Source organism: Actinophytocola glycyrrhizae, from assembly GCF_042653545.1.
In the GTDB taxonomy this organism is placed as follows: domain Bacteria; phylum Actinomycetota; class Actinomycetes; order Mycobacteriales; family Pseudonocardiaceae; genus Actinophytocola; species Actinophytocola glycyrrhizae.
This window is the reverse complement of record NZ_JBHSIS010000006.1, coordinates 630,164-855,464: the sequence shown is the minus strand read 5'-3', so window position 1 is coordinate 855,464 and position 225,301 is coordinate 630,164. Positions and strand designations below refer to the sequence as shown.

Sequence of the window (225,301 nt, the reverse complement as noted above, 5' to 3'; positions counted from 1 at the left end):
TGGAACAGGCCAGGCGGAGCGTGTTCACCGCCTACCGCCATGGCCTGCTCACCAACCTGTTCAACCCGAAGGTCGCGGTCTTCTTCCTCGCGCTGTGGCCGCAGTTCCTGCCGCACGACGCGACGGTCACCGACACCGTGGTCCTCACCGCCGTCGCCGTGCTGACCTCGCTCGTCTGGTTCACCGTCCTCGCGAACGTGGTCACCGCACTGCGCCGGTTCCTCACCGCGTCGAAGGTCCGGCGGACCATCGACGCGGTGATGGGAACCCTGCTGGTCGGCATCGGCGTGCGGATCGCGCTCAGCCAGTAGTCAGCAGCCGAACAGGCACAGCTGGTAGTTCGCGCGGTAGGTCGCCGGGCTCGCGGGCGCGGTGATGGTGTGGCTCTGCGCCCCGCCGTCCGACCAGCTCGCGAACCGGAACCGCAGGCCCAGCGTGAGGTTCTGCGGGCTCGGCGCGCTGATCGTGTTCGCCGACCCCACGATCACCGTCCGCGTGAACGGCGTGGCCTGCTCGACCGTGCCGACCACCAGCCGCGCCCCGCTCGGGCTGGACGTGAACGTCAGGTCCACCGTGCGCGGGTTCAGCCGCACCGTCTCGGTCGTGGTGTTGCCGTCCGAGTCGGTCGCCCGCAACGTCAGGTCCAGGAACGACGGGTACTCGTGGTCCGGCGCGACGAAGCTGCCAGCGGCGATCCCGTTCCACGACTGGACGTTGTGGGCGTGGCAGTTCGTCGACGACGTGCAGTGCTGCAACGTCAGCTGCCACGACAGCGCGGACGCGGGCAGGTCGCCGTCCTGCGCGTCGGCCGCCCGGCCGGCGAACGGGATGGTCTGGCCCACGCTCCACTGCGTGGCCGCCGTCGGGTCGTCGATGGTCACCACCGGCGAGTTCGACGGCGGGTCGCCGACCGTGATCACCACCGACGCGGTGCCGCTCAGGCCGCCGGGATCGGTCACCCGCAGACGTGCCGTGACCGACGCCTGCGCGAGGTAGGTGTGGGACGGGTTGGCGGCGGTCGAGTCGTCGTAGGCGCCGTCGCCGTCGAGGTCCCACGCGTAGGTCAGCGCACCGCCCTCCGGGTCCGACGAGGCGGAACCGGTGAACTGCACGGTCAGCGGCGCGGTGCCCGACGTCGGGTTCGCGGACGCCACCGCGGTCGGCGGCAGGTTCGTGCCCGCCGGGTAGCTCACCCGGCGCAGCTGGCCGGCACCGAGCGCGACGTAGTACAGGTCGCCGCCGGGGCCGGTCAGGATCTGCACCGGCACGTTCACCCCGGTCACGAACGGCACGATCGTCGCCGGGTCCGGCAGGCCGTTCGAACCGCGCTGCATGGCCCAGACGCAGCCACGTGAGCTGTCGGAGAAGAACAGCGCGTCGTCGTAGGCGGCCGGGTAGTTGCTGTCCGTCTCGAACGCGATGCCGCTGATCGACGAGCCGCCGGTGGGGCAGCCGTCACCGCTGACGACCGGCGCGCTGTGGTTGTACGCGTAGTACGGGGTGGTCTGCCCGGTGCTGTACAGCGACTCGCACAGCGTCAGGTTCGCGCCGTCGTAGCCGGACTGGCGGGCGCTGCCCTCGTAACAGGGCCAGCCGAAGTTCTCGACGGCCGCGTCGGTCACGCTGGTGACCCGGTTGATCTCCTCCCACGTGTTCCAGCCGACGTCACCGGCCCACACCTCGGCGGTGCCGGGACGGAACGCGAAGCGGAACTGGTTGCGCAGGCCGTACGCGACGATCTCCGTGTCCCCGGTGTCCGGGTGCACGCGGGTGATCGCGCCGTCGAGGGTCTCCGGCTCACCGGCCGGGCGGCGCGGCGACTGCGACCGCAGCGCACCGCCCCTGGCGTCCGGCGGCGACAGGTTCGTGCCCGCCGTGCCCGGCGGGTCGGCGCACGGGTTGCCGCGCTGGCCCCAGTCGGCGAAGTTGAAGCTCGCGCCGTCGCCGCCGCCGACGTACAGGTTGCCGTCCGGGCCGAACGCGACGGTGCCGACCGAGTGCGACGGGTACTGCTGGCACCAGTCGGTCACCAGCACCTGCTCGGCGCCGGTCGCGACCCCGTTCGTGCCGATGGTCAGCTTGGACAGGCGGCCGGTCACGACACAGCCCTGGTCGGTCGCGCCCGGTGGGGTGGGGCACTGGTCGCCCCAGCGGGGCGCCGTGCCGCCCGGTTCGGCGTCGTAGGTGTACAGGACGTACAGGTACGGGCGGGTCGGGTAGGCCGGGTCCAGCGTGAGGCCGAGCAGGCCGCGGTCCCAGAAGTCCTGCGTCTGGGTACGTAAGTCCGCGGTGACCGTGGCCGTGGTGTCGGCCAGCGAGTCGAACGTCTTGACCAGGCCGCTCTTCTCGCTGACGAACACCCGGCCGTCGGGGGCGAACACCGCGTTGGTCGGCGAGGACAGACCGCTGATCACCGCGGTGTCGGTGAACCCGGCAGGCACCGCGGCGCCCGCGGTGCCGGTGGTCGTGAAAGTGGTGGTCAGCACGCCGGCAAACAGGCCGGCGGCGACCAGCATAGCTGTTTTCGGGCGCGCTGAAGTAAGACGGATACGCACGGGCTCTCCCCAATCAGCGAGTTCACTGACTGGACAGTCGGCCCGCGCGGCCGTCCCGTTTCACCCGATTCAGCTACCCGGCCCCCGGCCCGACCACGTCCACGCGTACCCCTGGTCTTCGCAGCTCACGGCCGCTTCGCCCAGCTCCAGCGGGCGGAAGGTGTCGACCATTACCGCCGTTTCGTCGAAATAGTCCACACCAATGGACGCCTCTGCGGCACCCGGTTGGGGGCCATGTGTGAATCCGGATGGGTGCAACGACAGCGACCCAATGCCAATACCGGAACCTTTTCGGGCCTCGTAATTTCCGCCGACATAGAACATCAATTCGTCGGAGTCGACGTTCGCGTGGTTGTAGGGCACCGGGATCGACTCCGGGTGGTAGTCGACCTTGCGCGGGCAGAACGAGCAGACCACGAAGTTCGGCCCCTCGAACGTCTGGTGCACCGGCGGCGGCTGGTGCACGCGCCCCGTGATCGGCTCGAAGTCGCGGATGTCGAACACCCACGGGTAGAGGCAGCCGTCCCAGCCGACGACGTCGAACGGGTGGTTGGCGTAGGTGAACCGGGTCAGACCGGCGCGGTGGCGGACCAGCACGGGCACGTCGGTGCCCTCGGCCAGCAGTGGCTCCGCCGGGCCGCGCTGGTCGCGCTCGCAGTACGGCGCGTGCTCCAGGAACTGGCCCTTCGACGACAGGTACCGCTTCGGCGGGCCGATGTGCCCGGTCGCCTCGATGACGTACAGGCGCGCCTCGCCGTGCGGGAGCACGCGGTAGGTCGTGGACGTCGGCAGCACCACGTAGTGGCCGTCGGCGACGTCCAGGGCGCCGTAGATGGTCTCGATCGTGGCGGACCCGGTCTGGACGTACAGCAGCTCGTCACCGACCGCGTTGCGGTACAGGGGACTGGGCGCGGTGGCGACGGCGAACGCGATCGTCAGGTCGTTGTTGCCGAACAGGGTCCGCCGCCCGGTCACCGCGTCGGCCTCGTGCTGCTGCTCCGCCTTGAGGTCCTGGGTCCGGAAATGCCTTGGCAGCAGGGGGTGGTTGGGCGTGAGGGTGCCCCGGTGGTCCGCGACGACCTCGGCGTCGACGATCGCCGTCGGCAGGTGGCGGTGGTAGAGGAGGGCCGAGTCGGAGGAGAAACCCTCGACGCCCATCAGCTCCTCGGCGTAGAGCCCGCCGTCCGGTGAGCGGAACTGCGTGTGCCTCTTTCGGGGGATCTCCCCGACGCGTCGGTAGTAAGGCATGACCCTCTCCGATACGTCCGATAGTCGGACATCTTTGTTCAGTTGCCGATACGCTACTAGCGTGTCAGCCGTGTCAAGCGCCGCACCCCAGCCCGCATCGGATCAGCGGGACGTGCCCTCCCTGCTCGCTCGCCTCATCGACGACGCCGCGTTGTTCCCGCCGGGGAACGCGACCATGCCCGACGCGGTGCGGTTGCACCTCGCCGGCAGAACGGGCGAGCACGCCGATCTCGTGGGACTCTTCCTCTGCCCAGCGTCCCGGCTGCCCGAGCTGATCACCGAGTTGATCAAGGTGAAGCCGGCGCGGCCGGTGGAGCTCTCGCTCGTCATCGACACCGGTCTCGGCGGCGTGCCCAAGGCGCTGTCGATCGTCGAGTCACGGGCCGAGCTGCTCGCGCTGCGCATGGTCGAGATGCCCGCCCCGACCGACGTCGACGAGGTGTGGCTCGAACGGGTCTCCGAATTCGTGCCGGAGGACGTGATCCGGGTGATCGAGCCGCGGCGCGGCGGCGTCGGCTGGCTCGACGGCATCCAGCGCGTCATCGAGCACGGCAGCTGGCCCAAGCTCCGCTGCGGCGGCCTGTCCGCGGAGAACTTCCCCGCCGTCGCCGAGGTCGCCGAGTTCCTCGACGTGATCAACTCCGGCGGCGCGTCGTTCAAGGCCACCGCCGGTCTGCACAACGCGGTCCGGCACACCGCGGAGGACACCGGGTTCACCCACCACGGGTTCCTCAACCTGCTGATCGCCACCGGCCGCCTGCTCGCGGGCGGCGACACCGACAGCGTGCGCTCGGCGCTCGAGTCCACCGACGGCAAGGCGCTCGCGGAGGAGGCGCAGAACATGACCGAGCACGAGGCGCTTTCCGTGCGCGGCGTGTTCGCCTCCTACGGGTCGTGCTCGCTCACCGACCCGGTCACCGACCTCGAGGAACTGGGGCTGCTGTGACCTCGTGGGTGACCGACCCCGCGTTCGCGCGGGACCAGCCGTTCGGCCCGCAGACCCTGCCGTACGGCGTGATCGACGTGGGCTCCGACACCGACGGCCCGCGGGTCGCGGTCCGGCTCGGCGACCACGCGCTGCCGCTGCGGTCGGTCGCGCACGACCTCGGTGACCTGGCCGGCCTGGTGTCCGGCCCGTCGCTCGACCCGCTGCTGGCGGCGACGCGGGCGGAGTGGAGCGAGCTGCGTGCCAGGCTGGTCGCACTCGTGTCGCAGCCGTCCACGCCGACGGGCGCGACGCTGGTGCCGCTGAGGGACGTGCGGATGGCGCTGCCGTTCACCGTCGGCGACTACGTCGACTTCTACTCGTCGCGCCACCACGCGGAGAACGTCGGCCGGATCATGCGGCCGGACTCCGACCCGCTGCTGCCGAACTGGACACACCTGCCGGTCGGCTACCACGGCCGGTCCGGCACCGTCGTCGTGTCCGGCACCGGTATCGAACGCCCGCACGGCCAGCGGCGCGGCTCGTCCGGCCCGCACTTCGGCCCCAGCGGGCGGCTCGACATCGAGGCGGAGGTCGGGTTCGTGTGCGGCGGCCCGGTCGCCCGCCGGGTGCCGACGTCCGCGGTCGCCGAGCACATCTTCGGCGTGGTGCTGGTCAACGACTGGTCCGCGCGCGACATCCAGGGCTGGGAGTACCAGCCGCTCGGCCCGTTCCTCGGCAAGTCGTTCGCGACGTCGGTGTCGGCGTGGATCACCCCGCTCGACGCGCTCGCGGAGGCGCGGGTGCCGGTCCCCGCCGTCGACCACCCCCGGGTGCCCTACCTGGTCGAGGACACCCCGGGGGGCCTCGACCTGCGGCTCGCCGTCGAGTGGAACGGGACCGTGGTGTCCAGGCCGAGGTTCGCGGACATGTCGTACTCGTGCGCGCAGCAGCTGGCGCACATGACGGTCAACGGCGCGACCGTCCGGCCGGGCGACCTGTTCGCGTCCGGCACCGTCTCGGGCCCGGAGCCCGCGCAACGCGGCTGCTTCCTGGAGCTGTCGTGGGGCGGCCAGGAGGAGATCACCCTCGCCGACGGCGTCACCAGGACGTTCCTGGAGGACGGCGACGAGGTCGTGATCACCGCGACCGCACCGGGTGAGGACGGCGCGGTGGTCGGCATCGCACCCGTGCGGGGCAGAGTGCTGCCGGCGGTGGACCTCTGACATGGGCCGCCCCATCCGTCCCATCCAGCCCGCGGTCCGCCCGCAGGCGGGGACCGGCCGGGAAAGCTCGCTGACGCTCGAACGGGGCCTAGCGCTGCTGCAGGCGGTGGCCGACTCGGAGTCGGAGGCCCCGACGATCAGCGACCTGGCGACGGCCATCGGGGCGTCCCGGGCGGCGGTGTACCGGCTGCTGGTGCCACTGCAGGAACGCGGCCTGGTGCGGCGCGACGGGTCGAAGGTGCGGCTGGGCCTCGGTCTGCTGCGACTGGCGGCGAGCGTCACCCCACAGCTGCGGCTCGCGGCCCTGCCCGCACTGCGCGAACTGGCGGAGTCCGTCGGCGCGACGGCCCACCTGACCGTCGCCGACGGCGAGGAGGCACAGGCGATCGCGGTGATCGAACCGTCGTGGACGACCTACCACGTGGCATACCGCGTCGGCACCCGCCACCCGCTGTCCCGGGGCGCGGCGGGCAAGGCGATCGGCCTGCGCTCGGACGACCCCGGCTGGCTCGCCACCACCGGCGAACTCCAGTCGGGCGCCTCGGGCATCGCGGCCCCCGTCCGCGGCGTCCCCGGCCTGCGCGCCAGCGTCGGCGTGATCAGCTTCGAGACTCTGGACGGCGAAGTGGTCGGCCCGAAAGTCCTCACGGCGGCGACAACGGTGGCCACCGCGCTGAAGTGAGTTGTCCACAGGTCGGCTCGTGGGCCTTGTTTTGTCGGTGGGGTTCGGTGCTGCGAAAGGCGCGATGACGGCGTGGCAGTGCCCTGAAAGGCGCGTTCAGGGCGCTGGGCGTCCTGAATGGCCCATTGACGGCACTTTGTTGTGCCGTGAACGCCTCCACGGCCGCGGGGGCCCGTCAAGGTGCTGCGCGCCCTGCGTCCGCTGCGCGGGACATGGGTGCGTCGCACGGTTGCGGTGCCCCGCTCGGTGCGTGACGGAGAAACCGTGGACGGTCGAGGGCCTGGCTACGCGTCGGAGTACGCGTTCGGGAAGGCGTTCAAGCGGTCAGTACCGGTCACACGGGGCGGTGCTCTAGAACGCGGCGTAGTGCCCGCTGTGCGCGTTCCGTCCGGCGGGCCTCGTACGCGATGGGGAGATACCGCAGCCGTTCCGGTAGCAGCGGTACCACCCGGCTGACGGCGGTGCCCAGCAGTCGCAGCACGCGTTCGTCGCGGGCGGTCCACGGCAGGCCCAGTTTGTCCCGCGCGGCGGGCGGCAGCATGCCGACGGTGACGAAGTGCTGCACGCGGCCCGGTACGGCCGTCGCCAGCCGCCACAGCGGCCGCAGCACCGGGGGTAGGGCGGGTGGGGGTGGGACGCGCCGGGTGGTCTCGAGGAACTCGTACGCGGTCCGGTGTGCGACCAGCTTCTCGTCGATCATGTCGTCGAAGTACTTCAGGTACGCGTCGTAGGTCGGCGGGATCTCCTTCTCCGCCACGTGCAGGTTCCGCGCGAGCTGCGTGATCTCCGCGTAGAACGCCTCCTGCTCCGCTCGGGACAGCGGCCGCCTGGAGAAGTACCGCGCGCCCGCGACGTACGCGTACGGCGCGGTCAGGACGATCCACGCCCACGGGCCGGACGCGAGTGCCTTGTGTGTCACGCCGTCCTCGGTCGTCTTCAGCGGCGCGTGCAGCCTGCGCAGCCGGTCGCCTTCCGCCAGCGCCTCCTGCCCGCCGTACACCCAGGTCATCACCGAGGCGATGGACCGCTGCGCCCTGCCGATGGCGTCGGTGCGGAACACCGAGTGCTCTCCGACGACCGCGCCGACGGCCGGGTGCATCACCTGCAGCGCGAACGCCGCGCCGGTGGTGAGGGAGAACGTGACGAGACCGGTCTCGTCCCACAGTCGCGTGCCCGGCTCGATCGGCTGCCGCATGACCCCGCTCCTTTCTGGTGAAGGGCGTCACCAGATAACCTAGGTTCGCATGAAGACCTACGGTGGCGCCAGCCCCGCCGAGCGCACGGCAAAGCGCCGCGCCGCGTTGTGCGAGGCCGCGCTCGACCTGCTGGCCGAGGGTGGGGAGGAACGCGTCACCGTCCGCGGGGTCTGCACGCGGGCCAGGCTCAACGACCGGTACTTCTACGAGAGCTTCCGCGACCCGGCGTCCCTGCTGCTCGCCGTTCGCGAACAGGTGACCGCGCAAGCGTTTGCGGCGATAGGCCGGGCGATCGCGGACACCGAGCCCGATCCGGACGTCCGCGTCCGCGCGGTGATCGAGGCACTCGTCGGCTTCTTCACCGAGGACCAGCGCCGCGGCCACCTGCTGATCCACTCGCAGTCCACCGAGGAACTGCGGACCGCCCGCCAGGCCAGCGTCCGCGCGATGGCGCGGGTCGTCGCCGACCAGAGCGCCACGATGCTCGGCGAGCAGGCGCCGCCCGCGCGGGAACGGGAGCTGGCCGCGCTCACCCTCGTCCACGGCATCCTCGAACTGTTCGCGTCCTGGCTGCGTGGCGAGCTGGACATCACGCGTGAGCACCTCGTCGACTTCCTCGTCGCCATGGTCCGCACGACCGAGGATCTCGCCGCGGCGCTGCGTCGTCAGCGGGGGTGACAGCGCTAGGCTCGTCCGGTGCCCGCTGACACCGCCCGACGGCACGGCAGGCGGTGTCGGGCTGCTGGTGGAAGCCGTCGATCAAGGGTGGACCGGAGTAGGCTGTGACAAGTGCTTGAGCAGCACTCCGACACCCACCGGCTGCCTCTGTGTAGTCAGCGTGTTCTTCCGACACACCACTTGCCGCGCTGGCGGACGAGGTCGTGCACGGAGGGCTGGGGGTGAACTGATGCACGAGACGAGCCGGGGGCTGCTGGAGCTCACGGAAATACTCGTGGCAGGGCTCGACTTCCCCGCGCAGCGCAACCTGCTGACCGCCAAGTGCGCGGAGCTGTTCGACGTGCGGGCCGCGGCCCTGCTCGGGCTGGACGCGGACGGCGCGTGGGTGGTCGAGGCGGCGTCGGAGGAGACCGCGGAGCTGCTGACCCGGATCGAACTGGCCTACGAGCAGGGGCCCGGCGTGGACGCGTTCCGCACCGGCGAGTGCGTGGAGTGCACCGACCTGGGTGGCGCCACACTGCGGTGGCCCCGCTTCGCGCCACTCGCGGTGGAGGCGGGGGTCGCCGCCGCGTTCGGCCTGCCCTGCCGGCTGCGGGACGAGGTGGTCGGCGCCATGACCCTGTACATGAACGTGCCCGGGCCGCTGCCCACGCGGAGCGAGGAACTGCGGCGCGGGCTGGTCAACGCCGTGACGCTCGGGGTGACCGCGTACCGCGGCCGGGAGATGGCGGTGCGTGCCGGGCAGCTGCAGAACGCGCTGGACAGCCGGGTGACCATCGAGCAGGCCAAGGGGATGCTGGCGGAACGGCAGCAGGTCACGGTCGACGAGGCGTTCGCCGCGCTGCGCGGCTACGCCCGCAAGAACGGCGTGAAGATGCGCGAGGTGGCGCGGGACGTGGTCAAGGGTGTGCTGAAGCTGCCCTCGAAGGGGTGACGAGGTGCCGGCCGGTGGTGCGGACGTGCTCGGTTCGTCCTCGGGGTGGCATGGTGAGTGACTACCCCTGTCGCCGGCCGGCACCTCCCTCCCCCAGACGCAGCTGGCTGGCAGCCAGCAGGCCCACTTCTCTGATGGCCCGTTCGAGACGGGCCCGGGCAGGGCCGTCGGTGTCGCTCAGCGCGACGTTCATGTCGAGCGCGACGCGGGACAGCCGACCGCCGATCATCCCAGCCTGAATGCCGAACGCGTCGGCCGGCTCATGATCGTCCCAGCTCATGGTCCCTCGGCGAGCTCTTGCCGGAGAGTGTGCCGGGTCCTGGGCACGGAGGAAGACACTCGAACGATAGGCCGCGCTCGCCACTCGTGTGTATCCGCCAAACGGTCGACACGGCGTCAGAAGATCGCCTGCCACAACGCGATGACCGCGAACACGGCGAACACGGCCGCCGCGCCGCGCTGGATGACGTGCGCGGGCACCTTCGCCCGCAGCTTGCGCCCCACGAGCAGCGCGAGCACGGTCACGCTCATCAACGCGAGGAACGTCCCGAGCCCGACCGCGACGGGGGTCGCGTACCGCGCGGCCACCCCGATCGCGGTGATCTGCGACGCGTCACCCCACTCGGTGAGGAACAGGGTCCCGAACGAGATCATCGCGGCACGTGGGAACGGGGTCGCGTCCCGCTTGGCGGGCCCGGCCCCGTCCGCCGCACCGGTGTCCGTTTCGAGGCTTTCGCGCAGCAGCAGGAACGCGCCCACCCCGAACAGGACCGCGATGGCCGCCGCGACGACCCGGTCCGGCAACAACGTGATCGCGCTCCCGAGCGCGACCGCGACAACCGCCTGCAGCGCGAACGCGACCCCCGCGCCGAGCAGCACCGCCCTGCTCCGGAACCGGCTGGACAGCACGAGGGTCAGCGCCGTCGTCTTGTCCGGCAGTTCGAGCAGGAAGACGGCGCCGTACGCCGATACGAATGCGAGGAGCCAGTGGCCCATGTGGACGGAAGTCCTTCCGCGTCGGGCCCGGACGGAGGCAGCAAGACTCCAGCCGGGCGTGATTCAACCCGGCCGGAGGTCTCGTTCGCCCGCTGGGACAGCGGGTGAGGCACCGGACCCGCAAGCGAGTCAGTATGTCGATGCTCTCGCCGGGCAGACGCGAACGCCCGCCACGGGAACTACTCCCCTCTGGCACAGCCAGTGTAACCGAGCCACCCGACAACACCCGTCCGGTTGAACGCGCCCGCACTCGACGACAGCTGTCGTATGCTTGGCTACTGACTGTGACGAAGGGGGGAGCAGTGACTGGCCAGGAGCGCAAAGCCCGCATCGAGGCCCAACTGGGCGGCATCGTCGGCGGTGAGACCCAGGGCGCGATCGGCGGCGGCCAGTTCACCTATGGCCCGGATCAGCTGCGGCAGACATCAAGAACTGGCGGGATCTGGCGCGAAGCTACGATGAATCCGTCAAGAACGCTCTTCGGATGATGCAGATACTGCCGCCCGCTGAAGACATCGCCAGTGAAGCTTTTATCAGCCAGGCTAACGAGTCCGGCCGGTCCTACCTGACATACCTTGGCCACAATCGTGACTACTGTCTTGAGCAGGCTCGGTTGTGCCAGAACGCGTTGGACGACTACCTCGGCATAGAGGAGCGCACGGTCATTGCAGTCAATGACGCCGCCGAGGGCGGCCCTCAGCCCGGGTTGTAGTCCGATGGGAATCCGATGTGGCCCTCTGGTCACAGGTCTGCTTGTCATGGTGATCGCGGCTGGCTGTACGACGATGAGCCCAGGCGAGGCCATCCCCGCCACGACTGTCGACACGAGCACGTCCGACTTGCCCCCGCCGACGTCCGGCGATGGCGAGGACCTGCCGTTCGCAGGAGCACCCAAGGTGGAGGACCCGCTCGACACCACACGATTCCAGCAGGATCCATGCCGGACACTCACCGCGGACCAGACGCGGGAGCTCAATCTCCCGCCCACCGGCGAGCCGGAAAAGGGAAGGCCGCTGGGCAATGCCTGCGTCTGGTTCAACCCGGAGACTTGGGCCGAAGCCGAGGTCCACTTCGCGGACCAGGACCCGCGCGGACTCAGCGCGCTGTACAACGTGAAAGACCGATACGCCTATTTCGACGAGTTGCCTCCCATCGACGGGTATCCCGCAATCGCTGTGGGTGCCCTGGACGATCGGGACATCGGGCACTGCACGGTGGTCGTCGGGGTGTCGGACGAGGTCACCTTCGACGTGCCCGTGAAGCTCTCCGAGGCCAATGTCGGCAAGAAGGACCCCTGTGAGGCTGCTGCCGGAGTCGCCGCGATGGCGCTGGCGACGATGAAGGGCTGAGCAGGGACCTAGGTCCTGTCCGTACAGGACCCGAAGACCTGCCGCGCGGCCGTCGGCAGGACGAGCCTGGGAGGCGTGGAAGTACTCGACCTCGCGCGGTGGCAGTTCGGCATCACGACCGTCTACCACTTCCTGATGGTGCCGCTGACGATCGGCCTTTCGCTGCTGGTCGCCGGGATGCAGACGGCGTGGGTGCGGACCGGGAACCCGCGCTACCTGGCGATGACGAAGTTCTGGGGCAAGCTCCTGATGATCAACTTCGCCATGGGGGTGGTCACGGGGATCGTCCAGGAGTTCCAGTTCGGCATGGCGTGGAGCGAGTACTCCCGTTTCGTCGGCGACGTGTTCGGTGCGCCGCTCGCCATGGAGGGCCTGGTCGCGTTCTTCGTCGAGTCGACGTTCCTCGGGCTGTGGATGTTCGGCTGGGACCGGCTGCCCAGGCGCGTGCACCTCGCGTGTGTGTGGGCGTTCTCACTGGCCACGGTGGCGTCGGCGTACTTCATCCTCGCCGCCAACTCGTGGATGCAGCATCCGGTCGGCGCGGAGCTGGTCGACGGGCGGCCCCAGCTGACGTCGATCTGGGCGGTGCTGACCAACTCGACCGTCCTCGCCGCGTTCCCGCACGCGATCTTCGGCGCGTTCGCGGTGGCGGCCACGTTCCTGACCGGCATCGCCGCGTGGCGGTTGTGGCGGTCGAGGGCCGACGACGGGGTGTGGCGGGCGTCGGTGCGTCTCGGGGCGTGGGCCGGGGTCGTCGCGTTCGCCGGTCTCGCGGTCAGTGGTGACCTGCAGTCGAAGCTGATGTTCTCCCAGCAGCCGATGAAGATGGCGTCGGCGGAAGCGTTGTGCCACAGCGAACAGCCCGCCGGGTTCTCGGTGTTCGCGATCGGCGACGTGTCCGAACCGGACTGCGAGAGCGTCAAGTCGATCACCGTGCCCGCGCTGCTGTCCTTCCTGGCGCACGGCGACTTCGACGCGAAGGTGACCGGGGTCGAGGACCTCGTCGAGCAGTACCGGGACAGGTACGGCTCGCACTACCCCGTCGACGAGCGGCTCGGGGAGCTGTCGGGTCAGCCCATCGACTACGTGCCGAACCTGCCGGTCACGTACTGGAGCTTCCGGTTCATGATCGGGCTCGGCGCGATCGGGACCGCCGCCGGTGTCGCGGTGCTGTGGCTGACCCGCGGCGGCCGGGTGCCCCGATCGCGCTGGTTCCCGCGGCTGGCGCTGGCGAGCATCGCGCTTCCCTTTGTGGCCAACAGCTTCGGGTGGATCTTCACGGAGATGGGGCGCCAGCCGTTCGTCGTCGCGCCCAACCCGTCCGGTGTGGACGGGGTGTGGATGTTCACCGCGCGGGCCGTGTCCGGGCTGACCGTCGGCGAGGTGCTGACCTCGCTGATCGCGCTGACGCTGGTGTACGGCGTGCTCGCGGTCGTGGAGATCGTGCTGATGCGGCGGTACGTGCGGGCCGGGATCGCCGAACCCGAGCCCGAGAAGAAGCCCGGCGACGACAACCTGACCTTCGCGTACTGAGGAGCCCTGCGGTGGAGACCTTCTGGTTCGTCGCGATCGCGGTGCTGTGGTTCGGCTACCTGTTCCTGGAGGGGTTCGACTTCGGTGTCGGCATGCTGCTGCGCGTGCTCGGCCGGACCGAGGCGGACCGGCGGGCGATGCTCACCACGATCGGCCCGGTGTGGGACGGCAACGAGGTGTGGCTGATCGTCGCCGCCGGCGCCACCTTCGCCGCGTTCCCCGGCTGGTACGCGGGTCTGTTCAGCGCGGCCTACCTGCCGATGTTGTTGCTGCTGCTGGCGTTGATCGGCCGCGGGGTCGCGCTCGAGTGGCGCGGCAAGGTCGACACCGACCGGTGGCGTTCGGTGTGGGACGCCGTGATCGCCTGCGGTTCGCTCGTCGCCACGCTCTGTGTCGGGCTCGTCATCTCGTGGAACGTGCTGGGTCTCCCGCTGGACGCCGACGGGAACCGGGTCGCGTCGCCGTTCGCCGCGCTGCGGTGGGACACCGCGCTCGGCGCGCTCGCGGTGACCGGGTTCGCGCTGGTGCACGGCGCGGTGTTCGTGGCGCTGAAGACCGACGGGCCGCTGCGGCACCGGGCACGCACGATCGCGCTCCTGCTCGTACCCGTCGGGTTGTCGCCGTTGCTGCTGCTGACGGTGGTGGCGCAGCTGCGGTCGGGGGCGGAGTGGACGTGGCTCGTCGTGTTCGCGGTGCTGGTCGCGGTCGTGTGCGCGTGGGCGTGCCTGGACGGCGGGCGTGAGGGACGCGCGTTCGCGTTGCTGGGGGCGGCGCTGGGCGCGGCGGTGCTGGCGCTGTTCGGCGCCCTGTACCCGAACGTCCTGCCGTCCACTCTGGACCCGGCGTACTCACTGTCCGTCGCGGACGCGGCGTCCAGCCCGTACACGCTCACGGTGATGACGTGGGTCGCCGGGTTCGGCGCCCCCGCCGTCCTGGTCTACCAGGGCTGGACGTACTGGGTGTTCCGCAAGCGGGTGAGCACCTCGTGAGGACCACCGGCCCGCTCGGCGCGCTGCCGCGGCTCTCCAGCGCGGCGCGCCGGGCACTGGCCGGGTGCGCGGTGCTCGCCGGGCTCAGCGGGGCCGCGCTGGTGGTGCAGGCGTGGGCGCTGGCCGCGGTGGTCACGGGGTCCGGTGGGCTGGCCGTGCTCGCCGGTGCCGTGGTGGCACGGGCACTGCTGGTGTGGGTGACGCAGGTGGTCGCGGCCCGCGCGGCGGCGGGCGCGAAGGAGGAGCTGCGGGCGCGGCTGCTGGACCGGGCGCTCGCGTTGGGTCCGGAGTGGACGGTGCCGCGCGGGCCCGCGCTGACCGTGCTCGCCACCAAGGGGCTGGACGCGCTCGACGACTACTTCACCGGGTACCTGCCCGCACTGGTGAACGCGGCGGTCCTTCCGCTGGGCATCGGGGCGGTGCTGCTGGCCGCGGACTGGCCGTCGGCGCTGGCGGTGGCACTGACGTTGCCGCTCGTGCCGCTGTTCGCCGCGTTGGTGGGGTTGCGGACGCGGGACCGGGTGGCGGCGGCGTCCGAGACGGAACAGCGGGTGGCGCACCACCTGCGTGAGCTGGTGCGGGCACGGCCGGTGCTGACCGCGTTCCGCCGCGTCGACGCGCAGGCCGCGACGATCCGGCGGATCTCGGAGTCGCAGCGGCGGTCGACGATGGGGACGCTGCGGGTGGCGTTCGCGTCGGCGCTCGTGCTGGAGCTGGTGGCCACGCTGTCGGTGGCGCTGGTCGCGGTGCTGATCGGGCTGCGGTTGATCAGCGGTGATCTTTCGCTCGCGGTGGGACTGTTCGTGCTGGTCCTGGCACCGGAGTGCTACCTGCCGCTGCGGCAGGCCGGTGCGGCGCACCACGCGAGCGAGGCCGGGGCGCAGGCCGTGCGGGAGATCGCCGACCTGCCCGCGCCACCGGTGTCCGGCACCGCGGCGCCGGTCGGCGAGCTGCGCGTGACCGGCCTGCGGGTGCGCAGGCGCGACGGGTTCGCGCCGGACGGGGTGACGTTCACGGCGCGGCCGGGGGAGGTCGTGCACCTGGACACCCCGAGCGCGTCGGGCAAGTCGACGACGTTCGCGGCCGTGCTGGGTTTCGTGGCACCGACGGCCGGCTCGATCCGCGTCGGCGGGCACGAGCTGTCCGAAGTGGACATCGAGGCGTGGCGGCGGCGGGTGGCGTGGGTGCCGCAGTCCCCGAGGTTCACCGGCGGGACGGTGCGCGACGAGGTGGGGGACCTGGCCGGGCAGCTCAACCTCACGCACGTGCTCGACCGGCCGATCGCCGAACTGTCCACCGGGGAACGGCAGCGCGTGGCGGTCGCGCGGGCGCTGCGGAGGAACGCCGACGTGCTGCTGCTCGACGAACCGACCGCGCACCAGGACCCGGCGAACGCGGCCAGGGTGCACGCGGCGATCGCGGCGACCGGCGCGGCGGTGGTCATCGCCAGCCACCGTGCCGACGGTGCCGCCGACGAACCCGTGCCGGTGCGGGCGGCCGCGTCGGCGCCCACCGGGTCCTGCCACCGGGTTCCGCTGCGGACACTCGTCACGCCGCGCCTGCTCGCGGGTGCGGCGCTGGGGGCCGCCGCGCTGCTGGCCGGGGTCGCGCTCACCGCGACGTCCGCGTGGCTCATCGCGAAGGCGGCGACGCAGCCACCGATCCTGCTGCTCGGCGTCGCGGTCGTGGGGGTGCGCGCGTTCGGGCTGGCGCGGGCGGGGCTGCGCTACGCGGAACGGCTCGTGACCCACGACGCGGCGTTCCGGGCGGCCACCGAGCGGCGGGTGCGCCTGTGGCGGACCGCGGACTACCGGCGGCTCACGACGGACGTGGACACCGTCCGCGACCTCACGCCAAGGGTTCTCCTGCCGCCGCTGGTGGCGGCGGTCGTGTGCGTGGCGGCCGTGGCCGTGCAGTGGGCGATCCTGCCCGCGGCGGGGCTCACGCTCGCCATCGCGGTCGCGGCGGCCGGCCTGGGTGCACCGGCCGTCGCGCTCGCGGTCGACCGGCACGCCACCCGCAGGTTGGCGGCCGGCCGCCGCCGGGTGGCGGACCGGGTGCTCGCGTTGCTGGACGCGGCGCCGGACCTGATCGCGTTCGGTGCCCATGTGCGGCACCGCGCGGAGGTGGCGGCCGAGGACGCGGTGCTGGCCAGGCAGACGCGGCGGCAGGCGCTGAGCGCGGGCGTGGCGTCGGGGTTGACGACGTTGTGCCTGGGGATGGCGAGCGTGGTGGCGCTGGGCCTGGCGGGCGGGGTGGACCCGCTGCTGGTGCCGGTGCTGGCGCTGGTGCCGCTGGCACTGGCGGAGACGCTGGCCCCGTTGCCGCTCGCCGTGCGACAGGTGGCGCCGCTGCGGGCCGCGCTGGCGGAGCGCGGCCCCCGGCCCCCCGAAACCCAGCCTGGCGGGGCGGCCCGACCGGGGCGGGGGGTCGCGTTGCGGGGTGTGGACATCCGGTGGCCGGGGGCCGCGGCGCCCGCACTCCGCGACGTCACCCTCGACGTCCGGCCCGGTACACACCTCGCCGTCGTCGGTCCGTCCGGTGCGGGCAAGTCGACGCTCGTCGCGCTCATGGCCGGGTTGCTGCCCGCCGAGCGCGGCACGGTCCGCCTGCCGACCACCGCGTGGGTGCCGCAGGAGCCGCTCCTCGTGGCGACCACGTTGCGGGAGAACCTGCGGATCGCCGACCCGCACGCCACCGACGACCAGCTCCGCGCCGCGTTGCGGCAGGCCGAGCTGCCTGCCTGGGCCGACCGCCTCGACGACGACCCGACCACCGCCTCCGGTGGCGAGGCCCAGCGCATCGCGCTGGCCCGTGCGCTGCTCGCCGACGCCGACCTGCTGCTGCTCGACGAGCCGACCGCCCACCTCGACGAGCCGACCGCGGCCCGCGTCCTCGCGAACCTGAAGGGCCGCACGGTCGTGCACGTCACCCACCGGCCCGAGGAGGCGGCGGCCGCCGACGCCGTCCTCGACCTCACCCGCGGGCCGCCGCTCGCCGACCGGGCCCGGCAACCCACGCACTGACCGACACTCCCGACCTCGACACGCGCATTGGCCTAGCCTTGTGAAGGCCAAACGAGACCTCAGGGGACCGTGCCGGTGGCCGACCACGAACCACGGCCCATCAGCACGTTCGGCTGGGACGCGACCGACACTTCGAACTCCGGGGAGGCGGACATGCACCCCGCTCTCGCCGCGCAGGCGCTCGGCGCCTCGACGGAGATCGCGACGGCGGCGCTGTCCGGTGAGGACCCGGAGGCGGTGCTGCGCCTGGTCGTGCGGCACGCCGCCGAGCTCGCCGAAGCCGACCTCGGTCTCGTCATGACCCGGAGCGACGACGGCTCCCTCACCGTCGAGGCCGCGCACGGCAGCCCCGGCCCCACCTTCACCGACCCGGTCGGCCTGGTCCTCTCCCCACGCAGCTCCGCGGCCCGCACCGCCCGCAGCGGGGTCGCGGTCGTGGTCGAGGACGTGGCCGCCGACCCGCGCACCGCCCCCTACGTGCCGCGTGAGCTGCGGACCTTCGGGCCGTTCGCCGCCGCCCCGTTCGGCACCACCCAGCGCAGGCTCGGCGCGCTCACCGTCTACCGCCACCGCGGTGCCCGCCCGTTCACCGAGGCCGCCGTCGAGGTGCTGACGGCGTTCGCCGCGCAGGCCGGGCTGGTGCTCGTGCTCGCCGAGGGCGCCAACGCCCGCGCCCGCCTCACGCTCTACCAGGAACGTGAACGCATCGCCCGCGACCTGCACGACGTGCTCGTCCAGCGCCTGTACGCGGCCGGCATGCAGCTCGACCTGCTGGCCCGCCGTCCGTCCCGCAAGCTCGCCCGTCGCGACGCGCAGCGGCTCGCCGACGCCATGGACCAGCTCGACGCGTCCATCGCGGACGTCCGCTCGGTGGTCCGCGCGCTGCGCAACCCGGACCCCGACGAACACGCCACCGACCTCGCCGAGTCCGTGCGCACCGAGGTCGCCATCGCCGGTGAGCTGCTGGGTTTCCCGCCGGTGCTGGAGATCGACGGCGACCTGGCCGACGTGCCCGCCGCGCTCGCCGACCACGCCCGCGCCGCGCTGCGGGAGACGCTGTCCAACGTGGTCCGCCACTCCGGCGCGCACCACGTGACCGTCCACATCAGACGCGGTGACGTGCTGGAACTGGTCGTCGCCGACGACGGCTGCGGGATCCCCGAGGGCGTCTCCCACCGCGGCCTCAAGCACCTGGAGGAGCGGGCGCGGCAGGCCGGTGGCCGGTCCCTCGTGCGCTCCTCACCCGCGGGCACGACCGTGACCTGGACCGTTCCGCTGGGGTAGGGCTACCCCCACCGCCCATCCGCCGGTCCGCACCAGTGTTCCCGGGGCGTCGATCCGCGAGTCTTCTCTTGTGCGACAAGAGAAGGAGAACCCCATGAGCCCGGACGTGGTGCGGCTTGCCGACGTGCGGAAAACGTACGGCGGCAGGCGCAACGCCGTGACCGCCCTCGACGGCGTCACCATCGGCTTTCCCAGGGGGAGCTTCACCGCCGTCATGGGTCCCTCCGGCTCCGGCAAGAGCACGTTCCTGCACTGCGCCGCCGGGCTTGACCGCCCGACCAGCGGCTCCGTGCTGATCGAGGACGAGGAGCTGTCGAAGCTCTCCGAGGTCGCGTTGACCAAGCTGCGGCGGGACCGTGTCGGGTTCGTCTTCCAGGCCTTCAACCTGCTGCCCGCGTTCTCCGTGCAGGACAACGTGACGTTGCCGCTTCGCCTGGCCGGCAAGCGGGTCAGGAGCGACGTCGTCGACCGGGTGCTGGCGCAGGTCGGGCTCGCCGAGCGCCGCAGGCACCTGCCCGGCGAGCTGTCCGGTGGGCAGCAGCAGCGCGTCGCGATCGCCCGCGCGCTGATCACCCGCCCGGCCGTCATGTTCGCCGACGAGCCGACCGGTGCCCTCGACACCCGCACCGCCCGCGACGTGCTGAACCTGCTGCGCGCGTCGGTCGACCAGATCGCGCAGACCGTCGTCATGGTGACCCACGACCCGGTCGCGGCGTCCTACGCCGACCGGGTCGTGTTCCTCGCCGACGGCAGGCTGGTCGGCGAACTGCGCGGGCCCACCGCCGAGGCCGTCGCCGAGCGCATGACGCACCTCGGCGCCTGGGCCGACGAGCCAGCGGCGGTGCGGTGATGCTGCGGATCGCGTTGCGGACACTGCGGTTCCGCAAGGGCGCGTTCGTCGCGACGTTCCTCGCGATGACGTTCGGCGCCGTGCTGGTGGCGGCCTGCGCCGGGCTGATGGAGACCGGTATCCGGGGCGAGGTCCCGGCGCAGCGGCTGGCGGCCGCGCGGTTCGTGGTGACCGGCAGCCAGACGTGGGCGATGCCGAAGGAGAACCCGGCCGACCCGGAGGAGGACGGCGAGGCCGCGTACCTGCCGGAACGCGTGCGGCTGTCCGGCGAGCTGGTCGGCGAGGTGGCGCGGGTGCCGGGGGTGGCGGCCGCGGTCGGGGAGGTGTCGGTGCCGGTGCTGGCGGGGGAGCACCGGGTCGAGGGCCGGGGGTGGTCGTCGGCGGCGCTGACACCGGTGTCGCTGGTGGCGGGACAGGTGCCCGCGACGGGGGAGGTCGTGCTCGGCCAGGGGACGGGCGCGACGCTGGGCGAGCGGGTCGAGCTGGTCGTGCGGGGGAGCGCGGAGACGTTCACGGTGTCGGGTCTCGTGCCTGGGCAGGCCGTGTTCTTCGCCGACGACCAGGTCGCCCGGCTCGCCGGGCACGCGGGGACGGTCGACCTGATCGGGGTGCTCGTCGAACCCGGCGCCGACCCGGCCGCGGTGTCCGGCGGGATCGGCGAGCTGCTGCCCGGCCGGAACGCGACCCTGCTGTCCGGGGACGAGCGCGGGCTCGCCGAGTTCGCCGGGGCCGAGAAGGCGGGCGAGAACCTCATCGTGCTGTCCGCGGTGTTCGGCGGGCTCGCGACGATGGTCATGCTGTTCGTGGTGTCCACGACGCTGGGCCTGTCGATCCAGCAGCGGCAGCGCGAGCTGGCGCTGCTGCGGGCGATCGGCACCACGCCGGGCCAGCTGCGGCGCATGGTGGTCGGCGAGACGCTGTTCATGGCGGTGTTCGCGGCCGGTGCCGGGCTGGCGCTCGGCGGCCTGTTCGGTGCGTGGCTGTTCGACCGGCTGGCGGGCAACGGGATCGTGCCGACGGCGATGACGTACCACTCCGGCTGGGTCCCGATGGTCGTCGCGTCCGGTGCGGTGCTGGCCGGCTCGTTCCTCGGTGCGCTGATCGCGGGCCGCAAGGCGGCGCGGACCAGGCCGACGGAGGCGCTCGCCGACGCCGCGATCCAGCGCAGGTGGCTGTCGTGGGTGCGGGTCCTGCTCGCGGTGCTGGCGTTCGGCGGCGGGATCGCGCTGTTCATCGTGACGATCGCGGTGATGACCGGCCCGATCGCGGCGAGCACGGCGGGCCCGTCGGTGATGCTGTGGGCGATCGCGCTGGCACTGGTGTCGCCGGGGGTCACGAAGGTGGCGCTGGCGGTGCTGCGGTGGCCGGTGCGTGCGTTCACCGGCACCGCGGGCCACCTCGCGACGCTGTCGGCGAGGACCCGCGCGGTGCGGATGGCTGCCGTGGTCACGCCGATCATGCTCGCCACCGGCGTGGCGACGGCCAACATCTACCTGCAGACCACGTCGACCGCGGTGGCCAACGCCGCCTTCGCCGACAACCTGCGGGCCGACCTGGTGCTGACGTCGCGGACCGGCATCCAGGGCGACGTGCTCGACGAGGTCCGCTCGGTGCCCGGCGTGACGGCCGCGTCGGAGTTCGCGACGAGCACGGTGTTCGTGGCGAAGCCGCACGACCCGGCGCTGTCGGAGGACGGCTGGACCGTGCAGGGCGTCACCGGCGCCGCGGCCACCGAGACCACCGCGGTCACCCCGTCGTCGGGTTCGCTCACGGACCTGACCGGCGACACGGTGGCGCTGCCTGCGGCGCACGCGGCCACGCTCGGCAAGGACGTCGGCGACACGATCACCGTCCTGATGGGCGACCGCGCCGAGGTGCCGGTCCGGATCGTCGCGCTCTACCCGGCGCCGGAGGGCTTCGAGACGTTGCTGATGCCCGCGTCGCTGGTGGCCGGGCACACCACGTCGGGCCTGCCGACGCAGATCATGATCCGCACCGGGGACCCGGCCGCGGCGACCGCCGCGCTGGCGCCGGTGCTCGCCGGGCACCCCGGCCTGGCGGTGGTGGACCGCGACGCACTGGTGGCGGGCCACGCGAAGGATCAGGAACTCGGCGCGTGGATCAACTACCTGATGGCAGGCATGATCATCGCCTACACCGCGATCTCGGTGGTGAACAGCCTGGTCATGGCCACGACCGCCCGGCGCCGCGAGTTCGGGCTGCAGCGCCTGACCGGCTCCACCCGCGGGCAGTTGCTCCGCATGATGACGGTCGAGGCAGGCATGGCCACGGTCATCGGCGTGGCACTGGGCACGTTGGTCGCGGGCATGACGCTGATGCCGTTCACGCTGGTCACGGACGGCTCGCTGCTGCCGAAGGGCCCGATCGAGGTGTACCTCGGCGTGGTCGGCGCGGCGGCACTACTCACCTTCGGCTCGACCATGGTGGCCACCTGGGCGAGCCTGCGGACCCGGCCCGTCGAGGCGGCTGTCGCACCCGCCTGACCGGCCGAAGCGCCGCGGGCGGTCCCACTGGGGCCGCCCGCGGTCGCGTTACGGTGCCGGGGTGGACTTCCTCGCCGACACCAGGCGTTCCTACGACGTCTCGGCCGACGACTACGCGGCGTGGATCCGCGACGAGCTGGCCGCCAAGCCGTTCGACCGGTCGGTGCTCGCGGTGTTCGCGGAGCTGGTGCGCGGCCCGGTGGCGGACGTCGGCTGCGGCACCGGGCGCGTCGCCGCCCACCTCCACGACCTCGGCGTCGACGTGACGGGCCTCGACCTGTCGCCGGGCATGCTGGCCGCCGCCCGCCGCACCTACCCGCACCTGCGTTTCGCCGAGGCCACGATGACCGCGCTGCCGGTCGCGGACGGTGCCCTCGGCGGCGTGATCGCCTGGTACTCGACGATCCACGTCCCCGACTCGCACCTCCCCGCGGCACTGGCGGAGTTCCGCCGGGTCCTGAGCCCCGGCGGCCACCTGCAGCTGGCGTTCCAGTCCGGCGGCGGCGCCGAGCACCGCACCAGGGCGGGCCGCCACGAGGTGGCACTGACATTCCACCGCCGCGACCCGGCCGAGCTGGCGGACCGGTTGCGCGACAACGGCTTCACGGTCCGGGCGCAGCTGCTCCGCGCACCCGACACCGACGGCCCGTACCCGGAGAACACGCCGCAGGCCTACGTTCTGGCCCGCGCACCTGGCTGAGCGACCCGCCACGGCGTGGCGCACGGACGCGGCCTCGGCCGGTACGAGATCACCGACGAGTGCCGCGAGTGGTGATCAGCGCTGCGGGCGGCGCGCGAACCACGCGACCGCCTGCGTGCGCCGCTCCATGCCGAGCTTCGCCAGCACCGACGTCACGTAGTTCTTGACCGTCTTCTCCGCGAGGAACAGCCGTTCCGCGATCTGCCGGTTCGACAGGCCCTCACCCATCAGCTCCAGCACGGCCCGCTCCCGTTCGGTGAGCCCGGCCAGCTCGTCGGCCGCCGCGTCCTTGCGCATCCGCTCCAGCACGTGTGCCGTCGTCACCGGGTCCAGCAGCGACCGCCCGGCCGCGACCTCACGCACCGCGTCCACCAGCTCCTGCCCGCGCACCTGCTTGAGCAGGTACCCGGACGCGCCCGCCATGATCGCCTCGACCAGCGCGCGCTCGTCGTCGAACGCGGTCAGCACCAGGCACCTCGGCGGCGGCTCCAGTTGCCGCAGCGCACGGCACAGCCCCACCCCGTCGCCGTCCGGCAGCCGCATGTCGACCACCACGACGTCCGGCAACGTGGCACCGACCCGCGCCAGCGCCTCCTCGACACCGCCGGCCTCGGCCACCACCTCGATGCCGGGCTCACCGTCGAGCAGGTCACGCAGCCCGCGCCGCACCACCTCGTGGTCGTCGACCAGCGCCACCCTCACGGCCATGCCGGTCAGCCTATTGCGTGGTGACCCCCAGCATCGCCCGCAGCTTCCCGATCACCCACCGGTTGCCGTCCAGCCGGACCGCGTCGTCGTCCGCGCGCCTCCACACCCACCGCAGCACCGCGCCCGGCGCACCGAACACCCCCGCCTCCGAGGCGGACTCGCCGCGCACCACCGTGACCTCGGCAGGCCCGAGCCGCACCTGCCAGCCAGCGCCCTCGGTCGCGATCTGCACGGTCCGCCCGTCGCAGTCGGCGAGGTGCTCACCCAGCTCATCCGGGTACTCCGCCGACGCGTACGCGAGGAAGCACGTCAGCACCTCGTCGAGGCCGTCCTCCGCGAGGTCGGCCGGGATCGGGTCGTGCGCCACCCCGGCCGCCAGCTCCGCGTCCAGCCGGTGGATGACGGTCTCGTGTGCCATGCGCCGCAACCAGAACCCCACCGTCTGGTCCGGTTCGTACCAGGTCAGGGCCCGGTCGGCCATGTCACGCGTGGAGAACTCGCCGACGAGCTGCCGGTAGGCGTCGTCGAGCGCGGTCAGCGGGTCCGGTAACTCGGGCGGCCACGGCGCGGGCCAGACCCCCTGCCGCATGGTCTCGGTCTTGTGCAGGTACACCTCGGCCACGTGCTCGGCCAGGTCGGCACCGGTCCATCCCGGGCAGGTCGGCACCGGCGCGTCCACGGCGCCCTCGACCACCGCACGCAGCCGCGTGAAGTCGGCGTCGAGGCACTCCAGGAATCTCTGCTCGTCCACGGCCGCCACCCAACCACGGACCACCGACAATTCAGAGCTTGCGCAGCCGCACCCGGCTGATCCGGTGGTCGGCGTTCTTCCTGAGCACCAGCGACGCCCTCGGCCGCGTCGGCAGGATGTTCCGCACCAGGTTCGGCTCGTTGATCTTCTGCCACAGCTTCGCCGCCTCGGCACGTGCCTCGTCGTCGGTCAGCCCGGCGTAGTGGTGGAAGTGCGAGCCGGGGTCGGCGAACGCCGTGTCCCGCAGCGTGAGGAACCGCTCCACGTACCAGCGCGCGATGTCCTCGGTGTGCGCGTCGACGTAGACCGAGAAGTCGAACAGGTCCGCCACCGTGAGCCCCTGGCCGGGCAGCAGTACGTTCAGGCCCTCGATGATGAGGATGTCCGGCTTGCGCACGACCTGCGTCTCACCGGGCACGATGTCGTACGCGAGGTGCGAGTACACCGGCGCGTGCACCTCCGGCGAGCCGGACTTCACGTCCGAGACGAACCGCAGCAGGCTGCGCCGGTCGTAGCTCTCGGGGAACCCCTTGCGGCTCATCATGCCGCGCCGGATCAGGTCGGCCTTCGGCCACAGGAACCCGTCGGTGGTGACGAGGTCCACATGCGGGTGGTCCGGCCAGCGCGCCAGCAGCGTCCGCAGCAGCCGCGCCGTGGTCGACTTGCCGACGGCGACGCTGCCCGCGACCCCGATCACGAACGGCACCTGCTGCGCGGTCTCGCCGAGGAACGACGTGGTGTCCGCGAACAGGCGCTGGTGCGCGGCCACCCGCAGGCTGATCAGGCGGGAAAGCGGCAGGTAGACGTCGACGACCTCGTCCAGGTCGACCGGGTCGCCGAGGCCGCGCAGGCGGACCAGCTCGTCGAGGGTGAGGGTCAGCGGCGTGGCACGCCTCAGCTCTCGCCACTGGTCGCGACGCAGCTCCACGTACGGACTGAGGTCGCGGGTCTTCACCGCCACGTCGACAAACGTTAGGGCGTCACGGCACCTGGAGCACTGTGACGCACTACACGCTCCGGCCGCCTACCCCGGCCGGCCAGCCCGTGGTGGCCCGATCCCTCGTCCGCGGGCGCGCCGTCGCCGAGGCGCGGAAACCCAACCGGAAATCCCCGAACGCGGCGAGCCGGAACCGGCCGTGAAACTGACCAAGGAATTGCCATAACTGCATACGTCACGCGACGAAAAGGGAGCCGCGCGGGCTCCCTTTTCTCAGCAGTTGACCAATTCGGGGCTCTGGTTCAGCAGCTGCGCCCTCGGGCTGGTGAACTCGGCGTGCGCGGAGTGCGCGGCCGGGTCGAACAGCGCGAGGCGGTGACAGTTCTGGAACGCGAGCCGGACGTTGAAGTGCCGCTCCACCGCCGCACGCATCGCGTCGCTGCCGACGAGCCGCAGCAGCTGACCGCGTGCTGTCTCGTCCGGCGGCTCCGTCTGGTTGTCGGCGAAGGGCCCACCGGTGGTCGAGAGCCGCTCCGCGACGTCGGTGACGACCGACCACGCGTAGGGCAGCGAGTCACGGATGCAGGCGATGAAATCGTCGTCGGACACCGGTCCCTGCTGGGCTTTCTCCAACAGGTCGGTGGGCACCGTTAACGACATTCGACCTCCTTGCTAGGAAATTCCGGTCATCACCCACTTAACCCGGCGTGCCGGTATTTGGCGAGCCATCCATAGTGTGAACTTCCCGGCCGCATTTCGTCACAGTCAGACACCGCGCCGCCGAACACGGGCACGGCGGCCACCGGCGTTCGTGTTGAATGAACGCATCGACAGGAGACGTCCGGCAGCCCGCTCATGGTGGCCACCTACCTGCTGACAGCCGCCGCGGTGGTCCTCGTGAGAACCCGGGAACCCGCGACCCGTCACCGATCCGGTCGTGGGGCGAACACCTCGTCCCACGCGGCCATCACCTGCCGGGCGCACACCTCGGGCGGTACCCCGCCGATCCCGGTGCCGAGGCCGGGCATGGCGATGGTCGAGACCACCGCGCGCACCGGCCGGTCGTCGTCGAGCCTGCCGTCGCGCCACATCCGGAACACCGCGCGTGCCGCCAGGTACGGGTGCACCGTGTCCTGCGGCAGTCGCTCGCCGGGCTCCCGCATCGTCGGCGCGCTGATCAGCCACGGGGGCGCCGCGACGTCGGTCGGCACGATCACCGCCTGACCGACGGGGAGCTCGCCGCCGTGGTAGGCCAGCACGGCGCTGCGCACGTGCTGTTCGATCGCGGGGAAGGCACTCGCGTAGACCGCGTCGATCCCGCCGCGCATCCACCCGTACGAGTTGGCCGGGCTCACGACCGCGTCCGCGGGCACGTCCAGCGTCGAGCCGCGATGCGTGTGCACCTCCTGCCGCCCGTCCGCGGCGACCTCCCACGCCGCCGCGAGTGGATCTTCGACGGCGCACAGTACGAGTCGAAGCGGTTCCCTGGTCGCGGTCCCCGCTTGCGAAGCCTCTTCGGCGGCGGTCACGGTTTCAGCATGGCATTTGGATGGCACTGCGCGTAACCGCTATCTGGTAACTGGTAGCCCTGACAGGTGAAGTCTTGGTGCACTCCATCGGGCGTGCCGGCAACACTGAGCTGCCCGGCTAGGGTGGCGTGGTGCCGAGCATCGCGTACTTCGGGCCGCAGGGGACCTTCTCCGAGCAGGCCGCGCTCGCGGCCGGGCGCCCGGACCACACACTCGTGCCGGAAGCGACGGTGCCGGAGGCGCTCGACGCCGTCCGGCACGGCCGCGCCGACCTCGCGTGCGTGCCGGTGGAGAACTCCGTCGAGGGCGCGGTGTCCGCCACCATGGACGCGCTCGCCGTCGACGAACCGCTGGTCGCGGTCGCCGAGGTCGTGCTGCCGGTCCGGTTCTCCCTGCTCGCGCGCCCCGGCACGACGCTCGCCGGCATCCGGTCCGTCGCGAGCCACCCGCACGCGCTCGCGCAGGTCCAGGGCTGGCTCGCGAAGCACGTCAGCCAGGCCGCCCAGCTCGCCGCGACCTCGACGGCGGCCGCCGCGGTCGGGGTGCTCGACGGCAACTGCGACGCCGCCATCACCGCGCCTGTCGCGGCCGAGCACTACGCGCTGGCGGTGCTGGAGACCGGCATCGCGGACGTCGACGACGCGGTCACCCGCTTCCTCGTGCTGCAGCGGCCCGGCGAGCTGCCAACGCCGACCGGCTCGGACCGCACCTCGATCGTCGCCGTCGCCGCCTACCAGCGCACCGGCGTGCTCGCCGAGATGCTCACCGAGCTCGCGCTGCGCGGCATCAACCTGAGCCGCATCGAGTCCCGCCCGATGAAGGGCCGTCTCGGCGAGTACCGCTTCTACCTGGACTTCGACGGGCACGTGGCGGAACAGCGGGTCGCCGACGCGCTCGCCGCGCTGCACCGCCGCTGCCACGAGGTCCGCTTCCTCGGCTCCTACCCGAAGGCGGACGGCACACCGACCCTCGCGGGGACCGACAACGCCGACGCGGACTACGCCGCCGCCACCGACTGGGTGACCACGGTGCGTGAGGGCCGCACCGGCTAGCCGATTGGTTCCGTGAAGATCACGTGAAGTGTCTTGGTGTACGAACCGGTCATCAGGCAACCCCCCCACACCCCCGCGGGCGCCGGACGGGGCGCGGCCGATGCCGTGAAAGGCGCGTTCACGGCACAACAAGTGCCGTCAATGGGCCATTCACGGCGCCCAGCGCCGTCAATGCGCCTTTCACAGCACTGCCAACGCCGTCAACGCGCCTTTCACAGCACCAAACCAGGCCGCTACGCGCCCGGGCCCCGCGAAGCGGGGCCCTTGCCCGCCAGACGGGCCCGCAACCCCACGCAACACCGACGGTGGCGCAAGCCCACCCAAAAGGGGCTCCCTGCCATCCCGTCGACCTGGCAGCGCCCGATCACGCCGCGTCAAGGGGGGCCAAACACCCGAATCACAACACGCACGAATCGGCCCCCCTTGGCGCGGTGTGATAGCCCGTAGGGAGGTCGACGGGATGGCAGGCAGACCCGAACCCAACCGCCGCCGAACAGCCCCTCCGCCACCCCGGAGACCTGCCCGTCCGGCGAGGACAAACCCACCACAAAAGCCGCAGCCAGCACACCCGGGCCGAAACGACGCGACCAGCACACGAACGACCGCCCGCTCACACCAACTTCACGGAATCGATCAGCCGCGAAGCGGGGCCCAGCCCGCGCAACCCTGACCGTGGCGCACTCGCAACACCTAGTGCCCCGCGCAGAGGCCCTTGGCCCGGTCCACCGCGGCGCGCATCTTCTCGAAGTCGAACTGCCGCATCGACCGCACGGCGTCCGACAGCGCGTCCGCGAGCGGCTGGTACTCCGGGTCCGCCTTCGCGACCGACGGCATCACCTCGCCGACGGCCCACCGCCGCAGGTCCTCCAGCGACGTGTTCTCGTCCGGCACCGGGGTCCGCTCGACCACCCCGCACACGGCCGCGACGTCGCTGTCCCCGCCGTCTCCGCCGCCGGTGAGCGACCACACCAGGCTGGCGATCCCGGCGCCGAACACCACCCCGATGGCCAGTCCGATCACGACGGCCCGTGCGTTCATCGACTTCTCCTCACCGCGTAAACCGCGCGAAATTTGTCGGTCCTCCGGTCTACAGTCCGCGACGTCACACCGACCAACCGGGGGAGCGCATGTCCACCGACATCGCCGTACGGGCGGAAGCGCTGGTGAAGACCTTTGGGTCCACCCGCGCGCTCGACGGTATCGACCTGGAGATACCGGCCGGCACCGTGCTGGGGCTGCTCGGGCCCAACGGCGCGGGCAAGACCACCGCGGTCCGCATCCTGACCACCCTGTTGCGCCCCGACTCGGGACGCGCGTGGGTGGCAGGGCACGACGTGCTGGCCGACCCCGACGCGGTGCGCAGGTCCATCGGGCTCTCCGGCCAGTACGCGGCCGTCGACGAGAACCTGACCGGCTTCGAGAACCTGTACATGGTCGGGCGGCTCTACGGCATGAACAAGCCCGACGCCCGCGCTCGTGCCACCGAGCTGATCAGCAGGTTCCGGCTCACCGACGCCGCGGCGCGGCCGTCGAAGACCTACTCCGGCGGCATGCGGCGGCGGCTCGACCTCGCAGGCGCGCTGGTGGCCGCGCCGCGGGTGGTGCTGCTCGACGAGCCGACCACGGGGCTCGACCCGCGCGGGCGGCTCGACACGTGGGAGGTCATCGGCGAGCTGGTGGCCGACGGCACGACCGTCCTGCTGACCACGCAGTACCTGGAGGAGGCCGACCAGCTGGCCGACACGATCCTCGTGATCGACCACGGCAGGGTCATCGCGAGCGGCACCGCCGACCACCTGAAGGGCGAGGTCGGTGGCGAGCGGCTGGACATCGTGGTCGCCGACGAGGCCGACGTGGTGGTGGCGAGCCGGGTCCTCGCCGAGGTCGGCTCGGCGGAGCCGACCGTCGACCGGCACGGCAAACGGGTGCAGGTGCTGGTCGACGCTGGCGCGAAGTCGCTGGTGGAGGCGCTGCGCAGACTGGATGTCGAGAACGTGACCGTGCTCGACGTCGGACTGCACCGCCCGACACTCGACGACGTGTTCCTGTCGCTCACCGGCCACGCGACGGAGGAGTCATGACCGTCCTGACCCAGGGCCTTCGCGACGGCGGCATCGTCGCGTGGCGCAACCTGCTCAACGTCCGCCGCAACGCCGACTGGCTGTTCGCCGCGGTGGTGCAGCCGATCATGTTCGTGCTGCTGTTCGCGTACGTGTTCGGCGGCGCGCTCGGTGGCGGGCAGTACCGCGAGTTCCTGATCGCGGGCATCTTCGTGCAGACGATCGCGTTCAACTCGGCGTTCACCGTGATCGGGCTGTGCAACGACCTGCAGAAGGGCATCATCGACCGGTTCCGGTCGTTGCCGATGTCCCGGCTCGCGGTGCTGCTCGGCAGGACGACGTCCGACCTCGTGGTGTCGTCGCTGGCGCTGCTGATCATGTCGCTGTGCGGTCTGCTGGTCGGCTGGCGGATCCGGGGCAGCTTCCTCGACGCGGTGCTGGCGTACCTGCTGCTGTTGCTGTTCGGCTTCGCGATGTCGTGGATCGGCGCGCTGATCGGGCTGTCGGCGCCGAGCGTCGAGGTGGCGCAGAGCGCGGGCCTGATGTGGCTGTTCCCGCTGTCGTTCATCTCGTCGGCGTTCGTCGGTGCGGGCACGATGCCGGGGCCGTTGCGGGTGATCGCGGAGTGGAACCCGTTCACGGCGGTGATCCAGTCGGTGCGTGACCTGTTCGGCAACGAGGCGCCGCCGAACATGGTGCCGCCGCCGGGCTGGCCCGCGGACAACGCGGTGCTCTACGCGCTGCTGTCGTCGTTCGCGATCCTGGCGGTGTTCGTGCCGCTGGCGGTGGCGAAGTACCGGAGGGTGGCTAGCAAGTAGGCACCCGCGGCGGCAGGAACCCGACGTGTTTCTCGTACGCCGCGAGGACTTCGTCGTCGGTGGCGATGGCCGTCTCGGTCCGCGCCCCGTGCACGGTCTCGATCAGGCGGTCGCCGCGGATGGTGACGCGCCCGCTCCCGGTCGCGCGTGAGCACCGGGGTCCGGACCGGAAGTGCGAGTCGGGCGCGTTCGCGTGCCACCAGGCGAGGCGGGCGAAGTCGGCGATCCTGCGTGCTTTCGACTCCGCCCGGTACCGCGGCACGCCGTCCATGAGCACGTCGACGTCCCCGCCCGGCGCGTCGAGAACCAGGAACGAGCCCGACGGGTCGTCCTGCGCCTCCGGCCAGTCGAGCCGCAGCGGGTAGGTCGAGTGCGCGCCGAAACCGACGTCGACGAGGTACCGCTCGTCCAGTTCGACGAGGAGCACGAGGTGGTCGAAGGCGGGCGAGAGCGTGCCGTCGGCACCGAACACGGAGGCGGCGAGCAGGCGCACGTCGTACCCGAGCGCGGCCAGCAACGCCGCGAACGCCCCGTTGAGCTCGTAGCAGAACCCGCCACGCCGCCGCCGGACGATCTTGTCGACGAGGGTGTCCTCGTCGAGCGCGACCGGTTCCCCGAGGTGGATCGAGAGGTTCTCGAACGGCACGGTCTCGAGGTGCCGCCGGTGCAGGTCCCGGAGCGCGGCGACGTCCGGCGCGGCGGGCCGGCGGGCACCGATCCGGTCGAGGTAGCGGCCAGCGGTGTCGAGGTCCATGCGTACACGGTGACCGCTCCACCTAGGTAGAGGTCAAGCAGGAATCTTTTCTCCAAAGTACCAGTTTCGCCGAAATACTTGACGGATCCATGGTGCTCGGCGCTAATGGATATTGCTGGACCGAAGCAGGATTCGTAACAACCGGGAAACGGTGAGAGGTGCTACCGATGACCTGATGACCCGTCGGCGCTGCCGGGTCGACCTTGTCGCAGCACCGTGCCGTCGTTCCTGGGGGTGGACGGCATGAGTGGCTGGAGGTGCAGGGCATCATGAACACGTTTCTGATCGCGTTGGGCATTGTCGTCGTTCTGGTTTTCGTCACGAGGTTGGTGACGGGAAAGCGGCGCACCCGTGAGCTGGACAGGGACTTCTCACTCGAACTGGCCTGCGGTCGTTCCCGGGCGCTGCTGAGCGCCGCGACCGCCGCCAGGGGTGTCCTGTGGGAAGTCGAGTTCACCGACAACGGCCTGCGCACCAAGCACATCCGCGCCCGCAACACGGTCCACGTGGCGATCTCGGACCTCCCCGGCCGCGGCGGCCGCAGCGTGGCGAAGGTGTGGACTCGCTACGCCCTGACGGACGCGACGCTGATCCAACGTCCCCGCTCCTACACCGACACCCGCCGCAAGCGCGACCGGATCATCCGGGCCCTGACGGCACACGCGAGCACGCGCCCCCGGGACGCGCAGATCCGCTGACGAACGCCGGCAGGCCCCGCTCCCACAAGGGAAGCGGGGCCCGCTGCCCCATCACTGTCCGTGAAGAGCTGCCGTTTGTTCTTACCCGATGTGGGGTAGTTCTGGTGGGAAGCAACCCAGGGCGCGGCCGAACGTCCCTGCAAGTAGAAGTCAGAAGAGCGTCCAGTGGTGTCGGGGCCAGGTGGAGGCGATGACCATGCTGCGTACCAGGATCGGCGCAGGCGTGATGATCAGTGGCGTGGCGCTGCTGCTCGCCGCATGCAACAGCGGAGGAACGGCCAGTCCGGGGGATCCGGACGTGCCGTCGGTGCCGCGGAGCACGTCCCAGCAGGCGACCACGACGCCGCCGCCGACGAGCACTTCCGCGCCGGGCACGGCGAAGGCCGGGCAACCACCGCCGAGCGTCGGTGACGGCAGCCAGGTCGCGAGCACGGAGTGCAAGGTCGCCGACCTCAAGCTGAGCCTCGGCGGTGGGGACGCCACCGCGGGGACCGCCTACCGCCACCTCGTCTTCACCAACAAGGGCAGCCGCACCTGCACGATGCAGGGCTTCCCCGGCGTCTCGTACGTGGCGGGGGACGACGGGCACCAGGTCGGGCCCGCCGCTTACCGAAACGGCAAGAAGGGGCCGGCCGTCACGTTGAAGCCGGGGGCCAGCGCCTACGCGGACGTCGGGTTCGTGCAGGTCCGCAACTACGACCCGGCCGTGTGCAAGCCGACCGAGGTGCGCGGGCTGCGGGTCTACCCGCCGCACGACTACGACTCGATGTTCCTGCCCAACCCGGGCACCGGCTGCGCGGGCACCCCGCCCGGCAACCAGCTGACCGTCTCGACGGTGCGGAGCGGTACGGGCGGCGCCTAGCCCTCGCCGGTCATCAGGCCGGTGCGCCACGCCCACGCGGCCACCTCGACGCGGTTGCGGGCCCCGATCTTGGCCTGCACCGCGGCGAGGTGGGTCTTCACCGTCGAGAGCGACAGGTACAGCTCCGTCCCGATCTCGGTGTTCGTGAGCCCGCGCGCGGCGGCCTTCACGACGTCCAGTTCCCGGTCGGTCAGCGGCTCGGTCGCCGACTCGGCCGGGGCGGTCGCGTTCGCCGTCGAGAAGTGCTTCAGCAGCCGCACGGTGATCTGGGGGGACACCAGCGCGTCGCCGCGGTCGGCGGCGCGGACCGCTTCCAGCAGCAGTGCCGGGCCCGCGTCCTTCAGCAGGAAACCGTTGGCGCCGTTGGAAAGCGCGGAGTGCACGTACTCGTCGAGGTCGAACGTCGTGACCACGACGACCTTCAGCGGGTCCGCCACCCCGGGACCCGCGAGGGTCCTGGTCACCTCGAGGCCGTCCATGCCGGGCATGCGGATGTCCAGCAGGCAGACGTCCGGCCGCAGCTCCCGGGCGCGCCGCACCGCCGACACCCCGTCTGCGACGTCTGCCACCACCTCGATGTCGTCCTGTGTCTCCAGGATCATCCGGAAACCCGCGCGCACCATTTCCTGATCGTCTGCGATCAGTACCCGGATCACGTTCCCTCTTTCCACAGTGGCAGCCACGCCTCGACGCTCCAGCCGACGTAGCCGCTGGGCCCCGCGTCGAAGCGGCCCCCGAGCAGCTCCACCCGCTCACGCATGCCGACCAGACCGTAGCCGCCCGACCCGCCCGCCGGGTTCGCCGGGCGCCGCGAGCCGTCGTCGGTCACCCGGATGTGCAGGGTGTCGCTCGGTGTCGTGGCCACCAGCACCCGCACGGACGTCGCGTCCGGCGCGTGCTTGCCGACATTGGTGAGCGACTCCTGCACCAGCCGCAGCACCGACCGGCCGACCTCGTGCGGCAGCTCGTCGGGCAGGTTCAGCTCCAGCTCGACCGGCGGGCCCGCGAAGTTCTCCGCGAGACCGGTGAGGTCGCCCGCGAGGTTGGTCGTGGCCTGATCGGCCATCTCGGTGTTGCCCGCGGTCCACGCGGCCGTGCCGTCGCGGAGGCTGCCGACCAGCGTGCGCATGGCCTTCAGCGCCTCGGTGCCGCTGCGCTCGATCTTCTCCAGCGCGGGCACCGCCACCCCGGGGTTGTTCTCGGCGACCATCAGCGCGGCCTGCGCCTGCACGACGATGCCGGTGACGTGGTGTGCGACCACGTCGTGCAACTCGCGGGCCAGCGCCATCCGCTCACCCTGCTGCGCCGAGGTCACCGCCGCCTTCACCGTCTGGTTCCGTTCCCGGTCCCGCGCGCGGAAGTACACCCCCGCCGCGATCGACACGAGCAGCAGGAACAGCAGGATGAGCGAGAAGCTGGAGTCGGTGATGGTGCTGCTGTCCCGCGCTCCCATCGCCAGCGCGTTCGCCACCGTCAGCCCGGCCGTCGCGCCGGCCGCCTGCTTGGGGTCCGCGTACCTGACGACGTAGGAGACCAGCGCCATGCTCGCGGCGATCCCGGTGAACGACACCGGCAGCCCGGTGCTGCCGTACATCGCGGCGAGCAGCCCGCCGAAGAACAGCGCTCCCGCCGCGAGCCACGTGTTCCGCAGCGGGTACTTCGGTCCGAAGAACGCGCACACGCCCGCCGCGGCGGAACCCGCCAGCGCGACGACGCCGTACCGGTCGGTCTCCGCCAGTTCGAGCAGCGCGAGCACGCCGAGTGCCGCGCCGAGCGGCCACTGCTTGCGGATCAGCGCGCCCATCTCGGTCTCGACCCGCTGGTTGGCCGTGCGCCGCAGGTAGAGGCCGGTGCCGACGGCCGCGACCAGCAGCGCGAACCCGAACAGCAGCGACTGGAACAGCTCGGACGGCGAGATGAGCCTGACGAACGGGTTCGAGTAGCTGTCGCAGTAGTAGTACCCGCAGTACGGCTGCCGCAGGACGATCGCCGAGAGGCAGGCGGCGACCAGCGCGGTCGTGCACGCCACCGCCACCACCGGTGCGGTCCGCCACACCACGAGCACGACCAGCACGGTCCCGGCGATCAGCTCGGTGAGCATGATGTGGGACAGCGCGATCGACGGGGTGTCGGTCCTCGCGGCGCGCATCAGCGCCGACGACGCGACCAGGGTGAGCGCGCCGATCATGGAGGCGATCGCGGGCCGGTTGACCCCCAGCCACGCGCAGGCCGCGAAGACCGCCACGCCCGGCAGCGCCAGCAGGTTCGCGGTGCGCGCCGACCCGCTGAACAGGATCATCGCGAAGTCGAGGAACAGGGCGACGCCGAGCAAGGTGGCCAGCCAGCGGTGCGGCACCGATTGCGGTGTCATGCCGATCAACGTAGGACAGCGGCGCGGTGACCGCCTCGGCCGACCGGCGGGCAGGGGTCGGCCGATCGGCCAGTGCCTGCCCGTCGTGCGGTGACCGGTCGGCCGGGCGGGCGCGGCTGTTCGACCGATCCGAGGGACCCCGCTCCGGGGAGAAGCTGTGACCAGTGGTTTCACCGGAGGAGGAAGACATGCTGCAGGCGGTTCTGGTGTGGGCGGGGGCAGTGCTGGCGATCGGGCTGCTGCTGGTGATGGCACTCGGCCCGGTCATCGTGGAGATCGACTCGTGGTGGTACGAGCGGCGGCACAACACGAAGAAGGCGGCCAGGGTGCGCCGCGACGAGGCGCCGGTGACGCGCCGCGTCGTCCACCCGGTGGGCTAACCGGCGTCGAGGACGGTGCGGACGAGCCCGGGGAAGCGCTCGTCCAGCTCGTCGAGGCGCAGCGTGTTCATCCGCTGCCTGCCGTCGTCGTACTGGCGGAGGATGCCCGCCCTGCGCAACGTCCGGAAGTGGTGGCTGAGTGTGGAGGCGGCGACCGGCAGGCCGAAGGTGCCGCAGGGCCGGTCGCCCTCGGTGATGAGCAGCCGGACGATCTGCCGCCGCATTGGATCGGCCAGTGCCCGGAGCACGTCGTCGACCTCGACGGACGCGACGTCCGGGTGCGAAAGCGGCGCCCACCGCCCGACCGGCATTGCTGACAGCCCTCTCAGTTCTCTTCGATGCTTGACGAAGACTCTACTCGCGCTCCGGTGTGTTCGACCGGCCCGGCCGTGACGTGCATCGGCGGTGCGGGCAGCCCCCTGCGGCGCCCGCACCGCCGAAGTCCGCTAGCGGCTGACGACCTTGCGCAGCCGGTTGAGCGCCCGGTGCTGTGCGACGCGGACCGCGTCCGGGGTGGTGCCGACGGCCTCCGCGGTCTCCTGGGCGGACATGCCCAGCACCACGCGCATCACGACGATCTCCCGCTGGCGCGGCAACAGCGTCCGCAGCAGGTCACCCGTCTGCTCCACCAGCTCGCGGCGCAGCGCGATCTGCTCGGGGCTCTCGTCGACGAGCATCGTGTCCGGGGTCTCCGCGGTCGGCAGCGAGCGGTCCCTCGCGGCCGCGCGGTGCACGTCGGCCACCTTGTGCGCCGCGACGCCGAACACGAACGACAGGAACGGCCTGCCGAGGTGGCGGTAGGTGGGCAGCGCGCGGAAGACCGCGATGCACACCTCCTGCGCGACGTCGTCCGCCGAGCTGATCGGGCGCACCCGGCCCAGCTTCGTGCGGCAGTACCGCACCATGATCGGGCGCAGGTAGGTGAGCAGCTCGTCGGTCGCCGCGCGGTCCCCCGCCGACGCGGCGACCGCGACGTCGTCCAGATTCCCCCTGGTCACCGGGCGTGACCACGCCGGAGCGGCGACCGGCGGCGCGGTCACGCCCGCCAGCTCGGCCTCGAGCTGGGACAGGTCGACTTCTGGCTCTGCCGTGCACAACATCGCGCGCCTCCTGTGCCCCCGGCTGTTGTGTTCACCCATAGAGAGCACGAACCGGCGGCACAAATACGTCGGCGGCGAAATCAGATCCCCGCGGAACCAAACCGTTGCCCAAAAGGGCAGCGCCCGGCACGGGACGTGCCCTTCCGGTTACCGCCTGCCGACCGGCACGTCCACGCGCACCAGATGGTGGTCCGACGCGTCGTTCAGCCGGGACAGCTCGCCGGTCGGCCAGTAGACCGCCGCGTGCACCGGGGAGAGCCCCCGCGACGGGAGCACGTAGTCGGCACGCAGGTTGCCCGGCGCGTTGTCGTTGAAGTCCGCGGTGTCGAAGTACGGGTTCGACTCGTGGGTCAGGTTCGCGCCGCCCTGTTCCCGCGCCGCGAGCACGCCGCCGACGCTGCCGGGGCGCGGGTCGAGCACACGCGGTGCGTTCAGCAGCTGCTGGATCGCGCCCGGCACGCTGTCACCGTCCCGCGGGTCGGAGTTCTGGTCGCCGGCGACCACGAACTTCCGGCTCGGGTTCAGCCCACCGCGGCGGCCACTGTCGTCGTAGATGTAGCGGCCCTTGCCGGGCGTCACGTAGTCCGCCCAGAAGCGGATCTCGTCGTGGTTGCGGGTGCCGTTGCGGTCCTCGGCGCCGTCGAACGTGGGCGGCGTCGGGTGGGAGACGAGGAAGTGCACCGTCTCGCGGCCGACCTGCACCGGCACGTCCCAGTGCGACTTCGACGACAGGCGCAGCACGTCGAGGACCTCGGGGGAGTACCAGTCCTTCGCCGCCGGGGTCGCCGGGTCGTCCGGCAGCATGGCCCCCGGCATGTCCTTCCACAGGAAGTTCTGGAAGGTGCGGACGTTCTTCCCGTCGATCGGGTACCTGGACAGGACCAGCATCCCGTACTGGCCCTCGAACAGGCCGAAGCCGTGCGCGTCGTTGCCGGTGTCGATGCTGCCGTCGCGGTCGAGGTCGAAGCCGGTCGGCACCCCGGTGTTGGACGGCGCGATGAACGCGTACGGGTAGTCGATCGGGCGGGCGCCGTTCTGGCCGCGCTCAAGGTAGTTGTCGCGGAACAGGTCGACGGCGGCCGGCGCGTGGTCGAACTCGTTGATCAGGAGCACGTCCGGGCGGTTGCGCTGGATGACCTCGGCGACCTCGCGGGCCTGCGCGTTGTCCGGCGTCGAGAGGTCGGTGACCAGCTGGCCGGCCGCGCCGCGGTTCAGCGAGGCGTTGAAGGTGGCGAAACGGACGGACTCGGCGCCGGTCGCCTGTGCGGGTGGCGCGGTGAGAACGCCGGCGGCGAGCGCCAGCGCGGGCAGGAGCAGAAGACGCATGGGCCACCCTGACACGGCAACGTGAACGGTGTCGCGGGGATACGGTGAACGGGTGGCGGATTCTCCTGCGGCGGTGGTCAGGACACCCAAGAGCGAGGCGACACGCACGCTGATCGTGGAGACGGCGCTGCGGTTGTTCCAGGAGAACGGCTACGACAAGACGACCATGCGGGCCATCGCCAGGGAGGCGGGGGTCTCGGTCGGCAACGCCTACTACTACTTCTCGTCGAAGGAACAGCTGGTCCAGGGCTTCTACGACCGGATAACGCAGCTGCACGACGAAGCGTGCGAAGCGGTGCTGACCAGCGAGAAGGACTTCGCCAAACGTTTGCGCGCGGTGCTCGCGGCGTGGCTGGAGGTGGCCGCGCCCTACCACGAGTTCGGCAGGCAGTTCTTCGTGAACGCGGCCGACCCGGCGAGCCCGCTGAGCCCGTTCTCCACCGAGTCGAGCCCGGCGCGGGACGCGCAGATCGCCTTGTTCCGGCGGGTCCTCGAAGGTTCGACGGCGAAGGTCGACCCCGAGCTGCGGCCGGAGCTGCCCGAGCTGCTCTGGCTGTACGAGATGGGCGTCGTGCTGTTCTGGGTGCACGACCGCTCGCCGCACCGCAGGCGCACGCAGATGCTCGTGGAGCGCACGGTGCCCCTGCTCGACCGCGTGATCGGGCTGTCCCGGCTGCGGCTGCTGCGGCCGGTGACGAGGGAGATCGTGCAACTCATCGGTGATCTGACGCGCCAGGACGCTTGACAGGGTCTCCTCGGCAGTACAGCCTGACTGTTACGGGAAGTAACACGTACTTGTCGGGAGGATCGCGATGGCGCGAGTGCTGCAACCCAAGGACCGGGATGTCACCGCTGAGCGGCTGCTGGACTCGTCCATGCGCAACTCGTACGACCCCGACGTCGACGTGGACTGGAACGCGCCACTGGTCGACGGTCTCGGCTTCATGCCGGCGGAACGGATGTCGCTGTACGGCACCCACCTGTGGGATCGCCTGACGCCGGAGCAGCGGCTGGAGCTGTCGAAACACGAGATCGGCAGCATCACCAGCGTCGGGCTGTGGACCGAGATCGTGCTGATGCAGCTGCTCGCCCGGTACGCGGCCGACCTGGACCCGCGCAGCCCGCACACCCACTACGCGCTGACCGAGATCGGCGACGAGACCCGCCACGCCATCATGTTCGGCAAGGGCCTCACCCGGCTCGGGCTGCCCGCGTACGGCCCGCCGCGCGTGGTGCGGGTCCCGGCGAAGGTGTTCGGCGCCGTGATCGGCGGGCCGGCCATGTTCGCGTCGGTGCTGGTGGTCGAGGAGACCACGGACCGGCTGCAGCGCTCCATGCTCGACGACGAGCGCATCCAGCCGTTGATCCGCATGATCAACCGCATCCACGTGGTGGAGGAGGCCCGGCACGTCCGCTACGCGCGGGAGGAGCTGGTACGTGGTCTCGGGAAGCTGAGCCGGTCCGCGCTGGAGGTGCACCGCCTGGTGACGGCGGTCGTCGCGATGACGGTGATGGACATCCTGGTGCACCCGGGCGCGTACGCGGCGGTCGGCCTCGACCCGCGCGAGGCACGGGAGGTGGCGCTGGCGAACCCGCACCACCACGAGTCGCGGCGGTGGATGGCGGAGAAGGTCGTGGCGTTCCTCGACGAGGTCGGCATGATCGGCGGCCCGTCGAAGGCGATCTGGAAGCGCGCCCACTTGATCTAAACCGGCTGGTCGGGGCGCCTACCCTGGAATTCATGGCAGCGACCACGATTCCAGGAAAGCACGTCGACATTCGCATGTGGACCCGGCCGGAGACGGTCGAGGAGCAGGCGATGCGGCAGCTCCAGAACATCGCCGCGCTGCCGTGGACCTTCAAGCACGTCGCGGTGATGCCGGACGTGCACTACGGGAAGGGCGCCACGGTCGGCTCGGTGATCGCGATGCGCGACGCCGTGTCCCCGGCCGCGGTCGGGGTGGACATCGGCTGCGGCATGACCGCGGTCCGCACCTCCCTGCGCGCCACGGACCTGCCCGACGACCTGCGCCGCCTGCGGTCCGAACTGGAGCGCGCGGTCCCGGTCGGCTTCGGCCAGCACCGCGCGACCGCGTTCACCGACCGCGACGCGGCCGACTGGGACACGTTCTGGCGCGGCTTCGAGGACCTGACCCCGGCGGTGAAGGCGAACTCGGCCAAGGCGCTGCACCAGATGGGCACCCTGGGCGGGGGCAACCACTTCATCGAGATCTGCCTCGACACCGGGGGAGACGTGTGGGTGATGCTGCACTCGGGAAGCCGGGGCATCGGGAACCTGCTGGCACAGCACCACATCGAGGTCGCGCGGGGCCTGGCGCACAACCAGGCGCTGCCGGACCCCGACCTCGCGGTGTTCATCGCGAACACCCCGCAGATGAAGGCGTACCGCCATGACCTGTTCTGGGCACAGGACTACGCGCGCCGCAACCGCACGGTGATGCTGCGGCTGGTGTGCGACGTGCTGCGCAGGCAGTGCCCGCGGGTCGGCTTCGGCGAGCCGATCTCGGCCCACCACAACTACGTCGCGGAGGAGACCCACTTCGGCGCGGAGGTCCTGGTGACCCGCAAGGGCGCCATCCGGGCAGGCCGCGGTGACATGGGCATCATCCCGGGCTCGATGGGCACCGGCTCGTACATCGTGCGCGGGCTGGGAAACCCGGACTCGTTCGAGTCGGCGTCCCACGGCGCGGGCCGCAGGATGTCCAGGAACAAGGCCCGCAAGCAGTTCACGGCGCAGGACCTGGCAACCCAGACCGCGGGCGTCGAGTGCCGCAAGGACACCGGCGTGGTCGACGAGATTCCGGCCGCGTACAAGGACATCGACGAGGTGATCCGCAACCAGTCCGACCTCGTGGAAGTGGTGGCGAAGCTCAAGCAGGTGGTCTGCGTGAAGGGCTGACGGTCGTGGGGCCGCACAAGGGGTGCGGCCCCACGTTCCTGTCCGGGAACGTCCTGGCCTCAGCCGGTGCCGATCGCGTGTCGCAGGGCAAGTGGTGCGGGCGGTGGCAGTGGGGTGGCGCGATCGGCCCGGAAGGCCTGCAGGAGGTAGGCGACCAGTCGGCGGGACGCGGCCAGCGCGGCGTCGGGGGAGTCGGCGATGACACCCGCGTTCGCACGGAGGATCAGCGCGAGGTCCGCGGGGACGAAGTCCGCGCGCAGGTCGCCGGATTCCTGGGCGCGGCGGACCACGTCGGCGAAGGCCGTCTCGGCGTGGGTGCCCGCGCGGTCGAAGTCGATCGCGGTGGGGAACGCGGTCAGGACCGCGGCGCTGAAGCCGCGGTCCGTCACCTGCATGGCGCACACCTTCTCGATGGCCGTGCGGAAACCGCGCCACGGATCCGGATCGGCGAGCGCGTCGTCCACAAGCGACAGACACTGCGTGAGCTGGTCGGCGAACACCTCCGTGATCAACGACTCGCGGGTCGGGAACCGCCGGTAGAGCGTCGCGACGCCCACCCCGGCCCGGCGGGCGATCGCCGCCATCGGCACGTCGAGACCGCGTGCCGCGAACGCCTGCCGTGCCGCGTCGAGGATGCGGTCGCGGTTGCGCCGGGCGTCGGCACGCAACCGAGACGAACCACCAGGCATGCTTCTCACATTAACCAGAACCGGAGTCACGCGTCCGCTTACCGCGTTGACGCGGGCATGAACGAGATGCGCGCTGCGCTGTACGACAGCTATGGACCACCCGACGTGCTGTACGTGGGCACGCTGCCGAAACCGCTCCCCGGTCCAGGCGAGGTGCTGGTGCGGGTCCACGCAACGAGCGTGAACGGTGGCGAGCTGCCCGGCCGCGCGGGCAGGGTCCGGCTGGTGACGGGCGTGCTGGACCGGGGCTTCCCGAAACGCGTCGGCATCGACTTCGCCGGGGAGGTCGTGGCCGTCGGCGAGGGCGTGACCACCTACGGGCCCGGCGACCGGGTGTGGGGTGTGCCCCGTCGGTTCGGCGCCGCCGCCGAGTTCGTCGCGGTGGACACGCGAAGGCTCGCCCCGGCCCCGGCCAACATCGACCTGGTGCGGGCCGCTGCCCTGCCCGGGGTCGGCACCACCGCCATCACCGCGCTGCGCGACAAGGCCCACCTCCAGCCAGGTGAGCGACTGCTGGTCCGCGGCGCCAGCGGCGGCGTCGGCAGCGTGGCGGTACAGCTGGGACACATGTACGGCGCACACGTCACCGCGCTGGCCAACGCGAAGCACCACGACGCCCTGACCGAGCTGGGCGCCGACGAGGTGCTCGACTACCGGACCACGAGCCCGGCGGACCTGCCGCGCTTCGACGTCGTCCTCGACACCGTCGGCACCGAGTTCCCCGCCTACCGGGGGCTGCTGACCCGCTCAGGCCGCATGGTCGCCATAGCCTTCGACCTCGACCACACGTTCACCTCCCTCTCCTATCTCGTCGGCTCCACGGTCTTCGGTGGCCGCCGGGTCCGCTTCTTCAGCGGCGACCCGCGAGCCGACCTGCTCGCCGAACTGACCCGCCTGACGGACACCGGCGCCCTCCGCCCCGTCGTCGACACGGTTTTCCCCTTGGCCGAGATCGCGGAAGCGCACCGTGTCCTCGAAGCAGGCGGCGTACGCGGAAAGCTCGTCATCCAGGTCTCGTAGGCCGAACCGACCACTGCGCCCGCGGCGTTGCCACTGCGCTGTGCCCACCACCATGCCGAGCTGACCCGTCCGTGGCCGCTCCGGCTGGTGGCCGGTGCGACCACGGACGTTCGTCCACGGGCCGTCAGCGCTTCCAGAACGTCCGGCGGGAACGGGTGTTGCCGTCGCCCGCCAAGGACTCCAGGGTGGACAGCGCCTTCTGCCAGCGCCGGTCGACCTCGGCCGGGTCCGCGGTCGGGGCCGCCAGTTCGGTCGACAGGGTGCCCAGTGTGGTGCGGGCCTCCAGCGGCTCGTTGTTCTGCTGCCAGGTCGCCAGCAGGACCCGGATGCGTTCCGACAGCGCGGTCATCAGACCGGCGCGCAGCCACACGTCCTGGCCGTCGCCGCCGCGCAGGCGGGTCAGTTCCTCCCGCACGAACGCGGCCAGCGAGGTGCCGTCGTCAGGGGCGGGTGCCGGGCGCCCCCGCTTGCGCGGCGATGCGGCGGGCGGCCTGCCCGGCACTCCCGGCGCGGGTGCGGGCAGACCGCCGCGCATCGGCACGCCCGGCGGGGGACCGGCGTAGACGTCGCCTGCCGGTGCGCTGTGGCTCGTGTCGAGGCCGCCCTGCATGCCGTAGCCCCCTGCCGGGGCGCCGCCGGTCGATTCCGCCGCGGCGAAGCGCGCCGCCGCGCCGAAGGTCGGCATGCCTGCCGCCCTTGCCGCCATGGTCGGTGCGTTGCCTGGATCGGGGACTTCCCACCCGCTCGGGAGGTCCACCGGCTGCGTGACCCGGCGGGTGGCGCCGCCCTCGTTCACCACTCGCTGGTCGACCGCGACGAACGCCGTGAACCGTGAAAGCACGCCGAACTTCAGTGACGTCTCGACGATGCGGCCTTCCAGTGCGGTCTGGCCGGTGACGTATTTGTCCTCCAGGTCGCGGATGTTCGCCCGTGCCCAGAGGGCGGCGAGTGCCGGGTTGTCGCTCCGGGTGGCCGTGAGGGTGGTTCGCAGGTTCGGCTGCCCCGCCACCGTCACCGCGCCGTGCGGCGGACCGCTGTAGCGACCCATCACCACCACCGGTGCGCCCGGGAACACGTCCGGGATCGGCGTGGGCGCCACCGTCGCCGTGTCCACCGCCAGGCCGTCCTGCGTCACCAGCAGGTCCGTCACCAGCGGGTTGCCGATCCTGCGGTGGATGTTGTGCATCGCCTCGTCGAGGCGGTCCTCCGACTCCACCAGCTCGCAGCGGCCCCGGGTACCCGCGAGCCGCTGCAGGAAGCCCTCGTTGACCGCCCTGTCGATGCCCACCGTGTGCACGCGGACGCCGGACAGCTTGGGTGCGAGCTCGTACAGGATCTGGTCCTCGTTGCCGATCTGGCCGTCGGTGACCAGCACGAGCACCCGTTCGCGGGCCGCGGTCCCGTGGAGGAGATCGGCCGCGCGACGCAGCGGGGTCAGCATCTCGGTGCCGCCCCGTGCGTCGAGGTTCGCCAGGAACTCCACGGCACGGAACCGGTTGCGGTCGGTCGCCTCCGCCAGCTGGTCCGGCAGGCCGGGCGGGGTGTCGACCTGGTAGTCGAAGGCCAGGACGGCGAACCGGTCGTCGCCGCCGAGGGTGTCGACGATCCTGGCCGCGGCCCGCCGGGCGGCCACCATCTTCCAGCCACCCATCGAGCCGGAGCGGTCCAGGACGAGCACCACGTCGCGGCCGTGCTCCGGCGCCTCCCCGGTCGGCGGCAGCACGGTCAGCGCGAAGGTGCCGCCCTGCTCGTCCTCGTCGGGCAGCACCGCGAGCGCGGTGCTCACCGCGGCCTCGTCACCGACCCTCAACCGGAGCAGGAAGTCGCGGTCCGCGCGCTCGCCAGGGTTCAGGCGGACCCGCAGGCCGTCGGCGGCGTCCTCGGTCGCGGTGGCGTGCAGGCTCGAACGCACGCCGGCCAGCGGCAGGCCCGCCGCGTCGACGTGCACCTCGACCGACAGGTCGACCGGGTTCGGAAAGCCGGGGAGCAGCACCGGCGGCGAGATGCGGGACGCGTCGGGCACCTCGTCGGTGTCCAGGGCGGTGCCGTCGCCGACCTGGTCGCCGGCCACCGGGCGGCCGGGGATGTACTTCGGCGCCACCACCAGCGGGAACCGGTACGTGGCCTCGCCGTCCTCGTAGGACAGCGCGCCCGCCAGCGTCAGGTGCACGGTCACCCGCTCGCCGGGCAGGATGTTGCCGACGCGCATGGTGAACACGCCCGGCCGTTCCTCTTCGGCGATCGACGCGCGCCTGCCCTCCTGGACGGCCTTGTCGTAGGTGGCACGCGCCTCGCCCCGTTCCTTCAGGACGCCGTCGACCACGCGGCCGTCGGCCGCCATCCGCATCGCCGTGACGGCCGCGCGCGGGGGCAGGGGGAACACGTACGTGGCCTCGAGCGGCTCGTCGTGGGTGTTGTGGAAGCCCTGCGTCAGCTCGGTGTGCGACGCGAGGCCGGTGATCCTGGTGCGGACGTCGATCGACTCCAACGGCAGGTTGCCGTGCTTGGTGCGCAGGCAGCCGAGCCCGTCGTCGTCGGTCGGCCGGGCGGTCACCTCCGCCTGGTCGATCAACTCGATCTGGGTGCTCATCGGCGTTCCTTTCGTGGGGTCAGACCGAGCCGGTCGATCGCGTCGAGCAGCGGCGCGGCGGCCGCGGTCAGCTCCGCGATGTCGGTGTGGTCGAGGTTTCTGGTGACACCGTCCAGCACGACGGTGACAGTGTCACCGATGCGGAAGGCCGGCACGACGTTCGTGACGGTGTCCGGTGCCGGGGCGGCGATCCGCCGGGCGAGCTCGTCGGCCACCGCGCTCACCTCCGGCGACAGGTGCACGACGTCGATGTCGTACGTGACCTCGGCCAGGCGGGCGAGCTCGGCGTCGGTCGAGCCGAGCAGCCGCTCCTGCACCTCCGCCAGCGCCAGGCCCCGTGCCTGCAGTTTCTTGATGGCCGCCAGCTGCAGCGCGTGCCGCTCGCCGTACAACGCGACGCGGCCACGGGTCGCCAGCGGGCGGTCGACGAGCCCGATGGTGGTGTACCACCGGATGGTGCGCGCGTTCGGCAGCTCGCGGACCCGGCCGCTCCGCTGCCCGTCGTAGTCCGCGGCCAGCAGGTCGGCGACACGTTCCGAAAGCTGTTCGAGGGTGTACAGCTCGTCGCTCATACCGCGATCTTGACAGTATCCGGTGACACTGTCAAGCTGTCAGTGTCAAACTGACAGCGTCCAGATGACGGTGTCAACCCCAGCCGAGCTCGTGCAGACGGGCGTCGTCGATCCCGAAATGGTGGGCGATCTCGTGAACGACCGTGATGGCGACCTCCTCGACCACGTCCTCCTCGTCCCGGCAGATGTCGAGGATGGCCTCGCGGTAGATGGTGATCGTGTCGGGCAGCACGCCGCCGTACTGCGACGTGCGCTCGGTCAGCGCCACGCCGTGGTAGAGGCCGAGGAGCGTGGGGTTCTCCTGGTCGCGGTCCTCGACGAGGACCACCACGTTGTCCATGGCCCGCGCGAACTCCTCGGGGATGAGGTCGAGCGCGTCGCCGACGAGTTCCTCGAACCGGCGGCGCGTCATGGCGACCGCCATCTCAGCCGCCCGGCTTCGGGCTGCTCGGCGGGGGCGGGGCGGAGCTCACGGGCTGGGCCTTCACGCTGCCGCGCACCGGCCGCAGCGTCTGGTCCGGCTCCAGCGCGCCGACCTTGCAGTCGACCTTCCTCGAGCCCGCGTCCCAGCTCTCCTTCTTCAGGGTGTCGGAGTAGAGCGACAGGCCGAGCGCGGCCAGGTCCTTGTCGCCCGTGTACTTGGCCGCGACCGGCGGGCAGAGGTCCACGGTCTTCTCGAGCTGCAGCGCCTCGGTCGGGTACTCGGCCGGGAACGTCTGCGACAGGTCGACGCTGCCGACCACCTCGTAGGAGTGCTCGGTCGAGCAGTCGACCGGATCGCCGACCTCCTTCTCGTCCACCAGACCGAAGCAGGTGCCCGGGTCGTGCACGTTGGACTGGTCCTGGTCGGCGGCGCTCCCGGTGGTGGGCAGCAGGCGCTCGCCGGAGGGCGTCACGCGCTGCAGCCCGCAGCGCAGCTTGCGGTCGCCGTCACGCCACTGGTCGGCGTTGGGCTTCAGCGCACCGACCGTGTACTTGCCGAACGGGTCGAGCTTGCCGCCCAGGTACTCGGTGCCGACCGTCGTGCACTTCTCGGTCACGATCTGCTGCCAGCCCTCGGCGTTGGGCGGTGGCGCGCTCTCGGGGTAGTCCTTGCCGATGTCGACGTTCTCGGTCACCTCGAAGGTGTGTGGTTTCGAGCACGGGACCCGGCGCATGTTCTGCGGGGCGTCGTTCGGCCAGTCCAGGCAGGTGCCACTGGGCGAGTCGAACGCGGCGGCGGCTTCCTCGGCCGCGGTGTCCGCCGCGCCCTTCACCGACACCGGCCACGAGAACAGCATGCTCATGCTGAGCACGGCCAGCGCCCCGACGAAGGCGCCCGCCATCACCAACCGTGTTTTGAGCGTGCTCCTCGTGGAGCGCGACAACCCGACGCGTGCAGACATCGCGTCCATGATGCCAGCGTTGCCGGCGGTGGGAGAGGCCGAATCGACTTGCGGGCCAAAACAGGTGTGCGGATACGCTCCGGGCCGTGATCGACCTGAGGACGTTGCGTGAGGACCCGGAGGCGGTGCGTGCCTCACAGCGCGCCCGTGGCGAGGACGAGGCGCTGGTCGACGCGCTGTTGTCCGCGGAAGAACGACGACGGTCCGCGGTCGCCGCCGCCGACACGCTGCGTGCCGAGCAGAAGCAGCTCGGCAAGCAGGTCGGCCGGGCACGGGGTGAGGAGCGCGACACGCTGCTGACCAGGGGCAGGCTTCTGGCCGCGGACGTGCGCGCGGCGGAGGCCGCTCAGGCCGCGGCCGACGACGAGCTCGCGAAGCTGCACGTGACCGTGCCGAACGTGGTGCACCCCGACGCGCCCGCCGGCGGCGAGGACGACTACGTGGTGCGCAAGGAGGTCGGCACGCCACCGGTGTTCGACTTCGAGCCAGCCGACCACCTCGACCTGGGGGTTCGGCTCGGTGCGCTGGACGTCGAGCGGGGCGCGAAGGTGTCCGGTTCGCGGTTCTACTTCCTGACCGGGGTCGGTGCGCAGCTGCAGCTCGCGTTGCTGAACCTGGCGGCGGCGCAGGCGACTGTGAGCGGTTTCACACTGATGATCCCGCCGGTGCTGGTGCGGCCGGAGATCATGGCGGGCACCGGGTTCCTCGGTGCGCACGCCAGCGAGGTGTACCGGCTCGCCGACGACGACCTGTACCTGGTGGGGACGTCGGAGGTGCCGCTGGCGGGGTACCACGCCGACGAGATCCTCGACCTGTCGGCGGGGCCGAGGCGGTACGCGGCGTGGTCGTCGTGCTTCCGGCGGGAAGCCGGGTCCTACGGCAAGGACACGCGGGGGATCATCCGCGTGCACCAGTTCGACAAGGTCGAGATGTTCGTCTACTGCAGGCCGGAGGACGCCGAGGCCGAGCACGCGCGGCTGCTGGCGTGGGAGGAGGAGATGCTCGCGAAGATCGAGGTGCCGTACCGCGTGATCGACGTCGCGGGCGGGGACCTCGGCACGAGCGCTGCGCGGAAGTTCGACTGCGAGGCGTGGGTGCCGACGCAGGGGCGCTACCGGGAGCTGACGTCGACGTCGAACTGCACGACGTTCCAGGCGCGACGGCTGTCGGTGCGCTACCGGGACGAGAACGGGCGCCCGCAGACGGCGGCGACCCTGAACGGGACGTTGGCGACGACGCGGTGGATCGTCGCGCTGCTGGAGAACCACCAGCGGCCCGACGGCTCGGTGTCCGTCCCGGCGGCGCTGCGGCCGTTCCTCGGCCGCGACGTCCTCACCCCGGCGTAGGCGCTCGGCCGGGTCAGCGCAGGCCGATCGCCTCGGCGATCATCGGCTTCATGCTGCGGCTGAACTCCAGGTTCATGTGGTCGTGGTCGAAGTACACCGCCACGTTCCCCACCACCGCGTAGCAGCGCCGGTCGTCGCAGAAGTAGTCGGTCATGTCCACCAGCGTGACGCCGGGGACGCGCGGGCGCCTCGCCACCTCGGTCAGCGGGTCCCCGGGGTGCGCCACCTCGCGGTCCACGGCACAGGCCAGCGGGTCGTCCGGGTTGAGCACCACGCAGTCCCGTGCGCGCACCCCGCCGTTGAGGGGCGGGTCGGCGAGGACGAACACCTTCGCGCCGGCACCGGTCCACTTGCGCCAGTACGGTTCGAGCCCGTCGCGGTACTGGTCGGTCTGCGACCGGCCGCTGCCGTCGTCGGCGTTCTCCGCACGGGCGAAGAACGACACGAAGACCATCATGGGACGGTCGTCGGTGACCACGTCCGCCATGTTCGCCGTCCAGTCCGTGCACGCCCGCCGGTTCGCTTCCGACGCCACCGTGCGGTACCCGGTGAACTCGACGTCCGCGAACGGGCACCCGCCGAGCAGGGCGAGCTTGAGCACCCACCTGTGCTCGCGCGCGAGGTCGAAGAGCGGTCCCTGCCACTGCTGGGCGTGCGAGTCGCCGACGAGCCAGACGACCGGCGCGGCCTTGGCGCCCCGGCTGAAGTCGCACACGGTGGTCGTCTTCTTGCTGCCGACCTTGTACTCGTCGAGCGCCTCGCACTCCTCCTCCGGCGTGTCGTAGTACTCGTTCGCAGGTCCCATGGTGACGATCTCGGCGGGCCCGAACGGGTCCGCGCACTTGTTCTCCCTGATCATCGCGGGCGCACCGTGGCAGGGGTTCGCCATGACCTCCGGGTCCTTCATGACCTGCTCCGCCTTGCGTTCGGCCGTCGCGACCTCGTCGTCGTAGGCCCGCTCCAGGGCGCCTGCCGCCACGGCGATCGCGGCCACCACGGCGACCATGGCCACGAACGTGAGCTTCGTGCTGCGGGCCAGCGGCCCGAACGACATGCCGCGGTCCTCGACCAGCCGCTTCGACAGGGACGCCAGCACGAGCGACACGGCGAGCACACCCAGCAGGTACGGCGTGGTCATCTCGCCGGCGTCGAGCAGGTCGCCGAGCACGAACGGGGCGAGCAGGATCAGTGGCCAGTGCCACAGGTACAGCGAGTAGCTGAAGTTGCCGATGGCCTGGACCGGCCACGATCCGGTCACCGGTGAGTGCCACTGCCTGCCCGGCCGCAGCCCGCCGACGATGACCAACGCGGTGCCGACCGTGGGCACCAGCGCGAGGTAGCCGGGGAACGGTGTGTGGTGGTCGTACAGCACGGCGGCGGCGATGATCATGGCGAAGCCCGCGAACGACGCGAGCCCGGCGGCTGCCCTCGGCAACATCAGCCTGCTCGCGAGCAGGGCGACCAGCGCGCCCGCGGCGAACTCCCACGCCCGGCCGTGCGTGACGAAGTACGCCTCGTTCGGGGACGCCTCCGTGTAGTACACGCTGAACGCGAGCGACGCCGCGCCGACGGCCGCGATGCCAACGACCTGCGCGCGGCGCCGCCGGACCTTGAACAGGAGCAGCAACAGCAGCGGCCACACCAGGTAGAACTGCTCCTCGACCGACAGCGACCAGTAGTGCTGCGCCAGGCTCGCCGCCTCGGACGCCGCCGAGTAGTCGACCGACTTGGCGGCGAGCAGCCAGTTCTCCCAGTACATGGCGCTCGCGGCGGCCTCGTTCGCGGTCGCCGCCCAGCGCGGGTAGGGCAGCAGGAAGTACGCGGCGGCCAGGGACAGCCCGAGCACCAGCAGCGCCGCGGGCAGCAGGCGCCGGATGCGCCGGGCGTAGAACCTGCCGAGCCGCACCCGCCCGGTGCCGGTGATCTCGCGGTCCAGGTGGGAGCTGATCAGGAAGCCGGAGATCACGAAGAACACGTCGACACCGACGTAGCCGCCGGTGAGCCAGTTCGCGGACAGGTGGTTGACGACGACGGCGAGCACCGCGACGGCGCGCAACGCCTGGATGTCGGGCCGGAAGCCGGGTCGCGCCGGCACGGCGGGCAGGCGTTCGGTCGGTGCGTCGTCCCCAGGACGGTGCGCCGTGACGGTCTCCACCGGTCGTTCCCCCAAGAGCTCTCGTTCCGGCCAGGCTAACCGGCGGTCAGGACACCTGGTCCGCGACGTGCTTCGCGATCTCGAGCGCGCAGGTCGCGCCGGGAGACGGGGCGTTCAGCACGTGCACCTGGTGCGGGGCGGACTCGATGATGAAGTCCTGTACGAGTGTGCCGTCCGGCAGCAGGGCCTGTGCTCGCACGCCGGCCACCGACCGCACCAGGTCCTCCCTGCCGACGGCGGGCACCAGCCGGGCGAGGCTCGTGGCGAAACGTCGCTTCGACAGCGAGCGGGCGACCTCCGCGACGGCCGTGCGCGGGTACCGGCGGGCGAGCCGCCAGGTGCCGGGGAACCGGGCCACCTCGGCGAGGTCGGTGGCCGAGACGTCCCGCCAGCGGTAGCCCTCCCTGCGCAGCGCGAGCACCGCGTTGGGGCCGGTGTGGACGCTGCCGTCCAGCATCCGGGTGAGGTGCACGCCGAGGAACGGCAGCGTCGGGTCCGGCACCGGGTAGATCAGCCCGCGGACCAGGTGCGCCGCCGCCGGCCGCAGCGTGAAGTACTCGCCGCGGAACGGCACGATCCGCACGGCGGGCGTCAGGCCGGCGAGCCTGGCGACCCGGTCGGCGTGCAGGCCCGCGCAGTTCACCAGCGCGTCGGCGCGCAGCACCTCCGTGCCGGTCGCGATCTCCACGCCGCCGTGCCTGCCGGGCCGGATCCCCAGTGCGGGCGTGCCGAGTCGCAGGTCGGTGCCGGTTTCGGTCAGCAGCCGGACGAGCGCGGCGCACACGGCGGGGTAGTCGACGATGCCCGTGCTCTCCACCCGCAGCGCGGCCAGGCAGGCCACCTCGGGCTCCCACTCGTGGGCCTCGGCAGGCTCGACCAGCTTCGCGGGCACGCCGTTGGCGTCCGCGCGGGCGGCCAGCGCGTGCAGGCCGGCCAGTTCCTCCTCGCGGGTGGCGACCACGAGCTTGCCGCAGACCTCGACGGGCACGTCGTGCTCGCGGGCGAACGCCACCATCGACCGGTTCCCGGCGACCGACATCCGCGCCTTGACCGACCCGGGGGCGTAGTAGAGGCCGGCGTGGACGACGTTGGAGTTGTGCCCGGTCTGGTGACCGGCCCAGTGGTCCTCCTTCTCCAGCACCGTCACCCGGTCGCCGCGCGCGGTCAGTTCCCGCGCGGTCGCGAGGCCGAGGATGCCGCCACCGACCACCACCACATGTCGCACGGGGAGCAAGCGTAGGTGATACCCGGCCCGCGGGCCGGGTTCCTCTACCGTGGTCCCGTGCTCGACGTGCTCAGGCGGTTCGGCTCGGCCATCTACATGGGTGGCGGGCTGCTGCTCGTCGGCGCGGCCGGGTACGTGTTCGTCGCGCTCGCCGGGCACACGCTCCCCGCGGCGGACGCCGCCGCGCTCGCGAGCCTCTACCTCATGGTCAACATCGTCGGGCCGGGGGTGTTCAGCGCGCTCGAGCAGGAGACCAGCCGCTCGGTGAGCGCGGAGGCGGCGGCTGGTCGCGGGCCGGGAGCGGTCGCGCGGCACGCGTGGCTGCTCGCCTGCGGCCTGCTCGCCGCGCTTCTCGTGCTGTTGTTCGCCGTGTCCCCGGTGCTGACCGACCGGGCCTTCGCCGGGCAGTGGGGACTGTTCGTCGCCGTGTTGGTCAGCGTCGTGACCTCCGCGTCCGTCTACGTGGTCCGCGGCCTGCTCGGCGGGCTCCAGCGGTTCGGCGGGTACTCGGCGACGCTGGCGGGCGAGGGGCTGGCCAGGATCCTGCCGTGCCTCCTGATCGCGTCGCTGGCCACGCCGAACGCCACCGCGTACGCGTTGTTCTTCGCGTCGGGATCGGCGATCGGCGCGCTCGTCGGGCTGCTCTGGCTGCGGCCACGGGCGGCGGCCCCGCACACCGGCGCGGTGGCGGAACCGGCTCCGCCCGTCACGGCACGCCGCATGGCGCGGTCGCTCTCGCTGCTCGTCGGCGGCACGCTGCTGATGCTGGTCGTCATGAACGTCGCGCCGGTCGTCGTCACCTCGCGGCTCACCGGCGACGCCGCCACGGCCGCCGCTTTCGCCTCGGCGTTCGTGCTCGCCCGCATCCCGCTGTTCCTGTTCGCCCCCGTCCAGGCGATGCTGCTGCCGTCGCTCACCAGGGCCGCCGCGGCCGGGGACCTCGCCACCGTGCGGTCGAAGCTGCGCCTGATCCTGATGGCGGTGCTCGCGGTCGGTCTTCCCGCGGTGCTGGCCTCGTTCACCATCGGTCCGTGGGCCGTGCAGGTGCTGTTCGGCGCGGAGGTCCGGCTGTCCGGTGTGGTCGTGGGGCTGCTCGGGGTGAGCACCGTCGGCCTGATGGCCGCGCTGGTGCTGCAGCCGGGACTGATCGCGCTCGGGGCGCACCGGTCGGTCACCACGACGTGGCTGGTCGGCACCGTCGTGCTGGCCGTGGCGCTCGTCCTTCCCGGCGATCCGGTCCGCGCCGGGGTCGTCGCGCAGCTCGCGGGCGCGGCCGTGGTCGTGGCGTTGATGTTGCGCACCCTGTCGATCCGGTTGCGGCGCGGGCAGACCGGTGCGCCCCCCGCCGGTGCCGGAACCACCGTCGTGACCGGCTAGCCTTGGCCTCCGTGTCGAGCAAGGTGCCCGGTGGCGCGATCGTCGTCGTTCCCGCGTGGAACGAGCAGCTCACGGTCGGTGAGACCGTGCGGGAGATCCAGGCAGCGACGCCCGATCTGCCCGTTCTCGTGGTCAGCGACGGCTCGACGGACCGGACCGTGGAGGTTGCCCGCGCGGCGGGTGCCCTCGTGCTGGAGCTGCCGTTCAACCTCGGTGTCGGCGGCGCGATGCGTGCCGGGTTCCGCTACGCCGTGCGCCACGGTTACGCCGCCGCGGTCCAGGTCGACGCCGACGGCCAGCACGACCCGGCCGAGGTGCCGCTGCTGCTGGCGAAGCTGACCGAGGCGGACGTCGTCATCGGCGCGCGCTTCTCGTCCGCCGACGACGAGTACCGGGTGCGTGGCCCCCGCAAGTGGGCGATGGTCGTGTTGTCGAAGGTGCTGTCCCGGCTCGCGCGGACCAAGCTGACCGACGTCACGTCCGGCTTCAAGGCGACCGGCGGCCGCGCGCTCCCGGTGTTCGCCGAGCACTACCCGGTGGAGTACCTGGGTGACACGGTCGAGTCGCTCGTGATCGCGCTGCGGGCGGGCTGCACGGTCACGCAGGTGCCCGCGCACATGCGCCCGCGCCGGGGCGGCAACCCGAGCCACCGGCCGATCAAGTCCTCGATCTACCTCTTCCGCGCGGGCTTCGCCCTGCTGCTCGCGCTGATCCGCCGCTGGGAGACCGCCGACATGCCAGAGCCGGAACGGACTCACCGGACACAGCGAGGAGGTGTCCGGTGAGCAGCACGTACCTGGTCGCGCTGGTCGGCAGCCTGCTCGTCCTGGCCGGCATTGTGGAGCTGCTGCGCAGGCGCCAGCTCGGCGAGAAGTACGCCGTGCTGTGGCTGGCGGTCGGCGTGACGCTGCTGGTGTTCACCGCGTTCCCGGGCCTGTCGATCTGGCTCGCGCGGGTGCTCGGTGTCCAGGTGCCCACCAACCTGCTGTTCTTCGTCGGCATCCTGTTCCTGGTCGGCGTGGTGCTGCACCTGTCGTGGGAGGTGTCCCGGTTGGAGAACGAGACCCGCAAGCTCGCCGAGGACCAGGCGATCCTCCGCCTGGAGGTCGAGCAGTTGCGGGAGAAGCGCGAGAAGACGGCCGAATGAGCACCGTCGACATCATGATGCCGTTCTACGGCGACGTCGCGATGATGCAGGCATCGGTGCGCAGCGTGCTCGCACAGGACGACCCGCGGTGGCGCCTGACCGTCGTCGACGACGGCGACGACCCCGCCGTGCCCGGCTGGTTCGCCGGCATCGGCGACGAGCGCGTGCGGTACCTGCGCAACCCGGAGAACCTGGGCCTGACCGGGAACTTCAACCGCTGCGTCGAGCTGGTCGAGCACGAGCTGGCGGTGCTGATCGGCTGCGACGACCTCATGCTGCCCAACTACGTCGGTGTCGTGCGGGGCGTGCACGCCGACCACCCGGACGCGGGCATCATCCAGCCGGGCGTGCGGGTGATCGACAGCGCGGGCGACGAGACGAGGACGCTCGTCGACGAGGCCAAACGCATCCTGTACAAGCCGAGGTTCGACCGGCGCCTGGAGCTGGCGGGCGAGGCGCTGGCGGTGAGCCTGCTGCGTGGTGACTGGCTGTACTTCCCCGCGATCTGCTGGCGTTCCGCCGCGCTCAAGGAGCTCCGGTTCCGCCCCGATCTGCGGGTCATCCAGGACCTGGCGCTGCTGATGGAGCTGGTGCGGCGCGGCGAGCGGCTGGTCGCGGACCGGACCGTGTGCTTCTCCTACCGCAGGCACGACGCGAGCGAGTCGTCGTCGACCGCCTTCGACGGCTCCCGGTTCACCGAGGCGGGCGAGTTCTTCGCCGACATCGCCGAGCAGATGGCCGCACACGGCTGGCCCCGTGCGGCGCGGGTGGCGCGGCTGCACCTGTCGTCCCGGCTCTTCGCGCTGACGAACCTGCCGGGGGCGCTGCGCGCGGGGGGCGGTGTCCGCCCGCTGGTCCGGCACGCGTTCGGGCCGGGCCGGGTCAGCCCGCGCGCCCGCAGGCCGTGATGCGGTAAAGCTTGTTGCCGCCGTCGGCTTCGACGAGCTCGAAGCCCGGTGCCGCACCCGGGTCCGCCAGTCCCCGGTAGTAGTTCCAGTACGGGTCGTGCGGGCGGAACCTGATGTTGCCGACCAGCAGGTAGTCCACCCCGACGGCACGCACCGCGGCGCACACCGCTGGTTCGGTGCCGACCTCGATCAGATGCCCGGCGATGGTCGTCTGGTCCGCGCTGTGCTCGGTGCGGAAGTGCGGGAACAACACCGGGCGGTCGGCCAGGGTCCACAGCATCGCGCTTCCGTTGAACGGGTTGCCCGCGACCAGCGCGTCCTCGGGGATCTCGTCCTTGATCCGCGCGAAGAACCGTTCCGTGTCCTCGGTCGCGAGCTGGTCCCACTTGGCCTGGTCGTAGCCGATGGCCACCCGTCGCTCCCGGTCGACGGGGTAGAGGCCCGACGTGAGCACCAGCAGCAGCACCACGAGCCCGATGGCGACGTAGGTGTCCGGTACCGCCCGGAGGCGGCCACGCAAGCCCGAGGGCGGGGCGGTGTTCTCGGCGCTTCTCGCGGCGAGCTTCGCCGCGAGGAAGACGATGCCGCCGACCGCGAGCGGGACCGCCGTGATCGGCACCATGGCGGCGAGGCGATGCGGGTCGTTGTACCAGAAACCGGTGAACATCCGGGTGTCCGGCCGCTTGATCGCCGCGCCGACCACGTACAGGAAGGTGCTGGCCAGGTGGCCTGCGACGATGAGCCACAGCACCTTGAACCGGGTCGCGGAGACGATGCCCGTGATCACCACCGCGGAGAGCAGCCACAGCGCCTCGAATTTGTTGGTGGCGTTCAGCGCGACCTCGCCGAACGCGTTCGCCGGGGTGCCGAACGGCGGCCAGTAGGTCTCGCGGACGAGGGCGAAGGCGGGCGTCGTGGCGGCCCAGTACCAGAGGACCCCGACGACCGCGAGGAACGCGGCGAACTCACCGGCCCCGCGCCATGTGCTGCCCGCGCGGTGCAGCCGCAGCCCCCGGGCGCCGATGGCGGCGGCGATCGGGAACAGTGACAGGACGGCGACGGAGAACACCACGTTCGGGTGGGCCAGCCCGGTCGCGAGCAGCACGACGGGCAGCGCGAGCCAGGCCCGGCCCCTGCCGATGGCGTCGTCCTTGGTCCAGCCGGTGATCGTGAACACCAGGGCGAGCGCGGCGGGTGCCAGTGCCATGCCGAGGAGGTTGGGCCAGAGGACGCCGAACCCGAGCAGGTCCCACGGGAAGGCGGTGAACCCGATGCTCAGCACGCCGGTGATGGCGAGCGCGCCGGTGTTGCGGCCGAACAGCTGGCGCACGAGGAGCAGGCAGGACAGCGGCCACAGCAGCACGGCGGCGACGGCGCTGACGATGTTCGCGGCGACCGGGATGCCGGCCCCCGTCGACATCATGATCAGCGAGGCGAGGTCGTGCCAGGCGGCCGGGTAGAACACGCCGGACACGTCCGCGTTGCCGAACGTGGCGATGGTGAGCGAGGACGCCTGGTGCGAGTCCTCGATGTAGGCGAGCGCGTTGTAGTGGAAGAGCGCGTCGTAGGTCTCCGAGAGGGCGCCGGGTGACCTGATCGACCGGACGATCGTGATGCCGCCGAGGACGAACGCGGGCAGCAGGCCGGCGAACGCGGCGACCGTGACCGGCCGCGGGTCGGCACCGGCGGTGAAGATCCTCCGGCGGCGCAGCGCGAGCGCCACCGCGGCCACGAGTGCGGTCACCACGGCGCACACGACGAGCACGATCCAGATGGACCAGTCCACGCCGATCATCCCGGCGAGGACGGCGGTGCCCGCGATCAACGCGATGCTCGTGACGGGGGCCAGTGCCCACGCGGCGATGCCGCGCAGCCCGACGAGGTAACTGGTGGCCAGGCCCGGTGCGAGCAGCCAGGCGGCCGTGACCAGGGCGATCGGCACGGCGTGGAACCAGTTCATGGGGTGACGACCTCGATCTCCTCGCCGGGGCAGGCCTGGGCACCGCTGATTCTAGGAAGACAACGGGCTGTGCCCTCGACCACGTCCGCCTCCCCTGGCGAGTGATGAACACGCACACAATTCCGGCGCTTCTGCACCTGGATCACGCCTTGTGTGAAACGTGTTCACTCATTCGTGCGATACGCGGCACGAATGGCTGAAGTTCGGCCTTCTGGTCGGACAGCTAAGGGGGGTCATGACGAAGTCGTTGCGGCGCATCGGCCGCCACCTCGCTTTCGTGCCGGTGCTGGCGATGGCCACGGTCACACTCACCGTCCTCCCGGCGGCACCCGCCGCGGCGGGCACACTGCCACCCGGCTTCGTGCTCCGTGACATCGAGACCGGGCTCACCGGCATCTCCGCGGGCGGCCTCGGCGACGGGCTCACCGACTTCGTCCACCTGCCCGACGAGAGCATCCTGGTCACCGGCAAGTACGGCAAGGTCATGCATGTCCCCCGGTCGGGCGCACCGCGCCAGATCGCGGACCTGCCGACGAACGGCGGCGGCGACCTCGGCCTCACCGGGATCGCGATCGCACCCGACTACGCGGCCAGCGGGACCGTCTACACCGCGCGCGCGGTGCACGGGACGGGCGCGGGCACCGGCGCCAACGGCGTGCTGCGGGTCAGCCGCTGGACCGCCACCACGGACCAGGACGGCACGCCGACCGGTCTGACCGGCGAGCAGATCGTCGTCGAGACCTACGCGGACGCCACCATCCACGGCATCGCCGGGCTGGTCGCGGCGTCCGACGGCACCCTGTGGGTCGCCATCGGCGACAGCGCGAAACTGGGTGTGTCGCCGCTCGCGCTGCGCGCACAGAACCTCGACGACCTGCACGGCAAGGTGCTCCACGTCAACCAGGACGGCACCGGCGTCGCGACCAACCCGTACTTCGACCCGGCCGACCCGGGCGCCGCGCGCAGCAAGGTCTACGCGAGCGGTTTCCGCAGCCCGTTCCGGCTCGCCATCGACCCGGTGAGCGGCCGGCCGGTGGTCGGCGACGTCGGCAACGGCACGTTCGAGGAGATCGACTTCGTGACCTCGGGCAACAACTACGGCTGGCCGTGCTGGGAGGGCAACGTGCGGACCGCGTGGAACACCTACGCGGAATGCGCCGGTGTCAGCACCGCGCTGCCGCTGCACGCCTACCGGCACACCACATCGCCCTACGGCATCAACGCGAGCGTCACCGGCGGCGTCGTCTACACGGGACGGTCGTACCCCGAGGAGTACCGGGGCGCCTACTTCTTCGGCGACTACTCCGACCGGCTGCTGTGGACGATGAAGTTCGACGAGCGCGGCGTGGTCACCAGGCCGGCGGAGACCGGCGGCTTCGGGGTCGAGATCGGCGCGCCGGTCAAGTTCGGCACCGTGCCGACCGGCGGCGACATCGTCTACGCCGACATCCACTCCGGGAAGCTGCGCAGGCTGGTGTACTCGCCGGGCAATGTGGCACCCGACCCGGAGATCACCGCCACGGTCGACGCGGACACCCGCACGGTCACCTTCGACGCGTCCCGGTCGACCGACCCCAACGGCGACCCCCTGACCCACACGTGGTCGTTCGGCGACGGGCGGACCGGTACGGGCGAGCGGGTGAGCCACACCTACGCGGCGGGGGAGAGTTTCGAGGTCACACTCACCGCGAGCGACGGGACCCTGACCGGTGTCGCGACCACGACCGTGTACCCGGGCAACCACGCCCCGGCGCTCACCGTCGCGGCGCCGGACCCGGCGAGGACCTTCGCCGTCGGCGACCTGATCGAGGCACAGGCCACCGCGACGGACCCGGAGGACGGGCAACTCCCCGTCCGGTGGGCGATCCAGATCGTGCACTGCGGCTCGCCCGCCGAGTGCCACCAGCACCCGGGAGCACGGCAGGAGGGCCCCCGGTTCCACCTCGCGTTCGAGGGCCACCCCGGCGACAGCAGGCTCGAGGTCACGGCCGTCGCGACCGACTCGAAGGGCGCGAGCACGGAGCACACGTTCGCCGTGCGCCCCAAACAGCGGCGCGTCACGCTCCACAGCACCGCCGCCGCCGACTTCACGATCGGCGACGAGCAGACCTCGTCGGGGCTGTTCACCGTCGGCACCCCGCTGACGATCATCGCGCCGGAGCGCGCGCTGGACGGCGTCAGCACGTTCAGCCAGTGGGCGGAGGGCAGCACCGACCGGGTGCGGCAGGTGACGCTGCCGGACGTCGACCAGGTGTACGAGGTCCTCTACCACTCGCCGATCGACCGCAGGTACGACAGCGACGCGGCGCTGCGGACGTTGCTCGGCGCACCGACCGGTGTCGAGCAGGGCGACGCGAAGGTGCGCTGGCGGACCTACGCCAGGGGCCGCCTGTACTGGTCGCCGACGACCGGCGTGCACGCCATGAACGGCGCGATCCTCACCAAGTACCTCGGCGCCGGCGGGCACCTGGTGCTGGGGCTGCCGACGACGGACGAGTCGAAGGGCAGCGACGGGACCGGCCGGTACAACCTGCTCGACCGCAACCAGGGCGTGTACTGGCACCCCAACACGGGCGCGCACGTCGTCGTCGGTGCGATCCACACCCGCTACCGCGCGCTGGGCGCCGAGAGCCGCCTCGGCTACCCGACCACGGACGAGGGCGACACCGCGACCCGCACCGGCCGCTACAACCACTTCCAGCGCGGCACGATCCTGTGGTCCCCCGCGACGGGCGCGTGGGCGGTGACCGGCGCGATCCGGTCCAGGTACGCCGCACTGGGCTACGAGAAGTCCTACCTCGGCTACCCGAGGACCAACGAGTACTCCGTCACCGGCGGCGCCCGCAGCGACTTCCAGCACGGCTACATCTTCTGGAACAGGGCCACCGGCCAGGTCACCGACCGACGTTACTGAACACTGGGATGAGAGGAAAGTCGTTGGGGCGAAAGAGAAGCCTGTTTCTGGTAGGGGTGACGGCGGCCGCGCTGCTCGGGGCGCAGGCCACCGCGGCGGCGCAGGAGCCCGCCGTGGCCGACCAGGTGCCCGTCGCGGCGCAGGCCGAGAGCACCGAGGTGGAGCACTTCGAGGAGGCCCGCGAGCGCACGGGGTTCGGCGGCGCGGCGGCAGGCGGGGCGAGCGCACGTGTCGCCACCGCGGCCGCACCCGCCGCGAACGCCGTCGGTTCGGGTGGCTCGGCCTTCACACCGATGCCGCCGATGCGCGTGCTGGACACCCGTACCGGCACGGGCGCGCGGAAGGGTGTGGTGCCCGGCGGTGGGACCATCGCGGTCGACCTGTCCTCGCGGGTGCCCTCGGACGCGACCGCCGTCGTGCTCAACGTGACCGGCGTGACCCCCACCCTGGCCACGGTGATCACCGTGTGGCCATCCGGCGAGCCGAGGCCCGCGACGTCGACCCTCAACCTGCGGGCCGGTGAGATCCGCGCCAACACGACGACGGTCGCGCTCGGCCCGGACCGGAAGTTGTTGCTGCGCAACAATTCCGGCAACGCCCACCTCGTCGCCGACCTCGCGGGCCACTACGCCCCGGCGGCTCGCGCGCGGTTCACGTCGATGTCGCCGAGCCGCGTGCTCGACACCCGCGCCTCGGGCGGGGCGCTGCCCACCGGTGGCACGCGGACCATCAACCTGTCCGGGCGGGTGCCCGCGACCGCCACGGCCGTCACGTTCAACCTGACCGGCGCGAGCGCGACGCTGAGCACGTTCGTCACCGCGTACCCCACTGGCTCGGCGCGGCCGAACGCGTCCAGCCTGAACATGGTGGCCGGGCAGATCACCCCCAACCTGGTGACGGTCGCGCTCGGCACGAACCGCAGCGTGACCCTGTACAACAACTCCGGCAGCACGCACCTGGTGGCCGACCTCGCCGGCTACTACGCGACCGACCGGGGCGACCCGTACTACCCGATGACGCCGCTGCGGGTGTACGACACGAGGTACGGCGAACCGCTGTACCAGGGGGAGATCGCCGTCTTCGAGTTCACGACCGAGGTGCCCGCGGCGGCGTCGTCGCTCGTGTTCAACCTGACCGGCACCGGCCCGGCCGCGGCGACGTTCGTCACCGCGTGGCCGGCCGGCGCGGGCAGGCCGACCGCGTCGAACATCAACCTCGCCAAGGGACAGACCGCCGCCAACATGGCGACGGTGGCGTTCGGGCCCGGCCGGGAGATCAACGTCCGCAACCACGCGGGCGTCGTCGACGTCATCATCGACATCGCGGGCTACTTCGCGCCGGCGCCCGCCCCGTGCACCGGCGCCTGCGTCCACTCGTGGGGTGTCAACGGGAACGCCCAGCTCGGGGTCGGCACGACCGGCGGCTACTCCGGCGAACCCGGCCGGATCGACGGGCACAGCGGTTTCTCCGCCGTCACCGGCGGCATCGTCAACGGCTACGGCCTCAAGGGCGACGGCACCGTGTGGTCCTGGGGCACCAACGGTGTGCAGGGACTGGGCAACGGCACCCCGTACGGCGTGTCCACCGTGCCCGTGCGGGTCGGCTCGCTGAACGACGTCAGGCAGATCGCGTCCGGCGGCTACAGCGCCTACGCCCTCGACAACGGCAACCGGGTCTGGGCGTGGGGCTACAACGACGACGGCGAGCTGGGCGACGGTTCGGTGACGCAGCGGAACTCGCCGGTGCCGGTGCTCCTGCCCAGCGACGTCCAGCAGATCGCGTCCGCCTATCTCACGGGGTACGCGCTGCGCGCCAACGGCACCGTGTGGGCATGGGGCGCGAACGGTGGCTCGCTGGGCAACGGCGCCTACGGCACCGGGTGCGAGACCCTGCCGGTCGGCCCCGGCTGCCGCGCGGTCACACCGATCCAGGTGCCGAACCTGACCGGTGTCGTCTCGATCGCCTCGACCTACAACGCGACGTTCGCGGTGAAGTCGGACGGCACGGTCTGGACGTGGGGCTTCAACGGTGAGGGTGGCCTCGGCATCGGCACGGCCGGTGGCCCGGACTGCTACGACAACCCGCACGGCACGAACTGCATGAAGCTCTCGCCGGTCCAGATCCCCGGCCTGACCGGCGTGGACCGGATCGTGGCCGGTGGCACGAGCACGACCTACGCGCTGATGACCGACGGCACCGTGCGGTCGTGGGGCTTCAACTCGCTGGGCCAGCTCGGCAACGGCACCACCGGTGGCGCGTGCTCGGACCAGACACAGCCCAACTGCGTCCAGCCCACGCCCGGCCCGGTGAGCGGTCTGACCGACGTGGTGGAGATGGTGGCAGGCAACTCGTTCGCCATGGCACGCCGCGCCGACGGGACGTTGTGGACCTGGGGCCGCAACACCCAGGGACAACTCGGCGGCCAGTGGTCCCCGACGAACGTGCCGACACGGGTGCCCGGCCTGAGCGGGGTGACGGCGGTCGGCGCAGGCCTCGACACCGCCTACGCCATCGGCTGACCCGACGTGAAGGGGCGCGTCCGGGCCGCCGGACGCGCCCCTTCACATGTCCGAGGCTTGACGTGGAAAGCCGCCGGTGGAAGGGCTCCCGCGAGAGGCAGTGCGGATTACCGGGCTCAGCAGCCGGTGATTTCGTACAGTCGGGCCTCCGAGCCCTCGCTGTCGATCTCGGTGACACCCGGGTTGGTCGCCAGCGAGTCGAGACCGTCGAACTGTATGTCGCGGTCGTGAATCTGGGTGCCGTCGAAGTCCAGTACCCAGTATGCGTGCAGGTCGCGCACGATCGAGCAGACCTCGGGGTCGGTGCCGACGTCGTCGAGGTTGTCCATCACGTACTGGATGTCCGGTGGGATCGTGCCGCCGACGTGCGGTGTGAGCATGCGCCTGCCGGAGAACGCGTACGCGAGTGCGGTGCCGGTCCACGGGTTGCCGATGATCGAGTCCCCTTCGGGGATCTCGTCGTCGAGCCGCTCCAGCAGCGCCAGTTCCTCCGGTGTCAGCACGTCGGCCTCGTCGTCGAGCTCGTAGGTCCGCGCGCCGGCCGCCACCTCGTAGTTGACCGAGCTGTACTGGCCGAAGACGGCGATCGCGACGGCGGCCACGAACGCCGTGGCGGCGGCCGCAGGCCCGGCGGAGGGGGTGCTGCGCAGCCGCTCGAACGTGGGCCTGCGTGCGGCCAGCCGGTCCATCGTGACGGTGTACAGCCAGGTGGCGGCGACTGCGCTGAGGACGACGGTGACCACCGGGAATTGCCCGGCGAGCCGGAACGGGTCGTTGTACCAGACGCCGGTGATGAAGTCGCGGACCCGGCCGACCGGTGCCGCCGCCACGACCACGTACAGGCCCGCGGCGATCACGTACATGCCGACCAGCCACCAGGCGACCTGCCTGCGCATGACCAGTCCGACCGCGACGAGCGTCAGCGCCAGCACGATCCATGTCGGTCCCTGGCCGTAGAACCCGGCGCTGAGCACCTTGCCGATCGCCTGCGGGATGGTCTCGATCGGCGGCCACCAGTCGTCGGCGCTCGGCCGCGCACGCATCCAGATCACGATGCCGACGGCCACGTAGCCGAGTATCAGCACGACGCCCGCCCAATACCGCATCTCAGCGGCTCTGCCGATCGCCTTGACGCGCCTGCGGTACCGGACCAGCGCCACGACGAGGATGGGGATCGCGAGTAGCAGCAACAGCAGCAGCGTGCTCGGGTGGGCGAGCGCGATACTCGGCACCGCCAGTACGAGAAACAGCATCGTGACCCAGCGTGGGGTACCGCCGCGCACGCCGCTCCCCGTCGCCATGGCGACCAGGGCCAGGCCGGCGGGCAGCAGCGCCAGCGACATGAAGTACGGGTACAGGACGCCGAAGTCCATCATCAGGTACGGGAACGCGCCGAACGTCGCTGACAGCGCACCCGCGAACAGCACCGGCACGGGCCGCATGCCGGTGACCCGGGTGGTGAGGAAGATGGCACCGATCGGCCAGACCAGCGCGCCGACCACAAGGTTCACCGCGTTGATCGCCTCGGGGATCGAGACCCCGGCCACCTGCACGACGAGGCTGACCAGGTCGTGCCACGCCCCCGGGTACAACGACGGGTTGGCGCCGTTGCTGTACATCCCGCCGAGAGTGAGGCTCGACGCGGAACCGGTGTCCAGAATGTAGCGGATCGCGTTGAGGTGGAAGACGTTGTCGTAGGTCTGCGAGAAGTGGTCCGGCGCGCCGAACATCGTCGTCAGTCCGCGGGTGATGAGCAGCGCGGGGATCAGCAGGGCGCCGACGTGCACGAGCAACTGCCAGCGGCTTCGCAGCGGCTTCGCAGGGTGTCTGCGCGGCCCGGGCACGAGTGGGCGCACGACCAGGCCGGCGACGGCAAGGATGACCGTGGCACCGATCACCAGCAGCACGTTCCACCGCAGGCCGACCGTGTTCGCGAAGACAGCCACGACCGCGATCAGGCTGACCGACACCGGTGCGGCCACGCCTACCGCGACAAGGCCGGTGACTCGCCAGCAACGCGCGACCAGGTAACCGGGCAGGAAGACGATGGCGGCGGTGACGAGCACGGCTGGGGCCAGCTGCCACCAACTCATGTGTGTCTGCTCCTTCGCACACTCACGGGACCAGGACTCCAGCCCGGAGCCGCGCGCAGAGTAGCAATCGGCATGACAAGCCCGGACGAGGTGTCGAGTGATGTCGCATGCCGGTGGTCGGGGCGATCCGCATCGACGCTCGATCGCGGCATGTCACCGCGTTGACCCCCCGAACGACACGCCTCTTCATGCGGACGCCTGTGCGCCTGGCCGCCGGTGGGCGGAGTGCCGCCTTGTCTACCGGGGATGCGCAGGGAACGCTCGCTCGATGTAGGGAGCCAGGGCCAGTGAGAACGTCCGCGACACGTGGCTCTTGTCGCGGTACACGATCACGGACCCGAGCTGGGCGTAGCAGTTCTGCGCATCGCAGAACTGGTCGCTCAGATCAACCAGCGTCACGTTGGGCAGGTTGGTCGCCTGCACGGCTGACGCCTGAGCCATCCGAGTCGCGGGGAGAGCGTCGCGCCTTGGCACGGCGCAGTCGGCCGGGTCGGTCTTCTCGGCCAGGCAGGTCGGAACGTTCTTGCCGCCAGTGAGCGGTACGTCCGCCATCACCACCACCGACTTGCCCGCAGCATGCAACCGCGACCACACCTCGATGAACCCGTCGACGGCGGGGTTGGCCAGGTTCGCCGCCGGACGCGCGGTGAACGTGAACACCGACGAATACGATGCGCTCACCACAGTGTCGATGTCCGGGTCGGTCGTGATCTTGTCGAGCACTCGGTCGACGTGTGAGTCACAGGTGGCCCGCCGGTCGGCGCCCAGTTCGCCACGCTCTTCCGGGTCGTTGCGCTCGGCGAGCGTGAATGGGCAACTGGAACGGGTGAAGGTGAGGATTCGCCAGCTGTTGTCCCGGCCGAGACGGTCGAACGCGGGGAACCATGACGTGGCGTGGGAGTCGCCGACGATGGCGATCGTGCGCGTGCCGTTCTTGTCGCCCAGTATGCAGCTGACAATGTCGGCGGTGTCGGCGTCGGCCTGGCAGCCGGGGTAGGCGATGTCCTGCTTGTTCTCGCGTATCACCACCGCGGGTGGTGGCACGGGAGCGCCACCCGCGAGGCTGCCGCAGTTGTTCGCCGGATCCAGCACGCCGGGTCCGTGACACGGGTCGCCCGCGACGTACTCGGCGGGCCCGGCCTGCACGCCCGGGGCCGGCACCACGACCAGGAGTGCCACCGCGACCGCCGTCATGCCCGCCACCGCGAACCCCAACGAGTTCCTGGTCGGCCGCAGCAGCGCGGAGTGCCGCAGCGGGTCTTCCACGACGAGCTTGCTGACCCACGACAGCACGATGCCCAGCGCCAGTAGGCCGAGCTTGACCGTCGCCGGAACTGGTCCGTCGAGCACGTACGGGGCCAGGACGATCAACGGCCAGTGCCACAGGTACAGCCCGTACGAGATGTCGCCCAGGAAGATCATGGGCCTCCGGGTGAGCCAGTAGCCCGCGCTGTACCGCTCCCGGTCGCGCAACGTCACCAGCGCGACTGCGGTCGCCGCGACCGGCAGGACCGCGATCCAGCCCGGAAACGCCGTGGCCGAGCTGAACAGGTAGCCGGTGACGACGATGACCGCCATGGCCGTCCACCCGGCTGTCATTGCCCACGGCCCGCGCAGCGCGCGCAGCGGCAGCAGGGAGATCAGCGCGCCGAAGACGAACTCCCACACCCGCGTCGGCGTCACAAAATACGCCGTGGCCTGGTTGCCCGCAGTCAGGACCACCGAGCATCCGAAGGAGACCATCCCGACGGCCACGAGTGTGTACACCAGGACCGTCTTCAGCTCGGGTGCGCGCCCGAGCCGGGCACGCACCAGGGCCAGCACAGCCACGATGGCCACGACGAGCAGTGGCCAGACGAAGTAGAACTGCTCCTCGATCGAAAGCGACCAGTAGTGCTGCGCGATCGTGGCGTCGTTGTCCTTCGCCGAGTAGTCGATCGCGTCACCCGCCAGCACCCAGTTCTGCACGTACAGGGTGCTGGCGACGACCTGCCGCACCGTGACGTCCCACACCGTCGACGGCGCGAGGAGGTAGACCGCTGCCGTGGAGATCAGCGAGACCGTCATGGCCAGTGGCAGCAGTCGTCGTACGCGCCGGCTCCAGAACCGCGCGGCGGACAGCCGGCCGGTGGCGCTCACTTCTCGCACCAGATGCGCGGTGATCAGGTAGCCGGAGATGACGAAGAACACGTCCACCCCGATGAAGCCGCCGCTGAGCCGGTTCGGCCACAGGTGGTAGATCACGACCAGGAGCACGGCGACCGCCCTCAGCCCCTGGATCTCGGGTTGGAACTCGTCGCGCCGCGGGCCGGCGGACACGGCTTGGCGCTGGTGGTTCTCGGTGGCGATATCGGGTGCCGTCATCGGGAGCCAGCTGTCCTCTCTGCCCGTTCGCTGCCCGGAGCAGCCTACGTTGCGGCACGCCGCCTGGCCGTTGCAGCCTGGGTGCGGCGCCGACGCACAGTGCCCGTCGATAGACTCCGGCGCTGTGCGAGTGCTGAGTGTCGTCGGAGCCCGTCCGCAGTTCGTCAAGCTGGCGCCGATCGCGCGTGCCATGCGCGGCCGGGCGGAGCACCTGATCGCCCACACCGGCCAGCACTACGACCACAACATGAGCGGGGCGTTCTTCTCCGACCTCGGTATCCCGGAGCCGGATGTGAACCTCGGCATCGGCTCCGGCAAGCACGGCGAGCAGACCGGCGCGATGCTCGCCGGGCTGGAGAAGATCATCGAGGACACCGCGCCGGACTGGGTGCTGGTGTACGGCGACACGAACTCGACCGTGGCCGCCGCGCTGGCCGCCGTGAAGCTGCACGTGCGCGTCGCCCACCTGGAGGCGGGCCTGCGCTCGTTCAACCGGCGGATGCCGGAGGAGCACAACCGGGTCCTCACCGACCACGCCGCCGACCTGCTGCTCGCACCGACCCAGGTCGCGATGGACCACCTCGCCACCGAGGGCCTCGCCGCCCGCGGCGTACTGGTCGGTGACGTGATGACCGACGTGCTGTTCGAGACGCGGGACAAGGTCGCGGCCGCGCCGCTGTCGCTGTCCGTGCCGGTCGAGGACGGCGAGTACTACGTCGCCACCATCCACCGGCCCGACAACACCGACGACCCGGAGCGGCTGCGGGCCATCGTGGCCGGCATGGCCAAGGTCGGCAAGCCCGTGGTGCTGCTCGCGCACCCCCGCCTGCGCCACCTCGCGGAGAAGCACGGGATCACCCTCGACCAGGGCTCGGTCGAGCTGTCCGAGCCGGTCGGCTACCCGGACCTGGTGAACGCCGTCCAGCACAGCGCCGGCGTGCTCACCGACTCCGGCGGGCTGCAGAAGGAGGCGTTCCTGCTGCGGGTGCCGTGCACCACGATCCGGCCGGAGACCGAGTGGGTGGAGACCGTCGAGCTGGGCTGGAACGTCCTGGTGAACACCGACTTCGCGGCGCTCCCGGAGATCGTGGAGCGCACGCCGCCCCCGCCGACCGACGCGGCGCCCTACGGCACCGGGACGGCCGCGCAAGCGGCGGTCGACGCGTTGCTCAGCGCCTGAGGTCCCCGGCGATCCAGGCTGCCGCCAGCCTGCCGGTGGTCGCGAGCGACGCGTTGTCGCGGACCCAGCTCACGAGGTGCTCGCCGTCGGGACGATCGCCGTCGAGCATGGCGATCATCTTCGCCGCCACGTCTTCCGGGCCGTATCCGGAGACCGAGCCCAGTGCGTTCTCCTCGACCAGCTCGGCGCTCGCACCGACCCCGGCGAACAGCACCGGGGTGCCGCACGCGGCCGCCGCGTAGATCTTGGTCGGCTTGGCGAAGTCGTAGCCCTTGCCGGGCACGATGCTCACCAGCGCACCGGTCGCGCCGGAGATCCAGCGTGCCGCCTGCGCGGGTGGCACGACGCCGCCGAACTCCACCATGTCCGGCGCGACCTCGGCGGCCAGCGCCCGCAGCGCGGGTTCCGCCGAGCCCTGGCCGAAGAACCGCAGCGTGGCCCGCGGGTGCTTCTCCCGCACGATCGGCATGGCGCGGACGAACACGTCGCAGCCCTGCCACTCCGACATCGTCCCGGTGTAGACGAAGTACGGCTGCCCGTCCGTGTCCGGCGCGTCGACGGGGTGGAACTGGTTCGTGTCCACACCGTTCGCGACCACCTCGACGTTGCGTGCGCCGAGTGCCCTGGCCCGCTCGGCGACGCCGTCCGACACCGCGATCACCCCGCGGGCGCGGCGCAGCGCGAACCGCTCGAACGCACGCATCACCTTGGTGACGAACCCGGGCGCGTCGATCGCGGCGACCGCGTCGGACCAGATGTCCGCCGCGTAGTAGTAGAGCGGCCTGCGGCGCACCAGGCAGGCCAGTGCCGCGAGCGCACCGGTCGTCGGCGGCGGCTCGGAGACCACCACGTCCGCCGACCGCGCGAGGAGCCGGGGCACCATCGGGAAGTCGAAGCTCGCGTACTGCACGTACCCGCGCACGTTGCCGCCCGCGTCCCGCAGCACCGGCCAGCGCAGGACCCGGTAGTCCGGGAACTCCTGGCTGCCCGCGTTCGCTGGTGGCTTCGTCGTCAGCACTGTGACCTGGTGACCGGCCGCGGCCAGGCCGTCGGCCAGGGCCTTGAGCCGGAAGGCGGCCGCGGCCACCTCCGGCGCGAACAGCCGGGTCACGATGACGACCTTCATGCCGGTGCCACCGAGGAGCTGCTCAGCAACTGCTCCGCCGTGCGCAGCGTGTTCTGGCCCTCCTGCATGGTCACGATGTCCGAGCCGCGGCCAAGGACCGCGTCGCGGAACTTCTCGTGCTCGACCCGCAGCGGCTCACGCTTCTGGATCGCGTACCGGGTCACGTCGCCCTCCGCCACACCACGGAAGTTGGCCACCGAGTCCCATTCGGTGGTGACCACGCCGTTGGCGTAGAAGGTGAGGTCGGCGGTCAGCGTGTCCGCGACGAACGCGCCCTTCTCCCCGGTCACCACGGTGACCCGCTCCTTCATCGGCGACAGCCAGTTCACCAGGTGGTTGGTGACGGTGCCGTTGGCGAGCCTGCCGGTGGCCGCCACGAGGTCCTCGTGCGGCCTGCCGGACCGCAGCGCGACCTGCGCGGACACGGTCAGGTACGCCGACTGCGCGAGCCACGCGGTGAGGTCGATGTCGTGGGTCGCGAGGTCCTTGACCACGCCGACGTCCGCGATCCGCGCCGGGAACGGGCCCTGGCGGCGGGTGGCGATCTGGTAGATGTCGCCGAGGTCGCCGTTCGCCATCCTGGCGCGCAGCGACTGCAGCGCGGGGTTGTACCGCTCGATGTGCCCGACCGCGCCGACCACACCGCGCTCCGCGAACGCCTTCACCAGCCGCTCGCCCGCCTCGACAGTGTGCGCGACCGGCTTCTCGATCAGCGTGTGCACCCCGGCCTCGGCCAGCGCGAGGCCGACCTCCTCGTGCATGCCGGTCGGCACGGCGCACACCGCCATGTCGATGCCCGCCGCGATCAGCTCGTGCACGTCGCGGAGCACCGGCAGGCCGCCGGCGACGCCGTGCGGATCGCCGGTGGCGTCCGCGACCGCGACCAGCTGCAGGCCTTCCACCTCGCGCACGACCCGCGCGTGGTGGCGGCCCATCATGCCGAGGCCGATGAGGCCCACACGGAGATCGGACATGTCAGGCACCTGCCTTCGCCAGGGTGTTCACCGCGTGCACGATCCGGTCGCGGTCCTCGTCGTCGAGCGACGGGTGCACCGGAAGGGAGACGACGGTCCTCGCGGCCTGCTCCGTGTTCGGCAGGTCCTCGGCGCGCCGGAACGGCTCCAGCCGGTGGTTCGGGATCGGGTAGTAGACACCGGAGCCGATGTGGTGCTCCTCCTTCAACGCCGCTACGAAGCCGTCCCGGTCCTCGGCCACGGTGACCGTGTACTGGTGGTAGACGTGCACGGCGCCGTCGGCGACCTCGGGCACGCCGACGCCGGTCAGGTGCTGGTCGAAGTACCGCGCGTTGGCCTGCCGCGCCTCGGTCCAGCCGCCCACCTTGGTGAGCTGCACCCGGCCGATCGCGGCATGCAGGTTGGTCATCCTCGCGTTGAAGCCGACGATCTCGTTCTCGTACTGCTTGAGCATGCCCTGGTTGCGCAGCAGGCGCAGGGTGCGCTCGCGTCCGGCGTCGTCGGTCGACACCATGCCGCCCTCACCGGAGGTCATGTTCTTCGTCGGGTACAGGCTGAACATCGCGAACGCGCCGAACGTGCCGACCTTCCGGCCGTGCAGGCTCGCGCCGTGTGCCTGCGCGGCGTCCTCGTACAGCGCGAGACCGTGCTCGTCGGCGATGGCCCGCAGTGCGGACATGTCCGCGGGGTGGCCGTACAGGTGCACCGGCATGATGCCCTTGGTGCGCTCGGTCACCTTGCTCGCCACACTCGCCGGATCGAGGCAGTAGTGCTCGAGTTCGATGTCGGCGAACACAGGGGTGGCGCCGGTCAGCGCGACCGAGTTCGCTGTGGCGGCGAAGGTGAACGACGGCACGATGACCTCGTCTCCCGGCCCGACGCCCGCGGCGAGGAGGCCGAGGTGCAGGCCCGCGGTGCCGGAGTTGACCGCGACCGCCGCGCGGCCGTCCAGGAGCACCGTGCTGAACTCTTGCTCGAACGCGGCGACCTCGGCGCCCTGCGCGAGCATGCCGGACCGGAGCACCGCGTCGACGGCCGCCCGCTCCTCGTCGCCGATGATCGGCTTGGCGGCCGGTATGAACTCCTTGCTCACAGCTCTCCCGTTTGTCGGTCCGGGGACACGTCGGAGCCACTGTATTTGGCGGCGGATTCGCACTGTCGCCAGGGTGTTTCGGTCTGGCACAGGCACGCTGCCGCCTGCGATCGGTCACGTCGTGGATAAACTCCGGCTTCATGCCTGGTCGTGCACGAATCCTCTGCGTCTCTTTCTCCGACATCAGTCAGGACTCGCGTGTCCTGCGCCAGCTGGACGTGCTCGCCGAGCTAGCAGACGTAACGACGGTCGGCTACGGCGAGAAGCCATCGGCCGCGACCGAGCACCTGGCGATCGACGGCGGCCTGGCGTCCCTGCCTCAAACCCCGGCGGGTGTGGCGTTGCTCGCCGCGCGGCGGTTCGACAAGGCCGAGTTCGCCGCTCCGGCCTTGCGCGCCGGGCTCGAGGCGGTCGGTGACCGGGAGTTCGACCTGGTGGTGGCCAACGAGGCACGGGCGATGGCATTCGCACTACGGGTCGCTAAGGGCGCACCGGTCGTGGCGGACATGCACGAGTGGGCGCCGGAGGAGCGTGCTCATGTCCGGTCGTGGCGTTTGCTCGTCAAGCCGTTCATGACCCAGCAGTGTGAGAAGTACCTACCCAAGATGGCTGCGGTGACCGTGGTCAACGACTCCATCGGCAAGCTCTACCTCGAACGGTTCGGCGTGCAGACGCACACCGTGCGCAACGCCAGCGCCTTCCGCGAGCTGTCGCCGAGCGAGGTGCCCGACGACCGCATCCGGCTCGTGCACAGCGGTGGTGCCGTCCCCGGCCGCAACATCGAGGCGCTGATCGAGGCTGTCCGCGGGCTCGACGACCGGTTCACCCTGGATCTCTACCTCGTGCCGGCGCGCGACGGCGGCAAGTACCTCGGCAGTCTGCGCGCGCTGATCGGTGGCGATCAGCGCATCACGCTGCACCCACCGGTCCCCACGACCGAACTGGTGGAGACGCTGAACGCATACGACCTCGGCATCTACAGCCTCCCGCCGCTCACAGCAAACCACCGGCTGATGTTGCCCAATAAGATCTTCGACTTCGTCCAGGCCCGGCTCGGTGTCGTTTTCGGTCCTGCGGTGGAGACCGACCGGCTGATCAACGAGCACAGTCTCGGTGTGGTCGTTGCCGACACGTCCGCGCAGGCCATGCGTGACACACTCGCTGGGCTGACTGTCGAGCAGGTGCGGGAGTTCAAGCAGAACGCCGATCTCGCGGCCAAGGTGCTGAACTCGGCGGAGGACTCGGCCGTGACCCGCGAGGTCGTCGGCGGCCTCCTGCCCCACTGACCCGGTAAGTACGCTCACCGCCGTGACGCTCCAATGCCGCATGCACCCGTCCGTGCCCGCAAGGGTTCGTCGGTGACCGTGGTCGAGAAGAAGCAGGGCCTGCTCGCGCGCATGCTGCGCCCCGTGCGGCTGGATCAGCCTGTTCCCACCTCCCTGACCCGTGGTAGCGCATACAGCACGGTCGGTCTCGTCGCGCAGGGGATCCTGCGGTTCGCCACGTCGGTCCTGGTTGGCCACCTCGCGGGCAAGAGCGTGCTCGGCGAGGTGGCGTCTGCCATCGCCATGTCGTTGATCCTGGCGCTGCTGTGGCCGACTACGACCGGTAGCGCGGCGTCGATGTTCGTCGCCAGAGCGCGCGGCGCAGGGGAGCCCGAGGTGGCACGGGCCACCGTGGGACACCTGCGGAAACGTGCCGTGCAGACCGGGCTGCTGCTCGGCGCTGCAAGCCTGCTCCTGTGGACGCTGTTCGACGGTGGGTCCTGGACTGGCGCGCTGAGCGTGGCCGCGCTGACCGTGGCGTACTCCGGCTACAGCTTCACCAGAGGCGTCCAGTTCGGAGCTGGCCAGGTCGCCCGGGCCACTCTGTGGGACGTGGCGAGTGTGCTGCTCGGCCTGGCCTGCTTGGTGGTGCTCCTGCTGGCCGGCGTACGCAGCACCGCCCTGGTACTGCCACTCGTGCTGACCTATGGCCTCTACACCGTGGCTGGATGGCCTTACGGAGCAAAGGGTGAGACAGACCGCACACGACGTCGGGAGCTGGATGGATTCGTGCTTCTTGGCGCCATCGCCACCCTGGCCAACACCGGGTTTCTGCAGCTCTCCCAGATCGCGGCGCGATGGGTGACCGGCGATGCGGACGCTGGGCAGTACGCGTCCGCGATCGCCCTGGCCACGCCTGCCTCGATGTTGGTCGTCGCATTGACGCTGGTGCTGCTGCCATCGTTGGCCGAGGCGCGGGGGCGACGCGACCTCGAGGCTGTGCGGATCCAGACCGACCGGGCGACCCGGGGCCTGGCCGTGATCATGGTGGCCATCTTCGGCTCGATCATGGTGTGCAGCAGGCTGATCGTCGGTGTGATCTGGGGACCGTCTTTTGCCGGTGCCGAGAAGCTGTTGCCGGTGCTGGTCGTCGCGGTACTGGCCACAAACTTGTGCGTGGCCAGCGTGAACGCGCTGAACTCCCGATCCCGCCGGGGGATGGCGGTGACGACCGCCGCCAACATCTCGGGCATGGCGGTCGGTACCGCCATGTGGCTCCTGCTTGCGCCGAGCCTGGGGCTTCCCGGCATCGCGCTCGGCTACCTTTGCGGGACCGTCGTGCTCGCGGCGATCCCCATCGGCGTCGTGTGGCGCACGGACGGCCACCGGTGGCGCTCGGTGTTCGCCAAGGTGGCGCTCGGTATCGTCGTGGCGGCCGCTACCGTCGTCGTCGAGCACCTCGCCGAGTTGCCGGTGCTGCTCGACCCGGTGTTCGCGGTCGGCTTCCTGGCGGTGTGGTGGGTGCTGAACCGCGCCGAGGTCGCGAAACTCCCAATCCCGGGACTGCGCCGCCGCTGAGCGTCAGTCCGCCGTGAGCGATCCGTCACGTTCGGTATAGGTCTCGCTGGTCAGCGGGCACACCCAGCGACCGTCCTCCTCGCGCAGCGGTGCGCCTGCCTTGCCGACCCAGCCGATGCGGCGGGCGGGTACCCCGGCCACCAGCGCGAAGTCGGGCACGTCCTTGGTCACCACGGCGCCCGCGGCCACGGTCGCCCATGCGCCGATCCGGACCGGTGCGACGCACACCGCGCGGGCGCCGATCGCGGCGCCCTCTTCGAGGGTCACACCCACGGGTTCCCAGTCCGACGCGCTCTTCAGGCTGCCGTCCGGGTTGATGGCGCGCGGGTACGTGTCGTTGGTGAACACCACCGCCGGGCCGACGAACACGCCGTCGGCCAGCTTGGCCGGTTCGTACACCAGCGCGTGGTTCTGGATCTTGCAGTTGTCGCCCATCCGCACGCCGGTGCCGATGTACGCGCCGCGCCCGATGATGCAGTTCGCGCCGAGCGAGGCGTCCTCGCGCACCTGCGCGAGGTGCCAGACCTTCGTGCCCTCGCCGAGCTTCGCGCTGTCCGCGACGTCGGCGCTCTCCGCGACGAATGACATGGTTCAGGCCTTCCCGATGACGCGGTAGGTGACGCCCGGCCAGGCCTCCGCGGAGCTGACGCGGCGGCCGTCGACGAACGTCGTGATGCCGGGGAGGTCGGCGGGGCGGAGCTTCGCGTACTCGGCGTGGTCGGCCTGCACGACGGCGGCGTCGACCTTCTCACCGAGGTGGTATGCGTCGAAGCCGAGCTTGGCCAGCTCCTCGTCGGTGTACATGGGGTCGTGCACCAGCACGGTCGCTCCCCGGTCCTTCAGTGCCTGCACGGTCGCGAAGACACCGGAGAACGCGGTCTCCTTCACGCCACCGCGGTAGGCGGCGCCCAGCACGGCCACCCGCTGCCCGGACAGCTCGCCGTGCGCGCCCTCCAGCAGGCCGACCGTGTAGCCCGGCATGGCCGCGTTGGCCTCGCGGGCCGCGCGCACGACGGTCGCCTCCGGGTCGTTCCACAGATAGAGCCGGGGGTAGACCGGGATGCAGTGCCCGCCGACGGCGATGCCCGGCCGGTGGATGTGGCTGTACGGCTGGGAGTTCGATGCCTCGATCACCTGGTAGATGTCGATGCCCGCGGTGGCGGCGAACCGGGCGAACTGGTTCGCGAGGCCGATGTTCACGTCGCGGTAGGTGGTCTCCGCCAGCTTCGCCAGCTCACTGGCCTCGGCGGAACCCAGATCCCACACACCGTTGCCGCGCTCGAGGTCGGGGCGGTCGTCGAAGTCCAGTACGGCCTCGTAGAACTCGCGGGCCTTGGCGGTACCCGCCTCGGACAGGCCGCCGATCAGCTTCGGGTACTTGCGCAGGTCGGCGAACACACGGCCGGTCAGCACGCGCTCGGGGGAGAACACCAGGTGGAAGTCGGCGCCCTCGGTCAGGCCCGAGCCCTCCTCCAGCATCGGCTTCCAGCGCTCGCGGGTGGTGCCGACGGGCAGCGTGGTCTCGTAGGAGACGAGCGTGCCCTTGGTGAGGTGGCGGGCCAGCTCCCTGGTGGCCGCGTCCATCCAGCCGAAGTCCGGCCGGGCCTCGTCGTCCACGAACAGCGGCACGACGAGCACGACGGCGTCGGCACCGGGCACCGCGTCGGCGTAGTCGGTGGTGGCACGCAGCGCACCTGCGGGTACCAGCTCCGAGAGCCTGTCCTGCAGCTCCGCCTCACCCGGGAACGGCTCGACGCCCTTGTTCACCAGGTCCACCACGTCGGCGTTCACGTCGACACCAACGACCTCGTGGCCCTTCGACGCGAACTGCACGGCCAGCGGCAGGCCGATCTTTCCGAGCGCGATGACAGCAATCTTCACCGAGACAGTCCCATTCGTTTACTGACGCAGCTGGTTTTGCGAATGCCATCGCAGCCTAACGTCACCCTGTGCTGCCCCTTGCCGGCCCGCCGGTAGTCTGGCTCGCGCGATCTGGCGGGCATCGGGAGGCAACGTGGCGGACCAGCGTGATGTGTGGCTGGTGGTTCCCGTGTACAACGAGGCCCCCGTCGTCGCCGAGGTCGTCAACGACGCGTTGCAGGTGTTCCCGAACATCGTGTGTGTCGACGACGGCAGCAAGGACGGCTCCGCGGAGCAGATCCGTTCCACCGGCGCGCACCTGGTGCGGCACCCGGTGAACCTCGGCCAGGGCGCGGCGATCCAGACGGGCGTCGAGTACGCCCGTTCCCAGGCGGGCGCGGCGTACTTCGCCACCTTCGACTCCGACGGGCAGCACCTGGTGTCCGACGTCGAGCGGATGGTGCGGCGGCTGCGGGACGAGCCGTTGGACATCGTGGTCGGCACCCGTTTCCACGGCGACACCGCGCACATCCCGCGACTCAAGCGGATCGTGCTGAAGAGCGTGGTCGCGCTGTCGCCACGCCTGCGCAAGCTCCACCTCTCCGACGCGCACAACGGCCTGCGGGTGTTCAACAAGACCGTCGCCGACGACATGAACATCACCCTGAACGGCATGGGGCACGCCTCGCAGATCGTGGAGATGATCGTGCGGGAGCGCTGGCGGGTCGCGGAGGAGCCGGTGACCATCCAGTACACCGAGTACTCGATGGCCAAGGGCCAGTCGCTGATCAACGGCGTCAACATCATGTTCGACACCGTGCTGCGCACGAACGCGAGGAGGTGACCACCTCATGGTGATCCAGTTCCTGCTCATACTCGCGGTGCTGATCGTGCTGGTGTCGTTCCTGCGGCACCACGGCACCACACTGGCCGGTGCGGGCGTCAAGATCGGTTTCGCCCTGTTCATGGTGTTCGGCGTGCTCGCCGTGCTGCTGCCCTCGGAGGTCAGCAGGCTGGCGCAGATCATCGGCGTCGGCCGCGGCACCGACCTGGTGCTGTACGGGATGGTGGTGGCCTTCGCGTTCGCCACCATCAACACCTACCTGCGGTTCAAGGAACTCGAACTGCGGTACGCCCGCCTCGCCCGCGCGATCGCGATCGGCAACGCGGAACCCCCGGCGGCCCCCGCCGACGGCGAGAGCAGCGAAGCGCAGGTGTCCTGACCGGTTCGACGCCCGAAGGTCCCCGGCGGGATCAGAGCTGCTTGCGGAAGTAGTCGACCGTCCTGCGGATGCCCTCTGCCAGGTCCACCCCGGGTCGCCAGCCGAGGTCGGTGGCCGCGGCGGTCGCGTCCAGGGCGGACGCGCGCAGGTCACCCAGCCGTGCCGGTTCGAACACGGCCTCGTCCGGCGCGTTCGCTGCGTGCGCCACCAGGGTGTGCAGCTCCCGGTCCGAGGTCTGCACCCCGGTGCCGATGTTGTACCGCCTGCCGCCGCCGACGTCGCCGGACGCCGCGACGAACGCGGCGACGACGTCGTCGACGAACACGTAGTCGCGGGTGTTGCCGCCGTCGCCGAACAGTGTCGTTCGCCTGCCGGTGAGCAGGGCGTTCGCGAAGATGGCCACCACGCCCGCCTCGCCGTGCGGGTTCTGCCGCGGGCCGTACACGTTCGCGGGCGCGAGGTGGGTGCAGTCGAGCCCGTACAGCTCGCGGTAGGTGTTCAGGTACATCTCCGCGGAGATCTTGCTCGCCGCGTACGGGGCCTTGGGGTGCAGCGGCGCGGTCTCGGCGACCGGCAGGTCCGCGGGCGTGCCGTAGATGGAACCCCCGGACGAGGCGAAGACGACCTTGCGCACGCCCGCCCCGCGGGCCGCCTCCGCGACCGCGATGGTCCCGAGCACGTTGCGGGTCGCGTCGTCGAACGGGTCGGCCACGCTGCTGCGCACGTCGATCTGCGCGGCGAGGTGGAAGACGACCTCCGGCGCGGCCTCGGCGACGACCTCGGTCAGCGCGGGGTCGTTGATGCCCACCTCGCGCAGCTCGAGCCTGCCGCTGTCCCGTGCCTCCGCGAGGTTCTCCCGGCTGCCGCGGGACAGGTCGTCGACGACGGTCACCTCGTGTCCGTCGCGGATGAGCCGGTCGACCAACGTCGAGCCGATGAAGCCGGCGCCGCCGGTGACGAGTGCGCGCACGGCTGGTCTCCTTCTGGTGATCGCGGACGTCGAATCATAACGGGACCGCCCGCGCCACCGTCGTGACCTCAAGGTGACCGAATCGTGGTGGCGGGTACGCTGGCTCATCGACAGTGGCCCGTGCCCCGTGGAGGTCTGGACTCGAATGCCCGGCAGCAGCCCGACACCCGTTGGAGTCGCCGCAACCGTCCAGCAGCCGGCGGCCGAGGCGGAAACCAGGACCACGGTGCAGGAACCGGGCAACCGGCTCGTCGCGCAGCGCGGGTTGTTCCGGGGCCCGGACCCGGTGTGCCCTGACGACCTGTACCTCCAGGTCGAGCAGGGCAACGCGGTCCGCGAGCGGCAGCGCCTGGTAGTGCACGCGGGCTCCGCCGTCACCACCGACACCTACTTCGGCCGTTTCCCGGCCAGCTACTGGCAGCGCTGGACCGTGGTGAACGAGGTCGACGTCGAGCTGACGCTCACCGGCTCCGGCCGCGTCGCGCTCGTCGCGTCGGACCCCGCGGGCGAGACCAGGGTGATCGCGGCCCGTGAGCTGACCGGCCTGCGGCGCGAGCCGGTGACGCTGACCGCCGCGCTCGACAAGTTCGTCGACGGCGGGTTCCTGTGGCTCGAGATCACCACCGGTGACGAGGAACTCGAGGTCGAGCAGCTGCGGTGGACCGTGTCCGCGCCGGAGAAGCTGCGCCCGACCTCCGTGGTCATCTGCACGTTCAACCGCGCCGACGACTGCACCAGGACACTGCAGTCGCTCGGGCGCGACCCCGAGAGCCTCGCGGTGCTCGAGTCGATCTTCGTGGTCGACCAGGGCACCGACACGGTCGACTCGCGGGAGGCGTTCCCGGAGATCCAGCGGACGCTCGGCGACCGGCTGCGGTACATCCAGCAGCCCAATCTCGGCGGCGCGGGCGGGTTCGGCCGCGGCATGTACGAGGTCACCGAGCACGGCGCCGCGGACGCGAACGTGCTGCTGATGGACGACGACGTGCTGTGCGAGCCGGAGATCGCGATCCGGCTGACCGCGTTCGCGAACCGCACCACGGAACCCACGATCGTGGGCGGCCAGATGCTGCGGCTGCTGCACCCGACCGTCCTGCTGGCCGGCGCGGAGTACGCGGACTTCGCACAGCTCATCCCGGGCAAGGTCGTGAAGGGCGCGCTGAACGACGTCGACCTGCTCGCCGAGGAGCTCGACGACGACGGGGTGCCGACCGGCCGGGTCAACCGGGGCGACCGCAGGGTCGACGCGGACTACAACGCATGGTGGTCGTGCCTGATCCCGGCCGAGGTGGTCGGCGCCGTCGGTCTGCCACTGCCGCTGTTCTTCCAGTGGGACGACGTGGAGTACGGCTACCGGGCCCGCGCCAACGGCTTCGCCACCGTGACGCTGCCCGGCGCCGGCCTGTGGCACGCCGACTTCGACTGGAAGGACCTCGACAAGTGGAACGAGTACTTCGCGGTCCGGAACGCGCTGATCGTCTCGGCGCTGCACGCTGAGATCGAGCCCAAGCAGATCGCGCGGGTGCTGCTCTCGCGGATCTCCCGCAACCTGTTGTCGATGGAGTACGGCCTGGCGGCCACCCTGATCAAGTCCATGGGGGACTTCCTGAAGGGGCCGGACTTCCTGCACGACGGCGGCGCGGCCGCGGCGAAGGAGATCCGCGAGCTGCGTTCCGCCTACCCGGACACGGTCATGCACCCGGCCTCGGAGGTCCCCGGTATCAAGGCGGGTGCCGTGCCGATCGTCCAGGCGGGCGCGACGCCGAGCCACGCGCGCCTGGTGCTGCTGAAGCGCCTGGTGCACCTGGCCATGGGCCGCACCACCCACCAGCTCGGCGCGGTCACCCGCAAGGACGCCACCTGGTGGCACCTCTCCCAGTTCGACACGGTCGTCGTCACCGACGGCTCGCAGGAGGGCGTGCGGTTGCGCAAGCGCGACCGTGCGGTGACCATCGAACTCGGCAAGGAGGCGGCCCGTCTGGTGCGGCGCCTGGTGTCCGAGCTGCCACGCCTGCGGGAGGAGTACCGGGCGGCCGTGCCGTCGCTGGTCAGCAGGGAGAACTGGCGCCGCCTGTACGACCTGTGACGATCCTCTTCGGATAGGACTTGTGGTCAATGGCTTCCCTGGAATCGACCGAGGGCGAGGAGTACACCAACCGGCTCAAGCGGCTCGAACTGCCGCTGTGGAAGCGGGTTCTGGACGTACAGGCGCCCTACCGGTGGAACCTCCGCCGCCTGTTCGGTGACCGCGAGGTGCTCGACGTCGGGTGCGGCATCGGCCGCTGCCTCGCCCACCTCGCGCCGCGCGGGGTCGGGGTCGACCACAACAGGACCTCCGTCGAGACGTGCCGTGAGCGCGGGCTCACCGCGTTCACCACCGACGAGTTCGCCGAGAGCGAGTACGCGAAACCGGGCCGGTTTCACGGCATGCTCGCCGCGCACCTCGTCGAGCACATGCCGAGGGAGGACGCGATCAGGATCCTCTCCGGCTACGTGGAGTACCTGTCGGACGACGCGCGCCTGGTGCTGATCTGCCCGCAGGAGCGCGGCTACGCGAGTGACAGCACGCACGTCGCGTTCTCCGACTTCGACGCGCTCACCGACGTCGCCCACCAGGTGGGGTTCACCAGGACCAGGCGGCAGTCGTTCCCCCTGCCCCGTTTCGCGGGCAAGGCGTTCACCTACAACGAGTTCGTGCTGGTCGCCGACCGCACGGCATGAGCTAGCCCCCACACTGGAGGAGCAGAACCGTGGCCGAGCAGGCGACCGACAGCACCCCGGATCCCAACCGCGTGCTGCAGCGCGTGATCCTGCCGAGGGACCGCGACCCGCTCGACGTCCGTCCGCTGTACCTCGACGAGCCTTCGAGCGTGCACAGCCACGTCGCCTCGCGGCGTGAGGTCGTCATCCCGCCGTCGGCCAGGGTGTCGTTCGCCTCCTACTTCAACGCCTTCCCGGCGAGCTACTGGAAGCGCTGGACGGTCATCGAGGACGTCACCCTGCGGCTGCGGGTCAAGGGCGCCGGCCGGATCGAGGTGTACCGCTCGAAGCCCAGCGGCGACGTCGTCCACCTGACCGGCGCGCCGGTGCACGCGGAGTCGGACTGGGAGACCTTCGAGTTCCGCACGACGCTGAAGCCGTTCGAGGACGGCGGCTGGCTGTGGTTCGACGTGTACACCGAGAACGTCGAGCTGACCATCGGCGCGGCCGAATGGCTGGCCGACGAGCCGCTGCCGGTGAAGAAGCTGGCCGTCGGCACGACCACGTTCAACCGCCTCGACGACTGCGTGGTGTCGCTGCTCGCGCTCGCGGAGGACCCCGCGGTGCTCGACGTGATCGCCAAGGTCTACGTCGCCGACCAGGGCCAGAAGAAGATCCGCCAGCACGAGCGGTACGAGGAGGTCAAGGCCGCCCTCGGCGAGCGCCTCTCGGTCATCGAGCAGGGCAACCTCGGCGGCTGCGGCGGCTTCACCAGGGCGCTGTTCGAGTCGATCGAGCACACCAACCCCGGCACCGTCGACCAGATCCTGCTGATGGACGACGACATCGCGCTGGAGGCGGACTCGATCCTGCGTTCCAACGCGTTCGCCCGCGCGGCGGCCAAGCCGATGATCGTCGGCAGCCAGATGCTGAACCTGCAGGCCAGGTCGCGCCTGCACACCATGGGCGAGATCGTCGACCTCGGCTCGTTCGTGTGGCGGCCCGCGCCGGGCGCCATCACCGACCACGACTTCGGCACCGGCTCGCTGCGGGAGACCCGGCCGCTGCACCGGCGCATCGACTCCACCTACAACGGCTGGTGGATGTGCCTGTTCCCGCGTGAGGTCGTGGAGAAGGTCGGCCTCCCGGTGCCGCTGTTCATCAAGTGCGACGACGCCGAGTACTCGCTGCGGGCGCTGGCGCAGGACATCCCGACGGTGACGCTGCCGGGGTCCGCGGTGTGGCACGAGCCGTGGACCGACAAGAACGACACCAAGGACTGGACGGTCTACTTCCACCTGCGCAACCGGCTGGTGATGGCCGCGCTGCACAGCCCGTACGACATGCGCAAAACGCTGCTGAAGCAGGGCGCGCGGTCCACGGTCCGGCGGCTGCTGTCGATGGAGTACTCGACCGTGGCGCTGGAGCTGAAGGCGCTCGAGGACTTCATGGCCGGGCCGGACAAGTTGTTCGACAAGCTCGGCACCGCGCTGCCCGAGGTCCAGGCGATCCGCAAGAAGTACACGGACGCGCAGTTCCAGGCGTCGGCGCGGGAGTTCCCGCCGCCGAGCTTCGACATGGCGAAGGCCGAGCAGATGATGCACCCGCCGGTGCACCCGGCGAAGATCGCGCTGCGGGCGGGCAAGGCGCTGGTGCACAACCTGCGTTCGCCGAACCCGGACGCGGTGGACCGGCCGCAGGTCAACCTGTCCGCGGGCGGTGCGCCGTGGTTCCTGCTCGGCAACCTGGACAGCGCGACCGTCTCGAACCCGGACGGCAGCGGGGTGGCGTTCCGCCGCCGCGACCCGAAGGTGTTCCGCGAGCTGGCGATGCGGACGACGCAGACCTACAAGCGCCTGTTCGCCGAGTGGCCCGCGCTGGTCGAGCAGTACAAGTCGGCGCTGCCGGAGCTGACCTCCGCCGAGTCGTGGCGCAAGGTCTTCCAGGACTAGCCGGAGAGCCCCGACACGAGAGAGGCCGCCAGGGCCTGGACCCTGGCGGCCTCAATCATTCGCAACTTGGCGAGATCAGACGGCACGCACGCCGGTGGCCTGCGGGCCCTTCTGGCCCTGGCCGATCTCGAACTCCACGCGCTGGTTCTCGTCCAGGCTGCGGAAGCCGTTGCCCTGGATCTCCGAGTAGTGGACGAAGACGTCAGCGCTACCGTCGTCCGGCGCGATGAAGCCGAAGCCCTTCTCGGAGTTGAACCACTTCACAGTTCCCTGTGCCACTACATATCTCCTGATACTGCTGTGCAAGCCGCCGCGGTCGCGACAACCCTTGGTCGTTCAGACGGCGACTCAACCTGGAGAAGCCAACCCGCGCGCCCGCAATCGTCCGCGAGCGTGAATCGAACACGAACTATTTACGACCGTGACCAGTGAACCACACAGAGCGCAGAGAACGCACTAGAAGGGTTGCGGGCATTCACGTGCTGGGAGACCCTCGTAGGGTGAGCGAGCTCGCTAGTGACCAGCCCCGATCAATCGCACTGAACCTGGACGACTCCGGCGTCTCCGTCGACCTCCCCAAGCCCTCCCACCAGGAGGATCAGGTCTATGGGGTCCCCTATCGCCCGGTCGAGTTCCGTGACGACGATCTGCCGACCGCCCTCGAACGTTCCGCGGCGTGGCTCCGGCGCACACAGGAATGGCTGGGTGAACCCGTAGACGTCATCGCGATACACCTGGACTACGACGAAGGTGGCGACTCCCCGTACTACGACGTGAAGCTCCTCTGCAACGAGGAGGATCTGGCAGGCGCGCCGATCGCGTTGCGTGCCGCCAAAGAGACCGACTGAGACCCGTGTTCCCCCTGGTCAGCCACGCGGAGTCGCGTGGCTGACCAGGCTTGCGCCGCGCGCCCACACGTCCGGCCAGCCACCCTGCCAGGCAACGACCGCGACGGCCGACGTCTTCAGCTCCACCGCCTCGCCGGTCAGCACCCCCACCAGCTCGGACAGGCCGGGGTTGTGCCCGACCAGCGCGACCGCGCCCAGCTCGTCGGACACCTCGTCCAGCACCGACATCAGGTCCTGTGGCGTGGCCGCGTACACCCGCTCGTCGTGCCGCACCTGTGCCGCGGTCAGCCCGGACCCGGCGAGGGTCTCCCGCGCACGCGCCGCCGTCGAGCAGATCACCAGGTCGACCGCCCCGACGTGCTCGGTCACCCACGGCCCGATCAGCGGGGCCTCACGCCGCCCACGCGGGTTGAGCGGCCGCTGGTCGTCGGGCAGGTCGTGCGTCCAGTCGGACTTCGCGTGCCGGATGACTACGAGGGTGCGCTCCACAGGCCGATGTTAGGCGCGTCCGAGCACCGCCGCGTCCCGGTTCGGCGGGTGACCGCGGGGAGGCGGGCTAGAACCACCGCTCCAGTACCTGCGCCACGCCGTCCTCGGAGTTCGGGGCGGTGACCTCGTTGGCGACGGCCAGCAGGTCGTCGTGGGCGTTGGCCATCGCGACGCCGTGGCCTGCCCAGCCGAGCATGGGCACGTCGTTGGGCATGTCGCCGAACGCGACCACCCGTTCCGCGTCGATGCCCAGCTCCCGGCACACCCATTCGAGCCCGGACGCCTTCGTCACGCCGCCCGCGGAGACCTCGACCAGCCCGCTGTTCGTCGAGTACGTGAGTTCGAGGTCCATGTCCCCGATCACGGCCGCCATCGCCTCGGCCATCTGACCGCTGGTCATGCCGGGGTGCCGGACCAGCAGCTTCGTGGCGGGCTTGCCGACCACCTCGGCCCTGGCCGCGAGGTCCGGCGAGTCGGTCTCGCCGTTCGGGTTGCCCCACGGGCTGCGGAACCCCGGCTCGATCGCGAACGGTTCCGGCTGCCGGGTGCCGACCGCGGTCCGCTCCGCGGCGACCTTGATGCCGGGCAGCGCCGCCTCGACCGCCCTGACCACGTCCTGGAGCTGCAGCGGCGTCAGGTCCCGCACGTGCAGCACCTCGTCGGCGCCGATGTCGTAGACGGACGCGCCGTTCGCGCACACCGCGTACCCGGTCAGTCCGGCGGCCTCCGCGACCCGCGGGATCCACCTCGGTGGCCTGCCGCTGACCAGCACGAACGGGATGCCGTCTGTCAGTACGCGGTCGATCACCCGCGCGGTGCGGTCGGTGACGCGTTCGGCCGGGTCCAGCAGGGTGCCGTCCACGTCGGAGGCAACAAGGTCGGGTCGGTGCACGACACCCATCTTCCCTGAGCCGGAATGGGCTACGGTGCGATTCGTGAGCTACCCACCACAGGGTCATGGGCCGCAGGGGTACCAGCCGTACGGGCCGCCACCGCCCGGTTACGCTCCGTACGGGTACGGACCGCCCAGCCCCGCTCTGGGGTACCTCACGGCGATCGCGTTCATCGTGTGCGGTGCGCTCGCGCTCATGCTCGCGATCGCCGGCTGGGACGGCTCGGCCGACAACGCGTCGATGATCGCCGGGCTGGTGGGGGTCGCGTTCACCGAGGACCTCACCGGCAACGTCGACTTCGCGATCTCGGCGACCATGTCGGTCGCGTGCTCGTCGATCCTGTTCGGCCTGGTCATGTTCGCGCGCCTGGAGTTCGTGCGCTGGATCCTCGCGGTCATCGGCGCCCTGATGACGGTGTACTACCTGTACGCGATCATCTGGATCCTCTCCAACGACGGTGGTGAGTTCATCGCCATGGCGCTGGTGTCGTGGGTCCTGTGGCTCGCCGCGACCGTGGTCGCCGTGCTGCCCGCGACGGGCCGCGCGATGCGCGGCCGCGGCCCCTCGCGGTACCCGCAGCAGTACCCGCCGCAGCACGGTTACCCGCAGCAGTACTGAGCCGCGTTCGGGGCGCTCGCGGGCCGTTGATCGACTACCGTGCACCACGTGCGTGTCGGCATCGTGATCCTGCCCGAGTTCCGCTGGTCCGCCGCCGAGCAGCGGTGGCGGGCGGCCGAGTCGTACGGCTTCGACCACGCGTGGACCTACGACCACCTCGGCTGGCGGTCGCTGGTCGACGGGCCGTGGTTCGACGCCGTGCCGACGCTGACCGCCGCGGCCATGGTGACCAGCCGGATCAGGCTCGGCACGCTGGTCGCCTCACCCAACTTCCGCCACCCGGTGCCGTTCGCGCGGAGCCTGCTGTCGCTCGACGACATCTCCGGCGGCCGTCTGCTCGTCGGCGTCGGCGCGGGCACCCCGGCCGGGTACGACAACGTCGTCATGGGCGGCGAGGGGCTCCCGCCACGGGCCCGCGTCGACCGGTACGGCGAGTTCGTCGAGCAGCTCGACTCGCTGCTGACCGCCGAGCGCACGTCGATCGGCGGCGAGTACTACACCTCCGTCGACGCCCGGTCCGCGCCCGGCTGCGTCCAGCACCCGCGCGCCCCGTTCGTGGTCGCCGCCAACGGTCCCCGCTCGATGCGGATCGCCGCCCGGTACGGCCAGGCCTGGCTCACCACCGGCAAGGGCGGCGACACGATCGACGAGTGGTGGGCGGGTGTCGCCGAGCTGGCGGAGCGGTTCACCGCCGTGCCCGGCAGCGCGGGCAAGGACCGCTACCTGAGCATGGACGCGGCACCCGTGTTCTCGCTGTCGAGCGCCGAGTACTTCCGCGAGGCTCTCGGCCGCGCAGCCGAGCTCGGCTTCACCGACGTCATCACGCACTGGCCCCGCCCGGACGGTGTCTACGCGGGCCGGGAGAGCACGCTGGACGAGGTCGTCGCCACGGTGCTGCCCGAGATTCGAAAGTGACCCAGGGCACGGGAACGGTCCGGGGTCCCGCCGCGTCAGTGTTGACGAGGCGAACAGCCGGAGGAGCAGGGGAACGCCAGGGGTGAGGACCCTCGTACCGGGGGAGGTACGGGGGTCTTCGGCGTTTCCCGACGTCGTCGCGGGTACCCGGTCGCATGGACACCGTGCGCGCACTGCTCGACAAGGCCGGCACGACCTACGCGGAACAGGCCGGCATCACCCTCGCCGACAAACCCGCCCCGCTGTACCGGCTGCTCGTGCTGAGCACGCTGCTCTCCACCCGCATCAAGGCGGACATCGCCGTCGACGCGGCGAAGGAGCTGAAGCGGTACGGCACGCCGCGCAAGATGGTCGACGCGTCCTGGCAGGACCGGGTCGACGCGCTCGGCCGCGCCCACTACGTCCGCTACGACGAGTCCACCGCGACCGCGCTCGGTGACGGCGCACAGCTGCTGCTCGACGAACACCGCGGCGACCTGCGCGGGATCCGCGACGGCGACGTGCGTGCCGAGCTGCGGAGGTTCCCGCGCATGGGCCCGGTCGGCGTGGACATCTTCTGCCGCGAGGCACAGGCCGTGTGGCCGGAGCTGCGCCCCTACCTGGACAGGAAGACCCTGGACGGGGCCAGGAAGATCGGCCTGCCGACCGAACCGGACAAGCTCGCGGGCCTCACCGCCAGGAAGGACCTGCCCCGGCTCGCCGCCGCGCTCGTCCGGGTCAGCCTCGACCGCAAGCTCGCCGACGCCGTGCGCGCTGCGTGACGAGGTGAGCCGACCTCAGCCATGTCATACCACGCCGGTAGCCTGAGTCGCCGTGAGCGCCCCAGCAGACAACTCTGACAACTACTCCGGCTACGACCTCGTCGTCGTCGGCTCCGGCTTCTTCGGTCTCACCATCGCGGAGCGGGTGGCGACCCAGCTGAACAAGCGCGTCCTCGTGCTGGAGCGCCGGTCGCACCTCGGCGGCAACGCGTACTCCGAGCCAGAGCCCGAGACGGGCATCGAGGTGCACAAGTACGGCGCGCACCTCTTCCACACCTCGAACAAGCGCGTGTGGGACTACGTGAACCAGTTCACCGAGTTCACGAACTACCAGCACCGCGTGTTCGCCCGGGTCGCCGACCAGGTCTACTCGTTCCCGATGAACCTGGGCCTCATCAACCAGTTCTTCGGCAGGTCGCACACGCCGGACGAGGCGCGCGAGCTGATCGCCAAGCAGGCGGCCGAGTACAAGACCGAGGACGCGCAGAACCTCGAGGAGAAGGCGATCTCGCTGGTCGGCCGCCCCCTCTACGAGGCGTTCATCAAGGGGTACACCGCCAAGCAGTGGGAGAACGACCCCAAGGAGCTCGGCGCCAACATCATCACGCGCCTGCCGGTCCGCTACACGTTCGACAACCGGTACTTCAACGACACCTACGAGGGTCTGCCGGTCGACGGGTACACCGCGTGGCTCACGAAGATGGCCGAGCACGAGAACATCGAGGTCCGGGTGAACGTCGACTACTTCGACGTGCGCGACCGGATCCCGGCAGGCACGCCGACGGTCTACACCGGTCCGCTGGACCGCTACTTCGACTACTCGGCGGGCCGGTTCACCTGGCGCACCGTCGACTTCGAGTCCGAGGTCGTGCCGACCGGTGACTTCCAGGGCACCTCCGTCGTCAACTACAACGACGAGGAGATCCCGTACACCAGGATCATCGAGTTCCGGCACTTCCACCCGGAGCGCAAGCACTACCCGAGCGACAAGACGGTCGTGTTCCGGGAGTTCTCGCGGTTCGCGAAGGACGACGACGAGCCGTACTACCCGATCAACACCCCCGAGAACCGCGAGAAGCTGGAGCAGTACCGCGAGCTGGCCAAGAACGAGGCCAGGGAGCGGAACGTGATCTTCGGCGGCCGTCTCGGCACGTACAAGTACCTCGACATGCACATGGCCATCGGGTCGGCGCTGTCGGTGTTCGACAACAAGGTGGCGCCGCACCTTTCCGAGGGCGCGCCGCTCGACGGTTCCCTGGAAGGCTGATGACCACCACCGCTCCGGCTCGTCTGCGCATCGTCGGCTCCGGCGACGAACCTGGCACACCGCCTCCAGAGCCGGAGCGGTCCGCCGAGATCAGGGCGCTCGCCGCGGTCCAGCGCGCGATCGGCAGGAAGCCGGTCGTGCGTGCCGCGCGCGGGCTGTCCCTGTTCGGTGACCACTCGGCCGGGTGGTTCGCGCTCGGTCTGGTCGGCGCCGCCGTCGACCGCGACCGCCGCAAGGACTGGCTGGCGGGCGCGGCCTCGGTCGTCGCCGCGCACGCCGCGTCCATCGCGGTGAAGCGGGTCGTGCGGCGGCAGCGGCCGATCGACGAGTCCGTCGAGGTGCTGGTGAAGACGCCGTCGTCGCTGTCGTTCCCGTCGTCGCACGCGACGTCCACGACGGCGGCCGCGGTGGTCTACTCGGGCCTGACGGGCCGCAACCTGGTGCCCGCGCTGGTGCCGCCGATGCTGGTGTCGCGGCTGGTGCTCGGCGTGCACTACCCGAGCGACGTGCTCGCGGGCGCGACGCTGGGCGCGGTCGTCGGCGGCGTGGCCCGCCGCGTGCTCCGGAAGCGCGGGACATGAGCGGAGCCTGCGGAGCGGACCAGAGGACGCAGGGCTCCCCGGAGCCTGCGAGGGGGAGTCGTGAGTAGCACGGCGGAGAGCGACACCTCCGTGTCCTCCGCCGGTGCGCCCCGCGGCGGGCTCGTGCGGGGCGTGATCCGCACGGCCCGGCCGCGCCAGTGGGTGAAGAACGTGCTGGTGCTGGCGGCACCGTTCGCCGCCTACGCCGCGAACCCGGTGTTCCGGATGGACGTGGTGGTTGACGCCGCCATCGCGTTCGCCGCGTTCTGCCTGGTCGCGTCGGCCGTGTACCTGGTCAACGACGCGATCGACGTCGAGGCCGACCGGGCGCACCCGACCAAGCGCAACCGGCCCATCGCGGCCGGGATCGTGCCGGTCAGGGTGGCGTACGGGCTGGCGGTGTTCCTGTTCCTGGCGTCGTTCGCGGTGTCGCTGGCGTCGAGCTGGCGGCTGCTGGTCGTGGTCGGCATCTACGCGGCCGTGCAGGTCGGCTACTGCCTCGGGCTCAAGCACCAGCCGGTGATCGACCTGTGCATCGTCGCGTCGGGCTTCCTGCTGCGGGCCATCGCGGGCGGCGCGGCGGCCGGGTTGCCGCTGTCGCAGTGGTTCCTGCTGGTCACGGCGTTCGGCTCGCTGTTCATGGTGGCGGGCAAGCGGTACGCGGAGATCGTCCTGTTCGAGCGGACGGGCGCGAAGATCCGCGCGTCGCTGTCGAAGTACTCGGCGAGCTACCTGCGGTTCGTGTGGGCCACGTCCGCCGCCATCATGATCATGACCTACGCGCTGTGGGCGTTCGAGATCCGGCAGCGCACCGGCACCAACTCGGTGTGGGCGGTCATCTCGATCGTCCCGATGGTGGTGGCCGTCCTGCGGTACGCGGTCGACGTGGACGGCGGCAACGCGGGGGAGCCGGAGGAGATCGCCCTCCGAGACCGGGTCCTGCAGGTCCTCGGCGCGTCGTGGGTAGCGTGCGTGGCCCTGTCCGCGTTCCTCTAGATGTTGCGGGGTCGGGCGCGGAGCGCCCTGGCTTTGGTGCGCGTTGACGGCGTGGCAATGCCCTGAAAGGCGCGTTCAGGGCGCTGGGCGTCCTGAACGGCCCATTGACGGCACTAGGTCGTTCACGGGCAGGCCGGTGAGCACGGCGGCGTCCCGGAGGCGTTTGTCGTACGTGACGAACGCGGTGAGCACGTCACTCATGGCGAAGGCGGCTGCCAGGTGCAACGCGTCGAGCGTGCGCAGTTCCGGCGGGCCGACCTTCTCCGCGACGTCCACGAGCCACCCGGTCAGCGGGATGATCGGCAGGTCGTCGAGCAGTAGTTCGGCCTGCGCCACGCTCTCGGGCGCCACCCGCCGGCAGACCCGCAGCAGCTCGACCCGGCCGATCATGCTGGTGGTGACGGTTTCCTGTTGTAACAGCAGCCAGTGCTCCAGCGCACCGGACTCCGGCTCCTCGATGACCAGCTTGATCAGCGCGGACGTTTCGAGATAGATCACCTGCGCTCCGTGCGCATGTCGTCGAGGGCCTCACCACTCGACGGACTCCCGGGCGACGGCAGCACCCGCCGCGGCAGCCGGACACTGCCGCTCCCACTGCGCGACGGCAGCAGCTTGCCCTCGGCGATGAGCCGTTCCGTCGCGTCCCCGCTCGGTCTCGGCACGATCATCGCGATCGTCCTTCCGTTCTTGGTGACCTCGATCGTCGCGCCGAGCTCCACCTTCTCCAGTACGTCCTTGAGGTTGTCCCGCAGTTCCCGAATGCCGACCCGTGCCCAATCGTCATCAACGGACATGGAAGAAGTGTACCTGAAGATGTACCACTGTGTCCCGAGGTCACTCGGCGGGCGCCTCGGCGAGTGACAGGCTGTTCCCGTCCTGGTCGAGGACCTCCACGTGCCGCACCCCGTTGCCATAGGTCTCGACCGGCTCGTGACCGATGCCGTGCGCGGCGAGGCGGGCGAGGATGCCGTCCAGGCCGGTGACCCCGAGCGTGATCATCGAGCCGCCCACCCGCGAAGCCCGCGCGTCCCGGTCGTCGAGCACGACCCACGCGTTCGCGCCGACCTGCCAGAGGTACTCCTCGCCGACGACCTCGTCGGCGGGCCGCCCGAAGAACGCCTCGTACCACCGCGTCGCCGCGGCCCGGTCGCGCACACACATGACGCTGTAGAGATCCATGCGCGATGAGACCATTTCCGGACCCGGAACTCATCGCCTCGCCAGACGAACAAGCTATGCGGGCCGGGGCGCGTAGTGCCCGGCTTCGGTGCCGCGAAAGGCGCTTTCAGGACACCGCCGACATCGTGAGTGTGCGGATAGGGACACCCAGCGTCCCTATCCGCACTCTCACGGCATCGCTGCCGTCCCGAAAGCGTCCTTCGGGACGCCGGCTCACCTTCGCGGCACCACGCGGAGCCTGGTGACGGCGGCCGCCGGGTGCCTCCGCTCGCCCTACGGCGGGGAGGACGGAGCGGCGGGCTGACGGTTGATCAACGGCGCGTTCGGGACATCGGCGATGCCGTGAAAGGCGCTTTGACGGCACTCAACGCCGTGAATGTGCCGTTCACGGCACATCGTGTGCCGTGAACGCGCCTTTCACGGCGCGGGCGGCCGCAGACTTCGCGGTGTAGGCGCTTCGCCTGCCGCTACGGCATGGATCGGGCTGTGGAACTGCTTCGCCCGTTCATCGTCCGGTGCTGAAGGCGGCCCAGTTCGTCGCGGGGAAGGTGAGGATGGGGCCGTCGGTGTTCTTGGAGTCGCGGACGGCGACGGCCGGACCGGCGAAGGCCACCTCGACGCAGTTGGCCTGTGCGCTGCTGCGGCTGCTCTTGCGCCACAGGCGCGCCACTTCGACGCAGTTGGCCTGGTCGCTGCTGCGGCTGCTCTTGCGCCATTGTGTGTCCCGCAGGTCCAGCGCGTGCATGCTGCCGTCTCCTGTCACTCGTGCTCCTCGGCGAGGCTCGCGATCAACTGTGCGGACTCGGCCGGTTCCAGTGCCTCGTTCAGGATATTGCCAAGGGCGACACGATAGGCGGCCACATCTTCCTTCTCGTCGAGAAACATGCTCGTGACTTGGTTCTCCGTGTAGACGAGGCTCGGCTCGTCCTCGAACTCAAGGATTGCGAACGGACCTTGGAGTCCTGCGTATTGCCCCGCCTGCAAGGGCACCACACGGACCGTGATGTTCGGCCGCTCGCTGGAGTCCACCAGATGGCGGAGCTGTCGCCGCATCACGCCACTCACCGTGATCGGCCGTCGGAGCGCGCCTTCGTCGATGACGGCCAGGAACTGGAGGTCGCGGCGGTTCAGCACCGCCTGCCTCGCTCGTCGTGAGGCGACGAGGTTCGTCAGCTCCGTCTTGCTCAGCGTCTTGTTGATACTGCTGATGATCGCCTCGGTGTACTCGTCGGTTTGCAGTAGGCCGGGGATGAAGAGTGCTTCGAAGTTCTGGATTCTCGTGGCGCGGGACTCGAAGTTGATCAGGGCCTGCCAGAGCTGGGGGAGGCCGAGGCCCTGGCTCTCCCACCAGCCGCGTTCCTCGGCTTTCCTTACCTGGTCGAGGATCTGGGCCCGTTTCTGCTCCGGCACCTGGTAGTGGCCGAGCAGCGCGGCGACGTCGTCGACGCGCAGGCCGCGGCTGCCCGTCTCGATGCGGCTGATCTTGCTCGGGGACATGCCCAGCGCCTTGGCGACCTCCGCGCCGGACAGTCCGAGGTCCTCGCGTAGCGTGCGGAGCAGCGTCGAGACCTGCCGGGAACGGACGCTCGGGTTGGGGTTCTCGGTCATGCGGCCATCCTTCGGCGCGGACCGGGTGAGCGGCAATCACACGATCGGTCGGATTGCTGGCCAGGCTGGCACAGTGCCACCGTCATCGTCATGACATCCATCGCCACGCTGGCCGAACTGGCCCGGCTCGCCAAGCCGCGCCTCTTCGCCGTCTACGGACTGCGCCATCACCCCGACGCCCCGCCGATCATCGGCTGGGGCATGGAGTTCGAGGGCCAGGACGACGTCCTGTTCTACCTGCCGGAGGACTCGGTCACGCACCACACCGTCTCCGCGGAGCGGGTCGCGCAGCGCTACGCCAATCTCGGTGAGATGCACATCGACTGGTTCGACGAGCCCTCCGGCAGGGACGAACAGGTCAGGTGAACATGCCGCCGGTGACGTTGACGAACGTGCCCGTGATGCCGCGGGCGTGGTCGGAGGCCAGGAACGCCACCGTCTCCGCCACCTCCGCGAGCCGGGGCGAACGCTTGGTCATGCGCAGGGAGTCCAGGTTGGCGAGGACTCCCCGCAGTGCCTCCGGCGTCCCGAGGGCCGGGTCGACCGCGCCGAGCGACTCCGGCGTCAGCGTCTCCGGGACACCGGCCACCCACACGCCCACCACGCGCACGCCGCTCGGGCCGTTCTCGAGCGCCAGGTTGCGGCACAACGCGTCGAGTGCCGCGTCGGCCGGGCCCGTGCCACCCATCATCGGGCTGCCCGCATGGCCGGAGCCGCTGTTCAGCACGATGACCACGCCGCTGCCCTGTGCCGCCATCAGCCGGGTGGCCGCGCGGGCGGTGTTGAAGTGGGCGCGTGCCGCGTTCACGACCGGGGCGAGGAAGTCCTCGGCACCGATCGACGTCAGCGGCTGGCCCTGGACGTCACCGCGTGCGACCAGGTTCAGCGAGATGTCCAGGCTGCCGAACCGCGCCACCACCGACTCGGCGTGCGCGACCACGGCCGCCTCGTCGAGCGCGTCGACCACCGCGACCTCGGCGTTCTCGATCCCGGCCGCCGCCTGCCGCAGGCGCTCGGGCGTCCGGCCGACCAGGTGGACCCGCACGCCCTGCTTCGCCAGGACCGCCGCCACCGCCGTGCCGATCGCGCCGCCGCCGCCGTAGATGACCGCGTTCTTCGTCATTTCCGTCTCCTTCGGATCGTGTGCCAATGGAGACGCTGAACCGGCCGCTCGCTCATCAGTGCAGGTCGGCGGGCGCTATTCGTCACGCGTTACGGCGTTACGGGTGTCGCGGACGGGCACCGAGGAGTACTCTGGGTCATTGCTTGCGATCTGCAAGTTGCGGAACAGGCCGTCCACCGGAGCGCGGCGACTTTGCCGGTGGACGACCTGCGCGCCTCAGATCGGCAGGCGGCGGAAGATCGGCCGCGGGATGTGCCGCAGGATCGAGAACAGCACCCGCAGCGGCGCGGGCGCCCACACCAGTTCCCTGCGCTTGGCCACCGCGCCGACGACCACGTCCGCGACCTGGTCCGCGGTCGCCGACAGCGGCGCTGGCTTCATGCCCTCGGTCATCTTCGTGCGCACGAACCCCGGCCGGACCACGGTGACCGTGATGCCCTCGCCCCGAAGCGCCTCGCCGAGACCGAGGTAGAAGCCGTCCATACCGGCCTTCGTCGAGCCGTACACGAAGTTCGAACGGCGCACCCGTTCACCGGCGACCGACGACAGCGCGACCACGCGGCCGTGCCCCTGCCTGCGCAGGCGCTCCGCGAGCAGCACCCCGACCGACACCGGCGCGGTGTAGTTGACCTGGGCCAGCTCGACCGCGCGTGCGTGGTCCTGCCACGCCTGCTCCGCGTCGCCGAGCAGTCCGAACGCCACCACCGTGACGTCGATGTCGCCGTCGCCGAACGCCTTGTCGAGCACGGCGGCGTGGGAGTCGAGGTCAAGCGCGTCGAACTCCACGGTGGACACCGTGGCGCCCGCGGCACGCAGGTCCTCGGCGGCCTTGTCGAGGCGCTCGGAGGGCCGCGCGGCCAGCACGACCCGCAGCGGGCGGCGCCTGGCGTACTTCATGGCGACCGCGAGACCGATCTCCGACGTGCCGCCCAGCAGCAGCAGCGACTGGGGGTTTCCGACCGCGTCAATCACAGCAGTTCCAACCTTCTCGACATGTCCGATGCGAACTTTCCTTGCGGGTCGACGGTGGCGCGGACCTTGCGCCACTCGTCGAGGCGCGGGTAGCCGCGGGCGATGACCTCGGGCGTCGCGCGGGATTCCTTCGCCAGGTAGTGCCGCCCGCCCGCGGCGAGCACCAGCTCGTCCAGCTCCTCGCACAACTCGTGCGCGCCGCCGCGGACCGGCAGGTCCACGCACAACGTCCAGCCCGCCATCGGGAACGACAGCGGCGCGCGGTTGCCGTCACCGAAGCGCTTCAGCACGTTCAGTGCGGAGACCTGCCTCGTCTCCGTCATCCGCCGGACCGTGTGCCGGATGACCTCCTCCGCGCCGAAGGGCACCACGTACTGGTACTGCAGGAAGCCGTGCGGCCCGTAGCCGCGGTTCCACTCACCGACGATGTCCAGCGGGTGCAGGAACTGCGTGATGTTCTGGACCGCGCCCTGCTTCGTCGGCGACCTGCGGTACCAGAGTTCGCTGAAGATCCGGCCGGTCAGCTTGTTCAGCATCCCGGGCGGGAAGACGTCGGGGACGGTCAGCAGCTGCGGCGCGTCGAACTTGAGCGGGTTCCTCCTGTGCTTGCCCGGCAGGTCGGCGAGCGTCGCGTGGTTGGCGCGGGTGAGGATGCCGCGGCCGAGGTGCGGGCCGGTGGTGACCGCGTCGAACCAGGAGACCGACTCGGCGTACTTCTCGTCGTCGACGCTCTGGCGCGCCATCAGCTCGTCGAGGCCGCCGATCCGCTCGGTGTCGACGAGGAAGTACGCGGTCTCGACGTGGTTGAGGTGCAGGGTCGCCCTCAGCACGACGCCGGTGAGGCCCACCCCGCCGACGGTGGCCCAGAACAGGTCGTCGTCGGGGGTGAGGGTGGTGATCTCGCCGTCCGCGGTGAGCAGGTCCAGTGACAGGACGTGGTTGCCGAAACTGCCCTCGACGTGGTGTGCCTTGCCGTGGATGTCGCACCCGATCGCGCCACCCACCGTGACCTGCCTGGTGCCGGGGAGCACCGGCAGCCACAGACCGAACGGGAGCAGCGCGCGCATCAGCGTGTCGAGCGAGACACCCGCGTCGACCTCGACCGTGCCCGCCTCGGCGTCCACCCGGTGGATGCGGTTCAGCGCCGTCATGTCGATGACCGTGCCGCCCGCGTTCTGAGCGGGGTCGCCGTAGCTGCGGCCGAGCCCGCGGGCGATCACCCCGCGCGGACCGGCGTGTTTCACGGCGTCGGCGATGGCGCGCACGTCGTCGGTGTGGACCACCTGTGCGGTCGTGGGGGCCGTGCGGCCCCAGCCTGTGAGCTTTGCTGGCTTCACCGCACCGAGGGTAACCGGGTGTGCGTGGGCTCCTACACTGGCTCCGTGACCGCCGTGGACGCACCGCCTCGACTGGTGAGCCAGCTCGTGCGGTTCGTGCTGATCGGCGGGTTCTGTGCGCTGGTCGACTTCGGCGTCTACCAGGGGCTGCTGGCGCTGGACTGGTGGGTCCACCTCGCCAAGGCGTTGAGCTTCGTCGCCGGGACCACCACCGCGTTCTTCCTGAACCGCCGGTTCACCTTCGCCGCCGGGCGCGGTGGGGCCGGGCAGGTCGGCGGGTTCGCCCTGCTCTACACCGTGACGTTCTTCGTGAACGTCGGGGTCAACGCCCTGATGCTGCACTGGCTGCCGTCGTTCTCCTGGCGGATCACGGTGGCGTGGGTGATCGCGCAGGGACTCGCCACGATCATCAACTTCGTGATGTTGCGAACCGTGGTGTTCCGGGTCCGCTGAGGCTGGATGCCCTGAAAGGCGCTTTCAGGGCACCCAACGCCCTGAAAGCGCCTTTCAGGGCATTCGGCGCCGCCGGGAGGTGGGCCGGGGTCAGTTCGCGAAGCCGTGTTTTCTCGGGAGTTCGCTGCCGTAGACCTTGGCCAGTGGGGGCAGTTCGTCGAGGTGGGCCGTCACCACGTGGGCGAAGTTCACCACCACCGTCGAGCCGTTCGCCAGTTCCGGGTCGTACACCGCCCCGTCGGTCAGCAGGTCCGGCAGCTTTGCCGCCACGTTGCGTGCGCCGTCCTCGGAGAGGGCGAACACCAGCGGTTCGCCGCCCCTGGACACGTGGAGCACCAGTGCGCGTTTTGAGTCAGTCATGCCCCAACACCAGCATTGTCGCCGGTCAGCGGCAAGGCTGGTTCACCGACAGCAAATCCGCTAGAAGCGGAAGAAGCGTTCCTTGCGGCCCTGTCGCACCAGTTTCAGCCACTGCAGGAACGCCTTCGGGTCGCGTTTCGTCCCGATGAAGTACAGGCCGAACCGGACCATCTCCAGCATGCCGATCCTGCGCAGGCCCGGCTGTGACAGCAGGTAACCGCGGTTGCGGTACGTGTAGTACCGCTTCACCTCGTTCGAAGGGTCCTGCGCGTGGAACCTGCCGCCGAGCATGGGCTTGAACTCGTCCGAGCCGTCCGGGTGCAGGTACGCCGCACGCAGGCAGGTGCCGAACGGCAGGCCGGACCTGACCAGGCGGCGGTGGATCTCCACCTCGTCGCCGCGGAAGAACAGGCGGTAGTCCGGCACGCCGATGACGTCCAGTGTGGACGCGCGGAACAGGGCGCCGTTGAACAGCGACGCGATGCCCGGCAGGAAGTCGGTGCCCAGCTCGGCGGCACTGCGCTTCCACGTCAGGCCGCGGCGCAGCGGGAACGCCAGCTTCGCCGGGGTCTCGATGTTCGACACCACCGGGGAGACCTCCGCGAGGCCGCGCTTCTCGGCCTCCGCCAGCAGGATCTCGAGGACGTTCTCGTCGGCGGGGCGGCCGTCGTCGTCGGCACACCACACCCACTCGGCGCCCAAGGCGAGCGCGTGCAGCATGCCGAGCGCGAAGCCACCCGCGCCGCCGAGGTTGCGCCGCGAGGGCAGGTAGGTCGAGGGCACCGGGCAGCTGTCGACGATGTCCTGGACCGGCTCGTCCGGGCCGTTGTCGACCACCACGAGGTGGTCCGGGGGCCTGGTCTGCGCACCGATCATCTTCAGGGAGTCGGCGAGCAGCTCCCTGCGGTGGCGGGTGACCACCACCGCCACCACCGCGTTCGCGGGCAACTGCTCGTGGGTGCCCATCAGGCCTCGCCGCTCTTCGTCGTGAGTGCCGGCGCGATGTCCAGCCGCTGCAGCGTCTCGTCGCTCATGCTCGCGAACGGATCCCGGCCCTTGTAGGCGGTGATGACCTCGCGCAACGAGCCGTGCTGTTTCATGTGACCCTCGTCCATCCAGATGGCCGTGTCGCACAGCTCGAACAACAGGTCGTCCTGGTGCGAGGCGAACACCAGCATGCCGGAGCGCTTCACGAGATCCACCAGGCGGGTGCGTGCCTTCGCGAGGAACGCCGCGTCGACCGCGCCGATGCCCTCGTCGAGCAGCAGGATCTCCGGGTCGATCGACGTGACCACGCCGAGCGCGAGCCGGACGCGCATGCCGGTCGAGTAGGTCCGCAGCGGCATCTGCAGGTAGTCACCGAGCTCGGTGAACTCCGCGATGTCGTCGACCCGCTTCTCCATCTGCTTGCGGGTCATGCCGAGGAACAGGCCGCGGATCATGATGTTCTCGAGGCCGGAGATCTCCGGGTCCATGCCAACACCCAGGTCGAACACCGGCGCGACCTTGCCGACGATCCGCGACGACCCTCTCGTCGGCTCGTAGATGCCGGCCAGCAGGCGCAGCAGCGTCGACTTGCCCGCACCGTTGTGGCCGACGAGCCCGACGCGGTCACCTTCCTTCAGCGACAGCGTGATGTCGTGCAGTGCCTCGATGATCGGCACCTTCTGCTCGGTGCCGATCTTGCCGCCGACCTTGCCGAGGACGGCCTTCTTGAGGGATCGCGTCTTCGCGTCGAAGATCGGGAAGTCGACCGAGGCGTCCCAGACGTTGATGCTGACCATGTCGTTGTCGCCTCACTCAGACCCAGTAGGAAACGCGCGAGCGGTAGTTGCGCATGGCCACGAAGGCCAGGCTCCACCCCACAACGGTAAACCCGAGCACCACCACCCAGTGGTGCCAGCTCTGCTCGTTGCCGATGAGCGGCGCCCGCAGCAACTGCACGTAGTGGTACAGCGGGTTCAACTCGGCGATCAGCACCTTCCACTGACCGCCGCCGTTGTCGAACCTGCTCGTCAGGATGTCGGTGGTCCACACGATCGGCGTCATGAAGAACAGCAGGTTCACGAGGCTCGTGATGACCGGCGGGATGTCCCGGTACCGGGTGGAGATGATGCCGAACAGGATCGCGACCCAGCCGCCGTTGATCGCCAGCAGCACGAACGCCGGGATGGCCAGCAGGATGCCGGGGCCGATGCCCGGCTGCGGGGCGCCGCCTTCGGTGATCGTGTAACCGGTCGTGGTCAGCGCGCCCCAGAAGACGGCGAGGATGACCACGTACACCAGCAGGTTGTGCGCGAACATGATCGTGAGCCGCCACACCGTGCGCAGCGCGTACACCGTCAGCGGCGCGGGCAGGTGCTTGATCAGGCCCTCGTTGCGGATGAACGTGTCCGTGCCCTCGGTGAGGCAGCCGAGGATGAACTGCCAGACGATGAAGCCGACGGTGATGTAGGGCAGGAACGTCGCGATTCTGGCGTCGAACAACTGGGAGTAGAGCAGTCCGAGGCCGATCGCGGTGATGGCCATCGACAGCGTGATCCACAGTGGTCCGATGACCGACCTGCGGTAGCGCTGTTTGATGTCCTGCCATCCCAGGTGCCCCCACAGCTCGCGCTGTTTGAAGCCCTCGACGATGTCCTCCCGCGCGCGTGACCAGCTACGGGTGGAGGGGGGAGGTGGGGGTGCCTGTTCCTGCTCGGCAGCGCTCGTTACTGACACGGCTGTCGAGAGTACCGGCGGCCACCCGAGGTCCCGCAGGGACGGTGCTCGCACACCGTTGTCACTTCGAAATCCCGTGCGTGGGAAGAAGATCGCCTGGCCCCTGGTAACTTCTGCGCTCATGGTCGACGTCGCCCCTGCGCACAGCGTCATGCGCACCCTGATTGACGTCTATGCCGAACACCCGGAGCCACGAACCGTCGCCGTCGTCGGCAACATGCCGCTGCCGCCGGACGAGGAACGCGCCAAGGCCATCGACGCCTGCGACCTGGTGTTCCGGGTCAACGGGTTCGTCACCGACGAGCCCGGCGCGCCCCCGACCGTGGGCAGCCGCACCCACGTCGTCGTGTTCAACCGGGCGCTCCGCGCGACGAAGTACGTTTTCGAGCACTACCGCAGGCGCCTGTACCTCATGGTCGAGCCGGGCAGGCTGCACTGGGAGCCGGACAACCTGCCGGGCTGGTGGCCTGCCGACCTCGGGCTCGTGCCGGTCAACAACGCCGAGGTCACGCTGCCGCTCTCGGACGCGCTCGGCCTGCCCAGCCGCACCGAGGGCACGTGGGCGACGACCGGCACGATGGCCGCCTGGATCGCGCGGACCTGCTACCCGGAGGCCGAACTCCTCCTGACCGGGTACTCGTTCATCGACGACCCGAACCAGACGCACTGGATGCACGCCGCCGGTGACTCCTGCATCGTCGGGCCCGAGCACCAGATCGCCGCCGAGGGGCGGCTGCTCGACTCGTGGACCAAGACCGGCCGCACCAGGCTGCTTCGCTGAGGGAAACACATTGCGCAACAACAGTTTCGACGGTCTCCGCAACCTGTTCGGGGCCCGGCCGATCGTGTCCGACCGGATCAAGCGGCTGATCGACTACCGCATCAACGAGCGCGTTCCGGCCGAGCGCCTCGACGAGTACTACCGGACCGTCGACCGGCTCGCGGGCGACGACGCCGACGTGCGGAGAAGGCTCGATGACCTCGAACGCCGTTTCAACGAGGTCGACAGGATCCAGCGCTGGTCGGCCAACGAGCTGGAGCGCATCATCCCGCAGGTCGCGGCGCAGGAGTCGCAGCTGGAGTCGCTGCGTGAGAAGCTCGCCGCCGTGCCGGCCGCCGACCAGCCGCAGATCGACGAGGCACGCACGCTGATCGACGAGGTCCGCCGGGAGCACAGCCAGATCAAGGTGCGTCTCACCGCGGTCGCGAAGTACGAGGACCGGCTCCGCAAGCTCGAAGATCGCGCGGAGTAGCCGTCAGCGCCCCGGTATCACGTTCCGTTGCCGGTCTTCACAGTTTAACGTTCAAGTGGCAATTGTTGACTGGTTGTCAACAACGGTCAACTCTGTTGCGGGTTACTCCATTCGTGGACCCTGAGCTGTGGGAACAGGCGCGGAGGTCGGGGTCATGGTGGAAGTCCAGTGGTGGTTATCGGCGTACGACAACCGGGTGCACGCGTTCGGCAACGAGGAAGCCGGGCGCGACTTCGGTGAGGCGCTCTGCGAGCACTGCGTACCGAACAGCAAGCTCTCCTGCACCGACGACGGCGAACGGTGCCTGGCCTGCCTGCTGATCTTCGGCGACCTGCTCGCGGACACGCTGGGAGAGGCAACCTGGCGCGCTTCTTGACCCCGGTACTTTGGGGTCATGCGTGAAGTCACCATCGGCAGGCACACGGTCGGGCCGCACCACCGGCCGTTCGTCATCGCCGAGATGTCCGGGAACCACAACGGGGACCTGGACCGTGCGCTGGCGATCGTCGACGAGGTCGCCGCGTCCGGGGCGCAGGCGCTGAAGCTGCAGACCTACCGCGCCGACACGATCACGATCGACGTGGATACCCCGGCCTTCCGCATCTCCGACGACCACTCGCTGTGGGGTGGGCAGAACCTCTACTCGCTGTACGAGAAGGCCCACACACCGTGGGAGTGGCACGCCCCGATCTTCGAACGCGCCGCCGCGCTGGGGCTGACCGTCTTCTCCAGCCCGTTCGACCCGACCGCGATCGAGCTGCTCGAGTCGCTCGACGCGCCCGCCTACAAGATCGCCTCCGCCGAGATCGTGGACCTGCCCCTGATCGAGCTGGCGGCCAGGACCGGGAAACCGCTGGTCATCTCCACCGGCATGGCGAACGTCGCCGAGATCCACGCCGCCGTGGACACCGCCCGCCGCGCGGGCAACGACCAGCTGATCGTGCTCGGCTGCACCGCGTCCTACCCGGCCGACCCGGCCGACAGCAACCTGCGGGGCATCCCGCTGATCCGGGACACGTTCGACGTGGTCGCTGGCCTGTCCGACCACACCATGGGCATCGGTGTGCCGGTCGCGGCGGTCGCGCTGGGGGCGTGCGTGATCGAGAAGCACGTGACGCTCAAGCGTGCCGACGGTGGCGTGGACAGCGAGTTCTCCCTCGAACCGGCCGAGCTGGCCGCGCTGGTCACGGAGACCGAGCGGGCGTGGCAGGCGCTCGGGACGACCCGCATCGGGCCCAAGGACAGCGAGCGCGAGGTCAGCCGCCTGCGGCGGTCGCTGTGGGTGGTCGAGGACGTCGCCGAGGGTGATGAGGTGACGGCCGCGAACGTCCGTTCGATCCGGCCGTCGGGCGGTTTGGCGCCGGCCGAGTTGTCCACCGTCATGGGCCGCCGGTTCCGGACAGCGGCGCAAAAAGGCACGCCTTTGACCTGGGATCTCGTGTAGTTGTCCACAGGCCAGGGCTGCGCAAACGCTTGGCAACGCACAGGTTGTCCACAGGGCGTGAAGTTGTCCACAGAGTTATCCACAGGCCAGTCGCGCGAGTCGTTCGCGGGCGTAGTGCGGCTCGACCAGCCAGCCGTTGGCGGCTTCCCACGCGTCGACGGCGGCGTGCGCGGCCGGTGGCAGGTCGATGCCCGGGATGTCGGCCAGGTCCAGCCACGGGTGGTCCACGCGGGCCTCGTCCCAGTCGAGGAAGCCGACCCGGTCGCCGTCGACGCGGATGTTCGCTGCGCACGGGTCGCCGTGGACGACCGTCGACGGACCGTCGAGGGCACGCCACGCGGCCCGGCAGGTCTCGACGGCGTCCGGCGGCATCGCCGTGAGGTCGACGTCGCCGCCGCGGTCTGCGGTCAGCAGGTCGCGGGTGCCGGGGAAGCCGGGGCGCGGCGGCCAGCCCTCGGTCAGCTCGTGGAGGCGGCGCAGCCGCGTGACCACCGGCGCCCAGTCCGTCGGCTCGTGGCCCGGGAGCCAGCGCTGCACGACCACACCGTCCACATGGGCGCGACCGTCCGCCGGGACCACCTCGGGCACGAGGAAACCGTTGCGGCCCAAGTGGTCCAGCAGGTCGAGCTCCCATTCGAGGGACGCCGCCGAGCGGCGCGAACGCCGTGCCACGAGGTCACCTTCGAGCCGGAAGACCTCGTTGCGGTGCCCGCCGAGCCGCTCCAGGACGGCGGGCGATCCCCACGGCGAGAGGTCCACTAGAGGAACTCGCGTACCAGCTCGACGACCCGGTCCACGTCGGTGTCCGACAGGTCCGGGAACAGCGGCAGCGACAGCTCCTCCGCGTAGAACCGCTCCGCGTTCGGGCACATGCCGCGCTGGTAGCCCAGGTCGGCGAACACCGGGTGCCAGTACACCGGGACGTAGTTCACCTGCACGCCGATCCCGGCCGCGCGCAGGTGGTCGAACAGCGCGCGCCGCCGCCCGTCCAGCACCCGCAGCGGGTACAGGTGCCACATCGGGTCCGCGCCGGGCAGCGTCACCGGCGTCCGCACACCCTCCACATCGGACAGCCCGGCGGTGTAGCGGGCGTGGATCTCCGCGCGCCGCTCCTTGAACCACGCCAGCCGCCGCAGCTGGCTGGAACCCAGCGCGCACAACACGTCCGGCAGCCGGTAGTTCAGGCCGAACTCGTGTACCTCCTGGTGCCAGCCGCCCTCGTCGGGGAACCGCATCCTGGCCTTGTCGCGCACCAGCCCGTGGTTGCGGAACTGCGCCGCCCGCCGCGCCAGGTCCGGGTTCGGGGTCGCGACCGCGCCACCCTCGGCCGTCGTCAGGTTCTTGGTGGGGAAGAAGGAGAACGTCGTCAGGTCCGCCAGCGCGCCGACCGGGCGGCCCCGCCACGTGCCGCCGATCGAGTGCGCCGCGTCCTCCAGCAGCAGCGCGCCGCCGTCGTGCGCGACCTTCGACAGCTCGTCCACCGGCGCCGGGTGCCCCGCGTAGTCCACAGCGGACACCACCCGCGTCCGCGCGGTCATCGCCGCCGCGGCCGCCTCCGGCAGCAGGTTCCCGGTCTCCGGTGACACGTCCGCGAACACCACCGTCGCGCCCTGCGCGACCGCGGTCGCGGCCGTCGCGACGAACGTCATCGGCGCGCACACGACCTCGTCACCGGGACCGATGGCCGCCGCCGCGTACGCGACGTGCAGCGCGGCGGTCCCCGAGGTCACCGCCACCGCGGGCACGCCGCCCGCCAGCGCGCACAGGTCCTCCTCGAACCGGCGCACGGCCGGTCCGGTGGTCAGCCAGTCCCCACGCAGGACCTCCGCGACCGCCGCGATGTCCTCCTCGACGATCGACTGCCGTCCATAGGGGAGCAGCGCGTCACCCATACTGCTCCACCAGGGCCCGCAGGTCGTCGTCGGAGAGCCACAGGTCGTTGGTGTCCGACCGGTACGCGAAGCCCTCCGGCACCGCCTGGCCCTCGGCCGGTGGCTCGTAGCCCCAGCCCGCGATGTGCGGCATCACCACGTACCGGTCGTCGAGCAGCAGCGTCCTGCGCGAGTCGTCCGGGGCGATCATCTCCTCGTGGAGCTTCTCGCCGGGCCGGATGCCGACCTCCCGCATGGGGCTGTTCGGCGCGATCACCCTGGCCAGGTCCACCAGCCGCATGCTGGGGATCCTCGGCACGTACAGCTCGCCGCCGTGCATCTGGTCGAACGAGTTGACCACGAACTCCACCGCCTGCGGCAGCGTGATCCAGAAGCGGGTCATGCGCAGGTCCGTGATCGGCAGCGCCTCACCCCGGTCGGCGAGCGACCTGAAGAACGGGATGACCGACCCGCGTGAGCCCATCACGTTGCCGTAGCGGACCACCGAGAACCGGGTCGGGTGGCCCGCCGCGTAGTGGTTGCCGGAGATGAACAGCCGGTCCGCGCACAGCTTCGTCGCGCCGTACAGGTTGATCGGGCTCGACGCCTTGTCGGTCGACAGCGCCACGACCCTCTTGATGCCGCAGTCGATGGCCGCCTCGATCACGTTCTGCGACCCGGTGATGTTGGTCTGCACGAACTCGAACGGGTTGTACTCGGCCGTGTCGACCTGCTTGAGCGCCGCGGCGTGCACCACGTAGTCCACGTCGTGCATGGCGCGCTCGAGCCTGCGCCGGTCCCGGACGTCGCCGATGAACCACCGCAGCCGGGGGTCGTCGCCGAACAGCTGACGCGCCTCGTACTGCTTCAGCTCGTCGCGGGACAGGATCACCAGACGCCGGGGGTCCAGGTGCTTCAGGGCGTAGTCGATGAACGCCTTGCCGAAGGACCCCGTCCCGCCCGTGAGCAGGATGCCAGCCCCTTCGAGCAGCGCCATGGTCTTACCTCCGCGGTCTGGATCGTTTCCAGTGCGCCATCATGGCACCCGTGCGAGTCAACGCGGTCATCCAGGCACGGTTGTCCTCCACCCGGCTGCCCGGCAAGGTGCTGCGGCCGCTCGGCGGCAGAAGCGTGCTGAGCTGGGTGATCCGGGCCGCCCGGGAAACGCACAACGTGGACGCCGTGATCCTCGCGACGTCCGACGCCGCCGACGACGACCCGGTCGCCGAGGAGGCGGCCCGCTGCGGCGCCTCTGTGGTGCGGGGGCCGCTGGACGACGTGCTGGCCAGGTACGTCAAGGCCGTCCGCGAGCACCCGTGCGACGCCGTGGTGCGGCTCACCGCCGACTGCCCGCTGCACGACCCGGCGCTGATCGCGCAGGTCGTGGGCCTGTGGCGGGCCGACCCCACGCTCGACCACGTGTCGAACGTGGTGGTGCGGCGCCACCCGCGCGGGCTCGACGCCGAGCTGGTGCGCGTCGCGGTGCTGGCGGAGCAGGACCGGACCGCGACCGGCGGGCACCGCGAACACGTGACGTCGGACATCTACACCCGGCCCGACGTGTACCGGTGCGGCGGCGTCGTGCCCGGGGTCGACAACTCCGACCTGCGGGTCACGCTGGACACCGAGGAGGACGCGAAGCTCCTCGACGGTGTCGTGGCCGCGCTCGGCACCGGGGTGCCCGCCTGGCAGGACGTCGTCGCGCTGCTGCGGTCGCGGCCCGACCTGGTGGCGCTGAACGCGGCCGTCGAGCAGAAGGCCATGCCCACCCCATGACCACGCTGCTGCTGCGCGCCGACGCGGCACCGGCCACGGGGGTCGGCCACCTGTCCCGCTGTGTGGCGCTGGCGACCGCCGCCCGGTCCCGCGGCTGGGAGGTGGCGCTGTGCGGGTCCTTCACGGCAGGCCAGTGGCTGATCGGGTCGCTTCCCGTCCTGCCGGCACTGGAGCCCGCCGACGCCGTTCTTGTCGACCACTACGGGATCGGTTCGTTCGGTTTCGACGGGCTCGTGGTGTCCATGGAGGACGGCACGTTCGGGCGGCGGCGGGCCGACGTCGTGGTGGACGCGAACCTGTACGAGGTGCCGCGGCCGGACGACGGTTCGCCGGTCGTGCTGCGGGGCCCCGCCTACGCGCCGCTGCGCGCGGAGATCAGGGCGGCGCGGGCCGCCCGGCGTGGTGGTTCGGTGCCGCCGAAGGTCGTGGTGGTGATGGGTGGCGGCGCGGCCCCGTCGTCGGTGGCGGCGGCGCTGACCGCGCTGCGTGACACCGGGGTGCCAGCCGAGGTGGTGGCGATCTCGGCCGTGCCGGTGCCCGGGTTCGACGTGACCCCGCCGACGCCGTCGGTGCCGTCGTTGTTCGCGTCCGCCGACCTCGTGGTGAGCGCGGCCGGGGTGACGCTGATGGAGCTGTGCTGCATCGGGGTGCCGACCGCGCTGGTGCGGATCGCCGACAACCAGGCGGCGGGCTACGAGGCCGCGGTGGGACGGGGCCTGGCGGCCGGGCTGGGCACGGACCCGCGGTCGCACGTGCCGGAGCTGCGTGCGCTGCTGCGGGACGCGAACGCCAGGAAAGCCTTGGGGGACAAGGCGAAGAAGACGGTGGACGGCAGGGGAGCGGACCGCGTCCTGGACGCGATGGGTTTCGACCCGACGGTCCGGCCCGCGACGGAGGCCGACGCGGCGCTGCTGCTGTCGTGGCGCAACGACCCCGAGACCCGCCGCTGGTCCCGCACCACCGACCCGGTGTCCCCGGTGGACCACAAGGCGTGGCTGTCCCGCGCGCTGGCCGACCGGGACCGGCGGCTGCTGGTCGCGGAACACGACGGCCGTCCGGTCGGGACGGTCCGGTTCGACCGCGAGGGCGGCACGTGGGAGGTCAGCATCACCGTGGCCCCAGCCGCCCGCGGCCGGAAACTGGCGGTGCCGATGCTGCTGGCGGCGCAACGGAACCTGGGCTCGGCGGTGATCCGCGCCAACGTGCACAGCGACAACGCCGCGTCGCTGGCGCTGTTCCGCCGCGCCGGATACCGGCCGGTGTCGGACGGCGAGTGGCGCTGGCTGGAGAGATCTCCCTCCGAGGAGTGAGACCACTCCGGCGCGAGCGGGATCCGCGCGGGCCCGTCCCGGCGCGAAGCTCGACCCATGGATCTGGTCGATGTGGAGAGCAGGCTGCGGGAGGTGCTCGACGGGATCGCGGGTGCCACCCACCTGATCGACGCCGGTGGCAAGCGCCTGCGCCCGCTGCTGGTCATGCTGGGCGCGGAGTTCGGGCCGCGGCAGGACAAGGTCGTCGACGCGGCGGTGCTGACCGAGCTGGTGCACGTCGGCACGCTCCACCACGACGACGTGATGGACCAGGCACCGGTCCGCCACGGCGTCCCGACCGCGAACGTGCTGTGGGGCAACAACCGCGCGATCCTGCTCGGTGACCTGATGCTCGCACGGGCCGCGGAGCTGGGTGCCGAGCTGGGCCTGCCCGCACTGCGGCTGCAGACCACCACACTGGCGCGGCTGGTCCGCGGCCAGCTCATGGAGACCGTGCGCCCGAAGACCGCCGACCCGATGGCGTTCTGCCTGGAGGTCATGGCCGACAAGTCCGCGTCCCTGTTCTCGATGGCCGCCGAACTGGGCGCCGTGGTCGCGGAGGCGGACCCGGCGGTCTGCGCGGCGCTGCACACCTACGGCGAACATCTGGGCATCGCGTTCCAGCTGGTGGACGACGTACTGGACATCGTCGGTGCCCAGTCGGGCAAGACTCCCGGCACCGACCTGCGTGCGGGGGTGGTGACCGTGCCCGTGCTCCACGCACTGGCAGCAGAAGACGCCGCCGCCGACCGGCTGCGCGTGCTGCTGGTCGCGGGCGCGGTCACCGACCCCGAACTACACGCGGAAGCCCTGACCCTGCTACGCGAGGGCCCCGGCCCGCCCCTGACCCGAGCAGACGCCCGCGAACACGCGGAACGCGCCCGCTCGGCACTGGCAGCACTGCCACCCGGCCACGCGAAACAAACCCTGGAAACCCTGTGCGACCGGGTCCTGGAGAGAGCGGCGTAACAACCCCGGAACGCTGCGCACCCGCCGGACGCGCAGCGCCCCGGCAGACCCCCGCAGGGCGGGCCGGTGCCGTGAAAGGCGCGTTCACGGCACAACAAGTGCCGTCAATGGGCCATTCACGGCGCCCAGCGCCGTCAATGCGCCTTTCACGGCACCGCCAACGCCGTCAACGCGCCTTTCACAGCACCAAACCAGCCCGCTACGCGCCCGACCACGCAGCAGGGCCCGCGAAGCCGGGCCCGCGCTGCGGGCCCCGCAAAGCGGCGCCTTGCCCGCAAAGCGGGGCAGCGACCCCACGCAACCCCGACGGTGGCGCAAGCCCACCACCAAGGGGCTCCCTGCCATCCCGTCGACCTGGCGTAGCCCGATCACACCGCGTCAAGGGGGGCCAAAACGACCGAATCACAACACGCTGAAGCTGGCCCCCTTGGCGCGGTGTGATAGCCCGCAGGGAGGTCGACGGGATGGCAGGCAGACCCGCCCAAACCGCCACCGACATGCCCCTCCGCCACCCCCGAGACCTGCCCGTCCGGCGAGGACAAACCCACAAAACGCAAACGCCCGACCTGCGAAAACAAGCAAACCGCCCGGAACGCAACCCCCACCCGAACCCGGGGGCGTCCCGCCATGCCAGTCTACCGGCACCCACCGACAAAACAAGCGACAAGAGCCAACCTGTGGATAACCAGGTCGGCTGTGGACAAACCGCACTGTCCACACGGGGTCGTCGACGGATGTGACGTGGTCCTCGGCCAGGCCGTATGAGGCGCGCCACTGTCGGTGACGCATGCGACCATGCCGCCATGCCTGCACGTTTCAAGGATCTGGTCATCGACGCGAATGACCACCACACGCTCGCCGACTGGTGGTGTGCGGCGATGGGCTACGTCCGCAAGGACGATCACGAGCCGCCCAAGGACGGGTGGATGCGGCCGCACGACTGGCCGGTGCCGATCGTCGACCCCTCGGGTGCCGGGCCGTTGTTCTGGGTCGTGCCCGTGGCGGAGAGGAAGACCGTCAAGAACCGGTTGCACCTGGACGTTTTCGGCGACACCGAGGAGTTGCTGGGGCTGGGTGCGACGGTCGTGCGCCGCCGGGACGACGAGATCGAGTGGGACGTGCTCGCCGATCCCGAGGGCAACGAGTTCTGCGTGTTCGCGCCGCGTTGACCGGGTTCGAGGCAGCCGTCATCGTCGCGGCCGGGTTGTTCGCCGGGGGCATCAACTCCGTGGTCGGGTCCGGGACGCTGATCACCTTTCCGGTGCTGCTCGCGCTCGGGTATCCGCCGGTGGTGGCCAACGTCTCCAACGGCATCGGGCTCGTGCCCGGGTCGGTCGGCGGCGCCGTCGGCTACCGCCGGGAGCTGAAGGGGCAGGCCGGGCGGCTGGTGCGGTTCGGCATGGTGACCGCGGTCGGTGCGGTCTGCGGCGCGTTGCTGCTGCTCGTACTGCCGCCCGGCGCGTTCGAGGCCGTCGTGCCCGCGCTGATCGTCGTCGCGCTCGTGCTCGTCCTGCTGCAACCGTTGATCGCCCGCAGGCTAGCCGAGCGCGGGCCGGACCGGCACCCGCACGGCGGCATCCCGTTGCTGTTCGGCGTGTTCGGAACGGCCGTGTACGGCGGCTACTTCGGTGCCGCGCAGGGCGTGATCCTGCTCGCGCTCATGGGCATCCTCGTGGACGACTCGCTGCAGCGGCTCAACGGCGTCAAGAACGTGCTGGCCGCGATCGCGAACCTCACGTCCGGTGTGGTCTTCGTGTTCGCGGCCGAAGTGGACTGGGCCGTCGTCGGGCTGCTCGCGGGCGGCTCGACCATCGGTGGTCTGATCGGGGCACGGGTCGGGCGCAGGCTTAGACCGTTCTGGTTACGGGCCGCGATTGTGGTGGTCGGCACGGTGGCGATCGTGCAGTTGCTCATCCGGTGATTACTCCATTCGGATGGGATTCGTTGACTGGTGTTCACCTCGACGTGATTGGGTATCGAAATGTCTCCAGCCACCCGTACAGAGCCTGTTCAGCTGACTGACGGTCGTGCGCTGCGCATGACCTACGCGGAACCACACCGGGTCGTCAGGGGCGGTGTCGTCGTCCTGCACGAGGAACGCGGGATGACCGACGCCATGCGGGCCCTGATCACGGGGCTCGCCGCGGAGGGCTGGCTGACGGTCGCGCCGCACATCTACCACGGCGACTCGACCGAGGTGGACGACGTCACGGCGCTGGACCGGATCAGTGAGCTGTCCGGCGAGTCCGTGCTCGCCGACACCGACATCGCGTTCGGCTGGCTCGCGCAGCACGGCATCGCCGCCGACCGGATCGGTGTGGTCGGGTTCGAGCTGGGTGGCGCGGTGTCGCTGGTGGTGGCCGCGAGCCGGGCGATCGGCGCGGCCGTTTCCGTCGGCGGTGGCGGGATCCTGACCCCGCTGTCTCCCGGCCTGCCCGCGCTGGTGGACGCGGCGCCGACGCTGCGCTGCCCGTGGCTCGGCCTGTACGGGGACAAGATCGCCGACGAGGTCGCGCTGCTGCGGGAGGCGGCGAAGCGTTCCGAGACCGCCAACGACGTCGTCCTGTACCCGGCCGCCGACCACCGGTTCGACATCTACCCGGACACGGCCGTCGAGGCGTGGCAGCGGGTGCTGAACTGGTTCGACGCGCACCTGCGCTGACCGCGCCATAATTCCCGGCGTGTCCGCGACCTCGTTGTCCCACCAGGAGTTCGACCTCCTGTGGGAGCACCTCGGCTTCACCGAGCGGCCCTACCCGCTCGACGTCCGCTCGTTCGGGTACACCATGGACGAACGCGCGGCCCTGCGTGACCAGGTGCGGGAGTCCTTGCTGCGCAAGGGACTCCACGACGGCGCCGAGGTCGCGCCCGTGCTGGAGGAACAGCTCTCGGTGCTGGGCAGGCACACGTTCGGCGTCGACGGGCGGCTGTCGGTCGGCGAGCCGCTGCGCGTGCTGGCCGCGAGCGACGGCCGCCGTGGCGTGCTGGCCGCCCAGTCCGACGACGAGGTCCGGCTCGCGTGGGTGCGGGACGCGCGGCTCGTGCCCGCGGTGATCGCGTTGCTGCCGGACCACCCGCCCGGCCCAGGTGGCGTGGCCCGGCTGCCGAAGCAGGTGTTCGACGCGGCCGTCGACGAGTTCGCCGCGAGCGGGTACGTCGGGCTGGAACGCGTGCTCGCAGGCGGCGGGGTCACCGGCCGAGACCTGCGGACCGTGGTGACGCTGCTGGAGTCGGGGCGGCGCGGCGGCGGGCAGCTCGCCGCGAACAGCGTCGACCAGGTCGGCCGCCGCACCAGGACACCGGTGCTGAACTGGTTCGACACCGAACCCGGCCGTTACCTCGTGCACAGCGAGGTGACCATGGACCGGGTCGAGTGGGTGATCATCGCCCCCGCCGACACCGCCCGCGTCGGACAACGGCTCTCGGAGATGGCGGACTCGCTCAACCAGCCATGACCGGGCGGCCCCGCGCGTTACCGTGACACCCGGAGTCGATCCGTACCTAAGGGGTTGTCACATGTCCGAACCGAGGGGGTTCCCCGGGACGGCCGCCGGCGGGCTGGCGCCGGTCGCCGACAAGGTCGACAAGGTCAGGGAACAGGCACTCGCGGGCTCGCTGAAGATCGACCTCGACACCGCGAAGGTCATCCTCTCCCAGCTCGGCCGCCTGCGGCTGCGTGCCGCCGAACTGGTCCGCGACTGCGCCGACCTCGACACGCCGCTCAGGTTCGGGAACAACTGGGTCGGCCAGATCATGTCCGAGCGGTTGCGCACGGTCGCGGTGGACCGCGACGGCGGTGTCACGCCCGTGCTGAGGACGTTCCACGAGGTCCTCGACGACCTGGAGGCCACGGTCCGGTTCGCCGCGGGCCTGTACGAGGCCACCGACGAGCACGCGGCGGACGCCCTGCGGCGTGCGGTGCGGCGCTTCGGCGTGACCGTCGAGGAGGCGTCATGAGTGAAGGCGTCACGATCGGCGGCTGCTACCCGCCGAGCTGGCCGCGGCCGCCGAAGCCGCCCGTCGACGAGCCGGTGCCGGAGACGCTCGACGAACGTGTCGAGTGGCTGACGTGGTCGCACCCCGAGCTGTACGACATGGTGCACGAAGGCATCGACCTGACCGGCGCGATGTCGGTGTCCGCTTCGTGGGCGCGGCTTGGCGACGAGCTGTCCGACATCGGTGACGAGCTGGCGAAGCTGCTGCTCACGACCGCACAGTCGTGGGAGGGGGACGCGGCCGAGCTGGCGAAGGAGAGCGTGTCCGCGCTCGCCGAGTGGTCGCGGGAGACCGGGACCCGCGCGACCGAGGTGTGCGGCTGCGTCGCCATCCAGGTCGACAACGTCACCAACGCGCGCAACGACATGCCGCCCCCGCCGTACCCGATCGTGCCGCTGTCGCAGCCGCACCCGTCCCAGGTCACCGCGTTCACCGACGCCGACTTCGCGACGGCGAAACCGCTCGTGGTCGACCCGCTGGTCTACACGACGCGGGAACGGGAGCTGCACGAGCAGGCCGCGCGGATCATGGAGCGGTTCCAGTCGAACTCCCGGGACGTGTACGCGACCGTGCCGCAGTTCGCGCCGCCGTCGTTGCGGAAGGTGCCGTACGGGCCGCCGACGGAGCCGCCGCTGCCACCCCCGCCGCCGCAACCACCGCAGCCGCCGCCACCCCCGCCGGTGCCGGGGCGGCCTGGCGGCGGCGGTCCGGCGCCAGGTGGTGGCCCTGGCGGTTCCGGAGGTCCCGGCCCGACCGGCGGCCGGGCCCCGTCGGCGGCCCCGCTCGCGCCGGGCGGCGGGACGAGCGCGGGCGAACCCGCGGCCCGGCCGGCGGCGGCGTCCGCGGCGTCCGTCAGGCCAGGTGTTCAGGGCGCGCCCATGGCGGGTGGCATGCCGATGGGTGGTGGCGCCGGTGGTCGCGGCGGCGAGGACGTCGAGCGCAAGGGCAACAAGTACGTCGCGGAGGACCCCGAGATCTGGGGCGGCAACGACGAGCGGGTCATGCCGCCGGTGATCGGGGAGGTCAACCGCCGTGCGTGACCCGGGCTCCGGGTGGATCCAGCTGAGCGTGGTCGAGCTGTACCTGCTGTGGTCGGCGATGGACCTCGGCCCGACCCCCGAGGTGCTGGACGTGCTGCACGTCGGGCGCACCCGTGCCCGGCGCGCGGAGCTGGCCGAGGAGGCGTCCCGCGAGCTGAGCGCCCGCGACCTCGGCACGGTCGGCGCACCCGCGCGCGACCTGGCCGCGATGCTGCGGTCGCTCGGCAACCCGTCGGCGTCGCTCGACATGCGGGTGTACGGGTCGGGCGCGCCGCTGTTCGCGTTCGCCGCGACCGGCTCGTCCGGCGCCGCGGTCGCGGCCAGGGTCGGCGACGAGGTCCGGCTGGGCGCGGTCCGCGCGACGGCACTCGCGTCGGCACTGCTCGGCTCCCTCACCCAACTACCGCCCGCCGCGAACCGCCCGGCGAACGTGAGCGTCGCCGACTACGAGGCCGCGTGCGCGGAAGGCGCGGCGGAGGGCGTGCCCGGTTTCACGAGGTCGTTGCACGCGGCGGGCGTCCGAGCCGAGGAGGTCAGCACGTTCGCGCAGGCGCTGACGACTCGCACCGGTGGTGGGCAACTGGGTGCGTCAGGGCGGGTGCGCGCGTACAGCCTGGTCAACTGGCTGGACACGCCAGAAGGCCGGTACGCCCTGCGCCGCAACGGCGCGTGGATCACCCTCACCCCGGCCGACACGACCCGCCTGACCTCGATGGCGGAGGAAATGCTGACCGACGTCCGCTGATGGGATGGGCCTGCGCCACCGTCGGGGTTGCGCAGGCAGAGCCCCGCTTCGCGGGGTGCGGGCGCGTAGCGCCGGGGGTTTGGTGCTGTGAGAGGCGCGTTGAAGGCGTGGCAGTGCCCTGAAAGGCGCGTTCAGGGCGCTGGGCGTCCTGAATGGCCCATTGACGGCACTTGTTGTGCCGTGAGCGCGACTTCACGGTACCGGCCCGCCCTGCGGGGGCCGTCGGGCGCGGTGCCGTGCGCTGCGCGGCCAGTCGTCACGGACTTTGCCGGAGCCTCGGGGCCGGGGTGGGTTGCGTTCCTGACGGTTCGCGAAGTCCTGGGCGACGCTTTCGGGGCGTGGTGCCCGTGCCTCGTGCCGGGTGGTCAGCGGTTGGCGAGGCCGTCCACTCGTAGTGTCGTCGACGGGTCTCGGTGGGTGCCGGTGCTGCCGACGTGCTTGTCGCTGATCTCGGTGCCGTTCTTCAGTACGTGGAAGAACGCCATACCGTGGCCGCGGCCGAGGTCGTAGTCGGTCTTCAGCCACTCGAGGACCACGCTTGCCTTCGTGGTCGCGTCGTAGCCGTGGGCGCTCGCCTCGGCCAGCAGTTCGGCCGGGGTCTTGCCGGTCTTCTTCTCGATGGTGTCGAGGTATGCCTGGAAGGACATGGTCGCTCTCCCGTCTGTCGTGTGGGCTGCCGTCAGCTTACGACAACTTTTGCTGTCCGGACAAGTTTTGTTTTCGGCTGTCCGGAGACGGGAGCACCAGGCCGAGTGCCTGAGTCAGGCGCCGACGTACTCCGCGAGGTGCTCGCCGGTCAGGGTGGAGCGGTCCGCGACGAGGTCGGCCGGGGTGCCCTCGAAGACGATCTTCCCGCCGTCGTGGCCGGCGCCGGGACCGAGGTCGATGATCCAGTCCGCGTGCGCCATGACCGCCTGGTGGTGCTCGATGACGATCACCGACTTGCCCGCGTCGACCAGCCGGTCGAGCAGACCGAGCAGGTTCTCGACGTCGGCCAGGTGCAGGCCCGTGGTCGGCTCGTCCAGGACGTACACGCCGCCCTTGTCGCCCAGGTGGGTCGCGAGCTTGAGCCGCTGCCGCTCGCCGCCGGACAGCGTGGTGAGCGGCTGGCCGATGGTGAGGTAGCCGAGGCCGACGTCGGCGAGCCGTTCGAGGATCCTGTGCGCGGCCGGGAGCTTCGCCTCGCCGTCGCGGAAGAACTCCTCGGCCTCCGTCACCGACATCGCGAGCACCTCGCTGATGTCGCGGCCGCCGAACTTGTAGTCCAGCACCAGCGCGTCGAACCGCTTGCCCTCGCACACCTCACAGGTGGTGGACATGCCCGCCATCATCCCGAGGTCGGTGTAGATGACCCCGGCCCCGTTGCAGTTGGGGCACGCGCCTTCGGAGTTCGCGCTGAACAGTGCCGGCTTCACGCCGTTGGCCTTGGCGAACGCCTTGCGGATCGGCTCCAGCAGCCCGGTGTAGGTCGCGGGGTTGCTGCGCCGCGAGCCGCGGATCGGGGCCTGGTCGACCGCCACCACACCGTCCTGGGTGGCCACCGAGCCGTGGATCAGCGAGCTCTTGCCCGACCCGGCCACGCCGGTGACGACCACCAGCACGCCGAGCGGGATGTCGACATCCACGTCCTGCAGGTTGTTCGTCGCCGCGCCGCGGATCGCCAGCCTGTCCGACGGTTCGCGCACGGTCTCCTTGAGCAGGACCCGGTCGTCGAGGTGGCGGCCGGTGACGGTGTCGCTCTTGCGCAGCCCGTCGACGGTGCCCTCGAAGCAGACGGAACCACCCGCCGTGCCCGCGCCGGGGCCGAGGTCGACGACGTGGTCGGCGATCGCGATCGCCTCCGGCTTGTGCTCGACCATCAGCACGGTGTTGCCCTTGTCCCGCAAGCGGAGCAGCAGGTCGTTCATGCGTGCGATGTCGTGCGGGTGCAGCCCGATCGTCGGCTCGTCGAAGACGTAGGTGACGTCGGTGAGCGACGACCCGAGGTGGCGGATCATCTTGGTGCGCTGCGCCTCGCCACCGGACAGCGTGCCCGCCGGCCGCTCCAGCGACAGGTAGCCGAGCCCGATCTCGACGAACGAGTCCAGGGTGTGCCCGAGCGCGTCCAGCAGCGGCTTGACCGTCGGCTCGTCCAGGCCGCGCACCCAGTCGGCCAGGTCGGAGATCTGCATCCGGCACGCGTCGGCGATGCTGATCCCGGCGATCTTCGACGACCGCGCGCCCTCGGTCAGGCGGGTGCCGTCGCACTCCGGGCAGACCTGGAAGGTCACCACCCGCTCCACGAACGCGCGGATGTGCGGCTGCATCGCGTCGACGTCCTTGGACAGCATCGACTTCTGGATCGTCGGGACCAGCCCGGAGTAGGTCAGGTTGATGCCGTCGACCTTGATCTTGGTCGGTTCCTTGTAGAGCAGGTCGTTCAGCTGCTTCTTCGTGTACTTCTTGATCGGCTTGTCCGGGTCGAAGAAGCCGCTGCCGCGGAAGATCCGCCCGTACCAGCCGTCCATGCTGTAGCCGGGGATGGTGACCGCGCCCTCGTTGAGCGACTTGTTCTCGTCGTAGAGCTGGGTCAGGTCGAAGTCGTTGACCTTGCCGCGGCCCTCGCAGCGCGGGCACATGCCGCCGGTGATGCTGAAGCTGCGGCGCTCCTTCACCTGCCGTCCGGCCTTCTCGATGGTGACCGCGCCAGCGCCGCTGATCGACTCGACGTTGAACGAGAACGCCTGCGGCCCGCCGAGGTGCGGCTTGCCCAGCCTGCTGAACAGGATGCGCAGCATCGCGTTCGCGTCGGTGGCGGTGCCGACGGTGGAGCGCGGGTCGGCGCCCATCCGCTGCTGGTCGACGATGATCGCGGTGGTCAGCCCGTCGAGGATGTCCACGTCCGGCCGCGCCAGCGTCGGCATGAAGCCCTGGATGAACGTGCTGTAGGTCTCGTTGATCATCCGCTGCGACTCCGCGGCGATCGTGCTGAACACCAGGGAGCTCTTGCCGGAGCCGGAGACGCCGGTGAACACCGTCAGCCTGCGCTTCGGGATCTCGATGCTGACGTCCTTGAGGTTGTTCTCCCGGGCGCCGTGCACGCGGATCAGGTCGTGGCTGTCAGCGCGGTGCCGGGCAGCCGGCTGCGCGTCCGCCCTCTTGGCCTTGCTCATCGTGTCTCCAATTTCCGGGCGGTGCCGCAAGCGGTCGGGTCAGCGAAGTTCCTGGATGCGCAACAGGTTGCCCGCCGGGTCCCGGAAGGCGCAGTCGCGGACGCCGTAGGGCTGGTCGGTCGGTTCCTGCACGACCTCGGCGTCGGCCGCCTGCAGCCGTTCGAAGGTGGCGTCGAGGTCCTTGGTGGCGAGGTTGAGGCCCGCGAAGGTGCCCTTGGCCATCATCGCGGTGATCACGTTGCGCTCCTCCTCGGTGATCCCGGGGTCCGCGGCCGGCGGGTGCAGGACGACGCCCGTGTCCGGCTGACCGGCCGGGCCCACCGTGATCCAGTGCATGTCGCCGTACTCGACGTGGGTGCGGACCTCGAACCCGAGCGTGTCGCGGTAGAAGGCGAGGGAGGCCTCGTGGTCGAGGTGGGGCAGGTAAGACTGGTGAATGGTGATGTCCATGCCGGTCACACTAGGTACCGGCCGTGGTCCGCGCTTCTCGATTCCTGACCGGTCGCGTCACCTTCTTCGCGACGCACGGCGCCATGCCCGCGGTCGCCAGTGCCGCCTGGTTCCGGTAGGCGCTGGGCGGTATTCCGACCAGCTCTGCGAAGCGGGTGCTGAAGGTGCCGAGCGACGAGCAGCCGACCGCGAAGCAGACCTCGGTGACGCTGAGGTCACCGCGGCGCAGCAAGGCCATCGCGCGCTCGATGCGCCGCGTCATGAGGTACGAGTACGGTGACTCACCGTAGGCGAGCCGGAACTCGCGGCTGAGGTGGCCAGCCGACATGTTCACGCCGCGCGCGAGCGCCTCGACGTCCAGCGGCTGCGCGTACTCCCGGTCGATCCGGTCCCGGACCCGGCGCAGCAGCGCGAGGTCACGCAGCCGCTGCGCGTCGACGGGTCTGCTGGTCACGTGCGCGATGGTGCCACATCAGGCGGGCCTGGGTGACGGTGTCCATGCCACTGGGCCAACGCGCCAGTCGTGCTTTCGGTGTTTCGTCGGGTGCCCGCGAGTCGAACGCGGTGTCTCCTGAGTCCAAGTCAGGTGGGTTGCCGTCTCCCCCGCACCCGTGGTGTCACGCCCATCTCCGCACCGCGGCCAGGTGCGCCGACCCCAGCCCCTGCCTGGGGTCGACGTGGCACAGCAGGGTGGGTGCGCCTGCCCGCAGCCGCGTGAACTCCGCCGCGCCCGCGTGCTCGTCGTGTTCGTCGTCGAACCACGCCAGTGCTCTGCCCGCCGCGAACTCGGCGACGCCACGCCACTTCCACCCCTGGTCGAAGTCCGGGAACTCGATCACCGGCAGCTCGGGCAGCCCGATCGCCGGGCCGATGTGGTCGTTCGCCTCGTGCTGCCACGTCGTGGCCCACGCCAGTTCGAGACCCGTCTCCGCCGCGAGCGCGAGGAGTTGCGTGCCGTGGCCTGGGTTCAGCCACACCCGCAGACCCTTGACCCGCCGCGCGTCCCGGCCCGTGTGCCAGCCGCCGGACGGTGTACGGCGGTAGGTCGTGTAGCCCTCGGGCCTGCGGGTCTTGTTCGCCGCGTACGGGTTCAGCGGTCCGTCGACGTCGAGCAGCAGCAGGCCGCCGGTCATCGCCTCCCTCCTTTCTCTCGTTCTCGGAGCACCCCCGGCAGGACTTGAACCTGCGGCCTCGCCGTTCGTAGCGGCGCGCTCTCTCCTGCTGAGCTACAGGGGCTCGCGTACCCCCAGCCGGACTCGAACCGGCGACCCGCGGCGTCGGAGGCCGCTGCTCTGTCCACTGAGCTACAGGGGTGGGAACAACTTTCGAAAAGCACCGGCGGGAGGAGTCGAACCCCCTGGCCGCGGGTTTGGAATCCGCGCCGCTGCCACAGCTCGCCGATTTGTAAAAGGGTACGGCAAACAAAAGAGCCGCCCTTTCCGGAATTCCGGTGAGCGGCTCCCTCGGGTACCTACAGGTAGGTCACGGTGGGGAGCCTGGCTGCCATTCACGCAGCTCACACGGTCGTACACAGGGCACGACGCGGCTGCGGAAGATCCGCCGCGGTCGCTGCCGACTGTGCGTCATGACTGCTCCTCTGATCGGTGTCGAAAACCATGGTGGCGCATTGCGTGGGCGGCGTCAACGAATTTATCGAGAATTGCCGGGTCGCCCTGGCAAATGAGCGCATTGACGCGTTCGTTACAGTGGCTCACGCAGCGCTACCGACCAACGGGACGGATGATCATGCCGCGGCTGGTTTTCGAGGAGCCCAAGGGCGGTCCAGCGAAGCCGGAGTCCGCCAGGCACCGCAAGGAGACGAAGCGCGACAACGTCGTCGTGGTGCTGAAGGCCGCGACCTTCGCGCTCGTCATCGCCCTGTTCGGTGCCGGCATCCTGTTGGCCACGGCCGGTGGCGCGGACGAACGGGAGGCTTCCGCGCCGCCCGTGCCCGAGATCGAGGCGAGCACCTCGCCTGCCCCGCCGACCACCACGACGCCGCTCGCCAACATCGTGGCGCCCGAGGTCCGCAGCCAGACCGCGGTGATCACGCCGCCTCCGCCGCCCCCGCCGACGACCACCGAGTCGGTGCCGCCGCGGGCCGAGCGGCCCCCGGGGCGGAGTGAGCGGTTCGAGGTCGTCGGCCGCCAGTGCGACACGCCGGGGGCTTACGCCTTCACGGAGCGCTACGAACCGGTGGTGTGTGCGCGACGTCCCAACGGCAAGGCCGTCTGGCGCCGCGTCTTCGGATAGGTCCAGACCAATCCGGTGGGTAACCGATTGGCTGCCGAAAGCCACGCATTCCGCCGGTGTTCGACCGTTCGGGCTAATTGATCTGTGCTCCGCGCACATTTGACAGCGCTTACGTTGCCGGTTTTCCGATACCTGTTATCGCGTGGGCGGAAATTTACCGAAACAGCTATTTGACTCGCTGACGCTGGGTGTTTACCGTTCCCGGCGGGGTCCGGGGGTACGTGTGGCGGCGTCCGTTCGTGCACGTTGGGAACGCCGGAAGGAAAGCGGGCCGCGGTGAAGAAGACGTCCATACGGCGCAGCCGAGCCCTGTCCATTCGGACTCGCGTGCTGACGCTGGCGCTGGTGCCCTGCATCGTATTCCTGTTCGCCGGTGTCGCGGGCGCCGGGTATTTGATCTTCGACGCCGCGCAGACCCGGAATTACTTCCAGCTCGCCAGCGAGGCGCAACGGCAGTCGCTGCCATTGATCGTTTCACTACAGGAAGAGCGTCGCCTCACGTTGCGTCGTCTCGCGAGTTTCGGCACCTTCCAGTCGGACCTGATCAAACAGCGCGGCCGCACCGACGCGCTCGCGGGCGGCGCGACCGCCAGCCTCGCCGAGCTGTCGGCGAGCGCACCGGACTCGGTGGCGCGCGCGGTCCGCTCCTTCACCGAGCTGATGGGCGAGCTGCCCGCGATGCGTGCCCGCGTCGACGGCGGCCAGGTCTCCATCTCCGAGTCGTTCTCCCTCTACAACGACATCATCGACCAGTTCATCGACGGCACGAAGGGCCTCGCGCAGTTCGCGCCCGACGCCGAGATCGCCTACCTCCAGCTGGTCGTCGCGCCGCTGCTCACCAGCGCCGACCTCATGCAGCGCTCGGACGCCCTCGCCGCGGCGAACCTGGTCGGCGGCGGCCTCACCGACGCCGACTTCGCCACCTACCAGGGCCAGGTCAGCTCCTACCACCTGCAGATCGAGTCGACGATCCCGCTCGCGGAGGCGGACGTCCAGGCGCAGTACCGCAAGCTCACCGGGTCGCCGCCGTGGCTGCGGCTGATGTCGGTCGAGGAGGTGCTGCTGCGCGGCGACATCAACCTCCCGATCAGCGAGGACATGTGGCGGGCCGCCGCGAGCGACGTCGGCGAGGCGCTGATGACGATGGTGCAGACGCAGAGCAGGCACACCAACGACCTCGCGCTGTCGAAGGTCAACACCACGTTCGCCCAGTCGATCGTCGCCGGCGTGCTGGTGCTGGCACTCGTGGTCGGCGTGTTCCTGTTCGCGCTGCGGCTGTCCAGGCGGCTCATCGAGCGGCTGGTCCGCCTGCGGTCGGAGACCCTCGAACTCGCCGAGAAGCGCCTGCCGGAGCTGGTCGAGAAGGTGCGGTCCGGCACCGACGTGAGCGTCGATGACGAGGTCCGGTTGCGCGACTACGGCGCCGACGAGATCGGCGAGGTCGCGGACGCGTTCAACAAGGCGCAGCAGACCGCGGTCGCGGCGGCCGTGCAGGAGGCGAAGACCCGCGAGGGCACCAACAAGGTGTTCCTCAACATCGCCCACCGCAGCCAGGTCATCGTGCACCGCCAGCTGAAGACGCTCGACGAGGCGGAGCGCGGGCAGGAGGACCCCGAGCAGCTCGAGCTGTTGTTCCAGCTCGACCACCTGACCACCCGCCAGCGCCGCAACGCGGAGAACCTGATCATCCTCGGCGGCGGCCAGCCGGGCCGCCGCTGGCGCAACCCGGTCAGCATCGCCGAGATCGTGCGCGGCGCGGCCGCGGAGACCGAGGACTTCGCGCGGGTCAAGACGGCCAAGCTGCCCGCGCTCACCGTGATCGGCCCGGTCGTCGGCGACCTCGTGCACCTGCTCGCCGAGCTGATCGACAACGCCACCACGTTCTCGCCGCCGGAGGCGCGGGTGGAGGTGCGCGGCAACGTCGTCGGCCGGGGTGTGGTCCTCGAGATCGAGGACCAGGGCCTCGGTATCGAACCGGCCCGCGCGGACGATTTCAACAACATGCTGGCCAACCCGCCGGACTTCGGCATCATGGCGCTGTCCAGCGAGCCGCGCCTCGGGTTGTTCGTGGTCGCGCGGCTCGCGGCCCGCCACGGCATCTCGGTCACGGTGCGTGAGTCGGCGTACGGCGGGACCAGGGCCATCGTGCTGGTCCGCAACGAGCTGCTCGGCCAGGAGGCCGCCGTGCCGCAGGACGGCAAGGCAGCCGAGCAGGAGCGGTGGCCGGAGAGCCAGCCCGCCGAGGACAGGACCGAGACGAACCTGTCCCCGGTGGACCTGCGCGTCACCAACGGCGACCACGCGGCGCCGGGCTCGGCGGTGCGCCTGACGATCCCCGGCTCGGTCAGCCTGCCGGACCTGCCGCCGCTGCCGGTGGTGGAGCCGCGACCGGGCGAGGACCTGTTCCGCCCGCAGCGGCCCGTCGACGCCGACCACGAGCCGAGCCAGCCGCCGCGCCAGCAGCGTCAGCCCAGGCACAGCGAACCGGAGACCAGCGAGCCGTCGTCGAAGCGGGACCCGGCCGATGACAGGCCACCGCTGCCGAAGCGGTCGGCGCGTGCGGAGCACGAGTCGAGCCAGGTCGTGCGCCGCGAGCCGCGGCACGCCGAACGCAACGGCGAGCCCCGGAAAGAACCACCCCAACCCGTCGAGCTGCGGCAGGTCGCTCCGGAGATCAACAAACCGGCACCAAGGGACGGCGACACCCGCGCCAAGGCCCAACCGCGGCCGCAGGTCACCGGGATGGCTCCCGGCAGACCGCCGCTGCCGCAGCGCCGCCGCCAGCAGAACCTGGCGCCGCAACTGCGGGAGGACACGCCGCCTGCCTGGCCGCAGCAGCAGGCCACCGGGACGGAGCACAATCGGGAGGAGACCCCGGAACAGGCACGCAGCCGGCTGGCCGCGTTCCAGGCGGGCACACGGCGCGGCAGGGACGAGCCGGTACCCGGGGAGACGTTGAACGGGAACGACAGTGTGGGGAGCACGCGCAATGGCCAACACAGCGGTGAATGAGCTCGACTGGTTGCTCGACGAGCTGGTCAAGCGTGTCGCGGGCGTGGACCGGGCCGTGGTGCTCTCGGCGGACGGCCTGCTGATCGGCCGGTCGGCCAACCTGACGACCGGTGACGCGGAGCACCTGTCCGCGGTCGCGTCGGCGTTCCAGAGCCTCGCGCGCGGCACCGGACGGCACTTCGGTGGCGGGCAGGTGCGCCAGACACTGGTCGAGATGGACCACGCGTTCCTGTTCGTCACCGCGGCCGGGCACGGCGCCTGCCTCGCGCTGCTCGCGACGGAGAACGCCGACGTGGGCATGATCGCCTACGAGATGAACATGATGGTCAAGCGCGTCGGCGCGGTCCTCACCGCGAAGCCGCGAGAGTTCATGGAGCGGCCGGTGCCATGAGACAGGCGGACGAGGAGTGGTTCGACGAGGCAGCCGGGCCCCTGGTCCGGCCCTACGCGATGACCGGCGGGCGCACCCGTTCGGACACGCTCGGCCTCGACCTGATCACGCTCGTCGTCGCGATGTACTCCGCCGCCGAGGTCGACGTCGAACCGGAGTACGCGGGCATCCTGTCCGCCTGCCAGCACCCGACCTCGGTCGTGGAGGTGGCGGCGAAGGTGGACCTACCGCTGCAGGTGGTGAAGGTCCTGCTGAGCGACCTCATCAGCCAGCGACTGATCATCTTCCGCTCACCGGTCGCACCAGGCGCCGAAACCCCAAGCCAACACGTCCTCCAGGCGGTCCTCGATGGCATACGAAAACTCTGACCGGTCGGCGCGAGCCACCAAGATCGTCATCGCGGGCGGCTTCGGTGTCGGCAAGACGACGATGGTCGGCTCGGTCAGCGAGATCGCGCCGCTGCGCACCGAGGAGCTGATCACCGAGGCCTCCGAGGGCGTCGACGACCTGTCGGGGGTCGAGCAGAAGCGCACCACCACGGTCGCGCTGGACTTCGGCCGCATCACCATCAGCCAGGAGCTGATCCTGTACCTGTTCGGCACCCCGGGCCAGGACCGCTTCTGGTTCATGTGGGACGAGCTGGCCCGCGGCGCGATCGGCGCGGTCGTGCTGGCCGACACGCGACGGCTCGACAGCTGCTTCGGGGCGGTCGACTTCTTCGAGCGGCGCGGGCTGCCGTTCGTGGTGGGCGTCAACTGCTTCGACAACTCCTACCGCTACGGCACCGAGGAGGTCCGCGGTGCCCTCGACCTGGACGACCACGTGCCGGTGCTCCTGTGCGACGCCCGTGAGCGCGACTCGACCAAGCAGGTGCTGATCGCGTTGCTGCAACACGCGATGGCGGAGGCCCGCCTGGCCGCGGCCCCCTGAAAGACCCCCGTTCGGGCCCGCCCCCACACCCCCGCCGGGCGGGCACCCCCAGGGTTGGACAGATGCCCTGAAAGGCGCGTTCAGGGCGCTGGGTGCCCTGAACGCGCCTTTCAGGGCACCAACTAGTCGAGCTCACGGCCATGCCCGCGGATCTACTCGCGGAAACTCCGGGCCGCCCGATCTTGTGCGGTCGTCACGACATGACACGCGCCGTAGCCTTCCGCCCGGGAGACGACCCGTCCGCCCGCGATCCGGATGGCCACTTCCGTGGTGTCGCTCACCGCAGGGACACCCGCGGTAGCGGCCAATGCGCCGGTGCCGTCGCACGCCACTCGCAGCCGCGGCCACGCGTACTCCGGGAACGCCTGCCGGAGGCAGCCGGTCAGCTCCGCCACGGCCAGCCGCGCCAGCGGGATCTGCTCGCGCGGCGACCCCGACACGAGCACCGCCGTCACCGCGGCGTCCGGCGGCGCGGCCCGCACCGCGTGTTCCACGGCAGCCGCGCGGTGGAGGCCCAGCACGGCCACGATCCCGTCCTCGGCGGGCGTGAAGTCCTGTGCCCGCACCGAGTCCCACGCGGCCGGGGGTGACCAGGCCGCGTCCACCGCGCGCACCTGCGTGGTGAACGGCAGCTCCGGCCACCCGTCCTCGACGTCCAGGTACGCGAGCTGCTCGCACGCGCTCACCACGTTGAACGGCTCGACGAACCCGGGTGCCGCCGCCGCCAGCTGGCTCGCGCCGTGCAGGGCCGTCAGCACCGTCTCCGCGACGCGCACCAGCCGCCCGTCGGGCCGCAGCCGCTCCAGCGCCAGCCCCAGCAGTACCGCGTCGAGCGCCATCAGCTGCGCGTAGGACTGCCGGATCGTCTCGTCGGCCATGACCTCGGGCAGCACGTCCATGCCGAGGCGGGCCGTCTCCGCGCTCGTCGGCAGCCGGGCGAGCCACGTCCGTGCCAGCGCCGCGAGCGCGTCTCCCGTGGTGCGGCCCGGTGCGGGGGCCGGTGCCGCCGCCGGTGCGCGTTCGGCCAGGTCCGCCAGCACCGCGAAGTACAGCGCCCGCTTGCCGGGGAAGTTCGAGTAGACCGCGCCCCTGGTCAGCTCCGCGCGCTCCGCGACGACGTCGATCTTGGTCTCGCGGTACCCGCGCTCGGCGAACTCGTCCCGCGCCGCGGCCAGCACCCTGGTGCGGTTGCGCTCCTGTGTCTCCGCTCGGGTCAGGCGGCTCATGGTTGACAAGATATCGTCACCATTCAGATGATGAGATCATATGATCCGAACATATGGAGTGGACATGCACGAGGTCGACCTCACCGATCCCGCCGTCATCGCCGACCCGTTCACCGCCTACCAGCACGCCCGCGAGGCGGGCCCGGTGGCGCGGCTGAGCATCCCCGGCATGCCGATGTGGGCACTGACCAGGCACGAGGACGCACGCGCCTTCCTCACCGACCCGCGGTTCACCATCCGGGCCGCGAGCTTCGCGGGCATCCCCGGCGTGCCGGACGAGTACCGGCGGTACCTGCGGACCATGTCCGAGATGGACGGCCCCGACCACCTGCGGCTGCGCAGGCTCGCCGCACCCGCGTTCACCGCACGCCGCGCGCAGGCCGACCGGGCGGTCGTCGAACCGGTCGTCGAGAAGCTCGTCGCGGGCCTGCCAGGGGAGTTCGACCTGCTGCGTGACTTCGCGAAGCCGCTGCCCATGCTCGTGATCTGCGAGCTGGTCGGCATCCCGGAGGCGGACCGCGCCGACTGGGTCGAGTGGGGCGCGGTCATCGCGTCCGGCGACGTCGGCAGGCTCGGCGAGGCCATCCCCGGCATCGTCGAGGGGGCCAAGTCGGTGGTCGCGGCCCGCCCCGAGACCGGTCTGCTCGCCGACCTGATCCGCGCGGAGGACCGCATGACCGACACCGAACTGGTGACGCTCGTGTGGCACATCGTCCTCGCGGGGCAGACCCCGGCGAACCTGATCGCGAACGCGGTCGCCGAGCTGTGGACCAGGCCGGACGTCCTCGCCGAGCTGCGGGCCGACCCGGACCTGCTGCCCGGCGCGGTCGACGAGCTGATGCGCTGGTGCGGCCCGCAGCTGCTGACCGTGCCGAGGTTCGCGGGCGAGGACGTCGACCTGTGCGGGGTGCGCGTCGGGGCGGGGGAGCCGGTGACGGTCGCGATCGCGGCCGCCAACCGCGACCCGGCCGTCTTCGCCGACCCGGACCGGTTCGACGTCCGCCGCGGCGCCGCGACCCAGCTCGGCTTCGGCCACGGCCCGCACTTCTGCCTCGGCGCCGCACACGCCCGCGTGCAGACGGAGGTCGCGCTCGCCGCCCTTCTCGGCCGCGACCTGGCGTTGGCCGGTGAACCGGTGCGGGCCCCGGACCCGGGAACGTGGCGGCTGACGGAGCTCCCGGCACGCCTGGGCGTGTGAGCGACGGTGTTTGGGGGTAAGTCGGGCTTCTGACCGACAGGAGGTTCGAGTCCATGATCCTGCGCCGGATCGCACGTCCGATGCTCGCGGCCGTCTTCGTCTCCGGCGGCATCGAGACGCTGCGCAATCCCCAGCCCCGTGTCGAAACCGCCGAACCAGCCGTGGACAAGGCAACAGACCAGGTCCTCGACAAGCTCCCCGACCAGGCACTCGACAAGGTCCCGGACAAGGTCCTCGAACGGGTGCCGACCGACACCGAGAGCCTGGTCAAGATCAACGCCGCCGCACAGATCGGTGCCGGGATCGCACTGGCCCTCGGCAAGTTCCCGCGCCTGTCCGCGCTGGTGCTGGCGGGCAGCGTCGTACCGACCACGTTCACGAGCCACCGCTACTGGGAGAAGGAGGACTCCGGGGAGCGCGCCCAGCAGCAGGTCCAGTTCTTCAAGAACGTGAGCCTGCTCGGCGGTCTCCTCCTCGCCGCGGTCGACACCCACGGCAAACCGTCCGCCGCGTGGCGGGCCAAGCACGCCGCCAAGGTCGCCGCGAACTCGGCCCGCGGCACCGCCAGCTCGGCTCGCGACACCGTCAGCTCAGTCCTGCCCGGCTGACCGCGGCACACACCGCGAGCGCATGCGACGAAACAACACCGGCGGGCAACGCCCACCGGGCCCCGCAGGGCCGGTCCGGTGCCGTGAATGGGCCGTTCAGGGCGCTGAGCGCCCTGAACGGCCCATTCAGGGCATTGCCAACGCCGTCAGCGCTAGGTGCGCGGTGGGGCCGGTAGCTGCCAGCGGCGGGTGATCGCCAGTACGCGCAGCACGGTCCCGGCGGCGGCGCCGCCGATCGCGGCCGGGACCGGTGGCAGGCCCAGCGCCACCGCCACCGGCGCGGCCACCCCGGACTCCCTGGCGATCAGCGCCCCGACCACCGCGAACGCGCTGACCCCCAGCGCGTCCAGGAACAGCAGTGCCTGCCGCCGCCGGGGACCGGCACCGACGAACCACACCAGCGTGGCCGCGCCGACGCAGACGTACAGGTAGCCGGGGTTGTGCAGCCAGAACACGGTCCTCTCCAGCAGCAGGTCGCGCAACGTGCCGCCGCCGACCCCCGCCACCGAGGCCAGCAGCGCCGCCGACACCAGGTCGAGCCGCCGGTCCCGCGCCGCGATCGTGCTGACCATGGCGAACGTCGCGACACCGATGTAGTCGAGGACAGCGGTCAACACCACGGCGGCAGTCTCACATGGACGGTGCCGGGCAGTACAGCGGGCGGCGCCGGGTCACTGGTCGCGTCGCTTGCGGCGGGTGAACAGGAGCAGCCCCAGTCCCAGCGCCAGCACGACCACGCCCGCGACGACCATCTCGGTCACCGCCGTCACGCCGGTCCACGCCAGGCCACCGCTGGCCTGCGGGGCCGGAGCGGGTGCGGACGCGGGCACTGGTGCGGGGCCGGCGGTGGTCACCGTGACCGGGGCCGACGTGATCTTCTCGCCGGACGGGGTGGTGCCGGTCGCCGTCGCCGTCGCGGTGACCGGGCCCGATGCCGGGTACGTGGTCCGGCACGTCGTGGTTTCGCCAGGGGCCAGCGCCACCGGGGCGCACGTCAGCGTTGCCGGGGTCAGTACCGGCACCACCTCGGTGAGTGTCACGTTGCCGCTGTTGGTGGTCGTCACCGTGTACGTCAGCAGGTTGCCCGCCTTCGCCACCTTGTTCGTGACCGTCAGGCCCGGCTCCTGCGCCACCTTCGTCACCACCGAACTGGGCTCGGCGCGGACCGGTTCGCCCCACGGGGCGGTGGCCGTCGCGACCACCGCGGTCAGCACGAAGCCGCGGTCGGTGTCCGCCTGGGTGATCGGGTGGGTGCCTTCGCAGGTCAGCGACTCGCCTGGGGCCAGCGCCACGGGCGTGCAGTCCACTGTGGTCACTTCGTGCAGGGTGACGGTGCCGGTGTTGGTCACCGCCACCGTGTACGTCACGGTCCTGCCGTCGGATGTCGCGCGGGTGGTCGCCGTCAGTTCCGGCACGCTGCTCACGTCCGTGGCCGCCGTCGCCGGGGTGGTCGTCACCGCACCGGCCGGGGTGACGCCCCGCGCGGTGGCGGTGAGCGTCACCGGGGCGTTCCTGTCCACGTCCGCCTGCGTCACCGGGTAGGTGGCCGTGCACTCCGTCGACGAGCCCGCCGGGAGCCGGGGCTCCGCGCACGTGAACCCGTCGAGACCGACCTCGGTGAGGGTGACCGTGCCGTCGTTGGTGAGCGTCGCCGTGTACCGCAGCTCGTCGCCCGTGTCGGTCAGCCCGTTGTCGTCGACGTCGACGACCACAGTGGACACCCGAGGGGAAAGCGTTGCCACGACGGGGATCTCGGTCGTCGCCGCCACCTCCGCCGACGTGACCGGGCCGGTCACCGCCGTGCCGGTCGCCGACGCGACATGGGTGACCGCGCCGCGGTCGGCGTCCTCGGTGGACACCGGGTAGGTGCCGGTGCACGTCTGGACCTCTTCGGGCGCCAGGGTTTCCGGTGCGCACGCCAGGAACGGCAACGCCGTCACCACGCCGGTCACGGTCACGGTGCCGGTGTTGGTCGCCGTGACCGTGTAGTGCAGCAGGTCGCCGCGGTCGGGCCGGCCGCTGCCGTCGACGTCCTCGACCGACGTCACCGTGTTGGTCACCGCCAGCTCCGCGACCTGCGTCAACGGTGTCGCCGCGCGGGCAGTGGGGGCGTTCACCGGCTTGCCGTCCGGGGTCGTCGCGGACGCGTTCGCCACCGCCGCCACCGTGCCGGTTTCCATGTCCCCGGCCGTGATCACGTGCGTGCTCGCGCACGACGCCGACTCCCCGATGACCAACGCGGTGGTCGTGCAGCCGCCGGTGAGGGCCACGGAGTGCAGCACAGCGCCGCCGGTGTTGGTGGCCGTCGCCGTGTAGTGGATCGTGTCGCCGCGGTCGGTGCGGCCGTCCGCGTCGGTGTCGGTGACCGCCGCGTCCAGCGTGAGTGTCATGCCTGGCACCGGGTTCAGCTTCGTGGTGCGGGACGCGGTCGCCCTCAGCGCGGTGCCGCCCGCCGAGGTCGCCGTCGCCACCGACGTGATCGTGAAGCCGCGTGCGGTGACGTCGGCCGCGGTCAGCGTGTGCCGCGTCGTGCAGGTGAGCGTCTCGCCGGGGGCCAGCGCACCCGGCCGCTCGCACGTGAGCGGCAGCGTCAGCGCGCCGAGCCGGGTGGTCACCGCCACGCCGTTCACGGGGACACCGCCGTCGTTGTGGACGGTCACCGCGTAGTCGATCTGGTCGCCGATGTCCTGGCGCCCGTTGCCGTTGCTGTCGAGTACGTCCGAGCCGGTGTCGGTCGCCGTCAGCAGTTCCGGGCTGATCACGACCCGCCCGTCGCCACCAGTCCCGAACGTCACCGCGTCGGCCAGCGGACCGGCGCACGAACTGCCGCCGCCACCACCGGCACCGGCCTGGTTCACGCCACCCTGGCCGCTTCCGCCGCCACGGCACCCGCCGCCACCACCGCCACCACCAGCGCCGGTGCGGCCGCGGCCCGGCCTTCCGTTGTCGCCGAGCCCGGTCGCCCGGACCCCGCCACGGCCCGCCGCCGCCGGGCGCGGGCCAGGACCCGCTTCGCCCGCCTCGCCGGTCCGGCTGCCGGAACCGCCTGCGCCACCGGCGTTTCCAGCGCAGTCGCCGCCCGCGCCGCCGCCACCGCCCGCCTCGACGATCACCTGGTCGAAGTCGCCGGTCAGCACCGCGCTGCTGCCGCCGCCCGGGGCACCGTCCGCACAGGACCCGTCCACGGACGCGCCGCCGCTGCCGCCCCAGTGGTAGCCGGCACCGCCCGCGCACCCGGTGAGCACACCGAGCAACTGGCCGGGTTCGACCGCGACGGTGGCCTCGACGACACCGCCGGAGCCGCCGCCCTCGGCACGGACCAGCACACTCGTCACGCCCGAGGGCACCACGTAGTCGAGTGCCGCGCCGTCCGCGCACCCGAACACGCGCGGTGCCGCCGCGGCGTCAGCGGTGGTGGCGGTGCCGAGGGAAACCACACCCGCGGCGAGCAGCGCCACGGCAGCCAGGGAAGACCTGCGAATCATCAACACACCCAATGCGAACTCGAGACCGCTGGTCCCGAGTGTTCGACCCCCGACAGTCAGTGACGACGGTGGCCAGCGGTGTGCAGTGCAACGTGGAAGATCTTGCCATGTCCGTCAATTTCCGAACCGTGTCTTGACATCGGGCCTCCGGTTCCGATTGTGTGCTCACGCCAGGTCGGGATGTAACACAAGTCACCCACGCCGGAAGTCAGGCGGACATGATGGGCAGTGGGACCCCGGGGACGCGTGAGCGCGCCTCCACGAGATGGCGCATCGACAACTGGAGCCTGCGGACGAAAGTGGCCGCGGTACTGCTGTTGCCCGCCGTCATCGCGCTCGTGCTCGGTGCGGTCCGGGTCCAGTCGAGACTGGACGAAGCCAACCGGCTGAGCACGATCCGCGACCAGATGGCGGTGCTCGGCCAGTCACTGGCCCTCGCCGACCTCGTCGTCGACGAGATGGTCACCGCCGTGATCAACGACCGGGCCGAGCGGCCCCGGCTGCGGGCCCAGCGGGCCGCCGTCGACCGGCAGGTCGTGACCGTGCGCGAGGCGGTGGACTTCGCGCGCCTGCCCGCCGAGGTCGACCGGACGCTGTCCGACGCGCTCGGCCGCCTCGCCGCGGTCCGCGTGCAGACCAGCAACGACGTCGGCGACCCCGTCACGGACCTCGCCGCGTACCAGGAGGTCGTCAACGGCCTCACCGAGCTGGTGCCCGGCGTGGTCGAGGTCGCGCAGAGCGGTGACCTCGACGATCTGTCCACTTCGGTCCGTTCGCTGCTGTTGCTGCGCTCCTCGCTCGCCGCGGAGGAGGCGCTGGTCCGGCACGCGACCGCGCCGGGCAACCGGGGCATCGCGGCCGCCGCGCAGCAGTCGGCCGCCGAGGAGCGGGTGCTCGGCGAGCAGTTGCAGCTCGACCTGCCGGACTCGGCCGCGGTCGAGTTCGCCGCCGCGACCGACACCGCGCCCGCGCGCCGGGCCGCGTTGCAGCAGGCGGTGGTCGACCCGGCGTCGGTCGACCTGCGGGACCTGCTGCCGAACCTGCGTGGCGAGACCGAACGGGTCCGGGACCTGTCGAAGAACCTCGTCACCTCACTCGGTGACACGGTCGCCGCCCGCACCAGCGACGCCAGGTCGGCGGCATTGCGGGACGCGGCCATCGTGATCGCCGCGCTGCTCACCGCGCTGGCCGTGGCACTGGTCGTCGCGCGGTCGCTGCTGTCGCCGGTGCGCAGGCTGCGCCAGGCCGCGCTGCACGCCGCGCGTGAGCAGCTGCCGAGGACCGTCGAGCGCGTGCGTGCCGGTGAACAGGTCGACTGGACCTCCGTGCAGGCCGTCCCGGTGTACGGCACGGAGGAGATCGGTCAGCTCGCCAGGGCGTTCGACGACATGCACACGCAGGCCGTGCGGCTCGCCGGTGAACAGGCCGAGCTGCGCAGGCAGGTCAGCGACATGTTCATGACGCTGTCCCGGCGCAGCCAGACTCTCGTCGAGTCGCAGCTGGAGGTGATCGAGGGTCTCGAGGCCGACGAGCAGGACCCGCGCAGGCTCGCCGGGCTGTTCCGGCTCGACCACCTCGCCACCCGCCTGCGCCGCAACGGCGAGAACCTCCAGGTGCTCGCGGGCGGCTCGCCCGCGCGGCGCGACACCTCGCCGGTGTCCGTCGTGGAACTGTTGCGGGCGGCCACCTCCGAGGTCGACGACTACCGCCGCGTCACGCTCGCGCACGCGCCGACCGGCTCGGTCCGCGCGGTCGCCGCCGCCGACGTCGTGCACATCCTCTCGGAGCTGCTGGAGAACGCGACCCGGTTCTCGCCGCCGGACCGCAAGGTCGTGCTGTCCGCGGACCGCGGCGCCGACGGGGGCCTGCTGTTCGAGGTCGTCGACGCCGGTCTTGGCATGGCACCCGACGACATCGCGACCGCGAACGAACGGCTCGCGTCGAGCGACGCCGTCGACCCGGAGACCACCCGCCGCATGGGCCTGTACGTGGTCAGCAGGCTCGCGGCCCGGCACGGCGTGACCGTGCGGCTGCGGCCCACGTTCGAGCGCGCGTCCAGGGCGGGCATCACCGCGAGCATCCACGTGCCCGGCACGCTGGTGATCGCCGGGACCACCCCGGAGAGCATGGTCGCCACCACGCTGACCGCGACCGTGCCCCCGCGCAAGGAGATCGCCGCCGCCGAACCGGAACCCGAGCCCGAGCCCGAGCCCGCACCGCAACCCGCCGGGTCCAGCTGGTTCACCGAGGAGACCGGGGAACCCGATCAGAACCAGTGGCTCGCCTCGGCGGTCCCCGCCGCACCACGACCACCGGCCACCACGGCGAACGGCCTGCCGGTCCGCACGCCGGGCGCGCGTGCCCTGCCCGAGGAACGGGAGCAGCCCGGCACGCACACCGGCTTCCGGGACCCGGAGTCGATCCGGAACAACCTCTCGCGGCACTACGACGGCGTGCTGGCCGCCCGCCGTGCCCGTGCGGAACCCGGGTCCGCGGGATGAACAACGAGGGGAAAGCACACGAGATGACAGACGCATCGACGGCGACCGAGTCGTCGCTCGGCTGGCTGGTCACCGCGTTCACCCAGGAGGTGCCGGGAGTCGCGCACGCGGTGCTGGTGTCCGCGGACGGCCTGCTGGTCGCGGCCAGCGACGGCCTGCCCCGCGACCGCGCGGACCAGATGTCGGCGCTCACCGCGGGCCTCACCAGCCTGACGGTCGGCGCGGCGCAGCTGTTCACGGCCGGCCGCGTCGTGCAGTCGGTGATCGAGATGGAGGGCGGGTTCCTGCTGCTGATGAGCGTCGGCGACGGCTCGCACCTCGCGGTGATCGCCGCGGCGGGCTGCGACATCGGGCTCGTCGGGTACGAGATGACGCTGCTGGTCGACCGGGTCGGCCGCATGGTCGACACGCCCGTCCGCGGGGCGCCGGAGCAGGGCTGAGGCACACGTGGGTGAGGGTGATGACCGCGGTCCGGCGCTGGCGCGCCCGTACTCGTGGACCGAGGGGCGCACACAACCCGCCGTCGACATCGCGATCGAGGCACGGGTGGTGACCACACCGGCAGGCCGGGACCTGCCGCCGATGCTGACGAGCGCGGCGTGGACGATCACGCAGCTCTGCCTGCAACCGCGGTCGGTCGCCGAGCTCGGCGCGTACCTCGCGGTGCCGCTCGGGGTGGTGAAGGTGCTGGTCGCCGACCTCGTCGCCGAGGGACTGGTGCACGTCGAGGCCACTCTCGCCCACGACGCGGACGACGCGGAGCGGCGCGAGCTGATCGAGAGGGTCCTGAGTGGACTACGGGCGAAGTAGGCGCATCACGTCGGCCAAGATCGTGGTGGCAGGCGGTTTCGGGGTCGGGAAGACCACGTTCGTCGGCGCCATGTCGGAGATCACCCCGCTGCGCACCGAGGCGCTGATGACGAGTGCGAGCGTTGGCGTCGACGAGTTGTCGGCGGTGCCGAACAAGCTCGCGACCACCGTCGCGATGGACTTCGGCAGGCTCACGCTGACGGGCGACCTCGTGCTGTACGTGTTCGGCACCCCGGGCCAGCAGCGGTTCTGGTTCATGTGGGACGACATCGTGCAGGGCGCGATCGCCGCCGTGGTGCTGGTGGACACCCGCCGCCTCGCGGACGGCTTCTCCTCCATCGACTACTTCGAGTCGCGCCGCATCCCGTTCCTGGTCGCGGTCAACGAGTTCGACGGCACCCGCCGGTTCACCGTCGACGAGGTCCGCGAGGCGCTCCAGATCGCGCAGGACGTCCGGATCATCCCCTGCGACGCCCGCTCCCGGGAGTCGGCGAAGGGCGTGCTGATCGCCGCGAGCGAGCACGCGCTGTCCACTGTGGACGCACGGCTGCCCGCCCGCCGGTACTGAGAGGTCTTCGATGGTCAACCACTTCGAGATGGGTGTGTGGCTGCTGTTCCTGGCCTACGCCACCTCGTTCACCGGCGCCACGATCGGGCTGGCGTGCACCGTGCGGTCCCGGCGGACGGAGACGAACACCGTGCGCATGGCGTGGCTGGTGCTCGCGTCGCTGTCGATCGGCGGGGTCGGCATCTGGCTGATGCACTTCATCGCGCTGCTCGGCTTCGGCACCCCCGGCTCCCCGGTCCGCTTCGAGGTCGGCAGGACGCTGCTGTCGGCGGTGCTCGCCGTGGCCGCGGTGTTCGGCGGGCTCCTCGTGCTGGGGACGCGGTTCGTGCCGTGGCGGCTCGGGATCGCCGGGCTGGTCACCGGTCTCGCGGTGATCCTCATGCACTACACCGGCATGTGGGCGATCAGCGTGAAGGGCACGACCAGCTACGACGCCGGTCTGGTCGTGCTGTCCGTGGTGATCGCGGTACTGGCGGCGACGGCCGCGCTGTGGTGCGCGGTGGCGGTGGACCGGCTGTCGACGCGGCTGCTCGCGGGCGCGGTGCTCGGGGTCGCGTCGACCGGCATGCACTACGTGGGCATGGCGGCGTTGTCGGTCCGGCTCGACCCCGCGGCCCCCGACCCGGCAGGGGTCGAGGTGTTCAGCTTCCTGTTCCCGGTGTTCGTGCTCGCGGCCGCGGCACTGGCACTGCCGATCGTGGCGATCCTCACCACGAGCCACGACGACGACAGTCCGGTGGATGTGCCGCCACGTAGCCCGGGACGCACAATGGCGGTGTGACAGACGATGGCGGCGAGTCGGTGTGCTGGCTCGCCAGGGTGTGCCCGGACTGCGGCGCACTGGCCGACGACGACCCGCCGACGACGTGCCCCCGCTGCGGTGAGCCCATCCGGGTACCGGAGGACTGACGGGTTGGCGTTGTGGGTTTGTCCTCGCCGGACGGGCAGGTCTCGGGGATGGCAGGGAGCCCCTATGGGTGGGCTTGCGCCACCGTCAGGGTTGCGTGGGCTGGGGCCCGCTTCGCGGGCCCGCGGCGCGCAGCGCCCGGGCTTGGTGCTGTGAAAGGCGCGTTCACGGCGTCCGGGATGCCGTCAATGGGCCGTTCACGGCGCTCAACGCCGTCAATGTGCCATTGACGACACCGGTTGTGCCGTGAACGCGCCTTTCACGGCATCGGCCCAGCCCCGTCGGGCGACCGCAGGGGTGTGAGGGGCGTGCCTGATGACGGGTTCCTACGCCAAGTCACTTCACGTGATCTTCACGGAATCAATCATCTAGTCCCAGCGGGCGCCGTAGGTGAAGCCGCGGGACAGGTCGGCGAACGTCAGGCGGACCTCGCCCGCGCCGTCGACGGGCACCGGTGCCGCGTCGCCGGGGAGGCGGGACACCTGGCGGGGCTGGCGGCCGCGGTCGAAGCGGACGCGTAGTTCGAGGAAGTCGCACCGGCGGCCGGGTACGTGCACGAGCTGCCGTGGCCGTACCGGCAGCCGGGTCCGCAGCGCGAACTCGTGGGCCTCGCCCGCCCGCAGCGGCGTGGCCAGCGTGAGCTTCCCGGCCCGCAGCGTGCCCCCGTACGCCACCGCCACGTCCCGGCCCGGTGGCACCGGCAGGTCGAGTTCGGTCACCTCCTGCGCCGCCACCACCCGGTGGTGTTCGAGCACCTCGGGCACCGCGCGGTCGAGCATCGCGATCACCCGCGTCTCCGCCGTGTGCCAGCCCGACCTGGGGTGCACACCGGCACGCAGTGGCGTGCACGCGAGCTGGGCCAGCTGGTGGATGCCCTCGTCGATGCGGCGCCGCGCGGTGCGTGGTTCGCGGTCGATGTGGTCCGCGAGCCACCCGACCCGGTCCTGGTACAGCGGGTGCCGGGCGGCGGGGAGCATGCCGAACGCGGCCAGCACCGCGACGCGCAGGTCGTCGGGCAGGTCGGCGGCGAGGCGGGCGACCCGGCGCCCGATGCGGTAGCGGACCTCGCCGGGGTCGTCCCGCTCGGTCACGCCGCACAGTTCGCGCAGCGTGTGCCCGACGCGGTCGGCGACGTCCGCCCGGAACAGGCCCCGGCCCTTGCGCAGCGCCTTGAGGTCACCGACCAGTTCGGCCTGTGTGGCCATCGTGTCTCTCCTCCGGCAGCGGGGGTTGCTCAGTTCGGTGCGGCCAGCCGCTCCACCTGCGAGGTGGTGTCCACCGGCGCCGGTGCCGCCGGGTCACCGCCGACGCCGAAGTACACGCCGAGCGCGATGCCGAGCACGAAGAAAAGCCCGACCAGGCGCAGCATTCCCGACAGCGAGACGAGGATTCTCATCATTCCTCCACGAATTCGTTGGCACTGCACCAAGAATGCGCCGGGGAACCATTGCCGGATACCTGTTTCCCGTTGCCGGACAAGGCAGGCAACGGGAAACAGCGCGGCGCTGTCGCACCGTCGATTCACGACAGCGCACCGAGCCAGCACTCCGCCGCCGGTCTGCGGCCCGGTTCCGCCGCACGGGCACAGAGCAGGGACAGCGCGGGCCCGAGCCGCCCACGCAGCAACGGTTTCGCGCGCACCTCCTCCGGGGTCACCCGGTGGTTGCCGAGCAGCAGCCGCAGCGTCAGCAGCGCGAGCTTGTACCGGTCGGTGTCGAGCGTGACCTCGCGCGGGCACGCCGGGTCCGCCCAGTCCGCCGTGTCCGCTGGCCGCACCGCGGCGGGCCGGTCCGCGAGGCGGAACCCGTCGCAGTCGATCGCGAACACGCCGGGGCCGCCCGCGAGGGTCCACAGCAGGTTCCGCATGGACACGTCGCCGACCACCACGTCGTTGCGGTGCAGCACCCGGAACAGCTCCAGGTACCCGGCCGCGAGCCGCCGCCGCTCCTCCTCGGTCGGCAGCGGCAGCTCCGCCCACATCGCGCGTCTCGGGTACAGCAGGTACTGCAGCTCCAGCAGCCGCCGCCGGCCCGCGATGGGTGCGGTGAACCGGGCGGGTGCCTCCGGCATCAGCAGCCCGACGCACCGGCCCCGGTCGAACACCCGTCCGCTCGGCCACGCCGTCCTGGTGGCGACCGCGTCCCGAGCGGGCAGCTCGATCAGCCTGCCCAGTTCGGCGGCCAGCACGGCCACCTCACCGTGGTACAGCTTGAGCAGCGTGCCCTCGGGCCGTGCCAGCCGGAACACGGTGCCCTGGCCGCCCTCGGCGACCTTCGCGGCCGCGCTGAGGTCGGTGAGCCGCACGTCCCCTAGCGGGCCCACACCACCACCGCCGTCCGGTCGTCGTCGAACGCGCGGAGGTCGAACTGCAGCTGGTGCAGGTAGGCGACCGGGCCCGGCGGCTCCGCCCACGCGTGCGCGAGGTACGTGCCGACCGCCGACTCCCGCAGCGGCGTCCCGAGCCCGGCCGACGCGACGACCAGCGCCTCACCCGGCCGCAGCACCCCGCGCACCCCGTCGGCGGGGCCGCGTGGCGACGGCAGGAGGTCCGAGTCGCCGCCGCGTCTGCCGAACAGCGGCAGGAACACCCCGTCGCTCAGCACCATCGCCGGGCTGTCGCCGACCCGCACGGCCCGGTACCGGTGCCCCTGCCCGGTCCAGCCCAGCTCCACCGCCGCGACCGTCAGCGTGGTGCGCCTGCACTCCGGGTTCGGCCCGGCCTCCCGCACCCCGCGGTCCGCCTGCCGCAGCGCCGTGACCATGTCGATCACGTCGAGGTCCGCGCCCGGCAGCGCCCACGCCAGGTAGTTCAGCGCGTGGCGGACCGCGAGCTGCGCGCCGCGGTGCGCGTGGGACGCCGCGCCGAACCCGTCGGCGACCGCCATGAGCACGTACCGGCCACCGAGGTCCGTCACCCCCATCGCGTCCTGCCGGACCTCGCCGCGGCCGCGGTGCCCGGCGCCCCGCATCGACGCCGCCCTGACCTCGAGCGTGCTGACCCGTGCCGCCTCGAACACGGTGTCGGGCACGTCGGCCACCGTGTCCAGCCGCCACGGCTGCCCGGCCGCGCGGGACGGCACGCCCAGCTCCCTGGGCCGGAACACGCCCTTGTCGCCCCAGACCTCGGTCATCACAGCTGGTCGATCCTCAGCGCGGTGAACCCGGCCACCTGTGTGGGGACCCGCAGCAGCAGGTCGCTGTCGCTTCCGGACCGGACGACCGACGTGGTGAGCGCCCGCGCGAACCCGTGCAGCGCGGCGGCCGGACTGACCCCGCCCCTGCTCATGAACGCCTGGAACGTGCCGATCCGGCCGATGGTCGCGGCGTCCGCGTCGCCGATGCCGAACGCGATGATGTTGGGCCGGGCCGCCCAGTCCGGGTCGAGGAGCCGTTCGTACGCGGCCGGCCAGATCGCCGGGTCGGTGGGGTGCCCGTCGGACAGGAAGAACACGGCGGGCCGGTACACCTGGTATGCGTCGGCCTTCAACGCGGCGACGTCGGCCTCGATGGTGTCGCGCAGCGTCGTGAACGCCGCACCGAAGTTCGTACCGGCCTGCGTGGCGAGCCCGACGAGGCGCACGACGTCACTCGGGCTGCACAGCTGCTGTAACACTTCGGCGGTGCCGGCGAACCCGATGAGACAGAACCTTGTCTTGTCGGCCACCACGGGATCGGTGCCGACGGCGGTGTGCAGCTGCGCCAACCCGTCGTTCAACGCGTCCAGGTGGTCGGCCATCGAATACGACTGGTCGCACACAACGTAAAACGGCAGTATTTGTTCTGGCATTCTTGACCCTCCCGCCGGGGAGGATGACGCGCGCACCCGCACCAGATCTGGATCAGATATGGACTTTCGGCTGTTCGGCCCGTTCGAGGTCTGGCACGACGGCGCCCCGGTGGACCCCGGTGACCTCCAGCAGCGCTACGTGCTGGTGATCCTGCTGCTCAACGCCAACCGGGCGGTGACGAGGGAGTACCTGCAGGAATACGTGTGGCGCGGGCAGGAGACGCCCCGCTCTGATTTGATCACGAGCTACATCGCCCGGCTGCGGAAAGTCTTCAAGGACAGCCCCGAGGTGGTGATCGACAAAACCCCGACGGGCTATCTGTTGCGGGTCGACGAGGACCTGATCGACGTCAACCGGTTCCGCACGCTGTGCGAGCGGGCCCGCCGGTCCGGTGACGCGGCCACCTTCCACGAGGCGCTGGACCTGTGGCGCGGCCGGTTCCTGTCCGACATGGATGTCGACCGTGTCGGCGGCCCTGCGGTCGTGCCGTCGGAGGAGAAACGGGTCGACGCGCTGGTGGACCTGGCCGAGCTGGAGCTGGCGGCCGGTCAGCACCGCCGGATCCGGGACCGGCTGCGCCCGGTGTGGGAGGAGGACCGCGCCCAGCAGCGGCTGGCGGCGGCGCTCATGCGCGCGCTGATCCAGGCGGGCGACCACGTGCGGGCGGTGGAGGTGTACCACCAGACCCGCGAGGCGCTCGACGAGTACGGCATGGACGTGTCCCGTGAGCTGCGGGAAACCATGCGGCGCGCGCAGTACGGCGACCGGCTCAGCTCGCTGCCGATGCGCCAGACCAGGTTCACCGGCCGCGCCGACGAGCTGGCGTTCGTGGACTCGGTCGCCAGGTCCTCGGTGGCGGAGGGCCCTTCGGTGCTGTGGATCTCCGGCATGCCCGGCGTCGGCAAGACCGCGCTCGCGGTCAGCGCCGCCCACCGCCTCGGCGACGTGTTCCCCGACGGCCGCCTGTTCGTCGACCTCACCGGCTTCACCCCGAACGTCGAACCACTCACCCCGGCGTCCGCGCTGGCCCGCCTGCTCACCGACCTCGGCGTGCCACCGGAGGCCATCCCGGAGTCCACGGCCGCACGCGCCGACCTGTACCGCACCACCGTCGACGACACCCGCACCCTGGTCGTGCTGGACAACGCCGCGTCGGAGGAACAGGTCGAACCGCTGCTCGGCGCCACGCTCACGCTGGTCACCAGCCGCGAACAGGCCACGCTGACGGTCGCCGAGCACATCCGCCTCGAACCGCTGCCCCCGCACGAGGCCGTCGACCTGTTCCGCAAGCTGGTCACCGCAGAACGCGTGCACGGCCACGTCGACCAGGCCCGCGAGGTCGTCGCGCTGTGCGGGCACGTGCCGCTGCTGATCCACCTGGTCGCCGCCCAGTTCCGGCGGCACCAGCGGTGGCCGCTGACCCACCTGCTCGACCTGCTGCGCGAGGTGCCGCCGGTCAGCCCGGACACCACGTTCCCCAACGCCGCGACCATGGCCTGCACGGTGTCCTACGACCAGCTCACCGAGGAACAACGGACGCTGTTCCGGGTTTTCGCGCTGGCCCCCGGCCCTGACCTGTCCGCGCCGGGGGCGGCCGCACTGCTGGGCGTGCCCAGGGCACGGGGGCTGCTGGAGGACCTGCACAAGGTGAGCCTGCTGGAGGAGTCCGCCCCGGAACGCTTCCAGATGCTCGACCCGCTCCGCGACTACGTGCTGGCCGCCCACCCACCCGAGGACCGCACCACCCCGGTGGACCGCCTGCTCGACTTCTACCTGGCCACCACGGCCGCCGCGATGGCCACCCTGTTTCCGTTCGACCGCGACCGCCAGCCCTCGATCAGTGTGACCAGCCCAGCGGCGATGTCGTTCCCGGACGACGACTCGGCCATGGGCTGGCTCGACGACGAACGGCACAACCTCGTGGCCGCCGTGTACCACGCCGCCGACCACGACCGGCCGGAACACACGTGGCAGCTCGCCGTGCTGCTGTGGCGCTACTTCTACGTCCGGGGCCACCTGCGGGACTGGACCGAGACGCTGCAGCGGGCGGCGGAGGTTCTCGAGGGGTCGGACAACATCGGCGGCATGGCCCATGTGAGCCTGCGGCTGGCGGGAGCGCGGTGGCGCTCCGGCGCGCTCGTCGAGGCCACGACACTCGCGGAGCAGGCCCTCCCACTGTGGGCACGACTCGACGACGTGGGTGGCGAGGCAGGCACGCACATCGTGATAGCGACCGCCGCGAACAAGCTCGGTGACTTCGCCGCCGCCGCCGAGCACTACGCGCGGGCGCTGGAACGGTACGAGCTGATCGGGGACGAGCGTGGCCAGGCCCACACACTCGACCTGCTGGGCGTGGTGAACGAGCTTCGTGGCGATTTCCCCGCAGCGGAGCGGCAGCATCTCGCCGCCATCGCGCTGTTGCGCAAACTCAGGCACCGTCAGGGCCTCGCGCATTCGCTGGACAACCTCGGCTGTGTGCGGCAGCGGCTCGGCAGGCTCGACGACGCGTTCGCCAACCACACCGAGGCCCGCGAACTGGCCGTCGAGCTGGGGGACCGTGCGGTCGAGGCCTACGCGCTCAACAACCTGGGCAACGTCCACCGGCTTGCCGGCAGGCTGGCCGAGGCCATGGCGTGCCAGCAGCGGGCGCGGAGGGTCGCCGACCTCGTCGTCGACCCGAACCTGCGGACCCAGCTGTACCTGGATCGCGGCGAGACCGCCTGGGCGACCGGCGACGACAAGGCCGCACTGCACGCATACCGTGCCGCGCTCGACCTGTCCGCGGGCATGGGTGAGCGGGCGCAGCGCGCGCGGGCCACCCACCGCATCGCGGTCGTGCTGCACGAGAGCGGCCGCCACACTCCCGCTCACTGGCGGGACGCGCTGACCGAGTTCACGGAACTGGGCCTCCCCGAAGCCGATGAGGTCCGCGCCGAGCTGGGCAAGCTGAGCTGCTCCTGCGCGGGCTAGTCCGCCTCCCGGATTCAAAGGTGTTGGTCCCGACCCAGCGACACCTGCGGACCGCGGGCGGTTGGTGGCTGAGCGCCGTCCCGTTCCCCTGAGGTAACCGCCGACAAGGTCCCGGACTCCGCACAAAGATCCAAAGACCACGCCTAGCGCAGCAGCGGGACCAGTTCGGTCCGCAGTTCCCGCACCGAGTGGTGGCTGTGCCAGCGATTCAGGGTCCGGTTCAGCTCCCGCAGGTCGAGCCGGATCGTGGCCGAGTCGACGATTGCCACGTCGGCCAGCACCTCCCAGGTCGCGAGGCAGGCCTGCTCGACCTCGCTGTCCTGGGCGTGCGCGAGCGCTCGCCGCACCCCGAACCTGGCCCTGGCCCGCCGCGCGGTCAGCGGGATCAGGTGCAGCTGCCGGTCGAGCACCGCCGCCGCCTCACCCGGCCTGCCGAGGTCGTACAAGGACCAGCCTCGGACCAGCGCCAGGTCGTCCGGCACCGACGCCGGGCCCAGCACCGGCCCGTCGTTCTCCTCGCGGGTGGCGAGCAGCTCGGCGGCGCGGTCCAGCGCGGCCCCGTAGCCGCTGACGTCGCCGGCCAGCGCGTGCCCCTGCGCCTCGATCCGTGCGGCGAGCCCGAGGATGCGCGGGCCCGCGGTCCGGTCCTGCTGTGCCATGCGTGCCAGCTCGATCGTGCGTGCCGGATCGTGCTGGTAGAGCGCCACCTCCGCGTGCCGGAACAACGCGAAGCTCGCCAGGTGCGGATCGTGGTCGGCGGCGAATGTGACCGCGCGGTCGGTCCACCGCAGCGCGTCGGCCTCCCGGCCCGCCTCCTGGCTCATCCAGCCCGCGTACTCGGCCACCCGTGCGGCGAGCAGCATCAACTCCGTCCGCATGGGCTCCGGGTTGTCGACCGCGAGGGTGCGTAGCGTGTGCAGGTGCGCGATGACCCCCGCGATCACCAGCGACGGGCTCATCATGGTGCCGAGCGCACGGTGCTGGTCGAACGACCCGCGCAGCCCGGCGAACGTCCGCTCGTCGATGGCGGGCCTGGCTGACCGGGACATGGCATAGCCAAGCAGTGCACCCGCGCCCATGAGGACCTGGCGGCGCGGCATCTCCGTGTACCGGAGCGTGCCGTCCTCATCCAGCTCAAGCACCCACACGTCCTCGGACGGCGCGGTCTCGGCCCTGCGTGGCTCCTGCCGCAACAGCGCCGAGAACGTGCCGCCCGTCGCCAGCACGTGGTCGCACTGCCGCGCGAACCCCGGACTGGGTTTCGTGTGCCCGTTCTCGATCTTGCTGACCTGGCCCTTGCTGTACCTGATCTGCCTGGCCAGCTCCCCGAGTGACATACCGGCCGCCACTCGCAAATTCCGCAACAATGTGCCGAACTCGGTCACCGGCGCCTCCCCAGCCATTCCCCTGCCGAGTACACCATCGTCCCGAACCGAGCGCAATGTTACGCCGGCGCCGGGTTTTCTCCCGGCGCCGGCATTCCGCTCAGTCGTTCCAGTCGTGCCCCTCGGTCGTTGCCGTCGTGGTCGGCGGGGGCGGCGGGTCCTCACCCGCGGACGCCGAGGTGGCGCCGAGGAAGGGGAGCGCGACCGCGAGCGCCGCGGTGCCCGCCAGCAGTGCGATCCGGGTCGTGAAAACGGCAGCACGGGACATCGACATGATTCCTCCTGGGATTTCTTCCGGCGCCTGATTGGCGCCTACCAAGAGAATTCATGACGCGATTCTGGACAACAATGAGTTGCCCGTTTCCTGATTAAAGAGGAAACGGGAAACGGTCAGCCGAGCAGGCCGCGCACTTTCGCGGACAGCACCGCGAACGTGCTCCCCGCGTGCGGGAGGCGCCCGTCGAGGGTCATCGCGATCAGTTCGTCGACCGGGAACCAGTGCAGCTCCAGGTCCGACTCACCCGGTTCGAGGCTGGTGTCGCCGATCGTCAGCCCGGTGGCGAGGAACGCGTGGTCGCGGTGGTCGGTGAGCGAGTCGGCGCAGTTGATCGCGCCGAGCGGGGTCCACACCCGCGCCACCACCCCGGTCTCCTCGGCCAGCTCCCGGCGGGCCGCCGCCGCCGGTTCGCCGTCCCGGTCGTCCACACGCCCAGCGGGCAGCCGCCACTGCGGCTCCGCATGCGTGTAGATCCACTGCCGGGTGACCGCGACCCTGCGGTCGTCACCGACAGCAAGGACGGTCACCGCCGGCGGCGCGACCACGTGGTCGTACTGCCCGACCGACCCGTCCGGCCTGCGTGCCTCGTCCCGGCGCACCTCGAACCACGCCGAGGTGAACCGCAACTCGGAACTCAACCGCGTCCAGCCTCTGTCTTCCCGCTCGCGTTCCACCGGGAAAGTCAACCCTGACCAGGCAATCCACGTCCAATACATGTCCTGTCCGTGTCCATTGCCGACACTTTCCCCATGGCTGCGCCACTGGCCGACAGATACCGGTTACTGCATCCGGCGTGGGGTGACCGGTTCGGCATGACACACATCGCCGCAGGTCCCGACGGCGCGCCCGCCGCGGTCCGGGTCCTTTCCGCCCGTCCCGAGGTCCGCGCCGCGGACATCGAGCTGCTCACCGGCATCCGCCACCCGAACGTCGCCGCGGTGCGGGCCGTCCTCGTCGACGACCGGGTGGCGATCGCCGCCGACGCGGTGCTCGGCAGGACACTGCGCCGGGCCCGCCTGACGGCGGGGGAGCTGCCGAAGGTCGGCACGAGCCTCGCCGAGGCGCTCTCGGCGCTGCACGAACGCGGCGTCTGGCACCGCACCCTCGATCCGACGACCGTGCGGATCGACCACCGGGGCGAGGCGGTGCTCACCGACATCGGCGTCGGTCACCTGCTCGGCCTGCCCGGCCGGGCGGCCGACGACTGGCTGGCGCTGGCCGGGCTGCTGTCGACCGTCTGGCGGAACACACACGGTCGCTGGCGCCGCCCACCGGCGCAGCTGCGCGATGTGTGGGCGGACACCATGGCAAGGGCCCGCGATATGGGATAGGAACGGGCCATGAGTGACACAGAGGCCACGTTGTTGTGGCGTCCGGACCCAGGCCGCGTCGAGGAGAGCAGGATGGCCGGGTTCCGTCGCTGGCTGGCGGCGGAGCGGGGCGTCGAGGTGGCCGGCTACCAGGAGCTGTGGGAGTGGTCCACGGGTGACCTGGAGGCGTTCTGGGGCGCGCTGGCGGAGTTCCTGGAGGTGCGTTTCCACACCCCGGCGGAGCGGGTGCTGGCGTCGGCCGACATGCCGGGCGCGCGGTGGTTCCCCGGCGCGACGCTCAACTACGCCGAGCACGCGCTGACCGCCGGTGCCGACGACGACGTCGCGGTGGTCTTCGAACGCGAGGACGGCGTGTCCGAGCAGCTCACGTACGGCGAGCTGCGCACGGAGGTGGCCGGCGCCAGAGCCGGCCTGGTCGAGCTCGGTGTCCAGCGCGGTGACCGCGTGGTCGCGCTGGCCCCGAACACCCCGCGCACGCTGGTGGCGTTCCTCGCGGCCGCGTCGCTGGGTGCCACGTGGTCGTCCTGCTCCCCGGACTTCGGGGTGCGCGCGGTGGCCGACCGTTTCACCCAGATCGAGCCGGTGGTCCTGTTCGCGGTGGACGGCTACAAGTACAACGGCCGCGCCTTCGACATCCGCCCGACCATCGCGAAGCTCCAGGACGAGATCCCCAGCCTGAGGGCGACGGTCCTGATCGACTACCTGTCGGCGGAGACGACGGCCCCGGACACGGTCGGGTGGCAGGAGTTCACCCGCCCCGGTGTCCCAATGGCCTACGACCCGGTGCCGTTCGACCACCCGCTGTGGATCCTGTACTCGAGCGGCACGACGGGCCTGCCGAAGGGCATCGTGCAGGGCCACGGCGGCATCGTGGTGGAACACCTGAAGCAGCTGGCGCTGCACGCCGACTTCGGCCCGGGTGACCGGTTCTTCTGGTTCACCACCACGGGCTGGATGATGTGGAACTACCTGGTGTCGGGCCTGCTGGTGGGCGCCACGGTGGTCATGTACGACGGCAGTCCCGCCCACCCGGACCTGAACACCCTGTGGCGGCTGGCGGCCAGGCACCGCGTCACCTACTTCGGCACGTCGGCCCCCTACATCCAGACCTGCCTGAAGAACCACCTGAAGCCCGCCGCCGAGCACGACCTGACCGCACTGCGGGCACTTGGCTCGACGGGTGCCCCGCTGAGCCAGGAAGGCTTCCGGTGGATCGCCGACGAACTGGGCGAGGACGTGCAGATCTGCTCGGTCTCCGGCGGCACGGACCTGTGCACGGCGTTCGTGGGCTCGGCCCCGGACGTCCCGGTCTGGCTCGGCGAGCTGTCCTGCCGCGCGCTGGGGGCGGCCGTGGAGTCCTGGTCCCCGGCCGGCGACCCCCTCACCGACGAGGTGGGCGAACTGGTGATCACCAAACCGATGCCGTCCATGCCCCTGTACCTGTGGGCCGACGAGTCCGGCGAACGCATGCGCGACTCGTACTTCGAGCTGTACCCTGGCATCTGGCGCCACGGCGACTGGATCCGCATCACCCCCAGGGGCTCGGCGGTCATCTACGGCCGCTCGGACTCGACCCTGAACCGAGGCGGCGTCCGCATGGGCACCAGCGAGTTCTACAGCGTCGTCGAGGGCTTCGACGAGATCGCGGACTCCCTGGTCATCGACACGTCCTCCGACACAGAGGGCGAGCTGCTGTGCTTCCTGGTGCTGGCTGACGGCGTGTCCCTGACCGACGTGGAACCGCGCCTGAAGACGGCGCTCCGCGCGGCGCTGTCCCCCCGCCACGTCCCGGACCGCTTCGTGCCGGTGGCGGAGGTCCCGAGAACCCTGAACGGCAAGAAGTGCGAGGTCCCGGTCAAGAAGATCCTGGCAGGCGTGGCCCCGGACCAGGCGGTCAGCAGGGACGCGCTGGCCAACCCGGACTCCCTGGCCGCGTTCATCCCCAGGTAGCGACCCGGTTTGGAGCCCGCGAGGAGGCCTGTGTAAGGTACTGCCGAGCGGTCTCCGGGAGGCTTCGCCTAGTCTGGTCTATGGCGCCGCACTGCTAATGCGGTTGGGGGCAACCCCTCCCGGGTTCAAATCCCGGAGCCTCCGCCATAACTGAACATGCGCCCGTAGCTCAACGGATAGAGCATCTGACTACGGATCAGAAGGTTAGGGGTTCGAATCCCTTCGGGCGCGCTGTCTGGTTGAGACAGTGGGTCAGGGCCTTGTTTCGGAATCCGAGACGAGGCCCTTCCTGCTGTTTCGGGCCGTTTCGTCCGACATTTCCCCACCGGGCCGGCACGGCGTCGATCACGCTCCCAACGCCGCGAACACGACCGAGGCCACCACAGCGAACACCACCAGCGCGAGCGCGATCCAGACCCTCTCGACCGCGCGGCGCCCGGCCCCGGCGACCAGCGCGCCTATCGCGAACCCGCCCGCCGCCATCAACGGCACCCCGACCACGATTCCCTCCAGCGTGGAACTGTGCGTGATCACATAGGCCGCGAACAGCGGCCCACCCGCCGCGGTGAACACGGCCACCCGGCGCCGGAGCGGCCGCCACACATCACCGTTCACCGCGTCCTCCATCGGGGGGACAATGCGCACCGCCAAGCCGATTCCTGCCACGGCGCACCATCCGCTGTGCGAACCTAACATCGCGACACGACCGATCAGGGGGAATCGTGAGCTTCGTGGTCCGGCCGGAGGCGCTTGACGAGTACGCGAAACTCGTCGAACGCAACGGCATCAACCTGTCGCTGGCAAATGTTCACCTCGCAGGTGAATCACGGTTGGCGAACACCGAAGGGCTGTGGATCCAGCACCTGCTCGACGCGCACACACAGACCGTCGACCGGATGCTGACCAGTTTGGCGCAGGGCTTCCGCCGCCTGGGCGCGAGCGGTGAGGAACTCGCTCGCACGGCTGCGCACTACCGCGCGGTCGACCAGACCGAGGGGGCGAATCTGGACGCCACGTATCCCGCCTCGCCTCGGCCGCCGGTCGGCGCGCCCGGGGCGGTCAGCACGCAGCGGCCGGGTGAGCAGGGGCCGACCGAGGCGGTCGCGGGCGACGACATCCGTAACCCGCTGGTTCACCTGACCGAACCTGGTGAACCGTCCGACTTCAGCGACCCGATGGCCTTGTTCAACACACTGGGCGATTACCTCAGCCCTACCTGGTGGATCAACCAGGTGCTCAACGACACCATCGGCGTTAACCCCATGGAGTACGTCAACCAGCTCATCGTCGGTGACTGGAAGGGCTTCGCGCGGTGCGGGACCATGTGGGCCCAACTCGCCCGCACGGCTGACGACATCGGTGACAACCTGGACAACGGGCTGCGCTGGCTGGCTGCGGACTGGCAGGGCAAAGCCGGTGACGCGGCGGTGCACTATTTCGACTATGCCGGTAAGGCGATGCACAGCCACGCTGATGTGTTTCGTGTGCTGCACGAGAAGTATGTGGAAATCGCCCGGGACGTGTGGCTGTGCTCGAAGACGCTTGCCGACATCATCAAGGCCATCATGGACGCGGCTTTCGTGGCCGGACTCGCCGTACTGGCCGCCGCGTCACTTTCGTGGACCGCAGTCGGTGCCGGCATCTCCTGGAGCGTCGCGGCTTGGCAGTGCTCGCAGATCGTGAAGCTGTGGGGCGAGGCGAGTTCCGCGATCGCCACCATCCAGACACTGATCACGGGGTTCGTCGGAATGGCCACCTCGCCAGACGAAATCACTTTGCGTGAGATCACCCCGTTGCCGATGCCAGCAGTGGAGTACGACCACCTCGGGGTCGCGCCCGAACCGGCCCGGCCCCGAAGGAAGGGAGAGCTGTGAGCACCCGCCCATTCGACCCTATGGCCGACCTCGCCCTTTCCCCGGCGCACAAGGCCGCCGCACGCAAGCAACTGGACCTGCTCGCCGAGCAGACCCGCCATCCCGAGTTGCGCGACCTGGCTCGCGACGTGCTGTCCGGACGAATGAACCTGCGCGGCGCGCTGGTCGACCCGCGGGCCACTGCGGTGCTCGACGAGCAGGTCGGCCGGTTCTCCGCCTGGTACCACGAGCTGTCGGTCGACGATCGGGCCGAGCACGAACGCCGGGCCGAACAGTTCGCCGAGGATGCCGGCCGGGAAACCGCCGCTCCCGCACAGCCGAAGTCTCGCGCCCGGCCACGGCCGGACAACGAGGACGAGTGGGAGGAACCGCGTCCCATCCTCAGAAAGAGGCGCCGATGAGCCGACTCGTACTCGGGCTGGTAGTGCTGATCGCCGCAGCGAGCTGCACGACGACGCCAGCAGACTCGACACCACCACCCACCACCACCGAGGGCAGGCCGGCACCCGCCGCGACGGCATGGATGGCGGACCTCTGCACCACCGCCAGCGATCTGCGCATCGGGTTGTGGACCAGCGCCAAGGACACCGAGCCGCTACGCCAGCAGCTGCGCGACCAACTCGACACCGCCGCCGACGAGGTCGACGCCGCGCTCGACGAGCTTGCTGCCATGTCAGCCGCACCGGTCGACGGTGGGGACACGGCTGTCACCCAGCTCGGCAACGAGCTGACCGACCTTCGAGACGAGCTGGTCCGCGGCCGCGACGACCTGGACGAGTTGCCCACGGACGCCAGCGAGAAGAGGCTCGGTCAGGTAGTCGGCAAGGTATGGCCGAATGCCGCTGCCCGGGCGGCGGACCCGTTCACCGGAGTTACGGTGTCCGACGCGATGCGGGACGCCGCAGCCGGACCTGACTGCGCCCCGTTCTCCTTCTGACGCTGTCCCACCAACCGATCCGACGGTAGATGCCGGAAGCTGACCGGGGCAGGGATGTCGGCTTTGGTTTGCCAAGATGGCTGTGCGACTCGACTGCTTGTACTCGGTGGTTCCTGGTTCCTCGGTCCCGCGATTGTCGAAGACGCGTTGGCTCTCGGCTGGGAGGTGACGACCTTCCGCAGAGGTCAGTCCGGTCAGGGTGTCGATGGCGTCGAACTGATTCGTGGCGACCGCACAGACACTGCCGACCTCGCCCGGGCTGTGTGAGTTGCGTCGCGATCTGGTGGCCGTCCCCCGTAACGACGGTGTTAGAAAGAACACGTGGTGGCGTGTGCGACCACGCCGCACTGCTCGCCGCCGCAGGACGCAGACCGGCGGAACCGGCCACCGGCCGGTGCGAGCTGCTGCATCGCGCGAGCTGTCGGTCGGTGAGCTCCTCGCCGGTCATGCGATGAATGTCAAGTCGCGACCGCGCTGGTTTCGGCAATACGCTGCTCGAGGTCGTTCAGGAGTGCATGTACCGGTGCCCAGCAGAGTCGGATGCTGTCCTCGTCGAACTCCGGTTGCTCGTCCCAGACCTTTCGCGGATGGACGAAGTTCCGGAAGTCTCGGACCGTGTGCATGAAGTTCTTTGCGTCCAGCTGGATCCACCCGGACCGGTGCGCTGTGTCGATGAGTAGTTCCATCCCGGCTCGCTCGGGCCTCACGGATCTGCCTTGTTTGTCGACAAAACCTTTCTGCTTCAGCTGACTGTCGTTCTCCAGCAGAAAGGCCAGGAGCAGGCCTTCGACTACGCTGCCGATCCCGATGATCGCGAGCGTGTGGGCGCCGCCCTGTTCGGCGATCCTCGTTTCGGCCGCTCGCCTGACGAGCGCTTCGGCTGTTGACCTTTCTCGGACGAGGGTGCGGAGTCGCTGCTCGAACTCCGGTGGTTCGGAGAACACGGGGTTCGAACCGGTCGAGTCGAGTTCGCCGAGAACCGGACGACCGCCCACGAACGTGATCACGAGCTGCTCGGGGTGAAGCTTGTCGTTGATCGATTGACGGAATACCTCAGCGCTGGCGATCCCGTCGTCGTACTCGACGGCGTCACAAACCCGACATAGAAGGCGTTCGGTGGCTGCTTGGTCACTGCCTCGATCCACCATCTGTTCGACGAGCCACTGGATTCGAGGTGAGCCGTCATAGGGCGCCACGTCCTGCCAGCCCGCGTGGCGGAGCAGCCGTTCAAGTTCCCAGCCCTTGCGTTCATAGGGGCCTTCCATGTCGACGATGACTTCTGCAAGCCGTTGGACGGTTCGCGGGTCAAGAGGGAACATCAGCTCTCCGTGCGGTCGGCGTGGTGTTGAGCGATTTCGATGGCGCTTTCCAGTCGTTCGAGGATCCTTCTACCGCGTCGCTTGAATCCCAGCTCCTCCATGGCCTGTGTGACGCGCTCATAGCGGTCCAACTGCAAACCGTCGCAGATCAACCACCAGCAGATGCCGATGAGTTGCTCGTCGCTGTAGTCGTCGATCGGCAGGCCGCGGGGAACCGCAGGCCGCGGGCCTCGGTCGCTGACACGCTGCTCTGGTTCGGCCGGGGCCGCTGTCGGTTCCGCACCGTTGTCCTCCTGCCCGGGAGTGCGCAATCCGACTCTTCTCGCGGAGCGGGTGGCGTTCGCCTGCCGGTCGTCGTCGTGGGCGGTCACGGCCGAACGCCACGACTCGGCGATCGCGTCCGCCTCTTTCTCGGGGTTGGCGAACCACGCGGACGCCCACACTCGGTGGAACCTCCAGCCGAGTCGTTCGAGCTGCTCCTGCCGTAGACGGTCACGATCGCGCACCGATGCCGCGCGGTGGTAGGTGTCGCCGTCGGCTTCGACCGCCAGAACCATCTGCCCGTGCTTGGTGGGGTGCGCCAGCGCGAGGTCGATGCGGTACCCGGCGACACCCCACTGCGGGTACACGTCAAGTCCGCGTGCCGCCAGGCGTGCGGTGATGTCGCTTTCGAACCCGTTGGACGCGTAGCCCGTGGCGCGCCCCACGTTCGCCGGATCTCCGCCTGCTGCCGCGGCTTCGAGGTAACGCCGCAGCACCTCGGTTCCGTTGACCTTGCTCACCGGTGCGACGGCGCTCGGCGGGAACGACGACACGATCGTCATCCGACACCGGGCCCGCGTCACGGCGACGTTCACCCGGCGTTCGGTGCCTTCCCGGTTGAGCGTGCCGAACGCGGTCAGCGGCACGGACCCCTTGGCGTTGCGGGCCACACCGACGCTCAGGATGATGGCGTCTCGTTCGTCACCCTGCACCGTCTCGATGTTCTTCACGAAGAACCGGTGCGTGGGCCCGGCGTCGTCGGCGAAGAACTCGTCCAGATCGCGCCGCTCGCTGAGTGCTTCCCGGAGTGCCTTCTCCACCCTCGCCTGGTGTTTCACTCCCAGCGTGATCACGCCAAGGCTTTCCTCCGGGCGTTGCTCGGCGTGTTCGATGACCAGGTCGACGACGCGCTGCACCTCCTCGACCGGCAGGCCACCCTGCCCCGGGGACACGGTGCCCTCGACGACCTCCAGCCTGATCGGGCTCTCTTGCTCAGCGCCCGGGAAGGTGACGAGGTCGCCGCCGTACAACTCGTTGTTGGAGAACGCGATCAGTCGTTCGTCCTGGCTCCGGTAGTGCCAGAGCAACCTGTGGTGTTGTGACTGCGGCACCACTGGTCGCAGTGACGTGAGGATCGACTCGTAGTCGCTGAGGTCGGCGTCCTCGTCGTCATCGGTCTCCGCGAGGCTCCGGTCGAAGAAACTCGACGGGGGAAGCTGCTTCTCGTCCCCGGCGACGACGAGCCGGCTTCCCCGCATGATGGACGTGATCGCGTCGTGGGGTTTGATCTGGCTCGCCTCGTCGAAGATCACCAAGTCGAAGAGGCGCTGCGCGGGCAGGGTCTGGCTCACCACGAGAGGGGACATCGCCCAGCACGGGCGTAGCGCGAGCAGCACGTGAGGTGCGCGTTCGACAAGCTTGCGAAGCGGCAGATGCCGTGTCTTCTTGGCCGCTTCCTTCCGCAGGAGCTCCGCCTCTCGCGGGTGGTCATCCCGCGCCTGCCTGGCACCGATCGCCACCTTGCGCCGCACTCGCGCTGCCGAGTGCTCACGGTGGCGACGGTCCAGATCCTGGAACTCGGCGACGAACCGGTTGTGCTGGTCGGGTGTGAACTCGCGCAGCTCTGCGCTGATCAGCTTGAACTGGTCGTCCAGACTGTGCAGCCATGCGCGCCGGAAGATTGACGACGCCTGGTCGCCCGTGACGTTGTCGGTGGCGAGTTCGGTGAGCAGGTCGCCAAGGCCCAGCTGTGCGAACCACTGCCGCAACTGGTTGATCCGCGGCAGGCGGAACAGGATGTCCCGGTCGGCCCGGAGGTCGTCGAGTGTCCGCTGGACCTCGGCGGCCGGTTTGGACTCCAGCGGGTTCATCCTCGCGGAAAGGGCCACGGACGCGAGCTGACGACGGAGTCGCTCGTAGGTGGCCATCATGTCCGCCAGGCCAACTACTGCCGCGGGGCGGGAGTGCGGGCCGGCGAGGTGCTGCCAGTGATCACGCTGCCGTCGGACGTCGGTGAGTGCGCGGTGCAGATCGGCCTTCTTGCGCAGTCCGGTCCTGGACATGGCCCGCACCTGGCGCACCAGCGCACGCCGGTCGCGCCTGGTCAGCGGCAGCGGGTGTGCGCGGCGGACGCTGATGCTCGCCGTCGAGAACCACATGGCGTCGAGGTGCCCGCCGAAGACGTCCGGGCCGAAGGCCGCGACGGTCGTCGCGACCTCGTCCAGCAGCGCGAGCACCTCCTGCCACCCGGCGATCTCCCGTGGTACGGGAAGGCCGACCTGCCCGACGAGCCGGTGCATCTGGTTTGTGCTGGAGTGGAGCGTTTCGCCGGCCAGATTGTCCAGTTCGAGCAGAACTCGCTGGATGTCGGCAGTGTCGCGGACGTCCGCGTGTGCCCATGGTGACTCCTCGCGGAGCACTCGGAGACCTTCCTGGGCCACGAAGTCGGCGAGGAGCTCCCCGACCTGCGCGGCGGTGCGCGCGTCCAGTCCGTTGAGGACGGCACCCCGGAAACGGCACCGTGTCTCCGGCACGTCGGAGGTCCCCAACAACTCCGTCCACACGTCGAAGGCGCTCAGCCCCCACGGTTCCCGGATCCTGTGCAGCTCCGCGGCATAACGGCGGAGCCGCTCCCGTCGATCCGCGAACTGGTGGTGCAGTTGTGCGATGTCGACCGGTCGTTCCTGGTTGACCCGTGCGAGGCTTGCCGACAGCTGGTTCGCGACGTGCTTCTTGGTGCTGCCGGCGGTGACGTGCAGGTCGAGTACGAGTTCGGCGAGGTTGACCTCGGTGAGACGACCGGTGACGGCCTCGATGGCCGCCCTTTTCTCGGCGACGAACAGCACCCGCATACCTCGTGCCGCCGCACCCGCGATGATGTTGGCGATGGTCTGGCTCTTGCCGGTACCGGGCGGGCCTTCCACCACCAGGTGCCGGCCGGCGAGGGCCGCGTTGATCGCAGCGTGCTGGGATGAGTTCGCGTCGTGGACGAGGTGCTCCTCGTCGGGGTCGATCTTGTCGATCTCGACCGGCGCGATGCCGGGGGCCGTCAGCAGACGGTCGGCCGCGCTCTCGTCACCAGCCAGAGCCGCGATCAGGTCGTGGGCCGCGATCAGATCGAGGGCCGATTCCAGGTCCTGCACCATCGGCAGCTTCTGGTAGTTGAAGACGCCCATGAGCACGGCGGGTTCGAAGTCGAGTACCACGCCATGCCGCGCACCCAGTGCGGACAGTTCCTCGAATGCCCGCCTGGTCTGTTCCTCGACGTCCACGAGTTCCGCGAGAAAGTTGTTGATCTTCGCCGCGAGTTCGTCGATCGGGAAGTCCAGGCCGTACTCGCGCTGGAGCGCGTGCAGGAGAACCAGGTTGATCTCGACGTCTCTGTCCGACTCGATCGTGAAATCGTTCTCGGCCGCGGTCTTCGCGTGTATCTCGACCGGCCTGAGAAGCAGCGGGGCGCGCAAGCGCAACGTCGGCCGCCCAGCGCTTTTGGCCGGATCGGTGCGGATGAGACCGCAGGCGATCTTGCCGACGTCTATGCCCTGCTCCTCGCGGAACGCCGTCGCCTTCCGCCTGACGTCCCGAATGCGAAGGCACGCGTCGCGACGTTTGTCCTCCGTGTCGAAGAGCGCGCGAAGGTTCGTCCGGTTTCCGTTGAGCAGGCGGCCAAGCGCGGCGGGATCGCTGCCGGTCAGATCGAGGCTGGATCTCGTGAGCTGGAAGTTGAGGAGCGTGTTCCGGTAATCAAGATCTATCAGTGCCTTCGCCCATTGGTTCGCTTTGTTCCGAATGATCTCCAAGCGGTCGGTGTGGGCGCCGTGCGTCACGTCGGATCCCCCTCAGATCATAAATCAAAGCGATGGCGAACAGGTCAGTATGACAGAAGATCAAGATCCAGTTATTAGCCCGAAAGGATGATCCGCGATCTCCGGTGTTGGATCCTCACGTGAGGAACGGGCTGGGCGGACCGGCATGCGTCAGGTGCAGGGCATCCCGCGCCCGGGTGCAGGCGACGAACAGCAGACAGCGCTCACGGTGCAGGTCCTGGCCGTGCGCGACCGGGTCCTCGTCCCGCGGGGTGAGCGCGGCGCTGGCCGGGACGGTGCCGGCGTCGACACCGGCGACCAGGACGCACCGGTACTCCAAGCCCTTCATCTTGTGCATCGTGTTGACCCGGACACCTGACGGCGCTGTGTTCGGGATGCCCGCATCGCGCAAGGCCGCACGGATTTCCTTGACCTTGGCGGTGGTGCGTACAGCGATGCCGACGGCGTGGGGTTCGACTCCGGCGTCGAGCCACTCGCGCACCTTGGTGACGATGCCTTCCTGCTCGGCATACCGGTCCGGGAAGGGCTGCACCACGGGCCTGCGGCCGTGCATCGGCGAGTGGTAACCCGCCAGCGTGTCCTCGGCGTCGTCGAGTCCCTGTGCCGGCAGGCCGGCCAGCATGCGCACCGACCACGACAGGATCTCGTGCGTCGTCCGGTAGCTGACGGTGAGCCTGTTACTCCGGCCCCGCACCTCGATGCCGAGCCGAGCCAGCGACACCTGGTTGGCGTAGATCCGCTGGTTGGGGTCGCTGACGATGAACATGTCGTCCGCGCCGCGCGCCACCGCGCGACGCAGCAGCCGCCACTGGGTCGGGTGCAGGTCCTGTCCCTCGTCGACCAGCACGTGCCGATAGGGCGGCGCCGACCGCTTGGCGAGCAGCTCGGCGGCCTGCTCGGCCACCTGCCAGTGGGTGCGCTGCCCGAACCGGCGCAGTTCGTCGAGCACACCCGCGATGGCGGACCACGCCTGCTGCCTCGTCGGGCTGTGCGTCCGCACCGGCCTGCCCCGTCCAGGACGGTCGCAGCCCAGGTAGGCGTCCCGGTCCGGCAGCGCCTGCGCGAGGATCACCTGCTCCCACTCGCTCTGCAGGAAACTCGCGGACAGGGCACCGCCGGTCGCTCGGCTGGCCGCCTGCCAGAGCCGGGTGTACGTGGGCTGGTCGACGATGTCGGGGTGGCCGCCTTCCGCCGCGCTGACGACCTGGTTCGCGAACCGGTCGACGTTGAGCACGTCGATGCGGGCCAGCACTGCCTCGTCGTCGACCAGCAGCCGCAGCTGCTCGGCCAGCGACTCGGCGAGACCACGGGTGAAGGTGGTGACGAGGATGTCCTTGCCGTCGCCAGGAGGCAGCCGCTTCGCGAGGAACACCGCCCGGTGCAGGACGGTCACCGTCTTCCCGGTGCCCGCGCCGCCGCTCACCAGTACCGGGCCGCGGTGCGACGGCCGGTAGGCCACCCGCCGCTGGCGTGGGTGCAGGAACACCCGCCACACCGCGAACGGGTGCGCGAGGATGTCGGCCAGTTCCTCGGGCCCGGACACGCTGACGTACCGGTCGGGGGTGCGTTCGATCGCGGCGGCCAGGTCGTCCTGGTCGATCGTCTCCGGCGGTTCGGCGTCGACGAGGTAGGCGCTGAGCTCCTGCCACGCCTCCTCGGCGCTCATGCCGCTGGCCAGCGCGACCAGTGCGTTGTACTGGGGCTCAGGCAGCAAGGCGCTGAGCGCGAGCAGGTGGTCCTCCGAGGTGAGGAGCCGGACGATGGGCAGCAGTTCCTTGTCGACGCCGAGGCGGGTCAGGTCGCTGTCGTTGACACGGTCGAACAACCGGTCCGCCGTCGCCCCGGCGACCTGGGCGAGGGCGGGTTCGAAGCCTTCCAGCGCGGTCTGGTCCCGCACCTCCAGGACACCCAGCACCTGGTTGACGGTGAACTTCTTACTCGTCGCGAACGCGTTGGCCTTGTCATGGGGGAGGACGGTCAGCAGCAGGTACTCGTCGCCCTGCTCCGGCGCCAGCACCACGCCGCGCCAGAAATCGGTGATCCGGATGGTCCGGATGCGCTGGTCCTTCGGGTTGCGGAGTTTCTCCAGGTGCAGGCCCGCGTGCGTGTGCTGCCCGAACATGTCGAGCGCCTTGTCCACGGCCCGTTGCACGGTTTTTTCGAGTTTGGCGTAACCCGGGAGGAACTCTTTGTCGATGTACAGCCGTGGCATGGTGATCGTTTCCTCCCCCAGAGGGTGCCGCTCGGTGGCACAACGGCACCGGCGCGGTTACACATGGTATTCAGATAGCTGAGAACGGGCGACGTGTTACATGTGCTCCATCTGTATGAAGGTCGGTTGTTCCGGTGACGAAGGGTGAGGTCTTGACAGGCGTGTTGGACGAGCAGGACGTGGTGCCCGCGCCGGGGCAGCTCGTCACCGTGCGGAACCGGCCGTGGATCGCCACGGACGTGGTCCGCAGCGAGGTGGCGAGCAGCGACACCTCGACGCTCACCGCGCGACCCACCCACCTGGTGCGGCTGGTGAGTGTCGAGGACGACGCCCGCGACGAGGAGCTCCGTGTCGTCTGGGAACTGGAGATCGGCGCGGTCGTGCACGAGTCGACCACGTTGCCAGGACCGGAGCACGGACTCGACGACCCGGCCGAGCTGGACGCCTTCCTCGACGCCGTCCGCTGGGGCGCCATCGCGTCGGCGGACACCACGGCGTTGCAGGCGCCGTTCCGGTCGGGTGTGCAGATCGAGGACTACCAGCTGGACCCCGTGGTCCGGGCGCTGTCGATGCCGCGCACGAACCTCCTGATCGCCGACGACGTCGGCATGGGCAAGACGATCGAGGCCGGTCTCGTCATGCAGGAGCTGGCGCTGCGTCACCGTGCCCGGACCATGCTGATCGTCTGCCCGGCCGGTCTCACTCTCCAGTGGCGCGACGAGATGCGCGACAAGTTCGGCCTGGACTTCCGCATCGTGGACCGTGAGCTGCTGGGCAACCTGCGCCGCAGCCGGGGTCCGCACACCAACCCGTGGACGCACTACCCGCGGCTCATCGTCAGCATCGACTGGCTCAAGCGGGACCGGCCGCTGCGGCTGCTTCGCGAGGTGCTGCCCGCGGCCCCGCGCTATCCCCGCGAGTTCGACCTGCTGGTGGTGGACGAGGTCCACACCTGCGCGCCGTCCGGCCGCGGCAAATACGCGGTGGACTCGCAGCGGACGAAGGCGATCCGCACGCTTGCCCCGCACTGCGAGCACCGGCTGTTCTTGTCAGCCACCCCGCACAACGGCTACCTGGAGTCGTTCACCGCGCTGCTGGAGCTGCTGGACGACCAGCGGTTCGCGCGGGGTGTCAAGCCGACCGACGAGCAGTTGAAGCGCGCGATGGTGCGTCGCCTCAAGAGCGAGCTGCCACCGCGGTGGGACGGCACCCCCTATTTCGGCACTCGCACGTTGGACGTCGTGCCCGTGTCGCACACGGACGCCGAACGCGAGGCACACGAGTTGCTCCGCGGCTACGCCGAGAGCCGTCGCGGCGCCGCCGCGGGCCAGGGCGAGCGGGTCGCCGCGGACTTCGTGACGACGTTGCTGAAGCGGCGCCTGTTCTCCTCACCGAAAGCGTTCGCCGAGACCGTCGACGTGCACCTGGCCACGATGTCGAAACGGGACGACGCGACCGCTCCCACGGCAGCGCCGAGCCTTCCGGTGCTGATCGAACGGGTCACCGACGCGAGCGATGACGACGACGCGGACGGCACGCGCTACCGGGAGGCCGAGGCCGACGCGTTCGCGGTGGCCCGGCGCGGCGCGCCCCCGTTGTCCACCGACGAGCGGCGAACGCTGGAGCGGTTGCGGGACTGGGCCAGGTCCGCACAGGACCGCGCCGACAGCAAGGTCGGCGCGCTCCTGGCGCACCTCGAGCCGATCGTGCCGCCGGGCGGCGAGGGTGAACGGATCATCGTCTTCACCGAGTACCGCGACACCCAGCGGTGGCTGCACGAGCGCCTGCTGGCCGCAGGCTACAAACCGGAGCGGATCGCGCTGCTGTACGGCGGCCAGGACCGCGACGAGCGCGAGCACATCAAGAGCGTGTTCACCGAGTCGCTCGACCTGGACCCGATGCGGATCCTCCTCGCCACCGACGCGGCGAGCGAGGGCATCAACCTCCAACGGCACTGCCACCGGGTGTTGCACTGGGAGATCCCGTGGAACCCGAACCGTCTGGAGCAGCGCAACGGTCGCGTGGACCGGCACGGACAGCCCGCGCCCGAGGTTCTGGTGCACCACTTCGTCCCGGCCGGGTGGGAGAACACCGACTTCGCCGAGGGGAGCCTGGAGGACGAGCTCGCGTTCCTCCAGGTCGCGGTGAAGAAGGTGCACCGGATCAGGGAGGACCTTGGCAGCGCGGGTGAGGTGATCGCGGCACAGATCGAACAGAAGATGGTCGGCGAGCGCACCGACTGGCACGCGGCGGAGGTGCAGATCGAGAGCCGCGCCAAGAAGGCGCAATTGCGGTTCGACCGGGACCTCGCCCGCGAGCTGGAGAAGGCGGTCGAGACGCTGAAAGGCAGCCGTACCAGGCTGAACCTGCGGCCGGAGACGGTGGAGCGGGTCGTCAGGACCGCGCTTCGCCTTGCCCACCGGCAGGATCTGCGTCCGGCCACCGCGCCACCGGGGTTCGCCGGTGAGGTGTTCCGCCTGCCGCAGCTGCCGGGTGCGTGGGCAGTGGCCCGCAACGACGGCCTGCACCACCCGGTGACCGGTGCCGAGCGGCCGGTCAGCTTCGACCACGACGCGGTGGGCGACCGGACCGACGTGGTCCTGTTGCACCTCGGTCACCGGCTCGTGCAGATGTGCATGGGGCTGCTGCGGGCCGAACTGTGGGCGCAGTCGCGGCCCGACGCCGCGGCCACGGCGAAGCTGCACCGCATCACCGCGCGGGTCGTGCACGGTGACGAACTGCGGGTGCCCGCGGTGATCGCCCACGGCCGGGTCGTGGTGACCGGCGCGGACGGCGCCCGGCTGCACGAGGAGATCGTGTCGGCGGGCGGCCGGATCGAGGGCGGCAAGTTCGACCTGATCCGGTCGGTGGACGAGGTGAACGCGCTGCTCGCGGCGGCATCGGAGGAGTCGGCCGACGCCATGCGCGACAGGTTGAACACCTTGTGGCCCGCGCTTGCCGAGCCGCTGGCGAGGTCGTTGAACACGCGGGCGAACCAGCGGTTGCGGTCCATGCAGGTGCTGCTGCGGGACCGGTGTGAAGAGGAGGTCACGGCCATCGGCGCGGTGCTGGACGAGCTGACCACCGCCATCACGGCAACGCTGGACGACAAGGACCTGTGGCAGCAGGCCAGCCTGTTCGACACCGACGAACTGCTCGAACGCAGGCAGCTGAACTCCGACCACGAGGCGCTGCGGCGCAGACGTGATGAGCTGCCGCGTCAACGCGAGCAGGAGGAGGCGGCGCTGCGCCGCCGTTACGCCGATCCGACGACCAGGTGGTTCCCGGTGGCCGTGACGTTGCTGGTGCCCGCCGCGATCGCCCGTCAGGCCGAGCGGGAACGTGCGCAGGGGAGTGCCCGATGAGCCAGGTGAGTCGCCGACCGAAGGCGCCGAGTGTCGCCGAGCAGCACGCCGAATGGCTCGCGCTGCTGGCGTCGACTGGTCCGTTCCTGTCGTTGCCGGTGCTGACCGAGGCGTTGCCGACCGGTCTGGACACGTTGCCAGCGGAACTGCGGGCACGGACCCGTCAGGCGTGGTCGGAGTTCGACGCCGACCCGGCCACGCTGGCCGTGTTGTGGCAGGACTTCGTGCTGAACGAGCTGCTGCGCTACTCGCCCGCGGTGCTGCGCGACGCGGTACAGACCGATGTGCTCATCGACGGCCCGGTGCGCCCGGACCAGGTCGCGGTCGGCCCGAGTACGAGTGGACCGGCGCCGCGCCTGCACGTGTACCGCCGCCCACCGGGCACGACCGGCCTGGACGAACTGGCGGACGACGCGTCGCGGGTCTGCCGGGACAGCAACGTCCCGGTCGCGCTGGTGACCGACGGCCGGTTCTGGCTGCTGGTGCACGCCGTCCGGAACGGGCCGACGAGCGTCGCCCGGTTCGACGCGGACCTGTGGCAGGAGGAACCGATCCTGCTGCGCGCGTTCGCCACACTGCTCGGGCAGACCCGGGTGCTGCCCGCACCGAAACACACCGACGGCTCACCGACCGAGAGCCTGGCCGCGTTGTTCGCCCGCACCGCGGACGCGCAGGCGGTGATCACGTCGACGCTCGGCGGGCAGGTGCGTCAGGCCGTCGAGTTGTTCGTCAGCGAGGTGGCTCGGCTCGACCGCGAGTCCGGTGGGACGCTGCTCGACGGGGTGAGCGAGCGGGACCTGTACCGGGGTGCGCTGACCACGTTGATGCGCCTGGTGTTCCTGCTCTACGCCGAACAGAAGAAGCTGCTGCCGATCAACGACCCGACCTACGCGGACGGGTACGCGGTCACCACGCTCTACCAGCAGCTGTCGGAGGCACGGGACCGCCATGGTGAGGAGGTCGGCGACCGGCGCAGCGCGGCGTGGCCCCGGCTGCTGGCGACGTTCGCGGCGGTGCACGGCGGCTGCGAGCACCCGGACCTGCGCATCCCGGCGCACGGCGGTTCGCTGTTCGACCCGGCCGGGTACCGGTGGCTGGGCAGGGTGGCGGTGACCGACCGGGTCGTGCACGAGGTGCTGGACGCGTTGCTGATGCTGCGGCACCGGGGCAAGGCCGCGGAACGGTTGAGCTACGACGGGCTGAGCGTCGAGCAGATCGGCCACGTCTACGAGGGTCTGCTGGAGTTCTCGTGCCTGCGGGTGTCGGCGCCGCACCTCGGGTTGAGCGGGAAGCTCGAACCGGAGGTGCCGCTGGCCGAGGTCGAGGCCCAGGGGGACGCACTGCCTGCTTGGCTGATGAAGAACTGTGGCCTGACGGCGAAGCAGGTCGAGAAGGCACTCGCCGCCAAACCCACCGCGAAGCAGGCTGCCGACCTGCACGCGGCGTGCGACAACGACGCGGAACTTGCGGAACGGGTGTTGCCGTTCTGGGGCCTGCTGCGCACGGACCTGCGCGGCCTGCCGACGGTGTTCCCCGCGAGGTCGGTGCTGTTCACGCAGGTCGGTGATCGGCGCGCGACCGGCACGCACTACACGCCGCGCGATCTCGCGAAGGAGGTCGTAGAGCACACGCTCGCGCCGCTGTGCTTCGTGCGGGAGACGGAGGGCGTGCATCGGCTCCGCAACGCGGAGGAACTGCTGGCGCTGAAAGTGTGCGACCCGACGATGGGTTCCGGCGCGTTCCTGGTGGCCGCATGCGAGTACCTGGCGGAACGGCTGGTGGAGGCGTGGCAACGGGACGGCCAGCCCGACGACGTGACCGGCACGGCCGAAGAGGTGCGGATCGCCGCGCTGCGCCTGGTGGCGGCGAAGTGCATCTACGGCGTGGACCGCGACGACATGGCGGTGGAACTGGCGAAACTGTCGATGTGGCTGCTGACCCTGGCCCGCGACAAACCATTCGGCTTCCTGGACCACGCACTGCGCTGCGGCGACTCGCTGATCGGCGTGCGCACGGCGGAGCAGATCGAGGCGTACTGCCTGGACCCCACGCTCGGCAGGCAGAAGGTGGTTGAGCGGTTCACCGGTTCGATGGACAGGGCGATCGCGGCGGCCCTGACCGAGGCGACCAAGCTGCGCCAGGAGATCGAGCGTCGACCGGTCAACGCAAAAGAGGACGTAGACGCCAAGGCCGCGTTGTTGGCCCGGTCCGAGGTGGCAACCCGGAATGCTCAACTGGTGGCGGACGGAGTAGTCGCCGCCGCGTTGAGCACAGCGGGCGAGAATGAGACACGGTACGTCGATCGTCTGGTGGGGATGGTCGAGACCGCTGTCGAGGTGGTTAAGGGCTCGGCGTCACCAAGCGTCGAACTGACCTTCCGGTCGAAGCTGGAGGATTGGCTGACCGGTAACCGGTCGCAGGCGGTGAAGCCGTTCCACTGGCCACTGGAGTTCCCAGAGGTCATGGCGAACGGCGGCTTCGTAGCCGTGGTCGGAAACCCGCCTTTTATTGGCGGCACGATGATCAGTGGGCGAATCGGCAGGGACGTGTTGCACTACCTCCAACGGTTTGTTAACCGTGGTGCGCGCGGTGGCGGGCGAGCGGACCTATGCTCGTATTTCTTGCTGCGGGACCTGGACATCATGCGGGGTGGTCGGGTCGGCATTATCGCTACGAACACCATCGCGCAGAATGACACCCGCGAGGTTGGCCTTGACCAAGTAGTGGAGCACGGCTGGGATATCTACCGGGCGGAGAAGTCGCAACCTTGGCCTGGTTCCGCGTCTCTTGAGGTGTCGTTGGTTTGGGTAGGCAACACAGATGAGGGCGAGACTTTCTATCTGGACGGCAACGTGGTAAAGGGAATCACCCCATCTCTCGCCCCGAAGTCACGTGTCTCTGGCAACCCGCATCGCCTTGATGCCAACACCGGTCAAGCTTTTATCGGCTCGTATGTGCTTGCGATTGACAGCTTCGCATTGGATCCGGAGGTTGCTCGTGAACTGATCGGTCGTGACAGGCGAAATCGGGATGTGTTGTATCCACTTATTAATGGTGTTGATCTAAACTCCCGACCGGACTGCTCGGCGGCAAGATGGGTCGTGAATTTCCACGACTGGCCATGGGATCGTGTAATTGGATACTCGGATGTGCTGCGAATAATCGAGGAAAAAGCTAAGCCTGTCCTTGCTCGGAAGGATCCGAAGACGTATGTCGGCCTTATGGATAGGTGGTGGCAGTACTGGAGAATTCGCGCGGAGATGCTCCGCGCGATCGCTGGCCTGGAGCGAGTGTTGGTAATTACACGTCACGGGCGTACAGGGTTGCCTGCATGGGTGCCAACAGGGCAGGTGTTTACCGATGCGACAATCGTGTTCGCGACTGATCGGGACGCGATGTGTACATTACTATCCAGCAACGTGCACTTCGCGTGGTGGACGATCAAGGGGGAGTCCACTATGCGGACCGATCCTCGGTACACGCCTTCGGATGGGTTTGAGACGTTTGCTCAGCCGGAGTTGACCGCGCGGATGGATCGGGTCGGGGTCCAGCTGCACGAGTTTCGGCGGTCGGTGATGCTGGGGCGGGAGTTGGGGTTGACCAAGCTCTACAACCGGGTGCACGACGAAGCCGTCGCCGAACCGGACATCGTGCGGTTGCGGGAGATTCACGTCGAGGTCGACGAGGCGGTGGCCGAGGCGTACGGGTGGACCGATCTCGACCTGCGGCACGGGTTCCACGACACGCGGCAGGGGCGGCGGTTCACCATCGATCCCGTTGTGCAGGTGGAGATTCTGGACCGGTTGCTGGAGCTGAACTTCGAGCGGTACGACCAGGAGGTCAAGGGCGGGCGGCGGGCCACCAAGCGCGCGAGCGCCAAGGTGGCCGCCGACCCGGCCGAGGAGGGGATGCTGTTCTAGCCGGAGACGTGGCGCAGCAGCGCGGCCAGGCCGGTCCGTGGAAGTTCCAGCATGGCGGGGACCGGGTTCTTGCTGTCGCGTAAGGCGAACCGGTCGGCGGGCAGCAATGCTGCCTCTACACAGTTGCCGCCTCCGGTGCCGCCGCTCCCAGAGAAGCTGCTTCTGCGCCACGTCAGGCCGAGCTGGTTCGTCACGGAATTTCCTTCCTGTCGGCTTACCCAACAGTCTCCCCGGCGGCCCTGATCGCGTCCAGCGACTTGGCAGGCGACAGCGCGCGCCCGGTGAGAATGCCCCACCGTTGCAGCAGCTCACGCACGTGACCGCGATCCTCGATGTACATCGCGCCACCCTGCCCCTCCGCGTAGCCGACATCGGGGATCGGGTCCGGCAGGGTGAGAATCGAGAACGAGCCGTCCACGGCCGGAGTCACGCCCGCTGAACGCGGCAGAACCTGCACGGTGATGTGTTCGGATTCGGCTGCGTCAACCAGCCGGGCGAGCTGGCCACGCAGCACCGACGGCGTTCCGACCGGTCTGGTCAGGATCGTCTCGTCGAGGATCACGTGATAGCGCAGCGGGTCCGGCCGGTTCAGGACTCGCTGGCGGGCCATGCGGGCGAGCACCCGCCGTTCGGCCACCTCGAAGCCCAACCCTGGGTTCGCGCCGGTCACCAGCGCCCGCGTGTAGTCCGGTGTCTGCAATAGCCCTGGCACCACGATGGTCTCCAACTGGCGGACCGCGAGCAGTGCAGCTTCCACATTGAGTAGTTCGTGGAAGTCCTCCGGCAGGTCCTTGCGGATCGGGATCCAGTAGCCGCGCTCACCGGCCCGTTCCGAGAGGCCCAGCACCCACTCGCGGGTGTTCTCGTCGGTCACCCCGTAGACGTCGAGCAGGCGCTCCACGTCGTAGGACTTCACGCCGTGCTCGCGCTTCTCGATCCGGCTGACCTTCGACGTCGACCACTTGCCGCCGATCGCGCGCAGCTGTTCCACGGTCTGCTCCAGCGTCCAGCCACGCTGTTCGCGCAGCTGACGCAGCGTTTCGGTGAGCTGCCAGCGCCGGACGGTCGCGGTGACCACCCACTCGTTCTCCTCAGGCACGATTACCCCTTTCGAGTGAAAAATGGGAATCCCACTTTTCAACCGTTCCGACGACGCTCACTGTAGCTCACGTAAGGTGACCGATCGAGCACGGGATGTGCCATGACTGAGGACCCGAAACGGGCCGCGTTGTGCGGCGGCGACGAGTTCACCGAACTCGTCGCCGAGATGGTCGCCGACGAGGCGCCACGGCTGTTCGCCGTGGTGCAGGAACTCGGCGAACGCGAGGACGGCCGGATCGCCGCGTGGGGCATGGCCTTCGACGATCACGCCGACGTGGTTCGCCACGGCGGCGGCTCGTGGCTGAGCGTCAGCTCCCCCGACCGCGCCTGCCGGCTCCTCGGCTGCGGTCCGGACATCACCGCACGGCTGGTGTGGGTCACGCCGCCGACGCCGGAGTGACGACATGCCGGTGGCGTGGGGGCACTCGGTCCTCGAACCCGACCGCGGGCACGTGCGGGAACCCGACACCCACCTGGTCGACGGCGCCACCGTGGGGTTCGCGATCTGCGGCGCCTGGCTGGTCGGCGACCTGCCGCCCGACGCGACGTTCCCGCGGTGCTCGACCTGCCTGGCGCTCCTGGCCGACACCCCGCCATGACCGCGTCGCGCGGTGAGCTGCGGTGGGCGCCCGGCTACTTCACCGGCCGGTTGCACGCCGTCCTGCCGGACGCGGACCGCATGGTCTTCCGCCGGACACCGGTCGCCTGGTCCATGTGCGGGCGGGCGGTCGTGCTCGAACCAGTACCCCGGCACGTCCAACCCGTCCTGTGCGACCGCTGCGTGTACCTGGCGGGTCCACCACCGCGGGCCGGTTCGCGATGACAACTGGAGGAGACATGGGTTCGCCGAAGCGACCGCCACACGGCAGGTTCCGGAAACAGTGGCACTGGCACTGGCACTGGCTAGTCCTGGTCGTGGCCGCCGCGGTGTTCGTGCCGATCGTGCTCACCACACCCGACGATCCCGCCGGGCAGCATCCACCCACGGGATCGGTCGGTGCCGGTCTGCCCACCGGCATCGTTCCCGCCGAGACGAGGACACCGCGGCCCGAGGACCGGGACACGCGGGCCGTCACCGCCGCGCTGCGCACCCCTCGATCCGTGCCTGCTCGCCAGTGCCGAGGTGGCCAGGTCGAACGGGGTGCCGAACGCGGTGACGATCCCCACGGGCCCGCACTCGTGCCTGCTCCTCGCCGCCCCCGACCGCCCGGCTTTCGAGCCCGGTGTCGCGGTCCGGGTCGGCGGGCATTCCGACCTCCTCACCCGGTACGGCCAGGCGCCCGTGACGATCGGCGGGGCCAAGGCCTACGAGTACAGCGCCACCGACACCTTGTCGATGTGCCGGGTGGTGATCCCGGTGAGCGCGGCCCGGTCGGTCGAGCTCAGCTATCAGGAGTCGGTGGTCGCGGACGTGTGCCCGCTCGTCCCCAGGCACGCCGAGGCGGCGGTGGCGAAGCTGCGTGCCCCGGACAGCGTCGCGATGGCGCCCGCGAGCCGCCCGTTCGGCGCCTGGGACGGCTGCTCCCTCATGGCCGAGCTGCTCGGCCAGGACGCCGGGAAGTACCGGTACAAACCGGCGGGTCTCCGGGACCCGTTCGCAGGCTGCCACACCACCCTGGTGGACGGTGGCGAGACCGGTCCCCGGCTCAGGATCCACTACGGCGAGGCGCCACGACTCATCCGCGAGACCCGGCGCATCGCCGACCGGACGGTCGGGCTGACGCGGGTGGGTGAGGACTGTCTGGCCACCTGGGACAACGGACCAAGCGGCAACCGGAAACCGGGTTCGCCGCCACCGTCGTCGAACTGACCGCCCAGGACTGCGAGACCGCCGCCCGGCTCGTCGCGCGGGTGGTCACCCTCGCCGGGCAGCGGCCCGACGACGACGGCGCCGCCCCGCAGCGCCCGCTGCTCTACGAGCCGGACGACAACGACGCCGCCGCGCGGGGCGCCTGTGTCGACCTCGCCATGGGTGGCGACGACGACTGCGAGCCGTACCAGGAGGTCGCCGTGCCCGGCGACCCGGACGAGATCCTGGCCGCGACCAACCGGCACGTCCAGTGCGCGGTGTTCACCGACGCCGTCGAGGCGGTGTTCGGCACCACCTACCGGCCGGTCACCTGGGCCGCGCACTGCTTCTTCGTCGCGCCGGACCACGTGCTCGAGATCAACGTGAACCTCAACCCGATCGACGCCCCCGCCGACTACGGACGAGGCGAGGTGTACAGCGACCGCCGGGAGACCGAGATCGCGGGCCGTCCCGCGGTGACGTTCCGGAGCAACAGCAACGCTTTCTTCGACATCTACCTCTCCCCGCACGGCGACCTGAAGGCGCAGGGCAACCTGCACGTCGGGCTGAGAGCGATGGGCGGACGCGGCACGGACCACGGCGCGCGGCACGTCGCGGTGGACCGGAAACACACCGAGGCGGCGGTCAAGGTGATGGCCGCGGCCGTCGGGAAGTACTTCGCCTAGCTGGGGGCCATCCTGGCCAGCTGCCGGACGAGGTCGTCCCTCCCGGCCGGCGCCACCCGCACCTGGTCGTCCCCGGCGCCGAACAGCAGCGCGAAGCGGCCCTCACTGGTGTCGGTGTACCGCAACGGTTGCGTGGCACGCCGTCGGCGGCCCCACTCGTCGCGGGTCGCCACCGACAGCTCGCCGAACCCGCCCACCGGCAACGCGGCCAGTCGCCGCGCGTGCCGCGCCTCGGGTCCGGCGCGGTGCATTCCCGCCCCCGCCGGGGTGCGCCGCCTGCCGTCCGGCCGGGTGGACCTGACCTCGGCCGCCGACACGGTGAACGGCGTGCCCGAACCAGCCGGCACGTCGGGTGTCTGCGCGACCAGCCGTTCGGCGAGCCGGTTCGCGCCGATCCGGCTCAACCACACCGTCGAATCCGCCTGGCGTACGGCGAGGAGTGCCTCCCTGCCGGTTCGTCCGGCGAGGACCCCGGCGGTGCGGCCGTCGTGGGTGATCCATCCGTAGTACTCGACGCGCGGTCGGCACAGCACGGCCAGCGACGCGGCGACCTCCCGTTCGAGGTTGCCACGGCGGTCGCGCCAGCCCAGCGCCGTCAGCAACTCCCGGGTCTGCCCGCGCATGGCGTCGTGCGCGGCCGGTGGCAACCAGCGGGGCTCGGGCGCGAGTGTCTTGTGCAGCTCACCGAGGTTGGCGTCGGCGACCAGCCACGCCAGCAGCGCGGCCGGCACCTGCGCCGGTGCCGGTAGCACCACGTCAGTCCTCGTACTCGTCGTCGCCGATCACCTGGGGCGCGGTCAACACGTCGCTGCCGAAGACGCTTTCCGCGTCGGCCTCCAGGATCACCTTGCGCGTGTGCTCCTCGTCCTCGTCGCCCTTGCCGCGCCCCGCACCCACCGGCGCGCCACCCATGGCACCCGGCCCGCCGCCGCGCGCCGCCGCCACGGCCGCCGCACGCCGCGCCGCGGCCTCCTCGGCGGCGAGCGCCCCGACGCCCGGACCGCCGAGCACCCCACCGCGGGGCCCGGCGACCCCGCCGCGCGGCTGACCGCCCACCCCACCACCGCGTCCAGCGCCGGGCTCGCCGCCGGGACCGACCCCGGCGACCAGGCCGGAGACCGGAGCGAGTCCGCCCGGCACGCGGCCGGTGCCGGGGTCCGTCGGTGACACCGGCGACGGACCGGGAACCGACCCGGGACTCGACGGGGTCGGCGTGAACGAGCCGGGGACCGTCGCGCCCGCGCCAGGGGTTGTCCCCGCCGGTCCGCCGTCCGGCGCTGAGGCGCCACCGGAGGACGGCCCACCGGCCACGGGCCCCGGCCCGGTCCCGCCCGGCCCGCCCGGCCCACGGTCACCGCCTCCCGACGGGCCGCCGCTGCCGTCGGCGGAGTCGGTGGAGTCGCCGAAGTCGGCCGAGTCGATGGTCGTCGGGCCCGGGTCGACCGAGATCCCGGACTGGTCGCCGGTCAACGTGCCGTAGTCGGAAGGAAGGTTCGTGGTGTTGTGGTCGGAGGCGCCGGTGTAGCGGTTCATCACGTCCACGTTGTGCTGAGCGGCCGTGTTGTAGTCGTCCACCTGCCGCTCGAGGTCCACGATCGCGGCGGGCGAGACCAGCATCGCCATCGGGTTCATCGGCTCCGGCCTCGGCGGCACCGGCACCACGGCGTTCTTCGCGTCGCCGAACGACCCAGCCTGCCGGTTCGTCAGATCCTGCGCGGTGACCAGCGACATGCCGGACAGCTCGTGCTCGACGAGCAACGGCCCCACGCCCCGCAGCGCGGCCCCGGACGCGCTGCCCTGCCAGGCCGACTCCATCCGGGCCGCCAACCGGTGGATCTGTTCCGCCCGCTCCCGGTAGGAGCCTGCGACCTCGTTCACGATCGCCGCGCCACCGATCAGCCCGTCCGAACCCCGGCCGTCGTGGAAGTTGTCGTAGACCTCGCGCCCGCTGTACCCCCAGAACATCAGCCGGCCTCCTTCAACGTCGTCAACGCGGCAGCCGCCACCTGCTTCGCCCGGTCACAGGAGCCCTGCGCGTCCAGCAAACCCTGCTCGGACACGCTGATTGCCAGAGTGTCGGATATCCCCACGGTGATGTTGCAGGTTCCCGAGTCACGTTGGTCAGGATCGTCGGCGAACACCGCCGGATAGCCGTTCACGGTGGTCGGGATGAAGTAGTCGAACTGGTCTCGTCCTCGGTAGGTGTCGGACAGTCCGCTCTCGTTGCCGGTCAGGAAACCCACACCGATCAAGCTCGCCAGTTCCGTCGCGGCATGCCAAGCACAGAACGGTCCCACATTCTCCGCGATAGCTCCCGTTGTCGTGGGAATGCCTGGACGGCTGACGTCGAAGGTGGCGAGTTGAGTCTGGCTGAGTACCGTGCACGGCTCGGTGAGGAACCGAGTCGCGTCGAGCGGATCGGCCACCCGAGGCGCGCCATCTGCTGGGTCCTCGCTCGGTTTGGTGGTGGTTTCTGAGGGGGCGGACGTGGGCCCGGGGGTCGGAGTCCCGTCCGCTTGCGTGGTGCATGCGGTCCCGGCCAGCAACACACTCACCACCAGCCAACGAGCCCGTCGCAGAACATCAACCCTCATCGACACCCCGCATCCGTGCGACGTTCAACTCTTCGTCGGCGGCGTACTGCTCCCGAGCGGCAGTCAACTTCTCGACATAGGCATTGGCATAGTCGAACATGGCCTTGTTGTGGGTCCTCGCCTTGACCAGTGACTCGACCAGCGCCTCGGCCTGTCCCTTGCTCATGTCGTCGTCGGCCGGGGAAAAGATCTGCTGGCGTGCCAACAGGAGATTCAGTCCGTCTGTCTCGATGGTGTCGCGGATCGCGGCCCATTCCGTGATGAGCGCACCCAGTTCCGCGAGGTCGGCGAAGACGTAGTCGCCGTTCGCGCCGCCGCCGCCGCTGCCGGTGACTACGTATCCGGCATTGCCCAGTGCATCCGCCACCGCAACCTCCCCAGGCCGCCGGTCTGACCCTACTGTCCGTTTCCATGCCAACACTCCGCGCACCGAGAGTACGACGGAACGTACGTGGTCGTGACCGTTTTGGTGGTCCTCACCCGACCGGAGGACAGCACGAAATCTGTCGGTGCGGGTGGCTACGGTACGAGCCATGACCCGACAGACCGTGCTCGCCGTACCCGACCCGGCGGCCATCCGGGACGAGCTGCAGCAGCTTGTGCTGAACGACCTGCACGGGCCGCTGGGCGGCGAGCACGAGGAGTTCGGCAACGAGGACCCGCTGGACCGGTATCCGCTGGGACGGCTCGCGCCGCGCGGTGAGACGGTCGAGCCGGACACCCAGGACGACCTCGCCGACGCCGACGCGGGCGATCTGACGGAGGGCGACCGTGAGCCGAGTGCTCCCAACACCTCCAGCCTCGCGCTCTCCTCGATCGGGTGCACCACGACAGTCTCGCGCGCGACGACCGAACTGCTCGTGACCGCGAAGTGGGCGAGCTACAAGCGGGTCACCGCCGAGACCGAGGGGTCCGGTCCGGACCGGGTGTGGCGGCGAATTCCGATGGGAGGCACCGTCACCGTCCCGCTCACCGAGGGCACGGTTCAGGCGCGGTCCGTGGACGCCAGACTTCCCGAGGTCGTGGTGCGCGGCCGGGTGCGGGCGCACAACGGTGACTGGCTCGTGACGCTGTTCCTCGCCAACCAGCAGGCCCGGCCGCAGGGGCGCGGCGCGGGCAGCTGGATCTTCCAGGTGGAGCTGTCCGCGTCGGCGCCCGGCGAGGCCGACGTGTTCCTCCCGCGACCCGACCAGCCCTCCGGCGGCGACGAGGTCGACAAGGCCGAGTACCGGCGCCTCGCCATGGCCTACCGGTTCCACCCGGAGATCGCGGTCGGACACGGGACGGCGGTGCGGGTGACTCGCCGCACCGACACGTCGCGTGCCGCGTACCGGGTGAGCACCGCGACCGTGCCCGAGTACGAGATCCCCGCGACCGACGTGCCCAACCCACGCGACGACGAGGACCTGCCCGAGCTGGCCGACGTCGAACTCGACATGGCCGAGCTGGGTCGGCTCGCGGAGGGCGAACCCGACTCGCTGCTCGCCGCGCTGAACCCGCTCGTGGACGGATACCGGAACTGGATCGCGGCCCGCGCCGAGGAGGCGGCCCGGCCGGACGCCCTTCTCGGCGACCATGCCCGCCAGGTCACCGAGTCACTGGACGCCGCCCGGCACGCGGCCGACCGGATCGCCGCCGGTGTCGCTCTGCTGGGCGCCGACCCGGCCGCGCGTCGTGCGTTCGGATTCGCGAACCGGGCGATGGCCATGCAGCGCGTCCACAGCATGGTCGCCGCGGACCGGCGCGCCGACCCCACCCGGCTGCTCGACGACGTGGCGCGGGAGCTGGACACCCCCGACAACCACCGGTGGCGACCTTTCCAGCTCGCGTTCGTCCTGCTGAACCTGCCGTCGCTGGCCGACCCGAGCCACCCGGAACGCGCGGACGACCCGGACCAGGCCATCGCCGACCTCCTGTGGTTCCCGACCGGTGGCGGCAAGACGGAGGCCTACCTCGGACTGACCGCGTTCACCCTGGCCGTGCGCCGACTCCAACCCATGCACGGTGAACTGCGTACGGACACCGGTCTGGCCGTGCTCATGCGGTACACGCTGCGACTGCTCACCATCCAGCAGTTCGAGCGTGCGGCCACCCTGATCTGCGCCACCGAGGTGCTGCGGCGCGCCGACGAGCCGACCTGGGGGACCACCCCGTTCCGGCTCGGGCTCTGGGTCGGTGGCCGGGTCACACCCAACCGCACCGACGACGCCGCCGACTGGCTGACCGAGGTACGGCGCTCCACCGGGCGGCCGTCCCGTGGGCAGGGCTCCCCGCACCAGCTCACCACCTGCCCGTGGTGCGGGACGTCGATCGAAAAGGGCCGGGACATCGAGGTCGACCTGCGGGTGTACCGGCGGACCTACGTGATCTGCCCCGACGCGTTCTGCCCGTTCGGCGTCATCGCCGGGCCGAGCGACCCGGAGAACCGTGGGCTGCCCGTGCTGGTGGTCGACGAGGAGATCTACCGACATCCACCGTCGCTGCTCATCGGCACGGTCGACAAGTTCGCCCAACTGGCGTGGAAAGGCGAGACCGCGAACCTGTTCGGTCGCGCCACCACCCGGTGCGAACGACATGGGCTGCTCAGCGAGGACATCGAGCACGCCGACTGGGAGCGCGGCACCCACCCCGCCGTCGGCGGGGCTCCGGCCGCCCGCACCGTCGGCACCCAGCCCAGCCGGCCACCCGACCTGATCATCCAGGACGAGCTGCACCTGATCTCGGGGCCGCTCGGCTCACTCGTCGGCCTCTACGAGACGGCCGTGGACCGGCTCGCCTCCTTCGAACTGCCCGACGGGCGGTTCGTGCGGCCCAAGGTGATCGCCTCCACCGCCACCGTGCGCCGGGCGGGCCGCCAGATCCGCGCCCTGTTCCACCGGCGCACCGAGGTGTTCCCGCCGCCCGGTCTCACGGTGAACGACAACTACTTCGCGCGTCAGCGACCGACCGACAAGAAGCCGGGCCGCAGGTACGTCGGCATCTGCGCACACGGCATCCGCATCAAGTCGACCCTGATCCGGGTCTACGTGTCGGTCCTCGGTGCCGCGCAACGCCTGCACGAGCGGTACGGCCACAACGAGGTCACCGACCCGTACATGACCCTGGTCGGCTACTTCAACAGCCTCCGGGACCTCGGCGGCATGCGCAGGCTCGTCGAGGACGACGTGAGCACCCGTCTCACCAGGGCGGACCGGCGCGGCCTGGCCCGCAGGTACGACCCGATCCAGGTCGAGCTGACCTCGCGCCGCTCCTCCGACGAGATCCGGCCCCTCCTCGACCAGCTCGCGGTGACCTTCACCGGAAAACGGGTCCGCGGCGCACGACCACCCATCGACGTGTTGCTCGCCACCAACATGATCGCGGTCGGCGTGGACGTCTCACGGCTCGGTGTCATGGTGGTCGCCAACCAGCCCAAGTCCACCGCCGAGTACATCCAGGCCAGCAGCCGCGTCGGCAGGCAGGCGCCCGGACTGGTGTTCACCGTGCTGAACTGGGCCCGGCCGCGCGACCTGTCGCACTACGAGCGCTTCGAGCACTTCCACGCCACTGTCTACCGCAACGTGGAGGCGTTGTCGGTGACTCCGTTCGCGGACCGTGCCATCGACCGCGGCCTCATGGGCGTGCTGGTGTCCCTGGTCCGTGAGCTGGAACGGGCGTACAACGGCAACCTGCGCGCACAGGACTTCGACCGCAACTCCCAGCTGGCCGACCACGTCGTCCGGTTCCTCACCCGGCGGGCCGACGTGGACGGCGAACGCCGGGTCCGGCGCAGGGTGGAGGACGAGCTGGACAACCGGCTCGACATGTGGCGGACCGCGCGGTTCCGGCCGGGTCGTCGGCTGGCCTACGACCGGCCACGCAACACCGACGACGTGGCGGGGCTGCTGCGCAGGCCGGACGAGGGCAGGTGGAGCCAGCTCACCTGTCCCACCTCCCTGCGCGAGGTGGAGCCGGGCATCCAGTTGCAACTCCTGCCCGGCGCGGACCTCGTCGGGACCGATCCGCCGTTCCGACGCCCCGACGTGGATGACTCCGGGAGCAACGCATGAGCACGCCCACCACCCGGAACTGGCACCGAGTGGGCGCGCTGCGGCCCAACCAGTTGCTGCACACCTTCGGCGTCGGTTCGGTGGCCGACCTGCCGAACCTGTCGGTCATGATGATGGGTCTGGACTACTGGGACCTCCAGCACGCCGAACAGGTGGTCGAGGAACGTCTGCTGACGGCGGTGCGTGCCCGCCTGGGACAGCAGGTGGAGACGTTGCGCCAGCCTCCCCACCTGTCCGAGACGTCCGACGTGTTCGCCGAATGGGCCAGAACCGGTGTGCCCGTCGGCGTGTTCCCCAGTTGGCTGCGTTGCTCCGACACCAGGTGCAACCGGCTCGCACGGGTCGACTCGGACCTGTTCACGTTGCTGGGGCACGCGTTCCAGCCCGACAAGGTGCGCTACGTGCACTCCTGCCGCGGGCAGGGCGGCAACCGGCCCACCGCCGTGCCCGCGCGGTTCGTGATCGCGTGCGACAGCGGGCACCTCGACGACTTCCCCTGGCAGTACTTCGTGCACCGGGGCGACGAACCGGACTCCCAGCACACGCTGCGGCTCACCGACTCCAGCACCACCGGTGAGGCCGCGAGTGTGTACGTGCGGTGCGAGTGCGGGCGCGAACGCCCGATGTCCGACGCGTTCGGTGTCGCCGCCGAACGCAGTCTGCCGCTGTGCCGTGGCCGCCACCCCCATCTCGGCCGGTTCGAGGAGTGCGAGAACCAGACCCGCACCCTGGCGCTGGGTGCCACCAACAGCTGGTTCGCCATGCAGTTGCGCGCGTTCAGCCTGCCGCGCGCGAGTGATCCGGTCGACCAGCTCGTCGCCGAGTTCTGGGAACAGCTGCGGCTGCTCGCCGGTCTGGAGCCGGACATGGCCAAGATGCTGATGCGCACCCAGTTCTTCTGGTCCGAGCTGGAGCCCTATGGCGAGGACAAGGTGTGGTCGGCGATCCGCAAACACGCCGACTCGGCCGAACCGCGGCCCGACGACGACGATGACCTCCGCACCCCGGAATGGCGTGTCTTCGCCGACGGCGGGGACATCGACCTGCCCGACTTCTCCACCCGCAGGGAACAGGTTCCGGCAGGCACCGGTGCGTGGTGCAACCAGGTGGTGCTCGCCACCCGGTTGCGGGAGGTCTCCGCCCTCTACGGGTTCACCCGCATCGACGCGCCGGAGTGGGGTGAGGCCGTGGACGAGGACCCGCGCAGGGCGCGCCTGTCCGAACACCCGCCCGCGTGGGTGCCCTGCGCGGAGATGCGCGGCGAGGGTGTCTTCCTGCGTTTCGACGAGACTCGGATCGCCGAGTGGGAGCGCAGGCCCGAGGTCGCGCAGCGGGTACGAGGGGTTCTCCTGCCCGCGCACGAGCAGTGGCGGGAACAGCGTCGTCTGGTGCCGGGACACTGGCCCGAGGTGCGGTACGTCCTCCTGCACACCTTCGCGCACATGCTGATCCGTGAGCTCGCCCTCGAGTCCGGGTACAGCGCGTCGGGCATCAGCGAGCGGGTGTACGCCCGCTCCGGTACCGAACCGATGGCCGGTGTCCTGCTCTACACGGCGGCCCCCGACAGCGAAGGGACGCTCGGCGGCCTCGTGTCACTCGGCGGCAGGCACACCCTCGGTGCGTTGATCGAGCGTGCGCTGGAAGCGGCGCGACTGTGCAGCAGCGACCCCCTGTGCGCCGAACAAGACCCCCGGGAGCACGGACGGCTCTACGGCGCCGCCTGTCATGCCTGCCTCTTCGCATCCGAGACCTCGTGCGAGCGCGGCAACCAATATCTGGACCGGGCGTTGCTCGTCGACACCCTCGCCACCTCCGGTTGCGGGTTCTTCGGGTGAACACCCAGCGGCTCGGTGCGGAACTGGCAGTCCTGGCCGGACGGCTTTCCTCGGGGCAGGTGCGCTCCTGGTGTGCAGTGCTGGACGGCGCACCAAGCCCGCACTCCGCGGTGGAAGCCGAACTGATCGACACGCACGCAGGCTCCGGTGTCACGGCGGCAGCCGGACAACTGATGACGCTCTGGCGCCGACATGCGCCGGGACTGCACGGGTCGGCTGTGTCGCTTGCACTGTCCGCCGCCGCGACCGTGCACGAGGATGCCGAGCGGGACCGTCCTCGTCTGGTGGTGACCGGGCCGACCACGTCGGCGGTCGCGGTCCGGTTGACCAGCAGCGTCGTGGTCGACATCGTGCGTGCCGCCACCGAGCGTGTGCTGCTGGTCAGCTTCGCCGCGCACGGCGTCGCCGAGGTCGTGCGCGAACTTGAGGCCGCGGTGGCCCGCGGTGTCGAAGTGGATCTCGTACTCGAGACCACCGAGGACAGTGGTGGCCGGTTACGCGGAGGCCCGGGTTCGGGCGCCTTCAGCGCACTTGCCGACCGGGCCGCCCTGTGGCACTGGCCGGTCGAGAACCGGCGGAGGAGCGGGGCCGCGCTGCACGCGAAGGTGCTCGTCGCCGACGCGGCGGTGGCGCTGCTCAGCAGCGCCAACTTCACCGACCGCGGCATGGCGGACAACATCGAGGTCGGTGTGCTGCTGCGGGACGTGGACACCGCGGGTCGACTCGACCGGCATTTCCGGTCGCTGATGAAGGAACACGCGCGTTGCCTCGGCCGGGTTCCACGGTGACCGGACGGGATGCCGACGTCATCCGGTGTGGACGTGCACGGCTCCCGACTCCTCGACGAACCAGGTCTCGATGCCGATCGTCCGCAGGGTGGCGGCGGTCTCGTCGGACAGGTTCCGGTAGCGCGGAAAGTCGGGGAACACGATCAGCACACGATCGGTGGGATGCCTGCCGCGCGACCGGAGGGCGCTCAGCACGGCGCCTGCGAACCAGTGCGTGGCCTGCATCGTGGGGGGAGTTTTCTTCACCTCGTCGGCTCTGCGTGAATCGGCGTACGTGGCCGACGGCCAGCCCTTGACCTCGACGTGCAGGACGCGACCGTCCAGCGACGCGACGATGTCGGTCCCACGCGCCTTGGAGGCTGTGTCGGCCACCGACCGTATGACCGCGCCCTGGGCCGACAGGTGCCGAACCATGGCGGCCTGAACGTTGCCCTCCCAGAACCAGTCAGGGCGCTGGGACGTGACCGCCGGTCGAGTCGGCGGCCGGCTCCCGGTGCCGACGTTCATGATCGGGCTACCGAAACCGTCTCGACGGATGAGGCCCTCGGCCGCGAGCTGCCTGCACGTCTGGTTGATCGTCTGGTGGGACGCTCCGGTGAGCCGGGCCAGCTCGGCATCGCAGAGACCGTCCGGGTTCCTGGACAGCAGAGTGAGGACTTCGTCTCGTCTGGTCATGGGGGATCAGTCCTCCTCGTCCCCCTCGGCCGACACGCCGTCCTCGTGGTCGTCGGGTTCGGGTTCGAACGCCTCCGGGCCCTCCGCCGGGCGCTCGTCCCCGCCGTCCCAGTCACGGTTGGCGTGCTTGCCCATCGCGCCCACGATCAGTCCGACGAGGGCATGCCGGCGTGCGGTGAAGTAGCCGTCGAAGTCCCCTGACCGCAACGTCGCGGGATCGATCGCATGGGTTCGGACGATTTCGTCGACCTGGTCTGCGGTCAGTCCGTTGCTGTCGAGTTTGCGCATGTAGTCCTTGGGGGACAGGCCGCCGAGCTGGATGTTGGTCTTCTTCCCCAGCGGTGTCTTGTTGATGATGCTCTCGCGGTACGACGGGGCGATTCCGTTGTCCAGACACCACTTCCTGGGGAAGACGTGATGAATGTCGATCTTCAGGCTCTCGTACGACGCCTTGTCGACGACCTGGTGGAACTTCCAGTCGACGCACGGCTTGTCCTGCGACATGAGCAGCGCGTACACGCCCTTGTAGGCGGCCGCGTTCTTCGTGCGCAGGGAGAGCAGCCGCGACTCCGCGAACTGGGCGCGGTTCACCGTGTCGGGCACCGCGACCGCACCGCCGATCTTCGCCGCGATCGCCCAGGGTGGTGTCTGCTCGGCGTCGCGGGCGATCTTCGTCTCGATCGTGCCGCCGTACTGCTCGCCCAGTACGCCACACCAGAACCACTGGCGGACGCGGGCGCGGACGGCGTACAGGTCGATGTCGTCACCGAGCAGGACCCGGATCACCGCGAGTGCGGTCACCTGAGCGCGGTAGGGCAGGTCGGGCGCCGTGTGGATGTGTTCACCGTTGAGGAAGTGGGCGACCCAGGGCAGCGCGTCCCGCAGCTTGCTCGACCAAGGAAGGTAGTCGGCGAGGTCCATCGCGAGGATGTCCTCCTTGCGCGCGCTGGTGGCGGTGGGTTTCGGTTTGCCCGCAGCCAGATCGCGCCGCCGCTTCGCCAGTGTCACGAGCACCGACACGGCCTGCAGGAAGTCGGTGTTCTGGAATCCGGCGAGCACCGGGTGGTGACCGATGACCGCGGCGGTGGCATCCCAGTCCTCGGCGAGCCGGAAGTCGGTGCCGTGCTCGGCGTAGTACGCGGCATCGCCGGCGAACGTGGCCGTCAACAGCTCGAAGACGTTCAGTGGCAGCCCGCCGGTGTTGACCTTCTCGAAAACGGTGGCCACCGCTTCCTTGCTGGTCTGCGCGGGCAGCAGGATCGCGGGGATCCGGTACTGGTTGATCCCGCTGATCACCTTGACGTTGAACTGGGCCATCAGCTCGGCCCGCGCCGCGGTGTGGTCCGGCCCCTTGGCGTTCATGAAGCCCAGCAGCCAGCCCATCGCGCCACCGGGCCGGAACAACTCGACGAACGGCATGATGCCCTGTTCCTGCTGACGTTCCTTCGTCGACAGGTCCAGCACGACATCCTTGCCGAAGTTCTCGGTGATCCTGCCGTCCGCCGGGACGGACAGAACCGATTCGTCCTGCTCGCGTGCGTCGCCCAGCGACTTCTCGATGTCGAGGAAGTAGCGCCGCCTGAGTTTCTTCTTCCGCTCGTCCTCGGTCTCGACCACGCCGTCACCGGAGAGCGCCTGGAAAAGCGACGTGGTGCGCTGCTGACCGTCCAGCAGAAGGAGGACGGGGTCCTGGCTCGCCGCGGTGACGCCGGTGATGGCTTTCGGCTTGAAACGGACCTGGTCACCCCCCGCTTCCAGTGCCATGAGGACACCCATGGGGTGACCGCGGAGGATCGTCACCAGCAGCGACCGGATGCGCTCGTCGTCCCATTTGTAGGACCGTTGGAAATCGGGTAGTTGGAGGTGGCCCGACGCGGCCCATTCGAGCAGGTTCGTGATGGAGTAGTGCGGGGTCTGGAAACTCATGCCTCGTCCTCGTCGACAACGGTCCCGGCGGGTGTCGATGTTCGCAGCCGATTCGTTACCGCGCGCGACGAGCCGCGTGGTGGGTGGGACACAATGTCGAGGCATGAGTGACGTGTCGTTCGCCCGTTATCTGTCTGCTCTGGACAAGGACGCGCTGGTGCGGTTGCTGGACGCGCGTCCCGACGTGCGGCGTGAGCCGGTGCCGCGTGGGTTCCGGCAGTTGGCCCAGCGGCTCGGCGGTGTCGAGTCCGTCGGTTCCGCGTTGCTCATCCTCTGCCGGGACACGACGGTCGTCGGGGAGGCGGTGGCCGTGCTCGGGGAGGCGGCGACCGTGCCCGCGGTCGCGAGACTGCTGGGGGCCGACGAGCAGGTCGTGCGGGACGAGGTGGCCGTCCTGTGTGGAGCCGGGCTGGCCTGGACCGACGGGGAGATCGTGCACCTGCCCGAGGTTCTGCGGGACCACTGGACCGCTGAGGTCGGGGGTGGGCGGTCCGTGGTGAAACTGGCCGGGACGGCGCTCGTCGACGAACTGCGTGCCTGCCTGTCGGCGCTGGGGGTCGAGGCGGACGGGTTGCGAAAGGCCGACCTGGTCGCCCGGCTGGGCGAGGTGATGGCCGATCCGCGGTCGCTGGGGGACGTGATCCGCGGGCTTCCGGCGGCGGCGCGGGCGCGGCTGGAGGAGTTGCGGTTCGGCGACTTCGGGATCATGTTCGGGTTCGGTGTTCCGCGCGGCCGGGTCGACCCGACCGAAATGCTGGTCGAGGCCGGTCTCGTGCTGCGGGCGAACCGGCGGCCGGAGGTGCCGAGGGAGGTGGCGGTCGCGGCCTGCCTGGTGGAGCACGACATCCGCCTGACCGGGCGGCCCGTGATCGACACCGCGGCCGGGTTGCCCCCCACCGCGGCCGCCGCCGCTGCCAGGGAGGCGGTGCGGGCGGTGTCGACCCTCCTGGACGAGGCGGGCCGCAAACCGATCGCCGCGTTGAAGAAAGGTGGGGTCGGGACGCGGGAACGCGGTCGGCTCGCCAAACAACTCGGGATTCCCGACGACGTGCTGGTGCTGTGGATCGACGTCGCGTTCGAGGCCGGGCTGCTCGGCGAGGTGGCCGGCGGCTACGCCCCGACCGGCGCCTACGCGACGTGGCGGGAGGCCGCTCCCGGAGCGCAGTGGGCCCTGCTCGCCATCGCGTGGCACGAAACCGAGCACGCACCGATGATGCGGGAGATCGACGGCGACCGGGAGCTGCCGCCGCCGCTGCCGCTGATGTCCATGGCCGGGGACATGCGGCGGGCGATGCTGCGGGAGGCCCGCGCCGGGCTTTCGGTGCGTGGTGTCGGCGCCGAGATCGACTGGTTCTGCCCGCTGCACGGCTACGAGCCGGAAGCCCGCGACGAGAAGATCGCCGCGACGGTCCGGGAGGCCGAACTGCTCGGGGTGGTCGCGGGAGACCGGCTGACCGGCCTCGGCGAGGCGGTGCTGGCCGCGATCGAGACCGGTGGCGACGTCGCCGCGGACGCTGCCGGGCGCTGCGTGCCCCTGCTGCCGGAAGCCGAATGCACGGTGATCCTCCAGTCCGACCTCACCGCGGTCGTCACGGGTCAGCCCGCCGCGGCCGTGTCCCGGCTGTTCGCCGCGGCCGCTGTCAACGAGGCTCGCGGCGACGCCGCGATCTGGCGGTTCACCCCGGCCAGCGTCCGCGCGGCCCTCGACGCGGGCTGGACGGCCGCCGAACTGCTGGCCGAGCTGGCGGCCGTCGCCGACCGTGCCGTGCCGCAGCCGCTGGAGTACCTGGTCACCGACGCCGCCCGCAGGCACGGGCAGGTGCGGGTGCGGGCGACGCGGTCCTGTGTCGTCGCCGACGAGGCACTCGCCACCGAGATCCTCAACACCAGGGAACTGGCGAAGCTCCGGCTCAGCCAGGTCGCGCCCACCGTGCTGACCAGCCCGTACGAGCTGGACCACGTGCTCGAGCGGCTGCGTGCGGCCGGGCTGTCCCCGGTCGGCGAGAAGGCCGACGGCACGACGGTCGTCGAGCGCCGCGGGGAGCACCGGGCCGAGGAGGCCGGCGTCGTCGTCACCAGGCCGGTGGTCGACGCCGCGGAGCTGGCCCTGCGACTGTTCGCCGACCCGGACGGCGGCGACCGTGGCGCGCCGACGAGCAGTACCTTCGACCTGATCGCCCGGCTCAACCCGCGCCTCGACGACGCGGAACTGGTTCTGCTGAGTCATGCCGTGGACAACCAGGACGACGTGCTGATCACCTACCGCGACAAGAACGGCGGGCACACCGTGCGACAGATCCGGCCGCACCAGCTCCACGGCCGGTGGCTGGAGTCGTTCTGCTACCTGCGCGACGCGGACCGCGAGTTCACCGTCGCCAACATCGAGTCGGTGGCTCCCGCGCGCTGACCCCGGCGGCGCCTTGGATACCGTCATCGGGGTGGCTTCCCGTCTTTCGTCTGCTGCCAGTGCGTGCCCTGTGATCGTGTCGGCCGTTCGTCTGGCCGAATGGGTCGGTGCGGACGGCATACCTGTCACACCTGGTGGAGCGCTTCGTCCGGTCGACGTCGCCGACGCCGCACGAACGGTGGGCGCGCCGGTACCCGTCCGCAAGGTTCGACGGGCCGCCGACGTTTCCGACGTGCACCTGCCCTGGGTCGTGGCGGTCGGCGCCGGCCTGATCGCTGTCGCGGGCAAGCGAGCTGTTCAGGCGGGCAAACTGGATGATCCACTGGGCGGGCCTGCAGGCATTGCTGGAGGTCGAGGCCGGTGACACGCTCGGCTCCGATCCTCGTGTCACCGCACTGGTGACGTTGACCGAGGTGACCGAGCACCAGCTTGACGACGAGAGGGTGTTGCGGCACCGAGTCGAGCACGTCATGCACGATCGCGGCGACTGGACCTACCGGACAGCTCCGCAGCGCCATGGCCGCGTCCACCCGGTCGATGGGGCGCTGGCCGTGCTGCGTCTGTTCGGCGCCGTCGAGGGGACGCGGTTGACACCACTGGGTGTCTGGGTCGAGTCGGAGCTGCGGCGGGTGGTGCCGCCGCAGATCACCCCCGGCATGTCGGTGAGCGACCTGTTGGGCCTGCTGGCCGACGCCGATGAGATCGACGCCTGGAACCGGGCCCGCCGCTGGTTCGGCGATCGCACCAGAACCCGGATCGTCACCGAACTCGTCGAGGGCGCCGCTGAAGCGTCCCCGGCCGAGCGAGTGGCGGCGGTCGGTCTCATCGGTGACCTGGGGGACGAGGCGGTTGCCGCCTTCCGCGCCGCCGAACGGTTTCCCAACCTGGCCGCACACGTGCGGGCGTTGGCGTACCAGGCCGAGCAGGCACCGCCGCCGTCCCCCGAGGACCTGGTCTGGCTGGCCACCGAGTACGCCCACATCGACCTCGTCCGCCACGGTGCCGCCACGGCGCGCTACGCCGTGATGAACCTCCTCGATGCCGCCGGGATCGACCGGATCGCCGACAGCGGGCACCCGCACGCCGAGGCTGTCGCCGAAGCCCTCGCCTCCGTGGCCGGTACGCCGGTGCCGGTTCAGCGGCTCAAGGTCTCACTGTCCGGGAAATGCTGGCGCACGGTCCTGCTCGCGGAGAACGCCACACTCGGGCTCCTCCATCAGGTGATCACGGTGTTGTTCGGTTGGGACGACGACCACCTGCACGTGTTCACCGTCGGACATCGCCGGTACGCCGACCCCTTCCACCGGCTCGAGGAGACGGGGGACGAGGACGCCATGCCGCTGTTCCGGGCACTGCCCCAGCGCGGCGCGAAGATCTCCCACACCTACGACATGGGTGCGTGCTGGCAGCACGAGATCGTGCTGGAGAAGGTTCTGGACGATCATCCGCTGCCGTACCCGGAATGCGTCGCGGGCACGGGTGACAACCCGATCGAGTACTACGACCCGGACGATCCCGAGGAGCCGTCGCCCTTCGACATCGAGGCCGTCGACAAGCGGTTGCGTAAGCTGGTCGCGGACCATTGACCGGTTCTCGTGGGCTGACCCGGATCGGAGAGAATGACGAGTCGTGTGGTCACGTGACGAGTCGACCGCGAATGTCGCCGAGGTGCCGGACGCGCAGGCACTCTGGCGGCTGCTGGTGACCGAACCCTCCGGGCCCGCGCTGCCGCCGGAGGTCGCGGTCGACACCTTCCGGCGCCTGCACGACGCTGGACAGCCAGCGCCGTTCGACTCGGCGTTGTTGTTGTGCACGGACTGGCGTTGGCGGCGGGCAGGAGTCCGCGTGCCGGCAGGCATCGCGGCGACGGGGATCCTCGGCGAAGCCGAGGAGGACCGGCTCGCCGAGGAACTGCTGTGGTCGGACACGGTGCGGTACGTGCTCCCGGCCGACCTGATGGGCGGCGTGCTCGTCGAGGTCGATCTGGGCGAACCAGGGGAACGGCGCCCGCCGCGGCAGGTGCGGGCCGATCCGGCCACGCCCTTCACCACCGAACGTCGGGTGTGGCCGCCGCTTCGGACCTGGGCCGCCGAGCGGGTGCTGGTCCGGGAGCGGGCCATCCCCGGCGACGTGATGGAGCGCGCGCGTGCGTTGCCTGCCAGGCACGGCAGCGCCGTGGCCGCGGGTGCGGTACGGGCCACCGGCGCACTGGGGCCGGAGCAGGCGCGCGAGGTGGTGGAGACCGCCCTGCGCTGGCCCAGCAAGCCGGCACGGATGGCGGCGCTCGAACGGCTGACCGAATGGGGCGAGTCCGGCCGTGCGCGAGCGCTGGCCCTCGCGGATCCCGACGCCACCATCCAGGCGTGGGGCCGGAGGTCGGCCGAGGATGTCCCCGTCCAGGGCGGCTTGTTCGACTGACACCTAGACTCCGGGCACGATGCCAGGAGGTGTGGATGAAGTCGGAGCTGGTCGAGCAGGTGCGGGCGTTCGTGAGCTGGGTGGGCGCGGGGCGCAAACTGACCCAGACCGGGCGCGTCACCATGACCGACGCGCGGGTGCTGGTGGAGTTGCTGGGGACCGGCGACGTGCTCGATCCCGCCATCGGCGATCACGTGTACCGGACCGGATCGAGCCGGGAACTGTACAACCTGACGCTCGTCGTGGAGTGGGCGAAGGTGGCGCGGCTCGTCCGCAAGCTCGGCAACAAACTGGTGCCGGTCAAGAAGAACGCGGCTCTGCTCGACGACGAGTGGGCACTGTGGCTGACGCTGTTCACGACGTTCGACCGGATGGGCGAGGCGTTTCTGCCTGCCGGGGTCAGCGAGTCGCCGCTGCGCCCGGAGTTCGCGAGCGGCAGCCGTATGATGTTGACCTCGCTGTACCAGGCCGACCAGCCGGTCGGCCGCCTGTGCGCGATGGCCTGGGAGGTCGCGACCGCGCCGTACGTACTGGACGATGCCACCGAGTTCCAGCTCGGCCTCTGGCGCAGGTGCAACGACCGCGACACCGAGTGCGTGCTCGATGCGCTGCGGCGGTTGGGTGCGGTGACGATCGAGGACGAGACGGCGGCGCTGACCGACCTCGGCCGGTCCGGTATGCGCAGGCTCCTGGACGAGCCGGAGCCCGGTGATCCCGCCTACCAGCTGAGGATCACCCTGGTGGAAGCGGACGATCCGCCGGTGTGGCGGCGGGTGCTGGTGCCGGCCACGATCCGGCTCGACCGCCTGCACGAGGTGGTACAGGCGACGATGGGCTGGCAGAACGCACACCTGCACGCCTTCAGCGACGGGCAGACCAGCTACGGGGTGCCGGACCCGGAACTGGGGTTCCACGACGAACACGCGACGAAGCTGAACGACCTGGTGGCACCGGGTGAGCGCCTGGAGTACACCTACGACTTCGGCGACTGCTGGGACCACGAGATCCTCGTCGAGGAAGCGACCGTCGCCGAGTCCGGTCAACGCTACCCACGGTGTGTCGCGGGACAGGGTGCCTGCCCGCCGGAGGACTGCGGTGGTGTGGGGGGATACCGGCAGTTGGCCGAGATCCTCGCCGACCCCGGTCACGAGGAGCACCGGTCCATGCTCGACTGGTTCGGGCTGGACAGTCCCGCCCGGTTCGACCCGGCGCGTTTCGATCCCGACGAGGCCAACCGCCGCCTGACTGTCGCGTCGCACGCGGGTTTCATCACTTTCCGACGCTGAAGGGAAGGCGGACATGCATTACCGGCGCGCCGTGCAGCGGCTTCGCATGCTGGCGCAGGCGTGTCAGCAGACCACGTCATCGACGCTTGACGAGTCGCTGCTGCGCGAGGCCTACGTGTTCGGCGAGGTGCTGGACGGCGCCGACTCGATCGAGCTTGTCGAGGTCGCGATGGTGCTGGACCTGCCGTCCGAACAGGTGCCGTGGGAGTCCCAGCCGAACGGCACGAGATGGCTCGTCGACGTGCTCCGTCTCGACAAGGGTGCCTACGCGTACTGGTGGCGCTCCCGGCACGATCCGGTGTGGAACCACCACATCCGTGAGCCGGTGCGGTTCTGGTCCCTCGACGGCCCCGACGAGGACGTGCTGCGGGCGCTGTCGGAGCGCCGGTTCGCCGACCTGCCTCGGGTGGTGGCCGACCCGGGCGAGGTGCGTGCCCAGACGGCCGCGGCACTGGACACGGCGCTGGCGCGTCTGCGTGCGGTGCATGCGAACTACTGGGAACGGGACTGGCGGCAGGAGAACCGCGGCAACCACCGGTACCCGGAGAACGCCCTGTGGGAGGCGGTGGCGGGCTACCTGGACCTCCTGGACGCGAAGACCCCACCCGACGACGAGCCGCAGTGATCCCACCCCGGCGCTGCGCGCCCCGGCGAGGACGAACCACAAGAAGCCGGCTCACCAGAACCCGGTCCGGGGACCACGCAGACCCACTCGCCCGGTAACCCCCATCCGGTTACCTCGACCTGCTCGACAGGCGTCTGACCGACGTTCGGCGGTCACTATCATCGCCCGCATGTCGCCCGTTTCTCGTGGTCGCAAGCCCAAGAAGTCGAAGAAGCGCCGCCGCGTGCAGGCGCGGGCGGTCCGGACGGTCGGCTTGGGGACAGGGAAGCCCGCCTGGTTCGAGCCGACGATCACGGCGGTGCTCGATGGTGCGGTGCGGCTCGAGTCGGTTCGTGGGCTGCGGGAGACCGAGCAGCTGACCTGCGAGTTGGTGGGTGCCCAGTTGCACCGGGTCATTCAGGAAGGGCACGCCGGGCTGCACTTCTCGTGGTGGTTCGACGAGCTTGCCGGTGCGGCTCGGGAGCGGGACGCGCGGCGGTTGTTGCTCGGGCTCGCGTCGATCGGTGCGCCGGAGGTCGACTACGGGCTCGCTGATCCACCGCGGGTGACCGCGACCGGCGAGGTGTTCCGGATGCGGGACGTCTACGGCTCGCGGTTCGCCGTGCTCGCGCGCTTCTCCTACGAGGACGACCCGTGCGTGTACCTGTTCGACATCGACGCGTCCGAGATGGTGCGGTTGGTCTCCGCGGGAGTGTTCGACGATGTCGACCAGGCCGCGGCCGCGTGGCTCGCGGACGTCGGTGCCGCGGCGGGCGACGTGACACCGCGCCCGGTCGAGGACGTCGGCGAACTGACGTGTCTCTCGCAACTCGACATCGGCGGCCTGGCGGTCTTCGGTGACGAGTCCCGCGTGGCCATGGACAACTGGTTCCGCGCCCAGCGTCGCCAGGATGACCTCGCCGAGGCGCTGGCTGCGCGGGGCATGCCGCTGCCACTGGACGAGTCGCCGTACGACTGCGACAGCACGCTGATGGTCGCCGAGTTCACTGCCTGGTACGAGAACACGCGTGGCGTGCCACCCGATCCCGACGCGGTCGCGTCGTTGGCGGAGCAGTGGATGGAAGGAGCCCTGCCCGAGACGTGGTATTCGGTGTCACCGCGACGGGTGGAGACCCAGATCGCACTGCTCAGCGACTGGCTGCCGGACGAGCCGGTCACGATCGCCGCGAAGTCGTTGCTGCCTGACTGGGTCGCGTGGCTCGGCGAGCGGGCGCGCCTGCCCGACCACCTGCGCGCCGCGGTCCGGTGACCGGCTCAGAGCGGGGCTGTGCTGTTGCGGACGATCAGGTCTGTTGCCAGTTCCACGCGGGGGCTGTCGTTTTCCTCGCCCCGGGACAGGCGTAGCAGCATTCTGGCTGCCAGCGTGCCCATTTCCGCCAGTGGTTGGCGGACCGTGGTGAGTGGGGGAGAGGCCCAGCGGGCTTCCGGCAGGTCGTCGAAGCCCACCACGCTCACGTCGTCGGGGACCCGCAGGCCCCGTTGCCTCAGGCCCTCGTACACGCCGAAGGCCATCTGGTCGCTGGAGGCGAAGATGGCCGTCGGGGGTTCCGGCAGCGACATCAGTGCGGTGGCGCCCCGGAAGCCGGACTCGTGGTAGAAGTCGCCCGGCTGGACCAGTTCGTCCGAAACCGGCAGGCCCGCGGCGTCCAGTGCCGCTCGGTAGCCGTCCAGGCGGGCTCGGCTGCACAGCAGGGAGGTGGGGCCCGCTATGAAGCCGATTCTGCGGTGGCCCAGGGACGTCAGGTGTTCCGTCGCGGCCCGGCCGCCCGCCCAGTTGGTCGCGCCGATCGTCGGGACCTCCAGCGCCGGGCCACCCGCCGGGTCGATCACCACCGCCGGGACGTTCAGGCGGCGGAGTTCTGCCTGGTGACCCGGTTGCAGGGTGGACGTCACCAGGATCACGCCGTCCGACTTGCGGGCCCGCAGGTTGTCCAGCCACTGGCGGGTGGCGGCCGAGTGGCGGTGGATGGCGCTCACGACCGTGCCCACCTGGGCCGCGTGGGCCACGTCCTCCACGCCGCGGATGATCTCCACCGCCCACGGGCTGTCCAGGTCGTTGAAGACCAGGTCCACCAGGCCCGCGTGCTCGCCCCTGCGTGACCCCCTGCGCTGGTAGCCGTGCTGGGCCAGCAGCGCCTCGATGCGTGCTCGGGTGGTCGGGGACACGTCTGACCTGCCGTTCAGCACCCTGGACACCGTGGGCACCGACACGCCTGCCTCCGCGGCGATGACGTTGATCGTCACCTTGCGTTCTCTCGCCATGCGCAACTCCCCGAAACGGTCCGAAACTTTCGGAATCCTACTTGCTGCCCATCCCGGCGAGGCCTGCGATCAGCCACCGGCGTGCCACCAGGTACAGGACGAACACCGGGAGGGCGGTGAGCATGACCGCCATCATCATCCCCGGCACGTTGATCTGGAACTCCTGCTTGTAGCTGGTCAGGCTGAGCGTGAGCACCCGCGTCGACGGGCTCTGCGTCAGCACCAGCGGGAACAGGAACTGGTTCCACGCGCCCAGCGCCGTGTACGTGCCCACCGCGGCGATGGCGCCCTTGGACATCGGGATCACCAGTTGCCACAGGATCCGGAACGGGCCCGCGCCGTCCACCGTCATCGCGTCGTACAGCTCGTTGGACACGTCCCGCAGCGACCCGACCAGCACCAGGATCACGAGCGGCAGGCCGAACGCGACCGTGGGCAGGATGATCGCGGTCAGCGAGTCGTACAGCTGCATCCGGTTGATGATCAGGTACAGCGGGATGATGGTGGCCTGCGCGGGGATGGCCAGGCCGGCCAGGAAGAGCCGGAACATGGCACCGGAGAACCAGCTCATGGACCGGACGATCGCGTACGCGGCGGGGATCGCCACCACCAGCGTCAGTGCCACGCACGACACCGTGACGATCGCGGTGTTCAGCAGGTAGCGCCCGAAGCCGCTGTCCAGCACCTCCGCGACGTTGGCGAACGTGATCGAGGCCGGGAGCGCGAGCGGCCCCCGGTCGAGGAAGCTGTCCCTGGTCTGCAGGCTCCAGGACACCATCGCGTAGATCGGCACCCCGACGAGCACGAGCCACATCGCGGCCATGGCGCCCGCGACGTAGTTGGGCCTGGTCTTCACAGTCCCTCCAAGGTGGACCGCATCTTCGCGAACCCGGAGAACCGGACGATGAGCAGTGAGATGGTGGTCGCCACGATCACCAGCACCGACGCGATGGCGGACGCGTAGCCGAACTCGTAGGACCGGAACGACCGGAAGTACATCTCCAGCGGCAGTGTGCGCGTCCCGGTGCCCGGCCCGCCGTTGGTCAGCAGGAAGATCGTCTCGAAGTAGGTCAGCGAACCGACGATCATGATGGTCGACGACGTGATGATCGTGTTCTTCAGCTGTGGCAGCGTGATGTACCAGAACTGGTACCACCGGCCCGCGCCGTCGACGGTGGCCGCGTCGTACAGCACCTTGGGGACGTTCCGTGCCGCGGCCTGGTAGAGCAGGGTGTGGAACGGGATGAACTGCCAGCCCACCACGATCACGATCGCGGTGATCGCCCCCGAGGTGGTGCCGAGGATGTTGCGGAACGGCTCCAGCCCGCGGCCGATCCCCACGTACGGGTCGAACATCCGGTTGAACAGCAACGCGATGGCGGCGGTCGACAGCAGCAGCGGCAGGAAGAACAGCGCGGAGAGGACGGCGCGGTTGCGCTGCGGCCCGGCCGCCCACACGCCGAGCAGGATGGAAAGCGGTGTCTGCGTCACCCAGAACAGCACGGTCAGCAGCAGTGTCGTCGACGTGACGTCCCAGATCACGTCGTTGTCGAACAGCCGCACCCAGTTCGCCATGCCGACGAACGTGGGCGTGCCGATGCCGTTCCAGTCGGTGAGCGACAGGTACAGCACCAGCACGAGCGGAAACGCCGCGAACAGGCCGAAGAACACCGCCGCGGGCAGCAGGTACCAGGACCGCGGCCGGTTCACGCGCCGCGTCCGCCGCCGCGGCGGCGCCGGTGCGTTCCGCACCGGCGCCCGCTGCTCGGTCACGGCGACCATCTACGCCGCGTCCTCGTTCGCCTTGACGAACCCGGCGGCGTCGAGCTGGCCGAGGAACACCTTCGACAGCGCGTCGAGCATCGGCTGCGCCTGTGCGCGTTCGATGGCCTGGTCCCAGGACAGCTGGAACGTCGGGGCCTCGATGACCATGTCGTAGACCATCCTGGCGAACGCCGGGTCCGCCGCCTTGTCCATCTTGTCCTCGAGCCCGGTCACCGCGGGCACGTCGCCTGCCTCGAGCCACTTCTCGACGTACGCGTCCGAGGCCATCTCCTGCTTGAGGAACTCGATGGCCGCGTCGGCGTGCTCGGAGTCCTCGCTGATCGAGAAGTAGTTGGTCGGGTTGCCGACGATGGCCTTCGGGTCGCCGACGCCGTCCTCGACGATCGGGAACGACGTGAAGCCCTGGTCGGTCTTCGCGTACTCCGGCTGGTCGTTCACCTGGTTCGTGTACTCCCAGGAACCCATCAGGTGCATGGCCGCCTGTCCCTGCGCGATCAGGTTCGACGCACCGGCGCCGTCCCACCGGACCGACGCGAAGCTGTCACCGAAGCCGCCGCGGTCGACCAGCCGGCGGATCATGTCGATGGACTTCGTGATCGCCGGGTCGCCCCACGCGTTCTCCCCGCCCTCGGCGATCTTCTGGAACACCTCGTAGCCGCCGATGCGGTCGACGAGGTACTCGGCCCACATCAGCTCGGTCCACGGGTCGCCGCCTGCCAGCGCGATCGGGATGACACCGTTGGACTTGAAGCGGTCGACCGCGGCCATCAGCTGTGACCAGGTCTCCGGCGGACGCACGTCGTGCTCGGCGAAGACCTTCTTGTTGTAGAACAGGATGACCGGCTGCATGCCGCGGGCGGGGACGCCGTAGTACTTCCCGTCGATCGTCCCGGCCTCGAGGACCGACGGGAGGAAGCTGTCCTTCCACGCCGAGTCCTTCTCGAAGTGCGGGGTGAGGTCGACGAGCAGGCCGTCCCGCGCGTACGTGCGGATGCTGCCGCCGCCCCAGTTGTAGAACACGTCGGGCTTGTTCGCGCTGCCCATCGAGACGTGCAGCTTGTCGGTGTAGCCGTCGTTGGGGGTGGCGAGGATCTTCGCCTTGGCCTCGGAGTTCTCGTTGAAGCGGTCGACGGCGCCCTCGTGCGCGACGTTCTGGCTCTCCTCCTGGAGAACCCACACCTGGAAGGTGCCGCCGTCGCCGCCGCCGGAGGTCGCGTCGGTGCCGCACGCGCTGGTGCCGAGGACGCTCGCGCCGACACCGGCGCCGAGCAGTCCGAGGAAGGATCGTCTGGGAAGCCGCTGGGGAACCATGGGCACGCCTTTCAGGAATGGCCCGCGCGCCGAGGCGGACAGCAGCTCGCCCCAGCGCGATCAACCTGCCGTAAGTTTCGGAATCCATCCGGTAGTTGGACGGAGATTACGACGCTCGTCACAGCGAGGTCAATCCCTTGCTACCGGTACATGTCACGGTTAGCTTGAGATCCGGCCGGTTGTGGCCGGTCGAAACTTTCGGGATTGGAGTGCGCGATGCGCGACGAGCCGTGGCGGGATCCGGCGCGCTCGGCCGATGAGCGGGTCGCCGACCTGGTCGGCCGGATGACGCTGCGCGAGAAGCTGGGCCAGCTGTACGGGGTCTGGCTCGGACAGTCCACTTCGGACGACCAGGTGGCGCCGTTCCAGCACGAGCTGGTGGACGGCGACCTCAACTGGCCCGAGCTGATCAAGAACGGGCTCGGTCAGCTGACCAGGCCCTTCGGCACCGCGCCGGTCGAGCCGGCTGACGGCGCCGAGCGGCTCGCGCGGCTGCAGGCGGAGGTGGTGGCGGCTGGCCGGTTCGGCATCCCCGCCGTCGTCCACGAGGAGTGCCTCTCGGGCCTGATGGCCCACGGCGCGACGATCTACCCGACCGCCCTCGCGTGGGGTGCCGCGTGGCACCCGGCGCTGGTCGAGCGGATGGCGGCGACCGTCGGCGCGACCATGCGGGAAATCGGTGTGCACCAAGGGCTCGCGCCCGTGCTCGACGTGACCCGCGACGTGCGCTGGGGCCGCACCGAGGAGACCATCGGCGAGGACCCGCACCTGGTCGCCGCAATCGGCACGGCGTACGTGCGGGGACTGCGGTCGGCCGGGATCATGCCGACGCTCAAGCACTTCGTCGGCTACTCGGCCTCGCGGGGCGCCCGCAACTTCGGGCCGGTCGCGGCCGGGCCGAGGGAGGTCGCGGACGTCCTGCTGCCACCGTTCCTCGCCGCGGTGAAGGAAGGCGCGGAGTCGGTCATGCACTCCTACGCCGACGTCGACGGGGTGCCGCCGGTCGCCGACCGCGCGCTGCTCACCGGCCTGCTGCGGGAACGCTGGGGTTTCGACGGGACGGTCGTCTCGGACTACTTCGGCGTCACGTTCATCGAGAAGCAGCACCGGCTCGCGGCCGATTCCGGCGGCGCGGCGGCACTCGCGCTCGCGGCCGGGGTGGACGTGGAACTGCCGCAGGTGCGGTGTTACGGCACGCCGCTGCTGGACGCGATACTCGCCGGGGACGTGCCGGAGTCGCTCGTGGACATCGCGGTGACCCGGGTGCTGCGGCAGAAGTGCGCGCTCGGCATGCTCGACCCCGGCTGGCAGCCGGCCGTCCCGTCCACAGTGGACCTCGACCCGCCTGCCGGGCGCGCGCTCGCGCGGAAGCTCGCCGAGGAGTCCGTCGTCCTGCTGTCGAACGACGGGGTGCTGCCGCTGCGCGACGGTGTCAAGGTCGCGCTCGTCGGCGCACAGGCGGACACCGAGGCGGCCATGCTCGGCTGCTACACGTTCCCGCGCCACATCCCGTCGGCGCCGAAGGGGGTCGAGATCCCGACGCTGCGGTCGGTGCTGCCGCACGCCGGGTACGCCCCGGACGGCGCGGCGGCGGTCGCCGCGGCACGGGACGCCGACGTGTGCGTCGTCGCGCTCGGCGACCTGTCCGGGCTGTTCGGCCGCGGCACGTCCGGTGAGGGCTGCGACGCCTCCGACCTGCGGGTACCGGGCCACGAACTGCTGGACGCGGTCCTGGCCACCGGCACCCCGGTGGTGCTGGTGCTGCTGACCGGGCGGCCGTACGCGCTCGGTGCGTACGCGGACCGGTGCGCCGCGATCGTGGCCGCGTTCTTCCCCGGCGAGGAAGGCGGGCCCGCGGTCGCCGGGGTGCTGACCGGCGAGGTGACGCCCTCGGGACGGCTGCCGGTGAGCGTGCCGTCGGACCCGTTCGCGTCGCCGTCGCCCTACCTCGGCGCGCCGCTGGCCAGGGTCAACGGCAGCAGCTCGGTGGACCCGACGCCCGCTTTCCCGTTCGGGCACGGCCTTTCGTACACGGACTTCGAGTGGACGGACGTCACCGGCGGCACCGACGCCGGCGGCCTGACCGCCGCCGTGACCGTGACCAACACCGGCGACCGGGACGGCGCCGAGGTCGTGCAGCTGTACCTGCACGACCCGGTCGCGCAGGTCACGCGGCCCGTGCAGAAGCTGCTCGGGTTCGCGAAGGTGTGGCTGGCGCCGGGGGAGTCGCGGCGCGTCGAGTTCGTGGTGCCGCCGGAGGCGACCGCGTTCACCGGGCTGGCCGGGACGCGGATCGTGGAGCCCGGTGACGTCGAGCTGTGGCTGGGCGCGTCGAGCGCGGACGTGCGGCACGTGCTGCCCGCGCGGGTCGAGGGTCCGGTACGTGAGATCGGTCCGGGCGAGGAGCGTGACACCCGCGTTACGGTGAGTTGATGGAGCTGTCGTGCGCGATCGTGGGCACCGGGGTGATCGCGGGTTTCCACGCGGAAGCGCTGGCGGGGCGGGCCCGTGTCGTCGCCGCCACCGACATCGACGCCGCCGTGCTCGCCGCGTACGCCGAGAAGTGGTCGGTGCCGTCGGTGTACCCGACGTTGGACGAGCTGCTCGACCGCGAGAGACCGGACCTGGTCACGCTGTGCACGCCGCCGGGACTGCACGCGCCGCAGGCGATCGCGTGCCTGTCGCGCGGGGTGTCGGTGCTGTGCGAGAAACCGCCGGTGCGGAGCCTCGCCGAGCTGGACGCGATCGAGGCCGCCACCGGGGACGCGTTCTTCGCGACCGTGTTCCAGCACCGGTTCGGCAGCGGCGCCGCCCGCCTGCGCGGCCTTGTCGGCGACGCCAGGCTCGGCCGCCCGACCGCGGCCGTGTGCCACACGCTGTGGTTCCGGCCGGACGACTACTTCGCCGTGCCGTGGCGCGGGAAGTGGGAGGTCGAGGGCGGCGGGCCCACGATGGGGCACGGGATCCACCAGTTCGACCTGCTGCTGTCGGTGCTCGGCGAGTGGACCGAGGTGGTCGCGGTCGCGGCCCGGCAGGTCAAGCCGACCGCGACCGAGGACCTGTCGTCCGCGATCGTCACCTTCGCGAACGGCGCCGTCGCGACGATAGTGAACAGTGTGGTGTCCCCGAGAGAACAGAGCTACCTGCGGTTCGACTTCGAGCACGCGTCGGTCGAGCTGGACCACGTGTACGGCTACGCCGACCACGACTGGCGGGTCACGGCCGCGCCGGGACACGAGACCGAGGTGTCCTCGGCGTGGGCGACCGGCCCGTCCGGCGTGCCGAGCGGGCACAAGGCCCAGTTCGCGGCCGTGCTGGCCGCGCTGTCGGCCGGTGTCGCGCCGCCGGTGACGCTGCCGGACACCAGGCTGACGGTCGAGCTGATCGCCGCGATCTACGCCTCCGCGTTCACCGGCGCGCGGGTGCGCAGGGGCGAGCTGACGCCGGACTCGCCGTTCTACCACCGGATGGACGGGACGGGTGCGCCGTGGAACTGACCGACGACGGGGTCGCGCTGCTGGCGACGCACGACGGGATGCCGCTGTGCCGGTACGTGTACCGGCCGCCGGAGCCGGGTGTCGAGTCGCCCCGGCCGTACTTCCACCCGCTCCGCACGCTGACCGGGGACGTGGTGTCGATCTACCGGCCGCACGACCACGTGTGGCACAAGGGCCTCGCGTGGTCGCTGCCGAACGTGGGCACGCAGAACTTCTGGGGCGGCCCGACCTTCGTGCGGGACAAGGGTTACGTGCAGCTGGACAACAACGGCACGCAGGCGCACCGGACGCTGACCGTCGAGGGCGGCACGGTGACGCAGCTGCTCGACTGGCTGTCCGGCGACGGCTCGGTGCTGTTCGCCGAGGAACGCACCCTGCGACTGTCCCTTGTGGACGATGGGTGGGTGCTGGTGTTCACGACCGCGATGACGAACGTGTCCGGCGCGACGATCCCCATCGGCAGCCCCACCACCTCGGGACGCCCGAACGCCGGGTACGGCGGGCTGATGTGGCGCGGACCTCGGTCGTTCACCGACGGTGAGGTGCTGCTGCCGACGGGCACTGGCGGTGACGAGCTGATGGGCTGCCGCGCGCCCTGGCTCGCCTACCGGGGCCGTCATGACGGGCACGGGCGCGCGTCGACGCTGGTGTTCGTGGACGCGCCGGGCAACCCGGGGCACCCGGTGATGTGGTTCGTGCGGGCGACACCGTTCGCGTGCGTGTGCCCGGCGCCGTTCTTCGCGGCGGAGGTGCCGGTGGCGGCGGGGGAGACGCTGCGGCTGTCGTACGCGGTCGCGGTGGCCGACGGGGCGCCGCAACCGGAGAAGCTGGTGTCGCAGATCGAGTTCGGCTAGCGCTTCGGGCCGCGGGGCTGCTGCGACCCGGGGGCCGTGGCAATGCCCTGAAAGGCGCGTTCGGGCGCTGGGCGCCCTGAATGGCCCATTGACGGCACTTGTGCCGTGGTTCTGCCGGGGCGTTACTCCTCGGCCAGTGTGTGTTGCGCGATGGTGAATGCCGCGTTCGCTGCCGGTGCGCCCGTGTACACCGCGGTGTGCAGCAGGATCTCCGCGATCTCCGCCTCGGTCAGGCCGTGGCGGCGGGCGGCGCGGACGTGCATCGGGAGTTCCTCGTGTGCGCGCAACGCGGTCAGTGCCGCCAGCGTCACCGCGCTGCGGGTCCGGCGGTCCAGGCCGGGGCGGGACCACACCGAGCCCCACGCGCCCTCGGTGACGTACTCCTGGAACGGCCTGGTGAACGCGGTCGTCGCGGCTTCGGCGCGGTCCACGTGCTCGTCGCCGAGCACCTGCCTGCGGGTCGTCGTGCCGGTGCCGCCGCGGTCCGGGCGGAGGTGGTCGATGATCAGGCCGGTGAACGCCGCGGGCTGCTCGACGTTGCCGAGGTGGGCGGCGTTCGGCACGATCTCCAGCCGGGCGCCGGGGATCGCGTCGGCGATGCGGCGGGCGTGGTCCGGTGGGGTGGCCGGGTCGTCGGCGGCCGCGATCACCAGCGTCGGGGTGGTGATCGTGGCCAGTGAGTCCACGATCGACATCTTCTCGATGGCTGTGCAGCACGACGCGTAGCCCTCGGCCGGGTGGCCCGCGACCATGTCCCGCAGCCAGGCCGCCCTGTCCGGGTGCTCGGTCTTGAACGCGGGTGTCACCCAGCGGTCGACCGCCGCGTCCGCCAGTGCCGCCATGCCCTGGGTGCGGGCCGTTTCCGCGCGTTCCCGCCACATCGACGCCGGGCCCAGCGCCGCCGACGTGCAGCACAGCACCAGCCGGTCGAGCCGGTCCGGCTCGTTCTCGGCCAGCCACATGCCGACCATGCCGCCAAGCGACAGCCCCGCCAGCGACACCCGCCGCAGGCCGAGGCGGTCGAGCAGCGCCAGCAGGTCCGTGGCCAGCTCCGCCAGCGTGTACGGGCCCTCCGGCGCAGGGGAGGAGCCGTGGCCGCGGTGGTCGTACCTGATCACCTGGAAACCGGCCGCCACCAACGTCGCCACCTGCGGGTCCCACATGCGCAGGTCGCTGCCGAGCGAACCGGACAGCACGACCGGCGTGCCGTGCCCGGTGACCTCGTGGTGGAGGTCCACCGTCATGCCATCAGGTCCGTCTCGGTGATCCCGGGGCCCTGACCGGCGCGGATGAACCACTCGGTGCCGAACGCGAACGTGAACGCGTCGTCCGGCATCGCCAGGAAGAACGACTGCTCGCTGATCTGGCTCGCGTGCGCGCGCATCGCCTTGCGCTTGTGCCCGGTGTACGCGGTGACGTCGACCGAACAGGTGATCACCGACTCCGGCGTGCCGAAGTCCGGGGGGAACTCCGGCATCTCGACACCCGCGCGGTCGGCGAACTCGCGCTGGCCCGCGATGGCGCGGTCGCGGTTGATCGTGGCCTGGAAGACCTTCTCCGTGCCGGCCAGCTCGGCGGCCCGCATGCCGACGCGGTGGACCTGGATGTGGTCGGGGTGGCCGTAGCCGCCGTGGTCGTCGTACACGGTCAGCACGTCCGCGTTCTCCTCGCGCAGGATCGCGGCGAGCTTCGCGGCGGCCTCCTCGACGTCCGCGGTCCAGAACGTGCCCGGCCGGTCGTTCGTCGGCTCGCCCATCATCCCGGAGTCGGTGTAGCCGAGGAACTCCACCCGGTCGACACCGAGGATGTCGGCGGCCGCGTGGGTCTCGACGACCCTGCGCTGCCACAGCTCCTCGCCGTCGTCGAGGAACCCGTCGGGCACTTCGCCCAGCTCACCGCGGGTGGCGACGACGAGAACGACCCGGTGGCCCTCCTCGTGCGCCTTGCGCAGCACACCGCCGCAGGCGATGCACTCGTCGTCGGGGTGTGCGTGGAAGGAAACCAGGGTGGCCATGATGAGAACTTACGCGAGGTGCCAGGATCCTGGGGTGACCACTGACACCGCCTTCATCTCTGCCCAAGTCGTCTACTGCGAGGGCTGGGACCCCGGGTCGGCGACGGTCGTGCGACCGCTTCCGGAGTCCGTGGCGCGCGAGCGCGACGAGGCGGGTGAGCAGTACGCCGTCGTGTTGCTGGCGGAGGGCAGGCCGTTGGCGCTGGTCGAGGTGTGCTGGCAGGCCCACCACGCGGCGGCCTGGCTGTTCGACGACCAGGGCAGGCGCGACCGGATGGTGGAGCTGCGCCGGTTCCCCACCGCGGACGGCGTCGGCATGCTCGTGCTGCGGCTGGCCGAGCAGTGGGTGTACACCTCGCCGGACCAGCTCGAGTTCGACACGGGTGTGCCCCAGCGGTCGAGCGAGTACGGCCTGGACGGCGACCGCCACGACTGGGGCTTCACGGACGACCTCGACGAGGTCGAGCCACTGGAACTGGCGAAGACGTCCCGGCCGATGACGCGTTTCGGCGACTGGGTGGCGCTCGCTTACCTGGACGAGCTGCTGGCCGGGCCGGTCCGGCTGACGGTCCGCGAGGTCGCCGACGCGGGCCCCGAGGTGGCGCCGCCGTGGCACCCGCCGACCCCGATGCGGCCGGCCGGCCTGGACGAGATGTTCACCGCGGGCGGCCGGTTCCGGCTGGACGACGACGGCCGCGAGGTGACGGTGGAGGTCGTCGACGGCGGGCGGCTGTGGCTGCCGAGTGGCAACCTGGTCGCGGCGGATCCGGACCCGTGGATGTTCGAGCAGGAGCCGTACGTCGACGTCGTCGAGCCGGGGGAGTACCCGCTGGTGCTGTCGGTGGTCCGGTTCGCCGACGACCCCGGCCACACCCGCGTGGCGGCGGCCAAGCTGGTGATCAGCGACGCGCCGGCGGCGCGCTGGGAACCCGCGCTCCGCGAGGGCGAGGACGTGCGGATGCTCGGCGACGACAGCTACTTCTCGGTCGGCGTCGACGGTGGCCTGCTCGCGTTGGTCGACGCGGAGGTCGCGGAGTCCTTCGAGGACACGATCGAGGACGTGGAGTTCTCCGGTCACGTCACGAACGTCCCGGAACCGGAGTCGGGCGCGAACCTGCTCGCGGTCGAAACGGGCTGGGGCGACGGCGGCTACCCCGTGTGGGTCGGCCGCACCGAGTCCGGCGCGGTGACCGGCTTCGTGTTCGACTTCATGATCCTCCGCAACGCCACTCCGTCGACCGTGTCCTGAACGCGTCGTTCAGGACACTGAAAAGCCCTTTCGGGGCAGCATTTATTGCCCGTCCGGGTTCCTTTTCGGGAAATGCGGAGTTGTCTGCCTGTTGTCTCAACAGGCAAGGGGGCGGTGGCCTGTCGGGGATACCGTCGATTCGCCGGTTTTCGTAGATCACGGGAATGGGTGACCGGCGAATGGTATCCCTGTGAGAGGTGACGTGATGTCCAGTAGTTTACGATCGGGCCAGCCTGCCGAAAATGTGTCGGCCGCCGATTCCGGTGAGGTGTCGGCCGCCGATCCGGTCACGCCCGCCGCGGCCACGAGCGCGTTCGTCAACGGCCATTTCCCCCGGCGGCGGTGGAAGGTCGTCGGGTTCAGCGTGCTGGCCGGATTCCTGCTGACCGTGATCTGGTCGGCGTCCTTCGTGGACAGCGTCATCGGGGACAGCGTGGCCAACGCGATGCTGGGCCACGACGCGAAGGAGACGGCCATCGCCGGCGCGGCGGCGGGCATCGTGTTCGCGTTCGTCTCCGGGCTCGCCGGCACGTTCACCGCCTGCAACATCGCGGTGTTCGGCACCGTCGCACCGATGGTCGGTGGTGCTGGCGGCCGGTGGCAGCGGGTGCTGACCACGTTGCGGCCCATGCTGTGGCTCGCCGTCGGCATGGTGGTGGTGTCCGCGGTGTACGGCGTGGTCGTCGGCCTCGTCGGCACCGGCATGCCGCAGTTCGACACCGCGGCGAGCCAGCCGGGTGAGATCCCCGGCAGGCTCGGTCAGTCGATGGTGGTGTTCGGCCTGATCGGGGTGGTCATGGCCTACCTCGGCCTGGCCTCGCTCGGGTTCGTGCGCGACCCCTTCGCCCGGATCGCGCCGCGCTTCCCCAACGCGCCATTGGTGTTCATGGGCGCGCTGGTGGGGGCTTTCCTGATCGGCAGGCCGTTCCCGCTGTTCCGCATGCTGTTCCGGGACGCGGCGGAGTCCGGCAACCCGTTGTACGGTGCGGGCGCGTTCGTGCTCCAGTCGGTCGGCAACATCGTGGTGCTCGCGGTGCTGATGCTGATCATCGCCTTCACGAGCGGGCGGCTCCAGCGCTGGCTGTCCGCGGACCCCCAGCGCCTGACGGTGCTCACCGGGGCTGCGCTGATCATCCCGGGTGTGTTCCTGGTCCTGTACTGGGACGTCCGGCTGCTCGCCATGCTCGACATCATCCCGTGGTTCCCGGTCGCGCCCTGGGTGTGATCGCCGCGTGGTACACACGAAACGGTCGGCGGTGGCGCGTTGCCACCGCCGACCGTTTCGCGGTGGTCAGAGGCGGGCGAGGTCGAACCGGTCGGACGGCTTCGTCAGCCCTGCGATCGTGTTGTTGGCGCCGCGGCCCGAGCCTGTGTTGTCCTGGGACCGGGCCCACTCCATCTCGTCCGTGCCCTTGTGCTTGAACAGGTAGAACCCGGCGTGGTGTTCGGGGAACGGCCGGTACCACTTGCCCTTCACGTGTTCGCCGCCCTCGTAGTAGCCGTCCGGCACGATCTTGCGGGTCCGCCAGTTCGCGAACCCCGCCGGGTCGACGGTGGCGGGCCAGAACTTCTCGGTCTCGGTGTCGAGGTAGCCCCAGATGACGCCGATGCGGACCCACAGGTGCCTGGTGGCGGTCATGCCCGCCGGCGCCGGGTGGCCGAGCGTGAAACCGACGGTGAGGTCGACCTCGTCGATCGCGCGGGCCCGGTCGTCGGCCTTGGGCAGCACCGCGAGGGGCGCGAGGACCTCGTCGTCGGCCTGCCCCGGCCGGAAGTCCAGGTGCTCCAGGTACAGCGCACCCACCGCGCCGTCGATCCGCACCAGCCGGTAGGCCTTGCCGTCGTCGTCGACGAGCACGCCGCTGAGCACCTTCTCGACCGCCCTGCCGTCCTTGTCCGCGGTCGGCCGCTCAGCTGCCTTCTCCTCGGCCGCCACCTTCGCGGCGAACGCCTCGTCCCGCTTCGGCATGCCGGAGACCAGCTTCTCCGCGAGCTCGTCCATCTGCGCCTTGAGCGTGGCGCCGTCCACCGCCTGCCCCGGGTCGATGGGGAGGTGTTCCCAGATCAGGGTGGCGATGCTGGTGCCGAGGCTGGACACCGCCGCCCCCGCGACCGCCTTGAGAGCGTTGAGCGGGTTGAGGATCGTGAAGAGGTCCTGCTTGAACTCGTTGCGCAGTGCCTCCCCGAACACGTCCGCCGCCCGCACGACGACGCTGTCCTCCGAGGTCTTGCCCAGCTCCTCCTTCAACAGTTCGATCCGCGCGTCGAGGTAGCCCTCGAACGTGGACTCGATCGTCCGCCGGATGACGTCCCACGCGAGATCGGAGTACTCGAACAGGTCGAGGACCGGGCCGATCGCCGCGTCGGCGCAGACCAGCGCCAGCTCCAGGTCGGCCTTGCGTTTGTCCACGAGCATCTGCGCCATCAAGGTCTTGTCCTCGGTGTGCGCTTCCCACTTGTCGCCCTCGGCGTGCTTCTTGCGGTACTCCGCGACCCGGTTCTCGTTCGACAGCGCGTAGGCCTGGCGGCGCACGATCGTCTCCACGATGGACAGACCGCGTGCGACGTTCCTCAGCGCGATGCTGACGGGAGTGGTGTAGGGGTTGGGGAACAGCCCGCAGATGTCGCCTGCCAGCGACATGCCCGCGATGCCGGACCTGACCGCGTAGAACGCCGTGCCCAGCTTGTAGTGCTTGTCCTTGCGGACGATGGCCTTCACGAGCTCGAAGTCGACGGCGTCGTCGAACCCCGCGCCGACCTCCTCCGCCTGTCTCTTGGTGTCCTCGATCAGGTCCCGCATCCTCGCGTTGAACGCCGTGAACGGCGCGAGGCCCGGCTGGTCGGTCACCAGCGGCAGCCGGGCCTTGAGCTGGTGCAGCTCGGTGAGGACGTCGTACAGCTTCTTGAGGATCTTCTCCAGCAGCTTCGCGGCGGACTTCGCTCCGTCGCCGTGGACGGTCTTGTTGATGAACTCGTACTCACGCAGCGCGTCGCAGATCGCGATGAGCTCCATGGTCTGGCCGATCATGCCGGTCAGGTAGACCTGGTAGTCGCCGAACACGACCAGGTACTCCCCGACCACCTCGGCGACGGCGGGGTCGACCTGGTCCTGGATCCGGTCGGCCAACTCCTGCACCGCGACGTCCTGGGCGATCGGCGCCAGCGCGGCGGCGTCCACCATCAGACGGTTCGCGTTGCCGCCACGCCCGAAGCGGTTCAGCAGGGCGGGCCGGACACGTGCGCGCAGCACGTCGGCGACGGCGGACTTGTCCGCCTTGGCTGGGCTGGTCATGGTCTCGTGCTCCTCTCGGGGGTTTCAGGTACCGGCGACCGCTCAGGCGCCGAGTGCATCCATGACGATCTCGGTCAGCACCTCTCCGACGAGCGCGCTGAGCTCCTCCGGCGGCATGTCCGCGGCGCCGGGAACGGTGTCGAGGATCTCCGCCAAGGCCGGGCGGATGGCCGTCTCCCGGACCTCGTCCAGCAGCATCGCGACGTCGGCCTCGGTGACCGTGGCGTCCTCCTCGGCGCGGACGGCCTTGAGCTCCAGGAACTTCTCCAGGAGGGGCCCTGCGAACGCGGAGATGTCGGTCGTGGCCTGTTCTGTGGTCATCGGGGTGGTCCTTTCCGGCGGTCAGAGGTGTTCTGGCGGGATGGTCGCGAGCAGTTCCCGCATCTGCTCCCTGGTGAGGTTCGCCGCCTCCGGCATCTGGTTCACCAGCTCGGCGAACGCCTCGGTGACGGCTTCCTCGTGCTCGTCGGGCACGTGGTCGGACTCGTCCGCGACCTGCGCGAACTGCTGCTCCGCCGCGGCGATCTCCGCCGCGGTGACCTGCTCGTCGTGCTCGGCGGGCGCGGCGTCGCCCGCCTCCTCCCCGACGGAGATCCCGTAGGAGGCGAAGTACCGGACGCGCTCGTCGTTGTCGTCCGGCGCGTTCTCGATGAACGCCGCGGCGAGGCCCTGCACCCCCCGCTCCTCCGCGTAGTGCAGGAAGTAGGGGGTGAAGCCCGCCCAGTTCTCCTCGGCGCCGTTCCAGTCCTGGCCGTACGCGGCGAGGAACGCCTGCCACGCCCCGGGGTCCTCCTCCGCCGTGCCGTCCGCGGAGGCCGCGTCCGCTGCCTCGACGACGACGCCGTACCTGGCGAAGAACGCGGCCCGGTCGGACTCGCCCTCCGCGTAGTCCAGGAAATCAGTGGCCGGCGCGACGACCCCGCGTTCCTCCGCGTGGTAGAGGAACCACGTCCGGAACGCGTCCCAGGTCTCCATCTCGCCGTTCCAGCTCGCGCCGTACTCGGCGACGAAGGCGGTCCACACGGACTCGTCGTACCCGCCGCCGGGCGCGGCGGGCCCGGCGGCGTCCCCGGTCTCCGCGAGGACCCGCTCGTACTCGGCGACGAGGTCGTCGACGCGCTCCTCGGCGAGCCTGCGCACGATCTCGGTGCCACCGTTGGCTTCGAGGTACCTGGTGAACCGCTCGGCTGCCTCGGCGAAGCCGTCGCGGCTCGCGCGGTCGGCGAGCGCGGACCGGAAGGCGTCGAAGTCGGCACCGGCACCCGCCCGGTCGAGTTCCTCGTGCACCTCGCCGACGGCGGTGAAGAACAGCCGGGGGTCGCTCAGCCCGCTGTCACACAGGACCGTGAGCGAGTCGGTCAGGACAGAGTCCATGGTCGCTTCCTTTCTGGGGGAATTTCGGTGCGGACGGTCAGGAACCCGGCCACCAGCGGTACAGCGCGGAGTCCGGGTCGTGCCGCCGCCGCGACGTGACCAGCAGGACGAGGCCACCGACGACCAGGAGCGCGACACCGCCGACGACGTACCCGGCGATGCTCGCCCCGGTCCACGCCAGCCCGGCCCCGGCACCCTCCCGGCGTGCGGGATCCGCGTCTCCGCCGGTCGTGCCACCTTCGACGCCGCCGCCACCGGCCGGGTCGAGGGGATCGTCGCCCGGTGCGGGCGGCGCCTCGGCCTGCCCGGCCGCCAGCCGCACCGTGGCGTCGTCGGCGCCGTCCAGCGGTGGCCCGGTGTCGCCGCTGCCCGGCAACGGTTCCGCCCGGTAGGCGGCGGTGTTGGTCAGTTCCGTCGTGCCCTCGTCGGACGGCGCGGTGACCGTGCACCGCACCCCGTTCGCCGCACCAGCTCGCAAACCCTCGCCGGCGAGCGTGAAGTCGCAGTCGGGTGCGTTGTCGTTGGTGACCGCCACGGTCAGCGGCACGTCACCGATGTTCCGCACGGTCACGGCGAAGTCGACCGGCGCGCCGTGCTTGGCCGTCTCGGGTTCCGCGGTGGTGCTGATCGTCATGGCCGGGTTGATCACCACGACCCGCGCGGGCGCCGTGCCCACCCGCATGACCCGGTCGAGCCGGTCGAGCGCGGCCGCGAACGCCTGGTTGTCGAACGTCCGGTCGGGTGCCGCCCGGCACGACACCGACGCGGACTCGCCGGGCGCGAGCTCGGCGACCGGGTCGGGCAGGCAGTCGGGCGGCAGGGTGGGGCTGGTGACCCGCACGTCGCGCACCGGCCCGTCCGCCTCGGTGCCCGTGTGCTCGACGGTGAAGGTGAGGACCACCTCCTCGCCGACGCGGACGACGGTGCGGTCGGTCTCCTGCCGCAGCGCGATCAGCGGCTCCAGGACGGTGACCGCCACCTCGTCGGCCGTCCCGGTCACCGCCTCGCCGGTGACGTCGAACGCCGCCGCCGTCGCGGTGATGCCCCGGGTCTCGGTCGGTGCGGCGGTGCAGGAGGTCGTAGCGCTCTCGCCGGGGGCGAGCGTGGCGACCGGCTCGGCGGCGCACAGGTCCGCCGCCGTGACGATCACGTCCGTGAGCGCCTCGTCGGGGTCGGTGCCCGGGTTGGTGACGGTGAACGTCAATTCGGTGGTGCCGCCCCGGTAGATCGTGTCCGGCTCGGCGACCGTCCCGACCGTGACCGCCGGTGCGATCACGTTGACGGTCACCCGGTCGCTCTCGACCGTGACCACACTGCCGTCCGCGGTGGTGCCCCGCAGCGTGCCGCCGCTCTCGAACGCCTCACCGGGTGCCGTGACGGTGCAGGTGAACGCCATCGTGGTGGCGGCGTCCAGGGTGGCGCCGGGCGCTGTGCAGTCCGGTGCCGCGCTGTCGGTGTAGACGAGGTCGTGCACCGGCGCGGCCGTGTTGTTCCGCAGTCGCACCGCGAACTCCACGGTGGCCCCCGCGCGGGTCACGAGCCGGTCCGGCATCCGGGTCACCGAGAGATCGGCGGGGACCACCTCGACACGCGCCGTCGACCGCGCCGTCACCGTGCGCGCGGCGCCGTCCGCGACCGCGAGGTAGGACGCGGTCACCTCGGCGGGGAGGTCGAACGCGGCCTGCTCGGTCACCGGGCGGACGCAGGTCGCCGTGGTCGACGCTCCGGGTTCGAGCGCGGGCAGGACACCGGGCACGCAGCGCGTGCCGTCCTCCGGTGCCCCGACCCGGAGGGTGAGACCGGTCAGTGGCAGGCCGCCGTCGTTGGTGAGCACGACGTCGAACGTGGCGAGCGATCCCTCGGCCACCGGCTCGGCGGGCCCGGTCATCGTCATGGCGATCGACGGGTCGATGGCCGAGGACAGCACGAGGTTGCCGAGCACCACGAAGTCGCTGACGGCGTCCAGTCCCACCTCGACGGCGCCCGTGTCGTTGTCGGCCAGTGCGGGGCGGACCGTCTTGGCGTCCACGCCGAGGTTGTTGACCGGTTCCGCACCGGGGACCAGCGGGTCGGCCGCGCCGAGGGCACAGGACCGGAAGAAGTCCGCCGCACCGTCCGCCGAACACGGCTCGACGACCGGCTCGCCGTCGACGGTCATGGTCTCCTCGCCCTGCCGCCAGTCACCGTCGAACGCCGTGACACCGATCGCGACGTCCGCGGCCGAGCGGTGCGGGGTGAGGCCGGGAAGCAGCACCCGGGAGCCGGTCAGCGCGGGCACCAGGCCGGGAAGCACGCCGTCGAGCAGCGGCACGCCGGGCAGCAGCGGCTCGATCAGCCCGGGCAGCAGCACCCCGCTCCTCGGGAGGTCGTCGTGGTAGATGTCGACGACCCGGGGCCGGGGGTACTCGGCGGTGGGCTGCCCGTGGTCGAACACGACGGTCACCGACCAGCCGCCCGCGCAGCCCGGCCCGGTCGGCACCCAGACGTTGCCGACCGTGACCGGCACCGGGGCGCCCGCCTGCACGTCGGTGAACGCCTGGGTGACATCGGCCCAGGCGGTGTAGACCTGGCTCGCCTCGGTCAGGCCGTCGGTGGTGTGGAAGCCCGAGTGGCTCACCGTCACCGGCTCGCGACCGCCGACCGAGACGGTGACGGGCTGGTCGGCGGGCGCCGCCATGGCGGGCGGTGGCGGCGCCTCGCCCTGCAACAGCAGCGGGCGAACGCAGTTGATCCCGGAGAACCCGATGAACCGCCCGGTGTGCCCGCCCCAGGTGAGCCGCGCGTGCCGCACGGTGGCGCCTTGCGGCACGGTGACCGTGGCCGTGCTGGCGTCGAACGTCTCCGGCAGGTCGTCGACGTCGGCGTGGTGCAGGTAGTAGCCGTTGTTGTTGGACCGGTTGTCGAGAAGACCGCCGCCGGTGTCCGCGCCGGACGTGGCCGCCGCGCACTCCTGTGGGCTGTGGTCGCCCGCGGTCTCGCCGTCGACCGGGCAGCGCAGCACGCTGTTGCCCGCGAGCAGGAAGTCGCCGTACACGGCGTCCCGGTAGGACGGTTCGAGCTCAGGGCTCGGTGGCGGGGGCAGCAGGCTCGGCTCGGCCACCCGCTCGGCGGGAGGGGCGGCGCCGGGCTGATCCGCGCCGAGCCCCAGGAAGGGAACCGTCACGATCAGCGCGAGCAGGACCGCGGTGGCGTAGCGGGACACGTTCGCTCCTCGGGGTTTCAGTGCTCGACGATGGTGGGGCGTTGCCTGCGGCGCCGGGACCCGGCCGAGGGCGCCGCGTCCCGGGACCTGGTGAGGTCGTGCACGTCGAGCTCGCGCGTGCGCACCGGCGGCGCCACCTGGCGCACCCGCTGCGGCAGCGCGGGCGCGGACACGGTCAGCACCAGGGACGTGCGCATGGACGTGCCGATCGCGCTCCACACCTCGGCGGCGTGCGCGGTGGGCGCCCACCCCAGCCGCATCGGCAGTGCGGTGTCGATGTGCACCAGCCCACCGCGCAGGTGGTCGCCGCTCAGGCTGTCCCGCTCCGCGTGGGCGCCGATCACGGCGCCGAGCAGTTCGAGCTCCTCGTTCGTGTCGGCCGCCCACGCGGTCACGAGGAAGGAGAGCTGGTACGTGCGGATCGGGGAGACCGTGCCCGCGACCCGGCCGTCCTCGTCGACGACGCGCACCCGGGTGCCCGCCAGCCCCTCGAGGTCCTCGGACACGGCGTACAGGAAGACGTTGACCAGCCCGGCGCCACTGGGGCGGCGTTCGATGCCCGCGACGACGCCGAGGGGATCGAACCCGATCCCGGTCCCCGGGGGCAGTTCGGAGGCGAGCCACGCACGAAGGGAGGACGCGATGTCGGCCAGCACCTTCGCAGTGTTCAACGGGCCGGTCGCGGCGACAGCGCGGTCACGGCACGCCACACGGCCACAATCCGTTGTCCTGACGGGCAACCGGCGGTGGCTGTGTCGTTGGCCGCGCGCACCCCGCGCCGTCGCGGCGTGCGGGGCACGCTCGTGACCAGTGGTTCCCGCTCCAACTGGGAGAGTCGATGCCCAACTACCTGGCTCCAGGCGTATACGTCGAAGAGGTGTCTTCCGGGTCGAAACCCATCGAAGGCGTCGGCACAGCCGTCGCCGGCTTCGTGGGCTTCGCCGAGAAGGGGCCCGTCTCCGAGCCGACACTGATCAGCAACTGGACGCACTACACCCGGGTCTTCGGCGGCTTCACCGAAGGCGCCTACCTGCCGCACTCGGTGTACGGGTACTTCCTGAACGGCGGCGGCACGGCCTACGTCGTCAGGTTGCCCGAGACGGCGGACCCCGGCCAGAACGGCGGGGCCGCCCGGCGCGTGGCCATTCCGGCGGCGTCCGAACAGGACGGCGCGGCCGCGTTCGACGTGCAGGCGCTCAACTCGGCGCAGGCGGGCCAGTACACCGTCGCCATCGCGGAAGTGACCGAGGCAGGAGAGGCAGGCGAGGACAACTTCCGCCTCGACGTGCTGCGGGCAGGCAAGGTGGTCGAGTCGTTCGACAACGTGACCGTCAAGCGCGGGCCGAGGAACGTGGCCACCGTCGTGGCCAAGCAGTCCAAGCTGATCGCGCTGGAACAGAGCAGGACCGGCACCGCGGTCGCGCCGCGCAAGGACACGGTGGTGTCGCTGGGCGCCAACGGGCCGGAAGTTGCGGTGACGGCGCAGACCTATGTCGGTGACGCGGTGGCGCGCACGGGCATCGGCGGCTTCGAGGCCATCGACGAGATCACGATGGTGCTCGCCCCCGACCTGCTGTCGGCCTACCAGCGGGGACTGATCGACATGGAGGGGGTGCAGGCGGTACAGCTCGCGATGATCGCGCACTGCGAGCTGATGTCGGACCGGGTCGCGATCCTCGACCCGCCGCCCGGCCTGAACTCCCAGCAGATCAGGCACTGGCGCGGCGAGATCGCCGGTTACGACTCGAAGTTCGCCACCCTGTACTGGCCGTGGATCAACACCCTCGACCCGATGACGGGCCGCCCGATCTCGTTGCCGCCCAGCGGGCACGTGGCAGGCATCTGGGGCCGCAGCGACGAGACCAGGGGCGTGCACAAGGCGCCGGCCAACGAGATCGTGCGGGGTGTCGTCTCCCTGGAGACGATGATCAGCCGAGGGGAGCAGGAACAGCTCAACCCCAACGGCATCAACTGCATCCGCGCCTTCCCGGGCCAGGGCATCCGGGTGTGGGGCGCGCGGACGCTGTCCAGCGACCAGGAATGGCGCTACATCAACGTCCGGCGGCTGTTCAACTTCATCGAGGAGTCGATCCTCAACGGCACCAACTGGGTGGTCTTCGAACCGAACGACGAGTACCTGTGGGCGTCGGTCCGCCGGGTCGTCGGGGCGTTCCTGCAACGCATCTGGCGCAGCGGCGCCCTGATGGGCAGGGCCGCGTCGGACGCCTACTACGTCAAGTGCGACGAGGAGAACAACCCGCCGGAGTCCAGGGACGCGGGCAACCTGATCATCGAGATCGGTGTCGCCCCGGTCAAGCCCGCCGAGTTCGTGGTGTTCCGCATCGCCCAGATGCCACAGGGCCCAGCCCTCGAAGAATGAGTAGTCCCAGCACGTTTGGAGTGTGAACCATGGCGTTGCCCCGTGTTTCGACCGCGAGCACCAACACCAACACCCTCGTCAGCGCGGCCCGGTTCGTGATCACCGCGGACCGGATGGCGGAGATCTCCTTCTCCGAGCTGTCCGGCATCACCTCCGAGGTGGAGGTCAGCGAGTACATGTCGAGCAACCGCCTCGGCGTGTCGTTGTCCAAGCAGTTCGGCCGCACCAAACCGGCGACGGTGGTGCTCAAGCGTGGTGTCGACCAGGATCTGGCGCTGTGGACCTGGCACCAGGAGGTGCTGGCAGGCCAGCCCACCGCGCGGCGCAGCTGCTCCCTGATGCTGCTCGACATGGCCGGGGTGATCAAGCAGACCTACGACCTGATCAACGCCTGGCCGTCCAAACTGGACATCTCGGGGATGAAGGCGGGCGGCAGCGAGGCCTCGATCGCGACCGTCACGCTCACCTGCGAGCAGATCGACATCAAGCAGCGATGACCACCGCGGTCACCGAGCAGCCGGGGCTGCGTACCGAGTTCCCGTTCACACTGCCCCGCGGTTACGTGGACGAGGACGGCAGGGTGCACCGTGAGGGCGCGCTGCGGCTCGCGACCGCGAAGGACGAGCTCACCGCGCAGGCCGAGCCGCTGGTCCGGCAGAACGGGTCGTACCTGACCATCTACCTGATCATGCGGACGGTCACCCGGCTCGGTGCCGTGCCCGTGGTCGACCGGTTCGTCGTCGAGCACATGTTCGCCTCCGACCTCGCGTTCCTGCAGGACCTGTACCGGCGGGTCAACCAGCTGGGGCACACGGAGGGCGAGGTCGTGTGCCCCAGTTGCGAGCACCGGTTCCTGGTCGACGTGGCCGGTGAGGCCGCGCCGTGACCGGGCAACCGGTCGAGGAGACCGACCGGTTGTGGGAGGAGATCGTCTACATCGCCTACTACCTGCACTGGTCGTTCGACTCGATCCTCGAACTCGACCACCGGACGAGGACACGGGTGATCCAGGAGATCGCCGCCATCAACTCCCGCGCGGACGAGTTGCCGGAGCAGTACTGAGAGGAGGACCGCGCGATGAAGTGGTGGCCGTGGCGCCGCCGGGAGCGGCCGACGGCGGCCGCGCCCGGCCAGCGGGAACCGGCGCGTCGCGTCGAGGAGTGGCGGTCGCTGCCGCCCTTGCCCGCGACCCTGTCCGAGAGTGCCCCCCTGACGATTCCGGTCTCCGGGAGCAGCGTCCTCGACCGCCTGACACTGCCCGCGCCGACGTTGTCGCGCCGCGGTGACCAGGTGGATCAGGTGCACGGGCTCGTCACCGCGCTGTCCGACGACGGTCGTGCCGCCACGCACCACGACTGGGCGCCGCTGCCGGTCCGCAGGCGCGCACCACGGCCCGCCACGCCCGGCGACGGCGCGGACTGGCTCTGGGACGACGGAACCGGTGCCGCGGCGCCGGTTCCGTCGGAGGACGTGCCCGCGGTCCCGGCCGACCTCGTCGCGCCGGTGCCCGCTGTGGACACCGAGCCTCGGGTCCTGCCGGCCCGGGCCGGCAGCGTGCCGGAGAGCCCGCTCACCGTGGCCGCGCCGCTGTGGGTGGCGCCGCCGGTGGTCCCGGCGGAGCCGTGGACGCCGTCGGAGTTCATGCACCGGGCCTACCTGGAGAAGGACCGGCTGCTGGCGGAGGCCTACCGGGAGACCAACGGTGAGTCCCAGCCGCGCCCGCAACCTGTGGCGGCGCAGGAGGAACACGCGGACGACGGGCGGATGGACGCCTCGTTCGCCCCGCCTGCCGCGACGCCGTCCGTGCACGAGCCGTCCTTTCCCGCGCCATCTGTTCCCGGGCCGGAGCCGCGTTCGCCCGCCCCGCCCGCCCGGCGTGCGTCGCTCGCGCAGGCTCGCCGCCAGGGGCTGACCCCCAGGTCGGCGCCCGCCACGACGCCTGCGCCGACCGACGATCCGGGCGATCCGCGCGGGCCGGGGGAAGGTGACGCGCCCGCCGCGGACGTGCCGGGGCGCGAGGCCGGGGCGCTGGCACGTCCCGATGCCCGCGAGCCCCAGGACCGGGCGATGCCCGATGCCCCGGTGGGCATGACGCCGAACCATGCCGTGCCGCGGCTGGAACCGGCGGCGCGGCCGCAGGCACGGCCGGAGCTGGAGCCACGGCCGCGGTCGGTGCCGGAGCGGGAGCCGCTGCCGGAGCCGGAGGTGGTGCCGCGGTCCGAGCTGGGGCGGGAGCTTGCGCGGGTGCCGGAGGTGGATGCCGTGTCGGAGCGGGAGCCACGGCCGGAGCCGGAAGCGGTGCGGCCGCCCGAGTTTGAGCGGGTGCGGGAGTCGGAAGCGGTGCGGTCGGCCGAGTTTGAGCGGGTGCGGGAGCCCGAGGCGGTGTTGCGGCCCGAGCTTGAGCCGGAGCCGGAAGCGGTGTTGCGGCCCGAGCTTGAGCCGGAGCCGGAAGCGGTGCGGTCGCCCGAACTTGAGCGGGTGCGGGAGCCGGAGGCGGTGTTGCGGCCCGAGCTTGAGCCGGAGCCGGAAGCGGTGCGGTCGCCCGAACTTGAGCGGGTGTGGGAGCCGGGCGCGGTGTTGCGGCCCGAGCTTGAGCGGGAGCCGGAGGTGGGTGCCGCGTCGGAGCGGGAGTCGCGGCCGGAGCCGGTGCCGGGTGTGGTGCCGGAGGCGGCGCTGAGTGGTGTGGTGCCGGGTGCCGGGGGTTCGGATGGCGGGGTATCGGGTGTCGTGGTGCCGGGTGTCGTGGTGCCGACGGGTGAGGTGCCGGGTCTGGTGGCACCGGTGAACGTTGTTCCTGGTCGTATGGCGTCGCACGAGACGGTGCGGGGTGGCGAGGCGCCACGGTCCGCCGAACGTACTGGCGCGGCGACGGGCGACGTGCGACCTGACGGCGATGGACGGGACGAATCCGTCGTCGCGCGGGAAGGTGCGCCCCGGCTCGTTGTCCCGCGGCCCCAGATCCGCAGCACACCCGCCGCCGGACTCGCGGCCTCCCGCGACGTGCCGCACCCGGCGGTGTCGGCACCCGGCGTTCCGGTCGGTGCTGTCCCCGTTCCGCCACCGGCTGGGCCGGTGACCGTTCCACCTCCATCGCCATCGGACGCCACGACGCCTCCGCCGGAGGGCGATGTTCCCTCGGGTGCCTCGCAAGCGGATACCGAGGTGTACGGCGGTGTGCGGACTCGCGGGGCACGCGCCGTGGCGTTCGCGCCGTACCCGGACGCGCGGTATCCGGTCACCCAGGACGTGGTCGTCCGGCGGCTCGCGCCTGCCGGGGACGCCCCGCGCACAGGGCGGCGGGCGGCGGGCGGGTCGGCTGTACTGAGCCACGTCCCGTCGAGCCGGGCGCAGTTCGCCATGGGGGACGGGCCGTCGGGCAGTTCGTCCACTTCGGACGGACGGGGGACCGTCGAGGAGAGTCCGCCGTTGTCGGTGGTGCGGCCGGTCTCGCTCGCGCTCGGTGTCGACGTCTCGGACGTGACGGTGCGGCGCGGCCCGGACGTCACGGCCATGTCGCACCGGCTCGGTGCGCGCGGGTACACCGACGATCGGGTGGTGTACCTGCCGGACGACGTGGGTCCGCTCGACAGCTCCTCGGCCGCGCCGCTGCTGGCACACGAACTCACACACGCGGCGCAGCAACGTGACTTCGGGGCGGCCCTCCCCGCTCCTGGCTCCGTCGCCGGGCAGCAGCTCGAGGACGACGCGGTCGAGATCGAGCGCTGGGTGGCGGGTGGCGCGGGCGGCTCACCGCCCGCGCTGGTGCACCCGGTCGGCGGCGCCAAGCAGCAGGTGGGCGACGCCATCGGCACCCCCGTTTCCGGCAGGCGGCACAGCATGGCGGAGGCGCTGGCGATGTACAAGGACTCCGCGTCGAACAGGCCGGTTCTGGATGTCGCGTCGCTGTTCGGGCCGGTGGAGCCGGGTGGTGGGGCCGGGACCGGCGGTGACGGGCCCGATGGCGGCGGGTACCAGCCCGTTGGCTGGACAGGCGCGGACGAGGAGATCGTTCCCGCCACCGCCATCGGCGGCACCGTCTCCGGCGGCACCGCCACCGGCAGGCGCCACAGCATGGCGGAGGCGCTGGCGATGTACAAGGACTCCGCGTCGAACAGGCCGGTTCTGGATGTCGCGTCGCTGTTCGGGCCGGACGAACCGGGCGACGACGGCGACGGGCCCGGCGGTGACGCGACCGGCGGCGGGAACCGGCCCGGCGGCGGCCCGGCCGACGGGACCGTCGCGGCGCTGGCCGAGGGGATCGCGGAGATCTTCGCCGACGAGCCGCCGCGCAGATGGTTCGACCTCGACGACGTCGACGACTTCGAGGAGCTGGCGGGGCGCATCTACAACGAGCTCGTGAGCCGCATCCGGTTCGACATGGTCGTCGACCGCGAACGGTCCGGCACGTTGCTCGACTTCGGCTGACAGGAGAGGCACATGCAGGAGGCGAGGTCCAACGGCCGGACGTTGCTGCACGGGATGGCGCACCGGTTCGCCGTGACCGCGGGGGCGCGCGACCTCGGTGCGTGGTCGAAGGTGTCCGGTCTCGCGGTCAAGTGGGACGTGGCCGAGTACCGCCGGGGCAGCTCGGACCACGTGGACCGGTTCGCCGCCATCCCGCGGTTCGACCCGATCAGGCTCAGCCGGGCGGCGGACTCGGCGGGCACGGCCGCCGTCCAGGCATGGCTCAACGAGGTGCAGGCGCGGGGCGGGGTCCCGGAGGAGGGCGCCGTGGACATGCTGACCTCGGCCGGGGTGCCGGTGGCGACGTGGACGCTGCGCGAGATGTTCCCGTCCGGCTGGCAGATCAGCGACTTCGACGCGACGACAGGAAGGGTCGCGATGGAGACGCTCACGATTGTCCACAACGGATTTCTGACCGCCGCGCAGCGGGCCTGACGGCGCACGTGATGGAGAGGAGAACGATGTGACGCGAATGGGAGCACGGCCCGCGATGGGCATGGCCATGCGGTTCAGCGTGTCCGTCGGCGGGGTGAGTCTCGGTGACTGGTCGTCCTGCACCGGCCTGGACGCCAAGGCCACGGTGCACCGGTTCTACGACCACGGCGAGTACACCTACAAGCGGATCCTGTTCGCGGACGTCGACTACTCGCCCGTCAAGCTGACCCGCGCGATCGACTCGTCGTCCGCCGCGGTGCGGGACTGGGTGAAGGACAAGTGGTCCACGTTCAGCCAGCCGGGCGCCCTGCACGCGATGGCGGGCCTGTTCTTCGGGGACGAGGCGACGATCCGCCTGCTCGACGCGGAGTGGCAGGAGGTCACCTCCTGGGAGCTGCGCAACGTGTACCCCACCGGCTGGACGGGGCCGTCGCTGGACGCGGACAAGGCGAAGGTGGCCACCGAGACCCTCGAGCTCGTGCACGAAGGGTTCCTGTGACATGGCCGCCGGGCACCTCATCTCCAACCTCACCAACGTCGCGGGCCTGGTCACCGGCAACGCGAAGGCGAGCCTGACCGCCCAGTCCGGCGGGTTCCCGGTGACGTTCGGGCTCAACCCGGAGTCGGTGAGCGTGGACAAGCGGAACACGACCGAGGGCAGGCGGGGGGTGGTCACCCACAGCTTCCAGGAAGCGCTGCGGGGCACCGGCAACATCCGGTGGTCGTTGTCCGGCGCGCACCTGTTCGGCGTCGCCTCCACCAAGTCCGCTGTGGACCAGCTCATCGAGTGGGCCACTCCCGCCCCGATCAGCGCCGAGGACGCCCTGCACCTCAAGTCGATCAGCGCGGCCACCGCCATCAAGTCGGCCGCGGCCGCGGCCACGGGCGGGGCCCCGGGGTCCGCGACCAAGGGCATGGACGTGGCCGAATCGACTCCGGTGTTCTTCCGCCTGCCGGTCCTGCTGTTCAGCTGGGGGCTTTCCGGCCCGGCGGGACGCAACCTGCCGGTGACGCTCGAGAAGGTGACCGCCAAGTACAAGAGGTTCGACGACTACGGGATCCCGGTCTGGGCCACGGTCGATCTCACCCTGGTCGAGTACGTCGTGGACAAGCCGAGGACCAACCCGACCTCCGGCGGGGTGCCGGGGCACACCCGCCACTTGGTGACCCAGGGCGAGAACGTGGTGCAGATCGCCAACCGCGCCTACGGCAGCCCCAACGCCTGGCGCGCGGTCACCGAGGCGAACCGCATCGACGACCCCCTGCGGGTACGGCCGGGGCGGCGGCTGGCGATCCCGCCCGCGGGCAACACACAGGAGGTGCGGACCCGATGACCGACACGGAAGAGAGCGTCGCCAACGTCGAGGCGACTGGGCGGCCGACCGTCGCGGTCGACGGCACGCCGCTGCGTGCCGACCTGGCGGTCCGGCTGCAACGGGTGGTGGTCGACAACGACGCGCACCTGCCCGGCATGTTCGAGCTGACCTTCCTCGACGTGGACGGCAGAACCCTCCGCGAGGCGCGGATCTCGATGGGCTCGGCGGTCACGATCACCGGCGCGGGCCCGGCCGGTGCGGCGCTCACGTTGCTCACCGGCGAGGTCACCGGGCTCGAGGCACAGATCCGCGGGATGACGCAGCGCACCATCGTCCGGGGCTACACCGCCGAGCACCGGCTGCAGCGCGCGAGGCGCAGCCGCAGCTTCGTCAACGTGACCGACGCCGACGTCGCACGGCGGATCGCGACCGAGGCCGGGCTGACCGTGCGCGACGTGCGGTGCAGTGGCTTCACCCACGGCTACCTCGCCCAGGTGAACCAGACCGACTGGGAGTTCCTGGACGCGCGCGCACGGGAGACCGGCTGCGAGTTCGGTGTGGTGGCGGGCGAGTTCCACTTCCACCCGTCGGGCGCGGGCCGCGCCGCGCAGGAGGTCGCGATCCGGTACCCGGACGACCTGATCAGCTTCCGGCCCCGGATCACGGCGGGCAACCTGACCCCCGACGTCGAGGTGCGGGTGTGGGATCCCCTCGCCCGCAAGGCGGTGGCGGAGAACGTCTCGATGGTCTCGGGCGGCGAGCACTCGCCGCGGTCGCTGGGACAGCGGTTCACCTCGACCGGCCGGCCGGGTGGCCTTGGCGCTCTCGGGCGCGTCGGCAGCGCACTGGCGGCCGGTGACCTCGGTGGTGTCGCGAGTGGACTCGGCGGACTGGGCAGTGCCGGTGCGGGTGGTACGGGCGCCGCGGGGAGCGCGCTGGGCGGCATGCTGGGTTCGCCGGTCGGCTACCTCGGTCCGCAGCCGAGCGCCACCGCGAACATCCGGTCCGACCGGCCCTTCGCCCGCGCGTCGGCGATGCCGACGGCCGGTCCGACGGTGGCCGGGGCGTTCGGCACCGCGGCGGGCAGCACGTTCGCCGAGGCGGAGGGCGAGGTGAAGGGCAACGCGGCCGTGCAGCCCGGGGCGGTGCTCAGGATCTCCGGTGTACAGGCGGAGTTCGGGGGCACCTGGCGGGTCTCCCGTGCCAGGCACGTGTTCGACGACGTCGAGTTCGGGTACCGGGTGATCTTCTCGGCCCACGGCAGGCAGGACCGCACGATGGTCGGGCTGGCGTCGAGGGCGACCGCGCCCGGCGCGGACCGGGCCAGGATGTCCGGGGTGGTGTGCGGGGTGGTCAGCGACTGCGCCGACCCGCTGGCCAAGGGCCGGATGAAACTCACGCTGCCGTGGCTGTCCCCGGACTTCGAGACCGACTGGGCGCCGAACATCCAGTTCGTCGCCGGGCAGAAGACCGGCGCGATGTTCCTGCCGGAGGTCGGCGACGAGGTGCTGGTGGCGTTCGAGTTCGGCGACATCCGCAGGCCGTACGTGCTCGGCGGGATGATGAACAACCTCACCCAGTGGGACGTCTCGGCCTCCGGGCCGCTGCAGGCGGGCGGCGAGTTCGTCGGGGGCATCGTCGACAGCATCCTGAACGAGGACGCGAACATCTTCACCAACCTCGCGGACACGTTCAAAGCGCAGATGACCATGGGCACCGGGCTCGCGAAGAAGGTGGTCGGCAACGTCACCGGCACGGCGGGCTTCGCCACCGGCGGACTCGTCGACACCAGCGCTGCCGGGGACACGTACGGCGAACTGGCCGACGCCAACCTCGCCATGTACACCGACGCCGCCGACTCGGTGGCCGACGGGCTCAGCGGGATCAGCGGCGGCGGCGGATCCGCCGCGGGATCGGTGGTGGCGCCGGGGATGGTCAGCGAGGTGCACCACCGGGGTTTCGTGTCGAGCACCGGCAACTCGTTGCTGTTCTACGACGTGCCGCTGCCGATGGGCGGGGCCGCGGGCGGCGGGCTCGGTGCGGGCGGGACCGGGGGCCAGGAGGGCTCTGGCGGCACGAGCACGGCGAGCACGAGCGACGCCGGCGGCACGACCGGCGGCGGTGTCGCGGGTGCCGGGCTCGGCACTCCCGCGATCGGTTCCTCCGTCCGGCTGGGCAGCCAGAACGGTGAGGTGTCCGTGACCGTCGACCAGGTCAACGCCGGGGTGAGCATCAACGCGGCGATGGTGCCCGGCACGTCGGTCAACCCGATGCCCAGCATCTCCCTGTCGGCAGAGAACGGGCTGGTGTACCTGAGCGCGGGCACCGCGGGCGCCGCGATGATCAACGGCGGCGCGGGGATGGCCATCTCCGCCACCGGCACGATCACGCTCGCCGCGGAGAACGTCAACGTCGTCGGCCTGCTGACCGTCAACGGCGTCCCGGTCCCGATCTGAGAGGGGTTCCCGTTGCTGCACGACGAGTTCGTCGGCCAGGGCTGGTCGTTCCCGCTCGACTTCACGGTCAACGGCACCGTCGCCACGGCAAGCGGTCCGCGCAAGCTGGAACAGGCGATGGCGCTGGTGCTGAACACCTATCCGGGCGAACGGCCGTTCCGTCCCAAGTTCGGGTCCCGGCTGCGGGACTTCACGTTCGAGGGAGCGAGCGTCGAGGTGTTCGCGGCGGTCGAGAGCGAGGTCCGGACCGCGCTGGACCTGTGGGAGCCGAGGGTGACCGTGGAGGACGTCACCGTCCGGGCCGACCCCGACCAGCCGTCCCTCCTGCTCATCGACATCACGTACCGGATCAAGGGTGAGAACGACGAACGGAACCTCGTCCACCCCTTCTACACGATTCCCGACGAGGGAGACTACTGATGGTCCTTCCCGCACCGAGCCTCGACGACCGCCGCTTCCAGGAGTTCGTCGACGACGCGAAGAAGTACGTGATGCGGCGGTGTCCGGAGTGGACGGACCACAACGTGTCCGACCCGGGCGTCACGCTCATCGAGACGTTCGCGTTCATGACCGAGCAGCTCTGCTACCGCCTCAACCGGGTGCCGGACCGCCTCTACGTCAAGTTCCTGGAGCTGCTGGGCCTGCGCATGCTGCCACCCACCCCGGCCGAGGTGGGTGTGACGTTCTGGCTGTCGACCCCGGCCAGGGCGCCGCTGGTGATCCGGGCGGGCACCAAGGTGTCCACCACACGCACCGAGAGCGACGAGGCGATCGTCTTCTCCACCGTGGCGGACCTGCCGTTGCGCCCGACGGCCCTCGCGGCGGTGCGGCGGATCCGCGGCACCGGCGTCGGCAGCGAGAACCAGACCGGTGTGGTCGAGCTCGGCAAGGAGTTCGCGGCGTTCAGTGAGCCGCCCCAGCTGGACGACGTGCTGCTGATCGGGCTCGTCGACGAGGCCCCGTCGTGCGCGGTGCGCATCGACGTCGACAGCAGGACCTCGGGCGTGGGGGTCAACCCGCTGCACCCGCCGATCGTGTGGGAGGCGTGGACCGGTGACGACTGGACCGAGTGCGAGCTGACCACCGACGAGACCGGCGGGCTGAACCGGCCGGGGCGCGTGGTCGTGCACGTGCCGGAAGGGCACCGCGCCAGCGTGATCGACGAGCAGCGTGCCGGGTGGCTGCGGATCAGGGTGGTCGAACCGCTTCCCGGCCAGCCCGCGTACAGCTCCAGCCCGGTGATCCGGTCCATGCGCGCGGGCACCGTCGGCGGGTCCGCGACCGCGGTGCACGGCGAGCTGGTGGAGTTCGAGGAGCTCGGCGAGTCCGAGGGCACGCCGGGGCAGCGGTTCTCCCTGCTGCGCGGCCCGGTGCTCGCCGGCGGTCACGCGCCCGTGCTCGAGGTGGCGACCGACGATGGCTGGCAGGAGTGGACGGCGGTGGAGAACTTCGCCGCGTCCGGGCCGGAGGACCGGCACTTCGTGCTGGACGCGGTCGGTGGCGAGGTCGAGTTCGGCCCGGCGACCCGTCTCGACGACGGCAGCCTGCGCAGGCACGGTGCCGTGCCCGCGCGGGGGACCCGGGTCCGGATGCGCAGCTACTACCACGGCGGCGGCGTCCGGGGGAACGTCGCGCGGTTCGCGGTGGACACGCTCAAGGCGTCCATCCCGTTCGTGTCCGGTGTGACGAACCTGCATCCCGCCGCGGGCGGGGTCGACGGGGAGACGCTCGACGAGGCGAAGGCCCGCGGCCCGATCATGCTGCGTACCCGCAGCCGGGCGGTGACCGCGGAGGACTACGAGGCGATCGCCAGGGAGGCCGCACCGGAGGTGGCGCGGATCCACTGCGTGACCGCGGGGGAGGACGACGTCCCGACGGGCTCGGTCAAGGTGCTGGTGGTGCCCGCGGCCGCACACCGGGGCGGCGAACTGGCCTTCGCCGACCTGGTGCCGGGCGAGGCCACGCTGGCGCGGATCGCGGACCGGCTCGAGGAGGTCCGCCTGGTCGGCACGAGGGTGCTCGTCGAACCGCCGCGCTACCGCGGCATCACCGTCGTCGCCCGGCTCGTGGCGCGGACCAGGCTGGACCCCGAGGAGATCAGGACACGGGCGCTGAGCGCGCTGTACGGCTACCTGAACCCGCTCACCGGCGGGCCCGACGGCACCGGCTGGCCCTTCGGCCGCCGGGTGACCCACGGGGAGGTGTTCGCGTTGCTCCAGTCCGTGCGCGGGGTGGACGTGGCCGAGGACGTCCGGCTCTACGGCGCCAACCCGGTCACCGGCGAGCGCGGGAACGAGAGCACGCGCCTGCAGGTGGGGCCGGGCGGGCTGGTCTTCTCCTACGACCACCAGGTGCGGGTGGAGAAGTCATGACCGCGCTCATCGGAGTCGCGGAGGAACAGCCGCTCCCGTCGCCGTACCCGCTGATCGACTACCTGCCCGCGGTCTACGCCGACAGCCAGGGCGCCGTGCGGTGGACGGCGGGGTTCGACGACGTGCTGGCCTCCCTGATCAACGTCATCGACTGCGTGCACGCCTACGTCGACCCGCTGCTCGCGCCGGAGGAGTTCGTGCGGTGGCTGTCGAGCTGGTTCGGTGTGCTGCTCGACGAGAGCTGGCCCATGACGGCGCAGCGCGCGGTGGTCGCGGAGGCGGTCGACCTGTTCCGCATGCGGGGCACGATGGCGGGGCTGCGCAGGCATCTGGCGGTCGTGCTCGACGGCGACGTCGAGATCGAGGAGAGCGGTGGGGTGTCCTGGTCGGCCCGTCCCCGGCCGGACGTGCCCGACGACGGGGAGCACTGGGTGCGGGTGGTGGTCCGTACGCGTGAGCCGTCGGTGATCTCCGAGGAGGCCGTGGCCGCGGTGATCCGGGCCGCGAAGCCGGTGCACGTCGCGCACACCCTGAGAGTGCTCCCATGATCGTCTGCGCGATGTGCGGCAACCACAACGACGAGACGCACGCCTTCTGCGGCGACTGCGGCCGGTTCCTCGAGTGGAACGGCGAGAAGGTGACCCCGCCGCCGGAGGTGGTCGTGGTGGTGGCGGAACCGCCGCCCACGGCCGAGGAGAAGCCGACCTGGTGGCAGCGGGTGCGCGCGAAGGTCCGGTCCTGGCTGCCCGCCCGTGTCCAGGTCGCACCGCGCGCACCGTCGGCGGCCGTGGTCGCCACCTGGGCGTCCGAAGCGGAACCACCGCCACCGCCACCGGCACCGGAGCCCTCGCCCGCGCCACCGGGCGCGAGGACGCCGCCGCCTCCGCCACCGGGCGCGAAGGCACCGCCTCCTCCGCCGCCTGGTGCGAAGGCCCCACCGCCGCCTCCGCCAGGTGCGAAGACGCCGCCACCTGCGCCGCCTGGTGCGAAGGCCCCTCCGCCGCCTCCGCCAGGTGCGAAGACGCCGCCACCTGCGCCGCCTGGTGCGAAGGCCCCTCCGCCGCCTCCGCCGGGCGCGAAGAGCCCGCCGCCTCCGCCGCCGGGTGCGAAGGCACCGCCTCCGCCGCCTGGCGCGAAAACGCCGCCTCCGCCGCCAGCTGGTGCGAAGACGCCGCCGCCCGCGCCGCCTGGTGCGAAGTCGTCGTCGCCTGGCGCGACTGCCTCACCGGCGGACGCGAAGGGTGTGGTCGCCGCCGAACCGCCGCCGCCCGCGCCGGAGCTGGTGTCCGCGCTCGCCCAGCCGGTCGACGGGCTCGCCACCGCGCGGCCGGACGAGCCGCCCGAGCTGATGCCCGCGCCCGCGATCAAGAAGACGCGTGCCGTGGTGCGGACCAAGCCGAGCCGCAGGCTCGAACCGGACGACCTGGTGTGTGCTGCCTGCGGGGAGGGCAACGCGCCGTCGCGGAACTTCTGCAGCCGCTGCGGCGAGTCACTGGCGGACGCGGGAGTCGTGCGCCTGGTGTGGTGGCGCCGCGTCTTCCGGCGGCGGCGCAAGAAGTACCCGCTCGGCACGAGGCCGGGCGCGAAGGGCACCCGCAACCGCCGCTCGTGGCTGATGCGGCTGACCTTCCGGCGGATCCGGGCCGCGCTCGTGGTCCTCGGCCTGACCCTCGGCCTGGTGTACGCCCTCTACCCGCCGTTCCGCGCCGTGATCATCGACAACTCCCGTGCGCTGTACCGCAAGATCGTCCCCACGATGGACCCGGTGCGGCCCGCGGCGCTGACCTCGCTCAGCGCGCTCCCGGGGCACGAGCCCAGGCTGCTCATCGACACCTACGACGACACCTACTGGGCCGCCGACCTGAGCGGCAACCGGCCGAAGATCACCGTCCGCTTCGACGAGAGCTACCTGCTGCGTTCGATCATCATCCACTCCGGCGCGGCCGACGAGTTCACGGAGAACGGCCGCCCGTCGATCCTGCGACTCACCTACAGCACCGGGAAGAGCGAGAACGTGCTGCCGATCGACACCCGGGGCGAGCAGAACCTGCAGCTGTCCAACTCCACGCTGGTGACCTCGGTGACCATCGAGGTGGTCGACGTCTACAGCGGGACGGAACGGCAGACGGTGGCGATCAGCGAGCTGGAGTTCTTCGCGCTCAAGTGATGCCCGGCCCTCAGCCCTCCGCCAGCAGTGCGCGGTAGGCGTCGTGGGCCCTGGACGCCCCGTCGCCGTCCCCGAGTCGCGCGCGGGCGTCGGCCAGCACCGTCCACAGGCGGTGGTCGAGGTCGTCGATGGCGAGTGCCCGCTCGCACACGGCCGCCGCGGCGGCCGGGTCGCCCGTGTCCAGCTCCAGGCCCGCGAGGGCGACGGCCACCCCCATCGCCTCGCCGCGCAACGACTCGCGCCTGGCGAGGAGCCACTCCGCGGAGCCCTCCTCGGCGAGGAGCTCACCCCGGTACAGGTCGAGCACCTTGTTGCCGACCTCGCGCACGTGGTGCGGGTCGCGCGGATGCTGTCCGCGTCGCCAGTCCCGCATCGCCGAGGCGAACTCCACCACGTCGACGGTCGAGCCCGCGGGCAGTCGCAGCAGGTAGGCGCTGCCGTGCCGGACGATCCCGCCGTGCCGGTCGTCTGGCAGGTACGTGCGGAACAGCACACGCAGGCTGGAGATGGCGACCTGGAGTCTTCGTTTCGCCGGTTTGACGGCGGTGTCCGGCCACAGCACCGCCGCCAGCCGCTCCTCGTGGATCGGCTGGCCGTAGTGCACGGCGAGCACGCGCAGCACCCGGCGGGCCTGTGCGCGCAGCCCGTCGAGGGGCACCGGCTCGCCGTGCACGTCCACCTCGAACGTGACGAAACAGCGCACCGCGACCGGCGGTGTCCGCTCGGGCGCGGACGCGAGGGCCAGCACCTTCCGGTGCGTTGCGGCAGGCGGCGTGCTGAGGACAGCGACGATCGCCGCGCAGTTGTGGCCGAGCATGTCCTTGGCCCACGGTCGTGCCGGTGCGGTCGCGGCGAGCGCCGGGTCGGCGGCCTCCATCCGTTCGACCTCCGGGCCCACCAGGGCCCGCAGCCACATCTCCAGCAACGGGGCGCGCATCCGGCGCAGCCGCACCAGGGTGCGCCGCAGCACCGCCGGGTCGCGTGGCTGGCCTGCCCGCAACTGGCCGATCAGCAGCACCAGCATCGCCATCAGGCAGCCCCAGTCGTCGCCGGCCGCCTCGAACTCCGCGAGCGCCGCCGCGGCGTCCGCGCACGCCGAGGGTTCCAGCACGGCGGTCGTCGCGCGCGCGATCC

General features: G+C 70.8%; 209 protein-coding genes and 4 tRNA genes (2 of these 213 cut by a window edge). 119 read left to right on the top strand and 94 right to left on the bottom strand.

Annotation, left to right across the window (positions count from 1 at the left end):
• On the top strand, window positions 1-311 hold the 3' portion of the coding sequence (locus ACFPCV_RS14775) for a LysE family translocator (RefSeq protein WP_378056696.1). Its footprint begins 319 nt before the window's first position; only the last 311 of its 630 coding nucleotides appear in the window; its start codon lies off the left edge, out of view; its stop codon occupies window positions 309-311.
• On the opposite strand, the gene ACFPCV_RS14770 is transcribed toward ACFPCV_RS14775, so the two are convergent.
• Window positions 312-2,486 (bottom strand): PQQ-dependent sugar dehydrogenase, encoded by a 2,175-nt coding sequence (locus tag ACFPCV_RS14770; RefSeq protein ID WP_378056695.1) that lies wholly within the window; start codon window positions 2,484-2,486, stop codon window positions 312-314.
• A gap of 138 nt (window positions 2,487-2,624) precedes the next feature.
• Window positions 2,625-3,803, bottom strand: coding sequence for a homogentisate 1,2-dioxygenase (locus tag ACFPCV_RS14765; RefSeq protein WP_378056694.1), 1,179 nt, complete (start codon window positions 3,801-3,803; stop codon window positions 2,625-2,627).
• A 70-nt stretch (window positions 3,804-3,873) separates the two neighbouring features.
• Here ACFPCV_RS14765 and ACFPCV_RS14760 point away from each other — a divergent pair, with 70 nt between their 5' ends.
• Genes ACFPCV_RS14760 through ACFPCV_RS14750 form a run of 3 tightly spaced genes read left to right on the top strand, consistent with a single transcriptional unit; the run spans window position 3,874 to window position 6,636 of the window.
• Entirely contained in the window at window positions 3,874-4,749 is an 876-nt protein-coding gene (locus ACFPCV_RS14760) for a hypothetical protein (protein WP_378056940.1), read from the top strand.
• Entirely contained in the window at window positions 4,746-5,954 is a 1,209-nt protein-coding gene (gene fahA / locus ACFPCV_RS14755; protein ID WP_378056693.1) for a fumarylacetoacetase, read from the top strand. The genes ACFPCV_RS14760 and fahA overlap by 4 nt, the downstream gene beginning before the upstream one ends.
• Window position 5,955: 1 nt before the next feature.
• Entirely contained in the window at window positions 5,956-6,636 is a 681-nt protein-coding gene (locus tag ACFPCV_RS14750) for a helix-turn-helix domain-containing protein (RefSeq protein ID WP_378056692.1), read from the top strand.
• Window positions 6,637-6,970: 334 nt separating this feature from the next.
• Here ACFPCV_RS14750 and ACFPCV_RS14745 read toward each other — a convergent pair whose 3' ends face one another.
• The gene (locus tag ACFPCV_RS14745; protein WP_378056691.1) at window positions 6,971-7,831 is read right to left on the bottom strand and encodes an oxygenase MpaB family protein; all 861 of its coding nucleotides are present in this window, start codon (window positions 7,829-7,831) and stop codon (window positions 6,971-6,973) included.
• Between the two features lie 49 nt (window positions 7,832-7,880).
• On the opposite strand from ACFPCV_RS14745, the gene ACFPCV_RS14740 reads away from it, so the two are divergent.
• Together ACFPCV_RS14740 and ACFPCV_RS14735 are read left to right on the top strand one after the other, a co-directional pair.
• Complete coding sequence (locus tag ACFPCV_RS14740) at window positions 7,881-8,510, top strand: TetR/AcrR family transcriptional regulator (protein ID WP_378056690.1); 630 nt, start codon at window positions 7,881-7,883, stop codon at window positions 8,508-8,510.
• 229 nt (window positions 8,511-8,739) lie between these two features.
• Window positions 8,740-9,444 carry a GAF and ANTAR domain-containing protein gene (locus ACFPCV_RS14735; RefSeq protein WP_378056689.1) on the top strand — a complete coding sequence of 235 codons (705 nt, stop codon included), beginning with the start codon at window positions 8,740-8,742 and terminating at the stop codon, window positions 9,442-9,444.
• A gap of 61 nt (window positions 9,445-9,505) precedes the next feature.
• Here ACFPCV_RS14735 and ACFPCV_RS14730 read toward each other — a convergent pair whose 3' ends face one another.
• Window positions 9,506-9,724, bottom strand: coding sequence for a hypothetical protein (locus ACFPCV_RS14730; protein WP_378056688.1), 219 nt, complete (start codon window positions 9,722-9,724; stop codon window positions 9,506-9,508).
• A 116-nt stretch (window positions 9,725-9,840) separates the two neighbouring features.
• The gene (locus tag ACFPCV_RS14725; RefSeq protein WP_378056687.1) at window positions 9,841-10,440 is read right to left on the bottom strand and encodes a TMEM165/GDT1 family protein; all 600 of its coding nucleotides are present in this window, start codon (window positions 10,438-10,440) and stop codon (window positions 9,841-9,843) included.
• A gap of 302 nt (window positions 10,441-10,742) precedes the next feature.
• Between ACFPCV_RS14725 and ACFPCV_RS14720 the strand changes: the two genes are divergently transcribed.
• The 10 genes from ACFPCV_RS14720 (at window position 10,743) to ACFPCV_RS14675 (ending at window position 22,675) form a co-directional block, all read left to right on the top strand.
• The gene (locus ACFPCV_RS14720; RefSeq protein WP_378056686.1) at window positions 10,743-10,928 is read left to right on the top strand and encodes a hypothetical protein; all 186 of its coding nucleotides are present in this window, start codon (window positions 10,743-10,745) and stop codon (window positions 10,926-10,928) included.
• Window positions 10,925-11,152 carry a hypothetical protein gene (locus ACFPCV_RS14715; RefSeq protein ID WP_378056685.1) on the top strand — a complete coding sequence of 76 codons (228 nt, stop codon included), beginning with the start codon at window positions 10,925-10,927 and terminating at the stop codon, window positions 11,150-11,152. The genes ACFPCV_RS14720 and ACFPCV_RS14715 overlap by 4 nt, the downstream gene beginning before the upstream one ends.
• A 46-nt stretch (window positions 11,153-11,198) precedes the next feature.
• Window positions 11,199-11,789 carry a DUF3558 domain-containing protein gene (locus tag ACFPCV_RS14710; RefSeq protein WP_378056684.1) on the top strand — a complete coding sequence of 197 codons (591 nt, stop codon included), beginning with the start codon at window positions 11,199-11,201 and terminating at the stop codon, window positions 11,787-11,789.
• 75 nt (window positions 11,790-11,864) lie between these two features.
• Window positions 11,865-13,322, top strand: a complete 1,458-nt coding sequence (locus ACFPCV_RS14705; RefSeq protein ID WP_378056683.1) for a cytochrome ubiquinol oxidase subunit I — start codon at window positions 11,865-11,867, stop codon at window positions 13,320-13,322.
• 11 nt (window positions 13,323-13,333) lie between these two features.
• Entirely contained in the window at window positions 13,334-14,311 is a 978-nt protein-coding gene (gene cydB, locus ACFPCV_RS14700; RefSeq protein WP_378056682.1) for a cytochrome d ubiquinol oxidase subunit II, read from the top strand.
• Window positions 14,308-17,337, top strand: a complete 3,030-nt coding sequence (gene cydC, locus ACFPCV_RS14695) for a thiol reductant ABC exporter subunit CydC (protein ID WP_378056681.1) — start codon at window positions 14,308-14,310, stop codon at window positions 17,335-17,337. Before cydB ends, cydC begins: the two co-directional genes overlap by 4 nt.
• Before the next feature lie 153 nt (window positions 17,338-17,490).
• Window positions 17,491-18,621, top strand: a complete 1,131-nt coding sequence (locus tag ACFPCV_RS14690; RefSeq protein ID WP_378056680.1) for a GAF domain-containing sensor histidine kinase — start codon at window positions 17,491-17,493, stop codon at window positions 18,619-18,621.
• 94 nt (window positions 18,622-18,715) lie between these two features.
• Window positions 18,716-19,471, top strand: coding sequence for an ABC transporter ATP-binding protein (locus tag ACFPCV_RS14685; RefSeq protein WP_378056679.1), 756 nt, complete (start codon window positions 18,716-18,718; stop codon window positions 19,469-19,471).
• Window positions 19,471-21,975, top strand: a complete 2,505-nt coding sequence (locus tag ACFPCV_RS14680; RefSeq protein WP_378056678.1) for an ABC transporter permease — start codon at window positions 19,471-19,473, stop codon at window positions 21,973-21,975. Before ACFPCV_RS14685 ends, ACFPCV_RS14680 begins: the two co-directional genes overlap by 1 nt.
• A 61-nt stretch (window positions 21,976-22,036) precedes the next feature.
• Window positions 22,037-22,675, top strand: a complete 639-nt coding sequence (locus ACFPCV_RS14675) for a class I SAM-dependent methyltransferase (protein WP_378056677.1) — start codon at window positions 22,037-22,039, stop codon at window positions 22,673-22,675.
• A gap of 75 nt (window positions 22,676-22,750) precedes the next feature.
• Here ACFPCV_RS14675 and ACFPCV_RS14670 read toward each other — a convergent pair whose 3' ends face one another.
• From ACFPCV_RS14670 to ACFPCV_RS14650, 5 genes are all read right to left on the bottom strand, one after another.
• A complete protein-coding gene (locus ACFPCV_RS14670) occupies window positions 22,751-23,383 on the bottom strand; it encodes a response regulator (RefSeq protein WP_378056676.1) in 633 nt (210 codons plus the stop codon).
• A 10-nt stretch (window positions 23,384-23,393) separates the two neighbouring features.
• A complete protein-coding gene (locus ACFPCV_RS14665; RefSeq protein ID WP_378056675.1) occupies window positions 23,394-24,134 on the bottom strand; it encodes a maleylpyruvate isomerase family mycothiol-dependent enzyme in 741 nt (246 codons plus the stop codon).
• 31 nt (window positions 24,135-24,165) lie between these two features.
• A complete protein-coding gene (gene coaA / locus ACFPCV_RS14660; protein WP_378056939.1) occupies window positions 24,166-25,089 on the bottom strand; it encodes a type I pantothenate kinase in 924 nt (307 codons plus the stop codon).
• 255 nt (window positions 25,090-25,344) lie between these two features.
• Complete coding sequence (locus tag ACFPCV_RS14655) at window positions 25,345-25,731, bottom strand: SCO5389 family protein (RefSeq protein ID WP_378056674.1); 387 nt, start codon at window positions 25,729-25,731, stop codon at window positions 25,345-25,347.
• A gap of 263 nt (window positions 25,732-25,994) precedes the next feature.
• The gene (locus ACFPCV_RS14650) at window positions 25,995-26,600 is read right to left on the bottom strand and encodes a macro domain-containing protein (RefSeq protein ID WP_378056673.1); all 606 of its coding nucleotides are present in this window, start codon (window positions 26,598-26,600) and stop codon (window positions 25,995-25,997) included.
• Between the two features lie 131 nt (window positions 26,601-26,731).
• On the opposite strand from ACFPCV_RS14650, the gene pheA reads away from it, so the two are divergent.
• The gene (gene pheA / locus ACFPCV_RS14645) at window positions 26,732-27,652 is read left to right on the top strand and encodes a prephenate dehydratase (protein ID WP_378056672.1); all 921 of its coding nucleotides are present in this window, start codon (window positions 26,732-26,734) and stop codon (window positions 27,650-27,652) included.
• A gap of 690 nt (window positions 27,653-28,342) precedes the next feature.
• On the opposite strand, the gene ACFPCV_RS14640 is transcribed toward pheA, so the two are convergent.
• Window positions 28,343-28,690 (bottom strand): hypothetical protein, encoded by a 348-nt coding sequence (locus tag ACFPCV_RS14640; RefSeq protein WP_378056671.1) that lies wholly within the window; start codon window positions 28,688-28,690, stop codon window positions 28,343-28,345.
• Between the two features lie 89 nt (window positions 28,691-28,779).
• On the opposite strand from ACFPCV_RS14640, the gene ACFPCV_RS14635 reads away from it, so the two are divergent.
• Both ACFPCV_RS14635 and ACFPCV_RS14630 read left to right on the top strand, forming a co-directional pair.
• Window positions 28,780-29,733, top strand: coding sequence for an ATP-binding cassette domain-containing protein (locus ACFPCV_RS14635; protein ID WP_378056670.1), 954 nt, complete (start codon window positions 28,780-28,782; stop codon window positions 29,731-29,733).
• Window positions 29,730-30,530 carry an ABC transporter permease gene (locus ACFPCV_RS14630; protein ID WP_378056669.1) on the top strand — a complete coding sequence of 267 codons (801 nt, stop codon included), beginning with the start codon at window positions 29,730-29,732 and terminating at the stop codon, window positions 30,528-30,530. The genes ACFPCV_RS14635 and ACFPCV_RS14630 overlap by 4 nt, the downstream gene beginning before the upstream one ends.
• Here ACFPCV_RS14630 and ACFPCV_RS14625 read toward each other — a convergent pair.
• Window positions 30,520-31,284, bottom strand: coding sequence for an arylamine N-acetyltransferase family protein (locus ACFPCV_RS14625; protein WP_378056668.1), 765 nt, complete (start codon window positions 31,282-31,284; stop codon window positions 30,520-30,522). The genes ACFPCV_RS14630 and ACFPCV_RS14625 overlap by 11 nt on opposite strands.
• Window positions 31,285-31,553: 269 nt before the next feature.
• Here ACFPCV_RS14625 and ACFPCV_RS14620 point away from each other — a divergent pair, with 269 nt between their 5' ends.
• The gene (locus ACFPCV_RS14620) at window positions 31,554-31,982 is read left to right on the top strand and encodes a hypothetical protein (protein ID WP_378056667.1); all 429 of its coding nucleotides are present in this window, start codon (window positions 31,554-31,556) and stop codon (window positions 31,980-31,982) included.
• Window positions 31,983-32,172: 190 nt separating this feature from the next.
• Complete coding sequence (locus ACFPCV_RS14615; protein WP_378056666.1) at window positions 32,173-32,844, top strand: DUF4232 domain-containing protein; 672 nt, start codon at window positions 32,173-32,175, stop codon at window positions 32,842-32,844.
• On the opposite strand, the gene ACFPCV_RS14610 is transcribed toward ACFPCV_RS14615, so the two are convergent.
• Complete coding sequence (locus ACFPCV_RS14610) at window positions 32,841-33,500, bottom strand: response regulator (protein WP_378056665.1); 660 nt, start codon at window positions 33,498-33,500, stop codon at window positions 32,841-32,843. The genes ACFPCV_RS14615 and ACFPCV_RS14610 overlap by 4 nt on opposite strands.
• Entirely contained in the window at window positions 33,497-35,215 is a 1,719-nt protein-coding gene (locus ACFPCV_RS14605; RefSeq protein WP_378056664.1) for a sensor histidine kinase, read from the bottom strand. The genes ACFPCV_RS14610 and ACFPCV_RS14605 overlap by 4 nt, the downstream gene beginning before the upstream one ends.
• Before the next feature lie 188 nt (window positions 35,216-35,403).
• On the opposite strand from ACFPCV_RS14605, the gene ACFPCV_RS14600 reads away from it, so the two are divergent.
• The gene (locus ACFPCV_RS14600; RefSeq protein WP_378056663.1) at window positions 35,404-35,595 is read left to right on the top strand and encodes a hypothetical protein; all 192 of its coding nucleotides are present in this window, start codon (window positions 35,404-35,406) and stop codon (window positions 35,593-35,595) included.
• On the opposite strand, the gene ACFPCV_RS14595 is transcribed toward ACFPCV_RS14600, so the two are convergent.
• From ACFPCV_RS14595 to ACFPCV_RS14585, 3 genes are all read right to left on the bottom strand, one after another.
• Entirely contained in the window at window positions 35,592-35,906 is a 315-nt protein-coding gene (locus ACFPCV_RS14595) for an ArsR/SmtB family transcription factor (RefSeq protein WP_378056662.1), read from the bottom strand. The genes ACFPCV_RS14600 and ACFPCV_RS14595 overlap by 4 nt on opposite strands.
• Before the next feature lie 135 nt (window positions 35,907-36,041).
• Window positions 36,042-36,695 (bottom strand): RNA polymerase sigma factor ShbA, encoded by a 654-nt coding sequence (shbA, locus tag ACFPCV_RS14590; protein WP_378056661.1) that lies wholly within the window; start codon window positions 36,693-36,695, stop codon window positions 36,042-36,044.
• Between the two features lie 147 nt (window positions 36,696-36,842).
• The gene (locus ACFPCV_RS14585; RefSeq protein ID WP_378056660.1) at window positions 36,843-38,021 is read right to left on the bottom strand and encodes an endonuclease/exonuclease/phosphatase family protein; all 1,179 of its coding nucleotides are present in this window, start codon (window positions 38,019-38,021) and stop codon (window positions 36,843-36,845) included.
• A 52-nt stretch (window positions 38,022-38,073) separates the two neighbouring features.
• Here ACFPCV_RS14585 and ACFPCV_RS14580 point away from each other — a divergent pair, with 52 nt between their 5' ends.
• The 3 genes from ACFPCV_RS14580 (at window position 38,074) to ACFPCV_RS14570 (ending at window position 40,941) form a co-directional block, all read left to right on the top strand.
• On the top strand, window positions 38,074-38,766 hold the full coding sequence (locus tag ACFPCV_RS14580) for a TetR/AcrR family transcriptional regulator (protein WP_378056659.1): 693 nt from the start codon (window positions 38,074-38,076) through the stop codon (window positions 38,764-38,766).
• Between the two features lie 67 nt (window positions 38,767-38,833).
• Window positions 38,834-39,730: an AurF N-oxygenase family protein gene (locus ACFPCV_RS14575; protein WP_378056658.1), complete on the top strand. Its 897-nt coding sequence runs from the start codon at window positions 38,834-38,836 to the stop codon at window positions 39,728-39,730.
• A 32-nt stretch (window positions 39,731-39,762) separates the two neighbouring features.
• Entirely contained in the window at window positions 39,763-40,941 is a 1,179-nt protein-coding gene (locus tag ACFPCV_RS14570; RefSeq protein ID WP_378056657.1) for an RtcB family protein, read from the top strand.
• Window positions 40,942-41,000: 59 nt separating this feature from the next.
• Here the strand turns inward: ACFPCV_RS14570 and ACFPCV_RS14565 are convergent, their stop codons facing one another.
• On the bottom strand, window positions 41,001-41,630 hold the full coding sequence (locus tag ACFPCV_RS14565) for a TetR/AcrR family transcriptional regulator (RefSeq protein WP_378056656.1): 630 nt from the start codon (window positions 41,628-41,630) through the stop codon (window positions 41,001-41,003).
• Window positions 41,631-41,687: 57 nt separating this feature from the next.
• Here ACFPCV_RS14565 and ACFPCV_RS14560 point away from each other — a divergent pair, with 57 nt between their 5' ends.
• A complete protein-coding gene (locus tag ACFPCV_RS14560) occupies window positions 41,688-42,650 on the top strand; it encodes an NAD(P)-dependent alcohol dehydrogenase (RefSeq protein WP_378056655.1) in 963 nt (320 codons plus the stop codon).
• A 124-nt stretch (window positions 42,651-42,774) separates the two neighbouring features.
• On the opposite strand, the gene ACFPCV_RS14555 is transcribed toward ACFPCV_RS14560, so the two are convergent.
• The 4 genes from ACFPCV_RS14555 to ACFPCV_RS14540 all read right to left on the bottom strand — a co-directional run bounded on the left by ACFPCV_RS14555 (window position 42,775) and on the right by ACFPCV_RS14540 (window position 47,197).
• Window positions 42,775-45,240, bottom strand: coding sequence for a VIT domain-containing protein (locus ACFPCV_RS14555; protein ID WP_378056654.1), 2,466 nt, complete (start codon window positions 45,238-45,240; stop codon window positions 42,775-42,777).
• Window positions 45,237-45,812 (bottom strand): helix-turn-helix domain-containing protein, encoded by a 576-nt coding sequence (locus tag ACFPCV_RS14550; protein ID WP_378056653.1) that lies wholly within the window; start codon window positions 45,810-45,812, stop codon window positions 45,237-45,239. The genes ACFPCV_RS14555 and ACFPCV_RS14550 overlap by 4 nt, the downstream gene beginning before the upstream one ends.
• 73 nt (window positions 45,813-45,885) lie before the next feature.
• Window positions 45,886-46,236: a metallopeptidase family protein gene (locus tag ACFPCV_RS14545; protein ID WP_378056652.1), complete on the bottom strand. Its 351-nt coding sequence runs from the start codon at window positions 46,234-46,236 to the stop codon at window positions 45,886-45,888.
• Between the two features lies 1 nt (window position 46,237).
• Window positions 46,238-47,197, bottom strand: a complete 960-nt coding sequence (locus ACFPCV_RS14540) for a septum formation family protein (protein WP_378056651.1) — start codon at window positions 47,195-47,197, stop codon at window positions 46,238-46,240.
• Between the two features lie 86 nt (window positions 47,198-47,283).
• Between ACFPCV_RS14540 and serS the strand changes: the two genes are divergently transcribed.
• A complete protein-coding gene (gene serS / locus ACFPCV_RS14535; RefSeq protein ID WP_378056650.1) occupies window positions 47,284-48,543 on the top strand; it encodes a serine--tRNA ligase in 1,260 nt (419 codons plus the stop codon).
• Window positions 48,544-48,556: 13 nt separating this feature from the next.
• On the opposite strand, the gene ACFPCV_RS14530 is transcribed toward serS, so the two are convergent.
• Both ACFPCV_RS14530 and lhgO read right to left on the bottom strand, forming a co-directional pair.
• Window positions 48,557-50,698: an acyltransferase family protein gene (locus tag ACFPCV_RS14530; protein ID WP_378056649.1), complete on the bottom strand. Its 2,142-nt coding sequence runs from the start codon at window positions 50,696-50,698 to the stop codon at window positions 48,557-48,559.
• Window positions 50,699-50,744: 46 nt separating this feature from the next.
• Window positions 50,745-51,923, bottom strand: coding sequence for an L-2-hydroxyglutarate oxidase (gene lhgO, locus ACFPCV_RS14525; RefSeq protein ID WP_378056648.1), 1,179 nt, complete (start codon window positions 51,921-51,923; stop codon window positions 50,745-50,747).
• A 57-nt stretch (window positions 51,924-51,980) separates the two neighbouring features.
• Between lhgO and ACFPCV_RS14520 the strand changes: the two genes are divergently transcribed.
• The 4 genes from ACFPCV_RS14520 to ACFPCV_RS14505 are packed head-to-tail and all read left to right on the top strand — an operon-like array spanning window position 51,981 to window position 55,355.
• On the top strand, window positions 51,981-53,300 hold the full coding sequence (locus tag ACFPCV_RS14520; protein WP_378056647.1) for a lipopolysaccharide biosynthesis protein: 1,320 nt from the start codon (window positions 51,981-51,983) through the stop codon (window positions 53,298-53,300).
• Window positions 53,301-53,311: 11 nt separating this feature from the next.
• Window positions 53,312-54,085, top strand: coding sequence for a glycosyltransferase family 2 protein (locus ACFPCV_RS14515; RefSeq protein ID WP_378056646.1), 774 nt, complete (start codon window positions 53,312-53,314; stop codon window positions 54,083-54,085).
• On the top strand, window positions 54,082-54,447 hold the full coding sequence (locus ACFPCV_RS14510) for a DUF2304 domain-containing protein (RefSeq protein ID WP_378056645.1): 366 nt from the start codon (window positions 54,082-54,084) through the stop codon (window positions 54,445-54,447). Before ACFPCV_RS14515 ends, ACFPCV_RS14510 begins: the two co-directional genes overlap by 4 nt.
• On the top strand, window positions 54,444-55,355 hold the full coding sequence (locus tag ACFPCV_RS14505; RefSeq protein WP_378056644.1) for a glycosyltransferase family 2 protein: 912 nt from the start codon (window positions 54,444-54,446) through the stop codon (window positions 55,353-55,355). The genes ACFPCV_RS14510 and ACFPCV_RS14505 overlap by 4 nt, the downstream gene beginning before the upstream one ends.
• On the opposite strand, the gene ACFPCV_RS14500 is transcribed toward ACFPCV_RS14505, so the two are convergent.
• Window positions 55,330-57,315: a DUF6541 family protein gene (locus tag ACFPCV_RS14500; RefSeq protein ID WP_378056643.1), complete on the bottom strand. Its 1,986-nt coding sequence runs from the start codon at window positions 57,313-57,315 to the stop codon at window positions 55,330-55,332. The genes ACFPCV_RS14505 and ACFPCV_RS14500 overlap by 26 nt on opposite strands.
• Before the next feature lie 235 nt (window positions 57,316-57,550).
• Between ACFPCV_RS14500 and ACFPCV_RS14495 the strand changes: the two genes are divergently transcribed.
• Together ACFPCV_RS14495 and ACFPCV_RS14490 are read left to right on the top strand one after the other, a co-directional pair.
• Window positions 57,551-60,229: a PQQ-dependent sugar dehydrogenase gene (locus ACFPCV_RS14495; RefSeq protein ID WP_378056642.1), complete on the top strand. Its 2,679-nt coding sequence runs from the start codon at window positions 57,551-57,553 to the stop codon at window positions 60,227-60,229.
• A gap of 23 nt (window positions 60,230-60,252) precedes the next feature.
• Complete coding sequence (locus ACFPCV_RS14490; RefSeq protein WP_378056641.1) at window positions 60,253-62,748, top strand: RCC1-like domain-containing protein; 2,496 nt, start codon at window positions 60,253-60,255, stop codon at window positions 62,746-62,748.
• A 116-nt stretch (window positions 62,749-62,864) separates the two neighbouring features.
• Here ACFPCV_RS14490 and ACFPCV_RS14485 read toward each other — a convergent pair whose 3' ends face one another.
• The gene (locus tag ACFPCV_RS14485; protein WP_378056640.1) at window positions 62,865-64,841 is read right to left on the bottom strand and encodes a DUF6541 family protein; all 1,977 of its coding nucleotides are present in this window, start codon (window positions 64,839-64,841) and stop codon (window positions 62,865-62,867) included.
• A 237-nt stretch (window positions 64,842-65,078) separates the two neighbouring features.
• The gene (locus tag ACFPCV_RS14480) at window positions 65,079-67,205 is read right to left on the bottom strand and encodes an acyltransferase family protein (protein ID WP_378056639.1); all 2,127 of its coding nucleotides are present in this window, start codon (window positions 67,203-67,205) and stop codon (window positions 65,079-65,081) included.
• A gap of 124 nt (window positions 67,206-67,329) precedes the next feature.
• Between ACFPCV_RS14480 and wecB the strand changes: the two genes are divergently transcribed.
• Entirely contained in the window at window positions 67,330-68,385 is a 1,056-nt protein-coding gene (gene wecB / locus ACFPCV_RS14475; RefSeq protein ID WP_378056638.1) for a non-hydrolyzing UDP-N-acetylglucosamine 2-epimerase, read from the top strand.
• On the opposite strand, the gene ACFPCV_RS14470 is transcribed toward wecB, so the two are convergent.
• Genes ACFPCV_RS14470 through ACFPCV_RS14460 form a run of 3 tightly spaced genes read right to left on the bottom strand, consistent with a single transcriptional unit; the run spans window position 68,375 to window position 71,578 of the window.
• A complete protein-coding gene (locus ACFPCV_RS14470) occupies window positions 68,375-69,511 on the bottom strand; it encodes a glycosyltransferase family 4 protein (RefSeq protein ID WP_378056637.1) in 1,137 nt (378 codons plus the stop codon). The genes wecB and ACFPCV_RS14470 overlap by 11 nt on opposite strands.
• A complete protein-coding gene (locus ACFPCV_RS14465; protein WP_378056636.1) occupies window positions 69,508-70,485 on the bottom strand; it encodes a Gfo/Idh/MocA family protein in 978 nt (325 codons plus the stop codon). The genes ACFPCV_RS14470 and ACFPCV_RS14465 overlap by 4 nt, the downstream gene beginning before the upstream one ends.
• Before the next feature lies 1 nt (window position 70,486).
• Window positions 70,487-71,578, bottom strand: a complete 1,092-nt coding sequence (locus tag ACFPCV_RS14460) for a DegT/DnrJ/EryC1/StrS family aminotransferase (protein WP_378056635.1) — start codon at window positions 71,576-71,578, stop codon at window positions 70,487-70,489.
• 140 nt (window positions 71,579-71,718) lie between these two features.
• On the opposite strand from ACFPCV_RS14460, the gene ACFPCV_RS14455 reads away from it, so the two are divergent.
• Together ACFPCV_RS14455 and ACFPCV_RS14450 are read left to right on the top strand one after the other, a co-directional pair.
• Entirely contained in the window at window positions 71,719-72,864 is a 1,146-nt protein-coding gene (locus ACFPCV_RS14455; protein WP_378056634.1) for a glycosyltransferase family protein, read from the top strand.
• 72 nt (window positions 72,865-72,936) lie between these two features.
• Entirely contained in the window at window positions 72,937-74,421 is a 1,485-nt protein-coding gene (locus tag ACFPCV_RS14450; protein WP_378056633.1) for a lipopolysaccharide biosynthesis protein, read from the top strand.
• Window positions 74,422-74,424: 3 nt separating this feature from the next.
• On the opposite strand, the gene ACFPCV_RS14445 is transcribed toward ACFPCV_RS14450, so the two are convergent.
• Window positions 74,425-75,009, bottom strand: coding sequence for an acyltransferase (locus ACFPCV_RS14445; RefSeq protein ID WP_378056632.1), 585 nt, complete (start codon window positions 75,007-75,009; stop codon window positions 74,425-74,427).
• Between the two features lie 3 nt (window positions 75,010-75,012).
• The gene (locus ACFPCV_RS14440; RefSeq protein WP_378056631.1) at window positions 75,013-76,302 is read right to left on the bottom strand and encodes a nucleotide sugar dehydrogenase; all 1,290 of its coding nucleotides are present in this window, start codon (window positions 76,300-76,302) and stop codon (window positions 75,013-75,015) included.
• A gap of 133 nt (window positions 76,303-76,435) precedes the next feature.
• Between ACFPCV_RS14440 and ACFPCV_RS14435 the strand changes: the two genes are divergently transcribed.
• Entirely contained in the window at window positions 76,436-77,125 is a 690-nt protein-coding gene (locus ACFPCV_RS14435; protein WP_378056630.1) for a glycosyltransferase family 2 protein, read from the top strand.
• A 7-nt stretch (window positions 77,126-77,132) separates the two neighbouring features.
• On the top strand, window positions 77,133-77,504 hold the full coding sequence (locus tag ACFPCV_RS14430; RefSeq protein WP_378056629.1) for a DUF2304 domain-containing protein: 372 nt from the start codon (window positions 77,133-77,135) through the stop codon (window positions 77,502-77,504).
• Window positions 77,505-77,535: 31 nt separating this feature from the next.
• Here ACFPCV_RS14430 and ACFPCV_RS14425 read toward each other — a convergent pair whose 3' ends face one another.
• Window positions 77,536-78,474, bottom strand: coding sequence for an NAD-dependent epimerase/dehydratase family protein (locus ACFPCV_RS14425; protein ID WP_378056628.1), 939 nt, complete (start codon window positions 78,472-78,474; stop codon window positions 77,536-77,538).
• Window positions 78,475-78,619: 145 nt separating this feature from the next.
• Between ACFPCV_RS14425 and ACFPCV_RS14420 the strand changes: the two genes are divergently transcribed.
• The 3 genes from ACFPCV_RS14420 to ACFPCV_RS14410 are packed head-to-tail and all read left to right on the top strand — an operon-like array spanning window position 78,620 to window position 83,126.
• Window positions 78,620-80,560, top strand: coding sequence for a glycosyltransferase (locus ACFPCV_RS14420; protein ID WP_378056627.1), 1,941 nt, complete (start codon window positions 78,620-78,622; stop codon window positions 80,558-80,560).
• A 29-nt stretch (window positions 80,561-80,589) separates the two neighbouring features.
• Window positions 80,590-81,195 carry a class I SAM-dependent methyltransferase gene (locus ACFPCV_RS14415; RefSeq protein WP_378056626.1) on the top strand — a complete coding sequence of 202 codons (606 nt, stop codon included), beginning with the start codon at window positions 80,590-80,592 and terminating at the stop codon, window positions 81,193-81,195.
• A gap of 29 nt (window positions 81,196-81,224) precedes the next feature.
• Window positions 81,225-83,126, top strand: coding sequence for a glycosyltransferase (locus ACFPCV_RS14410; protein WP_378056625.1), 1,902 nt, complete (start codon window positions 81,225-81,227; stop codon window positions 83,124-83,126).
• A 75-nt stretch (window positions 83,127-83,201) separates the two neighbouring features.
• Here the strand turns inward: ACFPCV_RS14410 and cspE are convergent, their stop codons facing one another.
• On the bottom strand, window positions 83,202-83,405 hold the full coding sequence (cspE, locus tag ACFPCV_RS14405) for a transcription antiterminator/RNA stability regulator CspE (RefSeq protein WP_075126052.1): 204 nt from the start codon (window positions 83,403-83,405) through the stop codon (window positions 83,202-83,204).
• Between the two features lie 221 nt (window positions 83,406-83,626).
• On the opposite strand from cspE, the gene ACFPCV_RS14400 reads away from it, so the two are divergent.
• The gene (locus ACFPCV_RS14400) at window positions 83,627-83,974 is read left to right on the top strand and encodes a hypothetical protein (protein WP_378056624.1); all 348 of its coding nucleotides are present in this window, start codon (window positions 83,627-83,629) and stop codon (window positions 83,972-83,974) included.
• A gap of 18 nt (window positions 83,975-83,992) precedes the next feature.
• Here the strand turns inward: ACFPCV_RS14400 and ACFPCV_RS14395 are convergent, their stop codons facing one another.
• Together ACFPCV_RS14395 and ACFPCV_RS14390 are read right to left on the bottom strand one after the other, a co-directional pair.
• Entirely contained in the window at window positions 83,993-84,463 is a 471-nt protein-coding gene (locus ACFPCV_RS14395) for a SixA phosphatase family protein (protein ID WP_378056623.1), read from the bottom strand.
• Window positions 84,464-84,530: 67 nt separating this feature from the next.
• A complete protein-coding gene (locus ACFPCV_RS14390; protein WP_378056622.1) occupies window positions 84,531-85,355 on the bottom strand; it encodes an HAD family hydrolase in 825 nt (274 codons plus the stop codon).
• A 43-nt stretch (window positions 85,356-85,398) separates the two neighbouring features.
• Here ACFPCV_RS14390 and ACFPCV_RS14385 point away from each other — a divergent pair, with 43 nt between their 5' ends.
• The 6 genes from ACFPCV_RS14385 to ACFPCV_RS14360 all read left to right on the top strand — a co-directional run bounded on the left by ACFPCV_RS14385 (window position 85,399) and on the right by ACFPCV_RS14360 (window position 90,494).
• Entirely contained in the window at window positions 85,399-85,974 is a 576-nt protein-coding gene (locus ACFPCV_RS14385) for a hypothetical protein (RefSeq protein WP_378056621.1), read from the top strand.
• A 48-nt stretch (window positions 85,975-86,022) separates the two neighbouring features.
• Window positions 86,023-86,889 carry an LLM class flavin-dependent oxidoreductase gene (locus ACFPCV_RS14380; protein WP_378056620.1) on the top strand — a complete coding sequence of 289 codons (867 nt, stop codon included), beginning with the start codon at window positions 86,023-86,025 and terminating at the stop codon, window positions 86,887-86,889.
• A 155-nt stretch (window positions 86,890-87,044) separates the two neighbouring features.
• A complete protein-coding gene (locus ACFPCV_RS14375) occupies window positions 87,045-87,650 on the top strand; it encodes an endonuclease (RefSeq protein ID WP_378056619.1) in 606 nt (201 codons plus the stop codon).
• Window positions 87,651-87,702: 52 nt separating this feature from the next.
• A complete protein-coding gene (gene glf / locus ACFPCV_RS14370) occupies window positions 87,703-88,917 on the top strand; it encodes a UDP-galactopyranose mutase (RefSeq protein ID WP_378056618.1) in 1,215 nt (404 codons plus the stop codon).
• Entirely contained in the window at window positions 88,917-89,498 is a 582-nt protein-coding gene (locus ACFPCV_RS14365) for a phosphatase PAP2 family protein (RefSeq protein WP_378056617.1), read from the top strand. The genes glf and ACFPCV_RS14365 overlap by 1 nt, the downstream gene beginning before the upstream one ends.
• A 60-nt stretch (window positions 89,499-89,558) precedes the next feature.
• Window positions 89,559-90,494, top strand: coding sequence for a decaprenyl-phosphate phosphoribosyltransferase (locus ACFPCV_RS14360; protein ID WP_378056616.1), 936 nt, complete (start codon window positions 89,559-89,561; stop codon window positions 90,492-90,494).
• 75 nt (window positions 90,495-90,569) lie between these two features.
• On the opposite strand, the gene ACFPCV_RS14355 is transcribed toward ACFPCV_RS14360, so the two are convergent.
• The 5 genes from ACFPCV_RS14355 to ACFPCV_RS14335 form a co-directional block, all read right to left on the bottom strand.
• Window positions 90,570-90,992: a type II toxin-antitoxin system VapC family toxin gene (locus ACFPCV_RS14355; RefSeq protein ID WP_378056615.1), complete on the bottom strand. Its 423-nt coding sequence runs from the start codon at window positions 90,990-90,992 to the stop codon at window positions 90,570-90,572.
• Window positions 90,989-91,288 carry a type II toxin-antitoxin system Phd/YefM family antitoxin gene (locus ACFPCV_RS14350; RefSeq protein WP_378056614.1) on the bottom strand — a complete coding sequence of 100 codons (300 nt, stop codon included), beginning with the start codon at window positions 91,286-91,288 and terminating at the stop codon, window positions 90,989-90,991. Before ACFPCV_RS14350 ends, ACFPCV_RS14355 begins: the two co-directional genes overlap by 4 nt.
• Window positions 91,289-91,328: 40 nt before the next feature.
• Complete coding sequence (locus ACFPCV_RS14345) at window positions 91,329-91,673, bottom strand: VOC family protein (protein WP_378056613.1); 345 nt, start codon at window positions 91,671-91,673, stop codon at window positions 91,329-91,331.
• A 505-nt stretch (window positions 91,674-92,178) separates the two neighbouring features.
• A complete protein-coding gene (locus ACFPCV_RS14340) occupies window positions 92,179-92,418 on the bottom strand; it encodes a DUF397 domain-containing protein (protein WP_378056612.1) in 240 nt (79 codons plus the stop codon).
• A gap of 14 nt (window positions 92,419-92,432) precedes the next feature.
• Window positions 92,433-93,281 carry a helix-turn-helix domain-containing protein gene (locus ACFPCV_RS14335; protein ID WP_378056611.1) on the bottom strand — a complete coding sequence of 283 codons (849 nt, stop codon included), beginning with the start codon at window positions 93,279-93,281 and terminating at the stop codon, window positions 92,433-92,435.
• Window positions 93,282-93,371: 90 nt separating this feature from the next.
• Between ACFPCV_RS14335 and ACFPCV_RS14330 the strand changes: the two genes are divergently transcribed.
• Window positions 93,372-93,647 (top strand): hypothetical protein, encoded by a 276-nt coding sequence (locus tag ACFPCV_RS14330; protein ID WP_378056610.1) that lies wholly within the window; start codon window positions 93,372-93,374, stop codon window positions 93,645-93,647.
• Here the strand turns inward: ACFPCV_RS14330 and ACFPCV_RS14325 are convergent.
• From ACFPCV_RS14325 to ACFPCV_RS14315, 3 genes are all read right to left on the bottom strand, one after another.
• Window positions 93,640-94,404, bottom strand: a complete 765-nt coding sequence (locus ACFPCV_RS14325; protein ID WP_378056609.1) for an SDR family NAD(P)-dependent oxidoreductase — start codon at window positions 94,402-94,404, stop codon at window positions 93,640-93,642. The genes ACFPCV_RS14330 and ACFPCV_RS14325 overlap by 8 nt on opposite strands.
• Window positions 94,405-94,620: 216 nt before the next feature.
• Entirely contained in the window at window positions 94,621-95,376 is a 756-nt protein-coding gene (locus tag ACFPCV_RS14320) for a decaprenylphospho-beta-D-erythro-pentofuranosid-2-ulose 2-reductase (RefSeq protein WP_378056608.1), read from the bottom strand.
• On the bottom strand, window positions 95,373-96,713 hold the full coding sequence (locus ACFPCV_RS14315) for an FAD-binding oxidoreductase (protein ID WP_378056607.1): 1,341 nt from the start codon (window positions 96,711-96,713) through the stop codon (window positions 95,373-95,375). Before ACFPCV_RS14315 ends, ACFPCV_RS14320 begins: the two co-directional genes overlap by 4 nt.
• Before the next feature lie 45 nt (window positions 96,714-96,758).
• On the opposite strand from ACFPCV_RS14315, the gene ACFPCV_RS14310 reads away from it, so the two are divergent.
• Entirely contained in the window at window positions 96,759-97,166 is a 408-nt protein-coding gene (locus ACFPCV_RS14310) for a GtrA family protein (protein ID WP_378056606.1), read from the top strand.
• A 90-nt stretch (window positions 97,167-97,256) separates the two neighbouring features.
• On the opposite strand, the gene ACFPCV_RS14305 is transcribed toward ACFPCV_RS14310, so the two are convergent.
• Genes ACFPCV_RS14305 through wzm form a run of 4 tightly spaced genes read right to left on the bottom strand, consistent with a single transcriptional unit; the run spans window position 97,257 to window position 100,247 of the window.
• On the bottom strand, window positions 97,257-97,526 hold the full coding sequence (locus ACFPCV_RS14305; protein ID WP_378056605.1) for a hypothetical protein: 270 nt from the start codon (window positions 97,524-97,526) through the stop codon (window positions 97,257-97,259).
• 60 nt (window positions 97,527-97,586) lie between these two features.
• Window positions 97,587-98,492 carry a galactofuranosyltransferase GlfT1 gene (gene glfT1, locus ACFPCV_RS14300; protein WP_378056604.1) on the bottom strand — a complete coding sequence of 302 codons (906 nt, stop codon included), beginning with the start codon at window positions 98,490-98,492 and terminating at the stop codon, window positions 97,587-97,589.
• Entirely contained in the window at window positions 98,492-99,310 is an 819-nt protein-coding gene (gene wzt, locus ACFPCV_RS14295) for a galactan export ABC transporter ATP-binding subunit Wzt/RfbE (RefSeq protein ID WP_378056603.1), read from the bottom strand. The genes glfT1 and wzt overlap by 1 nt, the downstream gene beginning before the upstream one ends.
• A gap of 16 nt (window positions 99,311-99,326) precedes the next feature.
• Window positions 99,327-100,247 carry a galactan export ABC transporter permease subunit Wzm/RfbD gene (gene wzm, locus ACFPCV_RS14290; RefSeq protein ID WP_378056602.1) on the bottom strand — a complete coding sequence of 307 codons (921 nt, stop codon included), beginning with the start codon at window positions 100,245-100,247 and terminating at the stop codon, window positions 99,327-99,329.
• A gap of 151 nt (window positions 100,248-100,398) precedes the next feature.
• On the opposite strand from wzm, the gene ACFPCV_RS14285 reads away from it, so the two are divergent.
• The 4 genes from ACFPCV_RS14285 (at window position 100,399) to pseI (ending at window position 102,944) form a co-directional block, all read left to right on the top strand.
• Window positions 100,399-101,028, top strand: coding sequence for a hypothetical protein (locus ACFPCV_RS14285; RefSeq protein ID WP_378056938.1), 630 nt, complete (start codon window positions 100,399-100,401; stop codon window positions 101,026-101,028).
• A gap of 10 nt (window positions 101,029-101,038) precedes the next feature.
• On the top strand, window positions 101,039-101,500 hold the full coding sequence (locus ACFPCV_RS14280; RefSeq protein ID WP_378056601.1) for a hypothetical protein: 462 nt from the start codon (window positions 101,039-101,041) through the stop codon (window positions 101,498-101,500).
• A 154-nt stretch (window positions 101,501-101,654) separates the two neighbouring features.
• Window positions 101,655-101,876, top strand: a complete 222-nt coding sequence (locus ACFPCV_RS14275) for a hypothetical protein (RefSeq protein ID WP_378056600.1) — start codon at window positions 101,655-101,657, stop codon at window positions 101,874-101,876.
• 18 nt (window positions 101,877-101,894) lie between these two features.
• Window positions 101,895-102,944 (top strand): pseudaminic acid synthase, encoded by a 1,050-nt coding sequence (pseI, locus tag ACFPCV_RS14270; RefSeq protein WP_378056599.1) that lies wholly within the window; start codon window positions 101,895-101,897, stop codon window positions 102,942-102,944.
• A 75-nt stretch (window positions 102,945-103,019) separates the two neighbouring features.
• On the opposite strand, the gene ACFPCV_RS14265 is transcribed toward pseI, so the two are convergent.
• The 3 genes from ACFPCV_RS14265 to pseB are packed head-to-tail and all read right to left on the bottom strand — an operon-like array spanning window position 103,020 to window position 105,812.
• On the bottom strand, window positions 103,020-103,703 hold the full coding sequence (locus ACFPCV_RS14265) for a phosphotransferase enzyme family protein (RefSeq protein ID WP_378056598.1): 684 nt from the start codon (window positions 103,701-103,703) through the stop codon (window positions 103,020-103,022).
• A complete protein-coding gene (locus tag ACFPCV_RS14260) occupies window positions 103,703-104,836 on the bottom strand; it encodes a DegT/DnrJ/EryC1/StrS family aminotransferase (protein ID WP_378056597.1) in 1,134 nt (377 codons plus the stop codon). The genes ACFPCV_RS14265 and ACFPCV_RS14260 overlap by 1 nt, the downstream gene beginning before the upstream one ends.
• Entirely contained in the window at window positions 104,829-105,812 is a 984-nt protein-coding gene (gene pseB, locus ACFPCV_RS14255) for a UDP-N-acetylglucosamine 4,6-dehydratase (inverting) (protein ID WP_378056596.1), read from the bottom strand. Before pseB ends, ACFPCV_RS14260 begins: the two co-directional genes overlap by 8 nt.
• A gap of 50 nt (window positions 105,813-105,862) precedes the next feature.
• Between pseB and ACFPCV_RS14250 the strand changes: the two genes are divergently transcribed.
• From ACFPCV_RS14250 to ACFPCV_RS14205, 10 genes are all read left to right on the top strand, one after another.
• Window positions 105,863-106,591, top strand: coding sequence for a cytidylyltransferase domain-containing protein (locus ACFPCV_RS14250; protein WP_378056595.1), 729 nt, complete (start codon window positions 105,863-105,865; stop codon window positions 106,589-106,591).
• Window positions 106,588-107,901 carry a GNAT family N-acetyltransferase gene (locus ACFPCV_RS14245; protein ID WP_378056594.1) on the top strand — a complete coding sequence of 438 codons (1,314 nt, stop codon included), beginning with the start codon at window positions 106,588-106,590 and terminating at the stop codon, window positions 107,899-107,901. Before ACFPCV_RS14250 ends, ACFPCV_RS14245 begins: the two co-directional genes overlap by 4 nt.
• Window positions 107,902-107,958: 57 nt before the next feature.
• A complete protein-coding gene (locus tag ACFPCV_RS14240; protein ID WP_378056593.1) occupies window positions 107,959-108,870 on the top strand; it encodes a polyprenyl synthetase family protein in 912 nt (303 codons plus the stop codon).
• Window positions 108,871-109,673: 803 nt separating this feature from the next.
• Window positions 109,674-110,039, top strand: a complete 366-nt coding sequence (locus tag ACFPCV_RS14235; RefSeq protein ID WP_378056592.1) for a VOC family protein — start codon at window positions 109,674-109,676, stop codon at window positions 110,037-110,039.
• On the top strand, window positions 110,036-110,791 hold the full coding sequence (locus ACFPCV_RS14230) for a sulfite exporter TauE/SafE family protein (RefSeq protein WP_378056591.1): 756 nt from the start codon (window positions 110,036-110,038) through the stop codon (window positions 110,789-110,791). The genes ACFPCV_RS14235 and ACFPCV_RS14230 overlap by 4 nt, the downstream gene beginning before the upstream one ends.
• 117 nt (window positions 110,792-110,908) lie before the next feature.
• Window positions 110,909-111,532 (top strand): dienelactone hydrolase family protein, encoded by a 624-nt coding sequence (locus ACFPCV_RS14225; RefSeq protein WP_378056590.1) that lies wholly within the window; start codon window positions 110,909-110,911, stop codon window positions 111,530-111,532.
• Window positions 111,533-111,551: 19 nt separating this feature from the next.
• A complete protein-coding gene (locus ACFPCV_RS14220; protein WP_378056589.1) occupies window positions 111,552-112,325 on the top strand; it encodes an ESX secretion-associated protein EspG in 774 nt (257 codons plus the stop codon).
• Window positions 112,326-112,386: 61 nt separating this feature from the next.
• A complete protein-coding gene (locus ACFPCV_RS14215) occupies window positions 112,387-112,827 on the top strand; it encodes a hypothetical protein (RefSeq protein WP_378056588.1) in 441 nt (146 codons plus the stop codon).
• The gene (locus ACFPCV_RS14210) at window positions 112,824-113,906 is read left to right on the top strand and encodes a PPE domain-containing protein (protein ID WP_378056587.1); all 1,083 of its coding nucleotides are present in this window, start codon (window positions 112,824-112,826) and stop codon (window positions 113,904-113,906) included. The genes ACFPCV_RS14215 and ACFPCV_RS14210 overlap by 4 nt, the downstream gene beginning before the upstream one ends.
• Complete coding sequence (locus ACFPCV_RS14205; protein ID WP_378056586.1) at window positions 113,899-114,651, top strand: ESX secretion-associated protein EspG; 753 nt, start codon at window positions 113,899-113,901, stop codon at window positions 114,649-114,651. Before ACFPCV_RS14210 ends, ACFPCV_RS14205 begins: the two co-directional genes overlap by 8 nt.
• A 365-nt stretch (window positions 114,652-115,016) precedes the next feature.
• On the opposite strand, the gene ACFPCV_RS14200 is transcribed toward ACFPCV_RS14205, so the two are convergent.
• From ACFPCV_RS14200 to ACFPCV_RS14170, 7 genes are all read right to left on the bottom strand, one after another.
• A complete protein-coding gene (locus tag ACFPCV_RS14200) occupies window positions 115,017-115,298 on the bottom strand; it encodes a DUF4287 domain-containing protein (protein WP_378056585.1) in 282 nt (93 codons plus the stop codon).
• A gap of 114 nt (window positions 115,299-115,412) precedes the next feature.
• Window positions 115,413-117,803, bottom strand: coding sequence for an ATP-binding cassette domain-containing protein (locus ACFPCV_RS14195; RefSeq protein WP_378056584.1), 2,391 nt, complete (start codon window positions 117,801-117,803; stop codon window positions 115,413-115,415).
• Window positions 117,804-117,842: 39 nt separating this feature from the next.
• Window positions 117,843-118,253, bottom strand: coding sequence for a VOC family protein (locus ACFPCV_RS14190; RefSeq protein WP_378056583.1), 411 nt, complete (start codon window positions 118,251-118,253; stop codon window positions 117,843-117,845).
• Between the two features lie 10 nt (window positions 118,254-118,263).
• The gene (locus tag ACFPCV_RS14185; protein ID WP_378056582.1) at window positions 118,264-118,707 is read right to left on the bottom strand and encodes a helix-turn-helix transcriptional regulator; all 444 of its coding nucleotides are present in this window, start codon (window positions 118,705-118,707) and stop codon (window positions 118,264-118,266) included.
• Between the two features lie 163 nt (window positions 118,708-118,870).
• Window positions 118,871-119,386, bottom strand: coding sequence for a hypothetical protein (locus ACFPCV_RS14180; RefSeq protein ID WP_378056581.1), 516 nt, complete (start codon window positions 119,384-119,386; stop codon window positions 118,871-118,873).
• Window positions 119,387-119,415: 29 nt separating this feature from the next.
• A tRNA-Arg gene (locus tag ACFPCV_RS14175) sits at window positions 119,416-119,489 on the bottom strand.
• A gap of 5 nt (window positions 119,490-119,494) precedes the next feature.
• Window positions 119,495-119,567, bottom strand: a tRNA-Arg gene (locus ACFPCV_RS14170).
• Window positions 119,568-119,999: 432 nt separating this feature from the next.
• On the opposite strand from ACFPCV_RS14170, the gene ACFPCV_RS14165 reads away from it, so the two are divergent.
• From ACFPCV_RS14165 to ACFPCV_RS14145, 5 genes are all read left to right on the top strand, one after another.
• Window positions 120,000-120,506 carry a hypothetical protein gene (locus ACFPCV_RS14165; protein WP_378056580.1) on the top strand — a complete coding sequence of 169 codons (507 nt, stop codon included), beginning with the start codon at window positions 120,000-120,002 and terminating at the stop codon, window positions 120,504-120,506.
• A 345-nt stretch (window positions 120,507-120,851) separates the two neighbouring features.
• Window positions 120,852-123,518: a nitrate- and nitrite sensing domain-containing protein gene (locus tag ACFPCV_RS14160; RefSeq protein ID WP_378056579.1), complete on the top strand. Its 2,667-nt coding sequence runs from the start codon at window positions 120,852-120,854 to the stop codon at window positions 123,516-123,518.
• Window positions 123,496-123,909: a roadblock/LC7 domain-containing protein gene (locus ACFPCV_RS14155; RefSeq protein ID WP_378056578.1), complete on the top strand. Its 414-nt coding sequence runs from the start codon at window positions 123,496-123,498 to the stop codon at window positions 123,907-123,909. Before ACFPCV_RS14160 ends, ACFPCV_RS14155 begins: the two co-directional genes overlap by 23 nt.
• On the top strand, window positions 123,906-124,277 hold the full coding sequence (locus ACFPCV_RS14150) for a DUF742 domain-containing protein (protein ID WP_378056577.1): 372 nt from the start codon (window positions 123,906-123,908) through the stop codon (window positions 124,275-124,277). Before ACFPCV_RS14155 ends, ACFPCV_RS14150 begins: the two co-directional genes overlap by 4 nt.
• Window positions 124,258-124,839, top strand: a complete 582-nt coding sequence (locus tag ACFPCV_RS14145; RefSeq protein ID WP_378056576.1) for a GTP-binding protein — start codon at window positions 124,258-124,260, stop codon at window positions 124,837-124,839. Before ACFPCV_RS14150 ends, ACFPCV_RS14145 begins: the two co-directional genes overlap by 20 nt.
• Before the next feature lie 152 nt (window positions 124,840-124,991).
• Here the strand turns inward: ACFPCV_RS14145 and ACFPCV_RS14140 are convergent, their stop codons facing one another.
• Window positions 124,992-126,065 carry a TetR/AcrR family transcriptional regulator gene (locus tag ACFPCV_RS14140; protein ID WP_378056575.1) on the bottom strand — a complete coding sequence of 358 codons (1,074 nt, stop codon included), beginning with the start codon at window positions 126,063-126,065 and terminating at the stop codon, window positions 124,992-124,994.
• Between the two features lie 64 nt (window positions 126,066-126,129).
• Between ACFPCV_RS14140 and ACFPCV_RS14135 the strand changes: the two genes are divergently transcribed.
• Together ACFPCV_RS14135 and ACFPCV_RS14130 are read left to right on the top strand one after the other, a co-directional pair.
• Window positions 126,130-127,263: a cytochrome P450 gene (locus tag ACFPCV_RS14135; RefSeq protein WP_378056574.1), complete on the top strand. Its 1,134-nt coding sequence runs from the start codon at window positions 126,130-126,132 to the stop codon at window positions 127,261-127,263.
• A gap of 53 nt (window positions 127,264-127,316) precedes the next feature.
• The gene (locus ACFPCV_RS14130; protein ID WP_378056573.1) at window positions 127,317-127,871 is read left to right on the top strand and encodes a DoxX family membrane protein; all 555 of its coding nucleotides are present in this window, start codon (window positions 127,317-127,319) and stop codon (window positions 127,869-127,871) included.
• 152 nt (window positions 127,872-128,023) lie between these two features.
• Here the strand turns inward: ACFPCV_RS14130 and ACFPCV_RS14125 are convergent, their stop codons facing one another.
• Both ACFPCV_RS14125 and ACFPCV_RS14120 read right to left on the bottom strand, forming a co-directional pair.
• A complete protein-coding gene (locus ACFPCV_RS14125) occupies window positions 128,024-128,491 on the bottom strand; it encodes a trimeric intracellular cation channel family protein (RefSeq protein WP_378056572.1) in 468 nt (155 codons plus the stop codon).
• A 51-nt stretch (window positions 128,492-128,542) separates the two neighbouring features.
• Window positions 128,543-131,356, bottom strand: coding sequence for a DUF7507 domain-containing protein (locus ACFPCV_RS14120; RefSeq protein WP_378056571.1), 2,814 nt, complete (start codon window positions 131,354-131,356; stop codon window positions 128,543-128,545).
• Between the two features lie 299 nt (window positions 131,357-131,655).
• On the opposite strand from ACFPCV_RS14120, the gene ACFPCV_RS14115 reads away from it, so the two are divergent.
• The 6 genes from ACFPCV_RS14115 to ACFPCV_RS14090 are packed head-to-tail and all read left to right on the top strand — an operon-like array spanning window position 131,656 to window position 136,144.
• Window positions 131,656-133,857 carry a sensor histidine kinase gene (locus ACFPCV_RS14115; RefSeq protein WP_378056570.1) on the top strand — a complete coding sequence of 734 codons (2,202 nt, stop codon included), beginning with the start codon at window positions 131,656-131,658 and terminating at the stop codon, window positions 133,855-133,857.
• A gap of 23 nt (window positions 133,858-133,880) precedes the next feature.
• A complete protein-coding gene (locus ACFPCV_RS14110; RefSeq protein WP_378056569.1) occupies window positions 133,881-134,297 on the top strand; it encodes a roadblock/LC7 domain-containing protein in 417 nt (138 codons plus the stop codon).
• A gap of 7 nt (window positions 134,298-134,304) precedes the next feature.
• On the top strand, window positions 134,305-134,667 hold the full coding sequence (locus ACFPCV_RS14105; protein ID WP_378056568.1) for a DUF742 domain-containing protein: 363 nt from the start codon (window positions 134,305-134,307) through the stop codon (window positions 134,665-134,667).
• Window positions 134,648-135,235 (top strand): GTP-binding protein, encoded by a 588-nt coding sequence (locus ACFPCV_RS14100; protein ID WP_378056567.1) that lies wholly within the window; start codon window positions 134,648-134,650, stop codon window positions 135,233-135,235. The genes ACFPCV_RS14105 and ACFPCV_RS14100 overlap by 20 nt, the downstream gene beginning before the upstream one ends.
• A 10-nt stretch (window positions 135,236-135,245) precedes the next feature.
• Window positions 135,246-136,016, top strand: a complete 771-nt coding sequence (locus tag ACFPCV_RS14095) for an MHYT domain-containing protein (protein ID WP_378056566.1) — start codon at window positions 135,246-135,248, stop codon at window positions 136,014-136,016.
• Complete coding sequence (locus ACFPCV_RS14090) at window positions 136,013-136,144, top strand: DUF8122 domain-containing protein (protein WP_378056565.1); 132 nt, start codon at window positions 136,013-136,015, stop codon at window positions 136,142-136,144. The genes ACFPCV_RS14095 and ACFPCV_RS14090 overlap by 4 nt, the downstream gene beginning before the upstream one ends.
• 366 nt (window positions 136,145-136,510) lie before the next feature.
• On the opposite strand, the gene ACFPCV_RS14085 is transcribed toward ACFPCV_RS14090, so the two are convergent.
• The 5 genes from ACFPCV_RS14085 to ACFPCV_RS14065 form a co-directional block, all read right to left on the bottom strand.
• Window positions 136,511-137,347, bottom strand: coding sequence for a hypothetical protein (locus ACFPCV_RS14085; protein WP_378056564.1), 837 nt, complete (start codon window positions 137,345-137,347; stop codon window positions 136,511-136,513).
• Between the two features lie 29 nt (window positions 137,348-137,376).
• Entirely contained in the window at window positions 137,377-137,538 is a 162-nt protein-coding gene (locus tag ACFPCV_RS14080) for a hypothetical protein (protein WP_378056563.1), read from the bottom strand.
• A 125-nt stretch (window positions 137,539-137,663) separates the two neighbouring features.
• Window positions 137,664-138,464: a hypothetical protein gene (locus ACFPCV_RS14075; RefSeq protein WP_378056562.1), complete on the bottom strand. Its 801-nt coding sequence runs from the start codon at window positions 138,462-138,464 to the stop codon at window positions 137,664-137,666.
• Window positions 138,452-139,273, bottom strand: a complete 822-nt coding sequence (locus tag ACFPCV_RS14070; protein WP_378056561.1) for a protein phosphatase 2C domain-containing protein — start codon at window positions 139,271-139,273, stop codon at window positions 138,452-138,454. The genes ACFPCV_RS14075 and ACFPCV_RS14070 overlap by 13 nt, the downstream gene beginning before the upstream one ends.
• On the bottom strand, window positions 139,273-139,878 hold the full coding sequence (locus tag ACFPCV_RS14065) for a vWA domain-containing protein (protein WP_378056560.1): 606 nt from the start codon (window positions 139,876-139,878) through the stop codon (window positions 139,273-139,275). Before ACFPCV_RS14065 ends, ACFPCV_RS14070 begins: the two co-directional genes overlap by 1 nt.
• A gap of 109 nt (window positions 139,879-139,987) precedes the next feature.
• Here ACFPCV_RS14065 and ACFPCV_RS14060 point away from each other — a divergent pair, with 109 nt between their 5' ends.
• Entirely contained in the window at window positions 139,988-142,900 is a 2,913-nt protein-coding gene (locus ACFPCV_RS14060; RefSeq protein ID WP_378056559.1) for an AfsR/SARP family transcriptional regulator, read from the top strand.
• A gap of 143 nt (window positions 142,901-143,043) precedes the next feature.
• On the opposite strand, the gene ACFPCV_RS14055 is transcribed toward ACFPCV_RS14060, so the two are convergent.
• The 3 genes from ACFPCV_RS14055 to ACFPCV_RS14045 form a co-directional block, all read right to left on the bottom strand.
• Window positions 143,044-144,285, bottom strand: a complete 1,242-nt coding sequence (locus tag ACFPCV_RS14055) for a helix-turn-helix domain-containing protein (RefSeq protein WP_378056558.1) — start codon at window positions 144,283-144,285, stop codon at window positions 143,044-143,046.
• 100 nt (window positions 144,286-144,385) lie between these two features.
• On the bottom strand, window positions 144,386-144,559 hold the full coding sequence (locus tag ACFPCV_RS14050; protein ID WP_378056557.1) for a hypothetical protein: 174 nt from the start codon (window positions 144,557-144,559) through the stop codon (window positions 144,386-144,388).
• 116 nt (window positions 144,560-144,675) lie between these two features.
• Window positions 144,676-145,200, bottom strand: coding sequence for an NUDIX domain-containing protein (locus ACFPCV_RS14045; RefSeq protein WP_378056556.1), 525 nt, complete (start codon window positions 145,198-145,200; stop codon window positions 144,676-144,678).
• A gap of 111 nt (window positions 145,201-145,311) precedes the next feature.
• Between ACFPCV_RS14045 and ACFPCV_RS14040 the strand changes: the two genes are divergently transcribed.
• The 4 genes from ACFPCV_RS14040 to ACFPCV_RS14025 all read left to right on the top strand — a co-directional run bounded on the left by ACFPCV_RS14040 (window position 145,312) and on the right by ACFPCV_RS14025 (window position 148,074).
• Entirely contained in the window at window positions 145,312-145,893 is a 582-nt protein-coding gene (locus ACFPCV_RS14040; RefSeq protein ID WP_378056555.1) for a protein kinase family protein, read from the top strand.
• Window positions 145,894-145,902: 9 nt separating this feature from the next.
• The gene (locus tag ACFPCV_RS14035) at window positions 145,903-147,843 is read left to right on the top strand and encodes an acetoacetate--CoA ligase (RefSeq protein ID WP_378056554.1); all 1,941 of its coding nucleotides are present in this window, start codon (window positions 145,903-145,905) and stop codon (window positions 147,841-147,843) included.
• Between the two features lie 57 nt (window positions 147,844-147,900).
• A tRNA-Ser gene (locus tag ACFPCV_RS14030) sits at window positions 147,901-147,990 on the top strand.
• Window positions 147,991-148,001: 11 nt separating this feature from the next.
• Window positions 148,002-148,074: transfer RNA gene (locus tag ACFPCV_RS14025), tRNA-Arg, on the top strand.
• 114 nt (window positions 148,075-148,188) lie between these two features.
• Here ACFPCV_RS14025 and ACFPCV_RS14020 read toward each other — a convergent pair.
• Entirely contained in the window at window positions 148,189-148,458 is a 270-nt protein-coding gene (locus ACFPCV_RS14020; RefSeq protein ID WP_378056553.1) for a hypothetical protein, read from the bottom strand.
• Between the two features lie 107 nt (window positions 148,459-148,565).
• Between ACFPCV_RS14020 and ACFPCV_RS14015 the strand changes: the two genes are divergently transcribed.
• The 3 genes from ACFPCV_RS14015 to ACFPCV_RS14005 are packed head-to-tail and all read left to right on the top strand — an operon-like array spanning window position 148,566 to window position 150,654.
• Window positions 148,566-149,717 (top strand): hypothetical protein, encoded by a 1,152-nt coding sequence (locus ACFPCV_RS14015; RefSeq protein WP_378056552.1) that lies wholly within the window; start codon window positions 148,566-148,568, stop codon window positions 149,715-149,717.
• Between the two features lie 20 nt (window positions 149,718-149,737).
• Window positions 149,738-150,118: a hypothetical protein gene (locus tag ACFPCV_RS14010; RefSeq protein ID WP_378056551.1), complete on the top strand. Its 381-nt coding sequence runs from the start codon at window positions 149,738-149,740 to the stop codon at window positions 150,116-150,118.
• Complete coding sequence (locus ACFPCV_RS14005) at window positions 150,115-150,654, top strand: hypothetical protein (protein WP_378056550.1); 540 nt, start codon at window positions 150,115-150,117, stop codon at window positions 150,652-150,654. Before ACFPCV_RS14010 ends, ACFPCV_RS14005 begins: the two co-directional genes overlap by 4 nt.
• Window positions 150,655-151,112: 458 nt before the next feature.
• On the opposite strand, the gene ACFPCV_RS14000 is transcribed toward ACFPCV_RS14005, so the two are convergent.
• From ACFPCV_RS14000 to ACFPCV_RS13990, 3 genes are all read right to left on the bottom strand, one after another.
• Window positions 151,113-151,973 (bottom strand): hypothetical protein, encoded by an 861-nt coding sequence (locus ACFPCV_RS14000; RefSeq protein ID WP_378056549.1) that lies wholly within the window; start codon window positions 151,971-151,973, stop codon window positions 151,113-151,115.
• A complete protein-coding gene (locus tag ACFPCV_RS13995) occupies window positions 151,973-156,034 on the bottom strand; it encodes an AAA domain-containing protein (RefSeq protein WP_378056548.1) in 4,062 nt (1,353 codons plus the stop codon). Before ACFPCV_RS13995 ends, ACFPCV_RS14000 begins: the two co-directional genes overlap by 1 nt.
• 142 nt (window positions 156,035-156,176) lie before the next feature.
• Window positions 156,177-158,273: a UvrD-helicase domain-containing protein gene (locus tag ACFPCV_RS13990; protein ID WP_378056547.1), complete on the bottom strand. Its 2,097-nt coding sequence runs from the start codon at window positions 158,271-158,273 to the stop codon at window positions 156,177-156,179.
• Between the two features lie 161 nt (window positions 158,274-158,434).
• Between ACFPCV_RS13990 and drmD the strand changes: the two genes are divergently transcribed.
• Both drmD and ACFPCV_RS13980 read left to right on the top strand, forming a co-directional pair.
• Window positions 158,435-161,638: a DISARM system SNF2-like helicase DrmD gene (gene drmD, locus ACFPCV_RS13985; protein ID WP_378056937.1), complete on the top strand. Its 3,204-nt coding sequence runs from the start codon at window positions 158,435-158,437 to the stop codon at window positions 161,636-161,638.
• A gap of 455 nt (window positions 161,639-162,093) precedes the next feature.
• Complete coding sequence (locus ACFPCV_RS13980; RefSeq protein WP_378056546.1) at window positions 162,094-165,558, top strand: Eco57I restriction-modification methylase domain-containing protein; 3,465 nt, start codon at window positions 162,094-162,096, stop codon at window positions 165,556-165,558.
• On the opposite strand, the gene ACFPCV_RS13975 is transcribed toward ACFPCV_RS13980, so the two are convergent.
• Complete coding sequence (locus ACFPCV_RS13975; RefSeq protein WP_378056545.1) at window positions 165,555-165,752, bottom strand: DUF397 domain-containing protein; 198 nt, start codon at window positions 165,750-165,752, stop codon at window positions 165,555-165,557. The genes ACFPCV_RS13980 and ACFPCV_RS13975 overlap by 4 nt on opposite strands.
• 20 nt (window positions 165,753-165,772) lie before the next feature.
• Entirely contained in the window at window positions 165,773-166,657 is an 885-nt protein-coding gene (locus ACFPCV_RS13970) for a helix-turn-helix domain-containing protein (RefSeq protein WP_378056544.1), read from the bottom strand.
• A gap of 102 nt (window positions 166,658-166,759) precedes the next feature.
• On the opposite strand from ACFPCV_RS13970, the gene ACFPCV_RS13965 reads away from it, so the two are divergent.
• From ACFPCV_RS13965 to ACFPCV_RS13955, 3 genes are read left to right on the top strand one after another with little or no spacing between them, the layout of a single operon-like run.
• Window positions 166,760-167,059 (top strand): hypothetical protein, encoded by a 300-nt coding sequence (locus ACFPCV_RS13965; RefSeq protein WP_378056543.1) that lies wholly within the window; start codon window positions 166,760-166,762, stop codon window positions 167,057-167,059.
• A 4-nt stretch (window positions 167,060-167,063) separates the two neighbouring features.
• Window positions 167,064-167,258, top strand: coding sequence for a hypothetical protein (locus tag ACFPCV_RS13960; RefSeq protein WP_378056542.1), 195 nt, complete (start codon window positions 167,064-167,066; stop codon window positions 167,256-167,258).
• On the top strand, window positions 167,255-167,482 hold the full coding sequence (locus ACFPCV_RS13955; RefSeq protein ID WP_378056541.1) for a hypothetical protein: 228 nt from the start codon (window positions 167,255-167,257) through the stop codon (window positions 167,480-167,482). The genes ACFPCV_RS13960 and ACFPCV_RS13955 overlap by 4 nt, the downstream gene beginning before the upstream one ends.
• Window positions 167,483-167,562: 80 nt before the next feature.
• Here ACFPCV_RS13955 and ACFPCV_RS13950 read toward each other — a convergent pair whose 3' ends face one another.
• Entirely contained in the window at window positions 167,563-167,826 is a 264-nt protein-coding gene (locus tag ACFPCV_RS13950) for a hypothetical protein (RefSeq protein ID WP_378056540.1), read from the bottom strand.
• On the opposite strand from ACFPCV_RS13950, the gene ACFPCV_RS13945 reads away from it, so the two are divergent.
• Window positions 167,813-168,469: a hypothetical protein gene (locus tag ACFPCV_RS13945; RefSeq protein ID WP_378056539.1), complete on the top strand. Its 657-nt coding sequence runs from the start codon at window positions 167,813-167,815 to the stop codon at window positions 168,467-168,469. The two genes, ACFPCV_RS13950 and ACFPCV_RS13945, sit on opposite strands and share 14 nt — an antisense overlap.
• A 41-nt stretch (window positions 168,470-168,510) precedes the next feature.
• Window positions 168,511-169,134 (top strand): hypothetical protein, encoded by a 624-nt coding sequence (locus tag ACFPCV_RS13940; protein WP_378056538.1) that lies wholly within the window; start codon window positions 168,511-168,513, stop codon window positions 169,132-169,134.
• On the opposite strand, the gene ACFPCV_RS13935 is transcribed toward ACFPCV_RS13940, so the two are convergent.
• Genes ACFPCV_RS13935 through ACFPCV_RS13920 form a run of 4 tightly spaced genes read right to left on the bottom strand, consistent with a single transcriptional unit; the run spans window position 169,131 to window position 172,095 of the window.
• Window positions 169,131-169,886 (bottom strand): ESX secretion-associated protein EspG, encoded by a 756-nt coding sequence (locus ACFPCV_RS13935; protein ID WP_378056537.1) that lies wholly within the window; start codon window positions 169,884-169,886, stop codon window positions 169,131-169,133. The two genes, ACFPCV_RS13940 and ACFPCV_RS13935, sit on opposite strands and share 4 nt — an antisense overlap.
• 4 nt (window positions 169,887-169,890) lie before the next feature.
• Window positions 169,891-171,099: a hypothetical protein gene (locus ACFPCV_RS13930; protein WP_378056536.1), complete on the bottom strand. Its 1,209-nt coding sequence runs from the start codon at window positions 171,097-171,099 to the stop codon at window positions 169,891-169,893.
• Window positions 171,099-171,728: a DUF3558 domain-containing protein gene (locus tag ACFPCV_RS13925; protein WP_378056535.1), complete on the bottom strand. Its 630-nt coding sequence runs from the start codon at window positions 171,726-171,728 to the stop codon at window positions 171,099-171,101. The genes ACFPCV_RS13930 and ACFPCV_RS13925 overlap by 1 nt, the downstream gene beginning before the upstream one ends.
• Window positions 171,718-172,095, bottom strand: coding sequence for a hypothetical protein (locus tag ACFPCV_RS13920; RefSeq protein ID WP_378056534.1), 378 nt, complete (start codon window positions 172,093-172,095; stop codon window positions 171,718-171,720). The genes ACFPCV_RS13925 and ACFPCV_RS13920 overlap by 11 nt, the downstream gene beginning before the upstream one ends.
• A gap of 166 nt (window positions 172,096-172,261) precedes the next feature.
• Between ACFPCV_RS13920 and drmA the strand changes: the two genes are divergently transcribed.
• From drmA to drmC, 3 genes are read left to right on the top strand one after another with little or no spacing between them, the layout of a single operon-like run.
• On the top strand, window positions 172,262-175,777 hold the full coding sequence (gene drmA / locus ACFPCV_RS13915; protein WP_378056533.1) for a DISARM system helicase DrmA: 3,516 nt from the start codon (window positions 172,262-172,264) through the stop codon (window positions 175,775-175,777).
• Window positions 175,774-177,612: a DrmB family protein gene (gene drmB / locus ACFPCV_RS13910; RefSeq protein WP_378056532.1), complete on the top strand. Its 1,839-nt coding sequence runs from the start codon at window positions 175,774-175,776 to the stop codon at window positions 177,610-177,612. The genes drmA and drmB overlap by 4 nt, the downstream gene beginning before the upstream one ends.
• Window positions 177,609-178,400 carry a DISARM system phospholipase D-like protein DrmC gene (gene drmC / locus ACFPCV_RS13905; protein WP_378056531.1) on the top strand — a complete coding sequence of 264 codons (792 nt, stop codon included), beginning with the start codon at window positions 177,609-177,611 and terminating at the stop codon, window positions 178,398-178,400. Before drmB ends, drmC begins: the two co-directional genes overlap by 4 nt.
• 18 nt (window positions 178,401-178,418) lie before the next feature.
• Here drmC and ACFPCV_RS13900 read toward each other — a convergent pair whose 3' ends face one another.
• Complete coding sequence (locus ACFPCV_RS13900; protein WP_378056530.1) at window positions 178,419-179,075, bottom strand: hypothetical protein; 657 nt, start codon at window positions 179,073-179,075, stop codon at window positions 178,419-178,421.
• A 6-nt stretch (window positions 179,076-179,081) separates the two neighbouring features.
• On the bottom strand, window positions 179,082-181,001 hold the full coding sequence (locus ACFPCV_RS13895; protein ID WP_378056529.1) for a GmrSD restriction endonuclease domain-containing protein: 1,920 nt from the start codon (window positions 180,999-181,001) through the stop codon (window positions 179,082-179,084).
• A gap of 103 nt (window positions 181,002-181,104) precedes the next feature.
• Here ACFPCV_RS13895 and ACFPCV_RS13890 point away from each other — a divergent pair, with 103 nt between their 5' ends.
• The 6 genes from ACFPCV_RS13890 to ACFPCV_RS13865 all read left to right on the top strand — a co-directional run bounded on the left by ACFPCV_RS13890 (window position 181,105) and on the right by ACFPCV_RS13865 (window position 188,986).
• On the top strand, window positions 181,105-183,408 hold the full coding sequence (locus tag ACFPCV_RS13890) for a helicase-associated domain-containing protein (protein ID WP_378056528.1): 2,304 nt from the start codon (window positions 181,105-181,107) through the stop codon (window positions 183,406-183,408).
• Between the two features lie 314 nt (window positions 183,409-183,722).
• Window positions 183,723-184,994 carry a plasmid pRiA4b ORF-3 family protein gene (locus ACFPCV_RS13885; protein WP_378056527.1) on the top strand — a complete coding sequence of 424 codons (1,272 nt, stop codon included), beginning with the start codon at window positions 183,723-183,725 and terminating at the stop codon, window positions 184,992-184,994.
• 43 nt (window positions 184,995-185,037) lie between these two features.
• Window positions 185,038-185,826 (top strand): hypothetical protein, encoded by a 789-nt coding sequence (locus ACFPCV_RS13880; protein WP_378056526.1) that lies wholly within the window; start codon window positions 185,038-185,040, stop codon window positions 185,824-185,826.
• A gap of 35 nt (window positions 185,827-185,861) precedes the next feature.
• Complete coding sequence (locus ACFPCV_RS13875) at window positions 185,862-187,112, top strand: plasmid pRiA4b ORF-3 family protein (RefSeq protein ID WP_378056525.1); 1,251 nt, start codon at window positions 185,862-185,864, stop codon at window positions 187,110-187,112.
• 13 nt (window positions 187,113-187,125) lie between these two features.
• Complete coding sequence (locus tag ACFPCV_RS13870) at window positions 187,126-187,737, top strand: DUF7711 family protein (protein ID WP_378056524.1); 612 nt, start codon at window positions 187,126-187,128, stop codon at window positions 187,735-187,737.
• Between the two features lie 169 nt (window positions 187,738-187,906).
• On the top strand, window positions 187,907-188,986 hold the full coding sequence (locus tag ACFPCV_RS13865; RefSeq protein ID WP_378056523.1) for a hypothetical protein: 1,080 nt from the start codon (window positions 187,907-187,909) through the stop codon (window positions 188,984-188,986).
• Window positions 188,987-188,991: 5 nt separating this feature from the next.
• On the opposite strand, the gene ACFPCV_RS13860 is transcribed toward ACFPCV_RS13865, so the two are convergent.
• From ACFPCV_RS13860 to ACFPCV_RS13845, 4 genes are read right to left on the bottom strand one after another with little or no spacing between them, the layout of a single operon-like run.
• Window positions 188,992-189,999: a LacI family DNA-binding transcriptional regulator gene (locus tag ACFPCV_RS13860; protein WP_378056522.1), complete on the bottom strand. Its 1,008-nt coding sequence runs from the start codon at window positions 189,997-189,999 to the stop codon at window positions 188,992-188,994.
• A 37-nt stretch (window positions 190,000-190,036) separates the two neighbouring features.
• A complete protein-coding gene (locus ACFPCV_RS13855) occupies window positions 190,037-190,855 on the bottom strand; it encodes a carbohydrate ABC transporter permease (protein ID WP_378056521.1) in 819 nt (272 codons plus the stop codon).
• The gene (locus tag ACFPCV_RS13850; RefSeq protein ID WP_378056520.1) at window positions 190,852-191,781 is read right to left on the bottom strand and encodes a carbohydrate ABC transporter permease; all 930 of its coding nucleotides are present in this window, start codon (window positions 191,779-191,781) and stop codon (window positions 190,852-190,854) included. Before ACFPCV_RS13850 ends, ACFPCV_RS13855 begins: the two co-directional genes overlap by 4 nt.
• Window positions 191,782-193,095: an ABC transporter substrate-binding protein gene (locus ACFPCV_RS13845; RefSeq protein WP_378056519.1), complete on the bottom strand. Its 1,314-nt coding sequence runs from the start codon at window positions 193,093-193,095 to the stop codon at window positions 191,782-191,784.
• Window positions 193,096-193,311: 216 nt separating this feature from the next.
• Between ACFPCV_RS13845 and ACFPCV_RS13840 the strand changes: the two genes are divergently transcribed.
• The 3 genes from ACFPCV_RS13840 to ACFPCV_RS13830 are packed head-to-tail and all read left to right on the top strand — an operon-like array spanning window position 193,312 to window position 197,446.
• Entirely contained in the window at window positions 193,312-195,528 is a 2,217-nt protein-coding gene (locus tag ACFPCV_RS13840; RefSeq protein ID WP_378056518.1) for a beta-glucosidase family protein, read from the top strand.
• Complete coding sequence (locus tag ACFPCV_RS13835) at window positions 195,528-196,592, top strand: Gfo/Idh/MocA family protein (protein WP_378056517.1); 1,065 nt, start codon at window positions 195,528-195,530, stop codon at window positions 196,590-196,592. The genes ACFPCV_RS13840 and ACFPCV_RS13835 overlap by 1 nt, the downstream gene beginning before the upstream one ends.
• Complete coding sequence (locus ACFPCV_RS13830; protein WP_378056516.1) at window positions 196,583-197,446, top strand: DUF6807 domain-containing protein; 864 nt, start codon at window positions 196,583-196,585, stop codon at window positions 197,444-197,446. Before ACFPCV_RS13835 ends, ACFPCV_RS13830 begins: the two co-directional genes overlap by 10 nt.
• 122 nt (window positions 197,447-197,568) lie before the next feature.
• Here the strand turns inward: ACFPCV_RS13830 and pcaDC are convergent, their stop codons facing one another.
• Window positions 197,569-198,690 carry a bifunctional 3-oxoadipate enol-lactonase/4-carboxymuconolactone decarboxylase PcaDC gene (pcaDC, locus tag ACFPCV_RS13820; protein ID WP_465251559.1) on the bottom strand — a complete coding sequence of 374 codons (1,122 nt, stop codon included), beginning with the start codon at window positions 198,688-198,690 and terminating at the stop codon, window positions 197,569-197,571.
• Complete coding sequence (locus tag ACFPCV_RS13815; protein WP_378056515.1) at window positions 198,687-199,460, bottom strand: PIG-L family deacetylase; 774 nt, start codon at window positions 199,458-199,460, stop codon at window positions 198,687-198,689. Before ACFPCV_RS13815 ends, pcaDC begins: the two co-directional genes overlap by 4 nt.
• Before the next feature lie 34 nt (window positions 199,461-199,494).
• Here ACFPCV_RS13815 and ACFPCV_RS13810 point away from each other — a divergent pair, with 34 nt between their 5' ends.
• Window positions 199,495-200,709 carry a DUF4241 domain-containing protein gene (locus ACFPCV_RS13810; protein WP_378056514.1) on the top strand — a complete coding sequence of 405 codons (1,215 nt, stop codon included), beginning with the start codon at window positions 199,495-199,497 and terminating at the stop codon, window positions 200,707-200,709.
• Between the two features lie 244 nt (window positions 200,710-200,953).
• A complete protein-coding gene (locus ACFPCV_RS13805; RefSeq protein ID WP_378056513.1) occupies window positions 200,954-201,934 on the top strand; it encodes a hypothetical protein in 981 nt (326 codons plus the stop codon).
• Window positions 201,935-202,000: 66 nt separating this feature from the next.
• Here ACFPCV_RS13805 and ACFPCV_RS13800 read toward each other — a convergent pair whose 3' ends face one another.
• The 5 genes from ACFPCV_RS13800 to ACFPCV_RS13780 are packed head-to-tail and all read right to left on the bottom strand — an operon-like array spanning window position 202,001 to window position 209,233.
• Window positions 202,001-204,001, bottom strand: a complete 2,001-nt coding sequence (locus tag ACFPCV_RS13800; protein ID WP_378056512.1) for a hypothetical protein — start codon at window positions 203,999-204,001, stop codon at window positions 202,001-202,003.
• Window positions 204,002-204,043: 42 nt separating this feature from the next.
• On the bottom strand, window positions 204,044-204,322 hold the full coding sequence (locus ACFPCV_RS13795) for a hypothetical protein (RefSeq protein WP_378056511.1): 279 nt from the start codon (window positions 204,320-204,322) through the stop codon (window positions 204,044-204,046).
• A 21-nt stretch (window positions 204,323-204,343) separates the two neighbouring features.
• Window positions 204,344-205,375 carry a hypothetical protein gene (locus ACFPCV_RS13790; protein ID WP_378056510.1) on the bottom strand — a complete coding sequence of 344 codons (1,032 nt, stop codon included), beginning with the start codon at window positions 205,373-205,375 and terminating at the stop codon, window positions 204,344-204,346.
• 37 nt (window positions 205,376-205,412) lie between these two features.
• Window positions 205,413-208,577: a COG1361 family protein gene (locus ACFPCV_RS13785; RefSeq protein ID WP_378056509.1), complete on the bottom strand. Its 3,165-nt coding sequence runs from the start codon at window positions 208,575-208,577 to the stop codon at window positions 205,413-205,415.
• Window positions 208,578-208,594: 17 nt separating this feature from the next.
• Window positions 208,595-209,233 carry a Pvc16 family protein gene (locus ACFPCV_RS13780; RefSeq protein WP_378056508.1) on the bottom strand — a complete coding sequence of 213 codons (639 nt, stop codon included), beginning with the start codon at window positions 209,231-209,233 and terminating at the stop codon, window positions 208,595-208,597.
• Between the two features lie 182 nt (window positions 209,234-209,415).
• Between ACFPCV_RS13780 and ACFPCV_RS13775 the strand changes: the two genes are divergently transcribed.
• From ACFPCV_RS13775 to ACFPCV_RS13715, 13 genes are read left to right on the top strand one after another with little or no spacing between them, the layout of a single operon-like run.
• Window positions 209,416-210,957, top strand: a complete 1,542-nt coding sequence (locus ACFPCV_RS13775; protein ID WP_378056507.1) for a phage tail sheath family protein — start codon at window positions 209,416-209,418, stop codon at window positions 210,955-210,957.
• Window positions 210,958-210,986: 29 nt separating this feature from the next.
• A complete protein-coding gene (locus tag ACFPCV_RS13770) occupies window positions 210,987-211,454 on the top strand; it encodes a phage tail protein (protein ID WP_184811162.1) in 468 nt (155 codons plus the stop codon).
• Complete coding sequence (locus ACFPCV_RS13765) at window positions 211,451-211,843, top strand: phage tail assembly protein (RefSeq protein ID WP_378056506.1); 393 nt, start codon at window positions 211,451-211,453, stop codon at window positions 211,841-211,843. The genes ACFPCV_RS13770 and ACFPCV_RS13765 overlap by 4 nt, the downstream gene beginning before the upstream one ends.
• Window positions 211,840-212,019, top strand: a complete 180-nt coding sequence (locus ACFPCV_RS13760; RefSeq protein WP_378056505.1) for a DUF6760 family protein — start codon at window positions 211,840-211,842, stop codon at window positions 212,017-212,019. The genes ACFPCV_RS13765 and ACFPCV_RS13760 overlap by 4 nt, the downstream gene beginning before the upstream one ends.
• A gap of 15 nt (window positions 212,020-212,034) precedes the next feature.
• The gene (locus ACFPCV_RS13755) at window positions 212,035-215,382 is read left to right on the top strand and encodes an eCIS core domain-containing protein (protein WP_378056504.1); all 3,348 of its coding nucleotides are present in this window, start codon (window positions 212,035-212,037) and stop codon (window positions 215,380-215,382) included.
• A gap of 12 nt (window positions 215,383-215,394) precedes the next feature.
• Window positions 215,395-215,856: a phage tail protein gene (locus ACFPCV_RS13750; protein WP_378056503.1), complete on the top strand. Its 462-nt coding sequence runs from the start codon at window positions 215,395-215,397 to the stop codon at window positions 215,854-215,856.
• A gap of 37 nt (window positions 215,857-215,893) precedes the next feature.
• Window positions 215,894-216,355: a phage tail protein gene (locus tag ACFPCV_RS13745; protein WP_378056935.1), complete on the top strand. Its 462-nt coding sequence runs from the start codon at window positions 215,894-215,896 to the stop codon at window positions 216,353-216,355.
• 1 nt (window position 216,356) lies between these two features.
• Complete coding sequence (locus ACFPCV_RS13740; RefSeq protein ID WP_378056502.1) at window positions 216,357-217,190, top strand: hypothetical protein; 834 nt, start codon at window positions 216,357-216,359, stop codon at window positions 217,188-217,190.
• Entirely contained in the window at window positions 217,187-219,628 is a 2,442-nt protein-coding gene (locus ACFPCV_RS13735) for a phage baseplate assembly protein V (RefSeq protein WP_378056501.1), read from the top strand. Before ACFPCV_RS13740 ends, ACFPCV_RS13735 begins: the two co-directional genes overlap by 4 nt.
• Before the next feature lie 12 nt (window positions 219,629-219,640).
• A complete protein-coding gene (locus ACFPCV_RS13730) occupies window positions 219,641-220,048 on the top strand; it encodes a GPW/gp25 family protein (RefSeq protein ID WP_378056500.1) in 408 nt (135 codons plus the stop codon).
• The gene (locus ACFPCV_RS13725; RefSeq protein ID WP_378056499.1) at window positions 220,048-222,000 is read left to right on the top strand and encodes a putative baseplate assembly protein; all 1,953 of its coding nucleotides are present in this window, start codon (window positions 220,048-220,050) and stop codon (window positions 221,998-222,000) included. Before ACFPCV_RS13730 ends, ACFPCV_RS13725 begins: the two co-directional genes overlap by 1 nt.
• The gene (locus ACFPCV_RS13720; protein ID WP_378056498.1) at window positions 221,997-222,548 is read left to right on the top strand and encodes a phage tail protein; all 552 of its coding nucleotides are present in this window, start codon (window positions 221,997-221,999) and stop codon (window positions 222,546-222,548) included. The genes ACFPCV_RS13725 and ACFPCV_RS13720 overlap by 4 nt, the downstream gene beginning before the upstream one ends.
• Entirely contained in the window at window positions 222,545-224,167 is a 1,623-nt protein-coding gene (locus ACFPCV_RS13715) for an NADase-type glycan-binding domain-containing protein (RefSeq protein ID WP_378056497.1), read from the top strand. Before ACFPCV_RS13720 ends, ACFPCV_RS13715 begins: the two co-directional genes overlap by 4 nt.
• A 10-nt stretch (window positions 224,168-224,177) precedes the next feature.
• Here ACFPCV_RS13715 and ACFPCV_RS13710 read toward each other — a convergent pair whose 3' ends face one another.
• On the bottom strand, window positions 224,178-225,301 hold the 3' portion of the coding sequence (locus tag ACFPCV_RS13710) for a winged helix-turn-helix domain-containing protein (protein ID WP_378056496.1). 1,588 nt of this gene lie beyond the right edge of the window; the window shows 1,124 of its 2,712 coding nt (coding positions 1,589-2,712); its start codon lies beyond the right edge, outside the window; it ends in the stop codon at window positions 224,178-224,180.

What these genes read in the sequence shown, in the direction of transcription:
- ACFPCV_RS14765 (WP_378056694.1), bottom strand. Translation starts at nt 3,803, where the DNA reads ATGCCTTACTACCGACGCGTCGGGGAGATCCCCCGAAAGAGGCACACG.
- ACFPCV_RS14750 (WP_378056692.1), top strand. Translation starts at nt 5,956, where the DNA reads ATGGGCCGCCCCATCCGTCCCATCCAGCCCGCGGTCCGCCCGCAGGCG.
- ACFPCV_RS14745 (WP_378056691.1), bottom strand. Translation starts at nt 7,831, where the DNA reads ATGCGGCAGCCGATCGAGCCGGGCACGCGACTGTGGGACGAGACCGGT.
- ACFPCV_RS14740 (WP_378056690.1), top strand. Translation starts at nt 7,881, where the DNA reads ATGAAGACCTACGGTGGCGCCAGCCCCGCCGAGCGCACGGCAAAGCGC.
- ACFPCV_RS14735 (WP_378056689.1), top strand. Translation starts at nt 8,740, where the DNA reads ATGCACGAGACGAGCCGGGGGCTGCTGGAGCTCACGGAAATACTCGTG.
- ACFPCV_RS14730 (WP_378056688.1), bottom strand. Translation starts at nt 9,724, where the DNA reads ATGAGCTGGGACGATCATGAGCCGGCCGACGCGTTCGGCATTCAGGCT.
- ACFPCV_RS14725 (WP_378056687.1), bottom strand. Translation starts at nt 10,440, where the DNA reads ATGGGCCACTGGCTCCTCGCATTCGTATCGGCGTACGGCGCCGTCTTC.
- ACFPCV_RS14715 (WP_378056685.1), top strand. Translation starts at nt 10,925, where the DNA reads ATGATGCAGATACTGCCGCCCGCTGAAGACATCGCCAGTGAAGCTTTT.
- ACFPCV_RS14710 (WP_378056684.1), top strand. Translation starts at nt 11,199, where the DNA reads ATGGTGATCGCGGCTGGCTGTACGACGATGAGCCCAGGCGAGGCCATC.
- ACFPCV_RS14690 (WP_378056680.1), top strand. Translation starts at nt 17,491, where the DNA reads ATGCACCCCGCTCTCGCCGCGCAGGCGCTCGGCGCCTCGACGGAGATC.
- ACFPCV_RS14685 (WP_378056679.1), top strand. Translation starts at nt 18,716, where the DNA reads ATGAGCCCGGACGTGGTGCGGCTTGCCGACGTGCGGAAAACGTACGGC.
- ACFPCV_RS14680 (WP_378056678.1), top strand. Translation starts at nt 19,471, where the DNA reads ATGCTGCGGATCGCGTTGCGGACACTGCGGTTCCGCAAGGGCGCGTTC.
- ACFPCV_RS14670 (WP_378056676.1), bottom strand. Translation starts at nt 23,383, where the DNA reads ATGGCCGTGAGGGTGGCGCTGGTCGACGACCACGAGGTGGTGCGGCGC.
- ACFPCV_RS14655 (WP_378056674.1), bottom strand. Translation starts at nt 25,731, where the DNA reads ATGTCGTTAACGGTGCCCACCGACCTGTTGGAGAAAGCCCAGCAGGGA.
- ACFPCV_RS14640 (WP_378056671.1), bottom strand. Translation starts at nt 28,690, where the DNA reads ATGAACGCACGGGCCGTCGTGATCGGACTGGCCATCGGGGTGGTGTTC.
- ACFPCV_RS14635 (WP_378056670.1), top strand. Translation starts at nt 28,780, where the DNA reads ATGTCCACCGACATCGCCGTACGGGCGGAAGCGCTGGTGAAGACCTTT.
- ACFPCV_RS14630 (WP_378056669.1), top strand. Translation starts at nt 29,730, where the DNA reads ATGACCGTCCTGACCCAGGGCCTTCGCGACGGCGGCATCGTCGCGTGG.
- ACFPCV_RS14625 (WP_378056668.1), bottom strand. Translation starts at nt 31,284, where the DNA reads ATGGACCTCGACACCGCTGGCCGCTACCTCGACCGGATCGGTGCCCGC.
- ACFPCV_RS14620 (WP_378056667.1), top strand. Translation starts at nt 31,554, where the DNA reads ATGAACACGTTTCTGATCGCGTTGGGCATTGTCGTCGTTCTGGTTTTC.
- ACFPCV_RS14615 (WP_378056666.1), top strand. Translation starts at nt 32,173, where the DNA reads ATGACCATGCTGCGTACCAGGATCGGCGCAGGCGTGATGATCAGTGGC.
- ACFPCV_RS14605 (WP_378056664.1), bottom strand. Translation starts at nt 35,215, where the DNA reads ATGACACCGCAATCGGTGCCGCACCGCTGGCTGGCCACCTTGCTCGGC.
- ACFPCV_RS14600 (WP_378056663.1), top strand. Translation starts at nt 35,404, where the DNA reads ATGCTGCAGGCGGTTCTGGTGTGGGCGGGGGCAGTGCTGGCGATCGGG.
- ACFPCV_RS14595 (WP_378056662.1), bottom strand. Translation starts at nt 35,906, where the DNA reads ATGCCGGTCGGGCGGTGGGCGCCGCTTTCGCACCCGGACGTCGCGTCC.
- shbA (WP_378056661.1), bottom strand. Translation starts at nt 36,695, where the DNA reads ATGTTGTGCACGGCAGAGCCAGAAGTCGACCTGTCCCAGCTCGAGGCC.
- ACFPCV_RS14585 (WP_378056660.1), bottom strand. Translation starts at nt 38,021, where the DNA reads ATGCGTCTTCTGCTCCTGCCCGCGCTGGCGCTCGCCGCCGGCGTTCTC.
- ACFPCV_RS14575 (WP_378056658.1), top strand. Translation starts at nt 38,834, where the DNA reads ATGGCGCGAGTGCTGCAACCCAAGGACCGGGATGTCACCGCTGAGCGG.
- ACFPCV_RS14570 (WP_378056657.1), top strand. Translation starts at nt 39,763, where the DNA reads ATGGCAGCGACCACGATTCCAGGAAAGCACGTCGACATTCGCATGTGG.
- ACFPCV_RS14565 (WP_378056656.1), bottom strand. Translation starts at nt 41,630, where the DNA reads ATGCCTGGTGGTTCGTCTCGGTTGCGTGCCGACGCCCGGCGCAACCGC.
- ACFPCV_RS14560 (WP_378056655.1), top strand. Translation starts at nt 41,688, where the DNA reads ATGAACGAGATGCGCGCTGCGCTGTACGACAGCTATGGACCACCCGAC.
- ACFPCV_RS14555 (WP_378056654.1), bottom strand. Translation starts at nt 45,240, where the DNA reads ATGAGCACCCAGATCGAGTTGATCGACCAGGCGGAGGTGACCGCCCGG.
- ACFPCV_RS14550 (WP_378056653.1), bottom strand. Translation starts at nt 45,812, where the DNA reads ATGAGCGACGAGCTGTACACCCTCGAACAGCTTTCGGAACGTGTCGCC.
- ACFPCV_RS14545 (WP_378056652.1), bottom strand. Translation starts at nt 46,236, where the DNA reads ATGGCGGTCGCCATGACGCGCCGCCGGTTCGAGGAACTCGTCGGCGAC.
- ACFPCV_RS14540 (WP_378056651.1), bottom strand. Translation starts at nt 47,197, where the DNA reads ATGTCTGCACGCGTCGGGTTGTCGCGCTCCACGAGGAGCACGCTCAAA.
- ACFPCV_RS14505 (WP_378056644.1), top strand. Translation starts at nt 54,444, where the DNA reads ATGAGCACCGTCGACATCATGATGCCGTTCTACGGCGACGTCGCGATG.
- ACFPCV_RS14500 (WP_378056643.1), bottom strand. Translation starts at nt 57,315, where the DNA reads ATGAACTGGTTCCACGCCGTGCCGATCGCCCTGGTCACGGCCGCCTGG.
- ACFPCV_RS14495 (WP_378056642.1), top strand. Translation starts at nt 57,551, where the DNA reads ATGACGAAGTCGTTGCGGCGCATCGGCCGCCACCTCGCTTTCGTGCCG.
- ACFPCV_RS14485 (WP_378056640.1), bottom strand. Translation starts at nt 64,841, where the DNA reads ATGAGTTGGTGGCAGCTGGCCCCAGCCGTGCTCGTCACCGCCGCCATC.
- ACFPCV_RS14480 (WP_378056639.1), bottom strand. Translation starts at nt 67,205, where the DNA reads ATGACGGCACCCGATATCGCCACCGAGAACCACCAGCGCCAAGCCGTG.
- ACFPCV_RS14470 (WP_378056637.1), bottom strand. Translation starts at nt 69,511, where the DNA reads ATGAAGGTCGTCATCGTGACCCGGCTGTTCGCGCCGGAGGTGGCCGCG.
- ACFPCV_RS14465 (WP_378056636.1), bottom strand. Translation starts at nt 70,485, where the DNA reads ATGTCCGATCTCCGTGTGGGCCTCATCGGCCTCGGCATGATGGGCCGC.
- ACFPCV_RS14455 (WP_378056634.1), top strand. Translation starts at nt 71,719, where the DNA reads ATGCCTGGTCGTGCACGAATCCTCTGCGTCTCTTTCTCCGACATCAGT.
- ACFPCV_RS14445 (WP_378056632.1), bottom strand. Translation starts at nt 75,009, where the DNA reads ATGTCATTCGTCGCGGAGAGCGCCGACGTCGCGGACAGCGCGAAGCTC.
- ACFPCV_RS14430 (WP_378056629.1), top strand. Translation starts at nt 77,133, where the DNA reads ATGGTGATCCAGTTCCTGCTCATACTCGCGGTGCTGATCGTGCTGGTG.
- ACFPCV_RS14420 (WP_378056627.1), top strand. Translation starts at nt 78,620, where the DNA reads ATGCCCGGCAGCAGCCCGACACCCGTTGGAGTCGCCGCAACCGTCCAG.
- ACFPCV_RS14415 (WP_378056626.1), top strand. Translation starts at nt 80,590, where the DNA reads ATGGCTTCCCTGGAATCGACCGAGGGCGAGGAGTACACCAACCGGCTC.
- ACFPCV_RS14375 (WP_378056619.1), top strand. Translation starts at nt 87,045, where the DNA reads ATGGACACCGTGCGCGCACTGCTCGACAAGGCCGGCACGACCTACGCG.
- ACFPCV_RS14365 (WP_378056617.1), top strand. Translation starts at nt 88,917, where the DNA reads ATGACCACCACCGCTCCGGCTCGTCTGCGCATCGTCGGCTCCGGCGAC.
- ACFPCV_RS14350 (WP_378056614.1), bottom strand. Translation starts at nt 91,288, where the DNA reads ATGTCCGTTGATGACGATTGGGCACGGGTCGGCATTCGGGAACTGCGG.
- ACFPCV_RS14345 (WP_378056613.1), bottom strand. Translation starts at nt 91,673, where the DNA reads ATGGATCTCTACAGCGTCATGTGTGTGCGCGACCGGGCCGCGGCGACG.
- ACFPCV_RS14340 (WP_378056612.1), bottom strand. Translation starts at nt 92,418, where the DNA reads ATGCACGCGCTGGACCTGCGGGACACACAATGGCGCAAGAGCAGCCGC.
- ACFPCV_RS14335 (WP_378056611.1), bottom strand. Translation starts at nt 93,281, where the DNA reads ATGACCGAGAACCCCAACCCGAGCGTCCGTTCCCGGCAGGTCTCGACG.
- ACFPCV_RS14330 (WP_378056610.1), top strand. Translation starts at nt 93,372, where the DNA reads ATGACATCCATCGCCACGCTGGCCGAACTGGCCCGGCTCGCCAAGCCG.
- ACFPCV_RS14325 (WP_378056609.1), bottom strand. Translation starts at nt 94,404, where the DNA reads ATGACGAAGAACGCGGTCATCTACGGCGGCGGCGGCGCGATCGGCACG.
- ACFPCV_RS14305 (WP_378056605.1), bottom strand. Translation starts at nt 97,526, where the DNA reads ATGACTGACTCAAAACGCGCACTGGTGCTCCACGTGTCCAGGGGCGGC.
- glfT1 (WP_378056604.1), bottom strand. Translation starts at nt 98,492, where the DNA reads ATGGGCACCCACGAGCAGTTGCCCGCGAACGCGGTGGTGGCGGTGGTG.
- wzt (WP_378056603.1), bottom strand. Translation starts at nt 99,310, where the DNA reads ATGGTCAGCATCAACGTCTGGGACGCCTCGGTCGACTTCCCGATCTTC.
- ACFPCV_RS14285 (WP_378056938.1), top strand. Translation starts at nt 100,399, where the DNA reads ATGCGCACCCTGATTGACGTCTATGCCGAACACCCGGAGCCACGAACC.
- ACFPCV_RS14275 (WP_378056600.1), top strand. Translation starts at nt 101,655, where the DNA reads ATGGTGGAAGTCCAGTGGTGGTTATCGGCGTACGACAACCGGGTGCAC.
- pseI (WP_378056599.1), top strand. Translation starts at nt 101,895, where the DNA reads ATGCGTGAAGTCACCATCGGCAGGCACACGGTCGGGCCGCACCACCGG.
- ACFPCV_RS14260 (WP_378056597.1), bottom strand. Translation starts at nt 104,836, where the DNA reads ATGGGTGACGCGCTGCTCCCCTATGGACGGCAGTCGATCGTCGAGGAG.
- pseB (WP_378056596.1), bottom strand. Translation starts at nt 105,812, where the DNA reads ATGGCGCTGCTCGAAGGGGCTGGCATCCTGCTCACGGGCGGGACGGGG.
- ACFPCV_RS14245 (WP_378056594.1), top strand. Translation starts at nt 106,588, where the DNA reads ATGACCACGCTGCTGCTGCGCGCCGACGCGGCACCGGCCACGGGGGTC.
- ACFPCV_RS14240 (WP_378056593.1), top strand. Translation starts at nt 107,959, where the DNA reads ATGGATCTGGTCGATGTGGAGAGCAGGCTGCGGGAGGTGCTCGACGGG.
- ACFPCV_RS14235 (WP_378056592.1), top strand. Translation starts at nt 109,674, where the DNA reads ATGCCTGCACGTTTCAAGGATCTGGTCATCGACGCGAATGACCACCAC.
- ACFPCV_RS14225 (WP_378056590.1), top strand. Translation starts at nt 110,909, where the DNA reads ATGACCTACGCGGAACCACACCGGGTCGTCAGGGGCGGTGTCGTCGTC.
- ACFPCV_RS14215 (WP_378056588.1), top strand. Translation starts at nt 112,387, where the DNA reads ATGTCCGAACCGAGGGGGTTCCCCGGGACGGCCGCCGGCGGGCTGGCG.
- ACFPCV_RS14210 (WP_378056587.1), top strand. Translation starts at nt 112,824, where the DNA reads ATGAGTGAAGGCGTCACGATCGGCGGCTGCTACCCGCCGAGCTGGCCG.
- ACFPCV_RS14200 (WP_378056585.1), bottom strand. Translation starts at nt 115,298, where the DNA reads ATGTCCTTCCAGGCATACCTCGACACCATCGAGAAGAAGACCGGCAAG.
- ACFPCV_RS14195 (WP_378056584.1), bottom strand. Translation starts at nt 117,803, where the DNA reads ATGAGCAAGGCCAAGAGGGCGGACGCGCAGCCGGCTGCCCGGCACCGC.
- ACFPCV_RS14190 (WP_378056583.1), bottom strand. Translation starts at nt 118,253, where the DNA reads ATGGACATCACCATTCACCAGTCTTACCTGCCCCACCTCGACCACGAG.
- ACFPCV_RS14180 (WP_378056581.1), bottom strand. Translation starts at nt 119,386, where the DNA reads ATGACCGGCGGCCTGCTGCTGCTCGACGTCGACGGACCGCTGAACCCG.
- ACFPCV_RS14165 (WP_378056580.1), top strand. Translation starts at nt 120,000, where the DNA reads ATGCCGCGGCTGGTTTTCGAGGAGCCCAAGGGCGGTCCAGCGAAGCCG.
- ACFPCV_RS14155 (WP_378056578.1), top strand. Translation starts at nt 123,496, where the DNA reads ATGGCCAACACAGCGGTGAATGAGCTCGACTGGTTGCTCGACGAGCTG.
- ACFPCV_RS14150 (WP_378056577.1), top strand. Translation starts at nt 123,906, where the DNA reads ATGAGACAGGCGGACGAGGAGTGGTTCGACGAGGCAGCCGGGCCCCTG.
- ACFPCV_RS14145 (WP_378056576.1), top strand. Translation starts at nt 124,258, where the DNA reads ATGGCATACGAAAACTCTGACCGGTCGGCGCGAGCCACCAAGATCGTC.
- ACFPCV_RS14140 (WP_378056575.1), bottom strand. Translation starts at nt 126,065, where the DNA reads ATGAGCCGCCTGACCCGAGCGGAGACACAGGAGCGCAACCGCACCAGG.
- ACFPCV_RS14135 (WP_378056574.1), top strand. Translation starts at nt 126,130, where the DNA reads ATGCACGAGGTCGACCTCACCGATCCCGCCGTCATCGCCGACCCGTTC.
- ACFPCV_RS14130 (WP_378056573.1), top strand. Translation starts at nt 127,317, where the DNA reads ATGATCCTGCGCCGGATCGCACGTCCGATGCTCGCGGCCGTCTTCGTC.
- ACFPCV_RS14120 (WP_378056571.1), bottom strand. Translation starts at nt 131,356, where the DNA reads ATGATTCGCAGGTCTTCCCTGGCTGCCGTGGCGCTGCTCGCCGCGGGT.
- ACFPCV_RS14110 (WP_378056569.1), top strand. Translation starts at nt 133,881, where the DNA reads ATGACAGACGCATCGACGGCGACCGAGTCGTCGCTCGGCTGGCTGGTC.
- ACFPCV_RS14095 (WP_378056566.1), top strand. Translation starts at nt 135,246, where the DNA reads ATGGTCAACCACTTCGAGATGGGTGTGTGGCTGCTGTTCCTGGCCTAC.
- ACFPCV_RS14085 (WP_378056564.1), bottom strand. Translation starts at nt 137,347, where the DNA reads ATGGCCACACAGGCCGAACTGGTCGGTGACCTCAAGGCGCTGCGCAAG.
- ACFPCV_RS14080 (WP_378056563.1), bottom strand. Translation starts at nt 137,538, where the DNA reads ATGAGAATCCTCGTCTCGCTGTCGGGAATGCTGCGCCTGGTCGGGCTT.
- ACFPCV_RS14070 (WP_378056561.1), bottom strand. Translation starts at nt 139,273, where the DNA reads ATGACCGAGGTCTGGGGCGACAAGGGCGTGTTCCGGCCCAGGGAGCTG.
- ACFPCV_RS14065 (WP_378056560.1), bottom strand. Translation starts at nt 139,878, where the DNA reads ATGGCCGACCACCTGGACGCGTTGAACGACGGGTTGGCGCAGCTGCAC.
- ACFPCV_RS14060 (WP_378056559.1), top strand. Translation starts at nt 139,988, where the DNA reads ATGGACTTTCGGCTGTTCGGCCCGTTCGAGGTCTGGCACGACGGCGCC.
- ACFPCV_RS14050 (WP_378056557.1), bottom strand. Translation starts at nt 144,559, where the DNA reads ATGTCGATGTCCCGTGCTGCCGTTTTCACGACCCGGATCGCACTGCTG.
- ACFPCV_RS14040 (WP_378056555.1), top strand. Translation starts at nt 145,312, where the DNA reads ATGGCTGCGCCACTGGCCGACAGATACCGGTTACTGCATCCGGCGTGG.
- ACFPCV_RS14035 (WP_378056554.1), top strand. Translation starts at nt 145,903, where the DNA reads ATGAGTGACACAGAGGCCACGTTGTTGTGGCGTCCGGACCCAGGCCGC.
- ACFPCV_RS14010 (WP_378056551.1), top strand. Translation starts at nt 149,738, where the DNA reads ATGGCCGACCTCGCCCTTTCCCCGGCGCACAAGGCCGCCGCACGCAAG.
- ACFPCV_RS14005 (WP_378056550.1), top strand. Translation starts at nt 150,115, where the DNA reads ATGAGCCGACTCGTACTCGGGCTGGTAGTGCTGATCGCCGCAGCGAGC.
- ACFPCV_RS14000 (WP_378056549.1), bottom strand. Translation starts at nt 151,973, where the DNA reads ATGTTCCCTCTTGACCCGCGAACCGTCCAACGGCTTGCAGAAGTCATC.
- ACFPCV_RS13990 (WP_378056547.1), bottom strand. Translation starts at nt 158,273, where the DNA reads ATGCCACGGCTGTACATCGACAAAGAGTTCCTCCCGGGTTACGCCAAA.
- ACFPCV_RS13965 (WP_378056543.1), top strand. Translation starts at nt 166,760, where the DNA reads ATGACTGAGGACCCGAAACGGGCCGCGTTGTGCGGCGGCGACGAGTTC.
- ACFPCV_RS13960 (WP_378056542.1), top strand. Translation starts at nt 167,064, where the DNA reads ATGCCGGTGGCGTGGGGGCACTCGGTCCTCGAACCCGACCGCGGGCAC.
- ACFPCV_RS13955 (WP_378056541.1), top strand. Translation starts at nt 167,255, where the DNA reads ATGACCGCGTCGCGCGGTGAGCTGCGGTGGGCGCCCGGCTACTTCACC.
- ACFPCV_RS13930 (WP_378056536.1), bottom strand. Translation starts at nt 171,099, where the DNA reads ATGTTCTGGGGGTACAGCGGGCGCGAGGTCTACGACAACTTCCACGAC.
- ACFPCV_RS13925 (WP_378056535.1), bottom strand. Translation starts at nt 171,728, where the DNA reads ATGAGGGTTGATGTTCTGCGACGGGCTCGTTGGCTGGTGGTGAGTGTG.
- drmA (WP_378056533.1), top strand. Translation starts at nt 172,262, where the DNA reads ATGACCCGACAGACCGTGCTCGCCGTACCCGACCCGGCGGCCATCCGG.
- drmB (WP_378056532.1), top strand. Translation starts at nt 175,774, where the DNA reads ATGAGCACGCCCACCACCCGGAACTGGCACCGAGTGGGCGCGCTGCGG.
- ACFPCV_RS13900 (WP_378056530.1), bottom strand. Translation starts at nt 179,075, where the DNA reads ATGACCAGACGAGACGAAGTCCTCACTCTGCTGTCCAGGAACCCGGAC.
- ACFPCV_RS13895 (WP_378056529.1), bottom strand. Translation starts at nt 181,001, where the DNA reads ATGAGTTTCCAGACCCCGCACTACTCCATCACGAACCTGCTCGAATGG.
- ACFPCV_RS13890 (WP_378056528.1), top strand. Translation starts at nt 181,105, where the DNA reads ATGAGTGACGTGTCGTTCGCCCGTTATCTGTCTGCTCTGGACAAGGAC.
- ACFPCV_RS13885 (WP_378056527.1), top strand. Translation starts at nt 183,723, where the DNA reads ATGATCCACTGGGCGGGCCTGCAGGCATTGCTGGAGGTCGAGGCCGGT.
- ACFPCV_RS13875 (WP_378056525.1), top strand. Translation starts at nt 185,862, where the DNA reads ATGAAGTCGGAGCTGGTCGAGCAGGTGCGGGCGTTCGTGAGCTGGGTG.
- ACFPCV_RS13870 (WP_378056524.1), top strand. Translation starts at nt 187,126, where the DNA reads ATGCATTACCGGCGCGCCGTGCAGCGGCTTCGCATGCTGGCGCAGGCG.
- ACFPCV_RS13865 (WP_378056523.1), top strand. Translation starts at nt 187,907, where the DNA reads ATGTCGCCCGTTTCTCGTGGTCGCAAGCCCAAGAAGTCGAAGAAGCGC.
- ACFPCV_RS13860 (WP_378056522.1), bottom strand. Translation starts at nt 189,999, where the DNA reads ATGGCGAGAGAACGCAAGGTGACGATCAACGTCATCGCCGCGGAGGCA.
- ACFPCV_RS13850 (WP_378056520.1), bottom strand. Translation starts at nt 191,781, where the DNA reads ATGGTCGCCGTGACCGAGCAGCGGGCGCCGGTGCGGAACGCACCGGCG.
- ACFPCV_RS13845 (WP_378056519.1), bottom strand. Translation starts at nt 193,095, where the DNA reads ATGGTTCCCCAGCGGCTTCCCAGACGATCCTTCCTCGGACTGCTCGGC.
- ACFPCV_RS13840 (WP_378056518.1), top strand. Translation starts at nt 193,312, where the DNA reads ATGCGCGACGAGCCGTGGCGGGATCCGGCGCGCTCGGCCGATGAGCGG.
- ACFPCV_RS13835 (WP_378056517.1), top strand. Translation starts at nt 195,528, where the DNA reads ATGGAGCTGTCGTGCGCGATCGTGGGCACCGGGGTGATCGCGGGTTTC.
- pcaDC (WP_465251559.1), bottom strand. Translation starts at nt 198,690, where the DNA reads ATGACGGTGGACCTCCACCACGAGGTCACCGGGCACGGCACGCCGGTC.
- ACFPCV_RS13815 (WP_378056515.1), bottom strand. Translation starts at nt 199,460, where the DNA reads ATGGCCACCCTGGTTTCCTTCCACGCACACCCCGACGACGAGTGCATC.
- ACFPCV_RS13800 (WP_378056512.1), bottom strand. Translation starts at nt 204,001, where the DNA reads ATGACCAGCCCAGCCAAGGCGGACAAGTCCGCCGTCGCCGACGTGCTG.
- ACFPCV_RS13795 (WP_378056511.1), bottom strand. Translation starts at nt 204,322, where the DNA reads ATGACCACAGAACAGGCCACGACCGACATCTCCGCGTTCGCAGGGCCC.
- ACFPCV_RS13790 (WP_378056510.1), bottom strand. Translation starts at nt 205,375, where the DNA reads ATGGACTCTGTCCTGACCGACTCGCTCACGGTCCTGTGTGACAGCGGG.
- ACFPCV_RS13775 (WP_378056507.1), top strand. Translation starts at nt 209,416, where the DNA reads ATGCCCAACTACCTGGCTCCAGGCGTATACGTCGAAGAGGTGTCTTCC.
- ACFPCV_RS13770 (WP_184811162.1), top strand. Translation starts at nt 210,987, where the DNA reads ATGGCGTTGCCCCGTGTTTCGACCGCGAGCACCAACACCAACACCCTC.
- ACFPCV_RS13765 (WP_378056506.1), top strand. Translation starts at nt 211,451, where the DNA reads ATGACCACCGCGGTCACCGAGCAGCCGGGGCTGCGTACCGAGTTCCCG.
- ACFPCV_RS13755 (WP_378056504.1), top strand. Translation starts at nt 212,035, where the DNA reads ATGAAGTGGTGGCCGTGGCGCCGCCGGGAGCGGCCGACGGCGGCCGCG.
- ACFPCV_RS13750 (WP_378056503.1), top strand. Translation starts at nt 215,395, where the DNA reads ATGCAGGAGGCGAGGTCCAACGGCCGGACGTTGCTGCACGGGATGGCG.
- ACFPCV_RS13745 (WP_378056935.1), top strand. Translation starts at nt 215,894, where the DNA reads ATGGGAGCACGGCCCGCGATGGGCATGGCCATGCGGTTCAGCGTGTCC.
- ACFPCV_RS13740 (WP_378056502.1), top strand. Translation starts at nt 216,357, where the DNA reads ATGGCCGCCGGGCACCTCATCTCCAACCTCACCAACGTCGCGGGCCTG.
- ACFPCV_RS13735 (WP_378056501.1), top strand. Translation starts at nt 217,187, where the DNA reads ATGACCGACACGGAAGAGAGCGTCGCCAACGTCGAGGCGACTGGGCGG.
- ACFPCV_RS13725 (WP_378056499.1), top strand. Translation starts at nt 220,048, where the DNA reads ATGGTCCTTCCCGCACCGAGCCTCGACGACCGCCGCTTCCAGGAGTTC.
- ACFPCV_RS13720 (WP_378056498.1), top strand. Translation starts at nt 221,997, where the DNA reads ATGACCGCGCTCATCGGAGTCGCGGAGGAACAGCCGCTCCCGTCGCCG.
- ACFPCV_RS13715 (WP_378056497.1), top strand. Translation starts at nt 222,545, where the DNA reads ATGATCGTCTGCGCGATGTGCGGCAACCACAACGACGAGACGCACGCC.